This window comes from Salegentibacter sp. 24 (assembly GCF_004362395.1).
Taxonomy (GTDB): domain Bacteria; phylum Bacteroidota; class Bacteroidia; order Flavobacteriales; family Flavobacteriaceae; genus Salegentibacter.
This window is the reverse complement of sequence record NZ_SNWE01000003.1, coordinates 1-230,686: the sequence shown is the minus strand read 5'-3', so window position 1 is coordinate 230,686 and position 230,686 is coordinate 1. Positions and strand designations below refer to the sequence as shown.

Here is a 230,686-nt window from a genome sequence, read left to right as displayed (position 1 = left end):
CTTTCAGAGCAACAAGGGATTAAAAACGAGAATATTAATGCCTATAGCCAAAACCCAATTTCTAATGAAGTAAATCAACTTTCATTAGTAGGGGCTAATTTGGGATCAGCATCTGCAGAGTATAATAGAATTGGATACTTGGGTCAGGTTAACTATAATTTTGATCGTAAGTATTTATTCTCGGCTTCTCTTAGAAGAGATGCCTCATCCAGGTTTGGTGAAAATAATAGATGGGGATGGTTCCCTTCACTTTCGGCCGGATGGAATATAGCCAAGGAATCTTTTATGGAAGATACGGCCTTCAGTAATTTTAAACTTCGTGGGAGCTGGGGAGTCACAGGTAATGATAATATAGGAAACTATAGATACAGCTCCACATTGGTTACAAACTTTATATACCCTATTGCTGGGGCACCAGCAACAGGAACTACTGCCAGTGGTTTAGCAAATCCGAATTTAAAATGGGAGGAAACAACAATGCGAAATATTGGTGTAGATCTTGGATTATTGGACAATCAATTTACCGCATCACTAGAATACTATAAAAATACGAGTGATGACCTTTTGATAAACAGGCCTTTAGCGCTTTCTTCAGGATTTAATGACCCATATATTACTCAAAATATAGGTTCTGTGGAAACTAATGGTTTTGAGGTAAGCCTTGGATACAACGATTATGAAGGAGAATTCACCTGGTCAGCTAATTTTAATTTAGGTTCAAGTACAAATGAAGTACAATCTTTGGGAGGTGTGGACTTTATAGAAGGAGGAAGCTTTGAGAATGAAAATATTTCCAGAATTTCAGTAGGTGAGCCATTATTTTACTTCTATGGACTGGAGACCAATGGGATATACCAAACCCAGGAAGAAGTGGATGAAGTCTTAACAGCCAATCCGGAACAAACTACAGTGCAACCTGGGGATATCAGGTTTGTAGATAGAAACGGGGATGGAATGATAAGTTCTGCGGATAAAACAAAAATAGGAAATCCATATCCGGACTTTACTTATGGTTTAAACCTAAGTGCCAATTATAAGGATTTTGATTTCTCTTTATTCATAAATGGTTCTCAAGGGAATGACATTTACAATACCAATATTTATGATCTACAGGGAATGACACGGTTATTTAATGCCGGCACAGACGTATTGGATCGATGGACTGGTCCTGGGACTTCAAATTATATTCCCAGAGCAATTGGGGCAACCCAAAATACAGCAGCATCTGACAGGTTTGTGGAAGACGGTTCATTTACAAGACTAAGAAACTTAGTAGTAGGATATACTTTTCCTAAAAATATGTTCAATGATTACCTCTCTAAGTTTAGAATATATTTAAGTGGTCAGAATTTGGTAACCATCACCGATTATTCTGGTCTTGATCCCGAAATTGGAGTGCCAGCTTTAAGCGGTAATGAGGATACTCAGAGATTTGAGGTAGGAATTGATAGAGGGAATTACCCGCAACCACAGTCCGTACTTGTGGGATTACAATTAGCATTTTAAAAGAAAAACTTATGATAAGAAAAAAAATATATATCGTTTTATTAATGAGCTTTGCTTTGCTGAGCTCTTGTGAAGACGACTTGGAGCTTACAAATCCAACGGAGTTGTCTCCAGAAACCTTTTTTGAAAATGAAGCGCAACTTCGTTCTTCGGTAAATGCCGTATATGCCAACCTTCAAACAATTGGTACCTATAGCCGAAATTTATTCTATATGTTTGATAATATGGCTCATGAAAACCTGGGCAATCCCCAATTGGAGGCAGACAAACGAATCTTTTTGAACTTCTCCTTTGATGCTAGTTCAAGTTTAATAACCAATTACTGGGATAGTTTCTATAGAGGAATAAACAAAGCGAACTTCGTAATTGGAAATCAGGAGAAGATTAGTGAAATACCAACTTCAGTTGTTTCTCAGGAAATGAAAGATAAGTACGTAGGGGAAGCAAAATTTTTACGAGCTCTGTATTATTTTCATCTGGTAACCAGATTTGGAGATGTACCATTGATAACCGAAATTCCTGAAGATGGAGACGGTTTCCCAAGAGCCCCTGCAGAAGATGTTTATGCGCAAATAATCCAGGATTTAGAAGATGCTTCCACTGTTCTTTTACCAAAGGCGACCGAACAAGCAGGTCGTGCAACCCGTGGTGCTGCTTATGCCTTGCTAGGTAAAGTTCACTTATACAGAGAAAATTATGAAGAAGCATTAAATGCTTTTGAAAACATCTACGGCTTGTATTCTTTGGAAGATGATTATTTCGATAATTTTAAAGAAGAGACTGAACATGGTCCTGAATCGATATTTGAAGTATCATTTGATGATGATATGGGAAATAGTGAATTTTGGTGGTCCAGCGTAACCGGAGCCGGGCCTAATGAGGTATCTCTGCGTGGACAGGATTACGGAATGTTTGATTGGTTTAATGTATATCCATCAGATGATTTGAGAAATGAATTTGAAGATGGAGATCCACGGTATGAAAAATCCTTTTATGAAGTGGGGGATGAATATGCAGGTGGCCTAATAGAAGAAATTAGTCTGGACCGTCCTGCAGGATGGAGAAAATATCAGAACTATTACAAAGAACCCAATGAGGATCTTACCTCTGGTATTAATATGAGAATTATAAGATATGCAGATGTGCTTTTAATGATGGCCGAAGCTGCTAACCAGCTGGGAGATCAGAATGCTGCAATTGGCTATATTAATGAAGTAAGAGATCGGGTAGATATGCCTTTACTTGAAACAGGAATGGCAAAGGAAGAAGTATTTGAAGCTATTGTTCACGAGCGAAAGGTAGAATTAGCTGGAGAACAAGTGCGTTTTCCAGACCTCGTACGGTGGGGTAGAGCTGCAGAGTTCTTAGCTCCTTTTGGATTTCAAGAAGGTATCCACGAAGTATTTCCTATTCCGGAAACCGAAATTAGCTCAAACAATAATATCGGGCCAGAAGATCAAAATCCTGGTTACTAATAAGAGAATTAAAATATCATTGTTTATTAAAAGCCTTTCCGTACCGGGAAGGTTTTTTTTATTGTGGGTCTTAAAGAAAAATTCCTGATTCCTCATTATTTAAGGGCAATTCGTTAGCAGGGTTTTGATGAATTCTTTTTGGAATTTCTATCAGATAATATTTTGATGGTTTTCTCTCAGCGAAAGGATATTTGTTACTTTAAAATGGAAAATATACTGATTAGGAATTGCTGAAGCTTTTCAGTAGGATATAGCGATTCCAGCAATGAAAAATTGAACTATAACTTGAGTTTCCAAAAAAGAGTTTTAATTTAAAAAAAGGTCTATGACAATTCAGTGTTAGCAGCTTCTCTGAATTCTGGAATATTTGGGGTGAGCGAGTTGGCCTGGGCTGTCAGTTTTGGCGTTTTTTACAATTTATTAATTTATTTTGATATTTTTCTCTCTTTACAATACCGGCGACTTTACAAGCAATACTATTCCATCAATAGCATTGCTTGTAAAGTCGCCGGTCTATTTACAATAGAAAGTGAGACTTTGGGTGATATCCGACATGTGTTTGTTTCTAATGTCAAAGACAAAGGAACTTCAAACTGATTGAATATAAATCCGCTATGACTAGGGGAGGTACCTTGGAGGAAATATACTTGCAGGATATTGAAATGGATAGTGTTAAAACTTTTATAGAAGTTTCCATGATCTGGAATCCAAGCTACAGCTATACGAAATCTCCTAAGGAATATGATATAGATTCTGTTCCATCGATGGCGAATTCTTCTAAAGAAATTAGAACCCAGGTCGAAAGGAATCCCCACTTTTAAGAACATTTATCTTTCAGATATAAAGGTGAAAGGAGCGGAAAGAGCAATAAATGTCAATGGATTGGAAGAATCCTATATTAATAATTTTTTTCTAAACAGTGTAAGTATTGAGGCTGAAACAGCTGGTCAGATTTCATATAGTCGAAATTGGAATCTCGAAGATGTAACAATTAAAACCTTAGATAATTCACGTGTAGAACTCCACCATACCTCAGGGATAGAATTTCCAGATGAGGTATATGTAAACCCGTAGGTTTAATATTTTGAAATTTTTATCTTTTAGAAGCTACCTGAATTCTTTCGTTTTTCTAGCCTCTGTAAATAATATCTGGGCGCAAAAACAAATGTAGAAATTTAGATCGGTGAGTGGTGGCTATATTACGAGCATTTAGAATTTTAAGGGTGCTGTGGCCAATGAGTTAAGCTTCTCAATGCCGTGTATTTTTCCAACTTTTTGGCGATCTAGCAACAGAAATTTTGAAAGTCTTGTAATTCTTAATCCGTCATATTCTATTTCCTGCGCTTATATAATATAGTGGATTTTTTTTATCATTATAGTAAAGAGTTCGATGATAGCAAAACTTATCTTTTTATAAAGAAGGAATTTTGTGACTCTGAAAATAGTTGATATGAACTATTCCTTGGATTTACTAGATCTTGGGGGCAATTATCTTAGAACAAAATTTTGAATAAAATAGAAGTATGATATTCCCTGTTTTAATAAAATGATACTATTCTTTATTATATGTATGATTCGTATCAATGTTTTCATAAAGTAAAGCTGTGAGAAAATTTAAAGAGATGGGGTGCTCCTAAAATTAATTAAAGTGAACTTAATATGGGAAGATTTTAGCCCTAGTACGACTACGAATAAAAAAAATTAAATGTAAATTATACAATTAAAAATAAATCTTTAAATTGGACAAAATTTATAATTTAATTAAGATGCAAAATAATAATTGGTTTAAATTAAAAAGGTTAGGATTCTTCAGTTTGGTTTTTATGATGTTCTCCTGCGCTTCTTCGGAGCCTGAAAAAGAATTTTCCAATTATTTATTCGCTTATTTTACCGGAAATGGACCTGGAGAAGAGGCGGTTCATTATGCATTAAGTCCTGATGGCTATAATTTTTATGCCCTCAATAATAATGAGCCTATTTTGAAGTCAGAGGCTATAAGTACTTCTGGTGGAGTTCGGGATCCTCATATATTGCGTGGAGAAGATGGAAGTTTTTATATGGTTTTAACAGATTTGTATGTTCCTGAAATGGGATGGAACAATACGGCGATGGTTCTGCTTAAATCAAAGGATCTGGTGAAATGGGAATCTACCGTTATTGATATTCCGAGCACATTTCCCGAGAATTTTGCTGATGTAAACCGAGTTTGGGCTCCGCAAGTTATCTATGATGATCAAAAAGATAAATATCTGGTTTACTTTTCGATGCTTCAACCAGGAAGCTATGACAAAATATATTATGCCTACGCCAATGAAGATTTTACGGCTTTTGAAGCAGCCCCTGAACAATTATTTTATAATCCAAATAAAATGGCTTCCATAGATGGTGATATTATAAAAAAGGATGGGAAATTCCATCTGTTTTATAAAACTGAAGGGGAGGAGGATAAAGGGATAAAAGTGGCCGTTTCTGATAGTCTTACCTCGGGTTATGAACCTTTAGCAGGTTATGTAGATCAAACGGACGAAGCCGTTGAAGGATCTGGTGTTTTTAAGCTGGTTGGTTCTGATAAATATATACTGATGTACGACGTATATATGGAGGGTTCTTATCAATTCACGGAAAGTACCGATCTTAAGAATTTTGAAGTAGTAGATCAACAAATATCTATGAACTTTCATCCACGTCATGGCTCCGTAATTCCAATTACCAAGGAAGAAACGCAGCGACTTTTGGATGCTTTTCCTTCTGATGATCTTCCTGGAATTCTATCTGCGAATGCGCAAGAAATAAAGTCGAATAATATAGTGAAAGATGAAGAACAAAAAATTTATCTCCCGGTCAAAGAGGGCACAGATCTAACAGCTTTTAATCCTGACTTCGAACTGTTTCCTGGGAGTACAATTCTTCCTAAAGGACCTCAGAACTTTCAAGAGGGGCCCGTAAAATATACAGTAACACTCCCTGAGGGAAAAGAAAAAATTTATTCTGTAAATGTAGAGCTTGCTAATAATCCTGTGCTTGAAGGGTATTACGCCGATCCTGAAATCCTCTATTCAAACAAAACGGGCAAGTATTATCTATATCCTACTAGTGATGGATTTACTGGCTGGTCCGGGACTTATTTTAAAACATTTTCATCTGAGGATCTCGTAAACTGGAAGGATGAAGGAGTGATCCTGGATCTGGAAAAAGATGTAAGCTGGACCAGCAGAAATGCCTGGGCACCTACGATTGCTGAAAAAGAAATAAATGGAGTGTATAAATACTTCTATTATTTTACCGCAGCCCAAAAGATTGGAGTAGCTGTTTCTGATCATCCAACCGGCCCATTTGAGGACTCGGGAAAGCCCTTAATTGATTTTAAACCAGAAGGAGTGGAGGGCGGTCAGGAAATTGATCCTGATGTTTTTACCGACCCTCAGACCGGAAAAAGTTACCTTTACTGGGGGAACGGTTATATGGCTGTAGCCGAACTCAATGAAGATATGATCTCTCTGAAAGAAGGAAGCATTAAGGTAATGACTCCTGATGCAACTTTTAGGGAAGGGGTCGAAGTATTTTTCAGGAATGGTACTTATTACTTTTTGTGGTCTGAAAATGATACCAGGAGCCCTAATTACAGGGTGAGGTATGCCACAGCAGCATCACCCCTGGGGCCACTGAATATCCCGGAAGATAATTTGGTAATTCAAAAAGATGAGGCACAGGAGATATACGCTACCGGGCATAATTCGGTACTGAATATCCCAAGAACTGATGATTGGTACATTATCTATCATCGGTTTACCCGTCCAAAAGGGAAAGCAATGGGTGAAGCTGCCGGGTTTCACAGGGAAGTGAGCATTGATAAACTCAAATTTGGTGATAATGGAGAAATTATACAGGTCCAGCCTAGCCTGAAGGGCATTGACCCAATTTAATATTCAAGATTTAAAACGCTAATAGATTGATGATAAATAAAATTTTAAAACTTTTTTTTGGATTGACGATGATTTTCTTAGGGTTCAACCTTAGTGCCCAGGAAATTAAAGAGATTGAATTTGATAATCCGATAGCCGTGCAGAGAGCTGATCCCTTTGTCACCAAGGCTGATGATGGAAATTATTATTTTATTGCTACAGTACCACAATATGACCGTATCGAGATTCGTAAAGCAAAGACCATTAATGGGATAAAAGAAGCGACACCAGTGGTGATATGGCGTAAACATGAGAAGGGACCCATGGGGAATCATATTTGGGCTCCTGAACTGCATCGGATAGATGGGAAATGGTATGTTTATTTTGCAGCAGGTTCAGCCGAAGAAAAATGGAATATAAGAATGTATGCCTTATCTAATTCTTCAGAAGATCCTACTAAAGGAGAATGGAAAGAAGAAGGACAGATTGTTAGTAATAGAGATGACTTTTCTTTGGATGCAACTACCTTTGAGCTTGATGGCCAGCGCTATATGATCTGGACAGATAGAGCTTCAGATACGATTATAAACACGGGTCTTTATATTGCTGAAATGACTAGTCCTACAAGCCTTGCTGATAAGCAGGTTGTAATTTCACAGCCTATCTATGAATGGGAAATACAGGGCCACAGGGTAAATGAGGGACCTGCTGTACTTATTCGTAACGGAAAAGTATTTGTAACATTCTCGGCTAGCGCCACCGATTCCAATTATGCAATAGGTTTACTTTGGGCGGATAAAGAAGCCGATCTTCTCGATCCTGATTCATGGAATAAATTACCTGAACCTGTATTTTATAGCAATCCGGAACTAGATCGTTATGGACCAGGCCATAATAGTTTTACCAAGACAGACGATGGCCAAACAGACGTCATGATATATCACGCCCGGGATTATAAGAATATTGAAGGAGAACCTCTATACGATCCCAATCGTCATACGCGTGCCAGAGTACTTAAATGGACTGAAAACGGAATGCCTTATTTTGGACAGGAAAAGGGCGACAATGAAATGACCTCTACAACCCCAGATGGAAGTTAAAAAAAATTCGATAATTAAATAGCGGCTAAACTGTTAACCTTTAATAGAAAGCTTTTCCTACAATAATTTTATCTCCAGAATCATCGACCTCCAATAGTTGTGGGATACGAATAAAATTTCCATTTTCATCTGCTCGATGACTGTGAAGTGACATTAGAAGCTTTCCATTAAAGGTACGGAAAAGCATTCCGTGCCCATAATTGGGTGGTGTAATCGGGTCTTCTTCTTGTATCCAGGGGCCGTCAAGGGTGCCACTTTTCGAATAAGCCACACCCTGAACGTAATTATCGAATACCCAGCTTGTCCATAACATTCCAAGTTTTCCGGTTTGTGTCCGAAATAACCAGGGTCCATCAGTTACCTTATTTGGAACAATCTCACCAGTTTCACTATACTCTTTGCTCCATGGGGAATCGCTAGCCTTAAAAAGAATTTTTCCTTTTCCCACAGAGCCGCTTAAATCTGGTTTTAATTCTATTTTTTCCATAGTTCCATTCAGATTTTGTAACCATTCATGACAATAAATCATATAAGGTGTACCTTGCTTATTTACCCACAAAGTTCCGTCTAATGTAGGTTTGTCCGGAGGCAGATATGTAGGGTCTTCCATGGGGACATAAGGACCCTCAGGCCTGTCACTAACAAGCACATGGCTCGCCCGCCTTTCGATAACATTTCCATTAACCGTATCTATTTTTTTGTTTCTGTTCGTAAAGGTGGCAAAATAATAATAGTTGTCTTTGTACTTGTGTATTTCTGCGGCCCATATCATAGGATTTTTTCCCATCCATGAATCAGGGTCATGCTGTACGATGTCAAAGGGTCCAGTCCAGTACTTCAAATCTTTACTTTTCCATAGCTTTCCTCCGGTACCCGTCATATAATAAGTTGAGAAGTTTTCATCTGCCAGGATAAAAGGATCACTTAGCCGAATCGAATCCAACGGAGTATTGCTTTGTATGTCATTTTTATCTTCCTGGGAGTGACCCGAGCAAATGACGGATATAACCAAAACCAGTGCTAAAATGCATTTGTTTTTAATCATTGTAATTTTAGTTTAAAACATTAAATTTTTACAATTCACTTATTTAACCAATCTTTTAAATTTGTTTGGAGCGGAAGGTATTTGCTTGAAGTAAAATAAAAGATGGGCTAATCCAGATTTTTTATCATAATATCACTAAACTCCACGCCCTGACCTTCGGCCTGTAGGCCTATATAACCACTGGTTAATGGTTTTCCATCAATTTTTATTTTAGGGTCGTATCCATTTGCGACTCCTCCACCAATTTGTGGTTTGGTATATTCCAGCACTTTCTTTCCGTTAATTTTATGGATCACCAGGGAATCGCTGTAAACGATTAACTCAGCATTCACCCACTGATTCCAGTTATAGGTTTTAGAGGATGAGTTTATACAGTGCCTTGGGTCCATTTCACTTTGATAGTACACTTCTGTGCCGGGCGAGCACATATTTCCCGTAGGCCTGGCTTCGTTCTCATCTTTCTGGGCGAGCATTTGGAATTCCACCGAAATTGGCCAATCCTGATCTTTTAGAATAGTTTCCGGAGGCTGGGAATGGAACATTACACCACTATTGCGATAAGTATATGAAGGAGCATCTTCCATCCACTGCGGGGTAAAACGGTATTTAAATTTTAGATGATAGGAGGAAAAAGGTTCTTTGTAGAATAGATGGGCGTAACGTTCGTTGAATTCAGTATAATCATCATAATTCACCTGAATTACACTATCTACTACCCGAAAGGTTTTGGCATAATTATCTCCAGTTTCGTGTCCATGGACTTTTACAGTCCAGTTCTCCAGGTTTTTCCCGTTAAAAAGACTTATCCATTCCCGCGGCTCGTTTGAATCTTCTTTCTTTTCTTTGATAAGCTTACAGGATGATAGGCTTAGGGAAAGACTAAGCAGAAGAAGTGAAATTTTGGATTTCAAAACTAAATGGTTTTTGTTATTATCATTTCAAATTACTCAATAAAAGTTTTTATACCTCTAAAATTGATATCTTTTATCTGGCCCTCTTTAGTGAAATTTAAACTATCTATTCGCAGTTGTCGTAGCACGTAATCTTTTTCCTGGGGAAATATCTGGTGATATAAAATGTAATACTGTTGATTTTCTTTGAATGCCGAATGATGACCTGGCCCATAGATTCCTTTTTCAGCATTGCTTGTTGCGATGGGACTGTTGCTTCCTTCTTCAAATGGTCCGAAGGGATTGTCACCAACGGCGTACCTAATCTTATAAGTAGAATCTATAGCCTTACCGTCGGAATACATCAGGTAATATTTATTTTCTTTTTTGATCATATATGGAGCTTCAAAATAATTAGGTGGAGTAATGTTTTTAATTTCTCCCTCAAAACTAACCATATCGTCTTTCAGCTTTACCCCATAACAACGGCCATTTTCCCAATTCCACCCGGAACCCCAATATAAATAGGCCTGGCCGTCACTGTCTATAAAACAATGCGCGTCTATCATATGGTAATCTGGATAAAGTGTACTTTTTATCAGGGGACTCCCGTCCTTCTTCGCATTTTTCCAAGGTCCGAGAGGTTTTTCACTTACTCCGACCCAAATTTCACTTCCAACGGATATATACATGTAATACTTTCCATTTTTAGCCCGAGTTACTCCGGGTGCCCAAACCATTGCTTCTTTGGAAGTAGGAGAGGTACAGGCTTCTTTTGTAGGCCAGTTGAGCTTATGCGTTTTGAAATTTTTAAAATCCCGGGTTTCCAGCACGGCTAGTTTGTTTCCCCCCCATGGATCAATAGTCGCGTAGATATAATAAGTATCGTCTTCTTTTATAATAGAGGGGTCTGCGTAATATCCATCGTGTATAGGATTTTTAATAATGCTGGTCTCCTTGTTTTCATAGGATTCCGTTTTAGAATCTGATTTTTCCTTATTTTTTTTACAAGCTAGAAGACAAAGAAATACAATAAGTAATGAGGTGATCTTAACTTTCATGGTATTTAATATTTATTAATAAACCTATACATCTCTGATGCTGCCAAAAGAAAGGCACCAACCCCAAAATCGGAAGTCGAATTTTTATCGACTATCTGACCTGGTATTGCTTTTTCCCCAATGGGCTGTACATACCCCACAGCACCATTTTCCTGGAGAGCCACCTGTGTCAAATAATTCCAGGAATTTTCAACTACCGGGAGGTACTTTTCTTTATTCAGAATACCGTTGTTGATCCCCCATAGAAACCCATAAGTAAAAAAGGCTGTTCCACTAGTTTCCGGTCCGGGGGCGTGTTCGGGATCAAGGATGCTCCGGGTCCAGTATCCCTCTTCCTGTTGGGCAGCAGCAAGAGCTTCAGCCATTTTTTTAAAACGATCTACGTAAAATTCTCTATGCTGCGCGTTTGATGGTAGGTCCTGTAGTACTTTTGCCAATCCGGCAAAAACCCATCCGTCTCCACGTGCCCAAAAGTCTTTCTTTTCATTTATGGTCTTATGCTTGGGGTATATATATTTCGCATCCCGATAATAAAGCTGGGCATCTTCGTCATACATAATACCATTGGCATATTGAAAATATTCATATAACTTGTCCAGATATTGCTCATTACCTGTTACCTTATATAATTTTGTCATTACAGGCATCACCATATAAAGCCCGTCGGCCCACCACCAGTAATCATTCTCCGGAGTGCTCATCTGGTATTCCATTACTTCTTTGGCCCGGGCTATTCTTGAGGGATCTTTTTGTCCTTCCAGATTATATAAATCGATATAGGTTTGGAAAGCTATTTGCCAGTCTCCAAAAAGCACATGCTCATCGGTTTCTCCATAATCATATTTCCATTCCGATTTATCCTGGGAATTAGCACCCATCCACTGATTTTGTTGCGCCCATTTTTTGGAATACTTCAGATATTCCTCTTCTCCCGTTACTTTAAAGGCTTCAATATTACCGGTATGATAGGCAGCGTTATGCCAAAAAGCCCAACCTGGGTCAGGATGATTCTCCTGCCAATGGCGATTTACTTTGTTGATAATATTCACCACTTCATCCTTGGAATCTGGAAGCTCCGGGTATTTATTGGTGATTTCATTAATAGAATTTGAAGAACCGCAGGAGACCAAAAAGCCAGTAAGTAGTAAGATACTTAATCTCTTAAACGATTTATTAATGCTTTTCATAATTAAATCTTTATGTTATTAATTAATGGGCATGATCTATCGGAATAGGATTCCCACTCCATATTTTTTTTTGAGTCCAAGGTGCAGGCGGATTAGCCCAGAATGGCGTGTCAGGTTTCAGCCCCAAAACAAGAAATGCTTCCGAACAAAGATAAAGGCTACCTGTAGAAATATAACCTTCTCCTATATTTGGTTGGTGGCCATAAAATCCTATTTGTAACCATCCGTCTTGGTCAAAAGTTCCTTCTGCCTCCAATTGGTTTTTAATCACTGTATACAAAGCGGAACGTACCTGAGCAGGTTCAATTTCCTCTGGAAGTTCTTGCCAAAGTGCAATTTGAGAGAGTAACTGAAAGGCACCAAACCTATATGCCAGCGATCTTCCAATAGGGGGGTAGGTTCCTTCGGGAGAAATAAGTCTCTCTTGAATTTCAGCATATCTTTTTGCTCTTCCCAGCACCACTTTAAAATCTCTTTTTTTATCAATACCAGCTTCGGTCATGGTTTTGAGAATATCCAGCATCATGGGTTGGATCACAAAACTATTGTAGTAATCCCAGTGGAAATTTGGCCCATCGCCATATATGCCATCTCCCAGATACCATTCCATGTGTTTGTTGAGGGACATTTCCAGACGAAACATATCAGCACCGGTATCAAATTTCAGGATAGCAGCCTCTACCATTGCTGAAAATAGTAACCAATTGCTGTAGTAGGGTTTAATCTGTCGGGTTGATTTTAATGCTTTTATCACATTCTCTTTAGTGGTTTTAGAAAGCGGTTCCCAGAGTTGATTTGGAGCTCTCAGTAAAGCCTGTGCAAGAAAAGCGGCATCCACCAAAGGCTGCCTATCTTGTGTGAAATTCATGAAGTCAGCAGATTCCGGATCCGTTGCATTATGAATTCCTTTTCTGGCCAGGACGATATATTTTTCCCTTAATTTTCCTTCAGAGGTATCGTCTGGTCCTAATTCCAGCCAAGGGGCCATCCCTGAAAGTAACCGGCCGAAGGCTTCCAGGTAGGTGACATGGGTGCGATCATCCCAGGCGTCTGGAGATTTTTCCACGGGCATTTTTTCCCTCAGTGCGCTTTGACTTAAAGCTTGAAGTACAGGATTGGCTATTTTTAAAAGGGAAGACACGTAATATTTTCTTACTTCTTCAGGATTTCTTTTCTTCAGTGCATTATCTTGAGCTTTCATCGGTATTGATAAAATAAGAAAAAACAAAAACAAGCAAGTTTTCTTTAAAAGTTTAGGTTTCATAAAATATAAATTTAACTATTACAGATGTCATTCTTTATACCAGGGATAGTCATATCCTACTTATGGATTAGAAATCAGGTTTTGGAAATATCACCCCCTGTTTGTGACTATAGCGAGCTTTAAAAAGCAGGCTTTTTACTTAAAAATTTCAGCTTAATATTTAGCTCGTTAGATTAGGTTTTGTTTATAATATTCAGTCATATTTTTTCTTCATTTTTTTATAATATTCCTGCAGGACGTAGAATGCTTCCTTTTTGTTACCATTATTATCAATTAGACCTTTACGGTTCCAGCCTTCCTGATATACTGGATGGTTTCTTCTCGGAGACCTAAAATCCACAAGGATCCATGGAGACATACCGGTGTAATTATCAGGCATACCTTCCATCATATCTATGGTTTCTTCAAAATACCATGCTTGAAATTCTTCCGTCCATCGCTGCTCTTTTTTACCATGAAAACCTCCTTTTGCGCCCGCACCGGTTTCACTAAAGAACAATGGTTTATTATAAGCTAATGCCCAATTAGAATTTTCTTTAGCATGAGGCAGATCCCCATACCAACCCAAGTATTCATTTACAGAAACAATATCAGTGTATTCACCCAAAGGATCGTCAACATAGTTTTTATTACGGTTATAGCCTACCTCTAAAGCGGCGGAAACTAAACGGGAATTGTCCGTCGATTTGGCGGATTTAATTAGATTCCTCATAAATTTTGTACGTACTTCACTCACCGGCGTTTCATTTCCGACAGACCAAATAATTACAGATGCTTTATTTCGGTCTCTTATGATCATTTCTTTAAGTTGTTTTTTAGCTTTTTTATACACCTCCGGGTTCTCAAAATCTATGGTCCAGTAAACAGGAATTTCCGACCAAACTAACATGCCAATGGAATCTGCCAATTTGGTCATATGTTCATTATGCGGGTAATGAGCAAGTCTAACCATATTCGCATTTAAATCTTTAGCCCATCCCAAAAGCTGTTGGGCATCTGCTCTATTTTTTGCTCTTCTTACTTCTAGTGGAATTTCCTCATGAATGCTGATCCCACGTAGAAAAAGCTTTTCGCCATTTAAGAGGATATCCTTGCCTGAGGTTTCAATTTTCCGGAATCCGATTTTATCTCTTAGTTTCTCACCTTTCAATTTAAAAACAACTTCATAAAGTTTAGGGTTTTCAGGAGACCATAACTCTATATTTTTAGCCTTTAGATTAAAGTGGAGACTATCTCCTTTAATGGGAAATTTTTTACTGACATTGAGTTCGGGAATTTCCAAAACTACTTCGGAAGAATTTAACGGTTTATTTAAAATGATACTACCTTCCAGGCTAAACATTTTTTTTTCTTTTGCAGCTATTATATCCTGTTTTTGTTCCAATTGAAGGGAATATTGCCTAATAAATGCATCCGGAAGGATAAGTAGTTTTACATCTCTTGTAATTCCACCAAAATTCCACCAGTCGGTATTTACTGTTGGGATTTCGTCAGCGTGTCTTTTATTATCTACTTTGACCACCAGGAAATTATCTTTTTCCTGTAAAAGGTCCGAAGGGATTTTAAAATTGAAAGGAGTAAAGCCTCCTTTATGCCTCCCCAATTTCTTTCCATTCAGGTAAATATGGGCTTCATAGTTGGCTGCTCCAAAGTAGAGATAGACGGTTTCATCTTTTTCTACCCGGGGAGCATCAAATTCCCGCTGGTACCAAACGGTACCTTCATAATATTTGAATATATCATCCTGGGAATTCCAGTCCCCGGGTACCTGGATCGTGTAAGGATCAGCATAGCCATGTTCTTTTCTATCTGATATTTTTTTTACAATAGGTCTGTTCCAGTATGCTTCCGGATCATCTTCATTTCTTTCTTTCCAGCGATAATTGAAAAAGCCAGTTTCATATGGATCCACTATATAATGCCAGGTGCCATTAAGAGAAATACCTTTCCTATTATCGGTATTGATTATAAGATTTTCCTGGGCATTTAAAATCCAAGAAAAACATATTAGAATGCTGAAAAGTAAATATTCAAACTTAGGATTCACTATTTCTGAATTTTGTTATTGCTTAGGAAGACTTTTAACCTCCAAAATTTTGACGGTTGTTGGTTTTTGTTCCGATAGGCCTTCACTATCCATCTGGCTGACTTCTTGGACAAATATGTGAAGTTCTTTCTCAAAATCGAATAACTGATGATCGTAATTGGGCTCCCATTTACCTACAGAGTATGATGTTATGTCATTTATTTTCCAGTTTTTTCCTTTACTGATGTTTTTGTGTGCAAGAGATATCCTGTTATTTCTTTCAGCATCGCGAAAAAGCAGATAAATATTTCCGGAATTCACCATGATTTCAGGTCTGGAAATTGGAATTTTTTTGGTTCCACCTCCACTAAGATCGAAACTGGTTTTTCTAAAAGCTGTATTTTCCATTTTCCATTTTCCTTCTTTAAGGTATATGACACGATATTGTGTTTTTCCCTTATCACTCCAGTAACTGGCAATATATGGGGTGCCCTGGTTGTCTACTGTCATTGAGGTCTGATTGATCAGATTGCTATTTTGAGGGATTTTCCATGCATACTCTGCCGTAGTAGCGGTAATGGGAAGTTCGTATTCCCTGCCATCAGATCTTTCCCATGTTTGCCCCTTATCTTTAGAAACAGCGTAGGCAAGATCATGATTTGTAGCGACATCCCAGGATTCTCGCCACACCCAAGAAAGATGTATGTGCCCATCTTTATCTACAGCAGCCTGCCAGTAAGCATTACGTCTATCCTCGCCATCAATGAGATTTTTATGAAGTTGAACCCACTCCCTGGTATTATTGTTGAATCGATTCAATACAAGGCTTCCCCTTCCAGACTGGCCCGAGCGGTACATAAATAATATATCTCCTCCCTGCAGGTTATAAAATTGCGGATAAGAAACTTTTTTTTCCTGCTTTTCGGTCATTTTAAGTTCATCTCCTAATTCGAGTCCGAAAGGAGTCCTGCTAATTGCATAGCGCAGACCCGTATTATGATGATCCCAACTTACATGGAGATAACCTTCCCCATCCAACACGATGCTTATAGCGTTGTGTGCATCCCGGCTATTTCCTGTATACCTGGTCTTATGAACTTGCCAGGTATTATCGCTTAAATTTCTTTTGGCAAGGACTAGGTTGCTATCATTGTCATAATAGGAAGTAAATTGATATTTATTGTTGGATGTAACCGCATTTTTCCTAAAAATCACCGTATTCACCGAATTTTTTGCCCAACCAGGCCCAATATCTGAGGTATCTATTTTTAATCCGGAGCATGAGTATAGGCTCATAAAGAATACTATGAGTAGAAAATTTTTCAAAGCATGATTTTTTTTAAAGTATAAAAGGGCTTCAGCAAAACAATTCATTATTTATTTCTCTGAATTTCATGTAGGCTTGCCCTGTCGTTGTTTCGTACAACAAGTAATCTCTTTTTTCCGGAGTTGAAATTAAGGATCTGTAAATCTCTAATATCACCTTCCAGCCAAAGCTTTTTGCCATCTTTTTGGTTTATTTTTAATGCACCATCTTCGTAATCCATCAGGGAGCCAAATGAAGCATCTATTTTTCCAATGCTCACTCTGAGGGGAAATAAGTTTCCGGCCGCCAGGATTTCCCGGGAGCCATCATTATTAAAATCTTCATATTCGAAATCCTGGATAACTGATTGCTGAGCCTCCAAAGGCAATGGGTTAATTTCGAATTTCCCATTTTCCTTATTTTCCAGAAAGGATGATTCAAGCGTTTTTATAGATAAGACCTTTTGAGGCGCTATACCTGCTTTATCTAATAATTGGGACATGGTAGTATTTGCATAAGTTTCATACCTTACAAAAAGTTTTTTTAAGGAGGGCACCTGGCCAAGAAGTTCATCCCTGCTCGGAAAAGGATAACTTTTTCCATCAATATAATAGGAAAGAAGCGGGTCTATTCGTCCATTATTATCGATATCCTGGATATGAAATTTCATAGGTTCTTCATTGGAAGCTCTGAATTGTGAATTCAATCCCCAGTTGCCACACAGAAAATCTATATCACCATCGTTATCAAAATCTCCAGATTTTAGGCTAAACCACCAACCATCGGTCTCTTTCAGTCCGTATTCAAAGGTTTTGTTAATTAGTTTACCCTGCTCATTTTTAAATATTGTTATCGGCATCCATTCTCCCGTGAGAATGAGGTCGGGCCATGAATCCTTATCGATATCCTTCCAGACGGCATCGGTGACCATTCCCGGTTTTTCCAGGCTCAAAACATCAGCAGAAGTAAAGTGCACCCGGCCTTTTGAAGTGTTATTGCGCAGAACCACACTTCGGGATGGCAGAGGATAATTCTTAGCATTCATTCGGCCGCCAATAAACAAGTCAAGGTCCCCGTCTTTATCAAAATCGGCAGATTTAACAACACTTCCACTGAATCTCATATCGGGCAGTGCATTTAAGGCAGTCGTAAAATTTCCATTTCCGTCATTAAGATAAATACGATCCTGGAAGTAATCAGTTCCATGGCCGTGTTCGGTGCCTCCGCTTACCAAGTAAAGATCCAGGTCATTATCCCCATCCGCATCAAAAAATAATGGAGAGATATCTTCCTGGTTCATATGAGTTTTATTTTCTTTCCAAGGCTGCAATGCCGTATTCTTTCTTAATTTACCATCATCCTCTCCAAAGTATAACTGACCGGGATTGCCACTGGCGTTACCAAAGAAGACATCATCATTCCCGTCACCGTTCACATCTCCTACTGCTGCTTTACCTCCAGACTTGGATAACTGATAAGGCAGTAATCCAGAATGATAAAAATCGATAAAATCATTTTCGGAATGAACAAAATCAAGATTTGCCTGCTGCGTTACATCTTTTAAAAGGTTCTTTTTAGGTTTTAATGGAAGAAAGTTGTTTTTTTTAATTGCAGAGGACTCCTTGATCACCAGAAGTTTATTGATTTTAGGAGCTGAGATTACTGACAACTTCCCGCTAGGCCATACAACTTTGATACTGGATACAGACTCTAGCTTTCCGAGCCCGATGGTGAGGATTGGCTCCATTGAAGACTGGTAGCCCCTTCCAAAGAAAGCTTCCTGATACAGGCTTTTTTTGCCGGGAAGGTCAATTATAATTTTAGAGCCTATTCCAAAAGAATTACCATTACTACCTTCCAGTTTTATTTTAAGGTAGTTGTTCTTAAACATTTTATCCTGGTTATTCTTATAGATTAGTGCTGGTTCATTATTGTTATTCACTACCAGATCCAGATCACCGTCATTATCCAGGTCGCCGTATGCTGCTGCATTGGAAACAGTTCTTTTTCCAAGCCCGAATTTATCGGCACTGTTGATAAACCTGTTATCACCCTTATTTTCGAAATAATAATTGGCGATTTTGGTAGATGGGATTTTACTGATCAGGGGCAGTAACGAAACTTCCTGATTTTTCGATTTTGCATTTCTTATAGTTTCATTTGCTGTATAATTTCTGAAATCAAGATTGCTGTAATCCCTTAGAAAACCATTGGTGACAAATATGTCTTTTAAACCATCATTATCATAATCCGCAATCAAAGGAGCCCAACTCCAGTCAGTATTTGAAACCCCCGAAAACTGTCCTATCTCGCTGAATTTCATGAGACTGTCGGGAGATAAACCCTGGTTTATTTGTAGTGTATTCCTCATATACTGGTAATGATAACCACTGTCTACTGCCGTTTTAAACCTGCTGTACTCATCAGGTCCCTGTAAAACTTTCTGTCGGTAATTATCCTCCGGAAGCATATCGGCTACAAAAATATCGGGGAGGGCATCATTGTTAATATCTGCAATATCAGATCCCATTCCAAACTTCGACAAATGACCAAATGCTGTATGTGACACTTCCCTGAAACTGCCATCTCCATTATTCAGATAACAGAAATCCTGTTCCTGGTAATCGTTGGTGACATATATATCAGGATACCCATCTTTGTTTAGGTCACTTATAGCAGCACTCAACCCGAAGTTAATACCGCTACCGTGAATTCCTGATCCTTCAGTTACCTCTACGAACTTATTATTGTTATTCTGAAAGAGCTTATTTCCAAAAAAAGGATGCCTCAAACTTCGAAGCCTTTTAGTATTGAAGAAGGCCGAATAGAATTTGTTGGCATGATTTAAAAGAAACATATCAAGGTCTCCATCAAGATCATAATCAAAGAAGTAGGCCTGGGTGGAAAAGGTACCAATAGCATCAAGTCCATATTCCTTTGCTTTTTCAGTAAAGCTTGGAATACCGTCAGAATCATTTCCCTGATTTATAAATAATTGATTAGCTCTCCCCGGATAATTTCGAATCACTGGTTTGTCAAATCCTTCCGCGGGTGCATTTCCTGAATATGATACATAGATGTCCAAACGTCCATCTCCATTTACATCGGCCATAGTAACCCCTGTTTTCCATCCCTTTTTTCCGCCTACACCGGTTTTTTTTGTGACCTCGTTGAAATTCCAATTTCCCTCATTGAGGTAGAGTTCATTTTTAACTGTATTTCCTGAAAAGTAGATATCACTATAACCATCGTTATTCAAATCTCCAATGGCCAGACCGCCGCCATTATAGAAATATTCATAGGTGAGCACATTGTTTTGTTCATTCTCATTTAATTGGTTTACAAATTTTACACCTGTTGCCAAAGAAGACTGCTCCTGAAAAAGTGTTTGTTTTTTACAATTGACACAAAGAATAGAAAAACCTAGTATGAAGAATAATTTTGAGAATTTTTGCATCCGGTGAAATCGGTTTTTAATTATCTAAACAAAACCCCCTTAAATATAAGAGGGTTTTAATTATTGTCCTGGTATTTAACAGAAAGTTTTCTATAGGAAATTAACTTTAAAGTTTAGTTTCAGGCAATATTATTCCATCAGTGATATATTGTAGGAGTACCTATAAGTGTTATCGAGTAACCTGTATTGCTTATGCGGTAGGGCACCCCAGCTATTATCTCCTCCAAGCCCTCTTTGTTTGAGGTCTACATGAAGGAAAACCTTGTCGAGTGGCTTTAAATCAGTGGGATGTCGCTGTGCTTTTTCTTTACCTGGATCCAACTGTTCTGTTGGAATGTTCAGGGCGCTAAATCCTAAAGGTTGGGCGCCTTCAATTTTTATACCGTGGCCGTCTTGATCGGTAAGTTTTAACCATCGTACATCTGTCTTGTAACCCGCTTCCTGAGGTCTAATGTAGGTCCAGGTGAACTGATCGGCAACCTTATCTTTATATCTGCCCATAAAGGATGCTGAATTCCTATCATTATAATTTTCCCAGGGACCTCTTCCATAATAACTTAAATTTTCATAATCTCCGGGAAGCACCATCCTCATTCCAAACCTTGGGATTTCCGGAAGCTTTTTTTCCTGTAGATCAATACTGGCTGTAACGTCTATACTGCCATTATTTTTAATCAAATAGGAAACTTGATAAGGGAAGGAAACGCTATCCGAAAGCTTATAACTGACAGTAATAGGTAAGCCCTTGTCTGTGATTTTTCCCAGTTCAACTTTTTCTACTTTTGCATAACTGGTGGCCTTCTTCCAAAAGATAAGCTTGGTAGGCATTCCATTACCAAAGTCGTTATCGGTTGGAGCACGCCAGAAATAAGGTTCGGGAAATTGCGATATTACTTTCGATGAGGTATTCTTAAAATTATACTTCTGAAATTTCCCTGTCTCAAGATTGAATTCTCCCGTAATTTTATCGGTGTGGAAACTGAGTAAATTATTCGTTATTGAATGCTTTAACTTTTCACTGACTGGCTCAGCGGATGAATTAAAATAATCATTTTCTCCAAGTTTGAACTGCCCCCTGGCGATCTCATGTTGTTCAGGTACCAGTTCTGAGGCTTCATCAGTATAGGCAAAAACATTTAAAAAATATTCTTTCCCCGCTTCTAACTGTGGAAGATCCAGGTTGATGTCTATTTGTTCATTTGGAGCAAGGCTCATTTCAAAATCTTCTTCTTCTACAACCTGACCATTTGCTAATAATTGCCATTCAAATTCATAGTGGTCCAGATTAGTAAAGTTAAACTTGTTGGTAAGCGTAAGGGTAGCCTTATCCTTGAGTTCAAACTTAATGTTTTGATAGACTTTCTTTACTTCATATAAAGCTGGATGGGGCTTTCTAGCTGCATTTACCAGACCATTTGCATTAAAGTTTTTGTCATTCTGAAGATTTTCGCCTCCAAGGTCACCCCCATAAGCCCAGTACATTTCGCCATCATCAGTATAGGCCTTAAGCCCTTGGTCTACCCAGTCCCATATAAAACCACCCTGCATATGATCACTGTTATTGATAATGTCCCAGTATTCCTGGAAATTCCCATTACTGTTACCCATGGCATGGGAATATTCACACATTATAAAAGGACGCTCAACGGTTTCATCACTGGCATATTCTGTCAAGTATTCCATGCTAGGATACATGGGCGCAACAATGTCGGTGTTTCGGTTTTCTCCAGCCTGCTCAAATTGTACAGGACGGGTTTTATCGTGTGCTTTTAGCCAGTCATATGCCTCATAAAATACCGGTCCATTTCCGCTTTCGTTCCCCATAGACCATATGATGACCGAAGTGAAATTCTTACTTCTTTCAAACATTCTCTTTATTCTGTCCATATGAGCTGGAGCCCATTCTTCCAGATAAGCAGGATGTTCTTCCTTATCAAACCTTCCCTGTAGTTCGGCACCCATTCCATGTGTTTCAATATTGGCCTCATCGACAACATACATCCCGTATTTATCGGCGAGCTTGTATAATTCAATTCCGTGGGGATAATGGCTCATCCTGATGGCGTTAATATTATTTCGCTTCATCAGCTTAATATCTTTAACCATGGTTTCAACATCAGGTACATGTCCCAAAGTACCATGGTGTTCATGAAGGTTTACACCTTTGACAGTAATTGGCTCGCCATTGACCATTAACTGTGCATCTTTAATTTCCACTTTCCTAAAGCCAGTCTTTCCTGAAACAACGCCTAGAGTTTTTCCTTTTTTGTCAGAAAGAGTGATTACATAGGTATATAGGTTAGGAAATTCTCCACTCCATTTTTCAACATTTGGTAGAAGCCTTGAAAACTGCACATTTTCCAATGAAGAAAGTTTCTTTCTTTCTTCGGAAAAGATCTTTTCGCCCTTGGGGCTAAGTAGTTCTACCTTTAAAGAGGGCTTTTTGATGTTACTGTCTTCAAATCTGCGAAGGTCTAAATTTACATTAAAAATTCCGTCTTCATATTCCTGACCAAGACTGCTCGATACCCGATAATCCCAAATAGTGGTCTTTGGCAATGCTTGAAGGTATACATCCCGTTCAATTCCACTTAAGCGCCAGAAATCCTGGTCTTCCAAATAGCTTCCATCATGCCATCTAAACACCTGTACAGCCAGTAAATTTTCTCCCTCTTTTAAAAAAGGTGTGATATCAAATTCGGCCGGTGTTTTAGAAGCTTTAGTCATGCCCACTTCCTTTCCGTTTACATAAATTTGGGCATAGCCAGAAATAGATCCAAAATGAAGAATAATCTCCTTATCATCCCAATTTTGAGGTAAATTGAATTGGGTCCGGTAACTTCCCACGGGGTTATAATCTCCATCAATAAAAGGAGGATTCTTAGGGTGGGGGTAAGTTACATTGGTGTAAATTGGAATATCATACCCCTGAAGTTCCCAGTTCGAGGGAACTTCAATCTCATTCCAGTTACTATCGTCAAGTTCTGGTTTAAAGAAATTTTCCGGGCGCTGAGAAGGATGTTTTACGATATCGAACTTCCATTTACCATTCAAACTTTTATAATATTGCGATGCTGTTTTATTAGCCTTTAATGCGGCTTCAGCATTCTTGTACAATATAAACTGGGAACGGGCATCCTCTTTATTTCTATCGAGAATTTTAGGATTCTCCCATTCATTTCGAGCTTGTTGAGCATTGCCGGTAAGCATGCCACCTAACAAACAAAGTACAATCAAAAAACTATTTTTCATTCTTATTTCTGAATCTATAGGTTGAATAATTAAATTTATTAGCTTATTTTTTCTTAATTCTTACTTCTTCTTTTTCGAGGTTTTCAGTATTGATGCTGATATTTAAATCTTCATCCGAAACTTTTGTAATTTGAAAATAAGCCCTGAGCTTACCTTTATAAGTTTTTCGTTTGTTTGCCTGAAGATTTTCATGACTGTCACGGTCACCACTTTCCAATGCTAATAATTTTGCAGGGCCTTCCACCTCAAACTCGATCACCTGGTCTTGATCAGTAACCTGGTTAGCGTTTTTGTCTACTAGTAAAAGGTCAAGGATGATAATTTCATCTTTCTTAGAGAAGGATTCTTTCGAGGTAGTTATCTCTAATTGAGAAGCATTACCGGAAGTTTCAATACTATATTGCGCTACCTCTGTTCCGTTATTAAAACCTACAACTTTAAGTTCGCCCTCTTCAAAAGGCACCTCCCAGGAAATCATATCTTCATTCGAGTAATTAGCTCTTTTCTTTCCCAGGGATGTATCGTTAAGAAATAATTCCACCTCTTCAGTATTGGAATATACCGTTATCCATTTGGTTTCTCCCTTACTTCCTGTCCATGATTCCTGAATATTGCGTCTTCTAAGAACATTTTCCTGGCTGTCGGTTATTCCTAGATAAACCATTGGGTCTTCGCTCCAAAGACTTTTTCTGAAATAAAAATCCGGTTTAGGTTTTCCGGCTAGATCAATTATCCCAGCGCCACTGCTTCTGTTAGGCCATTCCCTTGCCTCCCCCATAAAATCGAAGGCAGTCCATAAAAACTGGGAGGAGATAAAATCATTTTCAGTAACGGCATACCAAGCCTCCAGGGCATCTCCATTTTCACTTCCATAAATGACCCTGTCAGGATAAGCCTTATGATCCTCTTCATATCTAAATTCCTGGTAATTATAACCTACAATATCCAGTACTTCAGGATAGATTGTATAATTAGACATGGTAACACCGGCAAGGGCAGCTGTTATTGGTCTGGTAGTATCATAAACTTTTGCGCTCATGGCAAGCTCATTAGCTAACTTTCCTAAATGGGAAACTGGTGGATTATCTGGTTGATATCCTTTTCCGTAGATCTGTGGATTACGACCTTCATCTAAAACTGGATGACTATATGGATCGTTAGGATAATCAATCTCGTTGCCAATACTCCACATAATAATAGAAGCATGATTCCGGTTTCTTCGAATCATATCCTGAACATCGCGCACTCCCCATTTGGAAAATTCTTTATGTGAACCGTCGTTTCCGGGAGTTCCAACATTCCAACCGGTAATCCATTTGTTTTTTCCAAATTCCCATTCGTCAAATGCTTCATCCTGAACAAGAAATCCCATTTCATCTGCCAAATCATAAATATAATCCTGATGTGGATAATGGCTCATTCTTATGGCGTTTGCACCCAGTTCTTTTAGAGTTTCTAATCTCTCGCGCCAAACCTCCTTAGGAACTGCAGCTCCCAAAGCACCGGCATCATGGTGAATACATACACCTTTGATAAGCATATTCTCCCCATTTAAAAAGAATCCCTTGTCAGCATCGAAGCGGAAATCCCTGAAGCCGACTTTTTCTTTCCAGTAATCTGCTAGTTGCCCCTCTTTAGTGATCCTTACTTCCATATCATAGAGATTTGGCGAGTTTGGAGACCAGAGCTCAGGATTTGATATCTCTAAATCAAATTCCATATAGTTCTCCTTTCCTGGTCTTAGCATCAAATTTCTTTGCTCCTTAGCGACAACAGAACCAGAGATGTTTTTTAAAAGTATTTCTATAGTGGACTTAACTTTTTTAGAGGTTTTATTTTTAACTTCAACAGAAACTATAGATTGTGCCAGTTCCTCATTTACCTTGGGTGTTTGGAAGAAGACTCCCCATTGTGCAAAGTGAATCGGGTCCTGAGTTAAAAAATATACGTTTCTGTATATCCCTGAACCAGTATAATATCTGGAGTCGGCATAATCCGTATGGTCGGCCTTTACCAGGATAACATTTTCTTCAGCATTTAAATAGGGGGTAAGGTCATATTGAAAAGGAATAAAGCCATTGGGTCGTTTCCCTAAGTAATGACCGTTGATCCAAACCTCTGAGTTTTTATAAACCCCATCAAAGTAAATAGCATATTGGATGCTATCATTATAATTTTCCAGATCAAATTCCTTTTTATACCAGCCTATACCTCCGGGAAGAAAGCCTGTCCCACTAGCCCATTTGGAATTGAAGGTTTCCTGGATACTCCAGTCATGAGGAAGGTCTACATTTTTCCATTCGGGGCTGTCCAGGACAATGCTGTCCCCTTTGTGAAAAGACCAGCCATCATTAAACAAAGATTTTCCTTTTTGCTGAGCAAATAGGGCTGAACTGATAAAAAGTAAGAAAAATAGGGGCGATAAATTTTTAAAACTTATTCTTTTCATGGCTTATTTATTTGTATATCAAGGTAGTAATCGATCTTTTTGGAATGCTAATCGAACCTTCCTCCATAAGATCTGTTTCTTGAAGATCTTTAGTTGCAGAGGTGACGTAAGCTTTTAGATCGCCAAAATCTTCAGTCTGGTCTTCTAAATTAATAGGAAGGTCTTCATGCTTCGAATTGATTACTACCACAACTTTCTCCCCTGTTTCAGGATTTTTATAGGCTGAAAATAGAAAGTCTTTATTTGAATTGGAGGAGCTTATATCAATTCTTTGGAATCCCGGTCGAATAAACCGGCTGAAATTACCCAGTGCCCAAAGCATTTTACTTTCGTAGAAGTTTCCGTCCTCTTCATTTTTATCAACATAGATCAGGCCGTCCTTATAATCATACGGGGAAATAGCAAGCCACCAATGCCAGGCGGAAGCATTGGAAACGGTTAAGTCACTATGGATTACCCGGGCAATATATAAAGCGGGATTTATTCCTAAATCTCTACCACTACCTTCAATTTCTCCAGCATTGTCTCCAAGGATGCAGTATTCAGACATCCAGTATTTTAAACCCGGAATGCTTTCAATTTCTGAATTTAATTTTTGTCGGGTAGAAACCATAGCCGAATATGGGGAGGTAGTAAAATAGCTGTGTCCAGTAATAGCATTTCCTACCAGTTGAAGATCGCCTATATAATTATCAGATGAGGAATTAAAAAACTCATTGATCTGCTTTGACCTTCCAGGTTTATTTCCTTCTTCGTATAAATAATTTATCTGTCCGGCCTCGGAAAGATCTATAGAAGTGGTAAGGTTCCTCTGGATTAGTTCCTGATTTAAATTTTTTACAATTCCGGCAATTTCGTTATTCCAGAAAGGAGTTCCTTCCTGACCTCCTGTCCAGTCCCATTGAGGTTCATTCACCGGACTTATGTAATCAACCTCTAATCCCTTTTCTGCCATTGCTTCAATAACATCAGCTAGATATGTTGCAAAATCATCATAGTTTTCTGGGGCAAGATTTGAAAGGTTAGGGTCACTGGTAAAGGCTTTATTATTTCTAGTAATTGTTACCGGAGGACTGTTAGTGAACACCAATAACTTTTCAACATTTCGGGTTTTCGCTGCGTTTGCGAACCAAACCTGACCAGTCATTTTATTCCAGTCATATTTTCCGGTTTCAGGAACTATGAAGGATTCACCTCTTCTCCAGGGGTCAGAAATGCCACTGGAAGATCCCTGGGCAGCACTTCCCGCTCCCAGATTATACCTCCATAAAGATAAGCCGATACCCTTTGGGTTGCCCTGTTCATCACGCTCCTTACTGAATAAAAGATCGGCCATGGCATCCTTCTTAGCCTGCGGCCATTTTCCCACAAATTGAGTAGACCAGGCATCACTGGCTCCAAAGTTATCTATGGTTTGATAGGTGATATTATCCTTTATTACTAATTGCCTTGCTGTAGTTTCAACCGTAGGGTTGTTTTCTGGCTGATCCAAATTGTCACTGTTTTCCTGGCAGGAAATACAACTTGCAAAAAGAGAAACAATAGAAAAATTGAATAGAAGTCCTTGTAAAAATAAATGTTTTTTAATTTTCATTCGAAAGAATAAGAGTGATACTAGATTAGTAATCAAAACTTCTATGAAAAGAAGTTTGCCTGTAAATTAGTTTTTAGACTGCACCCGGATATAAAGAACCGGGTACAGTTTAAAAACACACACACTATTGAAATAAAACCTAAACTTTAGTTATAACCAGGGTTTTGTTCTAACTGGTTATCTGAAGCTAAAATTTCGGAACGAGGAATCGGTAACCAGTAATGCTTTTCTTCAAAACTACGCCCTTCCAGAGCGGTTTTAACCTCATACGAGAGCGTACCGTCATCATTTTTAGTGATTGTAATACCCTGGGCAGGTTCATTTGCAGTTTCATCAGCGATCAACCAACGTCTAACGTCATAAAAGCGATGTTCTTCAAAGGCTAATTCAATTCTCCTTTCATGACGTATCCTTTCTCTCATTTCCGACTGTGAGAGACCTTCCGAAAGAGGAGGCATCCCCGCTCTTTCCCTTATTTTGTTAACTGCTGCATAAACCGATTCATCAGGACCAGTGGCTTCATTCTGAGCTTCAGCGTAATTCAATAATATTTCAGCATATCTTATATAAATCCAATTCTGTATTCCGGCAGCTCCCCAAGGATTCTGAATAGGCAAATCCTCATCAATAAATTTTCTAAGATAATACCCACTTTTACTGGTGTTCCAGTTGGCCGGTCCATCCTGACTATCCAAACCTCCTGGGACAAAAGTCTCAACTTTTCTTCCTCTATACTCTGCACCGTTGTATAATATGGTCTCATAAAATCGTGGATCACGGTTTTCATAAGGTTCTGCAGCTTCTTCTGGATCACTCCAGTTGAATTCACTACCATCTACCATTTCATAATCATCAACAAGGTTCTGTAATGGTACATTTCCACCCCATCCACCATAACCATTGGGTCCATTAGCGATCTCAAGGTGAGTGTGCAACTGGTTGAGGTTATAATATCTGGCAAAAATAATTTCGCTATTAGAGCCGGGAGTTAAGAAAAGTTCACTGTAATCAGGATATAAGCTGTAAATTCCCAGATCCATAACTTCTTTTGCAGCCTGAGCGGCTTGAGACCACTTTTGAGTATCAGAAGAACCTTCTGAATAAAGAGGGCTGGCGGCATAGAGCAGTAATCTTGATTTTAAACCCATTGCAGCGCCTTTAGTGGCACGACCTTCCTGCCAGTCTCCACTGTTTTGAAGAGGTAAGCCTTCTATGGCGAGGTTTAATTCACTCACGGCATAATCTATTCCTTCCTGTATGGAGCTCCTCTCAAATAATTCAGGGTCTGAAAAATCATTACCAAGTTCAGCTACTCTGTCTCCAACTAAAACTACACGGCCATAATTTCTTATAAGGTCATGGTAGCGATAGGCGCGTATGAAATGTAATTCCGCTTTCAGAAGATCTTTGTGGGATTCACTCATTTGTATATCATCGATATTGGTTAAAGCGTAATTTACCTCTCTAATGCTTCTGTAGCTTCGTCCCCAAAAGGTGCCGGCTATTCCGGTGTTTTCAGGTGACAGCTGTCCCTGCTGAATTACCCAGGTATTATCATCGTTGTTATAGATAGATTCATCGGTAAGGGAGCTCCATAAGGCATATTCGAATCCCCGGCCAAATCCGGGTAAACTTCCATCACCTTCTTTATTGGTAAGACGAATTCCGAGATATCTGTTGATTACAAATGCTTCAAAAAGAGTAGAATCTGTGAGGATTGCGGCATCTGAAACGCGATCTGTTGGTGTGATTTCAAGAAAATCCTTTTCGCATCCCGTTAATAATATACTCCCTAAAAAGGCAGCATATATTAATTTAATGTTGAATATTTTTTTCATAGTATATTTTTAGAATTGAACATTTAATCCAAGGTTTATAATTCTTTGTTGCGGATAGAACTGTCCACTTTCACTGAAGCCTTCGGGGTCATAATCTTCTACTTCTGTAAAGGTTAGAAGGTTAAAAGCACTGGCATAAACTCGGGCATTTGATAAAGAGAATCTTTCCATCCAATCTTCTGGAAAAGTATATCCTAATTGGATATTTTTTAATCTAACAAAGGCATTATTATCTAACCAAAAATCATTTCTGTATAATCCACCACTTATGGCAGAAGAGGACCTTTCACTTACCCTTGGATAAGTTCCTTCCGGATTATTTGGACTCCAGCGGTTATCTGCCCAACTGCTGTAAAAATTACCTACTGTTCCAGACTCTGGAAGTACGTATTGTCTAACCTGGCCCTGCCCAGCCAATACGGCTGATAAGTCAATTTTCTTATAATTTGCACTAAAAGTAAATCCAAAAGTTATTCTAGGTATATTCCCGTATTTAGTCCTATACTGATCGTCTGCCGTTATTTCTCCGTCACCATTTAAATCTTCAAAAATAAGATCTCCTGGTCTGGCTCCTGGAACGGAGGGGGTATTTTCAATTTCTTCTTCACTTTGGAAAATACCAAGCGTTCTATATAATAAGTAAGTATTCAAAGGTCTTCCGGTTTGTTTTTGATAATCCGGTATTCCTGATGCTTCATCAATGAATTGAATTTCATTTTCTGCATAAGTGAAATTACCGGATAAGTTGAAATCAAAAGCACCTTCGCTTTTATGCTGATATCCAAGGCTTGCTTCAAACCCATGACTATTTACAGCTCCGATATTTTCAGCGGGTACAAGTGTTTGGGCATCATATGGGTTTACAATTCCGGTAACACCTGGAATTGAAGCATTTCTATTGATTAAAATATCCGTTCTATCTTGTTTGAAATAAATCAATTCAGTATTAAAATGGTCCAACCAGCTGGCATTTATTGCAATATCAGTTTTCTTGGCAACTTCCCACGTAATGTTAGGGTTAGCCAATCTGGTAAGGTCAATTCCTGTAACTACTTGGTTTCCTATTACATAGCTATTGTTGAAAGAGTAGTTGTCATAGTATTGAAACTGGCCTATATTATCATTTCCTAAGCGTCCATAAGAAGCACGAAATTTCAGGTCATCAAAGAAATCTATATTAAACCATTCTTCCTCTGTAATTCTATATCCTGCAGAAATGGATGGGAAATAACCAAATCTATTGCCTTCAGGGAAATTTGAGGAACCATCAACTCTCATCTGTAGTTCAGCCAGGTATTTTTCCTGAAAATCGTAAGCAATTCGACTTAAAAAGCTCTGTCGGGTAAAATTAAAGCTATAACCATAATTGTCTCTGTCCGTTGCTGCAGGGCCTCCTTGTGAAAGCTCTGGTGTTTGGGTGGTGGGAAAATGAATTCTACTGGCGCCCATGGTATGCGACTTGGTTTCACTTTGTTCGTAGCCTATGAAGGCATCGATACTATGCCCATTAAATTCATTTTGATAGTTCAATTTAATGTTTGCCACAGTTTGAGATTCATTATAATGTTCTTCGTCCAGGGAAGCCTGCTGATCGGGGCCACCTCCAACTGTAATCTGTTCGTAAACGTCATTAGCTCGATTATAGTTGTAAAGTATATAAGGTGTTCTGAAATTTCGTATACGACTTGAAAGTTCATCCACGGAAAAGAAACCATCAACGGAAAGACCTTCTAGGAAGGGGAGTTCATATTCTGCGCTCAAAATACCATTGAATACATAACGTGGATTTTCATTAATTCCCCCCATATCAGTAGCTAAGACAGCCGGATTGGCGTTTTCAATCCCTGTTGATGGATTTCCATTAGGGTAGAAAGCTGGGATAGTTGGATAAGCCCGATAAATAGACCTAAATATAAATCCTGCACCTTCTGTCGGGAATTGCCGATCTTCTTTTCTTCCAGAAAGAGATAGTCCAACATTAAATCGGTCACTTATGTCTACATCTATATTGGAACGAAGATTATATTGATCGTACTGAGTAGCACCATTCTCATATAAGCCTTCTTGAGAGGTCTTTCCTATAGAGAAAAAATAGTTCGTGTTTTCACCGCCCCCTCTAATATTCAGGTTATGCTGAGTTTGCACTGCGACATCCTGAAGCGTTATTTCAGCCCAATTGGTATTAGGGTAGTTTAGAGGATCTGATCCACTTCTAAATAATTCAATTTCACTATCATCATAAATTTGGTTTAAACCTCCATCAGGATTGTTGTAATACGCGATTTCATTTCTTATTTGAGCGTAAGTCGCAGCATTTGCCATATCCGGGAGTCGGGTTGGAGAAGATAAACCTATGTCAAATTTGTATGAAATTAGAGGCTTGGAATTGTTTCTTCCCCTCTTGGTTGTAATTAGAATAACACCATTGGCAGCCCGACTACCGTAAATGGCTGCCGAGGCATCTTTAAGAACTGTCACACTCTCAATATTCTCAGGAGATAATCGTGATAGACCTCCCACTTGACCGGGTACACCATCAACAACCACAAGAACATCATTGTTCCCCGTGGTGGCAAGCCCTCTAATTAGGATGGATGAATCATCATAACCGGGTTCTCCCGCACGATTAGTGGTAATAACCCCAGACATTCTTCCAGCAAAGGAGTTGGATAAGTTGGGTTGTGGACTTTTTGCCAAAGCTTCTCCTTCTACTTCGGAAATAGAACCAGTTAAGGTGGCGCGTTTTTTTCCTCCATATCCGACCACAACAATTTCATTTAATGCCTCCTGGTTAGGTTGAAGGCTAATCTGAAAAGAGCTTTGGTTATTAATTGGGATTTCCTGAGTCACATAACTAATAAAGGAAACCACCAGTACCTTATCTTCTGGGTTCTCCACTAACAGTGAGAAATTCCCATCCATATCGGTGGTAGTTCCATTGGATGTGTTTTTCACAAGGACTGTTGCACCTGGCAGAGGTAAACCTGAATCATCAGATACCACACCAGTAATTTCCTGTTGCTGTGCAAAAAGGAATGTAGTGAACATTAAGAAAAACGCAGAAAGAAATTTCTGGGATTTTTCCGATTTTAATAAAATTTTCAACATACTCTTTAGCTTTTAATTAGTCAGTTTAGTAATTAATGTCAATTTGATTTTTAGAAATCGATTTCGTGAAATAAGTTTCGTAAAAGTCATTGCACAATTTTCGTGATTTGTTAAGAAAATGTTAGGGGGTAAAATGTTAAATGATAGGGGGTAAATCGGTCAATTGCTTATTATTCCATTTATTAGCGGTATATTTTCTATTATTTCAAAATTTTAATACCTCTAAATGAAGATTCATTATTTATTTGTTTTTCTATTTATTTTTAGAGTTTTCTTCTTGGTTGGACAAGATCAAAAAGCCGAAAATAGATTATTAGCGGATAACTTGCATTTTCATCTCTTGGATGTTTCTACAGGTTTATCGCATAATTTTATTAATGATATCAAACAGGATTCCCTGGGTTTTATATGGATAGCTACAATTGATGGCCTAAATCGTTATGATGGAAGTGAGTTCCTCCATTTTAAAAAGGATTTTGAATCACCAGATAATGGGTTGGCAAATAATTATATTCAGCAATTGAAAATTATGAATAGTGATGAGCTGTTGATAGCCACTGACGGTGGACTAGCGATTTACAACCTTGTCAAAGATGATTTTCGAATGATAAATACTGAGGATGGACTGCTCAACAACAGTGTAAGTTCTATTGGGGTTGGCCCAGATGGTAAAATGATCATTGGAACTTATCGAGGGGGAATTCAATTTGCCAGTGATAATTGGAACTTTAAATTTCCACAGGAAAAATTTTTACATAATATTAATCTTACCTCAAATGAAATTTCTTCTATACAACTGCAACATGATAGCTTATTATGGATTGGCACATATAATAATGGGCTAAATAAAATCAATCTTAAAGACGGAAAGGTTACCCATCTTTTTACCAAAAATAATTCAGAGAAACCGGCTGTTATAAATAGTTTATATGAGGATAATGAAGGTAATTTATGGATAGGTACCCGAGATGGGCTTCAGGTTATCACAAGTCAGAATGATACTATTCGTCTCGGTGCTACCACCTCTGTAAAAACTGGTTTAAGTGATGATGATGTCCTGTGTTTTGAGGAAGATCAATGCGGTAATATGTGGATTGGGACAAGAAACGGAGGGCTTAATATAATTAGTAAATTTTCTTTGCTTGATGACGATCCTCGTCTCGAGCTCCAGTGGTATACTCCCAGAAGTGATGGAAGCAGCGTTTTTAACCGTACGGTTTCCGTCATTACTATGGATAGGGATCAAAATATGTGGATTGGGACCCCTACCGGAATTAACTATGTCAATCCAAAGGGAGAACCCGTTAGACTTTTAAGACATAATAAAGACGAAAAATCCATTAGCCACAACCGAATAGGGGCGTTGGCAAAGAGTAACAACGATAAAATTTGGATTGGCACGGATGGAGGAGGTCTTGATTTATACGATCCCCGTACCGGTAATATTGATAATTACAGTCATGTTGAAGGAATAAAGCATAGCTTAAGTAATAATTATATTCTCTCTATTCTTGAGGACAGTAAGAAGAGAGTTTGGGTAGGAACTTATCAAGGAGGTTTAAATAAGTTAGATACCGGCACGGGTAAATCCAAACATTATCTTCAAGGTGCTGTTTCAGAGGGTAGTGATGTAAGAGTGATTTACGAATCAGCTAATGGCACGATATGGGTTGGGACAAACCGAGGGGGATTATATAAATATATTGAAAGTAAAGACAGGTTCAATTATATCGCAACCCTGGGAAAGATTGATATACGATCTATAGACGATGATCAGTGTGGAAATTTATGGCTTGCTACATTTGGATCGGGACTGATAAGTTTTAATCCAGACAGTGGTGAGTTTAGTAATTATAACAAGGAGAATACAAAAGGGATTAATAGTGATATACTTTTTTCGGTTCTGGCACTCGATGGAGAAATTTTTGCAGGAACAAGATATGGGGGGTTACTTCAGTTTAATCCAAAATCAGAGCAAGTATTAAGTTTTACTGAAAGAGATGGGCTAAGTAATAATACCGTAAATAGTCTTGTTCAGGAAGATTCATCGTATATTTGGATGGGTACTTATAATGGAATTAATCGTTTTAATCTCCGCACAAATGAAGTGCTAGACATTTCTTCCCTAAATAACATCCAGGCAGGAGAATTCAATATAGGTGCAGCTTTACGAGTTTCTTCCGGGCACCTCTATTTTGGAGGTAATAATGGCTTGAATATTTTAAATCCAAATCATTTCAGCACCTTAGAAAATGAATACCCTATACTATTTAAGGGTTTAAAAGTTCTTAACAAACCCATCAAGATCCATGAGAAGGAGAGAAATGCTATCCTAAGCAAAACTATGCTCTATCAGGATGAAATTAAGTTGAAGCATAATCAAAATTCATTTTCAGTCGAATTTGCAGCATTGAAGTACCCCGCAGCTCATAATCTGAAATATGCTTATAAACTCGAAAATTATAATGAATATTGGATCGAAGAACAGGAAGCAGGAGTGGCCAATTTTACCAGTGTGCCTCCTGGAGAATATACCCTGAAAGTGATGGCTAATTCTGGTTTAGGTGCCCAGAATATTAAGGAACTTAAAATTGTAGTTGCGCATCCTTTTTGGAGAACCTTTCCCGCTTATTTGTTATATTTTATCCTTATAGGCTTTCTGATTTGGATCACTTTTAATTATTACTCGGAAAGGTTGCATCTTAAGAACTCTCTTTTGCTTGAAAAGAAACAGCGTCAGTTAGAACATGATTTGAACGAAGAGCGTTTTCGATTTTTTACTGCATTTTCTCACGAACTTAAAACTCCTCTAACTTTGATTCTGGCTCCTGTAGAAAATATGCTATCTGAAAACCAGAATAAAAAACTAAAAAATGATCTTTTATTTATTCAAAGAAATGCCAAAAAGCTGCATCGCTCAATCAACAGATTGTTAGAATTTAGAAAAGCAGAAGAAGGTTTGAGCCAATTGAATAAAAGAGAGCATAATCTTTCAGGTAATTTGAAAAAGTGGGTGACAAACTACCTCCCCCTTGCCAGTGAAAAAAATATATCACTAGAGTATTCGTTACCAGCTGACAAAAAAATATTTCTTATAGACAAAGAGAAAATTGAAGTTATTGTGAATAATCTGCTGTCCAATGCGATAAAATACTGTAGAAAGGGAGGAGAAGTAAAAGTTATGTTGAGCTGTTATGAACATGAGTTTGAAATTTCAGTGAAAGACACGGGTACAGGAATTAATAAGGATGAATTATTACATATTTTTGATTGGTATTACCGTTCTAATTCCAATAGGAAGAAAACTGGGACAGGCATTGGATTAGGGTTATCGAGACGTTTTGCTGAATTGCATGGAGGGGATATTAAAGTAGAAAGTACCCCGGGAGAAAAAACAATTTTCACCTTGAGGATTCCTTCGGATCAAATTAAAGGAAATAAAAAAACACCTGTTGAAGTGGAAGAGGTGGTTGGAGAAAATGATTCAGTCTTCTTTGATCGAAGTAAATCTTCTAAACAAATAGCTAGTTTCAGTTCACGAGATAACAAACAACTTATTCTTATTATAGATGATAATGAGGAAATTTTAAGTTTTCTAAGCGGAATCTTTCAGGAGGAGTACGATGTGCTATATTCTAGAAATGGTCAGGAAGGTATTGTCAAAGCTTCGAACTATGTACCGGATATTATTATTTCAGATGTTATGATGCCGGAAAAAAATGGAATAGATTTATGTTCTGAATTAAAACAACAGGTTTCTACAAGCCATATTCCTATAATTCTTCTTACCGCAAAAGCAAACCTAGAAAGTATAAACCTGGGGTATGAGCAGGGTGCTGATGCTTATATTGTGAAGCCCTTTAATTCCAAATTATTGAAAACCAGGGTGAAGAATTTACTATCCAGCAGAGTGCGTTTACATCATTATTTTAAAAATGGAACCAAGGAGGATATTGAGCCTAAGGAGAAAGTTTCCAGCTTATTAAATAAAGAAAAAGAGTTTCTTTCTGAGCTTGACTTAATTGTGACAAAGCATATAGGAAAAGGGACAGATAATGTTGATTTGATTTCCAAGGATATAGGAATGAGCAGAACCTCTTTATATAGAAAACTTAAAGCAATTACGGGCTTAAGTATCAATGAATATATAAGAAATTTGAAGGTGGAAAGAGCAGCAGGGTTAATTAAAAATGAAAATTTCTCAGTTTCTCAGGCATCTTACGAAGTTGGTTTTAATAATATAAAATACTTTAGAAAAGTTTTTAAGGAAAAATACGGTAAAACTCCTAGTGAATTTAAATCTTAACAATAAGGGGGTTATCGGAATGATCAATATTCAAACTATTAAACCTTTAGATGAGCAGGCCATTATTAATTTGGTGAAGAAGACCGGATGCGTGGTAACTGCTGAAGAACATAATTCCTTGGCGGAGTTGGGGAGAGTGTTGCCCGTACCCTGGCAGAGAATCATCCAGCACCGCAGGAATTTGTGGCCACAAAGGATACTTTCGGGGAAAGCGGAACGCCTGAAAAATTATTCGAAAAGTATGGTTTAAATGCTGATGCTATTTTGAAAGCCAGTCTCAAAGTACTTAAGCGAAAATAAAGCCTTGATTTTTACTTTACCTTAAATCCGCAGGTAGTTAATTAGTGATTTTAAAATCTATTTTGTAGGGTGAATTTAAGGTTTTTTGTCTTCTGTTTTGGGTTATATTTTTACAAATTCTGTTATTTGGGTGTACTCATATCCTTATTTTGTTTTTTTTTAACCCCACTGTTTTTCCGTGAGTGAGATTGGCAACGAATAACGGTTTTAGGGCTATTAGCGCTGATACATGGGCATACCTTCCCCATAAAGGTTAATATTTGCTGGTAGTTAGAACCTTTAAACCAGTAGGTGGTAGGGTTTTTTGGTGAATAATTTGAGGATCCTCTGTCTTGCTCGTCTGATCCATTTGAAAGGCACGGTTACAAAGCGGAAGATGAACTTTTTGAGCCTGAAGTAAGGCTTCACAAAAGGTATTTTTTTGGATAATTTCTCTAAGAGCATCAAATAGAAATTCCTGCACATGGCCGTCAGGATCATATACACCGTATTCTCCTCTAAAAAAGAAAAGGGCAGGTTCTTCCATCCAAAATCATTGTTCATTTGATCAAATATCCTTTCGGAGGTCCCTCTTTGATTGTAGTATTCTATGATCTCTTTATCGGTGGAAGCCAGGTCATTAGTGGCTATTGCCCTGTAGGTAAAGGCATCGCCAAAAAAAGCATCGGTCTGGCCGGTATGGTTCTTTTCTCTGCTTATCACGTACCGATATGTTTTCTTGCCCCCAAAAGGTGTATACTCGATACTGCAGACCTCCACATCGAACAGCCCTATTTTTACCGTTTGCCATTGTTGTACGTTCTTTATTTTGTTGGACAGTTCACCACAGCGCTGAGCCCTGATGTAAAACCTTTCGCTGTTGGCCTGGACCGTTTTAATGATTTCCTTTGTAAAAGAGCCACAGTCCATACGGCTCCTGTCAATTTGAATGTTTTGGCTTTTTAGCAGATCATAGGTGTCCTGCAGTGTTTCCGCCTGTTTGAACTTTACATTAGAGTTGCCGTTCCTGTTCTCAACATACACGATATGTTTGCCGATGCTTGCCACGCCCGGGAAATAGCCCTGCTTCATTTTATAGCCCTTTTTGGAATCGTATTTCTCACAAGGGATAAACTGGTGGTCAAAGTCAAGATCATAAGACTGGTTTGGGCACAATGTTTTTGATTGCAGCAACAGATCCAGGTTTAGAGCATTGAGCTTGGGATGTTTGCTGAATTCATTCACAGACCCCGACTTGCCTATATGGATTTCCTTGCCCAGAGCCAAGGATTTCTGAAGGCGCAAAACAGTATCCGGAGAACATACATTGAGGTCCTGGATATGCAGGAACTCATTTTTTAAGTTGGTTTGCAAATCTTCTGCGCAGTCACCTCCGGAAAAAAGAACCGACCACATATTTCTGACCATATCAGAATAGCTAAACTTGGCTTGTGAAGGGCGCTGCCCAAGGTGCCGGGCAATCATTTCTGGAAGGTTTAATTGGTCAAATTCGGCTGAAACAAAATTAAGCCCGCCAAATGATTGTATGTTTTCTAATGAAGTTGTAATTTTCATCCGCAACGATGTTTTCACCCAAATTGGTGAAAATATTTGAATTGGAAAAGCCTTTTAACCTTTGGTTTTAGTGGCTTTTCCTTTTCTTTTTTAATGCTAACCTGCGGATTTAAGGCTTTATAATAAAAAAGATATCATATGCATTTCAAACATTGTTTAGTAACATTTTGTCTCATCTTTTCTTCTGTATATAATCTTTGTTATGCTCAAATAGTGGGTACGATTGAAAGTCCCAATAAAAAAATAAAGCTTAATGTAAAAATTAACGAAGCTGGCGCTCCGAATTTTGATGTGAAATTGAATGAAGTAGTTTTTCTGGAGAATTCTTCATTGGGGATGAAGACTTCGATAGGACAGTTTGCGCAGAACCTGAAGTTTATTGAAAATCAGAAAAAAGAAGTATCCGAAACTTATGAGCTGAATAGGGCTAAAGTTAGTAAGGTTGATTATCGTGCAAATGAATTAGTCAGTACTTTCATAAATGAGAACAGTGATACCCTTAAAGTTATATTTAGAGTAAGTGATCGCGACCTTGCTTTTTCTTACAAAATCATAGGAGGTAAGAATCAAACCAAAATACGTATTAAGGAAGAAACAACTGCATTTAACCTTCCCGATTATGCTACAGCCTATATTACTTCACAAGCCTTGCCCATGATCGGTTGGGAAAATACTAAACCCAGTTACGAAGAGGAGTATTTAAAAGATATGCCCGTGGGTACTGCTTCCAAATATGGTGTTGGATTCACTTTTCCTGCCTTATTTAAACTTGGAAAAAATGGTTGGGTTCTCATATCAGAAACGGGCGTGCACGGGCAGTATGTTGGTTCAAGATTGGGAGAAGGTAATGCTCAGGGAATCTATACACTGGAATTTCCTCAGGAAGGGGAAAACAATGGGATAGGCGAAACCTATCCTTCAATGGCATTACCGGCTCAGACTCCCTGGAGAACACTTACTCTTGGAGAATCCCTAAAACCGATTGTAGAATCTACTGTAGCCTTTGATTTAGTCAAACCTTTATATAAAGCCTCACAGGAATACAAAACAGGACGGGCTGCATGGAGCTGGATCGTATGGCAGGATAAAAGTATTAATTATGACGATCAGGTACGGTATATTGATATGGCAGCTGACCTGGACTTTGAATATGTACTAATCGACAATTGGTGGGATAATAACATAGGTCACCAGAGAATGGAAGATCTTGTGCAATATGCCAATTCTAAAAATGTAGATGTAATTCTTTGGTATAATTCAAACGGCTATTGGAATAACGCACCACAAACCCCGCAGGACCGCATGAACTCTTCCCCTTCAAGAAATAAGGAAATGAAGTGGATGCAAAAAATAGGTGTAAAAGGAATCAAAGTAGATTTTTTTGGGGGTGATAAACAACATACCATGAGACTGTATGAAGATATACTTACCGATGCAAATAATTATGGCCTTGGTGTTACTTTCCATGGCTGCACACTGCCCAGAGGCTGGCAGCGAATGTTTCCGAATTTTATAACTTCAGAAGCTGTGCTGGCATCTGAAAATCTTGTTTTCAGGCAGGAAGCTCTGGATAAGCATGCACTAAATGCCACGATCTTGCCTTTTACCAGGAATGCCGTAGGAACAATGGATTTTGCACCGGTTTTTTTAAACAACAGGTTGTCCAGAAAGCAAAACGAAGGAACTATTCGTTCCACTACTGATGCTTTTGAACTGGCTACATCAGTATTATATTTTTCACCTGTTCAACATTTTGGACTGACACCTAATAATTTAGATGAACAACCGGAATATGTCCTCGATTTTCTAAGAGAAGTTCCTACCACCTGGGACGAAACCGTTTTTATTGAAGGTGTCCCCGGTAAACATTGTGTTATTGCCAGAAGAAAAGGTTCAAAATGGTATGTGGCTGCAGTCAATGGTGAGAAAATTGGGAAAGAACTCAATTTGGATCTTCCCATGTTAAAAAATGAAAAGGTACAGATGATCTATGATAAAGAAGATCTCACCGCTGGTGAAAAAAAGGTGCAAGTAAGCAGTAATGCTAAACTAAAAATAAAGCTTTTGCCGGAAGGGGGGGCGTTATTAATTAGCAATTAATTTCTCGAATTGTTTTACGGTTTGACCTATGAATTTTTGAAGGATTTTATTAGTTTAATGTTGTATTTTTTGTATCTATACAACACCTACCATTTTCACAACAGTTTAAAAGTATTTATAATTATTTATGATGCTTTTTTTGAGGTTATGAGTGTGCTATTGTTATTGAAACCTTTTGTGCAGTTTCAGAATAAATTGCCAAGGCAACTTGCATTTGGAGACCATTGGCAGCGAGTTCGGACGAGGCGGCCCGGGAGGGCTTGAAATTTTATAAATCGATGTTTAAAAATTAATGCTCCAGGATTCCTTAGAACTCACTTGTAAAACTTTTTAACCCCATCATAGTAAACCAATACTTATTAATCTAAAACAATATGAAAAATAGCCATAATAAAAATGCATTATTTTATGCTCGTTGTTTTGCAAAAATAGCCGCTGCATTTCTTTTTCGATTAGAGCAGAGATCACGAGTGTTCCAGTAAAATTGGAACGTTTTAAAACTCTAATAAATTTGACCCATTAAGGCTAGTTCATGCTTTGTTATTTTGAAATTTAGTTTTGCTAACGAGTTCTCACTTTTTCCAATAATTAATTTATTGTACATGAAAAGAATATTAAATGCTAGAACGATACTAGTTCTTTTAACCCTAAACCTGATTTTTTCGGGATGTCAGAATTCAAATGAAAAGCAAATGAGACATATAGTAATTTTCAAATATAAATCTACAGCTACGCCAGATCAAATTGAGAAAGTAACCAGTGCTATAAGCAATCTGCAAAATAAAATCCCTGGTATTGTTGCTTTTGAACATGGAATCAATGACAGCCCGGAAAATAAAAATAATGGGTTCACGCATGTTTATCAGTTCACTTTTGAAGATGCCGATGCAAGAGATACCTATTTACCCCATCCCGAACATCAAAAATTTGGAGAATTTTTGGGAGAAATGAAAATTGTGGAAGATGTGTTTGTAGTAGATTATATTCCCATAACTAAATAGTTTTTGATATTGGTGAGATGTTAAAATAAGAACACCTAAAATTCAGATGAATGTTTGCTCTAACAAGAATTGTTTTATTTCAAACCGCAATATCAATCTTTTTCGCAACAACTTTTATGCGGGCACAGCAGATTCCTTCTAATTATGAACTGCTCTACGAGCAGGACTTTGAGGGTGATGTGAATCTTAATCATTTTGAAATAACAGACTCCTCAGCATGGCAAATTGGTAAGGGGAACCAAGGGGAAGCCCTTGTGCTTTATGGAAAAAGTCGATACCAACCTCCGGTGCGCTCTCCATTAAATATTGCTTATATAAAGAACATGAAATTTGGCAGTTTTATTTTGGAAGCCGATGTGCAGCAAACCGGGAAAGAATATGGGCACAGAGATTTATGCCTGTTTTTTGGATTAAAGGATCCTTCCAAATTCTACTATATCCATATGGCTACCAGCGCTGATCAGAATGCACATAATATTTTCCTGGTCAATGACGCTCCTAGAACAAATATTGCCTCTAGGACAACCGAAGGAGTAGACTGGGGAACTACCGAACGGTGGCACAAAATTCGATTGGAAAGAAATATTGAAACAGGTTGTATAAGAGTATTTATCAATGATATGACTACCCCTGTTATGGAGGCCAAGGATATGCATTATGATTTTGGGTATATCGGATTTGGTTCTTTTGACGATACCGGAAAATTTGACAATATTAAAATCTGGGGATCATCTTATGAACCGCATAGTGAGCGTTTTTTTTACTAAATCCTTGACAATAGAGCAGGGGTTTCATAATTGGACGCTAGTGGCAACCTATTCATATTTAGCTGGATATTCTTAAATGACGACTTATTATAAAAACTGTACTATTAATCAAATAATCTTCCTCCGGGAGAGGTGTTAAAAAATGTGTTCGATATAAAATCTCATCATTAAATATAAATTTCATGAAGAAAAATGGTAATTGTTTTTTTGTTAATAACACTTCTTTTCTTTGGTTGTGCTCTTTTTTATGTGCTCTTTTTCTATTTAGCTGTAAAAATGATCCGGTTGATACAAGAATAGAGCAAATGGATTCGGAGGTTGCAACAGCCTTGGCTAAAGATATCGAGGAATTAATTAATCCTGAAATTGCCAACGGACTCAGCCTCAAGATATGGGGAGTAGATTCTCTGGTAGCTGATCCTATTGCTATAGATATAGATGATCAGGGGAATTTGTATTATACCTTAAATCCGCAGGTAGTTAATTAGTGATTTTAAAATCTATTTTGTAGGGTGAATTTAAGGTTTTTTGTCTTCTGTTTTGGGTTATATTTTTACAAATTCTGTTATTTGGGTGTACTCATATCCTTATTTTGTTTTTTTTTAACCCCACTGTTTTTCCGTGAGTGAGATTGGCAACGAATAACGGTTTTAGGGCTATTAGCGCTGATACATGGGCATACCTTCCCCATAAAGGTTAATATTTGCTGGTAGTTAGAACCTTTAAACCAGTAGGTGGTAGGGTTTTTTGGTGAATAATTTGAGGATCCTCTGTCTTGCTCGTCTGATCCATTTGAAAGGCACGGTTACAAAGCGGAAGATGAACTTTTTGAGCCTGAAGTAAGGCTTCACAAAAGGTATTTTTTTGGATAATTTCTCTAAGAGCATCAAATAGAAATTCCTGCACATGGCCGTCAGGATCATATACACCGTATTCTCCTCTAAAAAAGAAAAGGGCAGGTTCTTCCATCCAAAATCATTGTTCATTTGATCAAATATCCTTTCGGAGGTCCCTCTTTGATTGTAGTATTCTATGATCTCTTTATCGGTGGAAGCCAGGTCATTAGTGGCTATTGCCCTGTAGGTAAAGGCATCGCCAAAAAAAGCATCGGTCTGGCCGGTATGGTTCTTTTCTCTGCTTATCACGTACCGATATGTTTTCTTGCCCCCAAAAGGTGTATACTCGATACTGCAGACCTCCACATCGAACAGCCCTATTTTTACCGTTTGCCATTGTTGTACGTTCTTTATTTTGTTGGACAGTTCACCACAGCGCTGAGCCCTGATGTAAAACCTTTCGCTGTTGGCCTGGACCGTTTTAATGATTTCCTTTGTAAAAGAGCCACAGTCCATACGGCTCCTGTCAATTTGAATGTTTTGGCTTTTTAGCAGATCATAGGTGTCCTGCAGTGTTTCCGCCTGTTTGAACTTTACATTAGAGTTGCCGTTCCTGTTCTCAACATACACGATATGTTTGCCGATGCTTGCCACGCCCGGGAAATAGCCCTGCTTCATTTTATAGCCCTTTTTGGAATCGTATTTCTCACAAGGGATAAACTGGTGGTCAAAGTCAAGATCATAAGACTGGTTTGGGCACAATGTTTTTGATTGCAGCAACAGATCCAGGTTTAGAGCATTGAGCTTGGGATGTTTGCTGAATTCATTCACAGACCCCGACTTGCCTATATGGATTTCCTTGCCCAGAGCCAAGGATTTCTGAAGGCGCAAAACAGTATCCGGAGAACATACATTGAGGTCCTGGATATGCAGGAACTCATTTTTTAAGTTGGTTTGCAAATCTTCTGCGCAGTCACCTCCGGAAAAAAGAACCGACCACATATTTCTGACCATATCAGAATAGCTAAACTTGGCTTGTGAAGGGCGCTGCCCAAGGTGCCGGGCAATCATTTCTGGAAGGTTTAATTGGTCAAATTCGGCTGAAACAAAATTAAGCCCGCCAAATGATTGTATGTTTTCTAATGAAGTTGTAATTTTCATCCGCAACGATGTTTTCACCCAAATTGGTGAAAATATTTGAATTGGAAAAGCCTTTTAACCTTTGGTTTTAGTGGCTTTTCCTTTTCTTTTTTAATGCTAACCTGCGGATTTAAGGTTATACAAGAACAAATAGACAGAAAAATTCGGAATTTGATATACGAGGACATCAGGAGTGGGAAACGGCCTCAATTAAGTTGCAAACGGTCGAGGACAAACGTGATTTTTTGCACAGAACATTGTCTCCTGAAAACAGTGCTGAAAATGAATGGCTGGCTGATCTTAACGGCGATGGATCTCATGATTGGAAAGATTTGACCATGGAGAAGGAACATGTGTATCGACTGGAAGATGTATCCGGAGATGGCGTGGCAGATTTTTCCCAGCTTGTTGTAGAAGATTTCAATGATGAGGTCAATGATGTTGCAGGGGCTGTTTTAATCCAGGGGGATGATCTTTTTGTTGGAGTGGCACCTGATCTATGGAGAATAAAAGATTCCAATGGGGATGGTCTAGCTGATGAGAAAACTTCCATATCCCATGGATACGGGGTCCATATAGGCTTCGGAGGACATGGGATGTCTGGATTAGAGATGGGCCCGGCTGGTAGAATTTACTGGGGAATAGGGGATATAGGATTTAACGGGCAAGGACCGGACGGCAAGGAGTGGAAATATCCCAACAGAGGGGTTATAGTCAGAGCTAATCCTGATGGGAGTGATTTTGAAGTATTCGCTATGGGAGTGAGAAACACACATGAATTTGTTTTTGATGAGTATGGAAATCTTTTCAGTGTAGATAATGACGGTGATCATCCTGGTGAAAAAGAAAGGCTTGTGTACTTAGTTAATGGATCAGATTCAGGCTGGAGGATAAACTGGCAGTTTGGAAAATATAGGGATCCAGATAACAATAGCTACAAAGTATGGATGGATGAGAAGCTCTTTTTGCCACGTTTTGAGGGCCAGGCAGCTTACATTACTCCCGCCATTGCAAATTATATAAGTGGCCCTGCCGGGATGGTATACAATCCCGGGACAGCATTGGGTGAAAAATATAAAAAGACCTTTTTTGTTTCCGAATTTGTCGGTAACCCCGCTCAATCTGGGGTGCACGCCTTTAAGTTAAATCCAAGCGGGGCCTCTTTTGAATTGGGCGAGACAGAAATGCTGGTTAAGGGAATATTGCCAACTGGTATGGATTTTGGTCCAGACGGAGCCCTTTATGTAGCCGACTGGCTGGAAGGATGGGATACCAAAAATAAAGGTAGAATCTGGAAGCTTGATATTGATAAAGAAGCATCAAGTCCACAACGACAACTCACGGAAAAATTACTTTCTGCAGATTTCTCGTTGGTAAATGAAAGTGAGCTAGGAGGATATTTAAAAAATCCTGATATGAGGGTCAGGCAAAAAGCACAATTTGAATTGGTTAAGCGAGGAGCTAAAGGGGTGGAAGAATTCAAAAAAAGTATCAAACAGCAGGACCATCAATTAGCCCGTATTCATGGCATATGGGGAATCAGTCAACTAGCCCGAAAGGAAAAAAAATATGCACAATTATTAATACCGTTATTGAAGGATAGTGATCCTGAGATAAGAGCTCAAGCAGCTAAATGGATTGGAGATATACGATATAAGGAAGCTGGAAACCAGTTGATGCCACTTCTAAAGGATAGTCATAGCAGAGCTCGGTTCTTTGCTGCCGAGGCATTGGGAAGAATTGCATATGATCCTGCTATTCAGCCTATAATTAGTCTACTGGAAGCCAATAATGACAAAGATGAATATATCCGACATGCTGCGAGCCTAGCTTTAGCCAGGATAGGTAATGCTACACCTATTATAGATTTGTCCGATCACTCCTCACCGGCTGTTAGAATGGGAGCAGTTCTTGCATTGCGCAGGCTTAGGCACCCGCAGATTACAGAATTTTTGGATGATGGGGATGAATATATTGTAACAGAGGCGGCACGTGCCATTAATGACGATTATTCTATAGAGCAAGCATTGCCCGCACTTGGAAATGTACTTATAACAACAGAATTCACCAATGAACCCTTGATAAGACGTTCGATTAATGCAAATTTAAGAGTTGGCAGCCCAAAGGCGATGCAGAATCTTATCCGATTTGCGCAGAAAAAAAGTGCTCCCTTAGCTATGCGGATTGAAGCTTTGAAAGCATTGAGTACCTGGCCTAATCCTTCTGTTCTGGATCGGGTGGACGGCCGATATAGAGGGGTGATAGAGCGCGATCCCACTCTTGTCAGGGAAGAAGCTGCTGTACCCTTAATCCAATTACTTGGCGAGAGAGAAAAATCCGTGCGAATCAATGCCATTATGGCTATTGCTAAGCTTCAAATCGAGAATGGATCATCCAAACTTTTTGGAATGTTACAAAAGGACAGCGAACCGGAGGTGCGTGTTTCAGCATTGACTGCTTTAGCAGGGATGAATTATAAACAAATGGATAAAGCTATCCAGCAGGCCATTTCTGACAAAGAAAAATCGGTAAGGATAAAAGGGCTGGAATTGTTGGCAACTCAAGATGTTTCAAAAGAATTAACTGCCCGATTATTAGCAGAAGTAATTGATAAGCGGAGTTTGGAAGAAAAACAGGCAGCAGTTCTCACGCTTGGAAGTATACCTGTACAATTTTCTCAGGAAATTTTTGAGGATCTTCTGGACAAAATGGACCATGGAAAACTGGTGCCAGGAATTCATCTGGAATTAGCGGAGGCTATTGACAGCACGCAATCTCGAACCTTAAAATCACGTTATGAAAAAATAAGCCTTGGTAAGGGATCCGAATCTGCATTGGCGGCTTATCAGGGAAGTTTGTTTGGAGGGAACGAGCAGGAAGGAAGAAAAATTTTCCTGGAGCACCCAACTGCTCAATGTATGAAATGCCACTCTTTTGATGATTACGGAGGAAATGCAGGGCCGCGTATAAATGGGGTGGCTGGAAGATTATCCCGAGAGCAAATACTGGAGGCTTTGATAGTTCCAAGTAAGGATCTGGCTCCAGGATTTGGGATTGTATCAGTTGAACTTGATAATGGACAAAAACTTACAGGAGTACTTCAATCTGAGAACGATAGCAGTCTTGCAATAAAAATGGGCAATCAGCCAGATACGATCATCCAGAAAAAGAATGTATTGCAGAGGAATAATGCTACCTCGAGTATGCCAAATATGAAACACTTGCTTACCGCTAAGGAAATCCGTGACCTTGTAAGTTATTTAGCAACTTTAAAAGAAGATGAAATGAGTGCAGGTAGCTCAAAAGAAATCACCCGTTCACATGGAGAATAAGTTAGCTATCACTGTTTTTAAATTATTGAGAAATTTAAATAAACCAATTCTATGCTGTTTTCTATTTTAAACGTTTTTTTCTGTCTCGCCTTTGCAGGATTTGCATATGTTAATTTAAACGATAAAGATTCGTGGCTTTGGGTGTCTATTTATATGATAGCATCTGTAGGTTGTGGGCTGGCGACGTTTGGGCAATATTTTCCGCTGGTATATCTTTTAGCAATTGGACTTTACCTGGTTTATGCAGTGATATTATTTTTTTCAGAAAATGGAGTTCTTGAATGGATTACCAAATATAAGCAAGAAAGTATCGTACACAGTATGCAGGCAACCAAGCCTTATATTGAAAAGACTCGGGAGTTTTTTGGGTTAATTATTATTAGTGCTGCATTAGCCATGAATTATTTTATTTCTACTTGAATTCCCTATTTCGGGGAATAAGGTTTAACCCTTTTAATAACAGCGAAATATGTTAAAATAAAATCATTAGTGTCCGGTTAAGAGGTATGTGAATCATTGGGAAGTATGATTATATAAATGATAAACGTTCATTGAAATAATTTTCGATTTGAAAGCGACTTGAGCAAGTATAATGCGTTGTTTTCAACAAATTAGACTTACTTTTTTACTATTTTTTCAACCCTCGATTCGCATTAGTAATTAAATAATTTTATGGGTTAAAATAGTAAATCAGCACGAGTGAAATAACATTTCTGTATTAAAAGCGATGGGAGGTGGAGTTGTTTTTAAGTGGATGAAACAGCTTTTAAAAATTAAATCTTTTTAAGGAAATACCAGGAATGCTGTTAAGATTCAAATTTACTGTTCAATTATCGCTTACTTTCTTCTCACAATCATAGCAAACACCTTAAAGGTGGAGTGGGAAATCTAGGAAATTTTGCAGATTCTCAGCATAATGCTACTCAATAAATCATTTGTAGGAAGGATATTTATGAAAATCGATTACAAAAATCTCTATGAACTAGAAAATAAATAATTGAAAATCAATGGGTTTTAAGGGTCTGCTAAAGAAAATGAATTTTAAATAATATAAAAAATTTTTCATAAATTTTGCCAAATGAAAAATAATAGTAATATTTACCTTTTCCTAACTAGAACGATTTAGTTTTGTGTTTTAATGGAATAAATCACATCCTTTTAGAACACAGAAAATTCTATTGATTAATTAAAACAAAAAAATGAATTTTAAGTATTTTCATCACCATTTTAGAAGTGAAAGAATTATCCTTCTACTGACGCTTGTTCTCTTTGTACAAACTTCCTTTGGCCAGCAACAGGAATTTGATTTCAATGATCTTTCATCTTTTAAAAATCCAGGTGACAGCTGGCGCACTGCAGGTAATGTCTTTACTGATTTAGATGAATCAAATGAACTTAAAGTTGTAAGGGGAACCGGCATTCTTGTAAATGATCCAGATAGAAATAATGGACAGGATCTTTACACTGAGGATGAGTACGGAAATATCGATTTAGAGCTCGATTATCTAATGGCAAAAGGCTCAAATTCTGGAATTTATTTTCAAGGTCAGTATGAACTTCAGTTAAAGGATAGTTGGGGAGTAAATGCTATTACTTCTGGAGAAAACGGAGGGGTTTATCAACGTTGGGATGATCAAAAACCTGAAGGGGAAAAAGGTTACCAGGGATATTCACCGCGCCAGAATGTGAGCAAGGCTCCTGGCTTATGGCAGCATCTGGAGGTGTCCTTTAAGGCTCCAAAATTTAACGCTCAGGGGGAGAAAATTGAAAATGCCAAATTCATCTATGTAAAATTGAACGGAGTGACAATCCATGAAGATTTGGAACTCTTAGGCCCCACGCGTGGTAGTTCAGTTGCAGGCGAAAAACCCGTCGGTCCGATTCGTATCCAGGGAGACCATGGAGCTGTTGCGTTTCGAAATATGAAAATAACCAGGTTTGAGAAACCTCGTCCTGAACTGACGAATCTTAATTATAAAATCTATAAAGGGAGGTATGATAAAGAACCTGATTATGAAAATCTTCCTCCTGAAGCGGAGGGGAAATCAGCCATGCTTACCTCAGATTTAAATACGGGCGCTGACCAGTTTTTAGTTCGCTATACAGGAGAGCTCAATGTTCCGCAAGCAGGAGAATATACTTTTGACCTGGAAACCCCCGGGGGAACTGGACTGATCAGAGTGAATGAAAAAGAATTGCTTTCCTTTAGAAGTGGAGGAGGAAAAACTACGATAAATCTTCCAGCGGGAGAGCTTCCTTTTGAAGTGATATACTCTAAATTTCAAGATTGGGTAGATCCTGGTCTGGGACTTAAGATTTCCGGTGAAGGGCTACGAGAATACCTAATTAGTGATCAAAGCGGAGATTTTGATAAGCCCGTTGATCCTATTTTAGTCGAGGCAGAAGATTCTAAAGTTTTGCGCAGTTTTATGAATATACCCGGAGGGGAAGAATCTCAAGGCAAGCTTCTAACTCATGCTGTTTCGGTAGGGCATCCCCTGCAGCTGCATTATACCTATGACTTAAACAGTGGTACATTAGCACAAATCTGGAGAGGGAAGTTTTTAGATGCCACCCCTATGTGGTACAGCCGTGGAAATGGAACATCTGTTCCCTTAGGGAGTGTTTTGCCTTTAGGTGATTTAGGAATTTCTGTGGGAAAACTTTCTTCTAAGGAGCAGAAATGGGCGGCCGATACAACTGGAAGGAATTACAGAGCACTTGGATACAAACTTGATCAAAAAGATATACCTTCCTTTCATTATAGTATTTATGGTGCGGATATAAAGGATGAGTTAAAGGTCATTAACGAGGGACAGGGAATCCAAAGAAAAATTTCGGTGGATACTCCTGTGAATAACCTGCACGTTAGACTTGCCAATGCAGATAAAATTGAAAAGCTTTCTGATGAGTTGTTTCTAATCGGAGATAAAGAATATTATATCAGATTGGATGATACTGGAAGAGAAAAACCTGTGGTTCGCTCTAGTGACAAAGGACAGGAGCTGCTGATACCTTTGAATTCCAATATTACTTATACTCTTCTTTATTAATATTATAATATAGCTTAAAATGATACCAAACAAGAGCAATCTATTTTTACAAAAATTATATCTTCATGTTTTTGCTGTTCTGTGCACAGGTTTTTGTACAACACTCAATGCACAGGAATCCCCAATGGAGGAAGATTTTTTTAATATCCGGAATATCCGAACCCCTGAGGGAATATTACTTGAAGTAGGGGGATTGTGTGTGCTGCCCAATGGAAATTTAGGGGTAGCCACAAGAAGAGGAGAAGTTTACGTAATAGAAAATCCAACTAGTTCTAATCCTTTCTTTCGACATTTTGCTTCCGGTTTACATGAACCCTTAGGCCTGGCTTACAAGGATGGAGCTTTTTATGCAGCACAAAGGGGAGAATTGACAAAGCTGGAGGATACCGATCAGGATGGAAAGGCAGATTTATATAAGACAGTATATTCCTGGCCTCTATCAGGACACTATCATGAATATAGTTTTGGTCCTAAAATAGCACCTGACGGCTCGTTTTTTGTGACTGGAAATGTAGCATTTGGAAGTGAACAATGGTGGCGAGGTGAGAGCAGGGTTCCATGGCGGGGTTGGACTATGAAGATCTCGGAAGATGGTACAATGGAGCCATGGGCCACAGGAATGCGATCTCCGGCAGGACTGGGAATGATTGACGGGGAGTTTTTCTACGCTGAAAACCAGGGAGACTGGATGGGTTCAGGAGGAATATGGAAGGTAAATAAAGGCTCTTTTACCGGGCATCCGGCTGGTCTGCGTTGGTCAGACAAACCATCTTCTCCTGTTGATATCACTACAGAACAAATTTATGCCAAGGTTGATCCCAAGTTTAACAAGGATGAAAATGGAAGGTATATAAAACCGGAAAATGATCAGAATGAGGATTTTGTTAGTTTATATGAATTAAAGGATGATTTTCCTCAATTGCAGACTCCTGCAGTCTGGTTGCCCCATGGAATTCTTGGAATTTCTAATTCCGAGATCGTAAAAATACCTGAAGGTAGTTTTGGCCCTTTTGAAGGACAATTATTAGTGGGTGATCAGGGAATGAGCATGATTATGAGAGTGTTCATGGAAGAAGTAAACGGAGTACACCAGGGAGCAGCCTTAGGTTTTAGAAGTGGATTTCAATCAGGAGTACTGCGACTGGCTTGGGCTAAAGATGGTTCACTTTTCGTAGGTGAAACCAATCGAGGCTGGGGTTCAGCGGGAGAAGCCAATCAGGGTTTACAACGCCTGGTGTGGAATAAGCGAGTGCCCTTTGAAATGAAGGCTGTTCGAGCTATGCCTGATGGTTTTGAAATTGAGTTTACTAAACCTGTAGACCGGAAATCTGCTACAGATCTTTCCTCTTATTCCGTGGATAGTTTTATATACAAGTATTTTCCAGTGTATGGAAGTCCGCCGGTTAAACTTAAAAGTCATGAAATTAAAGGGGTAAAAGTCTCCGAAGATGGCATGAAAGTAAGAATAGCTGTGGATAGTTTACGAAAAAGTTTTGTTCACCAACTATCTCTTTTCGGGGTGAGAGCTGATGAAAGATCACATTCACTGGTACATCCAACTGCTTATTATACGCTAAATGCAATACCCAAGGGAGAACAATTAGATCCCGCAGATTATAGCGTTTCCAGTTCACCGGCAGTTAAAAAAGAACCTTCTGCTAGTAACGAAAAAGAAAGTTCTAAGTCTAATAAGCCCACTGTAGCTTCCCAGGAGCAAGAGGTGCCGGATTACGAGACTGTTCAGGCTTTACTTCAAAAAAATAATTGTTTTGCATGTCACGCAGTAGATAAAAAACAAGTAGGACCAGCATACCGGGAGGTTGCAAAGAGGAATTACAGCAATGAAAAAATCTTAGAGCTTATTCATAATCCACAGCCAGCAAACTGGCCTGATTATCCCGTTGCCATGCCTCCTATGCCTCAAGTATCTAAAGAAGATGGTTTAAAAATAGCTGCATACATAAATTCATTAAATAATGAAGCCGACTAGTTTTTTGGGTTAACTTTTAAGAAAGGCAGATTAAGGTAAAGAAATAATTTTCAATAATTACTTGAAAAAGTATCCCTAAAGTTAATACAATGCGCCTATCGCAATTCTTTTTCAGTATTTGGAGCCTGCTGTTTATCCTTTTTGCATATTGGCAGGGCAATGATCCAGATGCAGTAATTTGGGTGGCTGCTTACGCCATTGCCGCCATCTTGTGCGTATTGACAGCTATGAGAAAATATTTTACGTGGCTTACGGCCCTGGTCGCATTAGTTAGCTTTGTATTAGGAGTATACTTCTTCCCTTCTTCTGTAAGTGAATGGGTGTTGCAGGAATGGCAACAAAAGGATCTTTCCATGAAAACCCTTGATATGGAAAAGGCACGGGAATCATTTGGTCTGCTGATAATTTCCGTTATTATGACCCTTGCTGCCCTTACGGGTTTTCGAAAAAAGCGATCCAGGAAAGATGATGTTAAACCTTTTGCAGGGCAAAATTAGGAGAATAGGAGAAAAAATTAAGTAGTGACCGGGTAGCCAAAGAGGGAACATTTTAATCTCTGGCAGTCGCCGGGAATTTATGAATGTTTTTTCTGATTAAGGTAATTATAAGTAAGTTTGAAAAAATCAAGTTCAGATGACCTATCAGGTAGATAATTTGCAAATGATTATTTTTTTTGATTCGGTAATCACTAATCATCTTGAAGAAGATGAGCTGAAATGGATTAGTCAGAAAAAAGAAAAGATCGAAGGTAATTTGAATTTAAGTTCATTTTACATTGCTTTTTCCACCGCATCACGATCGATTAGGAAAAAACCGCTGCTTCTAAGTGGGCAGGAATTGAAACAGGCTAATAACCTCCGTAGTGGATTTTATCCAGAAAACTGGGATCAGCTGCATTGGGTTCGCTCTTATTTCTTACTTATACTGGCCAACCATAAAAGGGAAGCCTACGAAAATGGTTTAATCAAACTTTTTGAAACGGCTACCATGGAAGAACAGGTAAGCCTTTATGGTACGCTCCCGATACTTCCTTATCCTAATTTTCTGGTTAAGCTGGCAATAGAAGGAATACGTACTAATATTACCACTGTTTTTGATGCTATTGCACTAAATAATCCTTTTCCTACGGAATTTCTTCCACAGGCTGCCTGGAATCAGATGGTGTTAAAAGCGGTATTTATGCAACGACCTTTGTATAGAATTTATAATGCTGATGAGCGTGCCAATTCAGATCTGTCCAGGATGTTAATAGATTTTGCCCATGAACGATGGGCTGCCCATCGCTGGGTTTCCCCGGAATTATGGCGTTTTGTTGCACCATTTATGGACGACAATAGTTTTAGTGATATAGAAAAAACCGTAAACACAGGTGCCTCACTGGAAAAGAAAGCAGCTCTGCTGGCTTGTGCGTCAAGTAATAACAAAAAAGCTGATAAGTTACTGGCTCAATATCCTGAAATTAGAAAGGACATTGATGCAGGCCGTATAACCTGGACAATGATAGGTCAGCAGCAGGAAAATAAAATTAAATCATAAAATAATTATATGTTTATAGATCCTCATATACACGTAAGTTCACGTACAACAGACGATTATGAAGCAATGCAGAAGGCTGGTATAGTGGCTATCATTGAACCTGCCTTTTGGCTTGGCCAACCTCGAACCAAGGTTGGAAGTTTTCAGGATTATTTCAACAGTCTTGTAGGTTGGGAACGCTTTAGGGCAAGTCAATTTGGTATAAAGCATTATTGTACTATTGGTTTAAATTCCAAGGAAGCCAATAATGAGGCCTTAGCTGAAGAGGTCATGGAGCTTTTGCCTTTATATGTAGGCAAAGAAGGTGTGGTAGCCGTAGGAGAGATCGGATATGATGACCAGACAAAAGCAGAAGATAAATATTACCGTTTACAACTGGACCTGGCTAAAGAGGTCAATCTTCCCGTGATGATCCACACCCCTCATCGTGATAAAAAAAGAGGAACTATTAAAAGTATGGATGTCTCTGAAGAACACGGATTGGATCCATCAATGGTCGTAGTAGACCATAACAATGAGGAAACTGTAAAGGAAGTCTTGGATAGAGGTTATTGGGCAGCATTCACTATTTACCCACATACTAAAATGGGAAGTGAAAGAATGGTAGAGATTATTCGCCAGTATGGAGCTGAAAGAATTATTGTGGATAGTGCAGCTGATTGGGGAATAAGTGACCCTTTGGCAGTGCCTAAGACGGCTAGATTAATGAAAGAGAAGGGGATAAAAGATGAACATATTCATCTTGCCTGTTATCAAAATGCCTTATCGGCATATGGACAGAGTGGCCAGATGAAAGAAAAGGATTGGCTGGAGGCTCAGCCCATTGACCAGCGCAGCAAACTTGCTGGCAATACGGTGTTAAGGGGAGGACAGTCTCCAAGAGTTGAAGGAAGTGCTTCTTCGGATATTGTGGAGAATTAGAAATTGTATAAAAGTATTTAATGAAAACCATCCTTGCTCATCTACGATTGATGCGTCCTGCCAATATAATAACTGCAATTGCCGATATATTAGCTGGTTTCGCGATCTCGGGTGCGGCTTTGCATTTATTTTCAGCAGATTTTATTGATAGTACACTTTTTGATTCTTTATTATGGCTTATCCTATCAACTATCGGTCTGTACGGCGGAGGAATTGTTTTTAATGATGTTTTCGATGCAGAATTAGATCGAAGAGAACGTCCTGAAAGACCTATTCCAAGTGGTAAAGCCAGTATTGCAAGTGCTAGTTTGCTAGCCGGAACCTTATTGATTACTGGTATTGCGGCTGCGTGGCAGGTTTCACTTATTAGTGGAATTATTGCTGTTATTGTCGCCACTTTAGCTGTTTTATATGATGCCTGGGGAAAACACCAATTGATTTTTGGGCCGCTTAATATGGGATTATGTAGAGGTGGAAATTTATTACTAGGCATAAGCGTCCTGCCGGAGGCCCTTCAGGATTTCTGGTTCGTAGCTATCATTCCTATTATTTATATTGCGGCCATTACTATGATCAGCAGGGGAGAGGTTTTTGGAGGTAACAAAAAAGTTATAATTGGTGGAATTGTGATGTATAGTATAATAATTTTCGCCTTAGTATTTCTTTCTATATTTTCCAATATAGATTGGTGGCATGGAATTCCATTTGTACTTTTATTCTCTTTTCTAATCTTTCCTCCCGTAATTAGTGCTTTAAAGCTACAGGAGCCTCAATTGATAAAGAAGGCCGTTAAAGCCGGAATACTTTCTCTTGTGGTTCTCAATGCGGCTCTTTCAGCCGCGTTCGCCGGTTGGATTTTTGGAATTCTAGTACTCCTTTTGCTGCCAGTATCGGTGGGAATTGCAAAAAAATTTTCTGTCACCTAAATACGGGTGATCATTATTAAAATTTTAAAATGAAAAGATCAATCCAACAGACATTTTCTGTTCCATTTAAATATACTGTCCATTTTTCTGAAAATGTTTTCAAGAAGGAGAATCCCTTATTTGCAGAAGTAATAGGTCAGCATCAACAATCCAAAGTGTATTTTGTGGTAGACAATGGAGTGGTTGCCAAGCATCCTGACCTTCTTAATGAAATTAGGGCTTATGCACAGGCTCATAAGGCTTGTTTAGTATTATGCGCTGATCCTTTGGTGGTTCCAGGAGGGGAGGAGGTAAAAAACACTAAAAAGTATGTAGACCAAATTTTAGAGGCTTGTAACGCAAATGGAATTGATCGGCATTCATTCATAGTGGCTATCGGAGGAGGAGCAGTTCTTGATATGGCTGGTTTTGCCTCGGCAATCGCCCATAGGGGGATTAGGCATATCCGTATTCCTACTACTGTTTTAGCTCAGAACGATTCCGGGATAGGTGTAAAAAACAGTATTAATGTCTATGGGAAAAAAAATTTTTTAGGCACTTTTGCTCCGCCCTTTGCAGTTATTAACGACAATACCTTTTTACCAACCCTGGAGGACCGGGATTGGCGAAGTGGTATTTCAGAAGCTGTAAAAGTAGCACTGATAAAAGACGCTTCTTTTTTTCAATGGATGGAGGCTAGTGTAGAGGGACTAAGAGAAAGAGAAATACCACCAATGGAGGAATTGATCTATCGCTGCGCCAAGATGCACATGGATCATATTTCCGGGGGGGATCCCTTTGAAATGGGTTCCTCCCGACCACTTGATTTTGGACACTGGGCAGCACACAAACTAGAGCAGCTTACCGATTACAGGCTGCGTCACGGGGAAGCAGTTGCCATTGGAATTGCTCTAGATGCTACTTACTCCTATCTTAAAAAAATGATTTCCTATAGCGCTCTGCACCGCATTATATCTTTATTTCAGCAATTAGGTTTTGTAGTTCATATTCCAGAACTTTCACAGAAGCATCTTCTTAGTGACGGATTGGAAGAATTTCGTGAGCATTTAGGAGGGGAGCTAACCATTATGTTGTTATCCGATATTGGAAAAGGGGTTGAGGTTCATCAAATGGATACAGATCTTATATTATTAGCTGCAGAGCACCTTAGGGACTTTGAAGAAGGAAAATTCGAATTAAATACATGATGTATGTTGCAAAGCGGGTACCATCTTACTTATTGCACGAATATTCATCCAGGGGAAACCTGGGGGGATCACTTTGAGAATCTAAAAAAATATATACCTTCTATAAAAAAAGAAGTGTCTTCGGATGCTCCTTTTGGTATTGGTCTACGTCTTTCCGATAGGGCGAGTAGGTCTCTTTTGAAGGAGGAAAATCTGTCAGATTTTAAAAGCTGGTTGGAGAAAAACAATTGTTATGTATTCACCTTAAATGGTTTTCCCTTTGGAGATTTTCATCATCAGGTAGTTAAGGATCAAGTACATCAGCCTGATTGGACAACCAACAAACGTTTTAATTATACCATTCGATTATTTGAGATATTAGCAGCATTACTACCTAAGGGAATTACAGGAGGAATTTCCACCTCCCCGCTTTCATACAAATATTGGCCTGCTTCTGAGAAGAATAAGGATGAAGTTTTAAAAAATGCTACGCTGCAGATTGTGAAAATTGCAGAAAACTTGTATCACAGGTACCAAAAAAGCGGTCAAACCCTGCACCTTGATATTGAACCTGAACCAGATGGACTGCTGGAAAATACAGAAGAGGTGATTAACTGGTATAATGAGTGGCTCATTCCCCTGAGTACTGACTATTTAAAACAACGACTAAATTTATCACCTGATCAGGCAAATAACTGTCTGAAAAATCATATTCGATTATGTTATGATGTTTGTCATTTTGCCATTGTATATGAAAAACCGAAGGAAGTATTTCAAAAACTAAAAAAGCAGGGTATCAAGGTTGGGAAAATCCAACTAAGCGCTTCCTTAAAAGTGCAATTGCCCGAAGAAATAGAAGCGCGGAAATGGGTTCTGGACGCCCTAACACCATTTGTTGAATCAACTTACCTTCACCAGGTTGTAGAACGTGATTTCAAGAATGCTCTGACACATTATCCTGATTTACCTCAGGCCTTGGAACAACTGAACAATCCAAGAGCAAAGGAGTGGCGAACTCATTTTCACGTGCCAGTTTTCCTAAATTCATATGGAAAGCTGGAGTCTACCCAGGAGGATATTGTTCAGGTACTGGAATACTTAAAAGAGGAACAGCTTACCGATCATCTGGAAGTAGAAACATATACCTGGGATGTTTTACCTGATGATATTCAGTTGGAAATAGTAGATTCTATTGTAAGGGAACTTCAATGGGTAAAGAATAATTTTTGAGCGTATGAAAAAAACAGTAGTTCTTAATGTTGTAGCTTTATCTGAGAAATTAATTGGGGAACACACTCCTTTTCTTAAAAAATGGTCTGATAAGGGGAAACAACTAAATATTAAACCGATTCTACCGGCAGTTACCTGTTCTTCGCAGGCGACTTATTTTACGGGAAAATATCCAGCTGAACATGGAATTGTGGGCAATGGATGGTGCTTTAGAGATGAATATGAAATAAAATTTTGGAGGCAGTCAAACAAGCTGGTTCAGGCCCCTAAAATATGGGAAGAATTAAAAAAGCAGGATCCTGACTTTACATGTGCGAATATGTTTTGGTGGTTTAATATGAATTCTACCGTAGATTATGCCGTAACTCCCCGTCCGCTATATCCTGCCAATGGTTTAAAAATACCCGATATCCATAGTCAACCAATGGATTTGCGTCATAGATTACAAGATGAACTTGGACAATTCCCACTATTTTCCTTTTGGGGTCCCAATGCCAATATTGAGTCTACCCGATGGATCGCTAATGCCTCTATGATGGTAGATAAATGGCATGATCCTACCCTTACCTTAATTTACCTGCCTCACCTGGATTACAATCTGCAAAGGGAAGGAATTAATTTTTCGAAGATTGGAAAAGATTTACAGGAGATTGATAGCGTCTGCGAGGATCTTATCACGTATTACGAAAATCAGGGAGCCGAAGTTATTATAGTTTCAGAATATGGGATTACAGATGTAAACAATCCAGTTCATATTAACAGGCTGTTGCGAAGCAGTGGATATTTAACGGTAAAGGATGAACTGGGGCATGAAACACTTGATACGTGGGCTAGCAGAGCCTTCGCTGTGGCAGATCACCAGTTGGCCCATGTGTATGTGAGAAATCCCGAAGATATCCCTGCCATATTCGAGCTTCTAAACAATACTCCGGGAATCGATTTAGTTTTGGGTGAGGAAGGTAAAAAGGAACATCATCTCAATCATAGTCGGGCGGGTGATCTGGTTGTGATGGCGGATCAAAATTCCTGGTTTACCTATTATTTTTGGTTAGATGATAAAAAAGCACCAGATTATGCCCGCACAGTAGATATTCATCGCAAACCAGGCTATGATCCGGTGGAGGTTTTCGCAGATCCCAGTATCAGGTTCCTTAAGGGAAAGATCGCTTTTAAACTACTTCAAAAGAAATTAGGCTTTCGATATTTAATGGACGTAATTCCTTTAAATGCGCATTTAGTGAAAGGATCGCATGGAAGGGTAAACCTGGAGAAAGAAAACTGGCCTATGTTTATCAGTCAAAATCAAAAAATGACGATGGATCCAACTATTGAGGCGACGGATGTTTATAATCTTATACTGAAACATTTACTATGATTTGCGTTTATCAATTATAGAAACTAAATTTATTGGATTTTGAATAAAAAATCTGGTGAATAAAAGAGATTAGCATAATGTACCCCTCTTTCGAAGATTTAACTTAATTGATTTGAACATGTCTTTATAGTGATTAGAAGATTGTAACCTAACAAGTTTTTAAACTAAATGTACCGACCTTCTGATAAACAAATTAATAGGAACCAATAATAAAAATGATAACAATAAGTCTTACGATGAAAAATTATATTCTTTTCAGTTTTTTAATCTTTTCCTTTTTTTTAAATGCCCAACAAAGACAGGCCCCTGCCTATCCTTTAGTTACCCATGACCCCTATTTAAGTATATGGTCCTTTACAGATGAAATTAATGCCCAGCCTACTAAGCATTGGACAGGAACCGACCATTCGCTTATTGGATATATTAATGTTGATGGCAAAAACTATCGTTTTTTGGGCAAGGAAACTAAATCGTTTAAATGGATATTATCTTCATCCAAAGATGATAATTTCTCCGCTATGATCACGCAGCAAAATCCAGGGCCTGGTTGGGAGGAAGTTTCTTTTGATGATTCTTCCTGGGAAAGGGCACAGGCTCCATATGGGGATGAAAATGCTAACGCAGCAACTGCCTGGGAAAGTGAAGATTTATGGGTAAGAAGAGAGTTTGATTTAGAAAATACGGATCTAGAAAAGCTTTTCTTGAAATTACACCACGATGACAATATTGAAGTATTTTTAAACGGAGACCCAATATTTAAGCGAGACGGATGGACCAGTAATTTTGAATATCATGAAATTTCCGAATCTGTGATTAATAAAATTAAAGCAGAGAACAATATTATAGCCATTCATATTAAAAATACTGCCGGAGGACAATGGTTGGATTTTGGGTTGGCCGAAGAAATAGTAGATCAGCATAAAACCCTGGTGGCGGAGCAAAATTCTGTGGAATTTAATGCCACTCAGACAATATATAGCCTTACCTGTGGAGGAGTTGATGTGGAGCTCACCTTTACTTCCCCTTTATTAATGGACAATCTTGATATATTTTCAAGACCGGTATCTTATATTTCCACAAAGGTCAGACCTAATGATGATAAACCTCACGCTGTTCAGGTATATTTTGGAGCCTCTTCATCAATAGCTGTAAACGAAAATTCTCAGGAAGTGATGACTGAAAAATCAATTACCCCTAGCTTGACATATTTAAAGGCTGGCACTAAATCTCAACCTATCCTTGAGAAAAGAGGAGATGATTTGAGGATCGACTGGGGTTATATGTATGTTGCTGCCCCAAAAGATTCTAATGCCAGGCAGATGGTAATCCCTGCAGCCCAGGCGAAGAATAACTTTTTTGAGGGGGAAACCGGTGAATCTGAGCCAAGCGGAGAAAAATTAATGTTAGCAACGGTTTTTCCCAAAGAAACCATCCATTCTGAAAAAGAGCATTTAATCCTTTTAGGATACGATGATATTTATTCCATAAATTATTTTGGGGAACAATTAAGGCCATACTGGAATAAGGATGGGAATAGCTCATTGGAAATTGAACTGGAAAAGGCTTACAGCAACTATGAGGATATAATTGAAGAATGCCGTGATTTTGATGAAGAACTCTATGAAGATGGTCTGGAATCCGGTGGAGAAAATTATGCACATTTACTGGAGATTGCTTACCGTCAAAGTATTGCCGCACATAAATTATTAGAGAGTCCAAAGGGGGATCTTCTATTCTTATCCAAAGAAAATAACAGTAACGGATCTGTTAATACCGTGGATGTCACCTATCCCTCAGCTCCTTTATTCCTTATTTATAATCCTGATTTATTGAAAGGAATGTTAAATGGTATATTCTATTATAGTGAAAGCGGGAAATGGAAGAAACCCTTTCCAGCCCACGACTTAGGTACATATCCAATTGCGACAGGGCAAACTTATGGAGAGGATATGCCGGTAGAAGAAGCCGGGAATATGATTATTCTAACGGCGGCCATAGCGAAATCGGAAGGTAATGCTGAATATGCCAGGGAACACTGGGAGACCTTAACTACCTGGGCAAATTATTTAGCTGAAAAAGGACTTGATCCCGAAAACCAATTATCAACAGATGATTTTTCTGGTCACCTGGCAAGGAATGCCAATCTTTCTATTAAAGCCATTATGGCTATTGCAAGTTATGGATATCTGGCGGATGAACTGGAGAAAGAGGATGTTGCCGGGAAGTACACAAAAATGGCTAAAACAATGGCAAGAGAATGGATGGAATTAGCAGATGCTGGGGATCATTATGCCCTTACCTTTAATGATAAAAATACCTGGAGTCAAAAATATAACCTTGTTTGGGATAAAGTAATGGACCTGGATGTTTTTCCGGATGAAGTTATTGAAAAGGAATTGGCCTATTATAAAACTAAGCAAAACCAATATGGTTTACCCCTGGATAATCGAAGTGAATATTCGAAATCAGATTGGATTTTATGGACTGCTACGCTGACCGATAATATGGAAGACTTTCAATTTTTTGCCAATCCTGTCTACAAGTTTGCAACGGAAACTCCGGATAGAGTTCCTATGAGCGACTGGCACTGGACCCATACCGGAGAAGTAAGAGGTTTTAAAGCCAGAAGTGTAGTGGGAGGCTATTTTATTAAGTTATTGGAAGACCACTGGGAATAAACTTTTGCAAGCCAATAGTAAATTACCGCGGCCTGGTAATGAAATTTTTAGATTAGAATATAAAAAGCGATAGAATACATTGAATATGCATTTTGACAGAATAATTTTCCTGGTTACGGTTTGCTTGTCGATTTCTTGTAGCGTAGCCCAAGAGAAAGCATCTAGGCCTAATGTGGTTTTAATTATGATCGATGACCTTAAACCAAACCTGGGAGCTTATGGCGATACTGTTGTAAGAAGTCCCAATATTGATCAGTTTGCTAATGAGGCGATGGTATTTAACAGGGCTTATGCAAACCAGGCCGTTTGTGCTCCATCAAGATATAACCTATTAATAGGATCACGTTCCACAAGTACCGGGATATATAATTTTGGAAAGGAATTTCGTGAGCTTATACCGGAAGCCGTTACCCTGCCGCAGTACTTTAAGAAAGCCGGCTATCATACAGAATCCATGGGGAAGGTTTTTCATATTGGTCACGGAAATACCAATGACCAGGCCTCCTGGACTATTCCTCATTATAAGGAAAAGGTTATTGAGTATGTTGATCCTAATAGTACAAATAGGCAGCTTACCAGGGAAGAGGCATATTTTGAGAATACAGCAATGTATATTAAAGATTCACCACCCAATCATAAATTGCCACGCGGAGCGGCCTGGGAATCTCCTGATGTTCTTGATGAAGCTTATGCTGACGCCCGTGTAGCCAGCCATGCCATAGATCGCCTCAGAGAACTCAGCGATGACAGGAATACCCCATTTTTTATGGCTATAGGTTTTGCCAGGCCTCACCTTCCTTTTAGTATCCCGAAGAAATACTGGGATTTCTATGATCCCTATGAATTACCGATGCCCCAGTATGAGAAGGCCCCCGAAGGATCCCCAAAGTTTACCCGGAAGAGAGGACATGAAATGTCCCAGTTTTTTCCTGTTCCTCAGCACCAGGATGTATATGACGATGATCTAAAACGAAAACTGATCCATGGATACTATGCCAGTATAAGTTATATGGACACTCAGTTTGGAAAAGTGATAGATGAATTAGAACGATTAAAACTGGATGAAAATACTATAGTAGTAGTTTGGGGTGATCATGGGTGGCATTTAGGAGATCACGCAATTTGGACTAAACATACCAATTTTGAACAAGCAAATCGTATTCCTTTAATTTTTAAAGTACCTGGAGTTACTACCCCGGGAACCAAAACTAATCAATTTGCTGAATCGGTAGATATTTATCCGACCCTGGCAAAGCTTGCAGGTCTTAATTCCCCTGGTGGTCCCCAACCAATAGATGGGATTGACCTCACTCCCGTGTTAAAAGATGGTTCCCAGCAAATAAAGGATCATGTCTATCATGCCTTTCCAATGGGTGGATATCTAGGAGAGGCTATACGTAATGATAGATACAGAATGATCAGGTGGACCCATATGCAGGATGAGAGTAAAAAGAATCTTTATGAATTGTATGACTATAAAGTTGATCCGAAGGAGACCAGGAATATTGCCGCTGAGAAGCCTGGTATTGTCTCTGAAATGGAATCGATTTTAAATCAGTATCCGGAAGCTAAGAAACTTCCGTAATTTTTAGAATATCATTATAAGAGACCCTAAGGCAGTTGAGAATTTATAATTCAATGAACTAGAAAGATGCTTTGTTTTTTAAAGCTATTAATGGGAAAGTTTTCGACTTAAAATTGTAGGATGATACCTGCAAATTTGACAAAAACTGTAGTATCCCTGTTGCTGTTTAGATTGATGTATTAAAAAAGAATGATTGCAAGGGGGGGGAATATTTATAACCGAAAATTCAAAGTCATGTCTATTGTAAAAAATGTTTTTCTTCCATCACTCTCCTTGCATTCCTTAAGGAAAGGACAAGCATCCTGGTGTTTAGTCCTACTGGTCTCTATCCTGACTATGAATGCACAGACAAATGTGGATTTAAATAAGTTCAATGGGGAAGACCAAGTTGCCGCCAGCGTGGTTAATGAGGTTTTAAATATAACCTGGCCAACAGGCGAGAAGCAAAATGGCAGACTTGATATAAACCTTAACCAGGAAAAACCTTTATTTAAAAGTATCCAACTTGGTAAAGAAGGAATATTTAAAGAAATTATAACCGGTGTCGATCCTGCCTTTATTCTAACAGTGGGAGAAAGGGATTTGGAAAAAAGGGGGGGGTGGAATATATTTTTTGATGAAACAGCATATAAACCTCATAGGTCATATCGGGTTGAACTCGACAGAGACCAGGTTAATGTGGAAACCCATGGTTCCAGAACGAAAGTGATAATTTCTGAAGTAACTGCAGGAAGCTTTCAGGGAAATTTGGAAATCACATTATTTAATGGGAGTCCACTGGTAAATATGGCGGCTGTAATGTCATCTGAAAAAGATTCATTAGCTATAATCTATGATGCCGGCCTTGTAAGTCCTGACTGGGAAAGGATCTTTTGGTCCGACACGGATGATTATTTACAGAGAGCTTCTGTAGATCCTGCCTCTGAAAGCGAGAACCTGGCCGTGAAGTACCGCGCAATTATAGGGGAAACAGACAATGGCAGCATTGCGGTATTTCCACCTCCTCATCAATACTTTTACCCTCTCGATAATGCTTATAACCTCAAATATGTATGGCATGGTGCTAATTACCGGGATATGATTTCAGAATCGGGTATTGGCATCAGGCATGAGCTTTTGGGTGATCGTCGCCATGTACCATGGTTTAATGCTCCCCCGGGCAGTAAACAAAGTTTGAATTTCTTCTTCCTTATGGACGATCAAAAAGACGGGAAGATTTTAGAAAAGGTTAAACGGTTTACTCATGGAGATTCCTATAAACCATTACAGGATTCCTATACCATGGCCAGCCATTTTCATACTGAACATGTAATGGACGTCCTGACTCATAAACCGCTTCCGGAAATTCCCGGTCACGTGAAAGCTTTACGAAATACAGGGGTCAACATTATGCATTTGGGGGAATTCCATTTAGCAGGAAACCCCAGAGATAAAGGTCCAAGAAGACTTTTGGAATTTAAAAAGATGTTTGAAGAGTGTGCCAGGTTATCTAGTGGTGATTTTCTCATGCTTCCTGGGGAAGAACCAAATAGCCATTTTGGGGGACATTGGATGAACCTTTTTCCGAAACCGGTTTATTGGATAATGTCCAGGGAACCAGGTCAGGCTTTTGTTGAAGAGCATCCAGAATATGGAACGGTTTATCGTGTGGGAAACAAGCAGGAGATGCTAAAATTGTTAGAAATCGAGAATGGATTAGCTTGGACTGCCCATGCCAGAATAAAAGGCTCTACAGGCTTTCCTGATCAGTATATGGAGGAAGATTTTTTTAAATCTGATAGATTCCTCGGGGCGGCCTGGAAAGCTATGCCTGCTGATTTATCGAAAGACAGACTGGGATCCAGAGTGCTGGATGTATTGGACGATATGTCCAATGATGGAAATAAAAAATATGTGATCGCTGAGGCAGATCTTTTTAAGATTGAACCAGATTATGAATTATATGGCAATATGAACATCAATTATTTGCAACTTGATGAGCTGCCTTCTTTTGAGCAGGGATGGCAACCTGTATTGGATGCCATGGAAGCTGGTAAATTCTTTGTGTCAACCGGAGAAGTTTTATTGCCGGTTTTCCAAGTCAATGGAAAGGGACCGGGAGAAACGATAGTTTTAAATGACAACGGGGACGCAGAAATTAATTTAAAAATAGACTGGACCTTCCCCTTAAGCTTTGTAGAGATAATTTCAGGGGACGGGGAAGAGGTTTTTCGTGAAAGAATAAATATGGAGGCAACCCAGGCATTTGGGAACAAGGAATTCACCTTCAACACCAGGCTTAAAAATCGCAAATGGGTAAGAGTAGAGGTATGGGACGCAGCGGTAAATGGAGCCTTTACTCAAAATGTTTGGTTGCAATAGAAATAAATTAAAAAATCAGTTTAAGATGCGTGTATCATACTACCGATTATTTCGGATAGTTTTATCCATAATTAGCCGGTTAAATTGTGCCTATTCACTTTTAGCACCTTGTAAACTCAAAATATCAAAAAGACGCATAAGTTCAAAAAAGTTAAATATAAACCTGTTTGTATGAAATATTTTACTAACCCCATTTTAATTATTAGCTGTTTTTTTCTAATTCTTAGTTCCTGTAAAAACGGTGATAAATCCAGTAAGGAAGAGATCACCTCCACGGAAAAAACAAGCATTACAAATCCTGTATTACCCGGGGATTATGCAGATCCTTCAGTAGTTAGAAAGGGCAATGATTATTGGGCTACTGCTACCTCTTCAGAATGGGCGCCCTTATTTCCTATTTTGCATTCTGATAATCTTCAGGACTGGAAAATTAAAGGACATGTTTTCCCGGATAAACGTCCGGATTGGGCAGAAGCTCATTTCTGGGCTCCAGAAATTGCTTATGATAATGGAAAATTTTACATCTATTATACAGCCAAAAAGAAGGATGGTCCTCTATGTGTAGGGGTGGCCAGTGCAGATAAGGCTACAGGGCCTTATAAGGATCACGGGCCAATAGTTTGTCAGGAAGCAGGAGCCATAGATGGGTTCCAAATAAGAGATGAAGAAGGAAACTTATTTCTAATCTGGAAGGAAGATGGCAATAGCAGGGGCGAACCAACTCCAATGTGGGGACAGCGGATGAATGAGGATAGAACGGCATTAATTGGAGAACGCTTTGAGCTTTTTAGAAATGAACCCGATACCTGGGAAGGAAACCTGGTGGAGGGAGCCTATTTATTGAAAAAGAACGGGTATTATTATACTTTTTATTCTGGAGATAGCTGTTGTGGCCGGGGATGCACCTATGGGATAGGTGTTGCCAGGGCGAAAAATTTACGCGGTCCTTGGGAAAAATACGAGAAAAATCCATTAAAGAAGGAAACTGAGAACTGGAAATGTGCCGGTCATGGATCTATGGTACAGGATAATAATGGCAGGTATTTCTTTTTATACCATGCTTATAATAAGAATGGTACAGTTTATACCGGCCGACAGGGACTAATAAGCGAGGTAGTCTGGAATAAGAAAACAGGATGGCCGGAATTTAAGGATGAAGCTGCTGATTTTAAAATGCCTGAAAGATCCGAAATACCGGAGTATCATGCGGATTTTTCTACTGCTGATCTTTCTCCATACTGGCAGTGGCCGGTAGGAATTAAGCCGGAATTTAAACTCCAGGACGATGCTTTAATAATTCAGGCCAATGAGGACAATATTGGAGCTGTATTGGCCAGGCGGACATTAAGCCCGGATTATAAGGCCACCACAAAGCTTAACATTCCCACGGGAAATATTGAAGCAGGATTAAGTGCAATTGGCGATGTGCATAATGCCCTGGGTATAAGTGTCTCGGATCAGGAAGTCTTCGTATGGAAAGTTAAAGATGCTAAGAGAGAAAAACTTGTCAGTAAGAATATAACCCAGACAAAGGGAGCTATTGAACTAAAGCTATTGGTAAATGATGGGGAAAAATATTCGTTTTCCTGGAGGGAAGAAGGCAGTGATTGGCAACCATTGGATGTAAAAAATAATTTTGTCAATGGATATTACCTTCCCCCATGGGATAGGGCGGTTCGAATAGGCTTAACTGTTAAAGGAAAAGAAAATAAAACAGCAAAATTCAACGCCTTTCATATCAATCCATTAAAAAAAGATTAAAAATGCCTAATTTTTACTAATGATTTTTCTAATTTTGACCGATATATGTTTTTTAAATTCATTTTAAAATTTTAGAGATCTAAAGTAGGGAAGTGAATTTTTCTGATTAGTGAATGTTAAGATGATAAAAAAAAGTAAAAAGTACACTTTAAAGAAGATTGCAGAAAAATTAAATATTTCCGTAACAACTGTATCATTCGTGCTTAATGGCCAGGCCAAGGAGAAAAAAATTTCCGACGAAATGATAGCGAAAGTTTTGGCATATGTAAAGGAAATTGACTACCAACCCAATCAGCTGGCAAAAAGTCTTCGCACCGGAAAATCCAAAATTATAGTTTTTATGGTGGAGGACATTTCTAACCAGTTTTTTGCCAGCATTGCTCGAATTATTGAGGATTTAGCTTATAAAAAAGGGTATAAGGTCATTTTTTGTAGTAATGAAAACAATGATGAAAAGGCTAGAGACCTTATAAATATTTTTAAGCATAGACAGATCGACGGGTACATAATTATACCGAGTCCTGGAATTGAAAACGATATAAGGTCACTTATAGAAGAGGGGATACCTGTAGTATTGTTCGATAGATATTTTCCCAGTTTAGATACTAATTATGTAGTGATTGATAATGAACATGCCTCCTACCAGGGAACAAAACATCTTATCGAAAATGGTTATAAAAAAATTGGTTTTATTACCATCGATACCCAGCAAAACCAAATGGTAAATAGGATGCGAGGTTATCAGATTGCCGTTGAAGAGAAGGATTTGAACAGCAATATTTTAAGAATAGCATTCCATGAAAATGGTCAGGACCAAAAGAAACTTAAAATTAAAAAATTCCTGGAAGCAAATGATCTGGATGCTATCTTGTTTTCCACCAATTATCTAACCCAGAGTGGTTTGGAAGTTTTACATGAAAGCTTTCCTGAACTTTTAGGGAAGCTGGGCATTTTAACCTTTGATGATCATGAATTCTTTAAAATCCATACTCCATCCATTTCTGCAATTTCACAACCAAAAAAGGAGATTGCCGTTAATTTGATGAACGTGATGTTACAGCTTCTCAAGAAGCCTGCTAAAGATTCAGAACCGAAAAATATTACCTTAAATACCGAATTTATACCTAGAGTTTCAAGTCAGCATAGATAAATTAAGATTATTATGGAAGATTTGCTTTTTTTGGCTTGTATAACTAAATCGTTTTAGTATATTAGTTGTGATTTTATTAACATTAATATAAAAGACGTTTCAATTGAAATAATACGGGAAATATGAAAATAGTAAGACTAGGAGTCCTTTTTTTAACATTGTTTTTTCTGAATTCTTGTTCAACCGATGGAGAGAATCTACCCGAGGTTGAAGAAAAGGAAAATGAAACCCCCTCTGAACCTGATGAAGATGAAGAGGACTTTGAAGAAGAGGTTAGTGATTGGGGGGAAGTATCCCAAAAATTTCAACAGATTACCTACGACACCTATCTGAGCTCAGCAGGAACCTTTGGCCAGGATAATTTAGGAAATCAAAATTTTAATTATTGGTGGAATGCTCATATGTTGGACGTTCTTGTCGATGGGTATAAAAGATCCGGAAATGATGCCTATCTCCCGAGAATGAAGGCATTATTAGAAGGAATTAAAACACGAAATGGGAACCGGTATAAAAATGACTTTATAGATGATATGGAATGGCTAGGGATTGCAAGTTTGCGAGCCTATGAGGAGACCGGAGATGAAAGTTATAAAGAAGTGGCCGACTTGCTTTGGGTGGAAGTAAAAAAGGCTTGGAGTGATGTCCACGGGGGTGGGATTGCCTGGAAAACCGATACGCCCAATAGTAAAAATGCCTGTTCTAATGGACCCGCCGCAATATTTGCACTTTATCTCTATCAAATCGACCAGGACCCGGAAGATCTTCAATGGGCAAAAGATATTTATCACTGGTTGAAAAATACTTTGGTAGACCCGGATACAGGCTTAGTCTGGGATAATATAAATTTCCAGGATGGACAGGCGGTGATTAACCGGGATTGGATTTTTACCTATAATGTAGGAACTTATATTGGGGCAGCCAATTTGTTGCACCAAACAACCGGCAATTCGGTCTATTTACAAGACGCTATGAAATCTGCAAATTCAGTGATCTCCTCAGGGGAGTTGACTACGGGTGGAATTTTAAAAAATGAAGGACAGGGCGATGGAGGCTTATTTAAAGGAATCCTGGTGAGGTATTTAACCCAACTGGCTTTAAATCCCGAATTAGCAGTAGAGAAGCAAGAGCAATACAAAGAATTTATACAATTCAATGCTGAAACCCTGTATTCCAACGGGCGTAGTGACCAGGGGCTGTTTGGGCCCAACTGGAGTGACCAACCAAGTGGAAGGGTTGATTTATCTACCCAGTTAAGTGGAGTTATGCTAATGGAGGCAAATGCATTACTAAATGGATCTTAAAGAAGCCAAAGATTATATATAAAGTTAAACCAACCAACCCATTAAATAAATATTTATGAGAAAAACTATAGTAGCCTGTGTTTTTTCTGTGATTCTTTTTTCGTGTAATAATTCCAAACAGGATGAACCTGAAAGCTCAGCTAAGATCAAAGAAAAAGCCTACACTTCTCTGGTTAATCCTTTCATAGGAACAGCTCCTTTAACTGATCCTGATTTTATAGGTTATACTCCTCCTGAAAACTGGCGGGTTTGGGCGGGATTGGTTTTTCCGGGATCATCTTTGCCTAATGCCATGGTTCAGCTAAGTCCGATAACCGAGTATGGAACAGGAGCTGGTTACCAGTATGAAGACACCGAAATACTTGGTTTTGCCCATACCAATAAAGGTCACTGGAATTTGTGTAATATCCCGATTCTTCCGGTTTCAGGAAATTCAAAAGCTCCATTTAAATCTACTTTTAGCCATGAGAAAGAGTTTGCCTCCCCTGGGTATTATGAAGTCTATTTAGATGATTATGATGTCAGGGTAAGGCTTACCTCTACCTTGCGAAGTGGGTTTCATCAATATAGCTTTGAAAACAATTCTGGAAGAAAGATTCTTTTTGACCTTGACAAAGCAAATAATGGGGTTTCCCAATGGGAAATAAAAAAGAATAATGACTCTGTGGTATCGGGCTTTCAAAGAGTTGGAGGGGATAAAGTTCATTTCTATGCCCAGACCAACGTTAAAATTGAGGAACTCGATGTTATCGGTAGTGGTGAAAAGGACGGGTACGCTATGCTTCACCTGCAGGATGGAGAACAACCAGTAAATCTTAAAATTGGAATATCCTATGTGAGTATTGAAAATGCTGCTGAAAATCTAAAACTAGAAATCGGGAAGTCTGGTTTTGAAGATATAAAGAAAAAAGCCGATATGAAGTGGGAAAATTTACTGTCAACAATTGAAGTTACAGGAGGTAATGAGCAGCAAAACGAACTGTTTTATTCTTCGTTTTATCGTTCTTTTCTCTGGCCTGCCCTTAGAAGTGACGTCAATGGGGAATTTAAAAATGTAAAGGGGGAGGTTGTAAAAAAGGATTTTGAGTATTATACAAATCCCTCTTTCTGGGATACTTATAGGAATAAATTAGTGCTTTTAAGTATAGTTTCTCCCGAGGTAACCACCGATATAATTAAATCTCTGATTAATAAAGGTGAAAACACAGGTTTTATTCCTACTTTCTTCCATGGTGATCACGCAGCCCCCTTTATTGCCGGAACTTATTTGAGAGGTAATAAAGATTTTAATATTGAGAAGGCTTACCAATTGCTACTAAATAATGCTTATAAAGAAGGTGGTCCACGTCCGCATATTAAGGAATATATTGAAAAGGGATATATTTCAGACCCAGATGTGGAGAATCCTGGTGTAGAAACTAAAGCGAAGGCCGGTGTTTCTAAAACCCTGGAATATGCTTATGACGATTATTCCGTGGCACAGCTCGCAAAAGCACTTGGAGATAATCAGAAATATGAGGACCTTATCGATCGCTCTGAAAATTACATAAATGTATTTGATACTTCTACTAATTTTATGCGGGGCAGACTGGAGAATGGTGACTGGATCAGTCCATTTAATCCGGAACATCCCTATTACGAATATATGTACCGGGAGGCAAATGCATGGCAGGTTTCCTTTTATGCACCGCACGATATGCCTGAACTGGTTGAATTATACGGGGGTAAAAATGAATTTGAGATGAAATTGGATTCCCTTTTTTCAGTGCCATGGAACCCTGATTATATTGCGCGAAATGTGGCTAGTTTTATTGGACAATATTCCCACGGCAACCAGCCCGATCATGAGGCTGCCTTTTCTTATTATTTTGTAGATAAACCTGAAAAGTCTCAGAAGATAATTGACAATATTCTTGAAAATTTCTATGGGGTAGGCGAAGAAGGGCTAGCTCTTCCAGGAATGGATGATGCCGGAGAGATGTCTGCCTGGTATGTTTTTGCGGCTTCGGGCCTTTATCCCTTGTCACCTGCAGATCCGGAATATTTAGTTACCGTACCCATTTTTGAAAAAGTTACATGGAATTTACCTGGCAATAAAACTTTGACCATAAAGAGACCAAATTCAGGAAGAAAATTGAAAAATATAATGGTAGACCAGCAGGACCTGGAAGGTTATTTCATTCCTCATAATTTATTTGAGACGGGGGGAGAAGTAGAGCTTGTGACTGAATAATTCATTTTTTTCAATAGACTGATAGTTAAACCCTAATAAATTTAGCCAGTTTTTAAAAGGATCCAGAGGCTGCGTATTGCCACGACCTGAATTTGTAGTGAGCTATTTTTTTAAATTTTACTATTTATCATATATCAATCCTATGAACTTTCTCTTTCGTTTTTTATTACTTCTGCTACCTGTATTAATCCACGCCCAGGAATTAAATTACAAACAAAAAAGTAATATTCCATACCACGAAATATTGAAGGACCCAAGCTCTGAATATCAGAAAGAGATGGCTCTTTTGGACATTAGTTATCCTGATACAGATAAAAAAGTTCCTGTCATAATTTGGTTTCACGGAGGGGGACTTACAGGGGGAGAGAAAGAAATACCAGAACAGCTTACCCGGAAAGGATATTGTATTGTCGGTGTTGGATACAGGTTGTCACCAAAGGTAAAAGCAAAGACCAGTGTCCGGGATGCTGCCGGGGCGATTGCCTGGGTCCTACGGAACATTTCTAAGTACAATGGAGATCCCAGTCAAATATTTGTTTCCGGACATTCGGCCGGGGGGTACCTGGCACTGATGAGCGTTTTGAATAAATCCTTTTTAAAAGAATACGATTTAGATGCTAACCAGATAGCAGGTCTAATTCCTTTTAGTGATCATACCATCACTCACTTTACCATTAGAAAAGAGCAGGGTATTCCCGGCGAGCAACCTATTATAGACCCTTGGGCTCCATTATACCATGTCAGAGGGGATGCCCCACCGATTCTATTGATTACCGGTGACAGGGAGTTAGAAATGCTCGGCAGGTATGAAGAAAACGCCTACTTCTACCGGATGATGAAAATAAACGGTCAAAAAGATATCAAAATTTATGAAATGGATGGATATGGTCATGGCATGACTCACCCAGCATTTCCTTTATTGCTGGATTTTGTGAAAAGTAAAATGGGGAGTAACCAAAAAATGTAGATCCTAAAGCTGAAAGAAGCCAGAATAATATTAGAAAATGGTCAAGGCAAATAAAGGGTGTAATATAAGGAGGCTTTCTATTTGATAAAAAAGCAGTTAAATAAACCATGCTTCTTATCAAAGCCTGGCTTTGCAATCAAAATATTAGCATTTAAAATAAAATTTAGTAAACCTTAAACTGACCTAATTAAGTTAGCATTTAAACTTTTTGTTATGGAGATATTAAAACTAAAGAAAATTGCATTTTTGGGGTTTTTCCTGGTGCTGTTGAGCACTAATTCTAAGGCACAGGATTTTGAGTTACAATCACCAGATAAAGAATTGAAATTATCAGTGAGCCTGGATGATAAAGTATATTATACCATCTCAGCTCAAAACAATATTTTACTTAAGAATAATTCTTTAGGGATGAAACTCAAAGATGAAATGTTAGGTGAAAAACCTGAATTAATTGGACAGCAAACTAATTCAGTAGAAGAGACCCATAGCCCTGAGGTGCCTCTAAAATATTCAAAAATTAATAATCATTACAATAACTTGATATTGGAGTTCGAAGGAGATTACGCTATCGAATTCCGGGCTTATAATGAGGGGGTTGCTTATCGGTTTATAACAGAAAAACCCGGAGAAATTGAAGTTTTAAACGAAGATTTTCATCTAAACATTCCTGATGCTTACCAGATGCATCTTCAACAAACTCCATCCTTTAAAACTTCCTATGAGCATCCATACAGCCATGTATCACCAGGTGAATTATCCCCGGAAAGCAATATGAGTACACTACCGGTACTACTAGAAACGGATTCGGATTATGAGATTTTAATTTCAGAATCTGATTTATATGATTATCCGGGTATGTTTTTAAAGTATTCTGCACAGAACACCTTAGCGTCTGTTTTTCCAAAACAACCTTTAGCCTATGAGGACCAGGGACTCAGGGACAGTTCCGCTCAGGTATGGCCTTACATGGCTTTCGTAGATAAGGATGAAAAATTAAAAAACCTGATTGCAGGGGTTATTAACCGCCAGACAAAATATATTCTTAAGGATCCATATGCCAATGCATTTTATGATGATCCTAATAAAAAAGGGGAATGGTTTTCAGATCAAACAGATATGAAACCTGGAGTTCACGAACGAAAATGGGAGATTGATTCTTTATGCTATCCTATCAGGTTAGGTTATCACTATTGGAAATCGACCGGGGATACCGCCCCTTTTGACCAGGAATGGAAAAAAGCAATCCAGTCCATATTACATGTATTCAGGGATCAGCAGAAAAAAAATGACAGAGGTGAATATTCTTTCCAAAGAGAAACCACAAAGGCTACCGATACCAGAGCTTTACAGGGTTATGGTTACCCGGTTAACCCCGTAGGACTGATTTGTTCGGCTTTCAGGCCTAGTGATGATGCTACCGTTTTTTCTTTTTTGATACCTTCAAATTTCTTTGCCATAGTTAGCCTGGAGCAGGCAGCTGAAATGATGCGAGACATACAGCAAGATTCCTCCCTGTCTGAAGAATTATTAAGTTTAAGGAAAGAAGTTAAAACTGCTTTGGAAGAACATGCTATAGTGGATCATAAAAAATATGGTAAAATTTACGCCTTTGAAGTAGATGGATTTGGAAATAAGTTGTTGATGGATGACGCCAATGTCCCTAGCTTATTAGCTTTGCCATATTTAGGGGCGGTGGATGCTACCGATGAAATTTACCAAAATACCCGAAATTATGTCTGGTCAAAAGACAATCCTTTCTTTTTTAAGGGAACGGCTGGTGAAGGAATAGGAGGACCACACGTGGCTCTGGATATGATTTGGCCAATGTCCATCACTATGAAAGGACTAACAAGTAATGATGAAAAGGAGATCAAATGGTGTGTAGATACCCTTAAAAATACCCACGGTAATACAGGCTTTATGCATGAAACTTTCCATAAAGACGATCCGACAGATTTTACCAGGGCCTGGTTCGCATGGGCAAATACTCTCTTTGGGGAATTTTTATGGAAAACCTACCAGGAAAAACCTCATTTACTGGCTTAAATCATTTAATAAATCCGAAAATCTACCGCTTAACTACAGATGAAAATATTTCAAGACGAAAGAATTGTTTTAACACTCGATGCAGGAGGAACAAATTTGGTTTTTTCAGCTATAAAAGGGGGGGAACCTATTACTCCCTTTATCACTTTACCCTCTCATTCTAAGGATTTAGAAAAGTGTTTACAATCAATTATCGAGGGTTTTAAAAAAATAATAGAAATCCTACTACCGGCTAAGGCTGTGGCCATTAGTTTTGCCTTTCCAGGTCCGGCTGAATATCAGAATGGAATTATAATCAATCCACCGAACTTTCCCTCTTTCCAGGGAGGGGTGGCATTGGGTCCGATGCTGGAGGATTATTTTAAATTACCGACCTATATCAATAATGACGGGGACCTTTTTGCCTACGGAGAAGCTATTGGAGGTTTTCTTCCAGAAGTCAATAAGGGATTTAAAGATTTAGAAATTAAAAGAGAATTTAAAAACCTTATAGGAATCACTTTAGGTACCGGCTTTGGAGGTGGTGTGGTTATAAATAAACAGATTTGCGGGGGAGATAATTCCGCGGGAGGAGAAATTTGGTTAATGCGCAATATACTTGAGCCTGGTATAATAGCTGAAGAAAGCGTAAGTGTCAGGGGAATTCAGTTTTATTATCAAAAATTTTCTGGTAAGGAAATTGATTTGAATCCTAAAGATATTTTTCAAATTGCAATAGGGGAGAAAGAAGGCGACCGGAAAGCAGCCGTAAAAGCTTATGATCAGGTGGCAGAAGTTGCGGCGGAGGCTTTGGCTAATGTTATTACCATTGTCGATGGAGCCGTGGTAATAGGAGGAGGAATTGCAGGATCTTCAAAACTATTACTCCCACAGATTTTAAAACATTTGGGCGGTAAAATCAAAAATCGTAAAAATGAAGAATTCAGCAGAATAGTTCCAGAGGCTTTTTCCTTTGAGGAGGAAAAATCCAAGCGAGCTTTCTACAATACCGCCACAGAAAAACTTAAGGTGCCATTTTCAAACAGAAAGATAGAATTCATTCAAAATAAAAGGATCCCAGTAGGGATTTCACGTTTGGGAACAAACAAGGCTACTATGCTCGGGGCCTATGCTGTTGCGTTAAACAGGACAGGAAGAGAAGTAAAGACAAAGGAAAAAGTATAAATAACTTAAGGCTGTAATAAGCCTAAAGGCAAATTTATTAGCGTGATATTGGTGTTTTGCTCTTAAGAGCTAATGGTTGGGTGTTAAGGTGTGGATTATGAGTATCAATAAAAAGCTTTGTTAGGATTTGAGCTATGGCCTTATAAACCAAAACCAAAACCAAATTAAGAATTAAAGTAATTATTAAACATATAATTAAATTATGAAAAGTATATCTAAAAAATTGATGATTGTAGGGGTGACCTCTTTTTTCATCATGCTTGGGGAGCTAAAAGCACAGGAGACAACCAAAAATAATAACCCGGTATTCCCGGGTTGGTATGCCGATCCGGAAGGAATTGTTTTTGACGACCAATACTGGATCTTTCCTACCTATTCGGCTCCATATGATGAGCAGGTATTCCTGGATGCTTTTTCATCCAAGGACCTGGTGCATTGGGAAAAACATAAAAGAATAATCGATACCGCTGAAGTAAAATGGGCGAAGCGCGCTATGTGGGCCCCGGCAGTTATAAAAAAAGGCGATGATTATTTCTTGTTTTTCGGTGCCAACGACATTCAAAGTGATGAAGAATTAGGGGGTATAGGGGTGGCCAAAGCTTCTAGTCCCCAAGGGCCTTATAAGGATCACCTGGGAAAACCACTTATCGGTAAATTTCACAATGGTGCCCAGCCAATTGACCAGTTTGTCTATGAAGATAAGGGACAATATTATATGTTCTATGGTGGTTGGCAGCATTGTAATGTAGCAAAGCTCAATGATGATTTCACCGGATTTGTACCCTTTGAGAATGGAGAAGTTTTTAAAGAAGTCACTCCTGAAGGCTATGTGGAAGGTCCTTTTATGTTTAAGCGAAATGGTAAGTACTATTTTATGTGGTCAGAAGGCGGTTGGACCGGACCTGATTATAGTGTAGCTTATGCTATTGCCGATTCTCCTACCGGGCCTTTTAAAAGAATTGGCAAGATATTGCAACAAGATCCTGAAATTGCCACCGGGGCAGGACACCATTCGGTGATTAAAGCACCAGGTGAGGATGCCTATTACATCGTATATCACCGACGACCAAAAGGGGAAACAGATAGAAATTCAAGAGTGACTAGCATCGATAGAATGTATTTTGATGAGAACGGTCATATCAAACCAGTAGTTATCACTCACCAAGGAGTGGAAGCAAATCCAATTAATAAATAAACATCGCAATTATGAGAACTAAATTTTTTATCCTGGCATTTTGTTTTTTTGCCACCTATATACAGGCACAGGATTACCTGGTGGACCAGGTGGAAGATCCTGTTGAATGGGTTAATCCCCTTATGGGAACAGATTCAAAACCAAGTCTTTCCAATGGGAATGTTTACCCTGCAATTGCCAGACCCTGGGGAATGAATTTCTGGACCCCTCAAACTGGGGTTATGGGGCATGGCTGGGCATACCAGTATACTGCTGATAAACTGCGTGGCTTTAAACAAACTCACCAACCTTCGCCCTGGATGAACGATTATGGGCAATTTGCTATTATGCCAGTAACCGGAAAAATCCGTTTTGATCAGGATGAGCGTGCCAGTTGGTTCTCGCATAAATCTGAGAAAGTAATGCCACATTATTACAGCGTTTATCTTGCGGATCACGATGTGACTACGGAAATAACTCCTACTTCAAGGGCTGCTCGTTTTCGTTTTACCTTCCCGGAATCTGATAGTTCCCATGTGGTGATAGATGCACTGGATAATGGTTCTTATATTAAAATAATTCCGGAGGAAAATAAAGTTATTGGGTATACTACCAAAAACAGTGGTGGGGTTCCTGATAATTTTAAAAATTATTTTATTCTGGAATTCGATAAAGATTTTACTGCCTCCAGCACCTTTAGCGGAAAAGAACTGTCTGATAATTTAGAAATGGAAGATGAGCACGTAGGTGCAGTGATAAGCTTTAAGACAGAAAAGGGAGAAGAGGTTAACGCCAGGGTAGCTTCCTCTTTCATAAGCTTTGAACAGGCAGAATTAAACCTGAAAGAAATTGGAAATGACGATTTTGAAACCGTACGCGAAAAAGGTAGAGAAGAATGGAATACCGAACTTTCCAGAATTAAAGTAGAGGGTGGTACACCCGATGAAGTGGCGACTTTTTATTCCACCTTATACAGGTCTTTGCTGTTTCCAAGAAAATTCTATGAATACAATGCACAAGGGGAAGTTGTTCATTATAGCCCCTATAACGGGGAAGTTCTTCCGGGCTACATGTTTACTGACACGGGCTTCTGGGATACTTTCCGATCTTTATTCCCATTTTTGAATTTAATGTATCCTGAACTCAATGCCAAGATGCAGGCAGGATTAGCCAATGCTTATAAAGAGAGTGGCTGGCTACCGGAATGGGCAAGCCCGGGCCTTAGAAATATTATGGTTGGCAATAATTCTGCTTCTGTGGTTGCAGACGCTTACTTGAAAACAGACGGGAAATTTGATTATGATATAGATTTATTATACGAGGCACTTCTCAAAGGTGCTAATAACGCAGGTCCTATGACTGCTGTAGGACGTGCCGGTGCTGAGTACTATAAGGATCTTGGTTACGTACCATATGATGTCGGTATTAATGAGAATGCTGCCAGAACCCTTGAGTATGCCTATGATGATTTTGCCATATATCAACTGGCAAAAAAATTAAATCGTCCTAGGGAGGAGATCGAATTATATAAAAAGCGCAGTCTTAATTACAAGAATTTATACGATCCTGAAACCAAACTGATGCGCGGGAAGAATAAAAATGGTGAATTTGTGGAGGATTTCAATCCATTTAAATGGGGAGATGCCTTTACGGAAGGAAACAGCTGGCACTATTCCTGGTCCGTATTTCACGATCCCCAGGGGTTAATTGACCTTATGGGAGGCAAAGAGGAATTTGTAGCCCAGTTGGATAAGGTTTTTGAGTTGCCCCCGGTTTTTGATGAAAGTTATTATGGCGGTGTAATTCACGAGATCCGGGAGATGCAAATTGCAGATATGGGTCAGTATGCCCACGGAAATCAGCCTATTCAACATATGATCTACTTGTATAACTACGCAGGCCAGCCCTGGAAAACCCAATACTGGGTCAGAGAGACCATGGACAGGATGTACCAACCTACCCCGGATGGATATTGTGGGGATGAAGATAACGGACAGACTTCCGCATGGTACGTATTTTCAGCCTTGGGCTTTTACCCCGTAGCTCCAGCTACTGACCAGTATGTAATTGGAACGCCGCTTTTCAAGAAAGTAACCATGAAACTTCAAAACGGAAATGAGGTAATTATTAAAGCTCCCGAAAATAGTGATGCTAATAAGTATATTCAAAGCATGGAAATTAATGGGGAAACTTACACCAAGAATTATTTGAGCCATAAAGAACTGATGAAAGGCGCGGTTATCGAATTTGAAATGGGAGATGAGCCCAATAAAAACCGGGGAACCAAGAAATCTGATTTTCCGTATTCGCTTTCTAATGAAATATGATATACAAAGCATTCAAGCGCGTCCCTTAACATAGAATAGATGAAAATCAAATATAATTTTAGAATTCCTGCAGGAGCGTTTTTAATGCTCCTGCTATTTTTTTCCTGTGATAAGCAGCAAGAAAAAGAAGTCCAGGCAAATGATTCCGTAGAAGGCCATAAGGACCTGGCCAAATTTGTAGACCCGATGATAGGAACTGCGAAAATGGGACATACTTACCCAGGGGCTACAGTGCCCTTTGGCAGTGTGCAGTTAAGTCCTGATACCGATACCATCCCTTACGCGGTTGATGGAAAATACAATCCTGATGTTTATAAATATTGTGCCGGCTACCAACATGATGATAATACGATTGTAGGCTTTAGTCATACCCATTTCAGTGGCACCGGGCATTCTGACCTGGGCGACTTTTTAGTTATGCCAACCACTGGTGATCTGAAATTAAATCCTGGCACCGAGGATAATCCTGATAGTGGCTATCGTTCCCGTTTTTCCCATCAAAACGAACAAGCCGAACCGGGGTACTACAAGGTATTATTGGAAGATTATGGTATTGAGGCTGAAATGACAGCGACTACCCGGGTGGGAATGCACCGATATACTTTTCCCGAAAAGGCAACCACGCATGTTATTCTGGATTTGATGTCAGGTATTTATAATTACGATGATAAAAATGTTTGGACTTTTCTAAGGGTTGAAAATGATACCCTAATTACCGGCTTTAGACAAACAAACGGTTGGGCAAGAACCCGAAAAGTTTTCTTTGCCATGAGCTTTGATAAGCCCATTAAAAATTATGGGCGTGCACGTTACGATAACCAACCCTATAATGGGTTTTGGAGAAAATTTGATCAGGACGAGAATTTCCCTGAGGTAGCGGGCGAAAAGATCAGGATGTATTTTGATTTTGATATGGAGCCTGGCGAAGAACTTCAGATTAAACTGGCAATTTCTCCGGTTAGCTCTGAAGGAGCACTTAAAAATATGAAGGAGGAAATTCCACATTGGAATTTTGAAAAAGTAAGAGAAGACGCTTATAAAGAGTGGAACAGGGAGCTCAATAAAGTTCTGGTTGAAGTGGAAAATGATGCGGAAAAAACGAATTTTTATACCGCTATGTACCATGCTTTCTTAGGCCCTACCGAATATATGGATGTTGATGGCAAATACCGGGGACTGGATATGAATATCCACCAGGCGGAGGATTTTACCAACTACACAAGTTTTTCGCTTTGGGATACCTATCGCGCTTTGCATCCTCTTTTTAATATTTTACAACCACAGCGCAATAGTGATATGGTAAGTTCCATGTTAGCACATTACGATCAGAGCGTTCATAAAATGCTGCCGGTATGGTCCCATTATGCCAACGAAAACTGGTGTATGATCGGTTACCACAGCGCCTCGGTAATCTCCGACGCCATGGTGAAGGGGGTAGCGGGTTTTGATCAGGAGCATGCCATGGAAGCCATGGTACAAACTGCAAAAACCGGCTATTATGATGGGCTGGAATACTATATGGCCAAGGGATATGTTCCTGAGGATAAAAACGGGGCTTCCGTTTCTAAAACCCTGGAGTACGCTTATGATGACTGGGCTATAGCACAGGCTGCTAAAAAATTGGGAAAAGATAAAATTTATGATGAATTCATCCAAAGATCGGAAAACTATAAGAATGTCTATGATTCTGAATCCGGTTTTATGCGACCCAGGTTGGATGATGGTAGTTTTAAAAAGGAGTTTGATCCCCTAAACACCCATGGACAGGGTTTTATTGAAGGGAATGCTTGGAATTACAGTTTATATGTTCCCCACCAACCGGCAGAAATGATTGAAATGATGGGGGGAAAAGCGCAGTTTACCCAGCACCTTGATTCTTTGTTCACTATGGAGCTACCCGATAGGTATTTCGCAGATACCGAGGATATTTCCCGGGAAGGAATCATTGGAAATTATGTTCACGGGAATGAACCCTCACACCATGTGGCTTATTTATACAACTGGACGGATGCTCCCTGGAAATCCCAGGATAAGATAAGGATGGTTCTAAAGGACCAATACCAAACAGGTGCCGATGGTCTAGGGGGGAATGATGATTTTGGTCAAATGAGTGCCTGGTATATTTTCAGCAGTTTTGGCTTTTACCCGGTAGCACCTGGTTCTACAGCCTACGCATTAGGTAGTCCTGCTGTAAAAAGGGCGGAGATAAAACTGGATAATGGAGAAAAATTTACAATAATTGCAGAAAACCAGTCTGCCGAGAATGTTTTTGTTACTAAGGTTGAACTCAATGGAAAGGTGTTGGAATCGCCTTTTATCACACATAATGATATTATGAGTGGAGGACAACTGAAGTTCTATATGAGCAGTGAACCCAATAAAGATATATATAGTAAAAAGTCTAACTGATGAATCAAAAGAAATCTTATCGCACCGCCTTTATATTTGTAACAATCCTCTTTTTTCTATGGGGTTTTATCACCGTACTGGTAGATTCACTTATACCTCGATTACGAGAGGTTTTTACCCTCTCTTATTTTCAGGCCGGAATGGTTGAGTTCGCATTTTTTGGTGCTTATTTTCTACTATCCATTCCCGCCGGGTTTATTTTATCCAAAATAGGTTATAAAAAAGGAATAATTCTAGGCCTGGCAACCATGGCCCTTGGCTGCTTGTTGTTTTATCCAGCTGCCTCCTATCGTATTTTTGGGATTTTTATGTTTGGGTACTTTACCCTGGCCGCTGGTATAACGATCCTGCAGGTAGCGGCAAATCCGTATGTGACCATTTTAGGTTCTGAAAGAACCGCCTCCAGTAGGCTGAACTTATCACAGGCTTTTAATTCCCTGGGGACGGCCATTGCTCCTGCCCTTGGAGCATTATTTATCCTTCAGGATAAAGTGAAATCTACAGCTGAGATCGCGGCCCTTGATGAGGCGGCTCAAAAAAGCTATTATATAGCGGAAGCTTCAGCAGTACAAACCCCATTTCTGGGGATTGCCGGTTTTATAGCGGTGATTGCCGTAGTTTTCTTCTTTGTAAATCTTCCTAAGGTGGGGGATAAAGAAGCTTCCAATGATTATCGTGGAGTTTTAAAGAATCGCAACTTAATCCTGGGAGCTATCGGTTTGTTTTGTTACGTAGGGGCCGAGGTAGCCCTTGGAAGCTATATGGTGAACTATTTTTTAAGCCTTGACCTTGCTGAAACCGTACGACAAACTTCTTTTATGCGAAGCATCGCCGACTTAATTTTGAGCACCGGGATCTCGGCTTCCAGTGATATGGCCCTGGTTGGTGTTTTTGTCACTTTTTACTGGACAGGCGCTATGATCGGTAGGTTTATAGGATCGTATTTGACCACAATTTTTAATCCTGCCAAAGTGCTAAGCTTCTTTGCATTGGGTGCCATTGGAATGATTGTTATTTCCGCTTTTTCTGTTGGCCTTACAGCGATGTGGACCATAATTGCGGTTGGATTGTTTAATTCTATAATGTTTCCCACAATTTTCAGCCTTGCCTTAGACGGGTTAGGAGATGATAAAGCCCAGGGATCAGGAGTATTATGTACCATGATCGTTGGGGGTGCTATTATACCACCGGCCTATGGTTTTTTAACAGACTCCTATAATTTTCAAGTGGCCTTTATTTTAGTAATGCTATGTTATGTCTATATATTTTATTATGCCTATTCCAATAAAAGAAGAAAGATAGTGGTGGAATAAATAAATAGAAATAATTATAACAGTACCACCTATTTTCAAAAACGCTGCTAAATATTGACTAGGATTAATCCTCAGTGTATATTCCAAATTTTAAAAGTGTTGGAGGGTTTTTTGAAAATTCATTTCCTGGTTTTCTATCTATGGAAAGTTGGCCATTTTTTAATGATCCCGATTAAAAAATGAAGAAGTCTGATATTAAAACAATGAAGCCTATAACCTCCTGAAGAACCATTGCCTATTTGCAAGTAACAAATGGGCATCGGACTTCCACGCCTCTGCCTGAAATCCAGGTATTATATTATCAGGGTGATGAGAGAGTATCTTTCTGGTTATTTTTAAGTCTCCATCTAAAGCTTACCCCGCTTTGCAGCAAGATCGGCCGCAGCTTCCAAAGCATCTACAATCGTTCTATAAAGGTTCCCAACGATCTTCGGGTTCCACTGAGAATTTGTATCATTTCTATTATTGCCATTTTCCCTACCGCCATTATTTTCTGCCACTAAAAATCACCTTTGTAAGGTTCTATTTTAAAATTATTGCCATATAGTACATTCATAGAATCTCCTTCAAAAAAAACCTGAATTCCAAACTTTACATAGAACCAAGGATTAAAAATCTTTTTTTATAAGTTATTGGCCAATGCTAATTTCTTTATTTCAAGTTTGAGTTCCTGTAAATGTCTTTTTACAATTACCCACACAATAGTATTATCAATACTGTCATACGCGTGAACAAGTCGGTTTCTAAACCCAATTATTTGTTTATCGTGAAGGATAGACAGATCGGATTCCGATTGTTTTAATTTATTTAGAGCTTCACCAATTATTGCTAATTGCCTCTCTATGGCGCTTTGTGTTTTTAAGTCCTCTTGGTAGGAGATGAAATCTGGTGTGTCAACTATAAAATTTTCTATCAAATCAATAGCCATTAGTATGTCAGAGAGATACTTCTTGCCTTTTTCCGTCATAGATAAGAATTTTAGTAGCCTCAATATTTTTTCTGAGAACAGGATTTTTAAGAGAAGACTCAGTCATTAAATCAACTTTTCTTTGGAAGAATTCTTCTAATTTATCCCAAATAGCTAAAAGTTTTTCTCCTCTTTCTAATGGATCATTTTCTTCTATTTCGATCAATAGATCTATATCACTTGAAGTTTCGTCAAATCTTTCTGTGGTGGCAGATCCGAAGGCATAAAGATGCTTCACATTATATAATTTACATAGTGTGGTAAAGTCATACAATTTAGCTTTTATACTATCCTTTATTTTCATAAAGCTAATATAATCAATTTCTTATTGACCCGGATTTCTCCTTATGCAGTTGAAACCGACTTGTTGCCCAAGACGGGTCCTATGAAAAACAATAATCTTGTCTCTGGTAAATAATATTTTAATTTCCATTATTCCATATTGATTCAACTTTTAGGGAGTTGATTTTTAATGAAGCTTTGTTAGAGTAAAGATGCAATGCAAAAATAAATATGTTTGGTGCTAAGTTTAAAGCAATAAAAAATTAGAATTTCTAATTATATAGATTAACCACAATTTTTGTTTAAACACTACACTTAGGCTTAATTCTTTGTAACTGATTAAAAAGGTTATGCGGACGCCCTTTGATGGTATAGAAAAACCCGAGGCCTTAAAAGATGATTTACAGGGCTATTGGTCTAGGGGAATTACATTGGAACATCGATTGGTTTATTCATGCCTTATATTCGCAAGCAATGTCCATTCTTGCAGGTCCAATTTAAAATTGAAAAGTTAAACCGCAGTATACCAAGTTTCTCTATAATATAATTTCAAGAAAGTACTTTATTAAGTACTTTTAAGCATCTTTGCACTATGGAAATAGTAAATTATACAGACTTTCGCTCAAATTTAAAGCATTGGTTCGATAAAGTGATCAATGATGTTAGCCATATTGTTATCAAGCGTAAAAACGGTAAGGACCTTGTACTGATATCATTGGACGAATACAATTCATTAAAGGAAACCAGTTACCTGTTAACCGGTGAAAACAGGGATGTTTTATTAAACTCAATCAGAGAACTTGAAGCGGGTAAAGGTATTGAAAATGATTTATTAAATAAATGAAATTAACCTGGTCCACTTCTTCTTGGAATGATTATTTGTATTGGCAAAAAGTCGACAAAAAGATTGTGAAACGCATTAATGAACTGATTAAAAATGTTATGCGGACGCCCTTTGATGGTATAGGAAAACCCGAGGCCTTGAAAGGTGATTTACAGGGCTATTGGTCTAGGAGAATTACATCGGAACATCGATTGGTTTATAAATATAAAGAAGATGAAATCTTAATAGCAGCCTGTCTTTACGATTATAAAAATTAATACAGTTAAAACCCAATTTTTACGATTAAAAAATCTCCTATTTCATTATATAATCCGATAAATTTATGGCTGTTTTTAATTTATCGCTTAATGAAAAATGATAAGTAGTGAGGGCCGGGAATTTACTTAAATTGATTTTTGGAAAATTATTTCTCCAGATCCAGTATTCTGGCTTTTACTTCATTTAAATAACTACGCCCAATTACGTAAAGAGAGCCATTTATTTCAACGCTATTGCCTATGATGGCGTCAACCTTATCCACAGAAATAGTGTATGATCGGTGAATCCTTAAGAATTTATTTGCGGGCAAACTGTTAGTGAAATTGGTTAAAGTTTGGTGTACGATGTATTTTCCGGATCGAGTTATAATTTTTATATAGTCCTTTAAGCTTTCCACCAGCAGAATTTCATTAAAATATATTTTCTTAATTTTCTTCTGTTCTATTTTCACGAAAAGATGTTCTTTATTGGTGACCTCATTTCTCTGGCGTTTGATCTTTTCTATCGCTTTAAGAAAACGTGGAAAAGAGATAGGTTTTAATAAATAATCAGAAATATCCAGTTCATAACCTTTCACAGCGTATTCAACGTGGGCGGTAGTTATTATTACAGCAGTTTTTTCTTCCAGCGCACTTAAAAAATCAATACCGTTTAAAACAGGCATATTAATGTCGAGGAATAGTAGGTCGATAGGATTGGTTCTTATAAATTCAAGAGCTTCCACGGCATTATTAAAACTACCAGCAATGGTTAAATCCTTGATTTTTGAAATATGGTTCTTTATAACATTTACTGCTAGGGGTTCATCGTCAATTATCACGCATTGTAAATTCATTTAGATTTCAATTTTAATTTTACTATAAAATGTCCGTTTTCCTGGTATATGTCAAGCTTATAATCATTTTCTGCATAGCCCAGCTCAAGGCGTTTTCTGACGTTTTCTATACCTATACCACCGCTTTCTTTTTCAGCTTTCCCATGTAAACTTTCATTGGGTAACGTATTGCTTATTGTGAAGTAAATTTCGTCTTCCAATACGTGCAATCTAATAAAAATCGACACCTCTCCTATATTCTTGCTAGCCCCGTGTTTAAAGGCATTCTCAATAAAAGGTATCAGTAGCATTGGTGGAATTGTTTTATCCCGGGTATTTCCTTCGACCTCCATATCTAATTTTAGCTGTTTACCATACCTGATGCGCTCCAGGTCCAGGTAATTCTGAATGCAAAGAATTTCCATTTCCAGGGGTTGCTTATTTTTTTTGGTTTCATATAGAAGATAACGCATCAATTCAGATAATTTTAAAACCGTTTCCGAGGTTTTTTTAGATTGCTCGAGGCTTAGAGCGTATATATTATTTAGGGTATTAAAAAAGAAGTGAGGTGAAATTTGAGAACGTAAAAATCGTAATTCGGTTTGTAATTGTTCCTTTTCGAGCTGAGCCGCCCGTTTGCTTGCACTGAGCCAGTCCAAAGTGATTTTTATAGCCGTTACAAAGGAAATAACATAGAATTCCCCTAACATCATATTTAGAGCATAGTTGAAGGTGAATTCGGAGGTAGCTTCAGGGCCTTCCGGCCATACGTTATTGCTAATAAGGAATAATGTCAGATAAAATTTCATCATAACCATCATAAAAATGCTGGTTATCAAAATGATGGAAAACTGTACAAAATGTCTTTTAAAAATAAATTTTGGTATTAAAAAATAGATCGTGAAATAGCATAAAAGCATGTGAATGGGAAAGCCGATTACATTACCTTTAAGCGATAACAGAAAATCATCATAGTAGCTACCCCAGCGAAGTGTATTGAAAAGAAAATAGGCTAACCAAAAAATCACATGATGCCGGGCACTTATATTAAAACCCGTTAGGTTTTGGACAGAAAAATTTTCTAAAAACTGTTTTCTGGCTTGCATCTTTTGCTGGTTTATAGTTGTTCAGCCGTCCTGAATTGTTGTTGGTCTAAAATTATTTTTTGCAAGGCTGAATATATAAATATTTAGCATACAAGTTAAATAAATGTTTAGATGATGTTAAAAGAACTGCTTTGTACTCCAGGAAATTTAAGGGTACTTTTTTTACTATCAATTTTTATTGCTTGTAAAGAAAAACAGGAAACACCAGATAGGCTTCAAAAAGAAAATCTAACGCAATTTGTTGATCCTTTTATAGGCAGCGGGGGGCATGGCCATACTTTTCCAGGAGCTAGTCAACCTTTTGGGATGTTGCAAGCCAGTCCAGATAACGGTCGCAGTGGCTGGGATTGGTGTTCGGGTTATCATATTTCAAGCGATACCATTGCCGGCTTTAGTCAATTACATTTAAGCGGAACCGGTATTGGAGATCTTGTTGATTTACTTTTTATGCCCGTGAGCGGGGAAATTGATCTTAGTAAAAAAATAAACTCACAAAAGGATATTCCATATGCTTCGGAATTTCAACACGATTCTGAAATCGCAGTTCCTGGTTTTTACAGTGTTTTTCTGGATAAACCTCAGGTGAAAGTTGAACTTACTACCCTTGACAGGACCGCATACCACAACTACCAGTTTGAAGAAAACAGCGAGCAATCCGTGGTTTTGGATCTGGGTTTTGCCATTAACTGGGATAGACCTACCCAAACGGCTATAAAAATCGAAAATGAAAATAGCATTAGTGGCTTTAGACATAGTACCGGTTGGGCAAATAATCAAAAGGTTTTTTTTGTAGCAGCATTTTCAAAACCGATTGCTGACCACCGTTTTTTTCAAAACTATGAACCCGTGCAGGGCCAGGAGGTTTCCGGTGAAAAAACATCGGCACAATTCTACTTCGAAAAGGACTCCGGTTCTGAAATTCAAATGAAAATTGCAGTTTCCTCGGTTAGTATTGAAAATGCCCGGGAAAATTTGGATAAGGAAGCTTTCAATTTCAATAGGGTTAAAGAAAAGGCTATCCAAAACTGGGAAGAAGAATTATCAACAATAGAAGTGGAAACTCCCCAGGATTCTTTAAAAACCATTTTCTATACTGCCCTTTACCATACAAAACTCGCTCCAGTAACTTTTAGTGATAGCAACGGAGAATTCAGAAAGGGGAATGATAGTATTGTAGCAGCAAATTACACGGCTTATTCTACGCTTTCCCTGTGGGATACCTTTAGGGCTCAACAACCGCTTCTTACCTTAACGAACCCGGATAAAGTTGATGATATTATCAATTCTATGCTGGCCTATTACAAAAGCGAAAAGTCACTTCCGGTATGGACCCTTTATGCCAACGAAACCAATACCATGACGGGCTATCATTCCATCCCCGTAATTGTGGAAGCTTATTTTAAAGGAATTGAGGGCTTTGATGCTGAACAGGCATACCAGGCGATGAAACATACCATGATGCAGGACCAGCGAAGCCTAAAAGAGTATAAAGAATATGGTTATATTCCATATAACCTGGGAAATGAATCGGTAACCAAAACCCTTGAATATGCTTATGACGACTGGTGTGTTGCTCAAATGGCCAAAGCCCTGGGCAAAGAGGAAGATTACCAATATTTTTTAAACCGATCAAAGGCATACAAGGAACTTTTTGATCCAAAGACCGGTTTTATGCGGGGTAAGTCAGAGGATGGGAAGTGGCATAGCCCGTTTGATCCTAAATATTCCCAGCACAGAGTGAATACCGACTACACCGAAGGCAATGCCTGGCAACATAGCTGGTTCGTATTACATCAGCCCCAGGAGTTAATAGCGCTACACGGAGGGCAAGAGCCATTTGCAGAAAAACTAGAGCAGCTTTTTAATGAGAGTTCAGAAATTACCGGGGATCATACTTCTGCGGATATTTCGGGATTAATAGGTCAGTACGCCCATGGGAATGAACCTAGCCACCATATCGCCTATTTATTTAATAAGGCAGGTCAACCCTGGCGAACCCAGTATTATGTTAATAAAATTCTCAAAACACAATACAATACCACACCAAATGGTTTAAGCGGGAATGAAGACGCGGGACAAATGTCGGCCTGGTATGTCTTTAGCTCCATGGGATTATACCCCTTTAATCCTGCAAGTGCTACCTATGAAATTGGATCGCCCATTTTTGAAAAATCAACTATAAACCTGGAGAATGGTAAACAATTTATCATTGAAGCAGAAAATGTATCTCCTGATAATTTCTATATTCAATCCGCTAAGCTTAACGGCGAAAATTTTAACCAAACTTCTATTTCCCATAAACAAATCCTGGCTGGAGGCAAACTCGAGTTTGTCATGGGTAATGAACCGAATAAAAACTGGGGATTAGCTAAACAGAAATAGAAGCAATGCATATAATTGATGTTATAATTATCGTCCTTTATATCCTCCTGACTCTCGGGGTTGGGGTATGGGTATCCAAAAAAGCAAGTAAGGGGTTGGACTCTTACTTTTTAGGGGGTAAAACTATAAAATGGTATTACCTGGGTTTAAGTAATGGTTCAGGGATGTTTGATGTATCGGGGACTGCCTGGATGGTAGGGATCTTATTCCTCTATGGTGTCAAAAGCTTTATGTTCATGTGGATGTGGCCCATCTGGAACCAGGTCTTCGTGATGATGTTCCTTGCGGTCTGGATACGTAGATCTAAGGTAATGACAGGTTCAGAATGGATTCTTACCCGGTTTGGAGATGATAAAGCAGGCAGGGCGTCTCATTTAATAGTAGCGATATTTGCTGTGATGGCTTCCATTGGGTTTATCGCTTATTTTTTCGAAGGTGCCGGGAAGTTTATGACGGTAGTTTTACCCTGGGATTTAACTTTGGCACTTGCTGATTATACCTTATTTACTTCCGAGCAATCCTATGCATTACTGATCATATTTTTTACTACCATTTACACCATTAAAGGGGGGATGTTTTCTGTAGTGACTACCGAAGTCTTGCAATACCTGATTATGGTACTAGCCGGAATTTTAGTGGCCGGTTATACTTTTTTCGCCTTTACCGACCTTGAAATACATGCCTTAATCCCTGAGCAATGGAAAAATGTTATCTTCGATAATGAACTAAGGGGGTTTTGGTCGGGCGACTACCAGGAATTCAATCGTCTGATCGATACCCAGGGCTATAAAATGTTTGGTGCCTTTATAGGAATGACTTTATTTAAAGGCTTTTTTGCAAGTGTTGCAGGCCCAACTCCAGGATACGATATGCAGCGAATTCTCTCTACCAGAACTACCAAAGAAGCCGCCTACATGAGTGGTTTTACCAACCTGGTACTCTTTATTCCACGATACCTGTTAATTGCGGGTATTGTGGTTATAGGATTGGTTTTCATAGCTCCACAAATGGCCCAAAGCGGTGCAATTTCAGGTAATGACCTGGAAGTTATCTTGCCTAAAGTGATTAATTTTCATGTACCAGTCGGTATTAAAGGATTGTTGTTGGCTGGGTTGTTAGCTGCTTTTATGTCTACTTTTTCAGCCTTTGTCAATGCTGGTCCGGCCTATATTGTAAATGATATTTATAAGAAATATTTCAAGCCGGTAGCCTCGGACAAACATTATATCAGGGCGAGTTATGTGGCCTCATTTGGAGTTGTGATCCTAGGGGTGATCATGGGATTTTTTGCAGATTCCATTAACGCTATTACCATCTGGATTACCAGTGCGCTCTATGGAGGCTATGTTGCTGCTAATTTTCTTAAGTGGGTCTGGTGGCGATTTAATGGCTGGGGCTATTTTTGGGGTATGTTGGCCGGATTAATTATTGCGACTTTCCAATTTGTCCTGGACCAGAATAAAGCAAATCTTGAAGCAGGCACTTTATTGCATGAGCTTTCGGTCATTCCCGCAATATACCTGTTTCCTATTATTTTAGTCTTTTCTTTATTAGGATCTTTACTGGGGACTTTTTTTACCAGGCCAACCAATATGCCCACCCTGAAGGCATTTTATAAAAATGTTCATCCATGGGGATGGTGGAAACCTGTCAGAGAGGAGTTTGTGAATGAAAAAATAGAGAAGAATAATCAATTCTGGCTGGATATGTTTAATTGTTTGATTGGCATTATATGGCAGTCAAGCATGATTTTACTACCCATCTTTTTGGTGGTGAGAGATTATAATAAAACCTGGATGTCATTAGCAATTTTCCTTTTGACCTCCCTGATTTTAAAATTTACATGGTTAGATAAAGTGAAAAAATTAAAACATAAAGATGATGAAGAATATACCCTGGCAGAATAAACCTGATAATTGCAAAGACGTCCTTTGGCGATATGATCAGAACCCCATTATTGATCGTTATGCCATTCCCTTGTCAAACAGTATTTTTAATAGTGCCGTGGTACCCTTTGAGAATGGTTATGCAGGAGTATTTAGATGCGATAATAAAGCTGTACAAATGAATATTTTTGCCGGCTTTAGTAAAAACGGAATCGATTGGGATATAAACCATGAGCCTATAGCTTTTAAAGCAGGGAACACCGATATGATCGATTCAGATTACAAGTATGATCCCCGGGTGGTTTTTATTGAAGACCGATACTGGATTACCTGGTGTAACGGGTACCACGGGCCTACCATTGGTATCGGTTATACTTTTGATTTTAAAGAATTTTTCCAGTGTGAAAATGCGTTTTTACCTTTTAACCGCAACGGGGTGTTATTTCCAAAGAAAATAAACGGGAAGTATGCCATGCTTAGCCGACCCAGTGATAACGGACATACCCCTTTTGGTGATATTTATATAAGTTATAGTCCTGATATGAAATACTGGGGGGAGCACCGCTGTGTGATGAAGGTAAGTCCCTTTGAAAAAAGTGCCTGGCAATGTACCAAAATAGGTGCCGGCCCTGTCCCGATTTTAACCAGGGAAGGCTGGTTGCTATTTTATCACGGGGTAATCAATACCTGTAATGGGTTCAGATATTCCATCGGTGCAGCCATATTGGATGAAAATGAACCCGAGAACGTAAAATTCCGTTCCCAGCCATATCTGATGGCTCCCGCGCAATTGTATGAACTGACAGGTGATGTTCCAAATGTGATTTTTCCATGCGCCGCGTTACATTCGGAAAAAGACGATAAATTAGCGCTTTATTACGGCGCCGCGGATACTGTCACGGCCCTGGCATTTGGAAAACTCAGTGAGATTATAGATTTCGTTAAAAACAATAGTTTATGATGAGAAAGTTTTTATTAGTTTTAGGGTTAATCAATTTCTTTTTTCAGTTCCCGGCCGCTGCCCAAGTTAAAATGGAGCCCAGGACATATGTAGCTTATAAAACTTCTGAGAAAATATTAATCGATGGAAAAGCTGGGGAAACCACCTGGAAAAAGGCGCCTGAGAGTCAGAATTTTATAGATATTGAAGGAGAAAAAACGCCGCGTTACAGGACCAATATGAAAATGCTTTGGGATGAGAACTACTTATATTTTTATGCCAAAATGGAAGAGCCACATATTTGGGCTACATTAAAAAAACGTGATACCGTGATCTTCTATAACAATGATTTTGAAATTTTTATCGATCCTGACGGAGATACCCATAATTACTATGAATTTGAAATGAATGCCTTAAACACGATCTGGGATTTATTTATAGTCAAACCCTATCGTGAACCGGCACCAGTTGTTGATAGCTGGGATATTCAAGGTTTAAAATCCGAAGTGTATATACAGGGAACCTTGAATGATCCCTCGGATAAGGACCAGTACTGGAGTGTGGAGATAGCCATTCCCTGGGAGGTTTTAAAAGAGGCCAATACGCACAGTGAAATCCCTAAAGAAGAGTTCTGGCGCATTAATTTCTCTAGGGTGAATTGGGATTTTGATCTGGATAATGGGACCTACTCCAGGGCAAAGGATGCCCAGGGGGATTATAAAGCTGAATATAACTGGGTATGGTCACCCCAGGGGGTGATAAATATGCATGAACCGGAACACTGGGGCTATGTTTATTTTTCAGAAAAATCACCGGGAGCCCAGGAGAATTTTGATATTCCCCGGGACCAAAAAATCAAATGGGAATTATATCGTTTGTATCGCGCTCAAAAAGCCTATAGAGAAAATCACGGGAGATGGGCCAGTGATCTTTCCCTGCTGGGAGAAGAGCAATTGCAGGTTGAAAACGAAATAATCCAGCCCCGCCTGGAGCTGCATCAGACCGGTTGGAATATTTGGGTAAAAAGTCCTTTTACCAGCGAGATTTTATTTATAACTGAAGATGGAAAATTTATAAAAAAAAGTAATTAATAGCTTTAATAATTATCAGGATGAAATATTTGTATTATTTATTAGTGGTTTTTGCTGCTAGCTCGTGTTTAAATTCTTCTGCACAGGATGAAAAGGCAGTAAAAGAAAAAAACAAAACAGAAAATTCCGATTTTAAATACTGGGTCTGGATCACCGCCAGCCCGGAAAAATCCGACCAGGAATATACCGAAGAATTTAAGAAATATAAGCAGCACGGAATTGATGCTGTGCTGATCAATACCGAAGCTGATGCCGAATTACTGGCAGAACTTGCACCCCTGGCTAAAAATGAAGGTTTGGAAGTTCACGCCTGGATGTTTACCGTAAATCGTCCTGGAGATAAGGTAGCAGAAAAACACCCGGAATGGTACGCGGTGAGCAGGGATGGAAAATCTACTTACGACCAGCCGCCTTATGTGGATTATTATAAATGGCTTTGCCCTACCCGGGAAGCTTCTAAAGATCACATTTTAAGCCTTGTCGAAGGCCTGGCTAAAGTGGAGGATGTTGAAAGTGTCCATTTGGATTATATCAGATATTCAGATATTTTTCTTCCCATTGGCTTGCTACCAAAATATGATTTAGAGCAAAACGAGGAACTTCCTCGATATGATTTTTGTTATTGCGAGGTCTGCGTAGCGGAATTTGAAAAACAACATCATAAAAATCCAATGGATTTTGAAAACCCTGCCATCGATATGGAATGGAAACAATTCCGTTTAAATAAAGTAAAGGCCATCGTTGATGAGGCTTATAAAATTGCCCACGATAATGGGAAATACTTAACTGCTGCGGTTTTTCCTTACCCCGAAATGGCTGACCATATGGTCCGCCAGCGCTGGGATAAATGGGATGTCGATATGGTCCTGCCGATGATTTATTATAATTTCTATAATGAAGAAGTTGATTGGATTGGCTACGCCACCGGCCAGGGAGTAAAGGATTTAGAAGGTACAAATACCGAATTACATACTGGAATATACCTGCCCGCATTAAATCCAAAGGAGCTAAAACAGGCCATCAATTATGCCCGGGACAATGGAGCAAAGGGTGCTGCCTTTTTTGATGGCGGGGCTTTTACACCAGAAAAACTGGAAGTTATCGAATCGGTAAAGCATGCTAAGTAAAGTTCATAAGCCTGGTAGTTATTAATTCCCTGGAATCTTTGATGTGCACCCCCGGGTGTACTTTGCACTTGGAAGCCGGAAATGGGGAAATCCCTCATGGGATAAAACTTTGGTTTCTGGTAGAATCATGTAGTTATTTACGGGCAAACGCGAGTGATTATATTCCATCTTTTTTATCTATAAGAAAAGAGGCCTAATAACTCCAAAATCAGTGGTGATATGAGTAATGAGGATTTAAAAATGATGTCAACAAGAAATAGTCAAATGAGATTAATAAAATCCCTGCTGTGTTTTTTTATGGTATTGTTGATGGGTTGTGACAAGAGGAGTGAGACTTCTTTTTCTAAAGAAGACCTGGTTTTAATTCCCTTACCGCAATCATTGGAATTAAACAAGGGAAGCTTCAGGATAAATAAAGACACCAGGCTAGTAATTCCAGGGGACAGTTTGCAACCCCTTGCTGGAATTTTAAATGACTTATTGGAAAGATCAGCGGGCTTTAAAATGGCCCTTGCCCGGGAAGCTTCAGGGGACAATTTTATCCAGCTAAAGAAAAAAACAGCATTGACAGAAGAGGCCTACAAGCTTTCAGTAACTACCAACAGGGTCGTGCTGGAGGCAAATTCCAGGCTGGGCTATGTGTATGGGTTGGAAACTATCAGGCAATTACTGCCAAAAGAAATAGAGGATACTTCAAAAATTTCAAACATAAACTGGCTAATTCCAAATGTGGAAATTTCAGATGCTCCACAATATCCCTACCGCGGAAATATGCTGGATGTTGCTCGTCATTTCTTTGATAAAGCGTATATCAAAAAGCATATCGACCGGATGGCTTTTTTAAAATTAAACACTTTGCATCTTCACCTGGTAGATGACCAGGGATGGAGAATTGAAATTAAAGACTATCCAAAATTAACCCAGGTCGGCGGTTTTAGGGTAAATCAGGAAGATAAGCACTGGAATGCCAGAGGCGAAAATAGTCCCGAAGAAGAAGGAACCTATGGCGGTTTTTATTCCCAGGAGGATATTAAAGAAATTGTGGCCTATGCCCGCGAGAAAGGAATTCGTATCATCCCTGAAATAGAGATGCCCGCCCATGTGATGAGCGCCATTGCAGCCTATCCCTGGCTTTCCTGTACCGGGGAGCCCATCGCGGTGCCTTCTGGTGGAGTTTGGCCCATTACCAGTATTTACTGTGCAGGAAAAGAATCTACTTTTACCTTTTTAAAAGCCGTACTTACCCAGGTCATGGAATTATTCCCCGGAAAATATATCCATATAGGTGGGGATGAAGCTACCAAAACCAATTGGAAAACCTGCCCAGATTGTCAGGCCAGGATAAGGGAGCAGGGACTTGCCAATGAAGAGGAACTACAAAGCTATTTTATAAAGCGCATCGAAAAGTTTTTGGACCAAAATGGAAGGGTGTTGATCGGGTGGGACGAAATTATGGAAGGTGGTCTCGCGGAAGAAGCCACGGTGATGAGCTGGCGTGGATTTCAGGGTGGTTGGGAAGCAACACAACAAGGGCATGATGTGATTATGACCCCTACCAGCCATATGTATTTTGATTATTACCAGGGAAGCCCGGATTATGAGCCGGTAGCTTTTAATGCCTTTGTTCCGCTTCATCGTGTCTATGAATTTAGCCCAGTCCTGGATTCTATGAGCCTTAGCCAGCGAAAACATGTCCTTGGAGGACAGGCGAATTTATGGTCCGAATATGTCTCAACCCCGGAACATTCTGAATATATGCTTTTTCCAAGACTTGCTGCCCTGTCGGAAGTGCTTTGGACCCCGGAAGCCAAATTAGGATGGGAGGATTTTTCGGTTAGAATTCAGAAAATGATGGAACGTTTTGATCTAATGGGTATCAATTACGCCAAAAGTGCCTATGCCGTTGTGCCGGAGGCTGATATCAATCTGGATACGAAAGAAATAAGCCTGAGGCTCAAAGCTGAATTTCCCGGGGTAGAAATAAGATATGCACAGGACGGGGCTGAATTAAGCCCGGAGTCCAGGATTTATGAGAGCCCGATTCAAATAGATTCCTCATTAAATCTAAAGGCCGCTGTTTATAAAAACCAGCAGCGGATGGGGCCTGTTATGGATAAAGATTTTCAATTCCATAAAGCAGTGGCAAAACCTGTCACATATAAAAATTCATACCATAACAATTATAAAGGCGGGGGAGAAACAGGCCTGGTGGATGTATTAAGGGGGAGTAAATATTTTAAGGACGGCCGCTGGCAGGGATGGATTAACCAGCCGGCAATTCTTACTATCAACCTGGAGCAACCCACCAGGGTCAGCCAGGTAATCGTTGGTAGTTTAGAAGAACAGGGAACAGGGATCTATTTTCCGCAGGAAATTAAAGTGGAAGTTTCTAAGGATGGAAAAACCTTTGAAAAAGTCGGTGAACTAAAGCGTGAATTCAAAAATAACCCGGTTGCCAAAATTAAAAATTTCAAAATTGGATTCGAAAGTAAAGATAATATAGAATTTGTTCGGCTAAGTGTCGAGCCATTGGAGAATAATCCAAAAGGAGGGGGATCCTGGTTGTTTTTAGATGAAATTCTGGTAAAATAAAGCATATGATGTCAGTATTCAGAGTAGTTCTTGCAGGATGGTTAACTTTTATTTCCTTACAAATTACTGCACAGGATGCTCATCCTGTAACCTATGTTAATCCGTTTATTGGAACATCAAATTATGGAGCGACAAACCCTGGTGCTATTGCCCCCAGAGCAATGGCAAGTGTGTCGCCTTTTAATGTTGCCGGAAGACTTGACCTGAATCCCTTAGAAAAGGATAGCCAATGGTTGTCCAATCCTTATGTGTATGAAAATAAATTTTTGACCGGGTTCAGCCACGTAAATATGAGCGGGGTTGGCTGTCCGGACCTGGGGGTGATCCTGACGATGCCCACCACCGGAGCACTGGAAACCAGTCATATAAAATATGGTAGCCTTTATTCAGAGGAGGTAGCAAAAGCAGGGTACTACTCCACAAAACTGGATAAATATAAGGTCCAGGTGGAAGCCACCGCCAGTACCAGGACCGGGGTAACAAGGTATAGCTTTCCCCAGGGGAAATCCAATATCTTACTGAATCTGGGACTGGGCCTTACTAACGAGCAGGGCGCTATGGTTCATATTGTTTCCCCTAGCGAAATTGAAGGGATGCGCATGGTAGGAAGTTTTTGTTATAATAACGCGCAGGCAGCTTATCCTGTTTATTTTGTTGCAAAATTCTCCAGGCCGGCCGATGATTTTGGAATCTGGAAAACCCCTTATAATTATGAAGGTACAGAGGCACAATGGATGAGCTATAACGGTAAAACACGGATCAAGAAAGGCTTTACCAGGGAAGTGGTGGGGGACAGTATCGGAGCCTATATGACCTATGATTTTAAAGAGCCGGAGCAAGTAGAACTTAAGATCGGGGTATCTTATGTAAGTATAGAAAATGCAAGAGAAAATTTAGAAAAAGAGGTAGGAGCCTTAAGCTTTGATGAAGTATATGCCCAAACAAGGCAGCAGTGGAAAAACAAATTACAGGTGGTAGAGGTTGAAGGGGGCACTGAAGAGGAAAAGACGATATTCTATACCGCTTTATATCATACGCAAATTCATCCTAATATTCTCAATGATGTTAATGGGGAATATCCGGAAATTGCCACAGGAAAAATTGGCAAAACAAAAGGGACTCGGTATACTACTTTTTCGCTTTGGGACACCTACAGGAATTATCACCAGTTGATGGGCTTACTTTATCCTGAGGAGCAATTAGATATGGTGAAATCAATGCTGGAAATGTATGATGAGAACGGCTGGTTGCCAAAATGGGAGTTAAATGCTACAGAGACATTTACCATGGTTGGGGATCCCGCGGCAGTGGTCCTGGCTGATACTTACCTGCGTGGTCTTACTGATTTTGATGTGGAAAAGGCATTTGAAGCGATGTTGAAAAGCGCAACAGACACTACAGGCAATCCTTTACGTCCTGGATTAAGGGAATATATAGAAAAGGGTTTTATAGGGGTCGACAGTGATATTGAAGGTCCGGTGTCCACTACACAGGAATATAATATAGCTGATTATGCCATTGCACAATTGGCAGAGGAATTAGGAAAGAAGAAAGTATTTAAGGAATTCACCAAACGATCGCTTTCCTATAAAAAATTATACAATCCAGAAACCAGGTTTCTCCAGCCCAGGCATAGGGATGGATCCTGGTATGCGGAATTTGATCCTTTAGCCGGGGCTAATTTCACAAAGAATCCGGGTTATATTGAAGGTAATGCCTGGCAATACCTTTTTATGGTCCCTCATGATATAGCAGGACTTAAAAAATTAATGGGTGGGAATAAAAAATTTGAGAAGAGGTTGGATAAGCTTTTTGCTGAAGGGCAGTTTGATATGGCTAATGAACCGGATTTCGCCTATGGATATCTGTACAATTTTATTCCTGGTAAGCAGTATAAAGCTTCGGAAAAAATAAGGGAATTGATTGATACCTATTATAAAAATTCCCCTGATGGTATTCCCGGAAACGATGATACTGGTACGATGAGTGCCTGGGTAATCTATTCTATGATGGGAATTTACCCGGTCACTCCTGCCAGCCCTTTATATACTTTGGTTACTCCAACTTTTGATAAAATAAAACTCAATCTGAATCAGAAATTCTATCCGCATGATCTTATAATTATTTCCAAAGATCAGAGTTCAGAAAGAAATCCAAAAGTAGAGGTGGATAATATAGAATTAGAGCAGCTGTTTATCCCATTTTCCACCGAAAACTTACCTAAAAAAATTATATTTCAATAGCATCTTCCTAAATTATTTTGCTTCTTAGAAAAACTTAAAACAATTTAATTTATATGTTTTGGATTCAAACCTTATTCCTATAACTAAGTTGTTCAGAGGTTAAAACTTGTTGTCCGTCGATTTTATTTTTAAAAGCTTAACTAATTCATAACATTTAAGTTAAAATTTAGAAATGCTTAAAATTAATACAAACTCTAATAGATGATAAACATGGTAAGAAAGTTTATTTGCATGTTCCTTTTTTCGCTTGGATTTATAAGTTTTGTCCAGGCCCAGGAGCTAACAGTTAATGGTACGGTGAAAGAAGCGGAATCCGAAATACCTTTGCCCGGGGTAACGGTGTTGGAAAAAGGTACCAATAATGGTACTTCTACTGACTTCGATGGAAATTTTGAACTACAGGTGGATAATGGTGCCACCCTGGTGTTTTCCATGGTGGGATTCAAAACGCTAGAGGTTCCCGCTGATTCAAACATGATGAACATACAGTTGGAAGCAGATTCAGAGGCACTTGATGAAGTAGTAGTGACTGCTTTGGGAATTAAGCGATCTGAAAAAGCTTTGGGATATTCCGTTACGCAGGTAGACGGGGAAGAATTGGCTGAGGTAAAACAGGTCAATGCGATTAACGCCTTACAGGGCAAGGTCGCTGGTCTTAATATTACCGGTTCAGCAACTGGACCCGCAGGAACAAGTAATGTAATTATAAGAGGTGCTAGTAGTATTAGCGGGGGGAATCAACCTTTGTATATCGTAGATGGAATTCCAATTGATAATACCAATTTGGGCTCTGCCAGCCAGTGGGGAGGATCGGATTTCGGAGATGGAATTTCAAGTATCAACCCTGATGATATTGAAACCATCAATGTTTTAAAAGGAGGTGCCGCGGCTGCCCTTTATGGGTCTAGAGCATCCAATGGAGTTATTATAATCAATACTAAATCCGGAAAGGGCCAGAAAGGAATTGGTGTGGAATACGCTGGTTCGGTACTTATGGAGACCGTAATGTCTGATATCTACGATTTTCAGAATCAATATGGCCAGGGCACCTTAGGGCAGGCTCCAACTTCTCAGCAAGAAGCTTTGGATGCTGGAATGCAGGCCTGGGGAAGCAGGCTGGATGGTTCCAGCGTTGTTCAGTTTGACGGGATTGAAAGACCTTATTCCGATCAGGGAAATAATATTGACAGGTTTTATAGATCGGGTGTTACCCTAACAAATACGGTGGCTTTTGCCAAGGCAGGTGATAACTATAATATAAGATTTTCAGCAACGGATTTGACCAATGAGGATGTGACACCAAATTCAGGTTTAAACAGAAAATCTTTCTCCCTTAATGCGGGAATGCAATTAGCAGACAAACTCAGTTTGGACATTAATACAAAATATATACTGGAAGATGTAAAAAACAGGCCTCGTCTGGCAGATTCTCCCGGTAATGCAAATTTTGCAGTGGTCTTATCTCCACCCAATATCAATGTCCTGGATTATCGCCCTGGATATAATGAAGAGGGTACAGAACTTAGAATATCCAGTAGTACATACCACCAAAACCCTTACTGGTCTGCCTATGCATTTAATAATGAAAGCAAAAAAAACAGGTTTATCGGGTCTGCAAATTTAAGATACGATATTACAGACTGGATGTATGTTTTGGGTAGAGCAGGTATCGATCAGTATACCGCCAGGATAACCGCAGTAGAACCTTTTGGAACTGCATATAAACCCCTTGGATCCATGACCGAAACAGCCTTTAATGTGAAAACTGTAGATGCCGATATCATGTTAGGCCTTGAGAAGAGCTTTGATGATTTCGGAGCTTCTGTAATTTTGGGAGCCAATAGCAATGATAAGAAAAATGAACAAACAGTATTAAACGGGTCGGAATTTGTATTGCCCGGGTTAGAGGATATTTCGAATGTCACCACAAAGAACTATACTTATGACTTTGCCCAGATAAAAATTAATTCTCTCTACTTTACCACCGAACTTTCTTATAAAGATTACCTGTTTTTGAATGTAACAGGAAGAAAGGATTGGTTTTCCACCTTGTCCCTGGCCGGAAAGACAAGTCCTAATTCTTATTTCTACCCTTCTGCCAGTACAAGCTTTGTTTTCTCTGATGCATTTGATATGCCTGAATGGGTTACTTTTGGTAAATTCAGAGCTGGTTATTCTGATATTGGGGGAGGGGTCCCAGAGGCCTATCAACTTTCTTTAGCCTATGGTATTTTCGATACTTACTCAGGGCAGGGGAATAATGTGCCTTTAGGGAATATTACAAATTCCTATTTGCCTAACCAGGATTTAAAACCTTTTTCCAAAACGGAATATGAATTCGGTGTAAACCTTATGATGCTTGAAAGTCGTCTGGGTGTGGATCTAACCTATTATTCGAATAAAACTACAGATGATATCGTGCCCATTAGTATCTCAAATTCTTCAGGATACAACCAGGCTTATATCAATGTTGGTGAAATGACCAACCAGGGAGTGGAATTATTACTGACAGGTGCTCCAATAGATTTAGAAAATTTTGGATGGAATATTTCTTATAACCTGGCTTATAATGATAACCAGGTCAAAGCCACTGATTTAGATGGGAATCCCTTGTTCATTGGTAATTCCGGAGTCAATGCACAATCTGGTGCCATTGTAGGAAGGCCATTTGGTGCTATATATGGAACAACCTTTATAAGAGATGATCAGGGCAATATTCAGTATGATAGCAACGGTACACCCACTGTTGGACCGAGTGAATTTTTGGGCAACGGGGTTGCTCCCTGGACTATGGGGATCAGTAATAATTTTAATTATAAAAATATCAACCTGTCTTTTCTTATCGACGCCAAATTCGGTGCAGAAATACTTTCGGGAACCAGTGCCTTTGCCAATTATTATGGGGCCAGTAAAAATACTTTAGTAGGACGCGAAAACGGACTTGATATAAGCGGAGTGGATGTTGATGGAAATGCTTTTTCAACAACTATAGCTCCGGAAAATACAAGTATATATTATCAGAAATTATATCAGATAGCAGAAGCAAATATTCAGGATGCTGATTTTATCAAGTTCAGAGAAATTAGTCTGGGTTACAATTTTCCCAGCCAGCTGTTGGAGGATACTTTTATAAGTAGTGCAAATATTTCCTTAATCGGGCGAAATCTTTTCTTTATCAAAAGGGAAACAGAGAATATCGATCCTGAATCCGCTTTTAATAATTCCTCTGGTGGGGTAGGACTAGAAAGATTTGGCTTACCTACCAGCAGAAGTTATGGATTGAACATCAACGTAAAATTTTAAACAAATACTATGAAAACCAAGTTATATATATCTATGTTTTTGGGGTTATCTCTCTTTTTATCTTCTTGTGATGATGATTTTGAAGATATAAATGTCGACCCCACAACAGCGACGCAAATTGATTTGAACTATAAATTCCCAACTGCGGTTTTATACGCTTCCGGCCAACGATATGAAAGCTGGAGAGCGAATCTAATATATGCCTCCACGATGATTCAGCATCTTGCCAATACCCAGGGCTATTGGAACGGGGATAAATATACCTACAGCGCGGGGTACGCAGAAGCTTTTTGGACCGCCCAGTATCCCCAAACCATCAAGGTTATTGAAGATATGAAATATCAGCTGGAAACAGAAGGGGATACCCTTTCAGCTGATTATGCGATGGTAAGAGTTTTAAGAGTATTTGCATATCATCGGATGACAGATCTCTATGGGGACATTCCTTATTCAGAGGCTGGAAATGCTTATATCACTGGGAATATGAGACCTGCTTATGATTTACAGGAAAATATTTATGCAGATATGTTAAAAGAATTGGAAGAATCCGCTGAGCTACTCGAGGGATCCACAAGTACCTTGGGCTCAACGGATATCATTTTTAATGGAGATACCTCAAAGTGGCAAAAATGGGCCTATTCCTTAATGCTGCGATTAGGATTAAGAATGACTAAAGTAGATGAGGCCGCGGCTCAGAAATGGGCTGAAAAAGCAATAGCCGGCGGAGTTATGGAATCAAATGACGATATTGCCTATGTGGTGCACGAAGAAGGAAATGGTATTGTCCAAAACGGAAATGGAGAAACCTTTACCGCTGATGGCACGCCCCGGATTAGTAATACATTTATTGAGTTTTTACAAGGTGATCCCAGGTTAACCATTTATGCGAGTCTTCCGGAAAACACCGGAGAAACCGATGCCAACGGCAACCCTATTTTAAGAACGGTTGAAGAACGCACCGATCCTGAGGCCCAGGTTGGTTTGCCCAATGGACTGGATAGCTTTTTACTGCAAGAGCAGACAGGAAAAACAAATACACAGGATTTTTCAGAACCTAACAGGTTATATCTTACCAGTGAGGCAGCACCGAATTTTTTTCAAACCTATGCCGAAGTTGAATTTATGCTGGCAGAAGCGGCATATCGATGGGGGTCTGGTGATGGAGATGTGGAGTCTCATTACAAGGCGGGAGTGAGAGCCGCGATGAACTATTTAGAACTTTATTCTCCTGAGGCAGTGATTTCAGAGGAGGAAATTTCCAATTACCTTGAAGCCAATCCTTATGATCCAAGTAATGCCCTTGAGCAAATAAATACACAGTACTGGGCAGCAGTTTTTCTAAATGAATATGAAGCCTATGCCAACTGGAGAAGAACTGGATATCCTGTTTTGGATCCGGTTGATTATCCGGGGAATGTTACCGGAGGGACTATACCCAGAAGATTAACATATCTGCAGTCAGAACAGTTAACCAATGCTGAAAATTATAATGCGGCAGTATCTTCTCAGGGGCCTGATAATTTAACAACCAGAATCTGGTGGGATGAGGCGCAATAACAGACCATAGAAATTATCGAACCATTTCTTCTTCAAAAATTATCTATTATGCATTTACTTAGAATTACACTATTTACGCTTTTTTTTCTTTTAGTTGATTTCATTAATGCTCAGCAGAGAGAAGGTAATATTGTAGCGTATTTCGGGAAAGAGAAAGTAGACGAAATAAGTGAAGGAGAAGTGGTTCATCTATTTAAAAAAGGTTTAATTCTAAGCACCTCGGGAATTCCCTTTAGCAAGGCTGCAGTAACGCATGATCTCATATTTAGTAATGCTGTTGCTAATGGCCTAAAAATTACTAAAGACAAAAAAGAATATGACGGTTTTCTTGGGGAAACAGTGAGTTGGAAACCAATTCGTGTGAACAAGAGCAGTGAATTTAAGGATCCAAATCTTCAAAATACGGGGTACCTTTATCTGGAATATGAATCTGCATCAGAAAAAACGGTTCTTTTTGAGGCCTCAGGTCATTCCTCCGTGCTTATTAACGGCCTACCCCATGCTGGGGATCATTATGATTTTGGATGGAGCCTAATCCCTGTAAAGCTCAAAAAAGGGAAAAACCAGTTCTTACTCTCCGGCGGTAGATTCTCACATATACGTGCTCGATTGTTAGCTCCTCACAAGCCGGTTGAATTCACTACAAGGGACCTTACCCTGCCTGATTTATTAATAGAAAATGACACACCTCTCTGGGGGGCAATAAGGATAATTAATTCAGAGGATAACTGGCTTAAAGATGCTAAAATCCGGATTGAAATAGGAGGCACATCGGCAGAAACGATTCTACCAGCCATAGCACCGGAACATGTAAAAAAAGTACCCTTCTCTATTCCAGTTCCAAAAAATTTAAAAGCCTCAGAAAAGGTGCAAGCTATTCTTTACCTTAAAGACAAAAGAAATCATATCATTGATACCACCACAATCGACCTTGCGGTTAAATCAAAATACAAACATCACAAGAATACCTTTGTAAGTGATATAGATAGAAGCGTTCAATATTATAGCCTGGCTCCTTCTTTAAATAGAGACCGGGATAATCAGGCATTATTTCTTTCCGTACATGGTGCTTCAGTGGAAGCAGTAAATCAAGCCAACGCATATAAACAAAAAGAGTGGGGGCATATCGTGGCTCCCACCAATAGAAGACCTTTTGGTTTTGCCTGGGAGGACTGGGGAAGACTGGATGCCCTTGAAGTCTTAAAACATTCAGAAGAATTATTAAAAACTGATCCCCAACGTACCTATCTCACGGGGCATTCTATGGGAGGCCATGGGACCTGGTATTTAGGAGCTACTTACCCTGATAAATTCGCGGCCATTGCACCTGCTGCTGGATATCCGGATTTATTGGAGTACAGAAATAGTTTTATCAGGCGCTTATCTGAAGATCAGATTCAACAAGATTATGGCATGAGCAAAACAGAATTCGTAAAGAAAACAACTCAAGACCTTAGTGATGCAAAGGAAATTAGGCTTGACCAAATTATCCGAAGAGCAGGTAATCCCAGTCGTACGCTAAAATTAGAGAACAATTACCTACATTTTGGAGTTTATATACTTCACGGGGATTCCGATAGGGTTGTGCCCACCTTTTTTGCTCGTCAAATGAGGGCGCGTCTGGGAGAGTTCCATAATGATTTTGCTTATTACGAATACCCTGGAGGGAAACATTGGTTCGGGGACGAGAGTGTTGACTGGCCACCTATATTTTATTTCTTTAATAGAAGGAAAATAAAAGCAGATCACCAGATTGATAAAATCAATTTTACAACAGCTTCCCCGGGGGTTTCTGCCGGTTCCCATTTTATAGCGATTCTTCAACAGGAAATTCCATTTGAAATCAGCAATTTTGATTTTGAAAAAACGCAAAGCGGTTTCAAACTAAGGACCACAAATGTTTTATCCCTGGCCATAGCCACTAAAGCAATCGATTCAATAAAGTTAGCGGATATTCAAATAGATGATCAGTCCCTATTGATTCCAGAAGTGGATACCATATATTTAAAGAAACAACAGGGGAAATGGCAGGTTTCACAAAGGCCTTCAGTTTTTGAAAAAAATCCATTGAGAAATGGAGGTTTTAAAGATGCCTTCAGAAATAATGTTGTCCTGGTCTATGCTACCGGTGGTTCCAGGGCAGAGAACCAGTGGTATTACAACAGGGCAAAGTTTGATGCGGAAAAATTTTATTACAGGGCCAACGGAAGCCTGGATATAATTAAAGATACTGATTTTAAAGCTGCGGATTTTAAGGATCGAAATGTGGTCATCTATGGAAACAAATCCAATAATGCAGCTTGGTTAAAACTCTTGAAGAATGCGCCTGTACAGGTTTCGGATAACAAGATAAAAATCGGTGAAAAGGAGTTGCTGGGGGATCATTTAGGCACCTATTTTATTTATCCTAGAATGGATAGTGAAAGGGCTAGTATTGGTGTGGTCTCGGCTACCGGGATAAAAGGGATGCATGCTGGTTATGCCAATGAGTATTTAGAAAATGGCAGCTTTTTTCCGGATCTGATAATTTTTGATGATACCCTGGGTACAGAAGGTTTGAAAGGGGTGCGAGCTGCCGGCTTTTTTGGAAATGACTGGTCTGTTGAAAATGGAGATTTTATCTGGAATTAATAAGCTTAGAAAGTACAACGGCAATAACAAAAATTCCATGTGTTAGTTGATGAAAACTGGTTGGTGCAAGCCAGCCGGTTTTCTTTTTAAAATTAAATTGATGAAAAATATTTGTTTTGGGTTTTTACTTGTTACCAATGTGTTACTATCTCAGCAACTAGAAAAGGCTGCTTATCAGGATACATCCCTAAGTGTAGAAAAACGGGTAGATAACCTGGTTTCCTTAATGACCTTAGAGGAGAAGGTAGGCCAGCTTACTACTGCTCTTGGCTGGAAAATGTATACAAAAGGGGATGGCAAGTTAGGCCTTAGTGAACTTTACAAAAAAGAGATTGAAACCCGTAATATTGGTGGGTTGTGGGGGCTGCTCAGGGCAGACCCCTGGACGCAGAAAACCCTGGAGACTGGGCTGCATCCAAGAGAAGCCGCTAAAATCACCAATGCTATTCAAAAATACGCCATAGAAAACAGCCGTTTGGGAATCCCTCTTCTACTGGAAGAAGAAGCCATGCACGGGCATATGGCCATTGGAACTACTGTTTTTCCTACCGGAATCGGACAGGCAAGTACATGGAATCCAAAACTTATTAAAAGAATGGCTGAAGCTATAGCCGAAGAAATAAGGGCCCAGGGCGCCAATGTGGGTTATGGTCCGATTGTCGATCTTGCGCGAGATCCGAGATGGTCCCGGGTAGAAGAGACCTTTGGCGAGGATCCTTACCTGGTTTCGGAAATGGGGAAATCCGTAGTTTCAGGATTTCAGGGTAATAGCCCGGAAGAGCTAAAAAACGGAAAACATGTGGCAGCAACCTTAAAGCATTTTGCGGCATACGGTGTTTCAGAAGGCGGACATAACGGGGGTGCTGTACATATAGGGCAACGAGATTTATTCCAGAATTTTTTATACCCGGTAAAGCAAGCGGTCGATAGTAGAATCTTATCGGTAATGACTGCTTATAGCTCCATTGACGGGATCCCCAGTACAGCCCACAAAGAATTGCTTACAAAAACCTTAAAAGGAGACTGGGGATTTAAAGGTTTTGTGATTTCAGATCTTGCTAGTATCGAAGGACTTCTGGGAAGCCATCATATCGTTGGTACAAAAGAAGATGCCGCAGCAGTTGCGATGAATGCAGGAGTAGATGCAGATCTGGGTGGGAATGGTTTTGATGATGCTTTATTGAATGCTTTGAAGGCCGGTAAGGTTTCTGAAGATAGAATTAATGAAGCAGTAAAAAGAGTTCTCAGGGTGAAATTCAAATTGGGCCTATTTGAAAACCCTTACGTCAAGGTGGAAGAAGCTGATAAAATTGTTAGAAATGCGGATCATATACAACTGGCAAAAGAAGTGGCCTTAGCCTCAATGACCCTTTTGAAAAATGAAAATAACCTCCTGCCGTTAAACAAAAATATAAAAAATATTGCTGTGATTGGTTCTAATGCAGCTATGCAATACAATCAGCTAGGTGACTATACGGCCCCTCAGGCAGAAGCTAATGTTGTTACCGTGCTGGAAGGAATTAAAAACAAGCTGCCAAAAGCAAATATCCAGTATATAAAGGGAACCGCAGTACGTGATACCACCAAAACGGATATACCTGCAGCTGTCCAGGCCGCCAAAAATGCTGAAGTTGCTATTGTTGTTTTAGGAGGTTCAAGTGCTCGAGATTTCAAAACAAAATACCAGCAAACTGGAGCCGCCAAGGTTTCTTCTTCAGAAGATGAAATTTTAAGCGATATGGAAAGCGGGGAAGGATACGATCGCGCTAGCCTGAATTTAATGGGGAAGCAACTGGAGTTATTAAAGGCAGTGGCATCTACAGGAACCCCAACGGTATTAGTTTTAATAAAGGGCAGACCTTTGCTATTGAACTGGCCTTCAGAAAATGTACCGGCAATTCTGGATGCATGGTATCCTGGACAGGAAGGTGGAAATGCTATTGCCGATGTATTGTTCGGGGATTTTAATCCTGCAGGAAGGTTACCGGTTTCGGTTCCCAAATCTGTAGGTCAATTACCCGTATATTATAACTACTGGTTTCCAAAGAGAAGGGATTATGTAGAAATGGATGCCAAACCTTTGTATCCCTTTGGTTACGGACTGAGTTATTCCAAATTTGAGTATTCGGATTTAAGCCTAGCCATGGAAGGGCAGGGAAAGAATACTATTGTAAGGCTAAGGCTAAAAGTTAAAAATATCAGCGATGTTGATGGAGACGAGGTGGTACAGGTCTATTTAAGGGATATGGTAAGCAGCGTGCTTACTCCCGTCAAACAATTAAGAGGCTTTAAGCGGGTTTCTATCAAAGCAGGCGAAACTAAAACCCTGAATTTTAATATCCGCCCCAAAGAATTATCCCTTTTTAACCAACAGATGGAGCAAGTAGCGGAAGCGGGGGAATTTAGAGTGATGATCGGAGCTTCTTCCGAAGATATTAGGCTCGAAACTACATTTGAATTATTAGAAAATATTACTCTTAACCAATAAATAATTTACAGGATGCTGAAAATTAAAAATATAAAAGTTGTTTTAGTCTTTACACTGATGCTTTTCTTTCAGTTTATCCAGGCACAGGATGAGCACGGGGTGCATCAAAGATCTGAAGACTATGTGGCACCCACCGATCCTTTAGTGAAGGAAAAACTTTCAAAATGGGAGAATCAGAAGTTTGGAATGCTCATTCACTGGGGATTGTATTCGGTTCCCGGAATTATGGAGTCCTGGAACCTATGTTCCGAGGATTGGATAGAGCGCGATAGTACTATTGCTTATAATGATTATAAAAGATGGTACTGGAATTTGGATAAAATTTTTAATCCTGTGAATTTTGATCCTGATAGCTGGGCAGATGCTGCTCAGGCTGCAGGAATGAAATATATGGTTTTTACCACCAAGCACCATGACGGATTTAATATGTTTGATACACAGCAAACCGATTTTAAAATCACCAATGGCCCCTTCCAGAATAATCCAAAGGCCAATGTAGCCAAGTATATTTTTGAAGCTTTTCGAAAGAAAGATTTTATGATTGGGGCGTATTTCTCAAAACCGGACTGGCATTCGCAATATTTCTGGTGGGACAAATATGCCACTCCCAATAGGAATGCCAATTACGATATTGAAAAATACAGCTGGCGCTGGAATAAATTCAAAGAGTTTTCCTTTAACCAGATCAGTGAGTTGATGCACGATTATGGTAGTATTGATATCTTATGGTTAGATGGGGGATGGGTACGACCCAAAGAAACCGTGAATGACGAAGTACGGGCCTGGGGCGCCCCCATCCCTGAAGCCAGCCAGGATATAGATATGCCTAAAATTGCAGCCATGGCAAGAGAAGCCCAACCGGGAATCATCTTTGCGGACCGGACCGTTCATGGTCCTTATGAAAATTATCAAACTCCGGAACGTAAAATTCCTGAAGCCAGGCTTGACAATCCCTGGGAAAGTTGTTTGCCACTGGGAAATAACTGGGGATATGTACCGAACGACCCTTTAAAATCGCCAAATCAGGTTATTCACAACCTTATTGAGGTAGTTGCAAAGGGAGGAAATCTTCTTTTAGGGGTAGGTCCTAAACCGGACGGTACGCTTCCTTTAGAAGTGGTTGATAAATTGAAGGAGATAGGAAGCTGGTTGGATGAAAATGGCGAAGCTATTTACAATACCCATGCTATAGATAACTATCAGGATGGAAATATTTATTTCACTGAAAATGAAAAAAAGCTTTATGCTATAGCCATTTTTGAAAAAGGAAAAGAGCTTCCGGAATCAATTAGTTGGTCTAAGAATTTACCTTCCGAAAACGCGAAAATCACATTGCTACAAACCGGGGAAATGATCGATTTTAAATTAAAAGAAGATAAGCTTGAAATTATGCTGCCAAAAGAAATTCGCCTGAGCGAAAATACTCCAGCAATCGCATTTTCCATAGAAAACTAGAAAAGAATGAACCGCAAATTAATACAGCCCCTGTTAGGTATTTGTATACTAAGCATGGTTTTGTGCTGTCAGGAAAACAAACAAATTGAAGCACCCCAGGCCATTGAACCCACCCCTAGTCCGGAACAACTAGCCTGGCACGAAATGGAAATGAATGCTTTTATCCATTTTACCACCAATACTTTTACCGGGAAGGAATGGGGGTATGGAGATGAATCTGCTGAAATTTTCAATCCTACCGATTTAGATGTGGATCAGTGGATGGGAACTTTAAAAAAAGCTGGTTTTAAAGGCGTTATACTGACCGCAAAACATCACGATGGTTTTACCTTATATCCTTCTGATTATACCGAACATGATATTGCTAACTCCCCTTATAAGAACGGCAAAGGAGACTTAGTAAAGGAAGTTGCAGAATCTGCCAGGGCCCACGGTTTGAAATTTGGAGTTTACCTTTCCCCATGGGATAGAAACCGTGCAGATTATGGGGAGGAATCCTATGTGAGGTATTACAGAAATCAGTTAAAAGAAATATTTACCAACTACGGAGATATTTTTGAGATGTGGTTTGACGGGGCCAATGGGGGAGATGGTTATTATGGAGGGGCGAAGGAAGAACGGCGCATAGACAAGCAAAATTATTACAACTGGCCTACCACTTTGGCTATGGTTGAAAAAATGCAGCCTTCCGTATTGTTTTTCAGTGATGCCGGGCCCGATCTACGTTGGGTAGGAAATGAAAAGGGAATTGGGGGAAAGACCAACTGGAATATGATTACTGCTGATACCCTTTTCGCGGGTAAAGCAGGAATTGGAGATCTTTTACAGACCGGATCAAAAGATGGAACAGCCTGGATTCCCGCTGAGGTGAATACTTCTATTCGTCCTGGCTGGTTTTACCACGAAGAAGAAGATTCGTTGGTTAAAAGTCCAGAGGAGTTATTCCGGGTTTATTTGCAGTCTGTTGGGCGCGGTTCCACCTTGTTGCTTAATGTTCCTCCTGATAAAAGGGGGCTATTCCATCAGAATGATGTAGCATCACTACTGGGAATGCGTAGGATTATCGATAGTGTATTTGCCGATGATTTAGCTTTAAATTCACAAATTTCCGCAAGTTCATACCGGGGTGGACAGGAAAATTTTTCTGCTGAGCATTTAATCGATAAGAATGCAAAAACCTATTGGTCAACCAATGATGATATTATTAAATCTTCTGTGGTAGTGGAGTTTGAAACAAAGCAGGAAGTGAATTATATTTTGCTACAGGAATATATCGCCCTAGGGCAACGAATTAAAGAGTTTAATGTGGAAGCACAAGTAGATGGGCAGTGGAAACAGGTTGCCAAAGGCACTACAATAGGATATAAGCGAATTCTGGAAATCCTTTCAGTAAAAACAACAGCAATAAAAATTAATTTTATTGATGCCAGGGCAAATCCTGTCATCGCTAACCTGGAAATCTATTAGATATAAGCTTAGCATGACCTTGTGATGTTATATTGGTTTTTTGAAAATTTTATTTGAATTCACCATATTGTGAATAATGTTTGATAGCCGAAGGAGGACCACCATCCTCCTTTTTTTTAATTTGGTCATGAAAAATAGAAAAAGGTTTTTTTTAGGTTTTATACTTTTATACCACGTGGTTTCACTAGCTCAAAATAACAGAAAAGTCGAGATAGTTAATGATGAATTTATTTATTCACATACAGGAATTCCAAGTGTTCATGCTTCTACTATTGAGCAAATGCAGGATGGAAGTTTAATTGCCGGCTGGTTTGGCGGTACACACGAGCGTCATCCTGATGTGAGTATTTATATTAGCCTGAGAAAAAACAACAGCTGGTCAGCTCCAAGAAAAGTAGCCGATGGGGTGGTTAATGACAGCTTGCGTTACCCAACCTGGAATCCGGTATTATTTAATAATGGTAAAAAATTGTTCCTGTTTTATAAAATTGGCCCATCGCCTTCTACCTGGTGGGGCGCCTATAAAACCTCAGTTGACCATGGAAATACATGGTCTAGAGCCATAATGCTCCCCGAAGGGATTTTAGGTCCTATAAAAAACAAACCAATTACCCTGGACAATGGGCGAATTGTAAGTCCCTCTAGTATCGAGCTTCAGGGTGGTAAAATCTGGCGGTCACATATGGAAATATCAGATGATAGCGGCGAAACCTGGAGAAAAATTCCTGTAAATTATGACTCGGAATATAAAGTGATACAACCTACAATTGTGAAGTTAAAAAGTGGTGCTTTAAAGGCATTTTTCCGAAGTAATAAGAACGTAATCCTGGAGAGTTCAAGTAAGGATCAGGGGCAGAGCTGGTCAACATATAAGAAATCTGAATTACCCAACCCCAACTCAGGAATTGATGCAGTAGCTTTGGATAACGGATTGTTTTTAATGGTTTATAATCCACTGGCCTCTGGAGAGGACTGGTCGGATGGAAGGAATAAACTTTATCTTGCAAAATCAAAAGACGCAAAGAATTGGGAGATTGTTTTAAGGTTGGAAGAAGAACAAAACGGGGAGTTCAGTTATCCTGCAATTATTCAGGGTAAAAGCGGAGAAATACACATTACTTATACCTATAACAGGGAAAAGATAAAGTATGTGACTTTAAAAATTTTAAATGAATAAGGGGATGCTACCATCTATGGCCTATCTCAAGGAAGCCTGTGTGGAAACTTTGGAACAGGCAATTGCTGCGGAAAAAAAAGGGGCAGATCGCCTTGAACTTTGCGCGGATTTGCAGCTCGATGGGTTAACCCCTTCTGAGAAATTGATCAAAGCGGTATTGAAAAATATTAATATTCCCCTGCGAGTAATGATCCGACCCCGCTGCGGTAATTTTTTATATTCCAAACAGGAATTAAATGAAATAGAAGCTGCGATGTTAACCTGTAAAGCTATGGGAATACAAGGTGTGGTTTTTGGGGCATTAAAAGAAGATAAGTGCTTAGATATAGAGGTCATTACCAGCTTATCCCGGCTAGCCTCTCCCATGAGCTTTACGGTGCACAAGGCAATTGACCAGACACCTGATCTTTTAAAATCGCTAAAAGAGCTATCGGGAATTAAAGGAATATCGGGTATACTTACTTCCGGCGGAGCTAAGACAGCATTTGAAGGAAGGGATGTTTTAAAGAGGATGATTCAGACAGCACCGGAAAGCATCGAGATCATAGCGGCAGGAAGAATTACAGCTGATAATCTTCCCAGGTTACATGCTTTTTTAGATGGCCCTGCTTATCACGGGAAACAAATAGTAGGAAAACTAAAATGATTTTGAACCAGGAAAGAATATTTATTTATGGTTTTTGTGGAAATTGCTAATAATAAGAGAATTTAGAACCCTATACCTGGCAGCGGTAGCTAAGAAAACAAACCTTGTTAAGGAAATAAACGTAAAGCTAAATAATTATGAAAAGAAGAAATTTTATAAGAAATATAGGGGTTGCTGGAGTAGGTCTGCCCCTGGTTGGCAGTAATTTGTCCTTTGATCTTGCCAGTGCGCAAAGCAAACCAGGCCAGTTTCCGGTTTCCATAACCACCTGGAATTTTCACCAGGCTGGGAAAAAATCCGGGGAATTGCTTTCTGAAGGCATCCCTGCCCTGGACGCGGTGCAACAAGGAGTGATGATTGAAGAATCAAACCTGGAAAATACTACTGTAGGAAAGGGAGGTGCTCCGGATAGGGAAGGGGAGGTCACTTTAGATGCCTGTATCATGGCTCCGGACGGAAATTGTGGCAGTGTGGCTTATCTAAAAAACATAGAGCACCCCGTGGCAGTTGCCCGAAAAGTTATGGAAGAAACACCTCATGTGATGCTGGTGGGAGAAGGGGCTTATAACTTCGCCATTCAAAACGGGTTTGAACCTACAAATCTCCTGACTGAGAATTCTAAAAAGCACTGGAAAAAATGGTTGAAAGAGAAAGAATATAAACCTATAATCAATATTGAAAATCACGATACTATTGGCATGCTGGCCATAGATAAAGCCAGCGATATTGCCGGGGCCTGTACTACTTCAGGTTTAGCCTACAAGATGCAGGGAAGGGTAGGAGATTCTCCAATTATCGGTGCAGGTTTATTTTTAGATAATGAAATTGGTGGTGCTGTAGCTACAGGTATGGGGGAAGAAATTATGAAGAATGTCAGTAGTTTTTTGGTAGTAGAATTGATGAGACAGGGAAAATCACCACAGGAAGCCTGTGAAATTGCCATTAAAAGAATTATCAGGAGCAATAATAGATATAAGGATTTTCAGGTAGCATTACTGGCTCTAAATAAGCAGGGAGAAGTGGGGGCCTATTGCATCCATCCTGGATTTAGTTATGTATTAAATAGAGCAGGTGAAAATATTAATATTAAGAGTGAATCTTATCTCTAGATTTTTAATAACCCATGGGTTATAGCAGTTTAGAAATAAAGAAGATGGCTCGCATCCTGTTTTTTAATACAAATTCTGGGAAAAAGTATCCTTAGAAAGAAATAAGTACTTCGGCAACTTCCTGATAAATCAATTAGCTAGTTTGGCTAAGAGCTTCCAGGATGCTGATCCTTTTATTTTGTTAGTCATTAGCTAAGTAAACGGGTGAGTTGCCGACAATTTCAAATTTTGAAGAACTTGGTTCGAAAAAAATGAGGTGACGTTTTCTACGGGCAATAAAATACATTCCTTAAAAGAGTTATTCTCCCTGGTTTCTGAAAATAATTAATGTTTAAGTATTAATTTATATTTTCTCATTATATCATTTAAGCCTTAGAATAGTTCATAAGAGTCATCTTTCCATTCTTCCGAATGGTAAAAATCCTGTAATCGATAATTGATATCTTTCAGATTTACCAGGTTTTCATTAAATTCTTCGTTCTTTTCCAATCCATACCAACTCCTGGTTTCTTTATATTCGGGATGTTTTTTGTTTCTTATGGTTTTGAGAAATTCTGCATAGCCATAGGGGCCGCCGACGTCTTCCGGAGGGCATTTTCCTTCAGCCTCCAGACACACCGGTATTCCCTGAAAGTCCTCTATTTCTTTCTTAGTAGTTTTTAAAAATGAAATCTGGTGCCACCAATCATCTCCAAAATCATAGTTATACCAAAAATCTTTTCCTTCCAAGCCTTCCAGGAAAGCTTCTTTTAGTTGGACCTTATGAGCAATTTGCTTTTCCGGACCGATCCATTCCATTTCAAAATCATCAGGCATTCCTACACTAATACTTTGTTGTGCCTTGGCATCACTAAATTCAAACAGGTGGGCATTAAGCCAGCCAAAAGATTCCTGAATTACAAAATGCAACTGACGCATATTGATTTCTTCGGGCACCAGTAATTTACGATAACATTTATGCGGAAGGTCTTTTAGGGTAATTTTAAGTTTTATCGGTTTCTTCAATTTCTATTAATTTTAGGATATTCTAACGCAAGGTTTAATTCATTAAAATTAGGTATAAGTGCTCTTTTACCCAGGGTTATTTTTGCTAATATCCAGAAAATATTTAAAATATTAAAATTCATAAATAACAAACCTGGGTGAACATTTATCCTATTTAAAAAAATTAATTCTAACTGGATCAAAAAGTAGCGCAGGAGTTTTTTTAAGGATTAAGAATGAGATTTTTAAATGCCTTTATATTTTTTAACATAAAAATTCCCCTCTAAGCAGAAAATTGGTAGTATTGTATATTAATCAACCTTAGCCTATGAAATTATCTATTGATCATAAAAGCCCCGTCCCACTTCATGCCCAGGTGGAAGGCTTGTTACGGGAAATGATTCAGGAAGAAGAATATCGAAATGGAAAAATTCTTCCCAGTGAAGTTGAATTAGCTAAGAAATTGGCAATTTCAAGATCAACAGTGAGGCAGGCAATAAAAAAACTGGTTTTTGAAGGCTTGTTAATAAGAAAAAAACGTGCCGGAACCAAAGTAGCACCTAAACCGGTAAGTTCGAAATCCAATAACTGGCTTAGTTTTTCTCAGGAAATGAAATTACGGGGCATTCCCATCAAAAACTTTGAACTTCATTTAAGCTGGGTAGCGGTTGATGATGATCTGGCTAAATTTTTTGAGATTAAAAAAGGGGTGAAGGTGCTTAAAATGGAACGGGTGCGAGGGAAACCAAATGAGCCTTTTGTATATTTTACCTCCTATTTTCATCCCAGGGTGGAACTCACAGGAGACGAAGATTTTACTCGTCCATTATATGAAATGTTGGAGAAGGAAAAATCTGTAATTGCTGCTATTTCCAAGGAAGAAATCAGTGCTACTGCAGCAGATGACTTTATCGCCAACAGGTTAGAAATACCCGAGGGTTCCCCGGTCCTTTTAAGAAGAAGATTCGTTTTTGATCAAGGGGAACGTCCCATTGAATATAATATCGGATATTATAAGGCTGATAGTTTTCTCTATACCATAGAAAGCACTCGATAATTATTTCAACCTGTTAAAGTATTATTGTTCTAACTATTGGTGAAACGGCCCGTAATTCGCAAAAATTAAGTCGATTTGTTTAGCACTAGATAAAAAAATGCGATATAAATTAAGAAAATATCATTTGTATTTTATATGTTTGTACATATGCACATAAATATGCTAATATTGATGTTGTTTTATATTATAAAATAAATATTCGTTTTTCGATAAATTAAATTTTTTACCAGCCTGTTTCTATAACCATGAAAATTATGAATAAGCTTAATTTATTAATTGTCTCATTTCTTCTAGCTTTTACCAGTTGTGAGGATAATAATTTAAAAACTGATAAAACAACAGATGACAAGCCTGAGGGTAATATTTTATCCTATGTAGATCCTAATATTGGTACCGCTCATAGTCGCTGGTTTTTTTATACTCCAGCGGCAGTTCCATTTGGAATGGCCAAATTAGGTCCCTCCACAAATGGCAGTTATGGAAATGAACAGGGCTGGGAGGCTGTGGGCTATGATGAAAGGCACCAAAGTATTGAAGGTTTCGCAAATCTTCATGAATTTCAAATTGGAGGGTTTCTCTTTACCGCCATAAACGGAGATTTACAAACCACTCCAGGGACTTTAGAGAATCCAGACCAGGGTTATAGGTCAAGGTTCATAAAGGAAGATGAAGTGGCCAGACCAGGGTATTATAAAGTCAGATTAATAGATTATGATATAAAGGCAGAGCTTACTGCCACGGAAAGAGTGGGCTTTCATAAATATACTTTTCCTGAGCATGAGAATTCTTATTTGATATTCGACATTGGAAACCAGCTAGGGGAAAGCGGTAAAGTTAAAGATGCGTCAGTTTGGTTCAATCAAAAGACAAATACTATTGAAGGTTGGGTTATTACCTATCCGGAATATGTGAAGAAGTACCAGCCTGAGGGTGAAATTCGGATGTATTTTTCTGGAGCTGTAAGTAAGGACCCCCAGTCAGTAGGCACCTTCCTTGGTGATAAAAAATTTGATAAAGATTCAATTCAAGGAATAGGGGCGGGATTATATTTGAAGTATGCCACAGCTGCGGAGGAATCCATAGAGGTTAAAACAGGATTTTCTTATACCTCGATAGAAAACGCGAGGGAAAATTATGCTAAGGAAGGGGAGGACTTAAGCTTCGAAATGGCAAAGAAGCAAGCAGAAGAAAGCTGGACTAGAGAATTAAGTAAAATAAAAATTACCGATAGCTCAGAGGTTAATAAAACTAAATTTTATACGGGTTTATATCATGCCTTGTTAGGAAGAGGCTTAGCAAGTGATGTGGGAGGAACTTTTCCTGAAAACGATGGCAGCATAGGTCAGATTCCATTAGATCAAAATGGGGAACCTGAATTTAATTTTTATAACACGGACTCTGTGTGGGGAGCTTATTGGAATCTCACACAATTATGGGCCCTGGTTTGGCCAGAATATTATAATGATTTTGTTCAGACCCATTTAAGGGTATATCAAAATTCCGGGTGGTTAGGAGATGGACTGGCTAACTCAAAATTCGTCTCTGGTGTTGGAACTAATTTCGTTGGCCTGATCATCGCATCGGCTTACCAGGCAGGGATCAGGGATTATGATGTTGAACTGGCATTTAAGGCGGCCTATGAAAATGAGGTCAAACATATCAATAGAAATGAAGGAGCAGGTAAGACCGATCTCGGGCAATTTATCAATAAAGGCTATATAGACTATGTTCCCGGTTGGGATACCTCTCCCGAAGGCTCTGCATTTTCGGTTTCCCATGCTTTGGAATATAGTTATAGTAGTTATGCCGTTGCACAGTTTGCTAAAGCTTTGGGAAAAGAGGAAAAATATAAGCAGCTGATGGAACTTTCAGACAACTGGCGAAATATTTATGATAAGGAGATGGATTTTGTCAGACCGAAACTTGCCTCAGGTGAATTCCTGGAAGATTTTGATCCCTTTGAGCCCTGGGTTGGATTTCAGGAAGGAAATGCCTGGCAGTATACCTTTTATGTTCCACATACCCCCCGGGAGCTTGTTCAGACCATGGGCGAGGATAAATTCGTAAAAAGATTGGATTCTATTTTCACTGTTTCGGAAAAAACCAAGTTCGGTGGGGAAGAAATAGATGCTTTTGCAGGTCTGAAATATCTTTATAATCAAGGTAACCAGCCTAATTTACATATTTCCTGGTTGTTTAATTTTACCGACCATCCATGGCTTACACAAAAGTGGGTCCGAAAAATATGTAATGATTTTTACGGAACAGGAGGAATTCACGGTTACGGTTACGGTCAGGATGAAGACCAGGGGCAATTAGGAGCCTGGTATGTCATGTCTTCCATGGGTTTATTTGATGTGAAAGGCTTAACCGAGATAAACCCATCTTTTCAAATAGGAAGTCCCCTTTACGATAAAATAGAGATTGAAAATGGATATGGTAATACAATTATCATAAGCACAGAAAACAATAAACCAGGAAATTATTACCTGCAGTCAATGTCCCTAAATGGAGAACCTTATAGAGAACGAGAGATTAATTTCTCCACCTTAAAAGAGGGAGCCGTTTTAGAAATGACCCTAGGAGACACTCCTAATAAGAATTTGTTTACGGAATTGGAATGATAATTATTTATTAACCAGTGGAATCAATTCCATAGAGCAAATAGCTGAGTGTGTAAAATTTTGCTCAGTTTATATATGTATAAACATACGAACTTAATATTCTAGGTAGGAAAAATAAAATTTTCGAAGTTAATTTTTATCCTTTTTTACGAAGACTGGTCAGGAAATGATAAGGGAAGATATTACTGGCTACTGCATCAGGGAGCCTTAATCGAAGCCTATGGAAGAGCTGCTATTTTTGAAAATCAATAAGAAAAAATGACTGAAACAAGAGAAATTAGAAAAACCGGACAATTGGAATTGCCGGTAGAAAGAAAAAGTATTGCTAACCAATATAATATTTATCCTTCCTTTGATATAGGCCCTGATTTGATATCCCGGGGTTATCAATCCCTTGCTAATGGCCTTTCCCAGAGCTCAGTGATTAAAATTGACGGATATGTGGGAATTATTTTTGAGTCAGTAAGGAAGGAACTTACTCAGGCCTTTCACGAAATCGACCTTTATCCACATTGGATAAATGTGGAAGATGCTATGAAAAGTGAAAAGGATATTGAGCAAATGATAGAACCCTACCTTGGTGGGAATGATCCTATATTCGGAAGAGTTTCAGATCTGGAGCTCATCGACTTCTTCGATCCTAAAAAATTAGCTGCTTTAAGTAAAATAGAAAGAAAAGCTCCCATTATTTTTTATGGAATCGGAGCGGAATTAGTACCGGTTAAAGGACCAAGTGTTTTTATGGAAGTCAGTAAAAATGAAATCCAGTTCCGCAGCCGCGCCGAATCAATTTCAAATCTTGGTGCCTCAAAATCATTTCCTGCCAAGGAGATGTACAAAAGGTTTTATTTTATTGACTGGCCTGTACTGAACAGACATAAAAACTCAATTAAGGATAATATTGATTTTCTCGTTGATGGCCAAAGAACATCAGAAATCACCTGGTTAAAGGGAGATCACTGGCGCAAGGCAATTAAGGATTATGTTCAAAGTCCCATCCGGGTCAGACCCTGGTTTGAACCGGGCGCATGGGGAGGACACTGGATTAAAGAACATATAAAGGGGCTGTCGGAAGATGTGGTGAATTATGCCTGGTCCTTTGAATTAATTGTACCGGAAAACGGAGTCCTTTTTGAAAGCTCCGCCCTTTTGCTGGAATTTTCATTTGACTTTTTAATGTACCATGCTGGTAGGGAGATTTTAGGTAGTGATTTTGACACCTATAAATATGAGTTCCCTATACGATTCGATTTCCTGGATACTTTTGATGGAGGCAATCTATCAATCCAATGTCATCCCCAAAAGGATTATATAAAGAAAAATTTTGGTGAAAACATCACCCAGGAGGAGACCTATTATATTCTTGATAAAAAGGAAAATGCTAAGGTTTATTTAGGCTTTCAACAGGGCGTAACACCTGCTTCCTTTAAAACAGCACTCCAATACAGTCTGGAGAATAATAAGGAATTGGAAATCAGCGATTATATTCAGACGTTTGAAGCCAATAAACATGAGCTCTATTTAATTCCGCCCGGAACTATTCATGGGTCTGGAAAAAACAACCTTGTCCTTGAAATTAGTTCCACGCCCTACATTTATACCTTTAAAATGTATGATTGGTTGAGGTTAGACCTGGATGGAAAACCCCGGCCCATTAATATAGAAAGGGGGATGCAAAATTTAAATTTTGACCGATCTGGTAACACAGTCAAGGATGAATTGATCTCTTCTCCAAGGCTTATTGAAGCAAATAATGACTGGGAGTTGGAACATTTACCTACTCATAAGGAACATCTCTATGATATTCATCGGTATACTATTAAAAAAGAGGTCTCTATAAAATCAAATAACCGGATGCAAATTTTTAGTTTGGTTGAAGGCGGTAAGGTTAAAGTGAAAATTTCAGGGGTTTCATCGGTTTTCCACTATGCAGAGACTTTCGTTATACCGGCAAGTGTAAAGAGTTTTACCATTGAAAATATAGATGATATGCCGGTTAAACTGGTTAAGGCCTTTATAAAATAAATTCCTGAATACCACCTGGATAATTTCATAGTTCTAACATTCGGACTATTATTCCAGGTGGTAAATGAACCTTGTTTTCGATAATAATTAAAGGTCCTGAGCATTAGGCAATTTGCAAAGCTTTATAAGCGAGAACGCTAGAAAACGATGAAAGGTTTCTTCCGGTTTAAGAAATGAATTCAAAAAAAATTTAAAGGATAATGTACAGCATAGGAGTGGACATTGGTGGCAGTCATATTACAGCAAGTATTTATAACCACATTCAAAATAAAATTCATAAGGAAAGCTTTGTATACCGAAAAATTGATTCTCACGGGACCAAAAATGAGATCATCAATGGCTGGATTAATGCCCTTGAGGACTGTCGCAATACCATGGATGTGGAAGTTACTGGGATCGGAATAGCCATGCCTGGTCCATTTGATTACTATAACGGAATTAGCTTTATAAAAAATGTAGATAAATTAAGTTCACTCTACCGGGTTAATATTCGTTTGGAATTAGCCGAAAGACTCGGTTTTGCCCCAGCCAATATTCGTTTTATCAATGATGCAACTGCTTTTTCAATTGCAGAGGCCAGGGTAGGAGGAGCTAAATCATATAGTAGGGTTGTGGCAGTAACCTTAGGTACGGGATTGGGTGCCAGTTTTCTTATAGATGGAAAACCGATAATTAAGGATAAAAGGGTGCCCGATGGAGGCTTTCTATACAATCAGTATTATAAAAATGAAATGGCCGATGACGTTTTTTCTTCGCGGGGCATTTTAAACAGGTATAAATCCTTAAGTGGTAAAAATGTTAAGGATGTCCGGGCGATCTGTGAATTAGTAGAAGAAGATCAGGCTGCTAAAAAAACTATGACAATTTTCGGGGAAGAATTAGGAGATTTTCTCAAATCATATCTGGCTGATTTTGATGCAGAAATTCTGGTGTTAGGAGGGAATATTACCAAGGCTTTTCCTTATTTCGGAGATGAATTGATCAAACAACTTCCCCAGATGAAGGTGAAAGTTTCCGATTTAGGAGAGAAGGCAGCCATAACGGGTAGTGCTTTATTAGCGGACAATTTGTACTACGCCACAATTAAATCCACCTTAAAATTAATGTAATGCAAAGAAACCGACTAAGATTAAACTACCTTCTTCCCGTATTGCTTTCCTATATTGTCATGGGCTTTGTTGATATCGTAGGGGTAAGTACCGGTTATGCACAACGGGATTTTAATCTTTCTCCTGAAATGGCGCAACTAATTCCATCGATGGTTTTCATCTGGTTCTTTATACTCTCTATACCGGTAGCAATTTTGCAGAACAATTATGGTAAACGAAAAATACTTCTGGTGGGTATAGGCTTTACTGCAGTGGGGATGTTTATTCCCTTTATAGTTTATACCTACTTATCACTTTTGGGATGTTTTGTCTTTCTTGGAATTGGTAATACCATTATCCAGGTAGCTTCTAACCCTTTACTGCAGGATGTGGTCGGAAAAGAAAAATTCTCCAGTTTTATGAGTCTATCTCAGTTTATCAAAGCGATAAGTTCTTTACTGGGGCCAATCATTGTAACCTATTTAGTAACTGGTTTTGGGAATTGGAAACTGGTATTTGTTATTTATGGACTAACCTCCTTATTAACGGGATTATGGTTGGCAGTCACCCCTATAGAGGAAAATAATTCCACAATTAGGGCTTCTTTCAAATCGTCCTTAAGTTTGCTTAAAAATCCCTTTGTAGCAAGTATGGTGCTGGCTATATTTTTAATCGTAGGATTAGATGTGGGGATGAATACTAATATCCAGAATTTGTTGGTCCAGCGCTACGATATCTCCTTAGAGGATGCATCTCTGGGAATAAGTATATATTTTACTGCCTTGATGATAAGCCGTTTATTTGGAGCAATATTATTAGCCAGACTTAATAATTATCGATTTCTATTCTGGTCAGCCCTATTAACAGTATTTTTTCTTATTTTATTAATCATTTCTCCCACTAGTTTCATAGCTAACAGCTGCATTTTTCTGGTTGGCTTGAGTTCAGGAAACCTATTTCCATTAATTTTTTCCCTAACAATTAATAAACTGCCAAACAGGGCCAACGAGATTTCAGGTTTGATGATCATGGCCGTGGTTGGTGGAGCAGTTATACCTCCTATAATGGGATTATTAAATAAAGCAGGTGGAATAGCCTTAAGTTTTAGTTTATTGATCATCTGTAGCATCTATGTTTTTTTTACTTATTTCATCCTAAAAAACCGGAATTAAGTTTTTATTCCAAACCATTTTTAAGTGGAATGGTTCAGGAAGGTTTTTTCTTAAATTTTATTGATGACAGGAAAACCGCCACTGCATTCTGTCGACCAAAAGGAAATATCATAATTGTACCAGTCCACGTACGCTATGGGTGACTTATCCAAAGCCACATTCCTGATATCATTATTGTTTAATAGCTTAACCAGCTTTTTCAAATTTCTGAAATCAACCCTTAAAAATCTTTTTTTAAGCATCCTGCCTAAACATGTCATAACTTTTTGAGGCAACCATGATGGAATTCTTTTAATAATGGGAACTATGTAATTTTCAGTATTTTAAAATGGTTTATTGGCAGTTTTATATCCAAAAAAATGCCTTATTGATAATTAAAAATAAATTTTATCCTTAAATAATTTTTTAAAACTAAAACGATATAGTAGTTTAGTTCTCTGTTAATACTAACAAAAAATTAACTAAATGAAAAAACTATTATTATTTAAATCAGCTACGCGGAGGTGGTCCAGCCCCTTCGGTTACCATCAAAAAAAGTTAAAAGATTTCTTGATGGTTTTTTTTATTGTCCTTGGTTTCCAAACAGGAAATGCTACAACTGCGAATATAGTAGAGCAGACTGAAATAACAGGTACGGTGACAGATGTAAACAACATCCCTCTACCAGGAGTTACTGTAAGAGAAAAAGGTACCAATAATGGTGTGCAAACCGATTTTGACGGAAATTTCTCTCTAAATGTAAGTTCAGCAGATGCGGTTCTCGTATTTTCCTACGTAGGTATGGAGACAGTGGAAAAGCAAATTGGAGAGGACCAAACAGTAAATGTAGTTATGGAACAGAGTTCAGAATCTCTGGAGGAAGTTGTTCTTGTTGGCTACGGAACCCAGCAGAAATCAGATCTTACTGGTGCTATAAGTATAGTTGATGGAGAGGAGCTTACTCGAGGTCCTGTTACCAATCCTTTGCAAGGCTTGCAAGGTCAAGTTGCCGGGGTTAAAGTTTCTCTTAATTCAGGAGCTCCTTCCTCAAGTCCCCGGGTATTGATAAGGGGGATAGGAACAATAAACAGTTCTTCAGACCCCCTCTATGTTGTTGATGGAGTGGTTATGGAAAGTATTCAATATTTGAACCCTAATAATATTACGAGCATGGAAGTGCTTAAAGATGCCTCTTCAACAGCAATTTATGGAGCTAGAGGTGCAAATGGTGTAGTTCTCATTAGTACCGCAAGGGGAGCCAAATCAATGGGGACAACTATTGGATATGAAGGATTTGTTAGTGTAGGGGTGCTCCCAGAGAAAATAGATGTATTAAATTCCGCGGAGTTTATGGAAGTCCTGGAACGTGGATTTGAAAATCATCCTCAATACTCAAATTCAGATATTCCTGCCTTCTCTACTGATGATCCTAGACTTTTTGATGAGAATGGAGATCCTTTGTATGATACAGACTGGCAAGAAGAAGCAACTAGAACCGCGATATCTCATAATCATCAAGTTTCCTTTAGATCTAAAGCTGAGAAATCATCATTCGGTGCATTCCTTAATTATGCGGATATGGAAGGTATTATGCTTAATAGTTATTTGGAAAGGATTAGCGGTAGGGTAGCTTATGATGCTGATCCAAAGGAATGGCTTTCTGTAGGACTTAATTTACTAGTCCACAGTGTAAGCGAAAATGAAACTGAAGAAGGAGGCGGGGGAAATGTTCCCAGAAGAACTATGATTGAGATGCCTCCGATTTTTCCAGTAAAATTTCCTGATGGAACCTGGAGTAATACAGGTATGGTTAGTGATCCTTATGGTTTAGAAACAATGGCTAACCCGGTTCATGTGTTAACCACACAAGAGCGTATTCGGGAACGAACTAAAATTTTCGGGAACTTATTTACTGAATTTCATATCCTTCCTAACCTGGACCTAAGAACTCAATTTGGATTTGATAGGAATATTATTAATGAGGAAAATTACAGTCCTACCGATCTGGTAAATATTTCGTCGCCCAACGGTTTTGCTTCTTTATCCAATATTGAGAGTTTATACTGGCAGCAAGAAAATTACCTGACCTATAATACTGAGATTGGGGATCATCGCATTAATGCGGTAGCCGGTTTGAGTTGGCAAAAAAGAACTTCCGAATATTTTGATGTTAGTGCAACTGGATTTTCTGATGATACTTTCGGGTATAATAGAATTCAAGCCGCAAGTGAACCTGGGGCACCAAACTCGGGTTATGATGAGTGGAGCATGAACTCCTACTTTTTTAGAGGAAGTTACAATTATCTTCAAAAATACCTTTTGACACTGACAGGTAGAATGGACGGCTCATCAAGATTTGGAGCCAATAATAAATATGGTTTTTTCCCATCCGTTGGGGTAGGTTACGTACTATCGAAAGAACCTTTTATGCAAAATTTAGAGGATACTTTTGATTTACTGAAACTTAGAGCGAGTTATGGGATCACAGGAAATACAGAAATACCAACCTACCAGTCGTTGGGAACCCTTTCTACTGGTACCACGCTAATCAATGGTTCAAGAGCCCCAATAAGTTATGTAAACAGGCTTCCTAATCCAGATTTAGAATGGGAGAAAACCAAGCAATTTGATGTGGGTCTTGATTTTGAAATGTTTGATCGTGGGTTAGTGGTTAATTTAGATTATTACTATAAGCTAACTGAAGATCTGTTATTGGATCGCCCTATTCCTGCATCTACTGGATTTTCAGCAGTAAGAGATAATATTGGCTCCGTATCGAATAGAGGTTTTGAGGTTCTTCTGCAAACCTATCCTGTAACCACTGAAGATTTTAGTTGGGATAGTAATTTGAATTTTAGTTATAACAAAAATGAGATAGAAAGCCTGGGCCTAAATGACGAAGATATTTTTCCCGGCCCTTATTGGGTTTCAGGTAGCCAAACCATTTTAAGAGTTGGAGAATCCTTAAGTAGTTTTTGGGGTTATGAAAGACTGGGGACCTGGGGAACTGATGAGGCCGCAGAGGCCGCAGAGGTTGGAGCAGTACCTGGTGAGGCAAAGCGTAGTGAGAATAGAAAAATAATCGGAAACGGTATTCCGGACTGGGCTGGAGGATTTATTAATAATTTTCGATACAAGAATTTCGATCTCACTGTGGACGTGAACTTTGTTGCCGGAGTAGATATTTTGCAACAAATGTTTCACTCGGCAGAAGATCGTACTGGTTTAGCCAATGGTCTGGCCAGTCAACTTTATGAATCCTGGACTCCTGAGAACCAGAATACAATGATTCAACAGATAAGAAACGGACCTTATTCTGGACAAAACAGTGAGGTAGATAGCCATTGGGTTGCTGATGGTTCTTTTATAAGAGGTAATCTTATTGCACTGGGCTATAATTTCGATCCTTATATGCTTGAGAGATGGGGAATAAAGTCTTTAAGAGTGTATACAAATGTGCAAAATGCGTTTGTCATACATTCGGATGATTTCAAAGGTTATGATCCGGAAGCTTCTTCCTGGGAAGGAAACCAATGGGGACAAAATATATTTTTCTTCCAGTATCCACGCCCTAGAACCTTTACATTAGGATTTAACGTGAAGTTTTAAATAAAAAATTGTAAAAAATGAAAAACTATAATTTAATTTTCTTAATTATTACTGGGCTTTTCGTTAGCGGATGCGAAGACTTTTTAGAAGAGGAGCCAGTAGATGAAATCGCTTTGGATCAATATTTTACCGAACCAGAGCATGCCAGGGATGCGGTAAATGCTTTATACAGAACAGGAGCGATGGAATTATATCCTGGAGATATTTATGCGGGCGCAAGAATTATGTTTGGCCCTTGGATATCGGGGTATGTGGATAATGATTATAAAGGCCAGGAAGTTCACGTAGGCTATGCTCAAAATTTAGACTATACACCAGACAATCTTTCTTCATATTTCAATGGGATGTGGTCCGATATGTATTTGGGAATTTCCAGAGCAAATACTGCGATTAAGTATATACCGCAAATCGAAGGACTAGCCGAGCAGGAACGACTTCAGTATATTGCAGAAGCTCATTTTTTCCGGGCACTGAACTATTTTTATTTAGTTCGGTTATTCGGCGGTGTACCCTTAATTACAACACCCTATGAAAGTATAGGCGATCTGGAGAAGGAAAGAAGTAGTACTGGTGCCGTATATAACCTGATTGTTGAGGATTTGAACCTTGCTATTAATAACGGAGGTTTGAATAGTGGTAATATGCCGGGGAATAATGGTAGGATCACTAAAGAAGTGGCACAGACGATTTTAACTGATGTTTATTTAACCAGAAGCGGGAGAGCCGGGGACGGAGATTTTTATGCTGAAGCTGCAGCAGTAGCCAAAGAAGTAATAAATTCCGGTGTATATAGCCTAACTCAACACAACTATACGGATGGAGAATTAGCAGAAAACGGATCTGCATATAATCAAATAAGGGAAGCCAGACTTCCAGCAAATGAATTCATTTATTACTATGAATACCAAATTGGCATTGCCAATAGTACGTATCCCGCATGGAGTTATCCGGTATCCATTTCACCCGAAGTAGCCTATGCCATAACCAATAATGCTTATGGTCCTACTGCAGATCTTTTAAATGCTTACGATGTTGAACAGGATTTGAGAATTCAGGAAAAACAGTATTTCCATTCCACCGATGTTCTACCCAATGGGGAAGAGATTGAGTTCGATACTTCGCCCCATATGTGGAAAGATGAGGAAGCGCTTTATGAAACTGCCCTTTCTGATAACGCTACACAAATATATACTTATTCCAATGTATTATTAATGGCAGCTGAAGCTATTGCTAAATCAGAAGGAGTGAATTCTCAGGCTGTGGAATATCTTGCAAAAGTAAGAGAAAGAGCTTATTGGAAAATGGATCCTGAGCAGATCAGAACATCGCTTTCCGCCCTATCGGTGGAAGATTTTACAGAAGAAGTTCTGAAGGAACGTGTAAGGGAATTAGTTTTCGAATTTACCATCTGGTTTGATATTATCAGAACAGGAAAATTTCCAGTTTCAAGCGATGGAGAGATCAATTTTGTGGATGTAATAGGAGCGTCAAATAATTTTGAAGCTACTATTGAAGAGTCAGATCTGCTTTTACCAATTCCAGAATTAGAAATGCAAAGGAATTCCCTACTCACACAGAACCCTGGATATTAATCTAAAATCCCCAAAAGCGGAAATGATAAATACGTTTCCGCTTTTTAAGTGGGAATGATTCTAGAAAAGTATTTGGGTCGAAAAGTGTTTAGAATTTTATGAATTGAATATTATAAGGAAGATAGTTTAGTAAGTGTGTTAAGTTTAGTTTGGGAAAAGTGGGGGCGGATTAAAAATCTATTTACGGTTGAATAATCCTTTAATTCTGCCTCCATTTTTTATTGCTTCACTTCGAAATAGTATAATTATTGATTTTAATATTGTCCAGGAAATCCTGGAATTGATTTTTGTCTCAGATGGCACTCAATATTTTTATAAGTAGCTTTAAGAAGCAAATACCGAGTTAAGCCTTGTAGAGGTTTTGAAATAACCAAGGGGAATATAGCTATCCCATAATTTCTAAAACCTTTTTTAAAGACAAAAAAATTAAAGAGAGGTTTTATAGTACTGCCACTTAGATAATAGAAATTCTGTGCCAATAAAATTAAAAAGGTAAAGAACCAAAGAATACCAAAAAGTTTTTCAAATGCGATGCTTGATGCGTATGCGGTTGCTTTCCAGTAAATTGGAAATTTTACTCCCGAACATAAAAAAATAAAAAAATAATAAAAAGTTAGCATGTCATTTCAAATAAAGAAGCAATCAACAAAATACGATGTATGTATCGTGGGCTCCGGCGCCGGTGGAGGGATGGCGGCGAAATTACTGGCCGAACAAGGTTTTAAAGTAGCTTTGCTCGAGGCGGGGCCTGATTTTGACCCTGCAAATGAAGAACAGCGCACGCAACTTCGATGGCCTTGGGAATCTCCTCGTAGAGGCGCGGGAACAACGCGACCTTTCGGTGATTTCGATATGGCCTATGGGGGCTGGGAATTGGAAGGCGAACCCTATACTCAACATGAAAACACGAAATTTGCCTGGTTTCGTTCCAGAATGCTGGGTGGGAGAACGAACCACTGGGGCCGTATTTCCCTTCGATTTGGCCCACTCGATTTCAAACGAAAAGATTTTGACGGGAAAGGGGATAACTGGCCCATAGGATATGAGGACGTAAAACCATATTATGATAAAGTAGATAAATTAATTGGAGTGTTTGGCACCAAAGAAAACCTACCCAATGAACCAGATGGTTTCTTTCTGCCACCTCCCAAACCCAGGCTTCACGAATTGTACATAAAAAAGGGAGCCAATAAAGCCGGGGTTCCTATGATCCCATCTCGGTTGTCAATTCTTACCAGGCCTATTAATAAAAAAAGAGGTGCCTGCTTTTTTTGTAATCAGTGCTCTAGATCCTGTATGGCCTATGCCGATTTTTCCTCCTCCTCCGTACTGGTCAAACCAGCAGTAGAGACCGGGAATGTAGATCTTTATGTAAACGCCATGGTAAGAGAGGTCTTAACCAATGGAGAAGGAGAAGTGACCGGGGTTTCCTATATAGATAAAGACGATCTAAGAGATTACGAGATCAAAGCAAAAGTGGTCATTCTTGCAGCAAGTGCCTGTAGTTCAGCCAGGATATTACTTAATTCAAAATCTGCTCAGCACCCTAATGGTTTGGCAAATTCAAGTGGGGTAGTAGGAAAATACCTGCATGACAGTACCGGTTCCTCTCGGGGAGGCTTTATTCCGGAACTGGTAGACAGGAAGCGCTATAATGAAGACGGAGTCGGTGGGATGCACATGTATACCCCGTGGTGGCTAAACGATAGTAAACACTTGGGATTCACCCGTGGTTATCATATTGAATACTGGGGAGGGATGAGTATGCCTTCTTATGGATTTGGGTTTAATACCCAGGCATTAAAAGAGCTTGCTGGTGATACGTCTCGAAATGCCTATGGTACAGGGCTTAAAAAAGACGTAAAAAAGTTTTATGGCGCCACCTTTGGCATGGCCGGCCGGGGAGAAAGTATTCCTCGAAAGGAAAATTATTGTGAGATTGATCCCAGTACGTTCGATAAATACGGAATTCCCGTATTAAGATTTAACTATAGCTGGTCAGATGAGGAGGTAAAACAGGCCAAACATATGCAGGACACCTTCGAAGAAGTGATTCATAATATGGGCGCTGTGCCAATAGGAGATAAACCAGGAAAGGAAACCAATTACGGACTCGAAAACCCAGGGAAAATTATTCATGAAGTGGGGACCACCAGGATGGGAGATAATCCTAATTCCTCTGTGGTGAACCGGTTTAACCAGGCCCACGACATACCCAATCTATTTGTGATGGATGGAGGGCCGTTTGTATCCCAGGCTGATAAAAATCCAACCTGGACAATTTTAGCACTGGCCTGGCGCGCGACTGATTATTTAACTCAAGAACTTAAAAAAGGTAATATTTAAAACTAGCTTTTATGGATAGAAGGGAATCATTAAAAACATTGGTTATGGGAGGTATGGCTTCCAGCCTTTTTCTGAGTAGTTGTATCACTGATAAGGAATCACCTATTGAAGAAGGGGATATCATAGAAGAAACGGAAGGTTACGGCAGAACTCCTGCAGAAGAAGCACGTGATGAGCGGTTATTTTCTAAAACGTTTTTTTCCGAAGAAGAAATGGCCACAATTGCAAGCCTGGCAGATATAATTCTTCCTGAAGATAAGGAATCGGTCTGCGCCACAGCAGCTGGTGTACCGGATTTTATAGAATTTATAGTAAAAGATATACCCGAACACCAAATCCCTATGCGTGGTGGACTTATGTGGATTAACCGGGAGAGTAACAAACGTTTCGGGGCGCCTTTTGTTGAGATATCCAAGGACAATCAGTTGGAAATCGTTGATCAAATAGCCTATCCCCAGGATTTTGAAAAAAATTCGTCAGGGCCTGTTTTTTTTAACCGAATAAAGGATTTGGTGGTTACCGGTTATTTTACCAGCGAACCGGGCCTTAAATACCTTGATTATCGTGGCAATACACCAAATGTATGGGATGGGGTGCCTGCCGATGTTCTCGAAAAGCATGGTATGAAGTACGACGAGGACTTATTAAAAGCAGCCATGAAGCCTGCCAATAGAAACGAAGTCATGAACTGGGATAATTATGAGGTTTAAAAACGGGTATTTTACACGGAAAATTCATTGGAATTAATGGAAAATCGATTGCTAATTATACAGTTTTCTATCGTGGTGAAAAATCTTCATTAAAGGAATTTACATCATTAACATACCTTCCAGCTTATCTAATAAAAATTGGAATTTTGTATTTGCAAATGAAATCGAACTTAGATTTCTTTTATTGATTATTTTTTTTATAGCGGTGTTTAATAAGCCTATCTCTTACTGGTTAAAAAAATCGAATAAGTAATTGCGCCCTATGTTGTTTTTACTTTAGGTTTAATTTCCCGTACACTATAAAAACAGCACAGGTTCCATGCGCAAGGTTAGTTATGGGAGAAATGGGATCCTTACATAAGTATCAGTCAATTCTTTATATAATTGAAAATTACTCATTTGCAATGATGCTGAAACATCAGATCAACCTTAAGTCATTGTAGTAAGGTCTCTCTAGATAATTTATTTATCAGATATCATTTAAATAATTTAAGGTAATCATCAAATACATATAATTTGTCACGTTTTCCTCCAGTAATCTCTTTTAGTATTTCCAGGCGCTCTAAATCTGAAAGCAAATTATAGGCCGTTCGTTTTGATACATCTGTAACTTTCATGATTTGTGTAACATCAATCATTGGGCGTTTAAATAGATAATTAATTACCTTCTGGGCATTATTTGCCTTGGAGCCTAAGGTCTGTATTTTGAGTTCAGTCTCTTTTTTAAGTTTTAGGATTGCATCAAAGGTGCTTACCCCAATTTTAGCTGTCTCAATAATTCCTACTAGAAAAAACTTAAACCACTGTTTAAGGTCATTATGTGTGCGCACTCTGGTTAAATTATCGTAGTAAAGTGCTTTATTTCTTTCAAAAAAATCAGAAAGGTAGAGAATAGGACGTTTGAGTATTTCTTTATCAACCAGGTACAAGGTGATTAATAAGCGACCTACTCTTCCATTACCATCTAAAAACGGGTGTATCGTTTCAAACTGATAATGAATTAATGCTATTTTAAGTAAATCTGGAAAATATATAGAATCATTGTGTGCAAAATGTTCCAGATCGCTCATAAGTTCTGCTATAGAATTATGTGTAGGTGGCACAAAAACTGCGTCGCTTATCGAAGCTCCTCCTATCCAATTCTGGCTGGTGCGAAAAACTCCCGGCATTTTATGATCTCCTCTTACACCCGGAAGTAATACTTTATGCGTTTCTTTTATTAAACGAGATGAAAATGGAATATCCTCAAGCATTGCTATAGCCTGATTCATTGCAGCGATATAATTCTGCACCTCCTCCCAATCATCTTTTTTCTCTGGATTTACATTTTGTTTTTCGAGTAGTGCTTCTTCTATATTGGTTTGAGTACCTTCTATGCGGCTACTTTGTGTAGCTTCTTTAACTACATGCATACTGATGAAAAGATCGATATCGGGAATATGCTCAGAATACATATCAAGACGTCCCAAATGGCGATCTGCCTTGGATAGAAGATCAAGAAGTTCCATATCTTGAAATTCCCACTGTTTATTGATAGGATAGGGTTGAAAACTTCTATAATAACCTTGATTGATTTTGGTCCCCGATTTAAAATTTCGCATCGTTTTTACTTAAATCTGCAATAATGCATTTGGTTATTGCAAAATAACACAAAAAATTGCAACAGTGATCATAGTATTGCAAGTAAAAGGAATAATTTGCAAAATAAACATAACCTAATGCAAGTTGTGGAGCAAGCTGCTTATCTTCATTCTATGATAGTAAGGGGGAGGGCTAATTTTGTTCTTATATCCAATCCCATCTTAGTGACCCATACGATAGAAAAACTTTTAAAGCAACGGGTATTTATGTAGATGAAGGCTTATTAGGATTCCAATGATGTCCATTACCTACAGCACGACCCATTGTATAGCGATATTTTAGAGAGAGACCTGGCTTCCCAGCTCTCCATCTCCCGTTTTGAGCATAGTCTGGATGAGTGTGCCATTTTAGCTATATTTTACGCCTGGATCGATTCAATTGTTCGGAAATTCCGAACAATTGCCTCAGAGGGTAAAAGACGATGACGTTTTAAGCAAGGGAAAACAGTTTTTGGCAAAGATTATTTTAGAGCGTTTTTGGAGCGTGTAGGTTCTATTAGTACGAGCGAACTTAGAATTTACTAACAAATAACCTATATTTTGCGGAGTGCAGAGTCTTAAATTCTGATACGGCCATTGCAAAAAAATAATTAGAAGAAAAGAAATCAAACAACAGGAACGCACGGTAACAATTTATTTTGATGATATAGAGGATTTGATTGAACGTGAAAATACCTTCACGATGGAACAATTGGCGTTAAGCGAAAACAAGTTCCTCGAGTTTAATAAATATAAAGTCCTGGAGGTTTTGGGTAAAAGGTCTAAAAAACAAGAAGAGAATAAAGCCTTCTCAAAATAGTTTAAATTTTAAAAAAACAAAAAATAGAATCTGATTTTGATAAAATGTTAATGGGATTAAAGAAGGAAAAATATAAACAAACTTCAAAAAGGTTATAGAAAAATATTTTGTTTTTCAATATAAAATTACATAATACAAAATTTAGTAATATGTTTGTAACAAATTTTAGACTGAATGCGTATTGTTACTTATAAACGAATTAAGGATTTTTCAGATAAACACGCCGATGCTGAAACTCCTTTAAATTTTTGGTATCATACCGTTACTGCTAATGAGTGGAAAAACCTGAACGAAATAAAAAGAACTTTTAATTGCGTAGATTATGCAGGTAATCACCGTTATGTCTTCAATATTAAAGGAAATGATTATCGGCTTGTTGCTATAATCTCTTTCAATGCTCAAAAGGTTTACATACGTTTTATCGGTACGAACAAGGATCAGTTAAAAGACATTAAAAATATTTGATATGATAAAGACAGAAAAAGAATATAAAGCTATACTTAATCGTATTGAAATACTTTTGGAAAATCCAGGCAATATAGAAAATACTGAAGCTAATGACTATATAGAATTAAACTTGTTGTCTGATTTAGTAACCGATTATGAAGAACGATTTTATCCTATAACAAAACCTAATCTCGCTGAAGTAATAAAATTGCGTATGGCTGAAATGGGCTTAAACCAGAAACGACTTTCAGAACTTTTAGGAGTAAGCACTTCACGAATTAGCGAATATTTAAATGGTAAAAGCGAACCAACTTTAAAAGTTGCCAGGGAAATTAGTCTGAAAATGGGAATTGATGCTTCTATTGTTTTAGGGGTATAATGAAATAAAGCGTAAACCGACTTTCTCTTTATGCTACATTTGTACTGCCTAAATCCTTTAAACCTTGTAAAATAAGGACTATAAGATATTGCATTGGAAAATTCGTCATCGTCAAATTTCCAGTTATAACTTGCTCACTGAGGAGGTTTAATTTTAAGGATCATTCACTAAGGTGTCGCCTAGGTTCAATTGGTATTGCTTCTGATAAAATTAGCAAATTCCATAGGAATGATTCCAGGATGATTTTTTACTCCTTATTATAAAAAAACTTAAGCCAGTTTTTCATCTTTAAAACTGATCATAGGTTCAAAAAGATATAAGTTAGATCACCCATGATATGATTTTTATGATAAACTTCTCGAATCCTACTTTTTATTTAACATTTAAAGATTCAAATATTGTATTTAACGGCATGAGATCTATCGTCAGGCTAAATAGCCGAGATTAAGTTTATTAACATATGTTTTGCCAAATTTTAGTATAAGAAAACTCTTTTCATCCTTAAATTAACTTCTCCTTTAGAATAAAAGTCGAATAGGTTCAAAAAAGAATGGTTCAATCGCGTACCGGAAGTTGATGAAATATTAAGAGAAGATGGGCTTATAAGAAAAGTAGCAGTACTTATGATTCATAATAGGTGAATGAAGTTGACGGAGAGAACCCTAATACAAATATAGAGAAACTGTTTATATGCCTTGTCTTGCGCCTTTTTATTTGCTGTATACTGTTATTTGGATAAAGGGGGGCTTTAGGAATACATTGATATTTTATTTAAACGAGACATCAGTTTACATCTTAACATCAGAATCCTTCTATGGTATTATTTCTAAGCATCGCTTTTCGAATAGGAGGGGGAATTAAGCTTTTTTTGATCCTGAATGTACCCTCTGGAATTAAGATTATTGAGAGTTTAAGTTGACCAGCAGAATGAAACTGTAAATTTTACATTTTAAATATTAAATTATGGTAGCAAAGCCTATTTGGAATTCCTTCGAAACTTTCAGTAAATTTCCAGTTTTAAGAGAAAGCCTTCATGTAGATGTTAGTATAATTGGCGCAGGTATTACCGGTATTACTACTGCCTATTTTCTTAAAAAGGCCGGTTTGAAGGTAGCTGTTCTCGATGCCGGGAAAATTGGAATGGGTACAACTGGACATAGCACCGGAAATCTATATACTATAATAGACCAACTTTTATCTTCCCTGGATTCGAAATATGATAAGGAGATAATTCAAAAAGTCTTAAAAGCCCGGGATTTTGGGTTTCAAACGATAGAGAGGATATTAAGACAAGAAGATATTGATTGTGATTATACCGTTCAACCAATGTATCTTTTTTCTAATGATAAGGCTGATAAAATTGAGGAAGAATTAGGGATATCATCCAGACTCGGGGTACCAAACCTTGAAGTATCTCCTTCTGATTTCCCTTTTAAAGCAAAAAAAGTCATTAAATATCCCCATCAGGCACAGTTCAATCCTTTTCTGTATGTCCACAATCTGGCAAATAAAATAGTTTCCAGGGAGTGCCAAATCTTTCAGGACTCTAAAGTAGAAAAGATTGATAAGCAAGAAAAAGGAGGTTATATTATAAGTACTAAATCGGGCAGTGTTTCCAGTGGTTACTTAGTCCACGCAACTCATACTCCAAAGGGGATAGACCTGAAATTCGATACTACTCTTGGCCCGTACCGGGAATATGCTATTGCCGCAAAATTAGCTAAGGATAACTATCCTTCCGGTATATTTTGGGAATATAAAAAAGATGAAAAGTTTTCCTTTCGCGCTTATAAGCGCAATGGCCACCATTACATAGTGGCAGTAGGCAAATCTTTTAAAGTTGGACAATCTCAACATAATAAGGATCTGCTGGAATCCCTGGAAGCCTATTTAAAGGAAAAATTTCCTGTAAAGGAGGTTACTCATTACTGGGGAGGCCAGAATTATAAACCTGCAGACCTCCTTCCCTTTATAGGTAGAAAAAGTCCTGGTGCAAATGAATATATCGCCACAGGCTTTTCCACCGATGGGCTGGTATACGGGACCCTGGCTGGTAAGATTATTACCGATTTAATTACCGGAAACAAAAACCAATATGAAGATGTTTTTAATCCATTGCGGGTAAATCCCGTGAAATCGGCCAGGGCTTTTACCAGGGAAAACCTCAATGTGGCTAAAGAGTTTTTTAAAGACCATATCCTTGGAAGCTCGACCAAAGAATTACAAAAACTAAAAAAGGGCGAGGGTAAAATAATGGAAATCGAAGGTAAAAAGCTTGCTATTTCAAGAGATGAAAATATGAAATACCATGTCGTTTCGGCCTATTGCACCCACCTTGGCTGCATAATTCACTGGAATGATTTGGAAAAGAGCTGGGATTGCCCCTGCCACGGAAGTCGGTTTAAACCATCTGGTGAAGTCATTGAAGGACCAGCCATTGATGCCCTTTCAAAAGTAGATGAAAACAATGAAAACGGATAAAATGGAAAAGAAGAAAAGTTAATTTACCTATAACTTGCATGTTTTTTTCAAGGGCTTAACTCGATTTACATCTTACTGTGCAAGGTACCCTTGCCAATTTATCTGCCTTAAGAAATGGTAATAGTTTTTCGGGCAATTTTGCGGTTGTTATTTGAAGGCCTTACATATTGCATTGCTTTTGTCTAAGATTTTATTGCTTGCTTATGGTCTAAGGCTGCATCAAGTCGTTCAGGCTTTTTAAATTAGTAAAGGCGTCACCCATAGTATTGTTAAAATAGACATATACCATTCTGCCCTGATCCATCCATTCATTTACAAGCCCGGAGTATTCTTTTAAAAACTCTTCTGAATAACTACCCCGGTAATTTCCACCGGGTCCATGAAACCTGTTATAAATAAAATTTGATTTATGATGTAGCAAAGGTGTCGCGGCCTTTGGTTTGTCCTGTATAACTGTTGTCGCGTTATAGAGGTGCAGCAGGTCATAAACATCCTGATGGTACCAGGATTTATTTCGAAATTCCACGGCGAGCTTCCAGCCTTGGATAGCATCTGTTGCACTAAGACAATTTAAAAGATTGTCTAATGGAACAAGATATTCCTTTCCCAGACTGGGAGGAAACTGAATCAGCAAACATCCTTTCTTTTGCTTTACGGAATTGACAGATTTAAGAAAGTCAGCAATATCCGCTTCATTAAAATTTAAACCTTTGCTATGTGTAATTCCTTTCCATAATTTAAAAGTAAATCTAAAGTGTTCCGGCACAGAATCAGCCCATTTAGCTACTGTTGAAGCTCGGGGAATTTTATAAAAGGAACTATTGATTTCAATGCTATTAAATATGGAAGCATAATAGGTCAACCTACTTGCGTTTTCATAAGGGGGCGGAAATAAGTATTTGGGAATATCCAACTGCAGGCCGCTAAGACCTGAATAAAAATGATGTTTGGAGCCAGGTGCAGGAGCGGGATTCATTGTAATTGATTTCTATTAGCATAAGTTGATCTATAGGAAAGGGCACTAAAAATGCCAAATACAATATGGGCGAGAAGGAGATGTCCAAAAAATGGTTTTAGATTTTTAGCAGGTGGATTGGGGTGAACTTTAAACATCAGCTTCCAGCCCAGGGTACCTAATACTCCGCTTGCAGTACCCATCAAAATCCCGGAAGTTAAGGAAGGCTTTACTTTCGTTTGCTTCCATATTTCATTATAGCTAGCTACAAATGCGAATCCAATAGTATAATGCATACCCCATCCTGCCAAGTGAGCGGTGTCTTTTGAAATATTTAGTGGCAAAGCTTTAATAAGTTTACCTAAAACCTCCGGCTCCCGAAAATTTTTGTTTTTTGAATTGGATACCAGGTAACTGAAAATAGTCATGGCAGAGGTTCCAATTATTGATGAAATAAGAATTTTACCGGTATTCATAAGGGTTTATTTTACTAAGCTTCTTATAGATTAAAAAATTAGTAGGTTTAATTTAATTAAGACCCTAAAGGGGTTTGTAAACCATTCTTAATTAAAAAACCAGGAATTTTCCCCACGCTATGGCTGTCGAAAATGACATTATTAGCATTGGAAATTTCAAACTTGAAAATCATTTAGGAGTCTGTCAACCTTAAATCACCGAATATTAAGGTGCAAAAAGGGAAAATCCGCTGTTACCTGAATTTTCCCTTTTTTAAGGTTACTTAAAACCTATACTTAAATATAATCTTTTTTAATAACAAATGAATTATTTCCTAAAAATTAATTTTATACACTTTGAAATTCAAAAAAATTAGTATCTTTAATACGCTGATCTTCAGCAATTAGATTTTAGTAAGGGGATCCTTTTTTTTGACTTTCGCCGATTACCCTGCACATCATAACAACATTATTCAGGAAATTTTTCCTAAAAAAACGCAATTGGTTTTAACCAGATTGTATGCAAATTTTGTTCGTCCAGCCGGGCAGAGGGAATTTCAGTAAGAATGCGACAAAGCTGTATTTCTAATTCCTTCTTTGTTTTTAACTCTGGGAGTACTCCCAATTCAAAAAGAATCAAATTTTGCAGTCACAATTTGAATTAAAAGCCTTTAAAAAAGTCAAGACTATGGAGTCCTTCACCAGCATTAAAATCAAAGGGGAAACAGCAAAACGGTTTCAGAAATTTTCCCAGCTTCACTTCAAATCACATTCAGAGGCCATCTCCGCTATGCTTGATTTCTTTCGCTACAATGAGATATCACCTCATGAAAGATTAGGGCCGACAGGAAGGACCATTCAACAATCTTTAGAAAAAAGGATCAATTCCCTAATTGCCATAATTCGGGAAATGGAAAAGACCCAGACCAAACCAACTCTTGCCATGATGCAGTGTTTATTCGAGGTGGAAACCCTGGAAAATAAACCTCTTATCCTGGAAAAGAAAACTACCAAAGAAGAAAAGGAGATTGGTCTCAGGGAGAAGAGCAATGTTTCACAGGATCTGTAAAATTTGAAGCTATGTATATTACCATCACACCTCAAAAATTAGGGAAAAACAATTCCAAAAGTTCCGCTGCATTTGTGGAATACCTGGAAAAGGAAAACCAGGGCTTGCAGCAAAAGAAAAAAGAAAATTTCTTTAACCAGTATCATGATAATATTTCTGCCAAGCAGGTATCCGGTGAAATCGACAGCAACACTGCCAAACTAAAAAAAAACGAACCCCGGTTCTACTCGATTACGGTCAACCCTTCCAAAGCTGAACTTAGCCAGTTACAGGATAGCAGTGCGGATTTAAAACGATACACCAGGGAACTGATGAAGGATTATATCGCTTCCTTTAACCGGGAATTAAATGGAAGGCCGGTAAGCCTTGATGATATAAAATACTACGCTAAAATTGAGCATGTACGAAGTTTTAAAGGTAATGACAAACAGGTTCAGGAAAACCGCCCAATTGCTGCTAAAATCCAACAACTTAAAAAAGAGATCATGAAAATAAGCCGGGGTGAGCTCCCGGGAAATATATTAGAAAAGGAACATCAAATTGCCAAATTGGAAATACAGGCGCCACACAAACAAAACGGGGAACGGATCGTACAGGGAATGAAAAAGGAAGGTCCCCAAAGCCATATCCACATCATCGTTAGCCGGAAAGATGCCTCCAATAGGTTTAGCCTTTCCCCGGGTAGTAAGTTTAAAGCGTCCACAGTGATACTACATGGGAGAGTAGTACGACGCGGGTTTGACAGGGATATGTTTTTTAGAAATGCTGAAAAAACCTTTGACAGGACTTTCGGCTATCAGCGAAACTTCACAGAAAGTTATAAAGCCCGACTGGATTTTATCAAAAATCCTAAAAACTATTTTTCTTCGTTAAGGAAGCTTCCCTCCAGTGAAAAGGCGCTTGCTTTTAAAATGTTAAAGAAGTCTGGGGTTTTTATAGTGCCAGGCATCCCAACAAGCAAGGCGCAGCTCGCCCTAAAACTTTTCAATAAGCTTAGAAAAGGAGTCGATTTAGCTGTCAAATCAAGTGCAATTGAAATCTAAATAATTGAAATATGTCTTTGGAAACCCTCACACCGCTGTTTTTAATTATCGGGATAACCAGTATGGTGTTTTACACATGCTACAAATTAGTATCCTATGCATTTATCATCAACCTCATTCTTCTGGGAATTATACTATTCTTTTTATCACAAACTAACCAAATGGCAGTAGTGTTATTGATTCCCGGATGCCCATTAATGCTTATCAATATTACAGGCTATGTGTTTTTACATAATCCGGAGAAAAACAAAAATAGCCACCCGCAATATAGCGTCAGGTTCGCTACCAGTACCGGAACTTTTAAAGTGGATAATATCAGGCGTGGAGCCTCTATTATCGGTTCAGCGGGAAGTGGAAAAACAGAAAGTGTTGTATATGGTTTTTTAAAGCATTTTAAGGCAAAAGGCTTTTGTGGGGTTATTCATGATTACAAGGATTTTGAACTCACAGAAATGGCTTACCCGCTTTTTAACAAGGGTGAAATTCCCTTTAAGGTGGTTTCCTTTGATAAGATCATGCACCGGGTCAATCCAATTGCTCCTCGCTATTTGGACAGTGAAGAGAGCGTAAACGAGGTAGCAAGGGTACTGGTTGAAAACCTTCTGGAGCAAAGAGAATCCGGTACCTCGGGCACCACAAAATTTTTTAATGATGCAGCGGAAGGTTTGATAGGCGGACTTATCTGGAAATTAAAAGTTTCTTATCCTGAATTTTGCAGTCTTCCGCACCTGATTGCAATTTACCAGTACCTGGATACCCCCAGTCTTATAAAATTTCTGGAAACCAATATCACCTCGCGTGCTATGGCCGATGCTTTTATCAGTGGTAAAGATTCAGAGCGACAAACCGCAGGGGTGAAAAGTACCCTGGCCAATGCACTTAAGCGAATCAGCACCCAGCGAATATTTATGGCATTATCGGCAGATGAAGTGTCGTTGAATATCAATAGTAAGGAGAACCCTGCCGTGATTTCGGTAGTGAACAATCCAAAATATGATTCCTCCTTCTCACCGGTTATTGCCACGATCATTCACACTATTACCAAACAAATGAGTGTCCGCAATTCTAAAGATAGCTTCTTGCTTATGGAAGAGGCCCCTACGCTTCGTTTGCTCAATATGCACCGGATTCCGGCAACCCTGCGCAGTTATAATATTGCTACGATTTATGTGATGCAGGATAAGATCCAGAACGATATGATGTACGGAGATAGGGCAAGCAGGGCCATATTAAGTAATTTATCCTATCAGTTTTTTGGAAAAGTAAATGATCCGGATACCGCCAGGTATTATGAGCGCTTTTTTGAAATTGTAAAAAAACCAACAACCAGTGTAAACCGTAGTTATAGCCTTAATTTTGATACAAGGGTAACCACCGGTGAAAAGGAAATGCCAAAAATACGCGCCAATGCTTTTTTTCGATTGAAGCAAGGCGAATTTATCACCTATGCCGATGGTAAGGATAAAAAACTGCAGTTTAGACTGCATAAAATCAGGCGTCAGTTTCCGGAATTAGAAGAAGGCTCACCATATTCCCAGGAGGATTTAGAAGCTAATTTTAAACGGGTATATCAAGAGGCAAGATCTATTTTTGAATAGAAGGGATGAGGTTATATAGATTAATTGGCTAACTTTCAATACACCTTTCTAGTTATAATTGCAATAGCTCAAAGAAAAAGGAAAAAAAGCCTATCAAAGATTTCAGTTTTAACCCATTATCGAGAACTCAACTCCTTATAGGATAGCTTTAATTTTTTTGACTGGGGAGCTAAAGAATTAGTCAGACAGCAAGGTTATTTTACGGTGGATATAGCTTATTTACCTGGTTTGTGGGCGCTGTTTATAATCAGCTATACCTATCTTTAATTCGGTTGCGGACTCCCCTAGATTAAACCGGCTTTTCTTATTTCATCCTTCAAGGCGGGTAGCGCAGGTGTATGATGATAGGCACTGTGGATGATTTGATTGGTTTGCAATAATTTTCCCTCTATCTTCATAAGTAATTTCATCATCTCCGTGATCCTTTGGTATGCACTTCGACCTCTTTGGTTGTCCAGGGTTTTATATATTTTATTTTCTAAAATTTCAAAACATTGCTGTGGGTATACAGGTATAATGGGAAGGATCAGTTCATTAAAATCCCAGGAATCACTATTGGAATATACCAATTGGAGAATCAGGTCATAGCGTTTTTCGGTTTCAAAAATATTTACCAAAAAGACATTATCCCATATTTCTTTGTAGAATAGTTCTTTTTCTTCTGGAGAAAATAAATCCCTTAATCTGTAATAATATTGAATATCTCTTTCATAAAGTGTAATCCTTCGCAATACCATTTTAAAAAGAGGTAATTCCGATTCTAAGTTAAGGTTCTCAAGAAGATACCTATCAAAAGTATGAGGATAGATAGAAAAGATCTCCGTTGCGGTTTCCAGAAATTGCTTTCTATCTATTTCAAGATAATAGTTCATTAATTTTTCTGCCAGTTCCTCATTCTGCCGAAAATATTTATTAGCATGATCGATCCACTTGTTTTGTTCTCCCATCAGCTCATAAAGCTGAAGGGTAAGTTTAGGGAGAATTTCTTCATCAATCTTATATTTCTCTAATAGCTTCTGCATTTTAAAAGCTATTTTTTCATCCTGAATTAAGGACATTAATAAGGATTCAAAATATTTTAAATCCTCTCCGAAACCTTCATACTGCGTAAAAAGGGTCTCAAAAAAAACAAGGATCTGCTCATCACTGATAATTACCGATTTGATCTCTCTCAATGCCTTATCATATGTCGGCTGGAATAATTGCAGAAATTCCTCTTCAGGATCCTCAAAGGCATAATTCTCCTCATAATATACTTCGGTACAGGCCTGGTAAACTGCAGCTAAAAGTGTTGCGCCCTCAATAATTTTCCCCTGTCGTATATAATTTAAAATTTGTTCCCCCGGTATCTTTAAAACTTTAATAACCATATCCTCGCCCATATATTCACAAGCTTCATAATCGGGAATATAACCACTGTGGCGAGGAATATAATTATCCCAATCAAAATCCACGAAATCAAGGTGCTCCAGCTGTTTTAGGATTTGGGTTTTTTCCTTGTCAAAAAATTGTAAGAGCAAGGCTTTGGTCCATAGGAAATCATCAGAGGATTCCCGTTTATAACGAGAAATAAATTGGGATCGAACGGATTCATTTTCGGTTAGTAATTCCTTTAGGAACAATAACTTTTGTTCTTTTGATAAAGTATTATACAGATTTTTCCAGTATCTCATAGTGGGTTCAATTTAAGATTATCAATTTAACCACATAATATTACATGAAGCATTTTATAGGGTGCAGGCGAGGTAATCGATATTTTTCTTATTGAAGTTTGAATTTCTCAATCTATCCCTATTTCTGGAATATATTGGTTTTTTTAGAAACTCATCAGTTGAGACCGAGAATACTTGAAGAGGCATCTTCCTCAAATATCTTTTCTGTTCTTTCAACTACTTTTCGAATATTATTATCCAATTCTTCAGTGGTGGTAGTAAGGGCACCTAACAAAAACTTTTGGTCCTGGATGGAAAGATGATCCTCTGTTAACTGGTTGGTTATGGCAAGAATTTTAGCAACAGGAGCCCTGACAACGTGGGATTGTAACCAAGCGGTATGTCGTAATTCCTCATTTTGTTTTTCAATGATCTCCAGATGATTTAAGTGGGAAGTAATATCATTTGCCACCACAATAACTGCTTTTTTGCCTTTATAATCTATGATCTTACTCTCAATTTTAACCCTTATTTTCTCCTTATTCTTTTTGATATGGGTGAAAATTCGATCGTTTATACCCTCTCCGTTATACTTTAATAGTTTTACAAAAACCTCTAAGCGTTTATAATCCTTCGCCGGCCGGATATCCTTGAGCGTCATATTAAGGAATTCCTCTTTAGAGTAGCCATAATTAGTGACAGCCATACAGTTTACATCCAGGAATTTTAAGGTTTGCAGATCATAAACCCAGGTGGGTTGCGGATTGAAATTGAAAAGGTCACTGTATAACAGTTCAGACCTGGCAAGAGCAGCTATATTCTTAAATCTCTCGAGGCAGTATATGATACTTTTGAATAAAAGGACAGCAGTAGTATTTTCTTTTATTAAATAATCCGCTATTCCCAGTGCAAGAGACTCTTTGGCAAATTCTAGCTGTGCATAACCGGTTAGGGCTATTATTGGGGTAAGTGGGAATTGCTCCAGTATAAGGCGTAATAACTCAGTACCCTGCTTATCCGGTAAACTTAGATCCAACAGCACCACATCAAACTGGAGGCTATTTTGGAGTTCTTTAACCGATGCATAGCTTGCTAACCTTGTTAAAACATGAGCTGAAAAGATTTCCTTCAAAATCTCGGAAACCAACAGGTAATCTCCATCGTTATCTTCGATTAAGAGAATCCTGTATTGATATTTATCGTTGTACATACTACCTATCACTAATGGATTTCAAATGCATAATACTAATTATTGGAAATGCACTTATAGATAATGCTTTGGTAATACTAATAATTCTTTTTTATAAGAAAGAGATTTCATATTGTAGGGTTAAGTAAGGGTTAAAAGGATTTAGTCTAAAAGATGGTTGATTTGGGATGTTAAAATTAAGAAAATATTAAGATATGTAGATGTGCAATCAGAGTTATTTTTTGTATTTCTTTCCTACGGAAGAAAATACCTTAAATGGAGGTATTTCAAATCTATATTATTATTCATTTTTAACGATGTGAAGGAGGGTGTGCTCTCAAGTCTGTCGGGATTTGAAAATCATATATTAGTTTAGGTAACCTTTAAATTTTACCAGTTAGCAAAGGATCCTTACATGATCATTATTGAAATAAAAACCAGTTTAAAAACCAGTTGTCTTAATTTAAAGTGTAATCAATAGGTTTCAGGCTTAACCTGATACCTCCTTTGCAACTTTAATAAACAGCATTAGTTTGGGTTATTAATATCCCTATGGGTTAATTTTAGGCTTACTCGTCGTCCCCCGTTGCTCTCGTTGAGAACTAATAGGACCCTTCGTTCTTTAGAAAGCGAAAATTTCGGATAGGCATAAACCATTTCCACTTTTTTACCGGATCTTATTTTAGCCGGAACTTTATATTGAAATACAGGTTCCTTTAAAAGGTCCTGTGCCGACTTTTTCTTTCCCCGCTGCCTAGTCTGAATCTTTAAGTTTAGAAAATTTATATCATAATCAAGGCCCGATTTATTTTCAATATGAATTACGAAATACAATAGATCCTTATTAAAAACAATATTCTCTACACTTAAAACAATGCCCTGATTCCGGTTTTTTATCCTGCTAACCCCTTGTTTTTTACGAAGTAAATAAGAACTGAATCTCTGGTAATAGGCTTTGTTGTTCAATCTTATTTTTTGTGCTTTGGGTTTTTGAATTGAATCGGGCTCGGGCTTTTCCTTACCTATGCTTTGGGATTGAGAAATAAAGTAATTCAACCTGGAAAGCTCTTTTTTGTATTGGAGAATATAGGAGTAAACAAATCCCTGGGTATCAATGACCAAAAGGTTACTTGCCTTTCCAGGCTTGGCTTGTAAAAGCCCGAAGTACTGTTGTTTTTCCCTGTTATAGGTGAATACAAAATTCTTAGTCCCGGTTATTCCCTGTCCAATGGCCCCCGGGAAGAATAAAGCGACGTTTTTTTGATCATTGGCATAAATGGTGTCAAGCTTTTCCGGGTTTTGCCCAAAGCTCAAACTGCCTGTGAAAATAAATGCTGAAATAAGGATATAATTTTTCATAGGATTAGGTTTTAGAAATACCAGGGCTTATTGACCTGGTCTTAAAAGGAGTTTATAATTATTGAGTACAGTAACTTTTACAGCTCGATTGTTTCGCCGAAGGACTTTACCAATGCCACTTATTTGTGGTACACTTGGAATATTGATTTCGCCTAATAGATCATCCAGAACCTCTGTGGAAGCCTCCGCCCGGAAATTGTTTTCCACGTATATTCCCTGGCTGCCATCCTGCAGATCGAAAGCTTTCAGATCGGTGGGCTGGTGATTTACGTGTTCAATCTCGATTAAAACCCGGTTAGGCTGAAAACTTATAAAACCGAAAATGGGCGTGTTCTTTGGGATGTGTTTGTTATTTATAGTGGCAGCTGCTGCAAGACGCATTCGCAATCTTGAGTTGGCTTTGACTACTTGTGTACCATCTACAACCACAAGAATCTCTGCATCTGTTTCCCGTGTTTCGGAGCCAGCTCGGGGCGGAGGTGCTGAGGCAAAGAATAACTGGTGTTCCAATCCCATTTCCTTGGCATCGATCCTTTGTGCTGTTTGAATTTCCACAGGATCCGATTCTTTAACAAGCTGAACTTCAGAGGTTTTTTTTATGTCTTTTGCGCTTAATTTGACAGACCTTTTTTCTCCAAGGGTGTAAATACTGTCTATAAAGCGTTGTTTTTCCTTTTCGTTTAATTCCGGATCGTAATAACCCAAAGAATCTATGAGCTCTTCCTGGTATATACTCGGTACATTTTTTTCCCGCTCCTCCTTTATATCGTTAATCGCCTCCAGTTTGGAATCGTATACTTCCTGGGTTTCTTCTTCCAGTGCGGGAACAGTGATTTGCTGGAGCTTGTTATTTTCATCCTTATCCTCCCGGGTAATGATGATAGTATAACAAACCAGAAATACAACGATCACCACAAGGATACTTACAAATACGATTTTACTTTTTTCTATTTTCATTGGATTTAAATTTTATGGTTGTGGAGTTATTTTACGTAAGCTGTTTTCAAAATAATCCGTGATGAGCAGTCCATGCGGATTATTAGGAAAATGACGGTCAATAATCAGTAATTTACCAGTGGATATCAGCTCGTAGGTATCTACAATAGATCCGCGCTTGATCTCAAAAATAACCCTGCTTCTAAAATGGTAGCGATCCTCTTTTTTATCAAGATCAGAATCGATTTTTAATACTTTCTGCACCAGGGAATATTGCAGTAAGCGGTTATAAACCCCTTCCGCCTTTTTCTGGCGATATAGGTTGGATACAGAACTATTGCCCAGCCAAAGGGCTTTTTCAAGATTTGACTCATAATTGCTGGGGTCAATATTATAGAAATAGGTATGAAACAGGTCTAAGTGAGCCAGGGCCTCCACCCGGAAATTTTCTTTTTGAGTTACGAGCTTCAATGGGATAATACTGCCATCGGTACTGATGGCAAAAGCAGCGTTTAAGGCTTTTCTGCCCGTTGAAAAGGCCACCCACAAGGAAAAAGCACTGGAAAGCAGCCCGCAAATAACTACCGCCAAAACGATCAGGCGGTTAAGCTTTAAAACGGTATAAATATTTTGATATGGTGTTTTCATTATATGGATATTAAGTGGTGAATAATCTTAAGGTAAAGGTGATAGTTCGGCGGTATAATTTGAACTTTAAAAAGACTATAAAGCCTATCGACCCCAGCTCTACCACCGGCCTGAAAAAACTACTACCGTAATCTGTGCCGAAAAGGTTGAGCCAGAAATTCTCAGTGATCTCCGTGTAAAGCGTGTTGATAAAAACATTGACCAGGAAAAAAGCTGGGACCAGCATATAGACTGCCGCATACAACCTGAAAAAACTATAGGCCATGGATCGAAACTTTTCAATAACAGCCAGGCTAAGCACTAGCGGAAAGAAGGCCTGCATGATCCCTAACAGGAAATAACGTTCAGCAAGGAAAAGCGGGTAGATAAACAGGTCCATGATCCATAAAAACAAGCTTATCAGAAAAGCAAAGGTTTTAAACCCATACAAAGGCGTCACCAGCGCTTCATAAAGCAAGGCCATAGCCTTACGCATGGCATCCATAGGCGAGACATCTTCCTCTATGGGAATCTCCTGCATTTGCAAGGGCAGCAGCGCAGGGGCGGTATCGCGGTACTGATTTTCAATCGCGACTAAAACTCCATCAAAAAATCCCAGTATTTGGGTAGAGAAAATTACCAGGAGGACCACGGTAAAATTTTTAACCAGGTCTTCAGGAGAAAGCCCCCAGGTATAATCATCCCCGCGGGTTACACCCTCGTTGTACTTTTTAAGGATGTTCACCAGGAAGAAGAGGACCGCTAAAGTTTTCATCCCGGCAATAGTATACTGGGAAAATTCGCTGTCCTGTATGGTCTGAAAGACACTGTCAATATATTCGAGGCCCACGGCTAAAAGGATCACGGCGTTCATAACTAATAGGCTTTTTCCCGGTTATTGATCATATCCTGCATTTTCCTGAAAGAAATGATCTCACGATAGCGTTTGGTCTTTAAGCGTATATCAGTAAGCATTTCTTTGGATTCGAGTTCCTTTTGTTTAAGTACTTCGGCCCGCTGGGCATCACTCATTTTCAGGTGATCACTGGTGAGGATCTCATCGATAAAGTTCATGGTTGCCAGGGAGTTTTCCACGACTGCATTAAAGGAGTCGGTTACCCTGGAAACTTCCTCCGGTCTTATATAGGGAGAATTCAAAATATCCCGAAGCTCATTTTGCATCATCGATATCAGCCGCTGATTGTTCCTGCCAATCTCTCGTACGGCTTTCAAATCCTTTACCACGGAATTGACCTTTTCGATATTCTCCTTCTGGGCTTTGAGAAAATTGACGGTCTTGACCAGGTTGGCAGTTTGCTTTGCTGATTCAACAAGGGATTTAACAAGGCTTATAAAATTGGTGTTATCATACACCGGCATCCCCTGGGCCGCAATTTGGCCTGAAGAAAATAAGGCTATGATCATTCCCAGGAGGATTGATTTGCTTTGGTTGGAGATATTATTTTTCATCGTCTGATATTTTAGCAGTTAAAAATTCTTTAATAGCCTCTTCCATATTCCCGGTCCTATTGTAAATGGACATGATCGCCGCGTTTTCAGCGCCATCGGTGAGGAAGGCCGCATAGGCTTCCGGGGGTACTTCCAAACGGAAAATGTTACTTTCCTTCCCGATCTTGATAAACAGCTCGGTGTACTTCCTCGAACCGGCAAGATTGTTTTTGATGGATTTAAGCTGATTGAGATCGTGACTGGACAGATGCAGCCGTTTTACCAGCTCATCATAGCCCTTCTCGTTATTCAGGCTATAGATCACCTGGGTATTTTCCAGGATACTTGCAGAGGTTGAATTCTCCGGGAGCTGGTTAATTGATTGGAGGATAATCCCTATAGCCCCGTTTTGTTTACGAATAGCCTGGTAATAGAATTCCACGCTCTCCAGGACGTTTTCAAACTTCAATTGCTTGGCAAACTCATCGAAAAGAATAATGCCTTTTTCTGCCGGGTTTTTCCAAATCGTTCTTTGAATTGCCGACTTAATAAGCTTGAGCATAACCGAAAGGATCTCTTTATTGTCCTTTACTTCATCCAGTTCAAATACAATCAGGCGCTTGTCTTCGATCTTATAGGTTTGGTCTTTATCTGTCTCAAAGAGAAAACTATATAGACCATCGCCGATATACTCCGAAAGCACGTGCAAAAAGGCCTTGATATCGAAGTAATCGGGATGGATTTTAAGGTTTTCAAGCAGGTCTTTTTGTCGCTGCTCGATGAATTTATAGAAACCCTCCAGGGAGTGGTTTTCAGAAATGATTTTGTAATAATAATGCAGGATCTTTTTGATGGAGACGGTTTGGGCTTTGGTTACCTTTAGATCCGTAGCCAGGAGTTCAAATAAGAAAACGCAGAGCTCTTCCAGGCGCTCCGGGCTCAGGTCTTTTTTACTGCTGATATAAAAGGGATTGATACCTAAATTCTTTCCCTGCTCATAGCGAAGGACAGTATATTGGTTGGGGTATAATTTTGCAAATTTAGCATAAGAGCCTCCAAGGTCTATAATGACCAGCCGTACCCCATCCTCAAAATACTGGCGAAGGATATTATTGGCCAGAAAGGATTTTCCCTCGCCGGTGGGGGCGAAGATGGCAAAATTCCGCGCTTTTATTCGTTTCTTCCTTTCATCCCAAACATCCTTTAGCACCGGGATGTTATGTTCCCTGTCATTAAAAATGACCCCTGTAGGATCCGACTTGTAATTAGTATTATTGATAAAAAGACAGAGCGCGTGTTTTAAGTCGGTCACATATAGATCCTCATCAGAGAAATTAGTGGAAAAGCAGCAATAACTATTGAGAATATAATTATTTCGCTCCTCACCCCTTGGATAGTATGGAACAATATCCAGGTCTTTGAACTGGGTTTTTATTTTAGAACCGATGCGTTCCAGATTTCTGGAATCGCGGTCCCAGTAGATGATATTGAGATGTCCCCTGATGATACGGGCATTGTCATCGGCATTGATCTTCTCCAAGATATCCTTTATCTTTCCCAGGACAACTTTGTTCTGAGTACCAAAATTGGAACTTTTGCCCAGTTCCTCGACCTTTTTCTCGAGTAACCTGCGCCATTTATGTTTGTTGTCTAAATACAGGATCTGGTTAACAATATGGTTGTCCTTAAGCGTAAGCCCTAGGCCATCAATAAACCCCTGGTGAAATACAAAATCGTCCGAAGTGAATTTCTCATTGGTTTTGCTACTTTGTACACTTTCGCCAAAGCACAGTTCGCTGTTGATAGCCAGGGCATCAAAATTATGTTCTCCAATGGTGAAGTTTTTTTTATCCAATAAAATATCGGTATCAAAGCCTTCATTAAAACCATTGAAGTAATTATGGGTCAGGTTTTCAATTTCTTTGGGCTGTAATGGTGTAATTGAAATCCTTCGACTGTTCTGGATATAGGAAACACAGTCGCTTACCAAACTGATAAAACTTTTTAGATTCTCATCAAGCTCGGAAAAGGTGCCCCTGGAGATTTTTCGAAAAGGATTTACATATTTTGGATTATTTATGGCCTTGTTTTTTGTCAGGCTAAAGAACAGGAAGCAGCAATGTTCCATATATTCCCGATCTTTAAAATAATCATGGGTAGCTTTTCCCAAAAAGGTGTTATTGGCCAGGCCCTCAGGATCAAAACCTTTTTTTACATAAAGGTCCTGTTTATGGACCACTGTTCCAACAGGGAGGGATTTCAGGGCCTGAAACCAGACCCCGTGCAGCGCTTCAAAATCTTTTTCAGAAAGGGAATAAATCTCAGGCAAATGGAGCCGGTAGCACAGAACTACATTGCCATTACCTGCAAAAAGTATATTATCCTGGATATCTGAAATAGGCCAGTGGGAAGAGAGGTTAATTTTTTTCATAACGTATATTTGAATTTCTTTTGTTACTGATCATCTGCGGGAAGATTCCTAACATCTGGAATAACTCAAGGAGCCGGTTGATACGATTCAGGAGGATATACAGGATTGCATTAAAAAGTAATGCACCTATGATTACTGCCAGGCTGAAGGAAAAGATGATCACAAAAAGCGATGCTATAATGCAGATCACCATAAGGGCAAAGAGGGGAAGAGGTAGGCCAAAGATTATGGCCTTCTTCCTAATATTCTTATATGGTTCGTATTTTTTCATAGGACAATGTTTTTTAGTTTAATTTTCAGCGTCTTATACAACCATGGAGATTAAATAGGAAAAGATGCCCACCACCGTTCCTGCAATAAGGACGAAGAGCAGCACACGGACAATTCCTTTTTTCATGTCAGCATTCTCACCAAAGAAATGACCTACATTAAATAGAAAGCCGACAAGGAAGATGATTCCAAGCACTATAGGAAATATGATCCTAATGGTATCGGAGATTTCCATAACGGAATCTTCGATTCCACCGATCTGGGCAAAAAGTGAGGTGGAAAAAAGCGATAGGCAGGATGCCAGGAAGATTGATTTTTTCATAACTGAAAAGTTTTAAATTATTGATTCGTTTTCGTTATGAGAAAATTAGAAATTTATCGAGTTAAAATACTGAAAATCAGGTATTTGTGGATAATATATTATTAGGATTAAATTGTGTTAAAACGATCTTATTTGAGATCAAATTTTATGAATTTTGAATGGGACACTGTTCATAACTTGAAAAGTGAACAGGATGAAATAACCCGAAAACGTCAGTTTTGTCATCAGCGGGTGAAAAAGGAACCTATTTTTTGCTAAACATAAGGGGCTATTTTAATATAAAATTATCCCATAAACCTAAATTTTTGACTTCTATATTTTTAGCATTCTTTCGAACAAATCGAGCGAAAAAACAGGGACTATTTGAAGATTTTTTTCCGGTAGCGATGCAGGGAATTTTGAAACCGCAAAAAAAATAGTAGCCAATGAGCTACATGATATCCAGGGAAGAATTTACACCACTACTGTTGAAAGGCTACCAAAATATTCCGGTCTCCCCATGAAGTGATAACCAAAATGGTATGCGTTTAAAATTTAATTCTAAAGTGGTAAATTACGACCTTTGTCACTTTATTTGTGATAAATGACGCAAGACATGGGAGAGACAATTGATCTTAAAGAGGAAAGAGAAACTGTAGCCAAATGGTTAGATCTCAAATCGGTTTCTTTAACTAAGGGAAATTCAGATTTTGTATACCTAAAGATTTTAAAAGAAGGTTTATACCGAAATTCAGTAACTTCTTTTATCAAGCATTCCAGTTTAACAACAAAGCAGGTTTCTAAATTGATTCACGTTTCTGAAAGAACCCTAAAACGTTATGCTCCAGATAAAACCATAGCTATTAATTCATCGGAAAGATTAATAGAATTAACACGTCTTTTTCATAAAGGAATAAATGTTTTTAATGAAAAAGAGAAATTTATTGTTTGGTTAGATCGTCCAAATAAAGCCCTGGCAAATTCGAAGCCACTCGATTTAATTGAAACAAGTATAGGTGTTGATTTAGTTATGGATGAATTACGCAGAATTGAACACGGTGTTTATTCATGATTGTATATAGATTTGCGAAGAAAAAGAGAATTAAAGATTTATGTGGCACGAGTGGTAAGTTAACTGGAGGACGGTGGAATCTAAAAGGATTTCCTGTTTTATACTGCGCCTCAACTTCCTCCCGGCTTTTTTAGAGAAATTGGTTCATGTAGATTTTGATCTACTTCCCGATAATTATTTAAGGAAATAATCAGGCTTCAACCCCAAATTAAAATAATTACAATAGGACATCAAGGGCTTAAGCCAGAACCTGAATATTTCATTCTTTTCAGTATGCCGAGATCACGGTTAGATTATGATGTCCTAAACATTAGCTAATTAATCGGTACCATTTCTCCGTTTAAGAGAATTTGCGAAATTATGCCGGGCTGCATAACTGCTGACATTTTTTGTGATCCCACATATGATAGCCAGTTCCTGTGGTGGGTAAAAGGGAAGTTTTTCCAAGCTATTGGGCTTAGAGGAGCACTCTTTCCATTAACGGCGAATCCGTGTGATCGAATTAACCACTGGCAAAATTAAATTGTTGCTAAATACTCTTTTGCTGTCAAAACGGGTAATTTTGAATTTTTAAAATCCTTTTTATTGCGAGTAATTATGATATCAATTTCATTTTCTATTGTCGAATAGTATTGCAATCCATCCTTAAAATCGGGAAAATTTTCATCGCTTAATGCTAATTCCGTAATCTTATCATCTAAACTCAATAATTCAACCAGCACTTTAAATTTTCTCAAAATTTCTCGTGCTTCTTTAGCTGATTTTAATTTTGTGAGTATATAATTAGTATTTGCAAAAGTTAAGGACGAAATGGCCAGTTTTAGTCGTTTTTTATCTGCTAATGAAAATAGCGTAGCAGCATCATCATAAAATAGCTTTCTTTGGGAAAGTAAGTCAATTACGATATTGGAATCAATCAATATCCTTTTCATTTATACTTTTCAATTAAATATTGAGTGTATTCATCTTTCACATCAAAATCATCATCAATTGAAATAACTCCACTAAGACTTTTTACCAGTGGTGTTACTTCATTTTCTTTTTTCTGTTCTTTTTTAGTCAGGGTACCCAAATAGGATCCTATTAATTTTGATAGACTAATATTATTAGATTTTGCATAGCGTTTAGCAGTTTCTATAATATTCTCGTTTAAACTTAATGTCAATTTTTTATCCATCACATTTATTTTACGTATAAAAAAAATTAATTAATTACGTGAAATAAACTTAATTTTTTCTAAATTTTTCATTTGGCTAACGGCCGCGCATAACATAAGTCACGGGAAAAATGGACCCGGAGTTGTCGGCTTATTGATTTTTAATTGATTTCTAAAATAACAATTTTTACTAAACTACCCGCTATTTGAGTTATGCGCTGTTAGCGACTGGTGGTACCTCTTAAATATGTTTCAGGAGTCATTACTGCTAATTCACTCTTTTTATAGTCTTTTATATTTCTTGTAAGAACAATGCTAATTTTCCCATTTTTAACCGCTGAAAAATTTTGTAGTGCGTCTTCAAAATCTTTAAAGTCGGAGTTTAAGGAATCCAGGACTACTTCTTTATTTATGTTTAAAACATCAATAATAGTCAATAGCTGTTTAATCTTTTCAATGACGATCTCATGTTTTGCTGTTTTTCTGAGCAGGTAATAAACGTTGCAAATAATTACAGGAGTGGTAAATCCTTTTAATTTATTTTCTTCGCACAAGTTTAAAATATCTGTTGCAAACTCCGCAAACGGTTCTCTGTCAAAGAAGAAGTCTAAAATGACATCTGTATCAATAAGAATATTTTCCATTAAAGATATTTTTTCTCTAAACGGTTTCTAAGTTCTTTTTTGTAATCCATATTTTTTGGCATTTTAAAAGAACCTTTTAAGGATTTTACCACAGGATTCAATTTTTTGTTCTTTTGTTTTTGTTCTTCTTTCGTCAGAACTTTTAAATAGTTTTCAATAATATCTGAAAGACTACGATTTTTATCTTTAGCGTACTCTTTTGCTTTTTTAATAATTTCTTGTTCTATTGTCAATGTGAGTTTTGTATTCATCACTTTTCCATTAAATGTTATAACTACAAATATAAAGAAGAAATTAGATTACACGTGTTATTTTTACTAAATTAACACGTTTTTTAATCCGGCTGTCGCTAACTCGTTATGTCCGCAATATAATAGTCTCTATCACATATAAATTAATGGGATAAAAGCAATTTTAAGCATGTAGTAATTGAGATATAATTTTTTCTCAAAATTAATATTACTTAATCTTCACTCTCATAAGGTGGATCTGGTTTTACCCACTGTTTCTAATCTAAATTATCTCCAGGGAAAATAAACCAACATTTTCAGTTACTTACCAAAACTGGCATATACCCATTTCCAAATAACTTTGATTATTTAAATTTGTAGAAAGTGCAGGCCATGAAGAAATCATCTTAATGGTCAAAGAAGGACCCAGAACTAAATTAAGTACAGATTTATGCACTTCACTAAACCCGTGAAAAATAAGTATACTGAATTTAGCTTTGCTCAAATATATTTATAAAGAGTAAATAAGTATCGGTGAAAAGTTCAAAGTCACCCCGCTGGCCCTTGTTTTAAACGGCGTAATTTCAGCTCTCCGCTATGCCCGTTCAGGATTACGCCTGGCTCTTTTTGCGAGGGGAAAATGGTTGCTCCAACCGAATAGGTAACCCAAAGGGTTTGGTCCACTCGATAAATAATTGGGATTTCAAGGCGGGTCTGTTCAGCGTTGATTCCCTGGATCTCATTGGTTAGGGAATACCACTTTTCCAGGGGCAGGAATGCTTGTTCGCTGTATTTAGGAAAGAACCTACCTTATATTCTCCTACGTCCTTTTACAGTGCTTCATCTAAATTAAAGGACTATTAGCTTGAATAGCGGTCCTTCCCTTTACCAATTACAACGAGGGTCACCTGAGTTATTTGATCAACTTTCTCTTCCAGTGTCATCCTTGCCAAGGATTTCTTGATTTCCTGGAAGCGATCTCATTTTCCGATTGTTACTAATTTCCCTTCCAATACCAGAAAAATAATCCTGCAGCTCTCCCCAATCTTTTCATTTTTCTTAGTTTACATTACCAGGGTTCCCACAGCTCCGGCTGGTAGCTGAACACTTGCTACATTATTACCTAATTCAACATTCACAGATTGATCTTTTTCTGAGGTGTTTTGCAGAATAATAGCTATTTCTCCGTCAGGAGTAAGATAGGCTACGTTCGCAATATGTTCCGGTTCATTGGAGGCAACACGAACTGAACCTGGGCGTACGAATTTCGAAGCCTGCCCAATAATATAATATGCCGGTTCCCTTATTACCTTATTCCCATCAATGGTAATAGCTCCCAGACATCTGTCACAGCCGCCTCTATCGGTATGGGGTTCCTGGTTTTCATCGGCCGCTAGGTTCCACTCCAGAACATTTTTACTCCAATTGCGCGGTGCTCCAATGATAAGGTTTTTTGTATGCCATGACATTTCCTGAGCAAAATCTCCCGGGGCACCGACCCACTGTTCGGTAAAATACAAATTCTTGTCAGGATGAGCCTTATGCACTTCAGACAATGCTTCTATTTCTCCACCATACAAATGAAATGCTGAACCATCCACATACTTAGCGACTTCGGGGTCGTTCAAAATACTGATGGGGTAATCTGGCCTGTCTGCATTATGATCGTAAAGAATAATTTTAGTATCGATATTATGCTCTGCAAACAAAGGGCCGAGATGATCTTTAATAAAAGCTGCCTGGTTTTCAGCCAACATCAGCATACTTGGATTATTTCCAGGATGCAAGGGCTCGTTTTGTATCGTGATAGCATCAATGATAATGCCTTGCTCTTTCATTGCTTCTATATACTTAACAAAGTAATTTGCATAAACAGGATAATATTCTTTCATCAGACTGCCCCCACGGGTACCCTTGTTGTCTTTCATCCACACAGGTGGGGACCAGGGGGAACCCAGAATCTTGATTTCGGGGGCAATTTTAAGTATTTCCTTTACTACAGGAATGAGGTTAAGGGTATCATTGGCTAGACTAAAGTTTTCTAGATTCACATCGGTTTCCCCTTTAGGTAGATCATTGTAAGAGAATGGTTCCTTATCAAGATCGGAAGCGCCGATACTCAGTCTTAAATAACTTACTCCCAGTTCATCCTTTCCTGTACCGAAAAGTTCCTGTAAAATCGCTGACCTGGCAGAATCGCTCATCTTGTTAAGATGCAAGGCACTCCCCCCCGTTAAAGTATATCCAAACCCATCCATTTCCTGAAAAGTTTGGGAGGTATCTATGGTTATTGTAGGACCTTTCTCTTGGGTATTATCGTTCTTGTCTTTAATGAGTACTTCTTTTTTCTCCAGAAGTGACTCTTTATCCAAAGTAGTAAGCCATAGGCTCGCTTTATCGGCTTCGGCTTCCTTTTGGTTACAGGCAAGTAGGCCCGAAACCAATAACATTGAAAACAAAAACCTGTTTAGTTTAGTGATTTGAATTTTCATAAAATCAGGGGTGTAAAACCTATCCTGAAATTTTCAGGATAGGTTATTAATTTTAAAAGGGTTTATTACTCGGCTATAAATTCATAGGTTCCCGTCTCATAATCATCTGAGACTTCAATATGCACTTTATAGGTGCCAGGGGTGGAGATATTTTGAAAATTGGCTCCCCCACCGTTTGTCATAGTTCCGGACATCGCGGAGGGATCATCAGCGCCAAATTCCACCTCCCATGGGGAATTAAATTTCATCGCATATCCTGCTTGCAGTTCCTGGGTAAGGGTGAATTGAAGCGGGTGTTCATAGGTCATAAGGAATTCATCCCGACCGTCCCAATCTCCACTGGCGTCATCCCAGTGAAACAGTTTGATATTATAATACTTCCAGTTTGCCATACCGGTAGAAAAGTTAAAAATAAGCTGGTAAGCCTGGTCCTTAGCTACTAGGACATCACCTTCTCCTTCGAGGATGGTAATATTGCCTACCACAGCATCAGCATCAGGACTTGAAGTTTCTCCTATGGGCGCCCCAAGAGTGTAAGCAGTGCCACTACCATCCTCTTTACTATTGAGCTGATAAGCGACTTCTGCCTGTAAAGGTACAAAGGAAGCCAGGCTGAATACATCTCCCTCCTTTTGGAAAGTAGCTACGGTTTCCCCACCGGATAGCAGAAATAATGCTTCAGGAGTTTCAGAGGGCGGATTACTGGTTTGATCCGCTTCCAGGCTATAGGTATAGGTATCTCCTGTAAGATCCACGGTAATGTTATAATTCCCTGCCAAGGCCAGCGGAATATCTTCGATAGTTATCCCTGCTGTCCCGGCCTGGGATTCCATATATAATTGGTTTTGAGTACCGGTAATTCGCTTGAAGAGATACCCCCAGTCTCCATTTAACCTGAAAAGAAAACCTCCCTGACCAGCTTCGGGAGTTTGAAGATACATTTGGCCTTGCCAAACCCCGTTGCCATGGTATTCCAATTCTTCGTCTCCTCCCCAGCCGTTGGGAATAACATCTCCCACGATGCTGAGGTAATCAATTTTCATAAGGCTGTAAGTGTTGTTCTCCAAATCTGCGCTCAGGCGATATTCCCCAGTTTCTTCCACCTTGATAGGCTCCCCATTCTTTACCAGTTCTCCTTCACTGCCCCCATAAGTATGTGCAGGAATTTGCTGGTTACTGTATAACATAAAGCTTTCTCCGGCTTCCAGATGTGTATAGGTTTCAAAATTGTATGTTAGATTTCCATCAGCATTTTCCAAAGCGCGCAATGGAATAGCCTGGGTTATATCACTGCCGCCTTCAGTCGCTGTGCCACTTAGATAAAGCTGTTGCGGCTTATACTCGGATTCGAAACGATGTACGGTAATCTGCTGTGAATCTGTAGCCATTTTATCTATACTTTTGGCCAATACTGCAACTTCCAATTCAGCATCTGAATCGGCTTGGTAACCAGCATAGGAAAGGGCAAGATCAATTTCAGAAGCCGTAAAACTTACCTGAGTATCCTTACCACCATTGGCCGAAGTTTTACTCAATAGGGGAGTGGTATAATTTTCGCTACCGGCAGTATCGATGACCACCGTATAACGTACTTGGTATCTTTCGCTGGAAATTGCCGGATCCCAATTGAAGCTAATAGGCTGCACTGGCAGGTCTTCGTCTAAGGTTATGTTTTGTGAGGTTGTTAATAATGCAGGTGCCTCCAATTCCCATTGGCCGATCGGATCAAGGTTGTCTTCCTCTTCACAGGAGACCATAAGAACGAGCGCCAGAAAGGCACCAAATAATCGCTTTAAATTTTTCATCTTTATAGTATTAGTGTTTTTATTCCCAAATAATTGTCTGTACCGCCTTGGCCTCCAAGTTACTGGTATAGCTTTCTTCCCCGTTTATTACGGTAAAGCTTTTCGCTGAACCCGAATCATTCAGCACCACCAAAACCAGGCTGCCATCCGTATTTTGAAAAGCAACATTCTGTAATCCTGTATTACTCTCAAATTCTGTTGAAGAAATACGGTATGCTCCTGGTCTAACGAATTTTGAAAAATGTGCAAGGGAATAGTATTCCACATTTTTATCTATTTCTCCCGAACCTGATATAGTCACAACACCACGACAATCTTGGCAACCATTGTTGGTAGGACCAAAGTTTTCATTGAGTGCAAGGTTCCAGAAAAGTGCTGTTTTTGACCAGTTTTTCGTAGTCCCTATAAGGATATTTCTCATATTCCAGCTAAGATTTTCTGAAAAGTCCGTAGCCCATTCTCCTCCTGAGATTTCAGTGAAATACAAGCCTTTTTCAGGGAAGGCTTCGTGTACTGCTCCCATAGCCGAAACATTACCGGCATAGGCGTGAAAAGCAATACCATCAACATACTTATAAGCCTGCTCATCGGCCAGTATCCTTAAAGGGTATCCTGGTTCATCAAAATTATGGTCGTAAGCGATGATTTTTGTGCTGAGGCCCTGCTGCTGAAAAACTGGTCCAAGGCTGTTTTTTATAAAATTTGCCTGGGCATCGGCCTCCATTCTCATGCTGGGATACCCGGCCTCATGCAGCGGTTCATTCTGAGGCGTTATGGCATCAATTTCGATGCCCTGTGCCTGGTAAGCCTTTATATATTTTACAAAGTAATCAGCATACGTGTCATACCATTTTTCCTGAAGGCTGCCTCCATAAAGGGACTGGCTGGTTTTCATCCAGGCCGGGGCGCTCCAGGGGCTGGCCATTATACCAAGCTCAGGAGAAATTGCCATAATATCCTTTAACACCGGAATCACATGTTTTTCATCTTCAGCAATAGAAAATTCACTGAGATCCGGGTCCTGTTGACCCTGGGGAACATCATCATATGTGAAATCGCTTAATGAGAAATCTGATGCGCCCATGGTCAGTCTCAAATAACTAAGGCCTATCCCGTTTTCAGGATCAAAAAGATCGGAAAGCAAGGCATTTTTCTGATTTGCATCCATCCTGTTGATCACATAGGCCGATGAGCCTGTAAGGGCCGCGCCAAAACCTTCAATTTCCTGATACTGCTGTGAAACATCCAGGTTTGTTGTAGGATGGTCACTTTCTATATTATCATAAATATCCAGATCATCCTGTCGGCTAAGCAGTTTTGAACCTGTGCCGGTAGTGGTCCATACCCTGGCCTGGCCTACAACCTCTCCAACTGGAGCTGGTTGTTCTGGTGGGGCGTAAGTTGGTTCATCCTCTGTGGCACAGGAAAAGGATAAAATTCCCAGGCCTGCTGCCAGTACGTATTTCTTTAAATAAAGTTGCATAATATTCATCTTTTAATACCCGGGATTCTGGGTTAATTCCGGATTCCGGTTGATCTCATTCTGCGGAATTGGAAGTAGTACTTCGTCCTGGGTCATATTATAATCCACCGGCTGATTAGCTCTTAGGTCCACATCGTCTACACTATTCATAACTTCTACCGCTACGCTATATCTTACCAGGTCGCTCCATCTTTCAGCTTCCAGGCTTAGCTCCAACCTTTTTTCCTTTAAAATGGCATCACGCATAGTGTCGGTTGAAGCAGTCTCGGCGTCACTAAGAGGGGGAAGTTCCACCCTTTCCCGAATAATGTTTACCACTTCTGCGGCTTCCCCAGGCCTTCCTAATTCATTAAGGGCTTCGGCCTTGATCAGCATAATATCGGCAAGGCGCAATAAGTAAATATTATCTGCGCTGGCCCAACCACTGGCATTTCTCCATTTGTAGGCGAATGGAACCATACTATTTGGGCTATTACCCCAGTATTCATCTATCCATGGCACAGCTTCGAAAAGAATAGTAGCATCTTTTCTTATCTGGTCATTTTCAGAATCAAAAGCAGCCACAAGGTCAACCGATGGAGTAACGAATTTTCTCCAGGTGTCTCCGCTTATGGAAGGAGGAAGGTGCATTTGCGGCCCCCAGGTGCCTTCATCCCCTCCAAGGTATTGTACTTCCAGAATAGATTCGCTGTTGTTGTAGTGATTACCATCAAAAAGAAAATCATAATTTTCCAGTAGCTCATAGTTTGCCGAACTCGTGATCACGGCATTGGCGTAGTCTAAAACTGCGCTATATTCCGGGCTTGGCTTCTGGGCATATACCTTTGCCAGCAGGGCATTTGCTGCTCCCCTTGTGGCACGGGCCTTATTTACACTGGCATCATCACCATAGGTATCCGGCAACATTTCCGCGGCCATTTCAAGATCCGTAATGATCTGCGCATAAACTTCTTCTTTCGAACTGCGCGGAAGTCTTACCTCTGATGGATCCACAGATTTTATAGGTTCCGTGATCAGCGGAACCCCACCCCATAACTTTACAAGATTATAGTAGTGAAAGGCCCTTAGGAAAAGCGCCTGGCCAATAATGTCTTCCCGTTGATCCGGGGTAATGTCTTGCTCGATCAGAGGCGCCCTTTCAATGACTAAATTAGCCTTGGAAATAGCGTTGTAAATGGCGGACCAGGCATTGAAAACCCTGGAGTTGGTGGTAGAGATATCAATAGCATCTATCTGAAATATTTCAGGATTATCGCCTCCAGCATAGGCGTTATCTGATCTTACATCCTCAAAGAGGATCCTGTCCCAAACATAATAATCGTTGGACTGGAAAGATTCATACACCCCGGTGAGTGCAGCCTGAAGCTGTGTACCGGTAGCATAGGCATTGTCTACGGTCTCCTGAGAAATTGGCTCAAGATCCAGCTCATCGTCACAGGCTGTAAAGCTTGCAACTATAAGCAGCCCAAAGAGGTATTTTTTGAAGTTTATAATTTTCATGACAATTTATTTTTTAAAAAGATAGGTTTAGTCCAAGTATTAGGTTTCTGGTCTGGGGATACGTACCGTAATCCACGCCCATAGTGGTATTACTACCTCCAAATGCGTTGACTTCAGGATCAAAACCAGAATAATCTGTGATGGTAAAGAGGTTTTCTCCTGTAGCATACAATTTTATATGTTGCATATTCGCCCTTTTTATAAGGGATTCAGGAAGATTGTAGCTCAAGGTAAGCGCTTTCATCCTCAGGTATGAGCCGTCTTCAACAAATCTGGTAGACAATCTGGAATTATCGGTACTACCGGCCACGGCCCGTGGAATATCCGTGATATCTCCAGGTTCTCTCCACCTGTCCAAAACTACAGCCGATTGATTTTTAGAATCGGTCATCCCTTCAGTTTCAATCCTGGTGGCGTTAAAGATTTCGTTCCCCTGGGATCCCTGGAGGAAAATAGAAAGTCCAAAATTTTTGTAAGAAAAGGTGTTGGTCATACCATAGATGAAATCTGGATTGGCATTTCCTATAATGGTACGATCTTCAGCTGAAGGGGAGAAGGTAGGTTCTCCTTCATTATTGATGTAGTAGGCATCCCCGGTTTCGGGATCTACTCCTCCCCAGATGTAACCGTAGAAAGAGCCCAGGGACTCACCCTCACGAACCAGGCTTACTTCGCCTCGCCCGGCAATATTGTCTAAAAGGATTTCCTGGCCTACGATATCCACTACTTCATTTCGGTTGAATGATATATTCAGGTTGGTTTGCCATTCAAAGGCACCCTGGGTATTGAAACTATTGACTTGAAATTCCAAACCTTTGTTTCTTAATTGACCTATATTCTGAATAGCATTATCAAAACCGGTAGATCTTGGCAGGGGTGCATTAAGAAGCAGGTCCCTGGTATTTTTCAGGTATGCATCTGCAGTAAAACTAATTCTGTTTTTCAGAAATGATATATCAAGACCCACATTTACCTGTTCGGATTCTTCCCATTTAAGGTTGCCGTTTTCAATAGAAGCCGGGTAGGTGCCAGGCATCACAATACCGCCGATGGGATAATTCCCTCCGCTGCCCACTCTTCCAAAATAGGCATAATTACCGATTTGATCGTTTCCAACAATTCCCCATCCAGCTCTTAGTTTAAGATCAGATATGGTTTTGCTGTTTTCCAGGAAAGCTTCATTAGAGATTCTCCACCCTGCAGAGAAGGAAGGAAAATACCCCCATCTTTCACCGGGTCCGAAGTTACTGGAACCGTCCGCTCTGAAATTGGCCGTTAGCAGGTATTTATCATTAAAATTATAGTTTAATCTTGCCAGAAATGAAGCATTTGCTTTTTCCGCTTTGTCAGCTGAAGCGGCTATTAATTCAGATCCTGCGTTGGGCGTGGTAATCTGGTCGCTTGCGAAATTTCTTCTTTCCAGGTTACTGTTTTCCCACTTGTATTTCTGATATACGGACCCTACCAGGGCTTCAATATTATGATTTCCGAACCTGGCTGTATAATTTAAGGTATTGTCGAAAATATAGTAATTCATCAGGTTAGTGTTATAGCGTCCAATACCTTTCATGGCCCGTCCATAACTTGTTCTGAAAGGATCCAGGAAATAGTCATAATGCGCACTGCTATAATCAGTTCCTATATTTGATTTAAAGGTAAGATCTTCAAAGAATTTAATTTCAGCATATACATTTCCCAATAACCTCTGATTCACGTAGCCTCGTTGTGCTCCGTCAGTGGAGGCTACCGGGTTTTCCCAATCCTGGAAAGGATTACTGGTAAAGGTTCCATCGGGATTATAGATCCCAATATTAGGTGGTGTAGAAAGCACACCCAGTAATACCCCTCCACTGTTAACACTGGTGTTATCGGTTACATCGACATCGGAATAATGGGTATAGGCAATATTGGTTCCCATTTCCAGCCAGTCGGTTACCTCCTGAGAAAAGTTGATTTTAAAATTATAGCGTTCCATTTCCGCACTTCTCACAGCACCTTCCTGCTTGGTATATCCACCGGATAGATAATAGGAAGTTCCTTCATTTTTACCTGACATGGATAACTGATAATTTGTAGACAAACCATCTTCAAAAATTACATTCTGCCAATCGGTATTTTCCGTGTACTGGCTCCAGTCGGTGTTACGTCCGAGTTCTGTCATAAGATCCCGATACTGCTCACTGTTTAAAACCGGTAGGGTATTCCATACCTGTGATACCCCGACATAGGTATCAAAACTAAGCCTTGGTTTTCCGGTACTTCCTTTTTTGGTAGTGATCAGTACAACCCCGTTGGCACCCTGTGCCCCGTATATGGCAGCGGAAGCGGCATCCTTTAAAATGGAAATATTTTCGATGTCTGCCGGGTTAAGGGAACGGGTATCTGTAGTGGGCACACCATCCACTACATATAGAGGTTCGCTACTGGCATTGATCGAGTTGGTTCCTCGTATTCGGATACTGAAACCCGAAGATGGTTTACCTGAGCCAGAAACGACCTGGACTCCGGCAGCTTTACCCTGGATTAGAGCTCCCACCTGTGTATTGGGGCGGTCATCAAAGGCTTCTTCATCTACCGTGGATACGGAACCGGTTATGTCTCTTTTTTGCTGGCTACCATATCCGACCACCACAACTTCTCCCAGGGCCTGTTTATCTTCAGCCAGCGCAATTTGAATATTGTTCTGTCCTTCCAGTAAAATTTCCTTGGGGAGATACCCTAAGAAGGAAACCACAAGAGTTTCCCCAGCTGAGGCTGGTAAGGTAAAATTACCGTCAAAATCTGTTTGTGTTCCCCTGTTAGAATTCTCTACTAGCACGTTTGCACCGGGCAAGGGTAAATTGGTGTTGGCATCAAAAACTGTCCCGGATATTTGACCATCCTGGGCCCAGGTTGAACCAAAAACCAGTAGAGATAGCACCCATAAATAATTTTTAATTTTCATCAGATTTAATGATTTACAATGTTCTTAATTAATACAATAGATAAAATCACTGCCGAATTAACGATTTATCAAAATGAACAACGCGAAAACGTTTTCAGGTTAATTCAACAGGCTTCTAAATTAGAATATGATAACAGCACCTTGAAAATAAGTGCTACATTTGAAATACGTCAATTTCTTAAAGGTACTACGCCAGAGCTACGCTAATGCCCATATTATCCTGTAAATCAGGTTATTTGTGCCGGAACAAAAAATTAACAATTTCTTAAAAATTTCCTATCTTTGTAATCCAAACACTATCATTCACATTGAAATTTCTGTTACATCTAGTCATAGTATTCATTTTTTTAAATGTTTGTTTAGGATATTCTCAGACTAAACTGGATGATTTTCATAAGCTGCCCAGGATCACTCATTATTCGAGAGCCGATTTCCAGGCCGATGTGCAGTTCTGGACCATGACTCAGGATAATGATGGTATCAATTATTTTGGAAACAATGATGGAGTTCTGATATTTGATGGTGAAAGATGGGATAAAATTACCTTGCCCAATAATTCCTCTGTCCGCAGTCTTACCACCTCTAAAGATGGGGTAGTATATGCCGGAGGATTTAATGAACTGGGAATTATAACGAAAGATTCACTAGGTAAATACAGGTATACATCCCTGTTGGAAAAGCTGGAGCTTAATGAGGAAAAACTCGAAAACCTCTGGCAGGTACATCAATTTAAGGATCACATAATCTACCGGTCTTTCGGACAGCTAATAACCATCTCCGGCACCACGGCGACACTGATATCTTCCAACCAGTCTTTTACTTTTTCCGGGTTTGCAAATAATACTTTTTTTGTACAGGATGCAAATCACGGCATCTACAGTTTTGATCCGGCTTCCATGCGGCTTTCCAAGGTCTTTGACCAGGAAGAAATTGACAATAATGAGATCATCGGCTTCCTGCCAGGTAAACTGCCAGGGGAAGTTATCCTTGCAGCAAAGAACGGCAACCTGTATCGTGGCCACCCCGGGACTAAGAAATTAGAACTTTGGAGAAAGGTTATGGGCAGCGACAATGCGGATCAGGTCATATCCTCCACGAAGCTCGGGGATAATTACCTGCTGGGCACCTTAAGTTCCAGAATTATTATGGTAACGGGAGATGGAAAGGTAATTAGGAATTCCCCCTTGTTCGCTGAGCTTTCCAACTCCTCTGTGCTGAATTTGTTCAGGGAAGGTGAAAATGTTTGGGCCCTTTTAAATAACGGCCTGGATTTTATAGAGTTCACAAGTCCGGTCTCACACTTATTCAGTGAGGCATCCATCTATGATATTCTCCTGGATGGAAAGCAAATATATCTAGCGACCAACAAAGGGGTGTATTATAGTGATCTTGCCTTAAGCGGTGAGAACGACTATAAATTTACCTTTACTAAAGTTCCTAACCTGGAGGGCCAGGCATGGTCAGTACAAAAAGAGGAAGGTTCCATTCTCATTGGCCACGATAAGGGATTATTTGAATTGGATGATGGATTAGCGCATAAAATCGGGAACGTTGATGGCTTCTGGAAAGTTTTACCGATTCCGGAATTTGACAACACCTACCTTGCCTGTAATTATAATGGACTTTATCTTCTTAACCAAAGTGGAAGTACGTGGAATCTTGGGAACAAAATTAGTGGTTTTGACGAGTCTACCAGAGATATTCTTAAAGCCGAGGAAAAAAACACCTACTGGGTTTGCCATGGCTATAAGGGGGTCTACAAAGTAAAATTCACCGAGGATTATAGCCGGGTATATGCCGTTGATCACTTCACCGATCAAAATGGTCTTAATTCTCCCTTCAATGTCAATGTAACCAAATGGAAAAATGATATTGTTTTTACCACAAATACCGGTGTTTACGAGTTTGAGAAAAAGGCGAATAGGTTTGAGCCTTACCCGCCGCTGAATGCTATCCTGGATACTGCTTATAATACACGTAAGCTCTTTATGGAGCAGGAAAGAGCATGGTTTGTCCAGGATGATGAAATTGGTTATTTTAATCCAAAGGATACCCAGCCGAAAATTCACAAGAACCTTTTTCTTAATTTAAAGGGGAATCTTAACAGGGGAATGGAAAGTATTTATCCCCTTGCTAATGAGCGGGTTTTAATTGGAGCCACCACAGGCTTGTATTTATTTGATATTGCCTCGGCTTTACCCAGCCAAGTAGTTCCTACCAGGCTCAGTAGCATTTCTATTGTAGAAGGGGAAAACAAGGTTTTTCTCCCGTTAAATACAACTGATGAAATTGAGTTGCCAAAACAATCGGATATCCTCAGGTTTGAGTTCTCAGCTCCCGGAATGTCTCCTGCTTCAACCATACAATATCAATATATTTTAGAGGGAATAGATAAGAAGTGGTCTGCCTGGAAAGATACCCCGTATAAGGAATACACACACCTGAGACCAGGCGAATATATATTTAAGGTACGCAGCAGGGATCTCTCGGGAATGGCGGGTGGTATTGTCGCTTATTATTTCACTGTTCCTAAAGTATGGTACCAAACTAACCTTGCGATCCTTTTTTATGTCCTGGTCTTTATGGCAATTTGCCTGCTCCTTGCGTATTTAATACGAAGAAAAATTCACCAGGTAAGGTTGAAGGCAAAACTTGCCTCCGAGAAAAATCAAAAGCTGCTGCAACTGGAAATAGAGCAGCTCAAATTAAAGCAGGAAAAAGAGAATATACGGAAGGATAAACAAATTCTGGAAGAGGATAATATTCGAAAAAGTAAGGAACTGGCCAATTACACCATGATGCTGGTACAAAAAAAGGATATATTTTCTGAAACTTACCAGGGTCTCCAGAACTTTCGAAAAAGCCTGAAGACACAAACAGCACGTAAAAATCTGCAGGACATTCTTTATAAACTCAACCAGCACCGCATTGGAGAGGAGTACATGAACGTTTTTGATGTTCATTTTGAAAAAGTGCATAAGGATTTTTTCAAACGCCTCAAGGAGATAGATCCAAAATTGACTAAGCGAGAACTCCGACTTTGTGCATTTGTAAAGATGAACCTAACCAACAAAGAAATAGCCCCATTATTGAACATTTCTGTACGAGGAGTGGAAACCGCCCGTTATAGGATCAGAAAGAAGCTCGATGTACAGGAAACCAACTTTCTTGAATTTCTTGAAAACCTTTCTGAACCGGCTGCAAGAACCATATAACTGAAGACAAGAGTTGCATTGAGCGAAATCATTGGTTATAGCATTTCTTTTCGCCTAGATCTTAAGCATTCTGGAACATATCTTACTTTATTATTTTTCTTCTTTAGGATCGTAATTTTTACAATTCAAAAGAAATCGATATTAGTAAGGTTAGGTATAATGAAAAAGGAATCATTTGAAGCAGTTGTACCCGAGATCAGAGAATATTTCTACCATTTTGAAGAAAAAGCATTTACAACTTTGGATATAGCAGTTATTTTTATGCCTAAAAGAAATGGAGGGAAAATAGCTGCAGACAGAAATCAAAAATACCTAATAAATTTTCTAGTTGATTTTAATATTTTTAATTGAATCCACTCAAAAAGAAGCTGATACAGCTTTGAAATAAAGTAATCAATTTTTAGGTTTAGGGTAAGTATTGGTCATTATCCATTCTAAGCTATTTAATTGTTGTATAAATCTCTCAACCTCTTCTATTAAATCTTCGAATTTTGGTGAATCTCCATAAATCATTTGTTCTTGCATTGTTTTATAATCTATTTCCCAGGATTTTATAAATTCATTTGGAGGAATTGGTCGAATAAATTTGGGATGATGCAAATTATAATTGACACCACCTACTTTAGTGAAGGTATATCTATGGGCTACAATAATTTCATATAATTCCTTATTCTGAACGGCATCGGTAGCGTGTTTGGTTTTGGCAAGTCGAAATATATCGTAAAGATGTCGACTTAAACGATTCACCCTTATTTTACTCTTTGGACGCTGAAACTCTTCGTGAAGCAAAAAAAGTTTTTCTAAAAATGTTCTTTCTGGAAGGACCGACGGTATCTCAATATGTTGTTCGAAATAATCCGAGTCGGGGTTTTGTTCATCAACAAAGGAAGCTACCTTTTGGACACTAAATGGTTCTCTCAATGATCGGCACCCTATTTCAACTTGAATTCTAGGATGGATATATCCAGGTGATTCAGTTATATATGGATAATAAATTTCGATAATACGAGGATCCTGATCACTTGATTCTGCAGGAATGATATTAAATTCAACATTCTTAAAACCTTTTTGCTTAAAACATGCCTGTAATTTTAGATAAAAAATTTCTGAAATGTAGGCGCTTGTTTCTTTTCTAAGTTTCGTTCGCTCCTTTTTTGATAATTCCCCTGAGTATCCAAAGAACTTACGGTCAACAGCAAGATCAATATCTTCACTGAAGCGTTCGATAACTTTCCATGCTTTGCTCAGTGATGTTCCACCCTTAAAAACTAAATGTTCTGCCAATTCCATTTCGAAGATAATTTTCAAAGTTTGAACAACCCACCAATCTTTTTCAACTGCATAATGTGGGATTCCCGTTTTACCTTCCACGTTTTGATAAATAGCAATTTTATCCTCTTTTGGGATGTTATAAAATTTCATTTTTTATTTAGAGCTTTTTCCATAATTTTCTGAATCCATACTGGTGCCAGTTCAAGGTCATGAAGAAGTTCTTTTTTATTTTCTTTTTTTAAAAGATTTATAATTTTTGCTTCCTCTTCATTGGTTAACTGTTCTTTTCCAATTTCCCTTAGGGCTTGTATTACTAATCTACTTATATTTCCTATGGCAGATAGATTTTTTGGAGTGGTTTTCTTTAATTTTATACTTCGTTTCCCTAATTTTATTTCTCTGGGTGCCCCGTCGGTAAGAAAAACAAGTTTCATTGGCACTTGGGTACTCAAACCTAATGCACTTAAGGCATATACTCCAGTTGGCACCAACCTGATTTTATCTCTTTTGGCTATCGATTGAGCTATTTTTTCAGCTGTAGGCAAAACCTCGCCAACATATTTGTTTAGTTTTGGACGTACATAAAGTCCCTGGGCAACCCTTCGAATAAAGCCCTCTTTTTCGATTCGGTGCAATGCCAATCGAACTGCCTCAGAAGATCCTAATTTTCTAAAGTCATCAGGGAAAAGTAATTCTCCTCTTTCCTTTTGAATAATACTCTTTTTTATTTTAGTTTCTGTGCTCTCCATTGGATGGAACTATTTTTAATTTGTAACAAAAATAGTAAAAATTTGTTACAAATAAATTGAGTCTTGAAACTTTTACTTTTAAAGATAATGTACTAAATGCTTGTAAAAGAATCGACTAGAAAGTCTTTCTTAATGATTTTTAAAACCCTGAAATTAAGCGAAAGATAACAGCTGAAAAAACCTGAAGATTTAATTAGCACGTAAAAACTTGCAGGATATTTTGTAAAACTGAACCAGCTGCAAGAAAAATATAACAAAATACAAGAGTTATAATGTGCGATAAACATTGGTTATAGCATTTATTTCCGGGTGGATTAGTCTTTTAGTTTTTCTATCCCGGAAATTTTCCGCAGATCCGAGCTTTTCTTTAGCTCCTGGATTTTATCCAGTAATGTTTTTATAAGTTTTTTATCCTTAATTTTTTGAATGACCTTTTTAAAATTTGAATTGTAATTTAATTACTTGTTTCCAAATGTAACCGATGTGCATTTCTTGAATTTCCTTCGGACTCTATCGGTAAGAAGGAATAGATATAAGTTCACTTGCAGTTTGGTAAAGTTGGTGGGCACACCTGCTTAATTATTATCGAAATGGATGTAAATTTTAGGTTGACAATTATGCATTCCGCAACTCACTGATTTTAATCCTTGTCTGTTTTTGTAGTAAAATTGCTGTAAATTAGAAGCAAACTCATTGTTATTGCAATTGAAGATAAAAAATTAAGAAACAAATCTTTTAATCCACAAAGATGCATTGAGAGGGCTAGAGCCAATAAAAGAGTGAAGAGCCAAAGGTGGACCATTAGAGTATCTGAAAACTCATATGTTTGGAGTAATATGATGGAAAGAGTGGCTCTAATAAGAGAAGGTTTACCTTATGAGGCGATAGAATTTATTAGCGATAAATCTAATTTAACTATCAAACAAGTACTTCATTTATTGGATTTGCCCCAAACTACTTACAATAAGAGAAAGAGAGATAAAAATTTATTAAGTGGAAGAGACAGCGAAACTATTTTAGTATTAACAGAATTGTTGGAATATGGACTGAATGTATTCAATGGCGAAAAAGAAAAATTTCAGCGTTGGTTACAAAAACCTAATATTTCATTGGGAGGGGGTGACACCAATAAGCCTATTCGATTCCTTAACTGGGATTCAAGAGGTTCGAAATGCCTTAAATAGACTGGAATATGGAAATTTGGCCTAATGAGAGTTTATAGGATAGAATGAAAAAAATATCTTGAAACCACGCTAAAAGGAATTGAAGCATCTCGTAAAGATGGTTACAGGTGGAATAGCTTTAATACATTTCTGGTTTATACATCAGAGTCAAGAGCTTTAGCTACTTTAGAAGTGTCTGTGCATTTAGATCTGAATGAGGACTTACCAACAGTTCGTTACTACGTAGAAATTAATATTCCTGAGGATATCGAAATACTGGAATTAAAACATAAGGACTTACCAGAAGACTGGGATTCCAAACCTCCAATCCTTGAAACCCAATTTATAGGTGATGATTTTGTAAATGATAATGAAGCTGCTGTTTTGAAAGTACCCAGCAGCATTGTAAAGTCCGAATTTAATTATTTGATAAATCCAAATCACCCTGATTCTAAAAAGATAACTGTTGTTTCGAAAATACCTTTAAAGTTTGATGAACGTTTAAAACAAACTAAAAAGGATGAATTAGAAAAAAACTAGGCCAATATGCAAAAGCAACGTCTCCATGATTAGGCTCCATGTAGTTGCAACAGGGCCTGGGCAGCTTTTTTTTGGTGAGATTCTAAGAATTTGAATATCAGTCATTATCATAGGTCATCTCCGTAGGAATCCCTTGTAAAAGCCAAAAAAACATTGATGGTATACAATAAATCCCTGGGTCTCTTATACCAGCAGCTCATCGGTTTATCAGTTGAACTTCTAGGGTGAATTTTAATATTCAAATTGCTCACAATATTAGGATGGGAGTTGATAAATATTTTAATCAGCCTTTTGTGAAGGTGAAGGTGAAGGTGAAGGTGATCCTTACCGTCAACAAGCTTCAAGATTATGGATGTACATATTTACTGTTTTTCTTTTGTTTCCATAATAAATTGCTTTTTAGTGTAAAGCCATTTCAGGACAAGACAAAAATGTGGCTTAACTTGTTGTTGTCCCGTTTTTTGTTGCAAGTTCACCGGATAAAAAGATGTGAAAATGCCATCAAGATTATTTTAATTCAATAATCTGTATCTTCTAGAATAAACTTAATTCATATACTTTTTATATATTTGTTCATATTTTATTAATGTTCACGAATAATGAACAAATGATAATAATGAACAAAGATCCTTTAAAAAATGAATGAAGTAGATATTATAACCAGGGCTATTCATAATTTAGAAAAAGATGTTCCAATAATTTGGGACTGGAAGATTATGGAGGAGAACAATGATATTGGAGTTGATGGTGAATTGGATATAACGATAAATAATCAAAAAATTTTAATGTTAGTTGAGGTAAAAAAAGATGTGAAAAATCATCAAATACTCAATATAATTAATTATAACAATGAATATCAAAACTTTCTACTTGTTGCCGAAAAACTATTTCCAAAAGTAAAGGAAGAACTTCGCGCACATAAAGTGAATTATTTAGAAGGCAATGGAAATGTTTATATAAATCATAATGAGGTATTCTTATATATAGATACCAACAAGACACTTAAAGCTAAAAAAGATAAAGGAAATAGGGCATTTACCAAAACTGGACTTAAAGTCATATTTCATTTTTTATTAAATCCCCAGTTAATAAATCATACACAGAGAGATATTGCTGAGATTACAAATGTGGCTTTGGGGAATATTCCCTTAATTATAAATGGTCTGTTAGACACCAATTTCATCTTAAAATTGAATAAGAATGAATACGTGATAAATAATTATGAAGATCTTCTTAATAGATGGGTTACAGAATTTGAACAAACTTTAAAACCTACAATATTTAAGCAACGTTTTAGATTTCAGAATAAAGATCAATATTGGAAAGAGATACAGTTCAATCAGGAGAAAACCGTATGGGGAGGAGAACCTGCAGGAGACATACTCACCAATCATTTACGACCGGAAAAGTTTATTTTATATACCACCGAGACCGTAAGGGATTTGATGATCAACTATAGATTAATACCAGATGATCAAGGCGAGTTATGGGTATACGACCTCTTTTGGAACCCTAAATATAACAAGAATACAGCACCCATAGCACCCATAGCTTTAGTCTATGCAGAACTAATGATCGGAGATGATAAAAGAAGCAAAGAAACTGCAAATATAATTTTCAATGAGCAAATCAAACCAAACCTATAAGCAATTAGCAATCCCTCATTTTAAAGAGGTTTTTGACATTATCGATGAGATATTGGTAAAACTGAACATACCATACTATCTCATTGGTGCAAGTGCGGTAGCCTTAGAACTATTGAAAGGAGGCATTAAACCCAGTAGAGGAACTAAAGATATTGATTTTGCAATAATGATATCTTCCATACAGGAATTTGAAGCTGTGGTTAAAGCACTTCTCAAATATGGATTTAACAAAGTAGAAGCACCTTGGACGCTATATAATGACAAATTCAATATTGCCATTGACTTATTACCTTTTGGTGAAATTGAGGAAAAGTTTACCATACAGTTTAATGAGCGCTATACTGATTTGCACGTTTTGGGTTTTAGCGAAGTGCTAAAAGAATCCGAGAGCGTAAACATAGAAGAAAAGTCTTTAAAGATTCCGTCCCTTCCAGGAATGGTGATTCTTAAACTAATCGCCTGGAGCGACAGACCAGAAGAACGTGACAATGATCTCTACGATATTTTGAGAATTATAGAGCATTATTTCGATTTAAATTACGACAACATCATGGAGCATCATCACGATACATTTACAGAGGAGGAAATTTTCGACCAACTGAAAATAGCTGCAAGAGTTCTTGGAAGAAATTCCAGTAAATTCTTAAACGTGTCTGATGCAATAAAAAATCGAATTCTAAACACCATTAATGATAATGTTGATAATGCTGAAAGCTCAGCGATTGCAAAACAATGGGTAAAAAATAAAGATTGGGAATTAGAGTATGCAGTTCAAATACTTAAAGAGTTTCGATTTGGGCTGATGGATAACTTGGATTAAATTCAATGATTTCACCTAGATTGGTGAAAATATTTGAATATGAAAAGCCTTCTTAGGGCTATAGGAGAAGGATACTACATCAATAAGATTGCTGATTTTCTTAATGATAAAGGTGTGGAAAATTACAAAGTAGAATTGGGAGGAGAAGTGAAAACCCGTGGCTATAATGGAACAGGTAAACTATGGAAAATTGGCATTGAAAACCCATACTTCAGTATGGGCAAAGAAAAGGACAGGTTTATTCATATCATCACACTTAAAAATACAGCGATAAGTACTTCAGGAAGTTATCGTAAATTTTATTTGGACAGTTCCGGTAAACGAAGACCTCATATTATAAACCCAGAAACAGGTTCTCCTGTAGATCACAGTTTACTTTCGGTTTCCATAAAATGCAAGAATGCGGAAAAAGCCGACGCTATGGCTACTGCTTGTATGGTGTTAGGTCAAAAAACGGCTATGGAACCTATAGCAGAAGACAGAGAGGTGGAGGGGCTCTTGATTTACGATGATAATTACAATTCTCTCAGGTTATGGAAATCAGAAGGTTTTTAAAACCAAAGCACAGGCTGAAATCTGCTGCTAAGTTTACTAGCTATCTATTGACAACAATATGTGGAACTAAAGAAAATCAATTCGAAATCCGGGTCAAAATCATACAGCGCTATTATCCATTATTATGAAATACTTATTGACCAGGAACCAGGCCTATTTTTTTTCAACGCCAATGGCTTGCTAGTAGCTGATATCCTTCCCAACGAGCTTGGTAAGTTTTCCATCTCAGGTAAAACCTGACAGGCAGCGGGATAGATCAGGAAAAGATTGTAATTATCGGTATTTTTAATATACATTTGCAACTCTTTAACTAATGAATTTAGATCATTAATAAGAAACTACATTATAAGGATATCTTTAAATGGCTATGGTCACCATTTACAATCCTTGTCTTCTTTTTAGGTATTTCCGTTGCGGAGGCCTCTCAGGATTCCAATACTGAAGTTTTCATTTCTTCGGTTAAATCCATCCAAAGTGATGCTGTAGATCTTCATGCTATTGGAGATTTATATTATTCCGACCGCTGTACGGAATTGGAAATTGAAGAAAATGATGATCCGCAGCGCTACTTCTTAAAAGGGGAGTCTTCCCGAGCTTTTAGGGAGCTTCAAAACCTTACTGGAAATTCCCAACCGCATTGGGGTAATTCCTTTAAAAAAATCAAACTTTACATTCTTTTTCACTCCTGGAAATTCTTCATGGCAGCATTATCATAGAACCTACACAGGTTTTTTTAGTTCTATTATAGCTTTTAGATCCTTATACGTCCTTTTCCTGTTTCTATAAACCTGGAATAAGGCCTGTTTCAATCTGTACATACATAAGGTCTAATTGCTCTTTCCACAGCCTTTTTAAGGTTAAAGTTTTATTTATAATAACGTTAGCAATGAATTCTAAAGTAATTAGTTATATCGGCCTGTTTGTGGCCGTTTTGGCAGTATTTGCCAGTTGTCAATCAGATCATCATCAAAAAAGCCACCAGGGTCACCATACAGGTGTTTTGGAAGTGAGTAACCCGATTAAAAAAGATACTTCATATTACAACCCTTATGTTTCACAGATACAGGCCTTTCAGCATATTGAGTTAAAATCTATGGAAAATGGCTACCTGGAGAGAATCCTGGTAGACGAAGGGGAGCTTGTAGAAAAGGGCCAGCTTTTATTTCAGATTCAACCCACGGTATACAAGGCCGAAGTTAAGAAAGCCGAGGCCGAGATGCAGAAGGCCATGGTGGAATATCAAAATACCAGGGCGCTGGCTGATAGTAATGTGGTGTCCAGCAACGAACTTTCCCTGGCCAGGGCACACCTGGACAATGCAGAAGCGGAATTGGACCTAAAAAAAGCACATTTAAAGTTTACCGAAATAAGAGCCCCTTTTAATGGTATTATCGGACGGTTTGAGGATATCCGGTTAGGCTCCCTGATAGAGGAGGGTGAAAAACTGACCACCCTAACCGATAACAGTAAAATGTGGGTCTATTTCAATGTGCCAGAATCAGCTTATCTTGATTACGCACAGCACCAGAGGGGCAGCGTAGATTCGCTCCAGCTCCAACTGGCCAATGGCCAGGTTTTTAATAAAAAGGGGACCATAACGGCTATTGAAGCTCAGTTTGACAACACTACGGGAACCATTGCATTTAGAGCGAGCTTTGCTAATCCGGACAGGTTACTTCGCCAGGGGCAAACCGGTAATATCTTATGGCCTGTGGCAATACATGAGGCCCTGCTCATACCGCAGAAAGCAACTTTTGAGATCCTGGAGAAAAGATATGTTTATGTAGTAGATAAAAAGGGGGAAGTTCATTCCAGGGAGATTGAGATCGCCAGTGAACTTGATCATTTATATGTGGTGAAAGAAGGCTTAAATCCAGAGGATAAATTTTTACTCGAAGGATTAAGGAAAGTGCAAAATGGCGATAAAATTGAGTTCGAGTTCAAAAAGCCAGAGGTTGTCTTTGCAAACTTGGAACTCCACGCTGAATAATAAATTCCTATAAAACATTTCCTTATGTTTCAAAATATTCTAAAAAGGCCGGTACTGGCTATAGTGCTGTCCATTGTCATTGTTTTTGTTGGCCTGATGTCGATTTTTCAATTACCCATATCGCAGTTTCCCTCCATCGCCCCAACAACAGTTAATATATTTGTGGCCTACCCAGGTTCCAGTGCGGATGTATTGGTGAAATCCACCATAATCCCATTGGAAACGGCCATAAACGGGGTCCAGGGCATGCGTTACATATCCTCGGATGCCACTAGTGCGGGGGAAGGTACCATCCGGGTGATCTTTGAACCCGGCACCGATCCTAACCAGGCGGTAATAAGAGTAAAAACAAGGGTAGACCAGGTCATGCCAAATTTACCACCCCTGGTACAGCGTGAAGGAGTACAGATTAAACCTATTCAGCCCAGCATGCTATTGTATGTAAATCTTGCCAGTGAAAAGGGAAGTAACATTGATGAGAAGTTTCTTTACAATTACGCCTATACCAAGGTGGTTCCGGAACTCCAGCGCATAAAGGGTATTGCCCGTGCCCAAATTCTTGGTGCTCGTAAATATGCCATGCGTATTTGGCTAAAGCCCGACCGGATGCGGGCCTATAAAATATCCGCGGAAGAGGTAATGAAGGCCCTGGAGGAGCAGAGTATCATCGGGAGGCCGGGACGCCTGGGAAGAAGCTCAGGGATCAAGGCGCAATCCAAGGAATTTGTACTGACTTATGCCGGGAGATACAATACTGCTGAGCAGTACGAAAATATCATTCTTAAGAGTACAGAAGAGGGACAGCAAGTAAAGCTTGCAGATGTAGCTGATGTAGGCCTGGGGAGTGAATTCTTCGATATCTATTCTAATTTGGACGGAAAACCTTCATCTTCCATTGTGCTTAAACAGACCCTGGGCAGCAATGGTAGTAAGGTTATTGCTGCGGTAAAGGAAAAAATGAAGGAGCTGGAAAAGGATTTTCCAGAAGGCATACGCTACCAGTACAGTTATGATGTTTCTAAATTTTTAGACGCTTCCACCCAACAGGTGATGCATACCATCCGGGATGCATTTCTTTTGGTCTCCCTGGTGGTCTTTGTTTTTCTTGGAAACTGGCGGGCCACCCTTATTCCTATCCTGGCAGTTCCGGTATCGCTTATAGGCGCATTTTTCTTTATACAATTACTAGGGATGTCTATCAATCTGATTACCCTTTTCGCCCTTGTGTTGGCCATTGGAGTAGTGGTTGATGATGCTATTGTGGTAGTGGAAGCCGTATATGAGAAAATGGAGGAAGATTCTCGGCTTAGCCCGTATAAGGCAACCCAGATGGCGATGAAAGAATTAAGTGGCGCTATTATAGCTATAACCCTGGTGATGACCTCTGTCTTTGTTCCGATAGCCTTTATGGGCGGACCGGTAGGGGTTTTTTATCGGCAGTTTTCCATTACCATGGCAAGTTCCATCGTGATATCCGGTTTGGTAGCCTTAACGCTGACCCCGGTACTTTGTGCAATTTTTCTTAAAAACCCGCATGGGAAAAGAAGAAAATCTTTATTCGATCGGTTTATAGATGGCTTTAACCGAGGTTTCGCAAAGCTTACAGGGCGATATGTCACAATACTTAACAAGATAGTAACCCGGAGAATCGTCACTTTTGGTGTCCTGGGATTATTTGTTTTCGGGATGATTTATACCAGCAATATCCTCCCTTCAGGCTTTGTACCTAATGAAGACCAGGGGACCATTTATGCTATTATCCAAACGCCCCCAGGCTCCACCTTGGAACAGACCAACCAGGTAGCTGGCCAGCTTCAGAAAATCGCTGAAGAGGTAGATGGAATTGCATCTGTAACCTCCCTGGCTGGTTATGAAATTATGACAGAAGGCCGCGGATCCAATGCAGGAACTTGTTTGATCAACCTGGAGCCCTGGTCGCAGCGGGAGAAAAATGTCGATGAGATTATGGAGGAACTAGAGGAGAAAACCCGGGACCTTGGTGCCATTGTCGAATATTTTGAACCCCCGGCGGTACCAGGATTTGGTTCTTCCGGTGGTTTCTCATTCCGCATGCTCGATAAAACCGATGCCACAGGCTACCAGGAGTTCGATCGAATCAACCAGAATTTCCTGAATAAATTACGGGAAAGGGAGGAACTGAAAGGCCTGTTTACCTTCTATGCAGCCAACTACCCCCAATATGAACTGGTGATTGATAATCAAGCCGCTATGCAAAAAGGGGTCTCCATCGGTGCGGCTATGGAAAATTTAAATATACTTATAGGGAGTACCTACGAACAGGGGTTTATTCGGTTTGGACGTTTCTTTAAAGTCTATGTACAGGCAGCGCCTGAATACCGCAGGTTTATTTCTGATTTAGATGAATATTTTGTAAAAAATGAAGAAGGGGAAATGGTGCCTTATTCTGCCTTTATGAATTTCAACAAAACCCAGGGGCCCAATGAAATCACCCGGTACAACCTGTACAACTCTGCCTCCATAAGGGGCTTGCCTGCAGCCGGATACACCACCGGGGATGCCATTGAAGCCATTAAAGAGGTAGCCAGTCAAACCCTGCCTAAGGGCTTTGATATTGCCTGGGAGGGTTTATCCTATGACGAGGCACAGCGAGGTAATGAATCCATTTATATATTTTTAGTGGTGATATTCTTTGTGTACGTGGTGCTGGCTGCCCAGTATGAGAGTTTTGTTCTGCCCCTGGCAGTATTGCTCTCCCTTCCGATAGGGATCTTTGGAACTTTTTTAATGCTAAAAATGATGGGACTGGCCAATGATGTGTATGCACAAATCGGCATGATCATGCTGGTAGGCCTATTAGGAAAAAATGCGGTTCTGATCGTGGAATTTGCGGTACAAAAGCAGAATGAAGGGGCTACCATTCTAGTAGCGGCTATCGAAGGGGCCAAGGCCAGGTTTAGACCGATCCTTATGACTTCATTTGCATTTATGGCCGGATTAATTCCCCTGGTACTTGCCACCGGGGCAGGGGCAATTGGTAACCGTACCATAGGTGCCGCCTCGCTGGGAGGAATGCTTTTTGGAACGCTCTTCGGGGTGCTGATCATTCCAGGACTCTATTACAGCCTGGCTAAATTAGTGGAAGGCAAGGAACTTATAAAAGGAGAATCCCATATTACCCTATCCGAGGCCTATAGCAATGAACCCACTAAAGCTTCCCTGGTTAAAAAAATAGCCAACTTAAATACCCTAATTAAAATGCGTCATCGTAAAAAAAATAAAAATGAATAGTACTATAAATCACCTTAAACATTTATTCATAATTGTTTTAGTAGGTCTTATGGGGAGCTGTAGCATCCCCGGGCCTGGTTTAAAAAAAGCCCATACAGCTTTACCCGGAAGTTATAAGTATCAGGATCTCTCCGGGAGCAGGATGGAGAAGATCAGCTGGAGAGCATATTTCGATGACCCAAAGCTAAGCGGGTTAATCGATACCGCCCTAAGCAACAACCAGGAATTAAATATCGTCCTGCAGGAACTCAAAGTGCGTCAAAATGAGGTGCTTGAGAAATCAGGGGAATATTTACCTCAGGTTAAACTGGAGGCAGGAGCCGGGGTAGAGAAGTCAGGACGATATACCCGCATGGGGTCACTAGAACATAACCTGGAAATCAAAGAAGGAGAGGAATTTCCCGAACCTTTAGGGGATTTTCAGATAGGGCCCGTGGCCAGTTGGGAAGTAGACATTTGGCGAAAACTACGCAATGCTAAGGATGCTGCCCAGCTGAGGTATTTAGCAGCTAACCAGGGAAAAAACCTGTTGATCACCAATTTAATAGCGGAAATAGCAAGTGAATATTATGAGCTGCAGGCACTGGATACTTTGTTGGAAATCATTAAAAACAACCTTTCCATCCAGGAGGAGGCCTTGCGAAAAGTTAAATTACAGAAGCTATATGCAAGGACCACGCAACTGGCCGTGAATCGATTTCAGGCGCAACTCCTGAAAACAAAAAACCTGCAATACGGGGTCAAGCAACAAATTGTGGAAACCCGCAACCGATTGAATTTTTTGGTAGGACGATACTCAGGGGATATCGGGAGAAACAAAGAAGACTTTTTGAGTATTCAACTGGATAGTCTTGAGACTGGAATTCCATCAGATTTACTGGAATACAGGCCGGATATCCGACAGGCAGCATACCAGTTGCAAGCCTCCAAATTAGATGTCAGGGTGGCCCGGGCGGAATTCTATCCAAGCCTGGATATTACAGCAGGTATAGGTTTTGAGGCCTTTAAGCCAAGTTTACTTTTCAACCCGGAATCCCTGCTTTATAATGCTGCAGGTGAAATAATGGCACCCCTGATCAATAAAAAAGCCATCAGGGCAAGGTACAACCAGGCTTCTGCATTGCAGGTCCAGGCTGTATTTGAATACGAACGGGCTGTTTTAAATGCCTACACTGAAGTACTGAATAAGCTGAATAAACTCGATAACTATTCCGCTAGTTTCAAGACGAAAAAGAAAGAGGTAGCTATTTTAAATGAATCCTTTGCTATTGCCAATACCCTTTTTAAATATGCAGAGGCAGATTATGTAGAAGTACTCTTAACCCAGGAAGAAGCCCTGGATGCCAAGATGGAATTGGTGGAAACCAAGCTCCATCAACTCCAGGCTAAAATAAACCTCTATCGAGCCTTGGGCGGAGGTTGGCAATAAGTATATTAGCTTCCTGGAAATATTAAGACTACGGAATAAAAAAGGTACTATAAAAAAATGCGACAAACCCCATAATTTAAGCCTTATTCAGACTAACCTTTAAAAGTTCAGAATAAGGCTTAAATTTATAAGTTTGTGGTAGATATGATTCAAACTATTGATAACTTAAAAAGTTGATGTAGATCAAATCGGTTGAATATTTAAAGAATATCTATCAGAGTATTGCTTTCCGGATATTTTATACCGTGGTAAGTGATGGGAATCAATAGGTATTTTGATGAGTTTTGTTTTAGAATCAATCGCTCTCACCCCAAAACTACAATTTTCCATAATCTCACATCAAGAATGCTGAAAAAGAAGAAATTATACCAAAAACAAATTGCAGTTTAATACTGACCTCTAATATTATTGAATATCAAAATAGTAACACTTATTTTTGAACTTCAATAATTAAAATATTAATACATGATTAATCTCGACGGCCTGGAAGGCTTTGATAATCTGGAAGACCTAAATAAAGAAATACAAAAAAGAGTGCTTTCACACAACCAGGGAAATCTGGATGATTTTGACGGACTTTCACCGGAACAAATGTTTTTACTAGAGCAAGACTTTCGGGAAGGAAAAGGACCTTTAGTATTAAATCAGCTTTCGGAAAAGGAACTTGTAAAATTTCCCTTGCTCGTACAAGTCCGTTTTCTCATGGATCAGATGAAAGGGGGGAAAACAATACGGCTGACCAAAACTGGGGCTTTGCCACCTAAATTGGTAAAGCAAATCTATGAACTTGGATGCTTAAAAAACGAATGGATTGAAAAGGGGATAAGTAAATTAAATAAAGAAAGTGACGCCGAAGAAATAAGTATTACCCGTATTTTACTGGAACTATCAAACTTAACCAAAAAAAGAAAGGGGAAACTGAGCTTAACCAAGAAAGGAGAAAAGTATGCTGGTGATGGGAATTATATTCTTACAGAAATCTTGGATATTTTACTTCATAAATTCAATTGGGCTTATTTTGACAGGTATGAATCTATGAACATAGGTCGTGTTAATCCTGCATTTACTCTCTTTTTACTAAGAAAATATGGAGATAAGAAAAGAACAGCGAATTTCTATTCTGAAAAATATTTCAAAGCTTTTCCACAGCTTTTAGAAGGAAAAGAATATTCTTACGCGTGTTACGAATTGCGTAGTTTCGAACGGTATTTTAAATTTATGGGTTTTGTTGAAGTAGAAAAGACCGGCATTTTAGATTCGGTAAAGCTTAAAAAAACCTCATTTTTCGACCGGATTTTTAGTTTACGGGTGGAATAATAAACAAACAAAGAATTATTATTGTAGTTGTTTGCATTATCAATTAGGGTATTCAAAACCACAATAAGGAATCATAAGATTCCCTTGAAGCGATGAAATCTATAACTCACATCTGAAACTCTCTTAAAAGCCGTAATTTTTTTCTTGATTTTATTAAATCTCTTGAAAATTTTAGTGGATTTAAAAATATTGGTAGAAATGCACTATAACAGTGCAAAAAAGTAAATATATCGCACTCACTTAGTGCAATATATTGCGGAATGGTATACATAAACCACTAAATGAGCAGGTTATCTCAATATTCTAACTGTTTAATTGCTCAGGGAGATGTACGTTTACACGTTATGTCTTTATCAAGATGTTGAAAGTGGTTCATACCGAATTTATGCGGTGGTTTCCTTCTTTTTTCAAACCGGAATGGCTTATCTTTTTCAGGCAATGAATGAAAAGGGTGAACCAGTCTCTTATATCCAATGCCTCACTCGTGGGGCCCTGCAATTCTTTAGAATATTTGAAAATTGTATTTTCAACATCAGCACTTAAATTGATATCATTAAAGAAATTCAGAATGTCCGGCAGCTCGTTGGGTTGGGGAACTTTCATATTAGTTGTTTGCTTATCCAATGCCCTGTAGGCCCGATCCGTTTGCTTATCCAATGCCCTGTAGGGCCGATCCGTTTGCTTTGCTAAGTTGTAATATCCGTCTGCAAGTTGTTCTAACCTGGTATCATAGTGTACATAATGCTGATCTTCTCTTTCAACCCGATGGATCATCCTTATTTTACTGCCCTGGTAAGGATTATTACATGGAAAATAGGTGAGATAGTTCCATCGGTCCAGGTCGGTTACACACCTGTGGTAAGTGGATTTGGATCCGATTTTGGCCATCTGCATCAATTCTCTGCGCTTAACGAAGAATTCGGCTGCGAAACCACTGGCGTGCCATACCTGGAAAAATGAAATATACAGGCTAATATGGGTAGGGTTTAACCGATCATCTTCACTGAATTCCTTAAATACTAAATTTAATTGTTGGATATAATTCATCACTTATTCTTTTAAATGATGTACCTGATTTTGGATCATGGCGCTATGGATATCCTCAGGATCATAATAAATGACACCTCCGATTTTGATAAAAGGTAGCGTACCGTTGTTTCGTAAATGTTGTAATGTTCCCGGGCTTATTTGTAACAGGTTTACTACTTCGGGTGATTTCAGGTACTTTTTAATTCTACCTGGGTCTTGTGCAACGAGAAGTTGTTTAATATCATCTAACAATTCTCTTTTGAATATTCGGAGTTCGACTTTGGTAACTGGTGTTGTTGACATAACTTTAGAAATTTTTATGGAAGGAGCCTTTCGACCCAGCCCTGGTTAAAATATGTTTTCTACAAATTTGCGTCGCTTTGAGGAATTTTTTTCCCTATTTTCTTCGTACTACGAAAAAATTTAACATTTAATATATTTTGTGTTAAATTGGTGAAATTTGAGGCTTAAATGGAAGAGCAGGGGCCAGAATTTTAGTGAAAATCTTCGAAAAAGTCATTTTTCGTAGTACGAACTACTACGAAAAGTAAATTTTCCACTCTAGTTAGGACAAAAAACATGAGTTTAAAGGGCGAGAAATTTAATTGGAATATGGGTTGGGCATCCGATTAGACCACCAGACCATAGATATTTCCTTAAAAAACTTCTATGAAGGTGAGTAAATCAGGCGTTCTTATTGGGAAGTAAAAAAACTAGCTAATGATTGAATAGATTTCTTATCGGCAAATTTTAGAATATAATTTTCCAATTTCACCGCTCTAAATTCCTGGGGGTTGTAGACTTGACTGCTTAATAAGTTGAATTCTTCATTACTATGGTAGGGATCTACTGCACAGAAAGTATTAACCACTGCTTCCCATACCAAAAAAAGTAAGAATTATGGGATATGGAAAATTACTTCTGACTTTAACCCTTGGAGTAGGGTGAAAGAGAAGAAAGGAAGCCTATGATTTATCCAAAAGTTTTTCTGTTATTCATCATCACTATCTTTTTCTTCTTCTCCACTTTCTCCTTCTTCATCCTTATTCATTTTTGCTTCCAGTAATGTAATAAGGTGATGCAGGTATTTTGTTCGTGGACCTTTACGATTTTTTATTTCTGAATAGGTTTTATAAATATTTTCAATCTGGATATTAAAAAAATCCTCAAAGGCCGAGGTAATCGTTTTAAGGTCAGCGGTTCCGTGGTTAAGATCTCCTGTGAGATAAAGAGCATAAATAAGTTCTGCCAGGGAGGTTTTTGCTCCTGACCATACTAAAAGTTTGGGTTGGCTTTGTTGAAAAATATTTTTGTTGTCCGGTTGTAACTTTTGTAGTTGATCCCGGATGTAGTGAATGAACTTATATAAGGCCTGAATCATGGCCCAGAGCATATCATGAGAGGTAGAGAAATCGGGGTACTGGTAGTAATTAATAGTGGGAGCAAAGGGGAAATTATTAAGATTGTTACGGGTAAAGTATTCCGGATCCAGGTAATTATGGGACTGCTCCATATAGCTGACGAATTCTTTATTTTGAGAAAAAAACTTGTTGATTTTCTTTACTTCCTTTTCAAGGAACCGGATTTTCTGTTGGGTACCCACCTTGGGTATGCTAAGCTCGCAGGTTCTTACCTCGGAGAAGTAGATGAGGTAGCTCATCGGAAGTGGTTTGATATTTCTAAAGAAGTTGATCTCTTCAGCCGCATCTTCAAAGTCTTCTTTTTCCACCCTATGTTGCAGTTCCGAAAGGGTACTATTACATAACCGGATCCCTAACTCCGATTTTGTAAGTGCTGAACTCTTGGAGTTAATGATCTGGTCTACCTGATCGATGAACATAGTTAATTCCTTCTCGAACATGAGATTAGTTATTAGGGAAAACAAATAATACCGTTGTTGGGCTATTTTCAATATGTATTTTTTAATGGTAGGATATTAAAAAACAAAATATACAGGGGCGCTAGTCTTTTCTTAACCATTCTAAAGCTTCTAGGCTAAAGTTGTCGTCTGCCTGAATATAGGCTACTTTAGGAGTTAAAGTGGCTCCTAGTTTCTTTTTTTCGAAATTGGCGCTAAGGCCGAAATTGATTTTTTCGTATTTTAAAATTCCCGCCGTTTTTATGGTCTGGTATAAAAGCTGGCGATAAATATTAAACTTCTCATTATATTCATAATCCATGCCTACAAGCGCGGGGATAAAAGTATTCCCGGATCCAGTACAGAACATCACGCCTACGATTTTATCCGATACGTTGTTACGATCTGCTTTAAGATATAATACCAGAAAGTCCCATTTCGGGCTCTTGGCCATTTCAGAAAAAAGTTTCCTTGGAAATTTAAAGGTGTTTATCCCTAAATTATGATTCCAAACCTGTACAAATAATGCGTAATATTTATCAATCTCTTCGGTCGTGGGAGTGGAGACTATCCTGGTTTTAAAATAATTTTCAAAAGCCTTAACATCTCTCCTGAAATGCTTTCTGGACCGTTTGCTAAGGGTGGCTATATAATCCTCTTCATTACTCCATTTAAGCTTTGTAATTTCACAAGAATCAGGCATATCTATTGCAATGAAACCTTGCTCATGGAAAAAGCTATTTAAACTGTTGTTTTTATTAAAATCCCGTAAAATAATAAGTTTAGCTTTTTCCTGCTGTTTTATTTTTTCGAGTTGATCTAAAAATAAACGCATCGCATTTTCTAACTGAGGATGGCCCAGATTAATGTATAAATGCTCCCCTTCGGAAAAAACCGATCCAAGGGACAACACGATATCTGTCATGTAATAAGTATCCTGCTTTCTTATTTCTTCAATAGCTTTGGAGGTAGTTTCATTAGAGAGCATATCATTCTTTAATAAAGCACTGCTCAAATGCGCAGCCATAACAATGGAATTCCTTTCATCCATTATTAGGATGTAATGGAAATTCCAGTTATGTTCTTTCAGCTTGTTATTGCTAAATACGTTTTCCAAAAAGTGAAGTGCCTCCCAATCGAATGTGCCTTTCCCTAGAAAACACTGGTCCCAGGATTTTTTATCTAATTCTTTAATAGATTTGGTATATTTTAGGCGAAGGTTTTTATTAACTTTTTCTGCATATTTCTCTTCAGGTAAACCGGATTCCTGCATTCCGAAAGCTAGATAAATCCTTGGTAGGTCTGTAAGTGTTTCCTCCAGTGCCGAAGGGAAATGATACTTCATCGCATCTATCAAGGCTTTTATATCCTGTAATTCATTATGCCGGGAAATGGTAATTCTTACCCCGGTATTTTTTACCGGAACGGCCGGGAACAAACCCAGATTAACAAAAAAACCAGCATTCATCATTTTGCTCACAAAATTATATCCGGTAAGAGGTAGACCTGTGCCTATATAAAAAACGGGGGAATTATTTCTATGCACCAGGGGCAGATCAGAGGCCTTTAGTAAGTCATTAAAGTATTTTATTTTATTTCCTAAATCTGATTGCAACTGGTAGATTTCAGGGGATAAATGGATATCAGCGGAAGCAATTGCTGCAGCTACCGAAGCTGGTTCCAGCTGTGCAGAGAAAGTTAATGGTCCACCGAAATTTTTAATTTTTTTGTGGAGCTTTTCATCAGGGCAAACCAAAACCGCACCGCTGGCTCCAAAGGTTTTACTCAAAGTTCCGAATAGAAGAATATTCTGGGGAAGTTCCTTAAGCTCTGACATTACATAACCCGATCCATTTTCTCCTTTCCAGCTCATCCCGTGTACATCATCAATGTAGAGTTGTAGCTGGGGATATTTTTTTGACAGTTCCATTAATTCTTTTAAAGGAGCATAGTCTCCATACATGGAATATACCCCATCAGCCATATACCATATTTTATCCACTTTATTTCTTAAGGATTTGATATAATGTTCCAACATCTCCATATTACTGTGCCTGATCATTCTAACCGGGATACCTCTTGATTTTAATACCTCAGTAGCACTTTGAACGCTCCAATGCACCTGATGATCTAATATTACCGCGTCTTTGTCCCGGACCGCGGTTGGAATTACCGCCAGGTGTCCAAGGGTACTGTTTTTTGTTATAAGGATCGGATGTTTATACATTTTGAAAAGTTTTTCTTCCAGTGGAGCATACAGGGGGTGGGAAATATATGTTTTAGATAGCGGAAACTGGGTTCCGTATTTATGGATGGCATTAATTGCTGCCATTTTTAACCTTTCATCCTGTTCAAGACCAAGATATCCGGTTGTTCCGAAATGATAGGAAGATTTGCCGTTAATAGTGATTCGTCTTCCGTTTAATTCACTTCCCTCGGCATGAAGATGAATTACGCCTGCACTGGTTGCATTAGTGATTACTTCATCGACCGTATCCAAAAAATTATTGTGTTTAACCTTTGCCATTGCCCCATATTTAAAAACTATAACCTGAAACTAATTAAAGTTTTTCACGCAAAAGCAATTTTTTATTAGCTAAATACTTCAAATGTTCTTCATAGTCAAATATTGACCCTTAAAGGCAATTTGATTGGAAGAAAATTACTTAAAATGGTCTTGAGAGTAAAATATTTAGTTCAGAGAGTCAAATATATTTACTTAACTTACAGTGGTTTAACGGGGACTAAAAATGATTATCAAGAAAACAAATAATGAATATGCTGAAACGTATATAGAACAAGATATTTTGTATTTTGATTATTTCAAAATAGATATTCTTACCTTATCTATTGCAAAAAAACTCCTCAGACTCAGGTTATCTATTCAAAACGATAAGGCTTATCCTGTTTTATGTGACCTGAGATTAGTTGTCCAGGCGGATATATCAGCTATGGATTATCTGGCAAAACAGGGATCAGAATTGACTACTGCCGTAGCTTTACTCGTAAATTACCCGCACTCCTTATTTACTGCGGGATTTTATCTTCACTTGAGCGAACCAACCGTACCCACAGCAATTTTTGAGGATCCCCTTAAAGCTAAAGCATATCTGAGAAAATATCCAAAAAGTAATTGATATGAATACAAGAAAAGATAGACAATTGGATCAAATAGCGAATCTGATAACCGAACTGGCATGCGGTGATTATGATAAGCGAATTAATACAACAAATTTTAAGGATAAAAATTTACTTATAGCAGCACTTTTGAATATGCTTGCTGGACATTTAAAAAATATTTTTAAGAATTTGTCAGCCTATAGTGCACCAATAAATTTTGAGCTTCTATTTTTTTTATTTGACGAGGATTTAAATGTTACCAATTGGAATAGTATTTCGGGGAATTATATAAAATCAGAGAGCCTCAATAATTTAAATAGCTTTCTAACTAGATCTTCCGTTAATAAAATAAAAAAGCTTTTCAATTCTGATAAATCAGAAATCAGCCTCGATCTTAAGTATAAATTTAAGGATGAACTAATAGTTTCTCTTGATTCAAGAATAAGCTGTTTGTCACGAGAGAATAAGATCTATATAATGTCTGCAATACGAAATATTCCGATAAAGGAATTGCATATATCCAGAAATAAAAAGCTTAATAGGAGAGTCGCAAACAAATTCGATATTTGGAAAAATAAGAAAATAATTGACAGGGTATATCATTATCTGATGAACAACCTCGATAAACCATTTCCATCTATTGAGTTTTTAGCAAAAAAAGTTAATGCTAATCCCAGTCTTTTAAAACGCGGTTTTCCATTATTATATGGATCTACTATGGCACAGTTTCATCTGGAAAAGCGAATGGAAAAGGCCAAAGATTTATTGAAGGCCTCTGATACAACCCAGATAATAATTGCAGAGCGATGTGGGTTTATCAGTGATGCGCATTTTTCGCGAACATTCAAGAAATTTTATGGAATTACTCCTTCCAAGTGTCGATAATACTTCCTCATAGTCAAATACCCAACTTCATAGTAAAAGACTTTTCCCGAACTTTACCTTAAAGAATAAAACAAGGTAGCATGTATTACGGGGATTTAAATATTTCAGCCAGAAAGGACAAAAGAAGGAGCATATACCTTTCCATTATGCTGTTCTATTTTATCTGGCTTCTGGTTTTCTCAGGAATCACAAAACTGGCGGATCAGTCCTTTGTAAACTTTTGGTTAAACACACCTTTTTTGTTTGAGAAAAGAATGGCCGAAGTATTTGCTATAGTAATTCCGATCGTTGAATTGCTCACTGCACTATTAATTGGGCTAAGGAGGACCCGTCGTATAGGACTATATTTTGCGGTTTTAATTTTTATGATTTATGCCACTTATAGTATATGGAGTTTGATCAATGCTAATGGAATGCCATGCAGCTGTAACGGCTTCATTGCTCAATTCTCCTGGAAGCAATACTTATATTTTAATATAGGGAATCTCGTACTGGCACGCTCCAGTATCTATATTCTAAAAAAAGAAAAAAGATTTTATCGCGATAATGACAGGAATGTGAGCTGAACACCTGTAAAAGAAAGTAGGCAAATTACAAATTCATAAAATTATGTATTATGAAAAGTAAAAATTTTTTATTACCGATGATGGCATTTATTTGTGCCATAGGAATGGCTTTCGCCACTATAAACCAGTCCAGTGATCCTGAATTGGATTATATAGTGACCGAAAGCGGGGTGGAAATTGTTGAAGAGCTTAATTGCGAAATAGGCAATACCCCATGCGAAGCACGTATCACTCCGGGAGGGACACCTTACCCGGTATATGATGATCCTGCTCTTATGACTAGGAAAATAGGTGTTGGAAAAGTGAAAAATGCATTTTAAAATTTAAAAAAATGCATATTGAGAACAAGCCGAGAAATCCGGCTTGTTCTTTTTTATAAGTCTTCTTTTTTCTCTTTGATTACGAATTCAAATAAGTTTTCGTCTTGAAAATATTTTTTTGCAGTTTCCTGAATATCGGATGGTGTAAGTTCTTTTATGAACTGGTGAATTTCTAAATTTTCAACCCAGGGTAAATTAAACCGGTAATGATTATAGAGTTTTTTCTGCACCCACCTGTGGGTATTGCCCCCGGTTTCTGGATTATATATATTTAGCATTCTTTCAAGGCTTTGCTCTAAAATGCTTTTAGGTATCTTTTCAGTTTTCAAGTGAATCATTATTTTTTTAAATTCCTTTCTGAGATTTTCAATTTCAGCGGGTTCGGTATTAAAATAGGTATGGATTTCATATCGATTTTTAACCATATTGTATTTAGCACCTGCTCCCGGGGAGTAAAGTGGATATCCCTTGTCAAAACGTAAACCCCACATTTTGGTATTTGTGACAGCGCCCAGGGCTTTAACTTTAATTCTTTCTCTCCAGTCCAAAGAATCCGTGGTTTTTTTAATAATATATGACATATATAGATTATTCTTCTTAGTATAATTTCCAGGAAATGCAAACTCTTTATAAACAGGACCTTTAGGGGCTAAATCATAATTCTCTTCTGAAACGTCCTGATTAAATTCTGCATCTGATACTGGTAGCGTACCTAAATATTTATTAACTAAAGGGATAATGGAGTCTATGGAGAAATTTCCATTGATTATAAAGGTAAAACGTTCGGAATTATTAAAAATTTGATTATAGATTTTTTCAGCTCTATCTAGTTTAGTTTTTTCAATGCCTTCAAATCGTCTTGTGCCGTAAGTTACACCAGAATGATCCTCAAAATAATCTTTAATAAATATCTTCAAATCCTGGCTTTTAATATCAAATAACGTATTGGATTTCATTTTGATAGCATTCGCTTTCCAGTCCGTAAAAGCCATTTTAGAAGCATTTGCTTTTTGCATATGAAGACGAATCACTTGTAACATGATTTCCAGATCTCTCAGACTACTGTGCATTTCTATGCCGGATTCAAGGTTATTTATATATAAATCAAGAAGATGCCAATTAAGGCTTGTTGGTGAAAGAAAGCGCTGCAGTTCAAACTTATTTAGTTCACCGACGCCACTATTAAGTATAATTTCTGCTGAGTTAACGGCAGAAAAATAATCTGTTTTTGGAAAATTCATCGCACCAATTGGTGTAAATCCATGAATAAAAATATCATTTTCATTAACGCCTTCGGGTTGATGAGAATATAACATTATTTTAATTCCATTTTCTAGAATTAACTCCTTTGCACCGGACACTCCAAATCCTAAATCGATATATTCGGATGGTTGCAATTTTTTTATTTCCTTCTCACTCATTAACCTTTCAGGGATTTTCGGCAGAGTATAGGGTTTGGTTTTGTCCGAAAAGGAACCTTTGAGAACATCTCTAGTTAGATTTTCTGTTATATTGAGATCCTTAAACTTAGCAGGAATCAGGACCCCGATACTTTCAGGTCTGTCAAACGATATTTTTCGGATAAAGGAATTAAAATCAGGCCTGTTGTAATTTGAAAGCCAGGTTTTTAGTAATTTTAGCTTATCGGCGGGCAATGCTTCGCCCGAAATAAGATGAGCTCTGATTGGGGATGACCAATATCGAGTATTTTCCGGATGATCTATCCGAATATTATCGAGTTGTCTCTCTATCGCCTGGTCAAATTCAGTTTTACCAACCCCATATTTATAAAGTTGTTTTAACACAGCAGCGGTTTCCGCGAGTGCTTTTTTATATTTATTTCCTTCACTTTTTATAATTATTCGGAGTGATAGAGGCACTAGGGAATTTTTATAAGTATAATTTGACCTTGCGGTATAGAAAGAATTATAAGTATAGGACTTTTCTTTTAATCTTTGATTGAGGATATCAGTTAGGAGATTCCATTTCAATATTTGGTAAGCCCCATCCATAGTTGGGAGTTTGGAAAAAGTTTCCCTGTCTTTATAGAAGAGTTGAAATTCAATTTCTGAATCCAAGGAATCTTCAGTTAATACTTTAGCGAATCTATATTCTTGATTAAAATACAGGGAATCGTAATCAGTAACCAACCTAGGTTTTTTCTTAACTGGAATATCTGAAAAACGCTCCTGTATAGCTCTTTCTAGGCTATCCGTATTTCTAATATTCCCAACTATGCTTATCGCCATTAGGTCCGGACGGTACCAGTCTTTATAGTATCGTCTTAAGGCTTTGTAATTCATATTTTCAATATCCTTTAGCAAATTGGTTCGAACCTTAACTCCTGGGATTAACTTGGAAATAAGTTTATTTTGCTGAAGTCTTTTCTCGAAATTATCTCCGCCTCCGGTTATATATTCCTGTGTAAAAGCACCCTTTTCCTGATCTATTTCCTTATCAGTAAGTTTTAATTTTCCTTTTGCAATATCCTCAAACCAAAGTAATGCAAGATCAAGCGCGGGCTTATTATTTACCGGTGATTTGAATAAATATATAGTTGATTTAGGAGTAGTTTGGGCGTTTACATCGAATATATTTAACCCTAAACTGGTGCTTTCTTTGATTATTTGATCGAGACCGTGGGGAAAGTTTTGACTCGATTTGAATGCCATATGTTCTAGAAAATGACTCAGTTCTACCTGGTCCTGATCTTCATGATTTGTCCCGGCATTTACTATTAAAGAGAGGTGAAGCTTGGGATCTTTGTCATAAGTAGGTTTAATATAATACTTAAAACCATTATCGAGTTCCCCATACTGAATACTTGGGTCTAATGGAAGTATATCCGATTCAGCTAAGTTTTGACCATTCGTTAAATTAAAATGTAATAATAAAATTAAAGAAATAAATGTTTGAATGTTTCGAGTTTTCATAACCTAATAACCTGGGGTTTGATTTAAATTTGGATTTTTGATTCTTACTTCTGCTGGAATAGGAAAAAGTTTGTCTGTATTTTTAGAGCCTTAAGAATTTGTACTAAGTACTGATATTGCCCGACCTTTTCTTTTTAGATCCATCCAGGGATTTCCTATTTCGTAAAAAGTTCTTTTCTTTTGGATTAGCGGGTCTAATAATTCCTCAGGTTCAATACTTGTGTTAATCTCTTCAGCAGCTGGCACTCCGGGAGGGACACCTTACCCGGTATATGATGATCCTGCTCTAATGAACAGGAAAACAGGTGCTGGAATAGTGTTAAATGCATTTTAAAATTTAAAAAAATGCATATTGAGAACAAGCCGAGAAATCCGGCTTGTTCTTTTTTTTATAAGTCTTCTTTTTTCTCTTTGATTACGAATTCAAATAAGTTTTCGTCTTGAAAATATTTTTTTGCAGTTTCCTGAATATCGGATGGTGTAAGTTCTTTTATGAACTGGTGAATTTCTGAATTTTCAACCCATGGTAAATTAAACCGATAATGATTATAGAGCTTTTTCTGCACCCACCTGTGGGTATTGCCCCCGGTTTCTGGATTATATATATTTAGCATTCTTTCAAGGCTTTGCTCTAAAATGCTTTTAGGTACCTTTTCAGTTTTCAAGTGAATCATTATTTTTTTAAATTCCTCTCTGAGATTTTCAATTTCAGCGGGTTCGGTATTAAAATAGGTCTGGATTTCATATCGATTTTTAACCATATTGTAATTAGCACCTGCTCCTGGGGCATAAAGAGGATAGCCCTTGTCAAAACGTAAACCCCACATTTTGGTATTTGTGACAGCGCCCAGAGCTTTAACTTTAATTTTTTCTCTCCAATCTGAAGGATCCTTGGTTTTTTTAATAATATATGACATATATAGATTATTCTTCTTAGTATAATTTCCAGGAAATGCAAATTCCTTATAAACAGGACCTTTAGGGGCTAAATCATATTGCTTTTCTGAAACGTCCTGATTAAATTCTGCATCTGATACTGGTAGCGTACCTAAATATTTATTAACTAAAGGGATTATGGAATCTATGGAGAAATTTCCATTGATTACAAAGGTAAAACGCTCGGGATTATTAAAAATCCGATTATAAATTTTTTCAGCTTTTTCCAGCTTCGTTTTTTCAATGCCTTTAAATCGTCTTGTGCCGTAAGTTACCTCGGAATAATCTTCAAAATAATCATTAATAAGCATTTTTAAATCCTGGCTTTTAATATCAAATAACGTATTGGATTTCATTTTGATAGCATTCGCTTTCCAGTCTTTGAAAGCCATTTCTGAAACATTTGCTTTTTGCATATGAAGACGAATCACTTGTAACATGATTTCCAGATCCCTCGAACTACTGTGCATTTGTATTCCGGATTCAAGATTATTTATATACAAATCAATAAGATGCCAATTAAGACTTGTAGAGGAGAGAAAGCGTTGCAGTTCAAACTTATTTAGTTCACCGACGCCACTATTAAGTATAATTTCTGCTGAGTTAACGGCAGAAAAATAATCTCCTTTTGGAAAATTAATCGCACCAATTGGTGTAAATCCATGAATAAAAATATCATTTTTATTAACACCTTCGGGTTCATGAGAATAAAGCATTACTTTAATTCCATTTTCAAGAATTAGTTCCTTAGCTCCGGACTCTCCAAATCCTAAATCGATATTTTCGGATGGTTGCAATTTTTTTATTTCCTTCTCACTCATTAACCTTTCAGGGGTTTTCGGCGGAGTATAGGGTTTGGTTTTGTCCGTAAAGGAACCTTTGAGAACATCTCTAGTTAGATTTTCTGTTATATTGAGATCCTTAAACTTAGCAGGAATCAGGACCCCGATACTTTCAGGTCTGTCAAACGATATTTTTCGGATAAAGGAATTAAAATCAAGCCTGTTGTAATTTGAAAGCCAGTTTTTTAGTAATTTAAGCTTATCGGCGGGCAATGCCTCGCCAGAAATAAAATGAGCTTTTATTGGGTATGACCAATATCGAGAATTTTCCGAATAATCTACCCGAATATCATCAAGTTGCTTCTCTACCGCTTGGTTAAATTCAGCTTTACCAACTCCATATTTATAAAGTTGTTTTAACACAGCCGCGGTTTCCGCGAGTGCATCTTTATATTTGTTACCTTCACTAGTTATAAGTATTTGCAGGGATATAGGAATATTGGAAAGTTTATAAGTATAATTGGACCTTGCGGTATAGAAAGAATTATAAGTATAGGACTTTTCTTTTAATCTTTGATTGAGGATATTTGTTAGGAGATTCCATTTCAATATTTGGTAAGCCCCATCCATAGTCTGGAGTTTGGAAAAAGTTTCCCTGTCTTTATAGAAGAGTTGAAATTCAATTTCAGAATCCAATGTGTCTTGGGTCAATACTTTCGCGAATTTATTGTCTTGATGATAATACAGGGAATCGTAATCAGTAACCAACCTAGGTTTTTTCTTAACTGGAATATCTGAAAAACGCTCCTGTATAGCTCTTTCTAGGCTATCCGTATTTCTAATATTCCCAACTATGCTTATCGCCATTAGGTCCGGACGGTACCAGTCTTTATAGTATCGTCTTAAGGCTTTGTAATTCATATTTTCAATATCCTTTAGCAAATTGGTTTGGTCCTTATTTCCTGGGATTAAATTGGATTTAACTTTATTTTGCTGAATTATTTTCTTGAAATTATCACCGCCCCTTGTTATATATTCCTGCGTAAATGGACCCTTTTCCTGATCTATTTCCTGTTCCGTAAGTTTTAATTTTCCTTTTGCAATATCCTCAAACCAGAGTAATGCGAGATCAAGGGCAGGCATATTATTTACCGGTGACTTGAATATGTATGTGGTTGATTTAGGACCTGGATGGGCGTTAACATCGAACATATTTAACCCTAAACCGGTACTTTCTTTAAGTTTTTGATGGATTCCCCCGGGAATATTTTTACTAGATTTAAATGCCATATGTTCGAGAAAATGACTCAGCTCTACCTGGTCCTGATCTTCATGATTTGTCCCGGCATTTACTATTAAAGAGAGGTGAAGCTTGGGATCTTTGTCATAAGTTGGCTTAATATAATACTTAAAGCCATTATCGAGTTCCCCATACCGAATACTAGGGTCTAATGGAAGTATATCCGATTCAGCTAAGTTTTGACCATTCGTTAAATTTATTTGTAATAATAAAATTAAAGAAATAATCGATTGAATGTTTCGTGTTCTCATAACCTAATAACCTGGGTTTTGATTTAAATTTGGATTTTTCATTCTTTCTTCTGCTGGAATAGGGTAAAGTATGTCTGTATTTTCAAAGCCTGAAGACTTTGTACTAAGAACTGATAATGCCCGACCGGTCCGTTTTAGATCCATCCAACGATGTCCCCACTCAGTAAATAGCTCCTTTCTTCTTGCTTCCATCAATAGATCTAATAATTCCTCAGATTCAATATTTGGATTTACCTCTTCAATATCTGATAGCCCTGCTCTTTGTCTAATTTTATCTAAATCTTTCAGAGCCATCGATAGATCCCCTTGCATAGCTCTTGCTTCTGCCCTGATTAAATACTGTTCTGCTAGTCGAAGTACCATAGAATATTCCGTTATATTATATAGACTGTTTCGATCTTTATATTTGAAAGCATATGAATAACCTGTAGGTTCGTGCTGGCCAATCCAGTTTTCAACTCGTTTATCACCGTTTTCAAAGGACTCGACAAGATCTGTGGTAAGAGCCACTTTTGTTAGAGAAGGAAAGTTTGGGTTAAATATAAATACGGACCCTTCGGTGGTAAAGGAAAGAATCCCACCACTGCCTCCAATGGGTGAAATTTGCCAGATGGCCTCCTTGCTGTTGGCAAGAAAAACCTGGTTCAAATCCTCCAGGATTTCATATTGATTACTTTGTGCGATTACCTCACTACTTAGTCTCTCAGCCTCAGGCCAGTTTTCCAGGTAAAGATTAACTCTGGCAAGCAAGGCCAAGGAAGCAAACTTATTCACCCTGGTCCTGTCCTCGTTCCTATATTTAACACTTAGCAGTTCTGAGGCTTCATAGAGATCTACTAAAATCTGATCGTAAATTTCTTCTTTACTTACTCTGCTGACCAAGGCATTTTCACGGTAATCAGTGGTTAACACAAGGGGTACCTCCCCGTAAAGATTAATCAGATTAAAATAAGTAAAGGCCCTGACAAATTTTGCTTCCCCTTTTAGGTTATTGCCAAGCTCTTCACCTATATTTCCGGATGTTTCAATCCCTTCTATTAGTGAGTTAGTCATATAAATGACATTATAGGCACTGGACCACAAGGAATGGTTTCTTGTATTAGCTGGTTGAACATCATTTTGATAGAATTCTAATAATTCCAAATTAGTTGGTCTGATAGCCATTAATTCGTCAGATGAAAGACCCGCTAGTATATGCACACTAGTTTCTCTGACACCACCGAACGATGATGCTCGGAATAATTGGTTGTAGATTCCATCCATTGCACTAATGGCAGTTTCATCACTGTTGAATACAGTCTCACTCACTATTTTATGATTTGGTGTTTCCACCTCTAAAAAATCTTCACATGACCATTGCAATAGAATGGACAGGATCAGGCATAATTTTAGAAATATATTTTTTCGCATGATTTTTATTTTAAAAATTTACTTGAATTCCTCCGGTAACCGTTCTTAATGCAGAAAAAGAGGTCCCTATTCCAGGCATTTCAGGATCAATACCTTCATATGGTGTCAGGGTTAAAAGGTTTAGTCCATTAATGAAAAATTTCCCAGAAGACAAACCAATATTTTCCACTAAAGAGCTAGGAAGAGAATAGCTAATATTCATTGTTTTTAACCTTAGAAAGGAAGCGTTCACAACCGGGAAATTAGAACTTAACACATTATTGTATGCTTGTGAAGCTGCAAATGAAGTCGATATTTGTTGAAAATCGCTATCGTCTTGCAAAGATTGAAATACATCTCTGCGTTGATTTTGGATAAGACCGCCATTAAAAAGTCCTAATATGCCTTCTTGCTCAACAAACTGCCACAAAAACTGCAATGAAAAATTTTTATATTTAAAACTATTGCTAATCCCTCCAAATAATTTACGCCCGCGATCCCAGGGAATTATCCTGTCATCATAATCAAAACTTCCGTCACCATTAATATCCGCAACCTGGTAATAACCAGTTTCAGGATCGATACCTTCGTATCTGTATTGTAACGCAATATTTAAGGGTTCACCCACCCTATAAGTATTTGCATATGATGATTCTTCTATTCCCGGATAACTAACGAGTTTGTTTTCAGGTAGCGTAAGGTTAAAAGAAGATTGCCATTGGAAATTTTTAGTTTTTATATTAAGACTAGAAAATTCTATTTCAAATCCTGTATTTTCTACCGTTGCAGGCAAATTAGCCTGAACTGAACTAAATCCTGTGGTCGCAGGGAGCGTATACCCTACAAGTTGATTGGAAGAACGATTTCGGTACCAGCTGATTCCTAAATTTATTTTATCTTCATTAAAACCAAGCTGGACCGCTGCTTCCAGTTTCCTGTTAATTTCCCATGAATAATCCGGGTTTGAAAGCTGGTTTGGGTACAATCCACCAGGTCCAATAGTAGCTATATAAGCATCGAAATATCCATAATCTCCAATTTGATCATTACCTGTAGTTCCGTAGCTACCTCTGAACTTTCCAAACGAAATAAACGGGAGTGCATTTTTTATAAATTTTTCTTCAGTAAAAATCCAGGCTGCACCAATTGCTCCAAAATTTGCTAAACGTTTTCCTGGGCCAAAACGGGATGAACCATCTCTTCTGCCAGTAAAATTGAGATAGTATTTATCATCCCATTGAAAACCTAAACGACCAAAAATAGCATTGTATCTATAATCCGTACTTAAATTGTCACCTGAAATAATTCTCTCTGCCGCGCTTAAATTTCCTATTAGGGATTCGGAGACATAGCCTTCACCCTGTAGGCTTAAATTAGCATTTTCACTTCGCTGAAATGTCCCCCCGATTATAGCGTTTAAAGCTAATTTCCCTAACTCGGCATTATAGGTTAGCTGAGGCTCAATTATCCAGGATTTTCTTTGAGTTATTAAATGGGTGGATCTGTGATTTGAGCTTCCAGAGCTTGATGGATTAAATGATCTTTTAGGTCTTCTAATCAGCTCATCGCCCTGGTAGGTGGTGTATCCAAAACTTGACTTTAATTCTAAGCCATTTAGTACTTCATAAGAAAGAAGCAAATTTGAATTCAGAGTACGACCCTCAATATCGCCTGTATTAAAAAAACCGGTTAAAGGGTTATTGATACCAGCTTCACTCCAGGAGTCCCAATTTAGACTGCCATCATCATTGAATACAGGGGGTGCATTTGGGGGTAAAGTAAAAGCAGGACCGGTTAATTTCAAATAACCTGCAAGTTTGTTTTGATCTGCACCATAATTTACCGATAGGTCGAGATGAAATTTTCTATTTTCAGTTGTGTGACTTAAATGTGCTCCTGCTGTAACTTTCTCGTAGTCATAATCCCCTAAATAAACTGTTCCTTGGTTGTAAAATGATCCACTCAATCTGAAAGTAGTGCGTTCATTCCCTCCCGAAGCGTGTAAATTAATATCGGTAACAGGAGCAGATCCACCAAAAAACATTTCTTGCCAATCGGTATAGCGGTCCTGATCCCAAATAGTCAGATCGTATGCATTTGTTTCTGTAGGTTCAATGCCATCATTTTCTAAAGCCGCACGTCTAATTTGAAGATATTCCTGGGTATTTAATAAGTCCACGCGATTGGGAACTTCCGAAACACCGGAATAAACGCGTGCCTGAAATTCAGTTTTTCCAATTTTTCCCTGCTTTGTTGTTATTAATACTACTCCATTAGCTCCTCTTGAACCATAGATTGCGGTTGCATCTGCATCCTTTAAAATCTCAATACTTTCAATATTAGAAACATTGATGTTGTTCAAAGGATCAATTCCACTAATATCTAAATTGCTGTTACTTTGAATGGGGGCGGAATTCACCGGGACCCCATCTATAATATAAAGTGGAAGGTTCCCTTCTTGTCTTAAACTATTAATTCCTCTTACACGAATGGTCGTAGCTCCACCAGGTAAATTACCTCCGGGAATAATCTGGACTCCAGCCATTCTACCTGCAAGAGCTTCAATAGGGCTCACCACCGGTTGAAATTCTATTTCCTCTGCGGTTACTCTGGAAATATTTCCTGTTCGTGCTCTTTCGGTAGTATTATAATATCCGGCATTGATTTTGACTTCACCCAAGCTAGAAATATCTTCTTCTAATTGAATGCTAATTTCTTCATTGTTATCAATCGGAATTTCTGCAGTTTTATATCCTATGTAAGTAAAGATTAAAATACCATTCTCAGGTGCAGTGATGTTGAATTCACCATCTAAATTAGTAACAGTACCTAGATTTGTATTTTTAACCTTTACGGTCACGCCAGGAATAGGAATACCATTTTGATCTTTTACTATTCCCGAAACTTCTTGCTGTTGCAGAAGAGGGAAGCTAGTGGGTGCTGCTGTCGCAGACTTTGACAGGAAGAATAATATTCCTCCAATAATAATTAGCGCCACCCATTTTAGGCGCGAGTAATTATTTTTCATAATTTTGTGTGGTATTTGAATGAAACTTTGTTTTATTTAAGCTTAGGCCTTCCCCGCTGAGACCAATCTTAGGGGAAGGCTTTATGGCTTAACGCCTTTAATCAGGCTAATTCACTTTTCTTTTCATAAACAATTTTTTTAAAATGACGACCCTATTCGTCAACACCTATTAACCAAATCTATTTACCCAGATGAACACTTATGTTCCTTTATAGGAATAAAGCGAACTCCCACCCAAAGCTGTTTTTAAATAATAGGGCGAAAAACAGCGAACCCACGGGATTATTCACCTGCTCCCGTTTGCAGGTTTAAGTTTAGACAATTTTTATTGCTCTTTATCTCGTCCTATTTAGGATGAGTGATGGTATTATATTTTTACGAGATTTTTAGATTTTTTCCCGTCCCGCAACGGTTTTGGTTAGAATTTTATTAAGCAGCCTTGTCAATACTCATTGGATAATTGAGTGCTACTGCGAGACTTTTTAATAAATTGTAGAAGTTTACTTTGAAAATTACGAAGAGATATCACCTGTTTTATACGGACAAAAAGGGCGTGACTCAACTTATTGTATCAGAGGTACTGGTATACCTTGCACACAGATAAGTCGGATGACACGCCCGGGGTCGTGAGCATCCTTGCCTATCCTCTCGTGTGCTAAAAATTACCAGTTTTCTGATACGAGATTCAAAGCGAATGCTTCTAATATTTTATATTAAGAAGAATCGCAAACTTACATTTTTGAAATGTAATGATTAAACAAATATAACTAAATTTTTATACAATACAAATTTGTATCGAATAAATCGAGTCTTTTTTTGAAATTTTACTATATGAAGGTTTATAGTAGAGAGGAGTTAGATTTATTAGCAATCCAAGTTGGTTGTATATTGAGGCTTAATAGATTAAGATTAAATCTTTCTCAAGAGGACCTTGCTCAACAATTAGGAATTAACTCTACAAAAATAGGAAGAATAGAAAGGGCGGAGCATATATGTGCCTGGAATCAGTTACTGCAGTTATGGCAGAAATTAGGGATTGATAATAGCAAACTATTTTTGCTGAAAGAAAAAAGTCAATTGCTTTCTATTATTAGCCAATCATATAAATTAGAAAAAAGACTGAATCAAGACAAAAAGGATTATTATTCTTTTTTAACGAAAATCGTTGAAACTAAATATAAAGATCTTTGAATATTTTAAAATTCGTTTCAATAGCGATCATCGTAATCCTGAATAAATTATTATCTTTTAATGGCTATGTAAATTACCTTTTATTCTTTGACTATATAATTACCACTCATTTATTTTCTGGATTAAGAAATTTCTGAGATTAATCCCCTTGCTCAATAGCATTGGGACGAAGTGCTTCTGAATCTCTACTCTCTGAAATATACCAATCTAATTGGTATTTTACTCCATCCTTTAAAGAAGTAACTGGTTTGTAGTCTAAAAGTAGAGCTGCTTTATTTGTAATCGCACGAGTATGTAATTGATCCCCTGGTCGGGCAGGTAGGTCTATTAACTCAATTTTTTTTCCTGTAATATTTTCAACTAAACTAATTCCTTCCCTGGTAGAAAATTCTTCCTCACATCCCAAATTGATAATTTCCCCATTCACTTTTGAAAAGTTTTTTAATGCCTGGTAGATACCTTGTGTGATATCATCTATATAAGTGAAGCTTCTAATGTGCTTTTCACTTCCATGGTATAGGGTAAAAGGAAGATGATTAATGGAACAGTGAATTAACTTTGAAAATAATTTATCAGGTCTCTCACGTGGTCCATAAACTGAATATAATCTTAAGGAGGAAGCATTAAAAGAATTATTTCGCGCTTTGCTTAAAACTAATTGTTCAGCCGCTAATTTACTGATACCATACCAGGAAATAGGCTGGGGGACTTGTTCTTCTGAATAGGTGGCATTGAGACCATATACAGAGGAGGTGCTGATATAGAAAAAATGCTTTAAAACTTTGTTTTTCTGGGCAAAATCAGTTAATAATTTTGTAGCATCCAGGTTATTTGAAAAGTAATCGTCGTAAGAACTGTTTATGTCATTTCCCGGGTGAGCGGCTAAATGGAAAATAAATTGAAAATTTAAGGGAAGGTTTTGATAAAGCTTAGGGTCTCTTAAATCACCATTTATAACCTGAACATCTTTTTGGTTTAATAAATTGGTATTGGCCTTCTTTAGGGATGGACTATAATAACTTGAATAATTATCGATTCCCCATACTTCATATCCAAATAGGCTTAATTTTTCTGCCAAATGTGAACCGATAAAACCGGCAGCACCGGTAATTAAAACCTTCATTTAAAAATTGTTTGAAATATTGGGCAATTTAAAAAGTCTTAATGACCTACCCTAAAAAGCCTTAGTAAAAAGAATATATTTGTAAATTTTATAATTAACTGTCCTATTTCAAATTTATGGATTACGAATTCACCATCATAGTGCCGATTTATAATGAATTGGATAACCTGGATCGACTTTCTTCAACACTTTTAGATTACATTAAAAAAGCTTCAAAAAAAACAAAGGTTCTATTTATAAATGATGGTTCAACAGATGGCAGTCAGCAAGCTCTGGAGGATATTTGTGAGAAACAGGAATTTTTTGGTTATCTAAGTTTTAAGAAAAACAGAGGTTTGAGTACTGCCCTAAAAGCCGGATTTGACCAGGTCGACACAGTTTTAACCGGATATATTGATGCTGATTTACAAACCGATCCTGAGGATTTTGAACACTTACTTGCAGTGAGTTCGGAACATGAGTTGGTAACTGGATTTCGCAGTAATAGGCAGGATAGTTTAATTAAAAAATTCTCTAGTAATATTGCCAATACTATAAGACAGATTTTTACCAAAGATGGTATGGATGATACCTGTTGCCCCTTGAAAGTGATACATACTCAAACTGCACAAAGGATTCCTATGTTTAATGGTTTACATCGCTTTTTACCTGCAATGGTGTTATTACAGGGGGGAAGAATAAAGCAAATTCCAGTAAGGCATTATCCCCGAATTGCGGGGGTTGCCAAATATCATTTTTTTAATAGGCTAATTGGTCCTTTTACAGATTGCCTGGTCTTTTTATGGATGAAGATGAATTATATTCATTATGAGGTTGCAAAGAAGAGTACTTAAGAAAACAGACATATTTCTCTACCTATAGGTGAATCCCTGTATGGTGGTATTTAAAAAAATAAATGTTGTTACCTTTGCTGATTTTTATGTTCCAATTACATTTTTGAATGTTCCATACCCTTGTAATTTACAACAGAGGTTATTTTCTTATTTGGAAACCTATGGACAAAGCCATTGATGGAGTATAAAATAAATTGTCTTAAGAAAAATTATATTACAAATTTATGATTTCCAGAAACTGTAGAACGGTTTTAATCTTGTGTTTTTTTATTTGCTTTTTAAGTGTTAATTCAATCTATTCCCAGGAATTTAATACGGGTTTACTAAGCCATAATTTATCAACCGACCATTATATCCGGCTCAGCTATGATAATGATTACTTCGGAGGGGATGATGATGATTATACTCAGGGTTTCAACATAGAAGTAGTTCACAGCGTTTTTAAAGATAATCCTTTAAATAAATTACTGTTTTCTTTAAAGGAATCCCAAGATAAATATGGAGTTGCCTTAGAACACGCTACGTTTACTTCCAATACCATTAGTAGACCTGAAATACAATACGGACAAAGGCCATTTTCAGCTACATTCTTCCTAAAAGCTTTTAGGATAAGCGATCAGTTAGATAAGAAGGTGCGTCTGAATTCTTCACTTTGGTTAGGGTTTATCGGACCCTGGGCTTTAGGAAAGGATGGACAGGTATGGGTTCATGAACTTACCGATAATTGGGATCCCAAAGGGTGGCGAAACCAAATTGAAAATGATATAATTATTAACTACAGCGCTACACTAGAAAAGTCTTTATTTAATATTTCCCATTACTTTGATTTATATGGAGAATCCAAGTAGGGTCAGGCTGTCATTCTCCTGATCAAGACTGATTTCTGGATCTGCGTTCCACCTTTCCTGGTTTATCGTCGCTGAAATGAATTCCTCTTTCCCCAGGTCGTCATCATTACTACAGGAAAAAATCCCAAAAATTAGCAACAGGAGCCCATAGCTCATTAAATTTATTTTTTTCATAATTCATAGTTAGGTTCATATAATAGATGCCGTATTATATAAAAGGTTGCGTTGAATTATTTTTAAAAACTTATATTTTTGAAAAGAAGGGTGTTTTTAATTCTTGATATACGTAGTAATAGCCTCTGTTATAGTTGTATACACCTATTACCTTTTCTGGTTTTTTATTATGAAATATTTAGTTGAACCAGCTTTATACTGGATCTAAATGCTTTTTTAGATAACGCCCTTCATAATATCAGAAAATATTTCAAAAGACCTTAATCTGTCCTGGTGATCATAGATATGGGATACGGCCATGACTTCATTGACCCCGGTTTCTTTTATGAAGACTTCGGTTTTCTGTTTTATGGTCTTGGGATCACCAATAAAGGCATATTTAAGCATTCGCTGGAACCCCGGATGTGCCAGAATTTCACGGTGTTCACTGGTGAATTCCACGGGGGGTTGCATATAATCAATATTTCCGCTCATCACCCCCAGCATCATTTTAATTAAGGAGGTGGATATTTTTTCAGCCTTTTGAGTAGTATCGGCGGCGATGATATTGACACCCGCAATCGTATAGGGTTCCGAAAGGAATTTTGAGGCTTTGAAGTTATTATGGTAAATACTTAAGGCCTGGTGTAATTGTGCAGGTGCAAAATGACTTGCAAATACATATGGCAATCCCTGCTCGGCAGCAAGATGGGCACTGTCGGTACTGGATCCTAAAATGTAGATAGGTACTTCAACCCCTTCGGCCACTGCCGCCCTTACTTCTGAGTTTGCATTTTCAAGGGAGAAATATTTCTGGATTTCTTTTACTTCCTGCGGGAATTTGAAAACCGACTTCATCCGATCCGAACGAATGGCTTGTGCAGTTACCTGGTCGGTCCCGGGTGCTCTTCCCAGTCCTAAATCAATTCTATTAGGGTATAAAGTCCCCAGCGTTCCGAATTGTTCAGCGACGATCAGAGGCGAATGGTTCGGGAGCATGATGCCGCCTGAACCTACCTTAATTTTTTTAGTCCCTCCTGCAATATGTCCTATAAGGACCGAGGTCGCTGAACTGGCTATACTTACCATATTATGATGCTCGGCCAGCCAAAACCTGGTATATCCCATTTCTTCAGCTTTCTGGGCCAGATCCAGGCTTTGGTCAAATGTTGTTTTAACACTGGAGTCTTTTGCTACGGTAGCAAGTTCAAGGATAGAATAAGGGATAGTATTTAATGCAGAGGCCATATTGATTTTATTTGAATGCATAAAGGTAGGCGGAGTAAGCAGGTAAACCTTACAAAAGGGAGTTCCAAATCCTCGCTTTTTGGCAAATGAAATAAATAGTATTAATAGAAAGTTAAGGAAAATTTCTTGTTTTCTTCCCAAACCTTTATTACGAAATGGTTTTCGTATTTTTATTTTTATTAGAAAGTTGCTTTATTTAGATATATTAACAATGTGACGTTAAACTCCGCATAAAAAGTTTTTGTCTTTGGAGTTTCCTCATAATTTAGCCTAGCAAACCAATAAAATTAACACCTATAAAAATTAACACCTATGGCATCTTATTTAAATTCAAATGAAATCAGGCTCAGCCTGCGACAATTAGTCAAACAATATGTTGAAGAATGCGAAACCTGCCAGGAACTCCCGGAGGAATTCGTCAGCCTGATCAAACACAATTTTCTGGCAAAATATGTGTATTACAACAAACAAAAGAAACAAATTGAAATTGGTATCGACGCCTCTGAATCTCCGGAGACCTACCCGGAAATTAAGGTTTATAAAATTCCGGTGAACAAAGCGACTAAATGGTTGGAAAAATCATTTAAAGATCAGCAAAGTGACCTGGAGTTCTATGGCCGTTTATTAAACAGAAATGCCATTTTCAATTCCTCGGATGTTGTATTGCTAAGTAGGTAATATGTAATTTTTCTAAAAGAGCGGTCTTATTTCTAGGATCGCTCTTTTATCTTTAATTTATTTTCTGTATTATGAATATAGAAACAGCAAGAATTTATGAGAATAAAGAAGCTTCGGATAAGCTTCGGATTTTGGTGGATAAGTTGTGGCCTCGGGGAATTTCTAAAGAGGAGGCACTTTTGGATCACTGGTACAAGCAATGGGCGCCAAGTGATGATCTTCGAAAACAATTCCACCAGGATAAGATTTCCTGGGAGGAATTTCAAAAAGAATATAAGCAGGAATTGAAAGATAATAAAGATCAGATTTTAAATGACCTTGACGACCTGGACAAACGAAAAACTTTATTGCTTTTATATGGCTCTAAGGACAAAACGAACAATCATGCTGTTTTGCTTAAAGATTTTCTCAGGGATTTAAACTAAGCTTGTTTCTTTTTAGCCAAATCCTCCATAATCAATTCTGCGTGGACTCTAGAATTCTCGATAAACCATTTGTGGGTTTCGGTGCCGCCGCATATGACCCCGGCCAGGTAAATCCCCTTAACATTGGTTTCCATGGTTTTTTCATCATACTGCGGAATTTTCCTGCCATCATCAGATAATTTAATCCCCATGTTTTTTAGAAATTCAAAGTTTGGACGATAGCCGGTTAACATCAGTACAAAATCGTTTTCCAGGCTTTTTTCTCCTTCTGGGGTCTCTATTATAACCTCTTTCTCCCTGATTTCTTTTAAAGTGGCATTGAAAAGTGCCTTGATGTTGCCTTCTTTAATCCGGTTATCGATATCGGGGCGTACCCAGTATTTTACCCTTCTGCCAATTTCCTCTTTTCTAACGATCATCGTGACCTCGCCTCCTTTGCGGTAAATTTCCAGTGCCGCATCCACAGCCGAATTACTTGCGCCAACCACGATGGTCTTTAAAGTGGCATAGTAGTGCGGATCGTCATAATAGTGCGCTACCTTTGGCAGGTCCTCCCCAGGGATATTCAGGTAGTTGGGGATGTCATAGAAGCCGGTGGCAATAACCACGTTTCTGGCCTGGTACTGGTCTTTTATGGTGGTAACAAGATGCATGTCTTCTATGGATTCCACCTTACTGACCTTTTCAAATAAGTTGATGTTAATCTTATTGGAGGTGGCTATCCTTCTGTAATATTCCAGGGCTTCGGCCTTTCGTGGCTTTGGATTATTACTGATAAAGGGAATATTGTTTAGTTCCAGCTTTTCTGAAGTAGAAAAGAAGGTCATATTGGTAGGGTAGTGGTATAACGAATTTACCAGGCAGCCTTTTTCCAGGATAAGATAAGAAAGCTCTTTCTTCTCTGCTTCCAGGGCGCAGGCAATACCGATAGGCCCGCCTCCAATGATGATAACATCGTAGGTATATTTAGGAGTTTGCAAGTTGTCTTAAGTCTTTTATGGTTTCCAGTTGGTCTTCTGCTTTAAAAACATAACTGCCGGCAACCAGGATATCTGCTCCTGCCTTTACAAGCTGGGAGGCATTTTCGTTGGTGACCCCGCCGTCAATTTCAATTAAGGTCGAAGCGTTATGCGTTACAATGAGTTCCTTTAAACGCTGGATTTTGTTATACGTATTTTCGATAAAACTTTGTCCGCCAAAACCAGGGTTTACGCTCATAATACATACTATGTCGATATCCTGGATCACATCTTTCAAAAGATCAACACTTGTATGAGGATTTATCGCTACCCCTGCATTCATACCCTCAGATTTGATTGCCTGCAGGGTTCGATGCAGATGAGTACAGGCCTCGTAATGAACCGTAAGGTTATCTGCGCCAAGGCGGGCAAATTCTTTTATGTACCTGTCCGGGTCTACGATCATAAGATGCACATCGATCGTTTTTTCAGCATGTTTGGTAATTGCTTGCAGAACCGGCATACCATAAGAGATGTTGGGAACAAACACGCCGTCCATGATATCTATATGGAACCAGTCGGCTTCACTTTTGTTCACCATTTCAATATCGCGCTGAAGGTTTCCGAAATCAGCGGCAAGTATGGATGGGGCAATAAGTTTTGTTGTCATAAGAGTTGAGCTGTAGATGAGCACACAAAAATAACAAGATTATACTTATTTAATGCCTTCTGTAAATTTATTTAAGATGTACCTTACCGAACCCTGAATGGCTGGATTTAAAAGACTGACCTGGGTCAGGTAAATGTCGAATTTTGTTTCATTATACCGATCGTCCAGAGATATAAAGTCGGTTTGGTACCCATCAAAGGTAACGCTGGGAATAGATTTCTGAAAGATGGTGATGATATTGTGATGCCGCTGGTCTGCTTTTATCCTGGCAAATAGTTCCTTTAAAAGCTCTTCTTCCCCTTCCAGAACCTGGAAGAAATTGCCCTGGGAATATAAAAGAATCCCGGTGATATTATTATCGTTATTCCAGTTTTTACTAAAATCTAAAGCCTCTTGAATTTCGGATTCTGAAAGTGCCGGGTTCACGGTACTCACATAACTTATTGCGTATCGCATAAAGAATTAAGAATTGTTAGGTCCAAAAATAAGGGGATTTAAGAATTGTTGAAATTTAAAAGCGTGAAAATTTATATAAAATTATAACGGAAACGGTGCGACTGCGCCGGAGTTAGTGCGCATTATTTAAAAATGATCTTTTATAACGGCCTTTGCTGCATTAAAACCGCACATCCCGTGAACGCCTCCTCCTGGAGGGGTCGAAGAGGAACAAAGGTATACCCTGGGGTCCGGGGTGGCATAGGGAGATAGTTTGGCAATAGGCCTGGTAAAGAGCTGGGTGATATCCTGTTTTCCCCCGTTGATATCACCCCCGATAATATTGGGGTTAAAAGCTTCAAGTGCTACGGTATTCATAGTGGATTTTTTTAGGATAGATGCTTTAAATCCCGGGGCCGCGCGTTCTATCTGCGCCTCGATGATATCTGAAAAATCAGCAATACTTCCATTGGGAACATGACAATAGGCCCAGGCGGTGTGCTTTCCCTCCGGAGCTCTGGTATTATCAAAAATACTATGTTGGGCCACCAGTACGTATGGGGTGTCTGTCATTTGTTTGTGATGAATTCTTTTTTCTGAATTCTCCATTTCTTCTTCTGAAAAGCCTAGGTGTACCGTTCCGGATTTGCGGCATTTTTCACTGGTAAAAGGAATAGGTTTATCAAGTGCCCAATCGACCTTAAAAACCCCGGCCCCATATTGGAAGGAACTCATTCTCTCCCGGTACAGATCTGAAAAATCGGTTCCTTTTATTTCTAATAACTGCTTTGGGGTGAGATCGAAGAGATAGGTTTTTGACCCTGGAAGTTCTTCCAGGTGGGTGATATTTCTATCAAGATGCAGTTCTCCACCCAGGGAGCTATAGTAACTCAGCATACTCTTTATGAGGTTCTGGGCTCCACCCTTGGGGAAGGGCCAATTGAATTTATGGGCCATAGTACTTAAGACTAGCCCAAAGGAGGCTGATGCCATGCTATCCAGGGGTAGGGTGGAATGTGCTGCGGCCCCATAAAAAAATATTCTTGATTTTTCATTTTTGAAATATTGTCTGGCTAGCATACTGGCCGAGGGCAGGGCTTTTATTCCAAATTTGATAAAGTCCAAAGGGTGCTGTGGGATACTCAAAGGTCCGAGCAGGTCATTTTCTATTTTTCCCCAGCTACTTATAAGGGGCTGGAACAATTTGAGATAGGAACTTTCATCAATTCCTAACTGGGCGGCTGTTTTATTTATATCCGTGTAGCAGGCATAGGCCGTGCCATCACCAAATGGATGGGAATAGGGGATTTCCGGAAAGATCCATTCCAGGCCATGTTCCTTTAATGGTAGTGATCTTAAAAACGGGGAGCCATACCCCATAGGTAATATGGCGGAGCCCACGTCGTGTTTAAAACCGGGCAAGGTCAATTCCTGGGTTCTGGTGGAGCCCCCGGGAGTGGAAGCCTGTTCAAAAATAGCAGTTTTTAAGCCTTGCTGCTGCAAATATATTGCTGCAGAAATTCCGTTAGAACCACTTCCAATTATTATAGCATCGTAGTTCAAAGACATTAACTCAGTTTTTTAAGATCCAGACTACCAAGATATTCCCGAAAGGATATGCTACCCCTGGGTTCCCCGATCATATCATTTGTAGTGATAAAAGTAAAATAATCCAGTTTGTCATGAATTCCTTTACCCAATATTGTCGTAAGCCCAAGCCTGGCACTTACTTTAGCGATGGGTTCGGGGATTTTAATGATATTCCCCCCAATAATTTCCTTGATCATTTGGACCATTTCCAGCCTGGTGTGAATATTCGGACCCCCAATCTCTATGATGTCCGGGCCTTTTTCCAGGAAGGATACCACAACTACTGCCAGATCCTTATGATGAATGCTATTGGTTTTTGCCTTTCCTGAACCAATCAGAGGGATGAATTTACGTTTGGCCATAATGGCCAGATCATTTAGACCAGAGTAGAAGCCTACAGGTCTTATGATGGTATAATCTAAGCCGGAATTTCGCAGTTCATTTTCACATAGTTTATGTACCCTGGCTACATTATAGTCTTTTAAAGTATCTGCGCCTTTTATGGAAATATATATAAACCGAGCCACCTTATTTCTAACCGCATCATCAATAAGGTTTTTATTGGCCTTGTAATCGTTTTCATAAAAAGAGGCCTCAGGAGGTGCAAACAGGCTGATGCTTTTACCAAGGGCTGAGATTACGGTGGTAACATTTTTGGTGATCCCTTTAATCCCGGCAGTCTCTTTGGCCGCATCTTCTTTCCAAATATCCTCGGTGTAACCGGATAGGGTTTCAAGCCCTTCATCAGTCCGGGTTAAGACTCTCAGGTTTTTTCCTTCTGCCTTTAATAATTTCACTATTTCCAGGCCCAGTACCCCAGAGGCCCCTGCAATTAAAATCTTTCCTTCCTCCTTCATCTTACCTGCATTTATAAATAATGATAGAAGATACTCAGAAAAAAGACGCTATTTAAAAAGCTGGCCCTGGCTTAACAAAAGATTAGCGTATCTCATAATTGCGGGGATAATAAAGTTTAGAAACGAAAAAACCCCGGTTCATCACGCCGGGGTCATTCATCAATCAAAAAACGAACAGTTATGTTAGCCGGCCGTCGCCGGCATTAACTGTTGTCATCTTCAATACCTTATCCTAAATATGTTTTTAGGATCTTACTTCTAGAGGTATGTTTCAACCTTCTGATCGCTTTTTCTTTAATTTGTCTGACTCTTTCTCTTGTAAGATCAAAAGTCTCTCCAATTTCTTCAAGGGTCATTGGGTGCTGGTCTCCTAAACCAAAATACAAACGAATAACATCAGCTTCTCGCGGGGTTAGGGTTTCTAAAGCACGCTCAATCTCTGTTCTTAAAGACTCGTGTAAAAGTTCTTTATCAGGGTTTGGAGATTCACCGGAACGAAGTACATCGTAAAGGTTAGAATCTTCACCTTCTACCAGGGGAGCATCCATAGAGACATGACGACCGGAATTCTTCATAGATTCCTTAACGTCGTTAATGGTCATATCGAGCTCTTTTGCAATTTCTTCAGCACTTGGTGGGCGCTCATGAGACTGCTCAAGGAAAGCAAAAGTTTTGTTGATCTTGTTAATAGATCCAATTTTGTTCAGTGGTAAACGAACAATTCGGGATTGTTCTGCCAGGGCCTGAAGAATAGACTGACGAATCCACCATACAGCATAGGATATGAATTTAAAACCACGGGTTTCGTCAAAACGTTTCGCAGCTTTAATTAATCCTAAATTTCCTTCATTAATAAGGTCGGGTAGGGTTAACCCCTGATTTTGATATTGTTTTGCAACCGACACCACAAAACGTAAATTAGCCTTGGTTAATTTTTCCAAAGCGCGGTCATCACCCGCTTTAATTCGTTGTGCTAATTCTACCTCTTCATCGGCAGTAATTAAATCAACCTTACCAATTTCTTGCAAATACTTATCCAGCGAAGCAGTCTCACGGTTTGTAACCTGCTTCGTAATCTTAAGTTGTCTCATCTATCGTCTCCTTGGATTTTAATTATGAATCTCTTGTATATGTTTATACGTAGCTTGTAGTCGAAATGTTACAAAAAAACTTAATTAATTTTATTTCGTCTCTTTTATCGACCTTTAGGCAGGGTGTTTTTTTATGGCCGCTTTAGCCTGGCCCTGATTTGGATGCCATTTTGGTCTCTTTATTTGTTGACTAAAAAAAGATAAGCGATTTAGGAAATAATTTTTTTCTTATCCCTTCCATTATCTTTTTCAATAGGAATGGGTTCGTTACAATGGAGCTTAAACATCTGCCCGATTTTATCTGGTTTTTCTTGAGTATTTTTAAAACAGCAGCCAAGGTTTCTGTTTGATCCTGGTTAAAAACCACTTTTAAATTTATAACGGGGTACGGGGAAAAATTTGCACCTCAGTGCCATCCTCTCCTTTGTTAATTTCCAGGCGACTTGGTCGGTTCTTTTTAGCTATTTCCTCAGATTTATTAATTGCTTGCTCAAAGGATTCGAATTTTTCAATTTCCTCGCCCCGGTTATTCTTTAATATCCAAACTTCGGCGTCTTTCTCAGCTGCCAGCTGATACCTTTTCTGATTGATTAATTCGTGATTATTTTTTAACAATTCCAGGAGAATTTTTCCATCACTAAAATTTCCATCTGGATATTTCATTGGGAATAAAGCGAAAAAAACATAATAAAGGGAGAAGTAAATGAATTGATAGGTGAATATTCCCGGTTCCACCCAATTATAACTTACCAGGTAGACCATAAACAGGGCAGCAAGGGTATTAAAAATAGTTCCCCCCAGGTATATTATTATGTTTCTTAATTTCTGACTTTCATCAATATTATCAAAATAACAGAATCCGTACCAGAAGTAATACTTCCTGATTTCAAAGATCCATTTTCTTGCTATTATTTTGCCCGATCCAATGACAATCTGGATATTTCTGGCTCCTAAAAGCCGTGCAAAAAATACATGCCCGGCTTCATGGATAATCGAAATTATGGGCAAAATAATAAAAAATGCCAGGAAGAGTTTTGGAATATCTTTGAGGTCGAACATTAGTCTTGTTTTTAAGTCTTATGATCTTTCATTTTTGTTGGTGTAAATATTCTCCCAGTTTTTGCCAATGCTCATTAAAGCCATAGTGATTTTCCTGGTCTCCCCGGGAGACAGGAAATCTGGAGTATGCAATTGGGAAAGATTTGGTGAGGCCATTTTTTTAGTTACATTTCGATCCATTTCCAGGTAATCCTTAAGGCTTTGGGATAATCTCTTATAACCAAGGCCGATTTGTTCAGGTTCTTTGGAAGATTGATACCCGGCGATGGCTACATACAGGCGGAGACATTGCACCACCGGACATCTGCTGTCATTTCTGCTGATAAAGCGATGAATTACCGGAAAGGAAAAATGATCAATAATATGTTCTGTAAGTAAGGATTTGATTTGTATAAGATCCGAATCTATATTTCTTTCTGAGATGAGCGTATCAGTTATCTCATCAGGTGTTTTTCCAATGAGGTCTATTTGGAGGGCCAATGCCTTTTGTTTTTTCACCGCTTGAATAACAGAGGACAGGTAGGTAATATTCAGGGTAAGCATTATAAAACCAGAAAAAGAGATGATGGTAAAAATTATTCGGCTCAGCTGCGTACCTGGTATAAAATCTCCCAGGCCAACTGTTGAAATTACATAACAGGTAAAATAAAGCCTTTCCAAAATATCGGCAGCCTCTCTTGTGGAGCTGTTTATCACCATTTCTTCATTGGCCATAAAGATGATCCAGGCAGAAAGAATGAGAAAACCCAACCAAACAGCAGAGTTAATTAAAAGGTGTGAAATACCGGAATAAACATAGCGTAAGGAAGACTTGTTGTTGTGAATTATAAGCGCTCCAACCCACTGGTTTAATTTTTTAGACATTTGCCCGTAACCATTGAAGGAAAGGGTGGTAAAAAAGAAATCACCAAATACAAGAACTAGAAGCGTAAGTCCTATAATTCCAATAATAACATCCATATTACCCTTTTTTGATTAATTTTGTTTCTGAAAAAGGAGATTTTTCTTTATATATCCTGACTATCCTCGTTGATTTTAAAGTTGTCGCGCTGTTCGGTTAAGCAGCAGAGATTTCGCCGGTACCATTTTTCTGTTACCATTTAGGTAATTCTTTAACCGGGCCAATTGTAAAATCGTGTATTTTCCAGTGATGTTCTCTCAAAATTTCATATCCATGTTGTAACTTATCCAGATCTATGGGGCCCTGGGGGATATAAGCGATCTCTCCAAAATAAATTTGTCCATTCTCTCTAAATCTGACCCTGGCATCCTTTACCCAGTCCCATGATTTTACGATGTTTTTTATTTCTTCTACCAGCTTATCATCTATTTGTTTTTTTAGGGTTTTAGGATGCCTGTCCATTAAATCCAGTACACTGGTTTTTACGTGTGTGACCCCGTCTTTTAAAACGGAAAAGGAAATAAAAAGTGCTGCCAGGGCATCGGCCCACCATAATCCCAGGCCGACACCAATAATTCCCAGAATAGCTGCAAATGCGGTCATATAATCTGCCTTTTGAGCACTGGCATCAGTGAACAAAATTTTATTGTGCAGTTTTTTAGCTAAAGGCAATTTCTTAAATCCCAGTATCATAGCTGGAATGGCACTGTATAATAGGGCAGCTATCATGATCCATCCCATCCATATCCGCTGACCAAAAATAATTTTGTTTCCAATAGTAGGATGTTCTGCTTTTATAAGTGCCATTGAAGAATCGAAAACTAAAAAAAGACCCATCCCAAGAAGGGCCACCGCACCGGTTAAAAATGAGATAGAAAAGACCCGGTGATAACCGTAGGGGAAGTTTTTATTAGGTGGTTTTCTAAAGATCTTGACCGAGATTAGAAATGCAATAGAAGGGACTAAACTCAATGTGTCTTCAAGCCAGGCAGATTTCATGGCCTGGGAAGATCCCATCACCAGGTACATCAATATTATTACCGAAATTAAATACCCCAGGGTGACCCATTCCAGATTTACAGCTTTGGATAAAGTTTTCTTTAAATCATCCGGTAATTCAAAATCAACAATGCTTTTCATCCTTTATTTTTTTGGTGGAATATAAAAGTTTCTACTTTCTGTAAGAGCCTATTCTCTCCTTTGGGTACCATAATCACGTGCTTTTGATCATATGGAGCTGATAGGCCCGCTTTCTTTTTCCAAATGGTCTTTTTCTCAAAACCTCCAATGACCAGGTGTAATTTGAATTTTTCTAATTTTTTCACGAGTTCGCTTTCGGAGCCTTCCATGAATTGAATGCTTAGATTTTCGCTTTCAGCAAACTTGCGAATTAGACGCACTTCCTTTCCGAAAAAGCTGTCCTTTTCTTTTATGGTAAATGGAGGATTAATTGTTATGCCGACAAGTAAATCCTCCTTTTTGGCCTCTTTAAATGAGTGCTGAGGATCTTGAGGAAAGGTACAAGCCCCAAGAAATAGTAATGATAAAATGAACACGATTTTTTTCATAAATGCTGTGTTTAATCTCATTAATCTTTGAACGATATAAGATGAAATTACAATATTTGAATTCAACAGATGTTAATTAATTTGTAAATGGTCAATGTGGGAATCCTTACCTTTTGGTATGAAATATAACGGGGAGCGATAAGATAATTAAGACGAGAAAAATTGCTAAAGGCCTTTTCTATATAGATTTGTGAAGAAGATTCTCTTTGAAATTAACAGAAACTTAAGTGGGACAGCTATTTTATTTTCTAACTTTTACCTGGCTAATTTTAAAATGAAATTGCGATGGAAACCAAAGGCGGTAAAAAGATCTTATTTTATTCGGTATTAGGAATTTTGGGATGTTATTTTTTATTTCTAGGACTTGCTAAAGCTAAAGTTTTCCTAGCCCCCTTTCTAACAGCTGTGATTTTGGCATTAGTGGTTCTTCCGCTTTGCAGAAAATTAGAGCGTAATGGAACAAAGCGAGCTGTGAGCTCCTTAATCAATACCTTTTTCTTGTTTATTTTATCGATTGGATTTATGGCTTTATTTTCCCTTCAAATGAAAAGTATGGTAAATGACTGGCCGAAAATAAAAGAAACCATGAAGCCTAAAATTGAACAATTAAAAACTTTTGTGGTCCATAATACACCGATTAGTAGAGAAAAACTTGAACTCAACAAGAATTCTTCTCTTATTAGTCCGGCCTCTGGACAGGGCACACAGGCGGTTAGCTTTTTAAGTAAGATTATCAGTTTTTTTGGAACGTATTTATTGGTCTTTATCTACATATTCTTTTTGCTGAATTACCGTCAAAGGTTCAAAGAGTTTCTGGTACGCTTATTTCCAGATGAGAAAAGAGAGAAGGTAAAAAAGGTAACTCATAAATCTGCAACGGTTGTTCAAAATTACCTGGTAGGAAAACTCATACTTATAGGTTTACTCGCTGTTGTTTATTCTATTGGGCTTGGAATTTCAGGAGTGAGTAATTTTATCCTGGTAAGCATTATCGCCGCATTGTTTACCCTTATCCCGTATATTGGTAATATTATTGGTTTGGTATTGGCTATGGCCTTTGGTTATCTTACCTCAGGTGAAATTAGCGTTTTAATCGGTGTGATATTAACTTTTACAGTTTCTCAATTTCTGGAAAGTTATATATTGCAACCCTATGTAGTGGGGGATAAGGTGGATCTTCATCCGTTTTTTGTTATCCTGGTCGTGGTAATTGGGAATGCTGTATGGGGAATTATAGGGATGATTCTGGCCATACCTGTTACTGCAATTCTAACGATTATTTTATTACATGTTACACCTCTTCATCCTTTTGGGTTTCTTTTAAGTAAGAAATCTACCCCAAATTGTTAATATTGAATAAGGCTATTTCAAGAAAGAGTATAAACGTAATACAAGATAATTCATATACTATCACTTCTGGAATCCAGTAAAAAATACTTTTTCTTAAAAATAATGTCATAAAAAAATCCCCGAAAATTAAATTCCGGGGATTTTGATTTATAAGCTTAAGACTTTTTAGTCGTTGTCTTTACGGTCTCTGTTGTCTCTCCCTCTGCGATCATCACGGCCACGATTGTCACGAGAACCACGATTATCACGACCTCTGTCGTTACGATCGTTGTCTCTTGGCGGGCGAGGCTGATAGCCTTCAGGCTTGTCAAGCAATGCTTTTCTGGAAACTTTTTCCTTACGGGTCTTAGGATCTACACCGAAGTATTTTACATCGATTACATCACCAAGATTTACAATGTCAGTAACATTGTCAGTGCGTTCCCAGGCGAGTTCAGAAATATGAAGCAACACCTCGTTGCCAGGAGCATCAAGATATTCAACCACGGCACCGAAGTCCAGTACTTTGATTACTTTTACTTCGTAAACGCTTCCTTTTTCCGGCTTGAAGGTGATAGATTCTATTTTGGCAAGAACCTTATCAATTCCTTCTTGTTTGGTTCCAAGGATTTCAACAATACCTTCTTCGGTTACAGGATCTTCATTGATCACGATTTCTGTTCCTGTTGTTTTCTGAAGTTCCTGAATCACTTTTCCTCCAGGTCCGATAAGTGCGCCAATAAATTCATTCGGAATTCTACGGGTAATGATTTTCGGAGCGTGAGCTTTTACATTTTCGTTTGGCTCAGCAATAGTATCGGTTAGTTTCTCAAGGATATGAAGTCTGCCTGCACGAGCTTGTTTTAGCGCTTTTACTAAAATCTCGTAAGGAAGCCCCTTTACTTTGATATCCATCTGGCAGGCGGTTATCCCGTCAGCCGTTCCGGTTACTTTAAAGTCCATATCACCAAGGTGATCTTCGTCTCCAAGAATATCTGAAAGTACAGCGTGGCGCTCTCCATCAGAAATTAATCCCATAGCGATTCCCGAAACCGGTTTTTTCATTTTAATCCCGGCATCCATCATCGCCATAGTTCCGGCGCAAACCGTTGCCATGGAAGATGAGCCGTTGGATTCCAATACTTCGGAAACAATTCTTACCGTGTAAGGGTTGTTTTCAGGAATCATGCCTTTTAAGGCACGTTGTGCAAGGTTCCCGTGTCCAATTTCACGTCTTGAAGTACCTCTGATCGGGTAAGCTTCTCCTGTACAAAATGGTGGGAAGTTATAATGCAGGTAGAAAGTTTCTTCGCCCTGGTGGGTTGGCATATCAATGGTGTTGGCTTCCCTGGAAGTTCCCAAAGTTACCGTTGCAAGGGCCTGGGTTTCCCCACGGGTAAAGATTGCCGAACCGTGTACCGATGGTAAATAATCGGTTTCACACCAGATAGGTCTTATCTCGTCGGTTTTTCTTCCATCTAAGCGTATACCTTCAGCAAGGGTAAGTTCTCTTACCGCTTCCTTTTCGGTTTTGCTATAATATTTTTTGATCAGCTTTTCGTTTTCTTCTAATTCCTCTTCAGAAAACAAGGCTAAAACTTCTTCTTTTACTGCGGCAAATGCTTCGCTGCGTTCTTTCTTTCCGTGACCGCCTTTAGCGATATCGTAAATTTTGCTATAAGCTGCCTCATGAACTCTTTTCTCAAATTCTTCATTTTCTGCAGTAACCGCATATTCCCTTACCGGTTTCTTACCGAAGGCTTCCGCTAGTCGCAATTGCGCGTCAATTTGTTTTTTAATATGTTCGTGAGCGAACTGGATGGCCTGGGCCATTTCCTCTTCTGAAATTTCTTTCATCTCACCTTCAACCATCATCACCGAATCTGAAGATGCACCGATGATCATATCGATGTCGGATTCTAAGAGTTGGCTGCGGCTTGGATTAATTACAAACTCACCATTTACCCTGGCTACACGAGCCTCTGAAATAGCAGTTTCAAAAGGAATATCTGAAAGCTGGATAGCTGCCGAAGCGGCAAGTCCTGCTAAAGCATCAGGCATCACTTCCTCGTCGTGAGACATCAGTTGGATCATTACCTGGGTTTCCGTTCTGTAATCTGATGGGAATAGCGGACGCAATACGCGGTCTACAATTCGCATCGTTAGTACTTCTCCGTCGCTTGGTCTGGCTTCTCTTTTAAAGAAACCTCCTGGGTAACGTCCCGCTGCGGCAAATTTTTCTCTGTAATCTACTGTTAATGGAAAGAAATCCATCGTGCTCTCCTTGTAAGAAGAAACTACAGTACAAAGCAACATAGCGTTGCCCATTTGAACAACAACTGACCCGTGGGCCTGTTTTGCTAATTTTCCGGTTTCGATGGAGATTTCTCTGCCATCTCCTAAATCGATAACCTCTTTAAATGTTTGTGGAATCATAATAATTTTGAATTCTTCTAATGATCTGAATAACTTCACCAGATCTTTTGTTATACAATGGTCTCCGCCTATACCGGACGGCCGGGAGTTGTGTTGTTGTGTGTTGTGTAGACCAATGAAAAACTACTCTCTTTGAGCGACAATTTTACTCACTAAGGTGAGACTTTTAAAGGCTGTCAGTAATTTACAAATTACTGCTGTATAAAAAAAGGGAGCGTAAAGCCCCCTTTTGAAATTTATTTTCTTAATCCTAATTCTTTAACAATTGCACGATATCTCATGATATCTTTCTTCATCAAGTAATCAAGCAAGCTCCTTCTTTTACCAACCAGTCTTACCAAAGAACGCTCTGAGTTGTAATCTTTGCGATTCTTTTTGAGGTGGTCAGAAAGGTGAGAGATTCGGTAAGTGAACAAAGCGATTTGTCCTTCAGCAGAACCGGTGTCGGTTTTGCTTTTCCCGTGCTTCTCAAAAATTTCTTCTTTTCTTTCTTTGGCTAAATACATTCCAATATTAATTTTAATGATTTTTATGTATTGACAGTTTTTCTGTCAGGCGGCAAAGATACTACTTTCTCAATAATTACCTACTTAAAGAAGTTCTTTTTAAAAAATAATTTAAGCTCTTACCGGTTGATTCTGAATAAGATCCAAATACAGGTTGACTTTGTTTTTAAGTTCAGACCTTTGGGTAATGAAATCTAAAAAGCCTTTTTCTTTGAGAAATTCAGAGGTTTGGAAATCTTTTGGCAGGTCTTTTCCGGTGGTGTCCTTTACCACTCTTGGACCGGCAAAACCAATTAAAGCCCCGGGCTCGGAAATATTAATATCTCCCAGCATCGCAAAAGAAGCCGTGGTTCCCCCGGTAGTGGGGTCGGTGGCTAAAGAAATGTACGGAATTCGGGCCTCGGCAAGCTGGGCCAATCTAACAGAGGTTTTGGCCAGTTGCATTAAGGATAATGCTGCTTCCTGCATTCTCGCTCCCCCGGATTTGGAAATAACCATCAGTGGGATTTGATTTTTTAACGCATAGGCTGCTGCACGGGCAATTTTTTCTCCTACTACAGAACCCATGGAACCGCCGATGAACCTAAAATCCATACAGGCAATGACCAGGTCCTTTCCTTTGGATTTTCCAACAGCGGTACGTACCGCATCTTTTAGTCCGGTTTTTTCCTGGGCTGCCTTTAAGCGATCGGTATATTTTTTAGTATCCTTAAAATCCAAAGGATCCTTAGCGGTCATATCCTTATCCAGTTCTTTGAATTCGTTATCATCAAAAAGGATCTTGAAATATTCCGCGCTACCTATTCTAACATGGTAACCGTCTTCTGGACTTACATAAAAATTGCTTTCCAGTTGTTCCGCATCTACAATCTTACCGGTTGGCGATTTGTACCAAAGCCCCTTGGGAACATCTTTTTTGTCTTCAGTTGGGGTTTGAATTCCTTTTTGTGTTCTTTTAAACCAAGCCATTTATTTTCAGGTTTCAGGTTTCAGTTTGGTAGTAAACTGAAAGTATTACTTAACAAAAAAACAGCCGGAATTCGAAAAATTCCAGCTGTTTAAAAAATTAAATTTATAGGGTGTTTACGTTATTTAGATCTTCAAAGGCCTTTTTCAGGCGGGCTTTAAAAGTAAGTTCTCCCTCACGTAACCATTTTCTAGGGTCGTAATATTTCTTATTTGGTACATCATCTCCTTCTGGGTTCCCAATTTGAGTAGCAAGAAAATCTTTTTTACTGCCCATATAATCACGGATTCCTTCAAGATAAGCGTACTGAAGGTCGGTATCGATATTCATCTTGATTACCCCGTAGCTAATTCCTTCTCGAATTTCTTCAACGGTGGAACCACTACCTCCGTGGAATACAAAATCAATATGATTGTGTTCCACACCAAATTTTTTCGTGATATATTCCTGTGAGTTTTTCAGGATAACCGGGGTTAGTTTTACATTACCTGGCTTATACACTCCGTGTACATTACCAAAAGCTGCGGCGATGGTAAATTGGTCGCTTACTTTGCTTAATTCCTCATAGGCATAAGCAACTTCTTCTGGCTGGGTATATAATTTAGAGGAATCGATATCAGTATTATCAACGCCATCTTCTTCCCCTCCAGTAACTCCAAGTTCGATTTCAAGGGTCATTCCCATTTTACTCATCCTTTCCAGGTACTTCTTGCAGGTTTCGATGTTTTCCTCTAAAGGTTCTTCGGAAAGATCTATCATATGCGAGCTGTACAATGGTTTTCCAAACTGCTCAAAATGTTTTTCACTGGCATCCAGTAACCCGTCAATCCAGGGGAGTAATTTCTTAGCGCAATGGTCAGTATGTAAAATAACTACTGCTCCATAGGCCTCTGCCAGCTCGTGGATGTGTTTTGCTCCCGCAACGGCTCCTGCAATAGCAGCTTTTTCACCATCGTTAGAAAGTCCTTTTCCAGCGTTAAACTGTGCACCTCCATTTGAGAATTGAATAATTACGGGTGAATTTAGCTCTGCTGCAGTTTCCATAACAGCATTTGTACTGCTGGAACTTATCACATTTACTGCCGGAAGAGCAAAGCCCTTTTCCTTGGCGTAATTAAATATTTCCTGTACTTCTTTTCCTGTGGCTACGCCCGGTTTAATGTTGTGACTCATAATTTTAGTTGAATTAGAAAAACAAAAATAAGAAAATATGTTGGCTTAGAAAGGATAATTGATCCCTACATTATAGACTGCATGGTTAAAATCGTAATTTTCAAACCAGCGATCCCCTTCTGGTAGGGCAGGGTTGTAGGTTTTGAAGCCGATATCGAACCTGAGTACGAAAAAGTTAAAATCATATCGCAGCCCGAATCCGGTACCCACGGCGATGTCTTTTAAATCGGAAAGTGACTCGAAGGTAGCAGCCGGATCTTCCACTATATCCAAAACGTTCCAGATATTCCCAACGTCGATAAAAACCGCTGAATTCAACGCCCCGAATAAATTGTACCGGTATTCTGCATTGAGGGCGAGCTTCATGTTGGCTTCATTAAATTCATTTCTCCCCCCGCTGCTTCCCGGGCCCAGGTCATAAGCCCGCCAGGCCCGGTTATCGTTAGGACCTCCGGCAAAGAAACTTCTGACAAAAGGAATACTGTTGGCATTGCCATATGGAATGGCCACCCCGCCAAAAGCTCGAAAAGCAAAAATGTTGTTATGGCCCAGGTCCCAGTGCTTTATAAAATCGAGTTCGGTCTTTATATACTGGGAGAAGTTTACGCCTAGTATATCGTAATTCCCGGCCTGATTCTTTTCAAGACCTGCTATAGAGGATACTGCGGAAAGTACATTTCCTGCAGTTTCAATTTTGAATCTAAAGCGTGTAAATTCTTCGTCATAAAGATTGCTTTTGGTATTCCACAAGTAAGTATAGTTAGAAGCAAAAATAAGATTGTCTTCCGTTAACCTGTTTTTGCGTTCCCCAATATTATTTACCAGCTGTACCTGTTCACTAGTCAGTCCCGTAGTGGTTCCGGAATCACCGGTGACATCCCGGATGAAATTCTCGGCGCCAGCTGGAATGCTTAATAATCCTTCCGGATTTAAATATGAGGGATCTGTAACTATGCTTCCGGATTGAATAATCTGGTTAAGATCGTCATAGGAATTTCGGTAAACGTTGAAATAATTATCGGTATTTAAGTTTCTTACGTATTGAATATTTAAAAGGTCCAGGCGGTTGGAAAGCTGCCTTGAAGGATTCCATCTATAGTTGAGAATCGCCGAGAGGTTTTGTTTATCGAGGCCTATATTATTTTGTGTGCTTACCCCTAAGGTCAGAGCGGTGAACGGCTGCATGTATTTGGGGATTAATTTTTCAGTTTCAATGGGTAAAAATATCCGGGGGAAAGTTAATTTAAGATCGGCCCCAATCTCTGAAATATCAAAAAACCGGTCATCAGATCCACTTATAGCAGCGTCAGTAGAAGATCCTATGCTTCCACGACCAGAAATCTCAAGGTTTTCAGCACCCCTAAACACGTTTCTTATTAAAAGGGAACCTCCAAAACCAATTCCGAATTTTTGAATGTTACTCTGTGAAATGTCAAAATCAAAACCCAGGGAATATTTGGGCTGGGGGGTTAGAAAAATATTCGTAATCAGATCGGTGTTGGTCGAATCCGTGGGATCCGGGGTAAACTGAATGTTAGGATATTTAAAAACCCGCAGGGAATTTAGACGGTTATAGGTCCGGGATCTTGAAATATCACTGTATACTTTGCCAGGTCTCATAAAAATAGCATCGGTTATGGCCTCAGGTTTGTAGGCCAGTTCTCCAAAACTATATAGGGTGTACCCATCCTGGGTAGTTACGCTGTCGGTTAGTGGTTGATTACGGTTGGCGTATTTGTAGTCGGTAAAAATGTTAACCTTGCTTATTTCGTGAATTTTAAATGGCACCCTGGAGCTTGTGTCCTCTTCCGATGCAAAGCGATTTTTTATAACCACCGTGGTATTCACCTTCTGATCGGTGTTGATGGTGTCGGCATTAAAACTGATGTATTCCTGGTCGAAATTATAAACCCCGTTGTTTCTAAAAAGCGAGGTAAGCCTGTCACGCTCCTCGTTAATGTCCAGGGTGCGGTATTGCATTCCTTTTTTTATAATAGCTTTCTTTTTATGGAGCTCGTATAGGGAATCGATAACCTTTGAGGAAATATTTGCGGTGATGGAATCCAAATAATAAGCCGGGCCGGTAGCAACGTCATATTTTACTCTGGCTCGCTTCTTTTTGTTTTCCAAGGGAATGATCTCATAATCGGTTTCCACGTTGAACCACCCATTGTTCCAGTACCAGGAATTTAGACGGTTAACCGATTTCTGGGTTTCCTGCTCACTTACAATGACCGGGGCCTCCCCGGTTTTTTTAATCCATTTGTTAAATGCTTTTCGCGAATGCAGGTATTTTTCCAACTGTTTGTAGGAAAGAAGATCTACCAGGGTATTTCGCTTGCTTTCATTCTCCAGGTATTTTTCAATTAAGATAGAATCGATATCAGGCCGGGCGAGATTGTAAAAATGAAGCCTTAGTGGAATGCCCAAAAAACGGGTGTTGGGTTCCTGGTAGAGTTGATTGTAAATGCTGGCTTCATTGATCTTTTCATCATTAACGAAAATCTCATTGTCAGTGAGCAGTTTATCATCACCCTCTACGCGTTTAACGGCATTACAGGAAATTAAAAAAAGCAGGCTTAAAAAAAATAATGATATTTTTGCGAAATGCCGATTCAAACACACATTTTTAAGGGATCAAAATTACATTTTTTGTATGGTTAGTAAAAGCCAAATTAAGTTAATAACCAGTCTTGCACAAAAAAAATACCGTTATAAACACGGTCTCTTTGTGGCTGAAGGTTTCAAGACGATCAGTGAACTCCTTTCTTCTAAATTTACCCTTAACCGTCTCTTTACTTTAGAAGCGGATTTTGGTCTTGATAGCAATAGCGTTCAAATGCTTGATGAGCGGGAATTAAAGAAAATAAGTTTTTTAAAAACTCCGCAGGCTGCTTTGGCGTTATTTGAAATCCCGAAAGAGGGTAGCGTGGGGGATAAGCATTTAAGCCTGGCTTTGGATGGGGTTCGTGATCCCGGAAATCTGGGAACTATAATTCGGCTTTGTGATTGGTTTGGTATTACCGACCTGGTGTGTTCCCGAGATTCGGTAGATTGTTTTAATCCAAAGGTAGTCCAGGCCACTATGGGTTCCCTGGCCCGCGTAAATATAGTTTATCGTGATTTGAAGACTTACCTGGAAAAGGCTGATCTGCCAATTTATGGTGCTTTTATGGAAGGGAAGAATATTTATAAAGGTAAAACCCAGTCTGAAGCCATTTTGGTCCTTGGAAATGAAGCCAATGGGATCTCTACGGAAATTGAAGCTCTAATTGATAAGAAAATAAGCATTCCCAGGTTTGGGGAATATAAAGAGGCCGAAAGTCTGAACGTGGCTACAGCTGCTGCAATTCTTTTGAGTGAATTTAAACGAACAGCTTTATTTTAAATTAACCATCCTTCTTAAATTTTCCACCAAATAAATTTAAAAAGATTTACGCAGAAGTCTTTGGGTTATGTTTCCAAATTCTCGCTGTGGGAAGACGCAGAACGAGTTCTAAAGCTGGAAAAAGTATGGAATAATGGAATTTAAAATATTATTTTTGAAAGACAAGATTATGGTTTTTCATACGATAAGACGTTGGGGGCCATATGAAAACTAAATAAACGAATACTATTTTTGGTAAATTTTGCGTATAAAGATTTTAAAGAATGGACATTCAAACCAAATAACTGGAATTACATAAGACTATTTTGGAAAATGAAAATTCCGAATTTATCCAACGTGTTGCTGATTTCGTAAAAAAAGAAAAAACCGGCTTTTGGAATGTGTTTTGGCCCCTATAAAACAAGAGAATTATTCTAAATTTCAAAAATTAATTAAGCGGTTTGTTTTTTCATTAAAATCAGGTGTTGATCCCGAAC

165 protein-coding genes and 4 pseudogenes (1 of these 169 cut by a window edge) are annotated in these 230,686 nt (G+C 38.6%); 98 read left to right on the top strand and 71 right to left on the bottom strand.

The genetic code is table 11. The annotated features are described in order from the left end of the window. The 6 genes from DET49_RS03465 to DET49_RS03440 all read left to right on the top strand — a co-directional run. Window positions 1-1,506, top strand: partial view of a SusC/RagA family TonB-linked outer membrane protein gene (locus DET49_RS03465; protein WP_133546752.1) — the end only. The gene continues 1,527 nt to the left of window position 1, outside the view; the window shows 1,506 of its 3,033 coding nt (coding positions 1,528-3,033); its start codon lies beyond the left edge, outside the window; the stop codon is at window positions 1,504-1,506. An 11-nt stretch (window positions 1,507-1,517) separates the two neighbouring features. Next, window positions 1,518-2,981: a RagB/SusD family nutrient uptake outer membrane protein gene (locus DET49_RS03460; RefSeq protein ID WP_133546751.1), complete on the top strand. Its 1,464-nt coding sequence runs from the start codon at window positions 1,518-1,520 to the stop codon at window positions 2,979-2,981. A 614-nt stretch (window positions 2,982-3,595) separates the two neighbouring features. Beyond that, window positions 3,596-3,802, top strand: coding sequence for a hypothetical protein (locus tag DET49_RS03455; RefSeq protein ID WP_133546750.1), 207 nt, complete (start codon window positions 3,596-3,598; stop codon window positions 3,800-3,802). A gap of 25 nt (window positions 3,803-3,827) precedes the next feature. Next, window positions 3,828-4,055: a hypothetical protein gene (locus tag DET49_RS03450; RefSeq protein ID WP_133546749.1), complete on the top strand. Its 228-nt coding sequence runs from the start codon at window positions 3,828-3,830 to the stop codon at window positions 4,053-4,055. Window positions 4,056-4,747: 692 nt separating this feature from the next. Beyond that, window positions 4,748-6,904 carry a family 43 glycosylhydrolase gene (locus tag DET49_RS03445; RefSeq protein ID WP_133546748.1) on the top strand — a complete coding sequence of 719 codons (2,157 nt, stop codon included), beginning with the start codon at window positions 4,748-4,750 and terminating at the stop codon, window positions 6,902-6,904. 29 nt (window positions 6,905-6,933) lie between these two features. Then, window positions 6,934-7,983: a family 43 glycosylhydrolase gene (locus DET49_RS03440; RefSeq protein ID WP_133546747.1), complete on the top strand. Its 1,050-nt coding sequence runs from the start codon at window positions 6,934-6,936 to the stop codon at window positions 7,981-7,983. A gap of 40 nt (window positions 7,984-8,023) precedes the next feature. On the opposite strand, the gene DET49_RS03435 is transcribed toward DET49_RS03440, so the two are convergent. The 13 genes from DET49_RS03435 to DET49_RS03375 form a co-directional block, all read right to left on the bottom strand. Further along, complete coding sequence (locus DET49_RS03435; RefSeq protein WP_133546746.1) at window positions 8,024-9,028, bottom strand: glycoside hydrolase family 43 protein; 1,005 nt, start codon at window positions 9,026-9,028, stop codon at window positions 8,024-8,026. 107 nt (window positions 9,029-9,135) lie between these two features. Further along, window positions 9,136-9,939, bottom strand: a complete 804-nt coding sequence (locus DET49_RS03430; RefSeq protein WP_133546745.1) for a DUF1080 domain-containing protein — start codon at window positions 9,937-9,939, stop codon at window positions 9,136-9,138. A 32-nt stretch (window positions 9,940-9,971) separates the two neighbouring features. Next, window positions 9,972-10,979, bottom strand: coding sequence for a family 43 glycosylhydrolase (locus DET49_RS03425; RefSeq protein ID WP_133546744.1), 1,008 nt, complete (start codon window positions 10,977-10,979; stop codon window positions 9,972-9,974). A 5-nt stretch (window positions 10,980-10,984) separates the two neighbouring features. Beyond that, the gene (locus DET49_RS03420; RefSeq protein ID WP_133546743.1) at window positions 10,985-12,166 is read right to left on the bottom strand and encodes a glycoside hydrolase family 88 protein; all 1,182 of its coding nucleotides are present in this window, start codon (window positions 12,164-12,166) and stop codon (window positions 10,985-10,987) included. 22 nt (window positions 12,167-12,188) lie between these two features. Continuing rightward, entirely contained in the window at window positions 12,189-13,367 is a 1,179-nt protein-coding gene (locus tag DET49_RS03415; RefSeq protein WP_208109610.1) for a DUF2264 domain-containing protein, read from the bottom strand. Window positions 13,368-13,623: 256 nt separating this feature from the next. After that, a complete protein-coding gene (locus DET49_RS03410) occupies window positions 13,624-15,477 on the bottom strand; it encodes a glycoside hydrolase family 2 protein (RefSeq protein ID WP_166636535.1) in 1,854 nt (617 codons plus the stop codon). Window positions 15,478-15,492: 15 nt separating this feature from the next. Continuing rightward, window positions 15,493-16,752 carry a BNR repeat-containing protein gene (locus DET49_RS03405; protein WP_243729506.1) on the bottom strand — a complete coding sequence of 420 codons (1,260 nt, stop codon included), beginning with the start codon at window positions 16,750-16,752 and terminating at the stop codon, window positions 15,493-15,495. 77 nt (window positions 16,753-16,829) lie between these two features. After that, the gene (locus DET49_RS03400; protein ID WP_133546740.1) at window positions 16,830-20,219 is read right to left on the bottom strand and encodes a VCBS repeat-containing protein; all 3,390 of its coding nucleotides are present in this window, start codon (window positions 20,217-20,219) and stop codon (window positions 16,830-16,832) included. A gap of 129 nt (window positions 20,220-20,348) precedes the next feature. Then, on the bottom strand, window positions 20,349-23,471 hold the full coding sequence (locus DET49_RS03395; protein ID WP_133546739.1) for a glycoside hydrolase family 2 TIM barrel-domain containing protein: 3,123 nt from the start codon (window positions 23,469-23,471) through the stop codon (window positions 20,349-20,351). 43 nt (window positions 23,472-23,514) lie between these two features. Beyond that, entirely contained in the window at window positions 23,515-25,920 is a 2,406-nt protein-coding gene (locus DET49_RS03390) for a glycoside hydrolase family 2 TIM barrel-domain containing protein (protein WP_133546738.1), read from the bottom strand. 7 nt (window positions 25,921-25,927) lie between these two features. Further along, window positions 25,928-27,514 carry a glycoside hydrolase family 30 protein gene (locus DET49_RS03385; protein ID WP_133546737.1) on the bottom strand — a complete coding sequence of 529 codons (1,587 nt, stop codon included), beginning with the start codon at window positions 27,512-27,514 and terminating at the stop codon, window positions 25,928-25,930. Window positions 27,515-27,660: 146 nt separating this feature from the next. After that, the gene (locus DET49_RS03380; protein ID WP_133546736.1) at window positions 27,661-29,352 is read right to left on the bottom strand and encodes a RagB/SusD family nutrient uptake outer membrane protein; all 1,692 of its coding nucleotides are present in this window, start codon (window positions 29,350-29,352) and stop codon (window positions 27,661-27,663) included. 9 nt (window positions 29,353-29,361) lie between these two features. Next, entirely contained in the window at window positions 29,362-32,460 is a 3,099-nt protein-coding gene (locus DET49_RS03375) for a SusC/RagA family TonB-linked outer membrane protein (protein WP_208109609.1), read from the bottom strand. Window positions 32,461-32,686: 226 nt separating this feature from the next. Between DET49_RS03375 and DET49_RS03370 the strand changes: the two genes are divergently transcribed. Both DET49_RS03370 and DET49_RS03365 read left to right on the top strand, forming a co-directional pair. Continuing rightward, a complete protein-coding gene (locus DET49_RS03370; protein WP_133546735.1) occupies window positions 32,687-36,766 on the top strand; it encodes a hybrid sensor histidine kinase/response regulator transcription factor in 4,080 nt (1,359 codons plus the stop codon). 73 nt (window positions 36,767-36,839) lie between these two features. Further along, window positions 36,840-37,066: pseudogene (locus DET49_RS03365) on the top strand (transketolase C-terminal domain-containing protein). A gap of 279 nt (window positions 37,067-37,345) precedes the next feature. Here the strand turns inward: DET49_RS03365 and DET49_RS03360 are convergent. Then, window positions 37,346-38,620: an IS1380 family transposase gene (locus tag DET49_RS03360; RefSeq protein ID WP_133546730.1), complete on the bottom strand. Its 1,275-nt coding sequence runs from the start codon at window positions 38,618-38,620 to the stop codon at window positions 37,346-37,348. A gap of 213 nt (window positions 38,621-38,833) precedes the next feature. Between DET49_RS03360 and DET49_RS03355 the strand changes: the two genes are divergently transcribed. The 4 genes from DET49_RS03355 (at window position 38,834) to DET49_RS03335 (ending at window position 42,976) form a co-directional block, all read left to right on the top strand. Beyond that, the gene (locus tag DET49_RS03355) at window positions 38,834-40,720 is read left to right on the top strand and encodes a glycoside hydrolase family 97 protein (RefSeq protein WP_243729505.1); all 1,887 of its coding nucleotides are present in this window, start codon (window positions 38,834-38,836) and stop codon (window positions 40,718-40,720) included. Between the two features lie 692 nt (window positions 40,721-41,412). Next, window positions 41,413-41,721, top strand: coding sequence for a Dabb family protein (locus DET49_RS03345; protein ID WP_166636534.1), 309 nt, complete (start codon window positions 41,413-41,415; stop codon window positions 41,719-41,721). Window positions 41,722-41,771: 50 nt separating this feature from the next. Next, window positions 41,772-42,488: a hypothetical protein gene (locus DET49_RS03340; protein WP_133546732.1), complete on the top strand. Its 717-nt coding sequence runs from the start codon at window positions 41,772-41,774 to the stop codon at window positions 42,486-42,488. Window positions 42,489-42,793: 305 nt separating this feature from the next. Then, window positions 42,794-42,976 (top strand): hypothetical protein, encoded by a 183-nt coding sequence (locus tag DET49_RS03335; RefSeq protein ID WP_133546731.1) that lies wholly within the window; start codon window positions 42,794-42,796, stop codon window positions 42,974-42,976. A 234-nt stretch (window positions 42,977-43,210) separates the two neighbouring features. Here DET49_RS03335 and DET49_RS03330 read toward each other — a convergent pair whose 3' ends face one another. Continuing rightward, window positions 43,211-44,485: an IS1380 family transposase gene (locus DET49_RS03330; protein ID WP_133546730.1), complete on the bottom strand. Its 1,275-nt coding sequence runs from the start codon at window positions 44,483-44,485 to the stop codon at window positions 43,211-43,213. Window positions 44,486-44,709: 224 nt separating this feature from the next. On the opposite strand from DET49_RS03330, the gene DET49_RS03325 reads away from it, so the two are divergent. From DET49_RS03325 to DET49_RS03205, 25 genes are all read left to right on the top strand, one after another. Further along, entirely contained in the window at window positions 44,710-47,796 is a 3,087-nt protein-coding gene (locus DET49_RS03325; protein WP_208109608.1) for a HEAT repeat domain-containing protein, read from the top strand. A 51-nt stretch (window positions 47,797-47,847) separates the two neighbouring features. Next, window positions 47,848-48,216 carry a transmembrane 220 family protein gene (locus DET49_RS03320; RefSeq protein ID WP_133546728.1) on the top strand — a complete coding sequence of 123 codons (369 nt, stop codon included), beginning with the start codon at window positions 47,848-47,850 and terminating at the stop codon, window positions 48,214-48,216. Window positions 48,217-48,995: 779 nt separating this feature from the next. Beyond that, the gene (locus DET49_RS03315) at window positions 48,996-50,849 is read left to right on the top strand and encodes a DUF1080 domain-containing protein (RefSeq protein WP_133546727.1); all 1,854 of its coding nucleotides are present in this window, start codon (window positions 48,996-48,998) and stop codon (window positions 50,847-50,849) included. Between the two features lie 19 nt (window positions 50,850-50,868). Next, on the top strand, window positions 50,869-52,839 hold the full coding sequence (locus tag DET49_RS03310) for a c-type cytochrome (RefSeq protein ID WP_133546726.1): 1,971 nt from the start codon (window positions 50,869-50,871) through the stop codon (window positions 52,837-52,839). An 89-nt stretch (window positions 52,840-52,928) separates the two neighbouring features. Further along, window positions 52,929-53,336, top strand: a complete 408-nt coding sequence (locus tag DET49_RS03305) for a transmembrane 220 family protein (protein ID WP_133546725.1) — start codon at window positions 52,929-52,931, stop codon at window positions 53,334-53,336. A 136-nt stretch (window positions 53,337-53,472) separates the two neighbouring features. Further along, window positions 53,473-54,375: an EboA domain-containing protein gene (locus DET49_RS03300; RefSeq protein WP_133546724.1), complete on the top strand. Its 903-nt coding sequence runs from the start codon at window positions 53,473-53,475 to the stop codon at window positions 54,373-54,375. Between the two features lie 9 nt (window positions 54,376-54,384). After that, window positions 54,385-55,296, top strand: a complete 912-nt coding sequence (locus DET49_RS03295) for a TatD family hydrolase (RefSeq protein WP_133546723.1) — start codon at window positions 54,385-54,387, stop codon at window positions 55,294-55,296. 20 nt (window positions 55,297-55,316) lie between these two features. Next, window positions 55,317-56,222: a UbiA-like protein EboC gene (gene eboC / locus DET49_RS03290; protein WP_133546722.1), complete on the top strand. Its 906-nt coding sequence runs from the start codon at window positions 55,317-55,319 to the stop codon at window positions 56,220-56,222. 29 nt (window positions 56,223-56,251) lie between these two features. After that, complete coding sequence (locus DET49_RS03285; protein WP_133546721.1) at window positions 56,252-57,409, top strand: 3-dehydroquinate synthase; 1,158 nt, start codon at window positions 56,252-56,254, stop codon at window positions 57,407-57,409. Between the two features lie 3 nt (window positions 57,410-57,412). Further along, a complete protein-coding gene (gene eboE / locus DET49_RS03280; protein WP_133546720.1) occupies window positions 57,413-58,618 on the top strand; it encodes a metabolite traffic protein EboE in 1,206 nt (401 codons plus the stop codon). Between the two features lie 4 nt (window positions 58,619-58,622). After that, a complete protein-coding gene (locus tag DET49_RS03275) occupies window positions 58,623-59,993 on the top strand; it encodes an alkaline phosphatase family protein (RefSeq protein WP_133546719.1) in 1,371 nt (456 codons plus the stop codon). A 236-nt stretch (window positions 59,994-60,229) separates the two neighbouring features. Further along, window positions 60,230-62,671, top strand: a complete 2,442-nt coding sequence (locus tag DET49_RS03270; RefSeq protein ID WP_133546718.1) for a glutaminase family protein — start codon at window positions 60,230-60,232, stop codon at window positions 62,669-62,671. A gap of 85 nt (window positions 62,672-62,756) precedes the next feature. After that, window positions 62,757-64,256: a sulfatase gene (locus DET49_RS03265; RefSeq protein ID WP_133546717.1), complete on the top strand. Its 1,500-nt coding sequence runs from the start codon at window positions 62,757-62,759 to the stop codon at window positions 64,254-64,256. Window positions 64,257-64,490: 234 nt separating this feature from the next. Beyond that, on the top strand, window positions 64,491-66,617 hold the full coding sequence (locus DET49_RS03260) for a hypothetical protein (RefSeq protein WP_208109606.1): 2,127 nt from the start codon (window positions 64,491-64,493) through the stop codon (window positions 66,615-66,617). A gap of 171 nt (window positions 66,618-66,788) precedes the next feature. Beyond that, on the top strand, window positions 66,789-68,378 hold the full coding sequence (locus DET49_RS03255) for a family 43 glycosylhydrolase (RefSeq protein ID WP_133546716.1): 1,590 nt from the start codon (window positions 66,789-66,791) through the stop codon (window positions 68,376-68,378). Between the two features lie 121 nt (window positions 68,379-68,499). Further along, on the top strand, window positions 68,500-69,528 hold the full coding sequence (locus tag DET49_RS03250) for a LacI family DNA-binding transcriptional regulator (protein WP_133546715.1): 1,029 nt from the start codon (window positions 68,500-68,502) through the stop codon (window positions 69,526-69,528). Window positions 69,529-69,650: 122 nt separating this feature from the next. After that, entirely contained in the window at window positions 69,651-70,829 is a 1,179-nt protein-coding gene (locus tag DET49_RS03245) for a glycoside hydrolase family 76 protein (RefSeq protein ID WP_133546714.1), read from the top strand. Window positions 70,830-70,884: 55 nt separating this feature from the next. Next, window positions 70,885-73,062: a GH92 family glycosyl hydrolase gene (locus DET49_RS03240; protein WP_133546713.1), complete on the top strand. Its 2,178-nt coding sequence runs from the start codon at window positions 70,885-70,887 to the stop codon at window positions 73,060-73,062. A 142-nt stretch (window positions 73,063-73,204) separates the two neighbouring features. Continuing rightward, on the top strand, window positions 73,205-74,029 hold the full coding sequence (locus DET49_RS03235; protein ID WP_133546712.1) for an alpha/beta hydrolase: 825 nt from the start codon (window positions 73,205-73,207) through the stop codon (window positions 74,027-74,029). 213 nt (window positions 74,030-74,242) lie between these two features. Next, window positions 74,243-76,075, top strand: a complete 1,833-nt coding sequence (locus tag DET49_RS18645; protein ID WP_243729503.1) for a glycoside hydrolase family 125 protein — start codon at window positions 74,243-74,245, stop codon at window positions 76,073-76,075. A 39-nt stretch (window positions 76,076-76,114) separates the two neighbouring features. Then, a complete protein-coding gene (locus tag DET49_RS03225) occupies window positions 76,115-77,239 on the top strand; it encodes an ROK family protein (RefSeq protein WP_133546711.1) in 1,125 nt (374 codons plus the stop codon). A gap of 202 nt (window positions 77,240-77,441) precedes the next feature. Beyond that, window positions 77,442-78,434, top strand: coding sequence for a glycoside hydrolase family 43 protein (locus DET49_RS03220; RefSeq protein ID WP_133546710.1), 993 nt, complete (start codon window positions 77,442-77,444; stop codon window positions 78,432-78,434). Between the two features lie 11 nt (window positions 78,435-78,445). Further along, complete coding sequence (locus DET49_RS03215) at window positions 78,446-80,740, top strand: GH92 family glycosyl hydrolase (RefSeq protein WP_133546709.1); 2,295 nt, start codon at window positions 78,446-78,448, stop codon at window positions 80,738-80,740. A 39-nt stretch (window positions 80,741-80,779) separates the two neighbouring features. Further along, window positions 80,780-83,149 carry a GH92 family glycosyl hydrolase gene (locus DET49_RS03210; RefSeq protein WP_243729502.1) on the top strand — a complete coding sequence of 790 codons (2,370 nt, stop codon included), beginning with the start codon at window positions 80,780-80,782 and terminating at the stop codon, window positions 83,147-83,149. Further along, window positions 83,149-84,462, top strand: coding sequence for a sugar MFS transporter (locus tag DET49_RS03205; RefSeq protein WP_133546708.1), 1,314 nt, complete (start codon window positions 83,149-83,151; stop codon window positions 84,460-84,462). Before DET49_RS03210 ends, DET49_RS03205 begins: the two co-directional genes overlap by 1 nt. Before the next feature lie 347 nt (window positions 84,463-84,809). Here DET49_RS03205 and DET49_RS18380 read toward each other — a convergent pair whose 3' ends face one another. The 3 genes from DET49_RS18380 to DET49_RS03195 all read right to left on the bottom strand — a co-directional run bounded on the left by DET49_RS18380 (window position 84,810) and on the right by DET49_RS03195 (window position 85,733). Beyond that, window positions 84,810-84,962 carry a hypothetical protein gene (locus DET49_RS18380; RefSeq protein ID WP_166636533.1) on the bottom strand — a complete coding sequence of 51 codons (153 nt, stop codon included), beginning with the start codon at window positions 84,960-84,962 and terminating at the stop codon, window positions 84,810-84,812. Window positions 84,963-85,084: 122 nt separating this feature from the next. Beyond that, on the bottom strand, window positions 85,085-85,429 hold the full coding sequence (locus tag DET49_RS03200; RefSeq protein WP_133546707.1) for a DUF86 domain-containing protein: 345 nt from the start codon (window positions 85,427-85,429) through the stop codon (window positions 85,085-85,087). After that, the gene (locus tag DET49_RS03195) at window positions 85,398-85,733 is read right to left on the bottom strand and encodes a nucleotidyltransferase family protein (protein WP_133546706.1); all 336 of its coding nucleotides are present in this window, start codon (window positions 85,731-85,733) and stop codon (window positions 85,398-85,400) included. Before DET49_RS03195 ends, DET49_RS03200 begins: the two co-directional genes overlap by 32 nt. A 313-nt stretch (window positions 85,734-86,046) precedes the next feature. Between DET49_RS03195 and DET49_RS03190 the strand changes: the two genes are divergently transcribed. From DET49_RS03190 to DET49_RS03180, 3 genes are all read left to right on the top strand, one after another. After that, complete coding sequence (locus DET49_RS03190; protein WP_317130297.1) at window positions 86,047-86,226, top strand: Txe/YoeB family addiction module toxin; 180 nt, start codon at window positions 86,047-86,049, stop codon at window positions 86,224-86,226. A 77-nt stretch (window positions 86,227-86,303) separates the two neighbouring features. After that, window positions 86,304-86,555, top strand: a complete 252-nt coding sequence (locus DET49_RS03185; protein ID WP_133546704.1) for a type II toxin-antitoxin system Phd/YefM family antitoxin — start codon at window positions 86,304-86,306, stop codon at window positions 86,553-86,555. Beyond that, window positions 86,552-86,812 carry a Txe/YoeB family addiction module toxin gene (locus DET49_RS03180; protein ID WP_133546703.1) on the top strand — a complete coding sequence of 87 codons (261 nt, stop codon included), beginning with the start codon at window positions 86,552-86,554 and terminating at the stop codon, window positions 86,810-86,812. Before DET49_RS03185 ends, DET49_RS03180 begins: the two co-directional genes overlap by 4 nt. 146 nt (window positions 86,813-86,958) lie before the next feature. Here the strand turns inward: DET49_RS03180 and DET49_RS03175 are convergent, their stop codons facing one another. Both DET49_RS03175 and DET49_RS03170 read right to left on the bottom strand, forming a co-directional pair. Then, on the bottom strand, window positions 86,959-87,648 hold the full coding sequence (locus DET49_RS03175; protein WP_133546702.1) for a LytR/AlgR family response regulator transcription factor: 690 nt from the start codon (window positions 87,646-87,648) through the stop codon (window positions 86,959-86,961). Beyond that, on the bottom strand, window positions 87,645-88,733 hold the full coding sequence (locus DET49_RS03170; protein ID WP_133546701.1) for a sensor histidine kinase: 1,089 nt from the start codon (window positions 88,731-88,733) through the stop codon (window positions 87,645-87,647). Before DET49_RS03170 ends, DET49_RS03175 begins: the two co-directional genes overlap by 4 nt. Window positions 88,734-88,844: 111 nt before the next feature. Between DET49_RS03170 and DET49_RS03165 the strand changes: the two genes are divergently transcribed. The 16 genes from DET49_RS03165 (at window position 88,845) to DET49_RS03090 (ending at window position 116,827) form a co-directional block, all read left to right on the top strand. After that, window positions 88,845-91,115, top strand: coding sequence for a GH92 family glycosyl hydrolase (locus DET49_RS03165; protein WP_410527956.1), 2,271 nt, complete (start codon window positions 88,845-88,847; stop codon window positions 91,113-91,115). Window positions 91,116-91,120: 5 nt separating this feature from the next. Beyond that, window positions 91,121-93,022 (top strand): sodium:solute symporter family protein, encoded by a 1,902-nt coding sequence (locus DET49_RS03160; RefSeq protein ID WP_133546700.1) that lies wholly within the window; start codon window positions 91,121-91,123, stop codon window positions 93,020-93,022. Further along, window positions 92,997-93,962, top strand: coding sequence for a glycoside hydrolase family 130 protein (locus DET49_RS03155; RefSeq protein ID WP_133546759.1), 966 nt, complete (start codon window positions 92,997-92,999; stop codon window positions 93,960-93,962). The genes DET49_RS03160 and DET49_RS03155 overlap by 26 nt, the downstream gene beginning before the upstream one ends. Continuing rightward, window positions 93,959-95,032, top strand: coding sequence for a carbohydrate-binding family 9-like protein (locus DET49_RS03150; RefSeq protein ID WP_133546699.1), 1,074 nt, complete (start codon window positions 93,959-93,961; stop codon window positions 95,030-95,032). The genes DET49_RS03155 and DET49_RS03150 overlap by 4 nt, the downstream gene beginning before the upstream one ends. 20 nt (window positions 95,033-95,052) lie before the next feature. Then, window positions 95,053-96,159: a family 10 glycosylhydrolase gene (locus tag DET49_RS03145; RefSeq protein WP_133546698.1), complete on the top strand. Its 1,107-nt coding sequence runs from the start codon at window positions 95,053-95,055 to the stop codon at window positions 96,157-96,159. A 264-nt stretch (window positions 96,160-96,423) separates the two neighbouring features. Continuing rightward, on the top strand, window positions 96,424-98,751 hold the full coding sequence (locus DET49_RS03140) for a glycoside hydrolase family 20 protein (protein WP_133546697.1): 2,328 nt from the start codon (window positions 96,424-96,426) through the stop codon (window positions 98,749-98,751). 8 nt (window positions 98,752-98,759) lie between these two features. After that, on the top strand, window positions 98,760-100,994 hold the full coding sequence (locus tag DET49_RS03135; RefSeq protein WP_133546758.1) for a GH92 family glycosyl hydrolase: 2,235 nt from the start codon (window positions 98,760-98,762) through the stop codon (window positions 100,992-100,994). A 231-nt stretch (window positions 100,995-101,225) separates the two neighbouring features. After that, a complete protein-coding gene (locus DET49_RS03130) occupies window positions 101,226-104,297 on the top strand; it encodes a SusC/RagA family TonB-linked outer membrane protein (RefSeq protein ID WP_243729499.1) in 3,072 nt (1,023 codons plus the stop codon). A gap of 9 nt (window positions 104,298-104,306) precedes the next feature. Further along, entirely contained in the window at window positions 104,307-105,854 is a 1,548-nt protein-coding gene (locus tag DET49_RS03125; protein WP_133546696.1) for a SusD/RagB family nutrient-binding outer membrane lipoprotein, read from the top strand. A gap of 48 nt (window positions 105,855-105,902) precedes the next feature. Continuing rightward, window positions 105,903-108,485, top strand: coding sequence for an alpha/beta fold hydrolase (locus DET49_RS03120; protein WP_133546695.1), 2,583 nt, complete (start codon window positions 105,903-105,905; stop codon window positions 108,483-108,485). Window positions 108,486-108,585: 100 nt separating this feature from the next. Continuing rightward, window positions 108,586-110,973 carry a glycoside hydrolase family 3 N-terminal domain-containing protein gene (locus tag DET49_RS03115; protein ID WP_133546694.1) on the top strand — a complete coding sequence of 796 codons (2,388 nt, stop codon included), beginning with the start codon at window positions 108,586-108,588 and terminating at the stop codon, window positions 110,971-110,973. Window positions 110,974-110,985: 12 nt separating this feature from the next. Next, window positions 110,986-112,428 (top strand): alpha-L-fucosidase, encoded by a 1,443-nt coding sequence (locus tag DET49_RS03110; RefSeq protein WP_133546693.1) that lies wholly within the window; start codon window positions 110,986-110,988, stop codon window positions 112,426-112,428. Window positions 112,429-112,434: 6 nt separating this feature from the next. Further along, the gene (locus tag DET49_RS03105) at window positions 112,435-113,895 is read left to right on the top strand and encodes an alpha-L-fucosidase (RefSeq protein ID WP_133546692.1); all 1,461 of its coding nucleotides are present in this window, start codon (window positions 112,435-112,437) and stop codon (window positions 113,893-113,895) included. Between the two features lie 127 nt (window positions 113,896-114,022). Then, window positions 114,023-115,072 (top strand): sialidase family protein, encoded by a 1,050-nt coding sequence (locus DET49_RS03100; protein ID WP_133546691.1) that lies wholly within the window; start codon window positions 114,023-114,025, stop codon window positions 115,070-115,072. Further along, window positions 115,065-115,718 (top strand): copper homeostasis protein CutC, encoded by a 654-nt coding sequence (locus DET49_RS03095; RefSeq protein WP_243729497.1) that lies wholly within the window; start codon window positions 115,065-115,067, stop codon window positions 115,716-115,718. The genes DET49_RS03100 and DET49_RS03095 overlap by 8 nt, the downstream gene beginning before the upstream one ends. Before the next feature lie 137 nt (window positions 115,719-115,855). After that, a complete protein-coding gene (locus DET49_RS03090) occupies window positions 115,856-116,827 on the top strand; it encodes a N(4)-(beta-N-acetylglucosaminyl)-L-asparaginase (RefSeq protein ID WP_133546690.1) in 972 nt (323 codons plus the stop codon). 372 nt (window positions 116,828-117,199) lie between these two features. On the opposite strand, the gene DET49_RS03085 is transcribed toward DET49_RS03090, so the two are convergent. Then, entirely contained in the window at window positions 117,200-117,832 is a 633-nt protein-coding gene (locus DET49_RS03085; RefSeq protein WP_133546689.1) for a plasmid pRiA4b ORF-3 family protein, read from the bottom strand. A 307-nt stretch (window positions 117,833-118,139) separates the two neighbouring features. On the opposite strand from DET49_RS03085, the gene DET49_RS03080 reads away from it, so the two are divergent. From DET49_RS03080 to DET49_RS03040, 9 genes are all read left to right on the top strand, one after another. Further along, window positions 118,140-118,868, top strand: a complete 729-nt coding sequence (locus tag DET49_RS03080) for a GntR family transcriptional regulator (RefSeq protein WP_133546688.1) — start codon at window positions 118,140-118,142, stop codon at window positions 118,866-118,868. Between the two features lie 254 nt (window positions 118,869-119,122). Next, entirely contained in the window at window positions 119,123-121,492 is a 2,370-nt protein-coding gene (locus DET49_RS03075; protein ID WP_133546687.1) for a GH92 family glycosyl hydrolase, read from the top strand. A gap of 258 nt (window positions 121,493-121,750) precedes the next feature. Next, window positions 121,751-123,517 carry a class I mannose-6-phosphate isomerase gene (locus DET49_RS03070; protein WP_133546686.1) on the top strand — a complete coding sequence of 589 codons (1,767 nt, stop codon included), beginning with the start codon at window positions 121,751-121,753 and terminating at the stop codon, window positions 123,515-123,517. Between the two features lie 200 nt (window positions 123,518-123,717). Continuing rightward, window positions 123,718-124,626, top strand: coding sequence for an ROK family protein (locus tag DET49_RS03065; protein WP_133546685.1), 909 nt, complete (start codon window positions 123,718-123,720; stop codon window positions 124,624-124,626). Further along, on the top strand, window positions 124,626-125,777 hold the full coding sequence (locus DET49_RS03060) for an MFS transporter (RefSeq protein WP_133546684.1): 1,152 nt from the start codon (window positions 124,626-124,628) through the stop codon (window positions 125,775-125,777). Before DET49_RS03065 ends, DET49_RS03060 begins: the two co-directional genes overlap by 1 nt. A 465-nt stretch (window positions 125,778-126,242) precedes the next feature. Then, on the top strand, window positions 126,243-129,365 hold the full coding sequence (locus tag DET49_RS03055; protein WP_208109605.1) for a SusC/RagA family TonB-linked outer membrane protein: 3,123 nt from the start codon (window positions 126,243-126,245) through the stop codon (window positions 129,363-129,365). A gap of 17 nt (window positions 129,366-129,382) precedes the next feature. Beyond that, complete coding sequence (locus tag DET49_RS03050) at window positions 129,383-130,957, top strand: RagB/SusD family nutrient uptake outer membrane protein (protein ID WP_133546683.1); 1,575 nt, start codon at window positions 129,383-129,385, stop codon at window positions 130,955-130,957. 618 nt (window positions 130,958-131,575) lie between these two features. Further along, window positions 131,576-133,303, top strand: a complete 1,728-nt coding sequence (locus DET49_RS03045) for a GMC family oxidoreductase (RefSeq protein WP_133546682.1) — start codon at window positions 131,576-131,578, stop codon at window positions 133,301-133,303. Between the two features lie 11 nt (window positions 133,304-133,314). Then, window positions 133,315-134,013, top strand: coding sequence for a gluconate 2-dehydrogenase subunit 3 family protein (locus DET49_RS03040; protein ID WP_133546681.1), 699 nt, complete (start codon window positions 133,315-133,317; stop codon window positions 134,011-134,013). Window positions 134,014-134,489: 476 nt separating this feature from the next. On the opposite strand, the gene DET49_RS03035 is transcribed toward DET49_RS03040, so the two are convergent. Next, complete coding sequence (locus DET49_RS03035; protein ID WP_133546680.1) at window positions 134,490-135,614, bottom strand: Fic family protein; 1,125 nt, start codon at window positions 135,612-135,614, stop codon at window positions 134,490-134,492. Between the two features lie 625 nt (window positions 135,615-136,239). Here DET49_RS03035 and rhuM point away from each other — a divergent pair. The 4 genes from rhuM (at window position 136,240) to DET49_RS03015 (ending at window position 139,759) form a co-directional block, all read left to right on the top strand. Then, window positions 136,240-136,452, top strand: a complete 213-nt coding sequence (gene rhuM / locus DET49_RS18640) for a RhuM family protein (protein ID WP_317130296.1) — start codon at window positions 136,240-136,242, stop codon at window positions 136,450-136,452. Window positions 136,453-136,626: 174 nt separating this feature from the next. Beyond that, window positions 136,627-136,917 carry a type II toxin-antitoxin system HigB family toxin gene (locus tag DET49_RS03025; protein WP_133546679.1) on the top strand — a complete coding sequence of 97 codons (291 nt, stop codon included), beginning with the start codon at window positions 136,627-136,629 and terminating at the stop codon, window positions 136,915-136,917. Between the two features lies 1 nt (window position 136,918). Then, window positions 136,919-137,278: a type II toxin-antitoxin system HigA family antitoxin gene (locus tag DET49_RS03020; protein WP_133546678.1), complete on the top strand. Its 360-nt coding sequence runs from the start codon at window positions 136,919-136,921 to the stop codon at window positions 137,276-137,278. A 963-nt stretch (window positions 137,279-138,241) separates the two neighbouring features. Beyond that, the gene (locus DET49_RS03015) at window positions 138,242-139,759 is read left to right on the top strand and encodes an FAD-dependent oxidoreductase (RefSeq protein ID WP_133546677.1); all 1,518 of its coding nucleotides are present in this window, start codon (window positions 138,242-138,244) and stop codon (window positions 139,757-139,759) included. A 208-nt stretch (window positions 139,760-139,967) separates the two neighbouring features. On the opposite strand, the gene DET49_RS03010 is transcribed toward DET49_RS03015, so the two are convergent. Both DET49_RS03010 and DET49_RS03005 read right to left on the bottom strand, forming a co-directional pair. Beyond that, a complete protein-coding gene (locus DET49_RS03010) occupies window positions 139,968-140,735 on the bottom strand; it encodes a DUF72 domain-containing protein (protein ID WP_133546676.1) in 768 nt (255 codons plus the stop codon). After that, the gene (locus tag DET49_RS03005; protein ID WP_133546675.1) at window positions 140,732-141,190 is read right to left on the bottom strand and encodes a hypothetical protein; all 459 of its coding nucleotides are present in this window, start codon (window positions 141,188-141,190) and stop codon (window positions 140,732-140,734) included. The genes DET49_RS03010 and DET49_RS03005 overlap by 4 nt, the downstream gene beginning before the upstream one ends. 667 nt (window positions 141,191-141,857) lie before the next feature. Here DET49_RS03005 and DET49_RS03000 point away from each other — a divergent pair. Genes DET49_RS03000 through DET49_RS02990 form a run of 3 tightly spaced genes read left to right on the top strand, consistent with a single transcriptional unit; the run spans window position 141,858 to window position 144,879 of the window. After that, window positions 141,858-142,238, top strand: coding sequence for a BfmA/BtgA family mobilization protein (locus DET49_RS03000; RefSeq protein ID WP_133546754.1), 381 nt, complete (start codon window positions 141,858-141,860; stop codon window positions 142,236-142,238). A gap of 11 nt (window positions 142,239-142,249) precedes the next feature. Next, window positions 142,250-143,281 (top strand): MobB family relaxase, encoded by a 1,032-nt coding sequence (gene mobB / locus DET49_RS02995; protein WP_133546674.1) that lies wholly within the window; start codon window positions 142,250-142,252, stop codon window positions 143,279-143,281. Window positions 143,282-143,292: 11 nt separating this feature from the next. Continuing rightward, complete coding sequence (locus tag DET49_RS02990) at window positions 143,293-144,879, top strand: type IV secretory system conjugative DNA transfer family protein (protein ID WP_133546673.1); 1,587 nt, start codon at window positions 143,293-143,295, stop codon at window positions 144,877-144,879. Between the two features lie 284 nt (window positions 144,880-145,163). On the opposite strand, the gene DET49_RS02985 is transcribed toward DET49_RS02990, so the two are convergent. From DET49_RS02985 to DET49_RS02940, 10 genes are all read right to left on the bottom strand, one after another. Then, the gene (locus DET49_RS02985; RefSeq protein ID WP_133546672.1) at window positions 145,164-146,552 is read right to left on the bottom strand and encodes a hypothetical protein; all 1,389 of its coding nucleotides are present in this window, start codon (window positions 146,550-146,552) and stop codon (window positions 145,164-145,166) included. A 154-nt stretch (window positions 146,553-146,706) separates the two neighbouring features. Next, the gene (locus DET49_RS02980; protein WP_133546671.1) at window positions 146,707-147,741 is read right to left on the bottom strand and encodes a response regulator; all 1,035 of its coding nucleotides are present in this window, start codon (window positions 147,739-147,741) and stop codon (window positions 146,707-146,709) included. A 507-nt stretch (window positions 147,742-148,248) separates the two neighbouring features. After that, window positions 148,249-149,079, bottom strand: coding sequence for a DUF4138 domain-containing protein (locus DET49_RS02975; protein WP_133546670.1), 831 nt, complete (start codon window positions 149,077-149,079; stop codon window positions 148,249-148,251). 27 nt (window positions 149,080-149,106) lie between these two features. Then, window positions 149,107-150,036, bottom strand: a complete 930-nt coding sequence (gene traM / locus DET49_RS02970; RefSeq protein WP_133546669.1) for a conjugative transposon protein TraM — start codon at window positions 150,034-150,036, stop codon at window positions 149,107-149,109. Window positions 150,037-150,048: 12 nt separating this feature from the next. After that, entirely contained in the window at window positions 150,049-150,663 is a 615-nt protein-coding gene (locus DET49_RS02965) for a conjugal transfer protein TraK (RefSeq protein ID WP_133546668.1), read from the bottom strand. Between the two features lie 10 nt (window positions 150,664-150,673). Continuing rightward, the gene (locus DET49_RS02960; RefSeq protein ID WP_133546667.1) at window positions 150,674-151,516 is read right to left on the bottom strand and encodes a hypothetical protein; all 843 of its coding nucleotides are present in this window, start codon (window positions 151,514-151,516) and stop codon (window positions 150,674-150,676) included. Window positions 151,517-151,518: 2 nt separating this feature from the next. Next, window positions 151,519-152,067: a conjugal transfer protein gene (locus tag DET49_RS02955; RefSeq protein ID WP_133546753.1), complete on the bottom strand. Its 549-nt coding sequence runs from the start codon at window positions 152,065-152,067 to the stop codon at window positions 151,519-151,521. Between the two features lie 34 nt (window positions 152,068-152,101). Beyond that, window positions 152,102-154,522, bottom strand: a complete 2,421-nt coding sequence (locus DET49_RS02950; protein ID WP_133546666.1) for a TraG family conjugative transposon ATPase — start codon at window positions 154,520-154,522, stop codon at window positions 152,102-152,104. Then, complete coding sequence (locus DET49_RS02945) at window positions 154,509-154,793, bottom strand: hypothetical protein (protein WP_133546665.1); 285 nt, start codon at window positions 154,791-154,793, stop codon at window positions 154,509-154,511. Before DET49_RS02945 ends, DET49_RS02950 begins: the two co-directional genes overlap by 14 nt. A 33-nt stretch (window positions 154,794-154,826) precedes the next feature. Further along, window positions 154,827-155,114: a hypothetical protein gene (locus DET49_RS02940; protein WP_133546664.1), complete on the bottom strand. Its 288-nt coding sequence runs from the start codon at window positions 155,112-155,114 to the stop codon at window positions 154,827-154,829. Between the two features lie 595 nt (window positions 155,115-155,709). Between DET49_RS02940 and DET49_RS02935 the strand changes: the two genes are divergently transcribed. Together DET49_RS02935 and DET49_RS18905 are read left to right on the top strand one after the other, a co-directional pair. Continuing rightward, entirely contained in the window at window positions 155,710-156,165 is a 456-nt protein-coding gene (locus DET49_RS02935) for an antitoxin Xre/MbcA/ParS toxin-binding domain-containing protein (RefSeq protein ID WP_166636532.1), read from the top strand. Then, window positions 156,162-156,299, top strand: a complete 138-nt coding sequence (locus tag DET49_RS18905) for an RES family NAD+ phosphorylase (protein ID WP_133546662.1) — start codon at window positions 156,162-156,164, stop codon at window positions 156,297-156,299. The genes DET49_RS02935 and DET49_RS18905 overlap by 4 nt, the downstream gene beginning before the upstream one ends. Window positions 156,300-156,683: 384 nt before the next feature. On the opposite strand, the gene DET49_RS02925 is transcribed toward DET49_RS18905, so the two are convergent. The 9 genes from DET49_RS02925 to DET49_RS02885 form a co-directional block, all read right to left on the bottom strand. After that, entirely contained in the window at window positions 156,684-157,097 is a 414-nt protein-coding gene (locus tag DET49_RS02925; RefSeq protein WP_133546661.1) for a type II toxin-antitoxin system VapC family toxin, read from the bottom strand. Next, on the bottom strand, window positions 157,094-157,342 hold the full coding sequence (locus DET49_RS02920) for a DUF6364 family protein (RefSeq protein ID WP_133546660.1): 249 nt from the start codon (window positions 157,340-157,342) through the stop codon (window positions 157,094-157,096). The genes DET49_RS02925 and DET49_RS02920 overlap by 4 nt, the downstream gene beginning before the upstream one ends. A gap of 200 nt (window positions 157,343-157,542) precedes the next feature. After that, window positions 157,543-157,965 (bottom strand): type II toxin-antitoxin system VapC family toxin, encoded by a 423-nt coding sequence (locus tag DET49_RS02915; RefSeq protein ID WP_133546659.1) that lies wholly within the window; start codon window positions 157,963-157,965, stop codon window positions 157,543-157,545. After that, window positions 157,965-158,216: a DUF6364 family protein gene (locus DET49_RS02910; RefSeq protein ID WP_133546658.1), complete on the bottom strand. Its 252-nt coding sequence runs from the start codon at window positions 158,214-158,216 to the stop codon at window positions 157,965-157,967. The genes DET49_RS02915 and DET49_RS02910 overlap by 1 nt, the downstream gene beginning before the upstream one ends. Before the next feature lie 1,043 nt (window positions 158,217-159,259). Further along, window positions 159,260-160,687, bottom strand: a complete 1,428-nt coding sequence (locus DET49_RS02905) for a glycoside hydrolase family 30 protein (RefSeq protein WP_133546657.1) — start codon at window positions 160,685-160,687, stop codon at window positions 159,260-159,262. A gap of 65 nt (window positions 160,688-160,752) precedes the next feature. After that, on the bottom strand, window positions 160,753-162,492 hold the full coding sequence (locus DET49_RS02900) for a SusE domain-containing protein (RefSeq protein ID WP_133546656.1): 1,740 nt from the start codon (window positions 162,490-162,492) through the stop codon (window positions 160,753-160,755). 19 nt (window positions 162,493-162,511) lie between these two features. Beyond that, window positions 162,512-163,975: a glycoside hydrolase family 30 protein gene (locus DET49_RS02895; RefSeq protein ID WP_133546655.1), complete on the bottom strand. Its 1,464-nt coding sequence runs from the start codon at window positions 163,973-163,975 to the stop codon at window positions 162,512-162,514. 12 nt (window positions 163,976-163,987) lie between these two features. Next, window positions 163,988-165,475, bottom strand: coding sequence for a RagB/SusD family nutrient uptake outer membrane protein (locus tag DET49_RS02890; protein WP_166636531.1), 1,488 nt, complete (start codon window positions 165,473-165,475; stop codon window positions 163,988-163,990). A gap of 13 nt (window positions 165,476-165,488) precedes the next feature. After that, a complete protein-coding gene (locus DET49_RS02885) occupies window positions 165,489-168,419 on the bottom strand; it encodes a SusC/RagA family TonB-linked outer membrane protein (RefSeq protein WP_133546653.1) in 2,931 nt (976 codons plus the stop codon). Between the two features lie 308 nt (window positions 168,420-168,727). On the opposite strand from DET49_RS02885, the gene DET49_RS02880 reads away from it, so the two are divergent. Next, entirely contained in the window at window positions 168,728-171,634 is a 2,907-nt protein-coding gene (locus tag DET49_RS02880) for a triple tyrosine motif-containing protein (RefSeq protein ID WP_133546652.1), read from the top strand. 159 nt (window positions 171,635-171,793) lie between these two features. After that, window positions 171,794-171,985 carry a hypothetical protein gene (locus tag DET49_RS02875; protein ID WP_133546651.1) on the top strand — a complete coding sequence of 64 codons (192 nt, stop codon included), beginning with the start codon at window positions 171,794-171,796 and terminating at the stop codon, window positions 171,983-171,985. A 42-nt stretch (window positions 171,986-172,027) separates the two neighbouring features. On the opposite strand, the gene DET49_RS02870 is transcribed toward DET49_RS02875, so the two are convergent. Further along, on the bottom strand, window positions 172,028-173,056 hold the full coding sequence (locus DET49_RS02870; protein WP_133546650.1) for a nucleotidyl transferase AbiEii/AbiGii toxin family protein: 1,029 nt from the start codon (window positions 173,054-173,056) through the stop codon (window positions 172,028-172,030). Continuing rightward, the gene (locus DET49_RS02865; protein ID WP_133546649.1) at window positions 173,053-173,655 is read right to left on the bottom strand and encodes a DUF6088 family protein; all 603 of its coding nucleotides are present in this window, start codon (window positions 173,653-173,655) and stop codon (window positions 173,053-173,055) included. Before DET49_RS02865 ends, DET49_RS02870 begins: the two co-directional genes overlap by 4 nt. Window positions 173,656-174,491: 836 nt before the next feature. Between DET49_RS02865 and DET49_RS18875 the strand changes: the two are divergent. The 11 genes and pseudogenes from DET49_RS18875 to DET49_RS02815 form a co-directional block, all read left to right on the top strand. Beyond that, a pseudogene (locus tag DET49_RS18875) lies at window positions 174,492-174,611 on the top strand (antitoxin); the annotation flags it as partial. Window positions 174,612-174,705: 94 nt separating this feature from the next. Continuing rightward, window positions 174,706-174,864, top strand: a complete 159-nt coding sequence (locus DET49_RS18635) for an MbcA/ParS/Xre antitoxin family protein (RefSeq protein WP_317130295.1) — start codon at window positions 174,706-174,708, stop codon at window positions 174,862-174,864. A gap of 38 nt (window positions 174,865-174,902) precedes the next feature. Then, a pseudogene (locus DET49_RS02855) lies at window positions 174,903-175,358 on the top strand (RES family NAD+ phosphorylase); the annotation flags it as partial. 638 nt (window positions 175,359-175,996) lie between these two features. Beyond that, window positions 175,997-177,004, top strand: coding sequence for a type IV toxin-antitoxin system AbiEi family antitoxin (locus DET49_RS02850; protein WP_133546648.1), 1,008 nt, complete (start codon window positions 175,997-175,999; stop codon window positions 177,002-177,004). Then, on the top strand, window positions 176,979-177,824 hold the full coding sequence (locus tag DET49_RS02845) for a nucleotidyl transferase AbiEii/AbiGii toxin family protein (protein WP_133546647.1): 846 nt from the start codon (window positions 176,979-176,981) through the stop codon (window positions 177,822-177,824). The genes DET49_RS02850 and DET49_RS02845 overlap by 26 nt, the downstream gene beginning before the upstream one ends. Before the next feature lie 39 nt (window positions 177,825-177,863). After that, the gene (locus DET49_RS02840; RefSeq protein WP_133546646.1) at window positions 177,864-178,379 is read left to right on the top strand and encodes an FAD:protein FMN transferase; all 516 of its coding nucleotides are present in this window, start codon (window positions 177,864-177,866) and stop codon (window positions 178,377-178,379) included. A gap of 886 nt (window positions 178,380-179,265) precedes the next feature. Beyond that, a complete protein-coding gene (locus DET49_RS02835; protein WP_133546645.1) occupies window positions 179,266-180,369 on the top strand; it encodes an efflux RND transporter periplasmic adaptor subunit in 1,104 nt (367 codons plus the stop codon). A gap of 24 nt (window positions 180,370-180,393) precedes the next feature. Continuing rightward, a complete protein-coding gene (locus tag DET49_RS02830; protein WP_133546644.1) occupies window positions 180,394-183,639 on the top strand; it encodes an efflux RND transporter permease subunit in 3,246 nt (1,081 codons plus the stop codon). Next, window positions 183,632-185,068 (top strand): TolC family protein, encoded by a 1,437-nt coding sequence (locus DET49_RS02825; RefSeq protein ID WP_133546643.1) that lies wholly within the window; start codon window positions 183,632-183,634, stop codon window positions 185,066-185,068. Before DET49_RS02830 ends, DET49_RS02825 begins: the two co-directional genes overlap by 8 nt. A gap of 261 nt (window positions 185,069-185,329) precedes the next feature. Beyond that, a pseudogene (locus DET49_RS02820) lies at window positions 185,330-185,458 on the top strand (IS1595 family transposase); the annotation flags it as partial. Window positions 185,459-185,533: 75 nt separating this feature from the next. Beyond that, window positions 185,534-186,385, top strand: coding sequence for a hypothetical protein (locus DET49_RS02815; RefSeq protein ID WP_133546642.1), 852 nt, complete (start codon window positions 185,534-185,536; stop codon window positions 186,383-186,385). Between the two features lie 372 nt (window positions 186,386-186,757). Here DET49_RS02815 and DET49_RS02810 read toward each other — a convergent pair whose 3' ends face one another. From DET49_RS02810 to DET49_RS02795, 4 genes are all read right to left on the bottom strand, one after another. Then, on the bottom strand, window positions 186,758-187,432 hold the full coding sequence (locus tag DET49_RS02810) for a hypothetical protein (protein ID WP_133546641.1): 675 nt from the start codon (window positions 187,430-187,432) through the stop codon (window positions 186,758-186,760). A gap of 3 nt (window positions 187,433-187,435) precedes the next feature. Further along, window positions 187,436-187,717, bottom strand: coding sequence for a helix-turn-helix domain-containing protein (locus DET49_RS02805; protein WP_133546640.1), 282 nt, complete (start codon window positions 187,715-187,717; stop codon window positions 187,436-187,438). A gap of 688 nt (window positions 187,718-188,405) precedes the next feature. Next, window positions 188,406-189,275, bottom strand: coding sequence for an RteC domain-containing protein (locus tag DET49_RS02800; RefSeq protein ID WP_133546639.1), 870 nt, complete (start codon window positions 189,273-189,275; stop codon window positions 188,406-188,408). Window positions 189,276-189,375: 100 nt separating this feature from the next. Beyond that, window positions 189,376-191,799 carry a bifunctional aminotransferase class I/II-fold pyridoxal phosphate-dependent enzyme/GNAT family N-acetyltransferase gene (locus tag DET49_RS02795; RefSeq protein WP_133546638.1) on the bottom strand — a complete coding sequence of 808 codons (2,424 nt, stop codon included), beginning with the start codon at window positions 191,797-191,799 and terminating at the stop codon, window positions 189,376-189,378. A gap of 223 nt (window positions 191,800-192,022) precedes the next feature. On the opposite strand from DET49_RS02795, the gene DET49_RS02790 reads away from it, so the two are divergent. The 4 genes from DET49_RS02790 (at window position 192,023) to DET49_RS02775 (ending at window position 194,163) form a co-directional block, all read left to right on the top strand. Beyond that, on the top strand, window positions 192,023-192,409 hold the full coding sequence (locus tag DET49_RS02790) for a hypothetical protein (RefSeq protein ID WP_133546637.1): 387 nt from the start codon (window positions 192,023-192,025) through the stop codon (window positions 192,407-192,409). A 1-nt stretch (window position 192,410) separates the two neighbouring features. Then, window positions 192,411-193,277: a helix-turn-helix domain-containing protein gene (locus DET49_RS02785; protein WP_133546636.1), complete on the top strand. Its 867-nt coding sequence runs from the start codon at window positions 192,411-192,413 to the stop codon at window positions 193,275-193,277. Window positions 193,278-193,357: 80 nt separating this feature from the next. Next, entirely contained in the window at window positions 193,358-193,843 is a 486-nt protein-coding gene (locus tag DET49_RS02780) for a MauE/DoxX family redox-associated membrane protein (RefSeq protein ID WP_133546635.1), read from the top strand. 50 nt (window positions 193,844-193,893) lie between these two features. Next, window positions 193,894-194,163: a DUF6520 family protein gene (locus DET49_RS02775; protein WP_133546634.1), complete on the top strand. Its 270-nt coding sequence runs from the start codon at window positions 193,894-193,896 to the stop codon at window positions 194,161-194,163. Window positions 194,164-194,216: 53 nt separating this feature from the next. Here the strand turns inward: DET49_RS02775 and DET49_RS02770 are convergent, their stop codons facing one another. From DET49_RS02770 to DET49_RS02755, 4 genes are all read right to left on the bottom strand, one after another. Beyond that, complete coding sequence (locus DET49_RS02770; RefSeq protein ID WP_133546633.1) at window positions 194,217-197,096, bottom strand: M16 family metallopeptidase; 2,880 nt, start codon at window positions 197,094-197,096, stop codon at window positions 194,217-194,219. Between the two features lie 389 nt (window positions 197,097-197,485). Further along, window positions 197,486-200,365, bottom strand: a complete 2,880-nt coding sequence (locus tag DET49_RS02765) for a M16 family metallopeptidase (RefSeq protein WP_133546632.1) — start codon at window positions 200,363-200,365, stop codon at window positions 197,486-197,488. Window positions 200,366-200,368: 3 nt separating this feature from the next. Beyond that, window positions 200,369-201,775, bottom strand: a complete 1,407-nt coding sequence (locus DET49_RS02760) for a RagB/SusD family nutrient uptake outer membrane protein (RefSeq protein ID WP_133546631.1) — start codon at window positions 201,773-201,775, stop codon at window positions 200,369-200,371. Window positions 201,776-201,785: 10 nt separating this feature from the next. Beyond that, entirely contained in the window at window positions 201,786-204,782 is a 2,997-nt protein-coding gene (locus DET49_RS02755) for a SusC/RagA family TonB-linked outer membrane protein (RefSeq protein WP_133546630.1), read from the bottom strand. An 831-nt stretch (window positions 204,783-205,613) separates the two neighbouring features. Between DET49_RS02755 and DET49_RS02750 the strand changes: the two genes are divergently transcribed. After that, window positions 205,614-205,973, top strand: coding sequence for a helix-turn-helix domain-containing protein (locus DET49_RS02750; protein WP_133546629.1), 360 nt, complete (start codon window positions 205,614-205,616; stop codon window positions 205,971-205,973). A gap of 139 nt (window positions 205,974-206,112) precedes the next feature. Here DET49_RS02750 and DET49_RS02745 read toward each other — a convergent pair whose 3' ends face one another. Further along, entirely contained in the window at window positions 206,113-207,096 is a 984-nt protein-coding gene (locus DET49_RS02745; protein WP_133546628.1) for an NAD-dependent epimerase/dehydratase family protein, read from the bottom strand. A gap of 116 nt (window positions 207,097-207,212) precedes the next feature. On the opposite strand from DET49_RS02745, the gene DET49_RS02740 reads away from it, so the two are divergent. Both DET49_RS02740 and DET49_RS02735 read left to right on the top strand, forming a co-directional pair. After that, entirely contained in the window at window positions 207,213-207,929 is a 717-nt protein-coding gene (locus DET49_RS02740) for a glycosyltransferase family 2 protein (RefSeq protein WP_133546627.1), read from the top strand. Window positions 207,930-208,153: 224 nt separating this feature from the next. Continuing rightward, window positions 208,154-208,777 (top strand): lipid A-modifier LpxR family protein, encoded by a 624-nt coding sequence (locus tag DET49_RS02735; protein WP_133546626.1) that lies wholly within the window; start codon window positions 208,154-208,156, stop codon window positions 208,775-208,777. Here the strand turns inward: DET49_RS02735 and DET49_RS02730 are convergent. Both DET49_RS02730 and DET49_RS02725 read right to left on the bottom strand, forming a co-directional pair. Continuing rightward, a complete protein-coding gene (locus DET49_RS02730; RefSeq protein ID WP_133546625.1) occupies window positions 208,757-208,951 on the bottom strand; it encodes a hypothetical protein in 195 nt (64 codons plus the stop codon). The two genes, DET49_RS02735 and DET49_RS02730, sit on opposite strands and share 21 nt — an antisense overlap. A 216-nt stretch (window positions 208,952-209,167) precedes the next feature. Next, window positions 209,168-210,178 carry an LLM class flavin-dependent oxidoreductase gene (locus DET49_RS02725; protein ID WP_133546624.1) on the bottom strand — a complete coding sequence of 337 codons (1,011 nt, stop codon included), beginning with the start codon at window positions 210,176-210,178 and terminating at the stop codon, window positions 209,168-209,170. Between the two features lie 312 nt (window positions 210,179-210,490). Here DET49_RS02725 and DET49_RS02720 point away from each other — a divergent pair, with 312 nt between their 5' ends. Further along, complete coding sequence (locus DET49_RS02720; protein ID WP_133546623.1) at window positions 210,491-210,856, top strand: hypothetical protein; 366 nt, start codon at window positions 210,491-210,493, stop codon at window positions 210,854-210,856. Between the two features lie 71 nt (window positions 210,857-210,927). Beyond that, a complete protein-coding gene (locus DET49_RS02715; protein ID WP_133546622.1) occupies window positions 210,928-211,281 on the top strand; it encodes a DUF488 domain-containing protein in 354 nt (117 codons plus the stop codon). On the opposite strand, the gene DET49_RS02710 is transcribed toward DET49_RS02715, so the two are convergent. The 10 genes from DET49_RS02710 to DET49_RS02665 all read right to left on the bottom strand — a co-directional run bounded on the left by DET49_RS02710 (window position 211,278) and on the right by DET49_RS02665 (window position 220,411). Next, window positions 211,278-212,261 (bottom strand): YpdA family putative bacillithiol disulfide reductase, encoded by a 984-nt coding sequence (locus tag DET49_RS02710; protein ID WP_133546621.1) that lies wholly within the window; start codon window positions 212,259-212,261, stop codon window positions 211,278-211,280. The two genes, DET49_RS02715 and DET49_RS02710, sit on opposite strands and share 4 nt — an antisense overlap. Continuing rightward, window positions 212,248-212,910 carry a ribulose-phosphate 3-epimerase gene (gene rpe, locus DET49_RS02705; protein WP_133546620.1) on the bottom strand — a complete coding sequence of 221 codons (663 nt, stop codon included), beginning with the start codon at window positions 212,908-212,910 and terminating at the stop codon, window positions 212,248-212,250. Before rpe ends, DET49_RS02710 begins: the two co-directional genes overlap by 14 nt. Before the next feature lie 45 nt (window positions 212,911-212,955). After that, a complete protein-coding gene (locus tag DET49_RS02700; protein WP_133546619.1) occupies window positions 212,956-213,366 on the bottom strand; it encodes a BLUF domain-containing protein in 411 nt (136 codons plus the stop codon). Window positions 213,367-213,492: 126 nt separating this feature from the next. Further along, window positions 213,493-214,914 carry a phytoene desaturase family protein gene (locus DET49_RS02695; protein WP_133546618.1) on the bottom strand — a complete coding sequence of 474 codons (1,422 nt, stop codon included), beginning with the start codon at window positions 214,912-214,914 and terminating at the stop codon, window positions 213,493-213,495. Then, window positions 214,914-215,792 (bottom strand): SDR family oxidoreductase, encoded by an 879-nt coding sequence (locus DET49_RS02690; RefSeq protein WP_133546617.1) that lies wholly within the window; start codon window positions 215,790-215,792, stop codon window positions 214,914-214,916. The genes DET49_RS02695 and DET49_RS02690 overlap by 1 nt, the downstream gene beginning before the upstream one ends. A 227-nt stretch (window positions 215,793-216,019) precedes the next feature. Then, window positions 216,020-216,883 carry an RNA polymerase sigma factor RpoD/SigA gene (locus tag DET49_RS02685; RefSeq protein ID WP_011708302.1) on the bottom strand — a complete coding sequence of 288 codons (864 nt, stop codon included), beginning with the start codon at window positions 216,881-216,883 and terminating at the stop codon, window positions 216,020-216,022. A gap of 375 nt (window positions 216,884-217,258) precedes the next feature. Then, complete coding sequence (locus DET49_RS02680) at window positions 217,259-217,942, bottom strand: site-2 protease family protein (protein WP_133546616.1); 684 nt, start codon at window positions 217,940-217,942, stop codon at window positions 217,259-217,261. 18 nt (window positions 217,943-217,960) lie between these two features. Next, entirely contained in the window at window positions 217,961-218,902 is a 942-nt protein-coding gene (locus DET49_RS02675; RefSeq protein ID WP_133546615.1) for a potassium channel family protein, read from the bottom strand. Window positions 218,903-219,035: 133 nt separating this feature from the next. Then, the gene (locus DET49_RS02670; RefSeq protein ID WP_133546614.1) at window positions 219,036-219,983 is read right to left on the bottom strand and encodes a cation diffusion facilitator family transporter; all 948 of its coding nucleotides are present in this window, start codon (window positions 219,981-219,983) and stop codon (window positions 219,036-219,038) included. Continuing rightward, window positions 219,980-220,411, bottom strand: a complete 432-nt coding sequence (locus tag DET49_RS02665; protein ID WP_166636530.1) for a transporter substrate-binding domain-containing protein — start codon at window positions 220,409-220,411, stop codon at window positions 219,980-219,982. The genes DET49_RS02670 and DET49_RS02665 overlap by 4 nt, the downstream gene beginning before the upstream one ends. 285 nt (window positions 220,412-220,696) lie before the next feature. On the opposite strand from DET49_RS02665, the gene DET49_RS02660 reads away from it, so the two are divergent. Further along, a complete protein-coding gene (locus DET49_RS02660; protein ID WP_133546612.1) occupies window positions 220,697-221,761 on the top strand; it encodes an AI-2E family transporter in 1,065 nt (354 codons plus the stop codon). Window positions 221,762-221,926: 165 nt separating this feature from the next. Here DET49_RS02660 and DET49_RS02655 read toward each other — a convergent pair whose 3' ends face one another. The 5 genes from DET49_RS02655 to DET49_RS02635 form a co-directional block, all read right to left on the bottom strand. Further along, complete coding sequence (locus DET49_RS02655) at window positions 221,927-224,176, bottom strand: polyribonucleotide nucleotidyltransferase (RefSeq protein WP_133546611.1); 2,250 nt, start codon at window positions 224,174-224,176, stop codon at window positions 221,927-221,929. 236 nt (window positions 224,177-224,412) lie between these two features. Continuing rightward, entirely contained in the window at window positions 224,413-224,682 is a 270-nt protein-coding gene (gene rpsO / locus DET49_RS02650) for a 30S ribosomal protein S15 (RefSeq protein WP_057480454.1), read from the bottom strand. Window positions 224,683-224,793: 111 nt separating this feature from the next. Next, the gene (gene accD / locus DET49_RS02645; protein WP_133546610.1) at window positions 224,794-225,651 is read right to left on the bottom strand and encodes an acetyl-CoA carboxylase, carboxyltransferase subunit beta; all 858 of its coding nucleotides are present in this window, start codon (window positions 225,649-225,651) and stop codon (window positions 224,794-224,796) included. 103 nt (window positions 225,652-225,754) lie between these two features. Then, window positions 225,755-226,822 (bottom strand): class II fructose-bisphosphate aldolase, encoded by a 1,068-nt coding sequence (fbaA, locus tag DET49_RS02640; RefSeq protein WP_133546609.1) that lies wholly within the window; start codon window positions 226,820-226,822, stop codon window positions 225,755-225,757. Between the two features lie 45 nt (window positions 226,823-226,867). Next, window positions 226,868-229,441, bottom strand: coding sequence for a BamA/TamA family outer membrane protein (locus DET49_RS02635; RefSeq protein ID WP_133546608.1), 2,574 nt, complete (start codon window positions 229,439-229,441; stop codon window positions 226,868-226,870). Window positions 229,442-229,478: 37 nt separating this feature from the next. Here DET49_RS02635 and DET49_RS02630 point away from each other — a divergent pair, with 37 nt between their 5' ends. Beyond that, entirely contained in the window at window positions 229,479-230,210 is a 732-nt protein-coding gene (locus DET49_RS02630; RefSeq protein WP_133546607.1) for a TrmH family RNA methyltransferase, read from the top strand. Window positions 230,211-230,686 lie beyond the last annotated feature (476 nt).

Bases quoted from the DNA above. Each gene is read 5' to 3' on its own strand.
- DET49_RS03460 (WP_133546751.1), top strand. From the start codon at position 1,518: ATGATAAGAAAAAAAATATATATCGTTTTATTAATGAGCTTTGCTTTG.
- DET49_RS03455 (WP_133546750.1), top strand. From the start codon at position 3,596: ATGACTAGGGGAGGTACCTTGGAGGAAATATACTTGCAGGATATTGAA.
- DET49_RS03445 (WP_133546748.1), top strand. From the start codon at position 4,748: ATGCAAAATAATAATTGGTTTAAATTAAAAAGGTTAGGATTCTTCAGT.
- DET49_RS03440 (WP_133546747.1), top strand. From the start codon at position 6,934: ATGATAAATAAAATTTTAAAACTTTTTTTTGGATTGACGATGATTTTC.
- DET49_RS03435 (WP_133546746.1), bottom strand. From the start codon at position 9,028: ATGATTAAAAACAAATGCATTTTAGCACTGGTTTTGGTTATATCCGTC.
- DET49_RS03425 (WP_133546744.1), bottom strand. From the start codon at position 10,979: ATGAAAGTTAAGATCACCTCATTACTTATTGTATTTCTTTGTCTTCTA.
- DET49_RS03420 (WP_133546743.1), bottom strand. From the start codon at position 12,166: ATGAAAAGCATTAATAAATCGTTTAAGAGATTAAGTATCTTACTACTT.
- DET49_RS03415 (WP_208109610.1), bottom strand. From the start codon at position 13,367: ATGAAAGCTCAAGATAATGCACTGAAGAAAAGAAATCCTGAAGAAGTA.
- DET49_RS03405 (WP_243729506.1), bottom strand. From the start codon at position 16,752: ATGAGCCTATACTCATGCTCCGGATTAAAAATAGATACCTCAGATATT.
- DET49_RS03400 (WP_133546740.1), bottom strand. From the start codon at position 20,219: ATGCAAAAATTCTCAAAATTATTCTTCATACTAGGTTTTTCTATTCTT.
- DET49_RS03395 (WP_133546739.1), bottom strand. From the start codon at position 23,471: ATGAAAAATAGTTTTTTGATTGTACTTTGTTTGTTAGGTGGCATGCTT.
- DET49_RS03390 (WP_133546738.1), bottom strand. From the start codon at position 25,920: ATGAAAAGAATAAGTTTTAAAAATTTATCGCCCCTATTTTTCTTACTT.
- DET49_RS03385 (WP_133546737.1), bottom strand. From the start codon at position 27,514: ATGAAAATTAAAAAACATTTATTTTTACAAGGACTTCTATTCAATTTT.
- DET49_RS03380 (WP_133546736.1), bottom strand. From the start codon at position 29,352: ATGAAAAAAATATTCAACATTAAATTAATATATGCTGCCTTTTTAGGG.
- DET49_RS03375 (WP_208109609.1), bottom strand. From the start codon at position 32,460: ATGTTGAAAATTTTATTAAAATCGGAAAAATCCCAGAAATTTCTTTCT.
- DET49_RS03370 (WP_133546735.1), top strand. From the start codon at position 32,687: ATGAAGATTCATTATTTATTTGTTTTTCTATTTATTTTTAGAGTTTTC.
- DET49_RS03360 (WP_133546730.1), bottom strand. From the start codon at position 38,620: ATGAAAATTACAACTTCATTAGAAAACATACAATCATTTGGCGGGCTT.
- DET49_RS03345 (WP_166636534.1), top strand. From the start codon at position 41,413: ATGAGACATATAGTAATTTTCAAATATAAATCTACAGCTACGCCAGAT.
- DET49_RS03340 (WP_133546732.1), top strand. From the start codon at position 41,772: ATGTTTGCTCTAACAAGAATTGTTTTATTTCAAACCGCAATATCAATC.
- DET49_RS03335 (WP_133546731.1), top strand. From the start codon at position 42,794: ATGGATTCGGAGGTTGCAACAGCCTTGGCTAAAGATATCGAGGAATTA.
- DET49_RS03330 (WP_133546730.1), bottom strand. From the start codon at position 44,485: ATGAAAATTACAACTTCATTAGAAAACATACAATCATTTGGCGGGCTT.
- DET49_RS03320 (WP_133546728.1), top strand. From the start codon at position 47,848: ATGCTGTTTTCTATTTTAAACGTTTTTTTCTGTCTCGCCTTTGCAGGA.
- DET49_RS03315 (WP_133546727.1), top strand. From the start codon at position 48,996: ATGAATTTTAAGTATTTTCATCACCATTTTAGAAGTGAAAGAATTATC.
- DET49_RS03310 (WP_133546726.1), top strand. From the start codon at position 50,869: ATGATACCAAACAAGAGCAATCTATTTTTACAAAAATTATATCTTCAT.
- DET49_RS03305 (WP_133546725.1), top strand. From the start codon at position 52,929: ATGCGCCTATCGCAATTCTTTTTCAGTATTTGGAGCCTGCTGTTTATC.
- DET49_RS03300 (WP_133546724.1), top strand. From the start codon at position 53,473: ATGACCTATCAGGTAGATAATTTGCAAATGATTATTTTTTTTGATTCG.
- DET49_RS03295 (WP_133546723.1), top strand. From the start codon at position 54,385: ATGTTTATAGATCCTCATATACACGTAAGTTCACGTACAACAGACGAT.
- eboC (WP_133546722.1), top strand. From the start codon at position 55,317: ATGAAAACCATCCTTGCTCATCTACGATTGATGCGTCCTGCCAATATA.
- DET49_RS03285 (WP_133546721.1), top strand. From the start codon at position 56,252: ATGAAAAGATCAATCCAACAGACATTTTCTGTTCCATTTAAATATACT.
- eboE (WP_133546720.1), top strand. From the start codon at position 57,413: ATGTTGCAAAGCGGGTACCATCTTACTTATTGCACGAATATTCATCCA.
- DET49_RS03275 (WP_133546719.1), top strand. From the start codon at position 58,623: ATGAAAAAAACAGTAGTTCTTAATGTTGTAGCTTTATCTGAGAAATTA.
- DET49_RS03270 (WP_133546718.1), top strand. From the start codon at position 60,230: ATGAAAAATTATATTCTTTTCAGTTTTTTAATCTTTTCCTTTTTTTTA.
- DET49_RS03265 (WP_133546717.1), top strand. From the start codon at position 62,757: ATGCATTTTGACAGAATAATTTTCCTGGTTACGGTTTGCTTGTCGATT.
- DET49_RS03260 (WP_208109606.1), top strand. From the start codon at position 64,491: ATGTCTATTGTAAAAAATGTTTTTCTTCCATCACTCTCCTTGCATTCC.
- DET49_RS03255 (WP_133546716.1), top strand. From the start codon at position 66,789: ATGAAATATTTTACTAACCCCATTTTAATTATTAGCTGTTTTTTTCTA.
- DET49_RS03250 (WP_133546715.1), top strand. From the start codon at position 68,500: ATGATAAAAAAAAGTAAAAAGTACACTTTAAAGAAGATTGCAGAAAAA.
- DET49_RS03245 (WP_133546714.1), top strand. From the start codon at position 69,651: ATGAAAATAGTAAGACTAGGAGTCCTTTTTTTAACATTGTTTTTTCTG.
- DET49_RS03240 (WP_133546713.1), top strand. From the start codon at position 70,885: ATGAGAAAAACTATAGTAGCCTGTGTTTTTTCTGTGATTCTTTTTTCG.
- DET49_RS03235 (WP_133546712.1), top strand. From the start codon at position 73,205: ATGAACTTTCTCTTTCGTTTTTTATTACTTCTGCTACCTGTATTAATC.
- DET49_RS18645 (WP_243729503.1), top strand. From the start codon at position 74,243: ATGGAGATATTAAAACTAAAGAAAATTGCATTTTTGGGGTTTTTCCTG.
- DET49_RS03225 (WP_133546711.1), top strand. From the start codon at position 76,115: ATGAAAATATTTCAAGACGAAAGAATTGTTTTAACACTCGATGCAGGA.
- DET49_RS03220 (WP_133546710.1), top strand. From the start codon at position 77,442: ATGAAAAGTATATCTAAAAAATTGATGATTGTAGGGGTGACCTCTTTT.
- DET49_RS03215 (WP_133546709.1), top strand. From the start codon at position 78,446: ATGAGAACTAAATTTTTTATCCTGGCATTTTGTTTTTTTGCCACCTAT.
- DET49_RS03210 (WP_243729502.1), top strand. From the start codon at position 80,780: ATGAAAATCAAATATAATTTTAGAATTCCTGCAGGAGCGTTTTTAATG.
- DET49_RS03205 (WP_133546708.1), top strand. From the start codon at position 83,149: ATGAATCAAAAGAAATCTTATCGCACCGCCTTTATATTTGTAACAATC.
- DET49_RS03200 (WP_133546707.1), bottom strand. From the start codon at position 85,429: ATGACGGAAAAAGGCAAGAAGTATCTCTCTGACATACTAATGGCTATT.
- DET49_RS03195 (WP_133546706.1), bottom strand. From the start codon at position 85,733: ATGAAAATAAAGGATAGTATAAAAGCTAAATTGTATGACTTTACCACA.
- DET49_RS03185 (WP_133546704.1), top strand. From the start codon at position 86,304: ATGGAAATAGTAAATTATACAGACTTTCGCTCAAATTTAAAGCATTGG.
- DET49_RS03180 (WP_133546703.1), top strand. From the start codon at position 86,552: ATGAAATTAACCTGGTCCACTTCTTCTTGGAATGATTATTTGTATTGG.
- DET49_RS03175 (WP_133546702.1), bottom strand. From the start codon at position 87,648: ATGAATTTACAATGCGTGATAATTGACGATGAACCCCTAGCAGTAAAT.
- DET49_RS03170 (WP_133546701.1), bottom strand. From the start codon at position 88,733: ATGCAAGCCAGAAAACAGTTTTTAGAAAATTTTTCTGTCCAAAACCTA.
- DET49_RS03165 (WP_410527956.1), top strand. From the start codon at position 88,845: ATGATGTTAAAAGAACTGCTTTGTACTCCAGGAAATTTAAGGGTACTT.
- DET49_RS03160 (WP_133546700.1), top strand. From the start codon at position 91,121: ATGCATATAATTGATGTTATAATTATCGTCCTTTATATCCTCCTGACT.
- DET49_RS03155 (WP_133546759.1), top strand. From the start codon at position 92,997: ATGAAGAATATACCCTGGCAGAATAAACCTGATAATTGCAAAGACGTC.
- DET49_RS03150 (WP_133546699.1), top strand. From the start codon at position 93,959: ATGATGAGAAAGTTTTTATTAGTTTTAGGGTTAATCAATTTCTTTTTT.
- DET49_RS03145 (WP_133546698.1), top strand. From the start codon at position 95,053: ATGAAATATTTGTATTATTTATTAGTGGTTTTTGCTGCTAGCTCGTGT.
- DET49_RS03140 (WP_133546697.1), top strand. From the start codon at position 96,424: ATGAGATTAATAAAATCCCTGCTGTGTTTTTTTATGGTATTGTTGATG.
- DET49_RS03135 (WP_133546758.1), top strand. From the start codon at position 98,760: ATGTCAGTATTCAGAGTAGTTCTTGCAGGATGGTTAACTTTTATTTCC.
- DET49_RS03130 (WP_243729499.1), top strand. From the start codon at position 101,226: ATGTTCCTTTTTTCGCTTGGATTTATAAGTTTTGTCCAGGCCCAGGAG.
- DET49_RS03125 (WP_133546696.1), top strand. From the start codon at position 104,307: ATGAAAACCAAGTTATATATATCTATGTTTTTGGGGTTATCTCTCTTT.
- DET49_RS03120 (WP_133546695.1), top strand. From the start codon at position 105,903: ATGCATTTACTTAGAATTACACTATTTACGCTTTTTTTTCTTTTAGTT.
- DET49_RS03115 (WP_133546694.1), top strand. From the start codon at position 108,586: ATGAAAAATATTTGTTTTGGGTTTTTACTTGTTACCAATGTGTTACTA.
- DET49_RS03110 (WP_133546693.1), top strand. From the start codon at position 110,986: ATGCTGAAAATTAAAAATATAAAAGTTGTTTTAGTCTTTACACTGATG.
- DET49_RS03105 (WP_133546692.1), top strand. From the start codon at position 112,435: ATGAACCGCAAATTAATACAGCCCCTGTTAGGTATTTGTATACTAAGC.
- DET49_RS03100 (WP_133546691.1), top strand. From the start codon at position 114,023: ATGAAAAATAGAAAAAGGTTTTTTTTAGGTTTTATACTTTTATACCAC.
- DET49_RS03095 (WP_243729497.1), top strand. From the start codon at position 115,065: ATGAATAAGGGGATGCTACCATCTATGGCCTATCTCAAGGAAGCCTGT.
- DET49_RS03090 (WP_133546690.1), top strand. From the start codon at position 115,856: ATGAAAAGAAGAAATTTTATAAGAAATATAGGGGTTGCTGGAGTAGGT.
- DET49_RS03080 (WP_133546688.1), top strand. From the start codon at position 118,140: ATGAAATTATCTATTGATCATAAAAGCCCCGTCCCACTTCATGCCCAG.
- DET49_RS03075 (WP_133546687.1), top strand. From the start codon at position 119,123: ATGAATAAGCTTAATTTATTAATTGTCTCATTTCTTCTAGCTTTTACC.
- DET49_RS03070 (WP_133546686.1), top strand. From the start codon at position 121,751: ATGACTGAAACAAGAGAAATTAGAAAAACCGGACAATTGGAATTGCCG.
- DET49_RS03065 (WP_133546685.1), top strand. From the start codon at position 123,718: ATGTACAGCATAGGAGTGGACATTGGTGGCAGTCATATTACAGCAAGT.
- DET49_RS03060 (WP_133546684.1), top strand. From the start codon at position 124,626: ATGCAAAGAAACCGACTAAGATTAAACTACCTTCTTCCCGTATTGCTT.
- DET49_RS03055 (WP_208109605.1), top strand. From the start codon at position 126,243: ATGAAAAAACTATTATTATTTAAATCAGCTACGCGGAGGTGGTCCAGC.
- DET49_RS03050 (WP_133546683.1), top strand. From the start codon at position 129,383: ATGAAAAACTATAATTTAATTTTCTTAATTATTACTGGGCTTTTCGTT.
- DET49_RS03045 (WP_133546682.1), top strand. From the start codon at position 131,576: ATGTCATTTCAAATAAAGAAGCAATCAACAAAATACGATGTATGTATC.
- DET49_RS03040 (WP_133546681.1), top strand. From the start codon at position 133,315: ATGGATAGAAGGGAATCATTAAAAACATTGGTTATGGGAGGTATGGCT.
- DET49_RS03035 (WP_133546680.1), bottom strand. From the start codon at position 135,614: ATGCGAAATTTTAAATCGGGGACCAAAATCAATCAAGGTTATTATAGA.
- DET49_RS03025 (WP_133546679.1), top strand. From the start codon at position 136,627: ATGCGTATTGTTACTTATAAACGAATTAAGGATTTTTCAGATAAACAC.
- DET49_RS03020 (WP_133546678.1), top strand. From the start codon at position 136,919: ATGATAAAGACAGAAAAAGAATATAAAGCTATACTTAATCGTATTGAA.
- DET49_RS03015 (WP_133546677.1), top strand. From the start codon at position 138,242: ATGGTAGCAAAGCCTATTTGGAATTCCTTCGAAACTTTCAGTAAATTT.
- DET49_RS03010 (WP_133546676.1), bottom strand. From the start codon at position 140,735: ATGAATCCCGCTCCTGCACCTGGCTCCAAACATCATTTTTATTCAGGT.
- DET49_RS03005 (WP_133546675.1), bottom strand. From the start codon at position 141,190: ATGAATACCGGTAAAATTCTTATTTCATCAATAATTGGAACCTCTGCC.
- DET49_RS03000 (WP_133546754.1), top strand. From the start codon at position 141,858: ATGGAGTCCTTCACCAGCATTAAAATCAAAGGGGAAACAGCAAAACGG.
- mobB (WP_133546674.1), top strand. From the start codon at position 142,250: ATGTATATTACCATCACACCTCAAAAATTAGGGAAAAACAATTCCAAA.
- DET49_RS02990 (WP_133546673.1), top strand. From the start codon at position 143,293: ATGTCTTTGGAAACCCTCACACCGCTGTTTTTAATTATCGGGATAACC.
- DET49_RS02985 (WP_133546672.1), bottom strand. From the start codon at position 146,552: ATGAGATACTGGAAAAATCTGTATAATACTTTATCAAAAGAACAAAAG.
- DET49_RS02980 (WP_133546671.1), bottom strand. From the start codon at position 147,741: ATGTACAACGATAAATATCAATACAGGATTCTCTTAATCGAAGATAAC.
- DET49_RS02975 (WP_133546670.1), bottom strand. From the start codon at position 149,079: ATGAAAAATTATATCCTTATTTCAGCATTTATTTTCACAGGCAGTTTG.
- traM (WP_133546669.1), bottom strand. From the start codon at position 150,036: ATGAAAATAGAAAAAAGTAAAATCGTATTTGTAAGTATCCTTGTGGTG.
- DET49_RS02965 (WP_133546668.1), bottom strand. From the start codon at position 150,663: ATGAAAACACCATATCAAAATATTTATACCGTTTTAAAGCTTAACCGC.
- DET49_RS02960 (WP_133546667.1), bottom strand. From the start codon at position 151,516: ATGAACGCCGTGATCCTTTTAGCCGTGGGCCTCGAATATATTGACAGT.
- DET49_RS02955 (WP_133546753.1), bottom strand. From the start codon at position 152,067: ATGATCATAGCCTTATTTTCTTCAGGCCAAATTGCGGCCCAGGGGATG.
- DET49_RS02950 (WP_133546666.1), bottom strand. From the start codon at position 154,522: ATGAAAAAAATTAACCTCTCTTCCCACTGGCCTATTTCAGATATCCAG.
- DET49_RS02945 (WP_133546665.1), bottom strand. From the start codon at position 154,793: ATGAAAAAATACGAACCATATAAGAATATTAGGAAGAAGGCCATAATC.
- DET49_RS02940 (WP_133546664.1), bottom strand. From the start codon at position 155,114: ATGAAAAAATCAATCTTCCTGGCATCCTGCCTATCGCTTTTTTCCACC.
- DET49_RS02935 (WP_166636532.1), top strand. From the start codon at position 155,710: ATGGGAGAGACAATTGATCTTAAAGAGGAAAGAGAAACTGTAGCCAAA.
- DET49_RS18905 (WP_133546662.1), top strand. From the start codon at position 156,162: ATGATTGTATATAGATTTGCGAAGAAAAAGAGAATTAAAGATTTATGT.
- DET49_RS02925 (WP_133546661.1), bottom strand. From the start codon at position 157,097: ATGAAAAGGATATTGATTGATTCCAATATCGTAATTGACTTACTTTCC.
- DET49_RS02920 (WP_133546660.1), bottom strand. From the start codon at position 157,342: ATGGATAAAAAATTGACATTAAGTTTAAACGAGAATATTATAGAAACT.
- DET49_RS02915 (WP_133546659.1), bottom strand. From the start codon at position 157,965: ATGGAAAATATTCTTATTGATACAGATGTCATTTTAGACTTCTTCTTT.
- DET49_RS02910 (WP_133546658.1), bottom strand. From the start codon at position 158,216: ATGAATACAAAACTCACATTGACAATAGAACAAGAAATTATTAAAAAA.
- DET49_RS02905 (WP_133546657.1), bottom strand. From the start codon at position 160,687: ATGAAAATTCAAATCACTAAACTAAACAGGTTTTTGTTTTCAATGTTA.
- DET49_RS02900 (WP_133546656.1), bottom strand. From the start codon at position 162,492: ATGAAAAATTTAAAGCGATTATTTGGTGCCTTTCTGGCGCTCGTTCTT.
- DET49_RS02895 (WP_133546655.1), bottom strand. From the start codon at position 163,975: ATGCAACTTTATTTAAAGAAATACGTACTGGCAGCAGGCCTGGGAATT.
- DET49_RS02890 (WP_166636531.1), bottom strand. From the start codon at position 165,475: ATGAAAATTATAAACTTCAAAAAATACCTCTTTGGGCTGCTTATAGTT.
- DET49_RS02885 (WP_133546653.1), bottom strand. From the start codon at position 168,419: ATGAAAATTAAAAATTATTTATGGGTGCTATCTCTACTGGTTTTTGGT.
- DET49_RS02875 (WP_133546651.1), top strand. From the start codon at position 171,794: ATGAAAAAGGAATCATTTGAAGCAGTTGTACCCGAGATCAGAGAATAT.
- DET49_RS02870 (WP_133546650.1), bottom strand. From the start codon at position 173,056: ATGAAATTTTATAACATCCCAAAAGAGGATAAAATTGCTATTTATCAA.
- DET49_RS02865 (WP_133546649.1), bottom strand. From the start codon at position 173,655: ATGGAGAGCACAGAAACTAAAATAAAAAAGAGTATTATTCAAAAGGAA.
- DET49_RS18635 (WP_317130295.1), top strand. From the start codon at position 174,706: ATGTATTCAATGGCGAAAAAGAAAAATTTCAGCGTTGGTTACAAAAAC.
- DET49_RS02850 (WP_133546648.1), top strand. From the start codon at position 175,997: ATGAATGAAGTAGATATTATAACCAGGGCTATTCATAATTTAGAAAAA.
- DET49_RS02845 (WP_133546647.1), top strand. From the start codon at position 176,979: ATGAGCAAATCAAACCAAACCTATAAGCAATTAGCAATCCCTCATTTT.
- DET49_RS02840 (WP_133546646.1), top strand. From the start codon at position 177,864: ATGAAAAGCCTTCTTAGGGCTATAGGAGAAGGATACTACATCAATAAG.
- DET49_RS02835 (WP_133546645.1), top strand. From the start codon at position 179,266: ATGAATTCTAAAGTAATTAGTTATATCGGCCTGTTTGTGGCCGTTTTG.
- DET49_RS02830 (WP_133546644.1), top strand. From the start codon at position 180,394: ATGTTTCAAAATATTCTAAAAAGGCCGGTACTGGCTATAGTGCTGTCC.
- DET49_RS02825 (WP_133546643.1), top strand. From the start codon at position 183,632: ATGAATAGTACTATAAATCACCTTAAACATTTATTCATAATTGTTTTA.
- DET49_RS02815 (WP_133546642.1), top strand. From the start codon at position 185,534: ATGATTAATCTCGACGGCCTGGAAGGCTTTGATAATCTGGAAGACCTA.
- DET49_RS02810 (WP_133546641.1), bottom strand. From the start codon at position 187,432: ATGAATTATATCCAACAATTAAATTTAGTATTTAAGGAATTCAGTGAA.
- DET49_RS02805 (WP_133546640.1), bottom strand. From the start codon at position 187,717: ATGTCAACAACACCAGTTACCAAAGTCGAACTCCGAATATTCAAAAGA.
- DET49_RS02800 (WP_133546639.1), bottom strand. From the start codon at position 189,275: ATGTTCGAGAAGGAATTAACTATGTTCATCGATCAGGTAGACCAGATC.
- DET49_RS02795 (WP_133546638.1), bottom strand. From the start codon at position 191,799: ATGGCAAAGGTTAAACACAATAATTTTTTGGATACGGTCGATGAAGTA.
- DET49_RS02790 (WP_133546637.1), top strand. From the start codon at position 192,023: ATGATTATCAAGAAAACAAATAATGAATATGCTGAAACGTATATAGAA.
- DET49_RS02785 (WP_133546636.1), top strand. From the start codon at position 192,411: ATGAATACAAGAAAAGATAGACAATTGGATCAAATAGCGAATCTGATA.
- DET49_RS02780 (WP_133546635.1), top strand. From the start codon at position 193,358: ATGTATTACGGGGATTTAAATATTTCAGCCAGAAAGGACAAAAGAAGG.
- DET49_RS02775 (WP_133546634.1), top strand. From the start codon at position 193,894: ATGAAAAGTAAAAATTTTTTATTACCGATGATGGCATTTATTTGTGCC.
- DET49_RS02770 (WP_133546633.1), bottom strand. From the start codon at position 197,096: ATGAAAACTCGAAACATTCAAACATTTATTTCTTTAATTTTATTATTA.
- DET49_RS02765 (WP_133546632.1), bottom strand. From the start codon at position 200,365: ATGAGAACACGAAACATTCAATCGATTATTTCTTTAATTTTATTATTA.
- DET49_RS02760 (WP_133546631.1), bottom strand. From the start codon at position 201,775: ATGCGAAAAAATATATTTCTAAAATTATGCCTGATCCTGTCCATTCTA.
- DET49_RS02755 (WP_133546630.1), bottom strand. From the start codon at position 204,782: ATGAAAAATAATTACTCGCGCCTAAAATGGGTGGCGCTAATTATTATT.
- DET49_RS02750 (WP_133546629.1), top strand. From the start codon at position 205,614: ATGAAGGTTTATAGTAGAGAGGAGTTAGATTTATTAGCAATCCAAGTT.
- DET49_RS02745 (WP_133546628.1), bottom strand. From the start codon at position 207,096: ATGAAGGTTTTAATTACCGGTGCTGCCGGTTTTATCGGTTCACATTTG.
- DET49_RS02740 (WP_133546627.1), top strand. From the start codon at position 207,213: ATGGATTACGAATTCACCATCATAGTGCCGATTTATAATGAATTGGAT.
- DET49_RS02735 (WP_133546626.1), top strand. From the start codon at position 208,154: ATGATTTCCAGAAACTGTAGAACGGTTTTAATCTTGTGTTTTTTTATT.
- DET49_RS02730 (WP_133546625.1), bottom strand. From the start codon at position 208,951: ATGAAAAAAATAAATTTAATGAGCTATGGGCTCCTGTTGCTAATTTTT.
- DET49_RS02725 (WP_133546624.1), bottom strand. From the start codon at position 210,178: ATGGCCTCTGCATTAAATACTATCCCTTATTCTATCCTTGAACTTGCT.
- DET49_RS02720 (WP_133546623.1), top strand. From the start codon at position 210,491: ATGGCATCTTATTTAAATTCAAATGAAATCAGGCTCAGCCTGCGACAA.
- DET49_RS02715 (WP_133546622.1), top strand. From the start codon at position 210,928: ATGAATATAGAAACAGCAAGAATTTATGAGAATAAAGAAGCTTCGGAT.
- rpe (WP_133546620.1), bottom strand. From the start codon at position 212,910: ATGACAACAAAACTTATTGCCCCATCCATACTTGCCGCTGATTTCGGA.
- DET49_RS02700 (WP_133546619.1), bottom strand. From the start codon at position 213,366: ATGCGATACGCAATAAGTTATGTGAGTACCGTGAACCCGGCACTTTCA.
- DET49_RS02695 (WP_133546618.1), bottom strand. From the start codon at position 214,914: ATGTCTTTGAACTACGATGCTATAATAATTGGAAGTGGTTCTAACGGA.
- DET49_RS02690 (WP_133546617.1), bottom strand. From the start codon at position 215,792: ATGAAGGAGGAAGGAAAGATTTTAATTGCAGGGGCCTCTGGGGTACTG.
- DET49_RS02685 (WP_011708302.1), bottom strand. From the start codon at position 216,883: ATGAGACAACTTAAGATTACGAAGCAGGTTACAAACCGTGAGACTGCT.
- DET49_RS02680 (WP_133546616.1), bottom strand. From the start codon at position 217,942: ATGTTCGACCTCAAAGATATTCCAAAACTCTTCCTGGCATTTTTTATT.
- DET49_RS02675 (WP_133546615.1), bottom strand. From the start codon at position 218,902: ATGGATGTTATTATTGGAATTATAGGACTTACGCTTCTAGTTCTTGTA.
- DET49_RS02670 (WP_133546614.1), bottom strand. From the start codon at position 219,983: ATGAAAAGCATTGTTGATTTTGAATTACCGGATGATTTAAAGAAAACT.
- DET49_RS02665 (WP_166636530.1), bottom strand. From the start codon at position 220,411: ATGAAAAAAATCGTGTTCATTTTATCATTACTATTTCTTGGGGCTTGT.
- DET49_RS02660 (WP_133546612.1), top strand. From the start codon at position 220,697: ATGGAAACCAAAGGCGGTAAAAAGATCTTATTTTATTCGGTATTAGGA.
- DET49_RS02655 (WP_133546611.1), bottom strand. From the start codon at position 224,176: ATGATTCCACAAACATTTAAAGAGGTTATCGATTTAGGAGATGGCAGA.
- rpsO (WP_057480454.1), bottom strand. From the start codon at position 224,682: ATGTATTTAGCCAAAGAAAGAAAAGAAGAAATTTTTGAGAAGCACGGG.
- accD (WP_133546610.1), bottom strand. From the start codon at position 225,651: ATGGCTTGGTTTAAAAGAACACAAAAAGGAATTCAAACCCCAACTGAA.
- fbaA (WP_133546609.1), bottom strand. From the start codon at position 226,822: ATGAGTCACAACATTAAACCGGGCGTAGCCACAGGAAAAGAAGTACAG.
- DET49_RS02630 (WP_133546607.1), top strand. From the start codon at position 229,479: ATGGTTAGTAAAAGCCAAATTAAGTTAATAACCAGTCTTGCACAAAAA.